This is a genomic window from Streptomyces sp. NPDC090798, assembly GCF_044768965.1.
Lineage (GTDB): Bacteria > Actinomycetota > Actinomycetes > Streptomycetales > Streptomycetaceae > Streptomyces.
In genome coordinates, this window is sequence record NZ_JBIVXA010000002.1 from 337,782 (window position 1) to 562,763 (window position 224,982).

Below are 224,982 nucleotides of genomic sequence, written 5' to 3' on the forward strand. Positions count from 1 at the left end.
CAGGGGAACACCTTGCGATACCAGGCCGCCAGACGCCCCTGCGGGGAGAAGGCCAGGGCGGTGTTGAACAGCTCCCCGGCCGGGCCGCGCTCGCACACCGACCCCGGCAGCAGCCAGATGCCCAGGTCTCCGGCCAGCGCGGCCAGCTCCTTGACCCGAGGGCCGTCCAGGGGCTCGGCGATCTCCCGCAGCTGCTCGTGCGCCTCGGCGCCGAGAGCGTCGACGCCGCACAGGTGCAGCTCGGGGAAGACCGCCATCCGGGTGTGCGGGAAGCGGGCGAGGATGCTCTCCGCCTCGGCCGCGAAACCAGCGAGCGGGGTATGCGCGGGCCGCGGGGGGAGCTGGGCGAGAGCCAGGGGCAGGGGGCGGGACATGAACGGGAAACTAGTTCAATATGAGCAGTTAAACAAGAGTGCTCAATATGAGCTTTTTTCGGCGATGGCCGACGGGGCTGGTTAGGGTGACGCCATGCCCGGCAGCGACAACTCCCCGACCACCGGCCTCACGGCCCCCGAACTGAGCGGTGTGCGCAGGCTGTCCGCGCTGGAAGCGGTCCGGGCCCGGATCGCTCTCGCCGTCGACCTGGGCCTACTGGCCCCCGGCGAGCGCCTGCCAGGCACCCCACAGGTCGCCCAGGCCCTCGACGTCAGCGAGATCACCGCCCGTCGCGCCCTGGTCTCCCTGTGTGCCGACGGCGTACTGGAGCGCCGCCGCGGACGCGGCGGGGGCACGCTGGTCGCCGCGCACCCCACCCCCGGGACCGTCCTCACCACGGACGCGTTCCGCACGGCCGGCGACGCCGTGCACCGGCTGATCGACCACCGGCTCGCCCTGGAATGCGGCATCGCCCACCTGGCGGCGGTCCGGGCCTGCGACGAGGACATGGCGGAACTGCGGGAACTCGTCGAGGAGATGGACCGCGCGCCCAGCTGGGCCGAGTTCCACGGCTACGACGAGCGCTTCCATCTCCGGCTCGCCGAGGCGACCGGCAGCCCCTCGATCACCGGTCCCTACGGCGCGGTCCTGCGCGAGCTCTACCGCTACTACCTGCCCTACCCCATGGACGCGCTGCGCGCTTCCAACCGCGAGCACCGCGACCTCCTCGACGCCCTGCGCCGGCAGGACACCGCCGCGGCGGGCGAGGCCGCCCGGCACCATGTGGAAGCCCTGCACCAGACCATGTTCGTCGGCCTGCTCAGCGCGTCCGCCGACACCGGAACCGCCGGCACGAGCAACTGAACCCGTCCTGCGTCGACTTGTCGCCCAGGGAGGGTTCGCTCGACAGCACCTCGGCCGACCGGGCCCAGCCGTTCCAGCTCGTTCACAACGGCGACGGCACGGTCGGCCCGCCGGTCTCCGCCACGGGTACGTACGTGACCGCCGAGGACGCCGGCGCCTCGGCCCCGATCACCCACCGCACGGCCATCGGCCCGTGGGAGAAGCGCACCCTGATCACCGGCCGGTACGGACCGGAGCGGCCGGCACGTCTCGCTGGGCCACCGGGCCGGGCGCGATCAGGAACATCCGCGACGTCCCTTGATCTCGACGCGGGGAGGCAAGAGGATCTCCTCAATTCACCTTCACAGCTGAGGAGTTGGAGTGCACAGCACGCTCTCGTCGCCCGTCCCGCACAAGGAATCCGCTTCCCACCAAACGAAGCGACCCCGCAAGAGGATCCGCCGGTCCGCGCTCACCGGCGCCCTAGCCGCCGCAGCCCTCGTCATCGCGCTCCCGACCGACGCGAACGCCAACGTCCTCACCCTCCTGCCGCAGAACGCCGACGGCTTGGAACAGACGTTCTCCCCCGCCTACGACTACGACGGCGACGGCTGCTACGCCACCGCCGCGATCGGCGCGGACGGCACCATCAATCCCGGCCTGTCGCTGGGCGGAGACGTGAACGGCCACTGCCACGATCCCGCCCAGCTGGCGAACGCCAACACGTACTCGCGCGAGAAGTGCAACAACGGCTGGTGCGCCGTCATGTACGCCAGCTACTTCGAGAAGGATCAGGCCACGCTGGGGCCGGCAGCCATCGGCCACACCCACGACTGGGAACACGTCATCGTGTGGATCTCCAACAACCAGGTCCAGTACGTCTCTGTGTCGCAGCACTCCTCGTACCTGGTGAGCCCGAGTTCATCGGTTCGCTTCGACGGGACCCACCCGAAGATCGTGTACCACAAGGACGGCGTGTCGACCCACGACTTCCGCTTCGCGAACACCAACGACGAGCCGCCGGAGAATGCCACCGGCGGCTGGTTCTACCCGCGCCTCGTCGGCTGGGAGGGCTATCCGGCCGGCTACCGCGACAAGCTCATGAACGCCGATTTCGGCGAGGCCACGATCAAGATCAAGGACGGCTCCTTCAACGACAACCTCGCCTACTCCAAGCCCTCCGGAATCCCATTCGACCCCTACGCCTGAGACATCGATGTCACGCTGAGGCAGCCGACAGCTGGGCGCATAGTCCCAAAAGTCCAGGACACCGTCAGGCTCCCTCGCTGCGCGGACCTGCCCGATCACAGCGACCCCATGACGTGCTTGATGCAGGTGCAGGAGTGAGACGCGGCTCGGCGGGGATCAGCCTCCGCGGGGATCGCCTCCGGGCCCGGTGACTCCGAGGTGGACGGGGTCGAGCCGTCGGCGTCGTCCATCACGAGGCGGGCCCCTCCGCATCCGTCAGCGTCGCGAAGGCCGCGTGGGCGAAGTCGAGGACGCCGATCTCGTCGCGCGCCGCCTCCGGCAGGCGGGCGTAGGTGAGCCGCAGGGCGCGCAGCACGCCCACTCCCGCGCGGGCCAGGACGGACGCCCGCAGCACGCTCTCCGGCGCGGCCGGGTCGGCACCGTCCACCGTCATGCGGTCCAGGAACGCCGATGCGACGGCTTCCTCCAGGTCGAACAAGAGAAAACGTTCGCCGCGCCCGGACGGAGCGGTCGACAGGGGCTGCGGTCCGGCGAGGAGGATCCCGGCGGCCCAGTCATCGCGAACGGCGAGCTCCAGAACGGCGTTACGCAGGGCCGCGAGGGGTGATTCGCCCTGCGGGCGGGCCCGGATCGCCTCCTCCAGCAGCGGGATGAAGTCCCGGACGTGCTGCAGGATCAGGCTCTCCTTGGAGGGGAAGTAGCGGAAGAAGGTCCGCTCCCCCACGCCCGCGGCGGCGGCGATGTCCCGCACGGTCGTCGCCTCGTAGCCGTTTTCCTGGAACAGCCGCGCCGCCGCGTGGATCAGCGCCTCATGCGTGCGCCGCTTGTTCTGTTCCCTGCGTCCCGGTTCTGTCGCGCTCTCCACACCCCGAGTATCCCAGCCCCGCGAAAACTTGGCAGCCCTGCCACTTTGTTATTGTGGCAGGACTGCCACTTTTTGGGACCGCTTTCTCACCATGGAGCGCCATGCCCGCCTTCCTTCACCGCCTCGGGCGCCTCGCCTTCCGCCACCGACGACGCATGCTGGCCCTGTGGTTGGCGCTGGTCGCGGCCGCCGTGGTCTGCATGACGGCCTTCGGCGGCACCGGCAAGCTCGACAACACCTTCTCGATCCCAGGCTCCGAGTCCCAGCGGGCCCTGGACCGGATGAAGACCGACTTCCCCACCTTCTCCGGCACGAGCGCGCAGATCGTGTTCACCGCGACGGACGGCCAGAAGGTGACCGACCCGGCCGACAGCGCCCGTATCCGGGCCGCTCTTGACTCGGCCGGGTCCGCGCCCCAAGTCGCCAAAGTGGTGAGCCCGTTCGACGCTCACACCCTCTCCGCCGACGGCACCACCGCCGTCGCACAGGTGCGCTACGAGGTCCCGCAGAGCGCGCTGGAGCCGAACGCGCTGGACGAGCTCAAGTCCGCCGTGGCCGGGGCGAACCAGCAGGGCATGCGGGTCGACGTCGGCGGCTCCGCGTTCGGCAACGCCCCGTCGCAGTCCCACAGCAGCGACATCATCGGCATCGGCGTCGCCCTGGTCATCCTCACGCTGACCTTCGGCTCCCCGCTGACCGCCAAAATCCCCGTCGTCACGGCGCTCTTCGGTGTGGCCACGGCCATCTTCGGTGCGCTGTCTCTCACCGGAACCGTCTCGATCTCCTCGACCGCGCAGAGCCTGGCCCTGATGATCGGGCTCGCGGTCGGCATCGACTACGCCCTGTTCATCGTCAGCCGTCACCGGTTCCATCTCGCCCACGGCATGGAGCCGGAGGAGTCGGCCGCGCTGGCGGTGGGCACGGCGGGCAGCGCCGTGGTGTTCGCCGGGCTGACCGTGGTCATCGCGATGACCGGCCTCACCGTCGTCGGCATCCCCTATCTGACGGCCATGGGACTGGCGGCCGCCGGTGCGGTGCTGATCGCCGTACTGGTCGCGACCACGCTGCTGCCGGCGATCCTCGGCTTCGCCGGCGCGCGCCTGACGCCCAGGCCGGGCTCCCGCGCGATGCGCCGCGAGCGCGCCGTCGGCGGTGCGGGCGAGGACGCCGTCGGCGCCATCGGCGAGAACGCCGTGAGGGGTACTGACGGCAACGCCGTGAGCGATACCGGGAAGAACGCCATGAGCGGTACCGACGACAACGCCGTGAGCGATACCGGGAAGAACGCCATGAGCGGTACCGACGACAACGCCGTGAGCGATACCGGGAAGAAAGCCATGAGCGGTACCGACGACAACGCCGTGAGCGATACCGGGAAGAAAGCCATGAGCGGTACCGACGGCAACGCCGTGAGCGATACCGGCGAGAACGTCTCGGGCACGGCCGCCAACGCCGCCGAGCGCTGGTTCCGGCTGGTCACCCGCCGCCCGCTGCTGACCCTGGTCGCGGTGGTCGCCTCCCTCGGCGCGCTGGCCTGGCCCGCCCACGACATGCGCCTCGCCCTGCCCGACAACGGCACCGCGCCCAGCTTCTCCTCACAGCGCATCGCCTTCGACAGGGTCGGCGAGAAACTCGGCCCCGGTTTCAACGGCCCGCTCCTCGTGCTGGCCGACACCAGCCACAGCTCCGACCCCACCACGGCCGCCCAGCGGGTCGCCGCCGCCATCGGCGCGCTGCCCGGCGTGGCCACCGTCGGCAAGCCCGTGGCCAACCCGGCCACCCACACCGCGCTCATCCAGGTGATACCGGACAGCGCGCCCAGCGATCCGGCGACCAAGACGCTGGTCAACACCATCCGCGACGACCGGCCCGCGATCCTGCGGGACACCGGCGCCACCGTCCAGGTCACCGGCAGCACGGCCGTGAGCGTCGACGTCGCCGCGAAGCTGAACTCGGCGCTGGTCCCCTTCGCCGCCGTCGTGATCGGGCTGTCGCTGCTCCTGCTGCTCCTGGTCTTCCGCTCACTGGTGGTGCCCCTCAAGGCCGCAGCGGGCTTCCTCCTCTCGATCGCGGCGACCCTCGGCGCGGCGGTCGGCGTCTTCCAGCTGGGCCACCTCGGCAACCTGATCGGTGTGGACACCACCGGACCGGTCAGCAGCTTCCTGCCGATCATCCTGCTGGCCGTGCTGTTCGGCCTCGCGATGGACTACGAGGTCTTCCTCGTCTCGAGGATGCGGGAGTCCTACCTCCGCACCGGGAATCCGCTGGGCGCGGTGCACAGCGGCGCGCGGCACAGCGGGCGGGTCGTGACGGCCGCGGCCCTGATCATGACCTCGGTCTTCGCCGCCTTCCTCACCTCCGTCAGCACGATGCTCAAACAGATCGCCTTCGCACTCGCCGCCGGTGTCCTGCTCGACGCGTTCGTCATTCGGATGACCTTCGTCCCGGCCGTCCTGGCACTGACCCGGCACGCGGCCTGGTGGCTGCCGAAGTGGCTGGAGCGCCGCCTGCCCGACCTCGACATCGAGGGCGACCGGCTCGGCCCCGCCCACACCGCGGCCGTACCGGAATCCGTACCCTCACCGCGTCGAGGGCCGGCTGACGACACCTCACTTCCGTCCCACCGGATCCGGTGATCCGGTGATCCGGTGGGACGCAACGGCGGCCGACGGTCCTACGGGATCGCCTCCCCCGCGACGACGATCTCCGCCACGCCGTCCCGGTCCGTGCTGACTTCGCGGTCCTTGCTGATCTCCCGGTCCTTCGTGACCTCCCGGTCCCTCTTGAACTGAGTCCGGTACAGCTCCGCGTAACGGCCCTCCGTCGTGAGCAGTTCCTCGTGGGTGCCCCGCTCCACGATCCGCCCGGCCTCCACGACGAGGATCACGTCGGCGGTCCGCACGGTGGACAGCCGGTGCGCGATCACCACGGCCGTACGCCCTTCCAGCGCCTCGGTGAGCGCCTCCTGGACGGCCGCCTCCGAGGTGTTGTCCAGATGGGCGGTGGCCTCGTCGAGGATGACGACACGCTGGCGGGCCAGCAGCAGCCGGGCGATGGTCATTCGCTGGCGCTCGCCGCCGGAGAGACGGTAGCCGCGCTCGCCGACCACGGTGTCGAGGCCGTCGGGCAGGGAGCGTACGAGGTCTTCGAGGCGGGACCTGCGCAGTACGTCCCACAGGTCGTCCTCCGTCGCGGCGGGGCGGGCCAGGAGCAGGTTGGCGCGTACCGAGTCGTGGAAGAGGTGACCGTCCTGGGTGACCATGCCGAGGGTCTCGCGCATCGACTCGGCGCTCAGGTCGCGGACGTCGACGCCGCCGATGCGGACGGTGCCCTCGTCGGTGTCGTACAGGCGCGGCAGCAGTTGGGCGATGGTCGACTTGCCGGCGCCTGAGGAGCCGACGAGGGCGACGGTCTGGCCGGGCTCGGCGCGGAAGGACACACCGTGCAGGACCTCGGCGCCGCCCCGGGTGTCGAGGGCGGCGACCTCCTCCAGGGAGGCGAGGGAGACCTTGTCGGCGGAGGGGTAGGCGAAGCGGACGTTCTCGAACTCCACGGCCGCCGGGCCATCCGGGACCGTACGGGCGTCCGCCTTCTCCTCGATGAGCGGCTTGAGGTCGAGCACCTCGAAGACGCGCTCGAAACTCACCAGGGCGCTCATGACCTCGACACGCGCCCCGGCGAGCGAGGTGAGCGGCGCGTACAGGCGGGTCAGCAGCAGCGCCAGTGAGACGACGGCACCCGGCTCCAGGCTGCCGCGCAGCGCGAACCAGCCGCCGAGCCCGTACACGAGCGCGAGGGCCAGGGCGGAGACCAGCGTGAGGGCCGTGATGAAAGCCGACTGCGCCATCGCCGTACGCACGCCGATGTCCCGCACCCGCCGGGCCCGCTCCGCGAACTCCGCGGACTCGTCCTCGGGCCGCCCGAAGAGCTTGATGAGCGTGGCGCCGGGCGCGGAGAACCGCTCGGTCATCCGGGTGCCCATCGACGCGTTCAGGTTCGCCGCCTCCCGTTGCAGACGTGCCATCCGGCTGCCCGTCCGCCGCGCGGGCACCACGAACACCGGCAGCAGCACGAGCGCGAGCAGGGTGATCTGCCAGGACAGGGTGAGCATGACGGCGAGGGTGAGCAGCAGGGTGACGAGATTGCTGACGACTCCCGACAGCGTGTTGCTGAAGGCGCGTTGGGCGCCGATCACGTCGTTGTTGAGTCGACTGACCAGCGCGCCCGTACGGGTACGTGTGAAGAACGCGACCGGCATGCGCTGCACATGATCGAACACAGCCGTCCGCAGATCGAGGATGAGCCCCTCGCCGAGCGTCGCCGACAGCCAGCGGCCGAGGAGCCCGAGCGCCGCCTCGGCGAGCGCGATGAGTGCGATGAGCACGGCAAGGCGGATGACGGTGGCTTCGTCGCCGCCGGACACGATGGCGTCCACGACGCGCCCCGCGAGCACCGGCGTCGCGACGGCCAGCAGCGCGGTCAGCACGCTGAGGACCACGAACTGGCCGATACGTCGGCGGTGCGGACGGGCGAAGGCGGCGATGCGACGCAGGGTCGCGCGGGCGAGGGGACGGCGCTCCTGCTGCGCGTTCATGACGCTGTACAGCTGGGTCCAGGCTGTGCTCTCCATGCTCATGGGAGTGACCGTAGGACCTCAAGCATCGTTGAGGTCAATGTTTCCTGGACGAAGTCCACGCACACGAGGGAAAGCGCGCGGGAACACACCGGGGAACGCGTCGGAGAACACAGTAAGGAATCCATGACGGCACCCACGACGGCGACGACCCCTCCCGCACCTTGCCCGGCACGTCAGCCGCCGGACGCGCGCCCGCAACCCCCCGTTGGCGCGGCGTGGAGAACCTCTCCCGATGTGACAGCGGTTCGACTTCCCCAGAAGCTTCCCCAGGGGTTCCCCCAAGGATCCCGACGCTTCCCGCTCAGGTCGGTCCTGTGCCTGATCCCGCTCGCCCTCGTCCTGGTCGTCGCGGCACGGCATCGGTCCGTCCTCATGGAGGGCTTCGGCCAGCTGCGCTCGGCCGAGTGGCCGTGGCTGCTGGCGGCCGCCGTGGCGACCTGCCTGACCTGGGTCGCCGCGGCCTCCGCCCGGCAGGGCGCGGTCATGCAGCGACTGCCCGCGCGCCGGCTGCTCGCCACCCAGTTCGCCGCGGGCGCGGCCAACCACCTGCTGCCGACCGGGCTCGGCGCCGGCGCGGTCAATCTGCGCTTCATGACCGTGTGCGGCGTCCCGCTCGCCCGCTCCTCCGCCGCGCTCGCGCTCTACATGCTCGCGGAGTCGATCGCCCGGCTCACCCTCCTGGTGGGCCTGCTCATCGCGTTCCCGGGAGCCCTGCACGTCGGATCCCTCCTCCCCTCCGGCGCGATCGGCCCCTTGCTGCTCGCCGCGGGAGTGGTCCTCCTGGCCGCGGTGGCCACGCTTCTTCTCGTACGACGGCTGCGCGGGGCCGTGTTCTCCTTCCTGCGCACCGCGCTCGACGAGGCCCGCTCCGTGCACTCCCGTCCGGCCCGCGCGCTCGCCCTGTGGGGCGGATCGCTCGCCTTTCCGCTGCTGCAGGCCGCCGGGCTGACCGCGGTCGGTCAGGCGATGAACCTGGCGGTGCCGCCCCTGCACATGGCGCTCGCGTATCTGGCGGCGACGGCGGCCGTCGCGATGGTGCCCACGCCGGGCGGCATCGGTTCGGTGGAGGCGGCGCTGATCGTCGCGCTGGTGGCGGCGGGCGGCCCGGTGGCCGTGGCGACGGCGGTCGTGCTGGCGTACCGGATCATCACGGTGTGGGTGCCGCTGCTGCCCGGGGCGCTGACGCTGGGGGCGCTGGTCCGTCTGAAGGTGATCTGAGCGGCACGGATCCGCGCCGCCGGCAGCCGCGGAGTAACCTCCCCGTGCGCCGCTCGGCAGAAGGCGTACATGGCCGGGAGAAGGGGACAGCACGATGTCGGTCCGGATCGAACGCCAGGGGTACGTCACCACGGTCGTCCTCTCCCGCCCCGCCGCCCGCAACGCCGTGGACGGGCCGACCGCCGCCGCACTCGCCGACGCCTTCCGGGCGTTCGAGGCGGACGAGACGGCCCGGGTGGCGGTGCTGTGGGGCGAGGGCGGCACGTTCTGCGCCGGCGCGGACCTCAAGGCGATCGGCACCGAGTACGGCAACAGGGTCGCGCAGGACGGTGACGGGCCGATGGGGCCCACCCGGCTGCGGCTGTCCAAGCCGGTCATCGCGGCGGTCGCGGGGCATGCCGTGGCCGGCGGCCTGGAACTGGCGCTCTGGTGCGATCTGCGGGTCGCCGAGCAGGACGCCGTCTTCGGCGTCTTCTGCCGCCGCTGGGGCGTCCCGCTCATCGACGGCGGCACCGTACGGCTCCCCCGTCTCATCGGCGCCAGCCGTGCGATGGACCTGATCCTCACGGGCCGCGCGGTCCCGGCCGCCGAGGCGTACGAGATGGGCCTCGCCAACCGGCTCGTGCCGACCGGCCGCGCCCGGGCCGAGGCCGAGGAACTCGCCGCGGCCATCGCCGAGTTCCCCCAGTCCTGCCTGCGCAGCGACCGCGCGTCGGTCCTCGACCAGGAGGGCCTGGTCGAAGAGGCGGCCATGCGTGTCGAACTCCGTTATGGCATGGACGTGTTGGCCGAGGGCATGGAGGGCGCCGCCCGCTTCGCGTCGGGAGCCGGGCGGCACGGCTCGTTCACGACGAAGCGGTGACGGGTCGACAGATGTGGTCCAGAGGCGTCATGTACGGGTGTGCCGGAAACGTGTGGGCCCGGTAACGGACGTACCCGTGAGTACGGCAGGATGAGAGACCGCCTCGGACGACGAACACACGTCCGGGCGTGATCGTGCATTCCCGGATTCGAGCAGGTGGCAAGTGACGACACAGCACATCCGGCCCGCGGGCCTTCCCCTCCGTCGCTCGGGAGGCGGCCGGTGAAACACTCCCTCACCCTGGACGACCTGATGATGGCCGGGATTCCCGTGGTGGCGGGTCTGCTGGCGGCGTTCCTGCTGCGCATGCTGCTGCGCTGGCTCGGCAAGCACGCCTCGCGCACCCGGTGGAGCGGTGACGACTTCATCGTCGACGCGCTGCGCACGCTCGTCCCCTGGGGAGCGATCGCCGCGGGTGTCTCGGCGGCGGGCGCGGTGCTTCCGCTGACGGCTCCGGTCGGACGCAACGTCAACAAGGTCCTGACCGTCGTCCTCATCTTCGTCGCGACCCTGACCGCGGCCCGGGTCATCACCGGCCTCGTCCGGTCGCTGGCCCAGTCCCGCTCGGGTGTCGCGGGCTCGGCCACCATCTTCGTCAACATCACCCGGGTCGTGGTGCTGGCGATGGGCTTCCTCGTCATGCTGCAGACGCTGGGCATCTCCATAGCCCCGCTGCTCACGGCCCTGGGTGTGGGCGGTCTCGCGGTGGCGCTCGCCCTTCAGGACACGCTCGCCAACCTCTTCGCGGGCGTCCACATCCTCGCCTCGAAGACGGTCCAGCCCGGCGACTACATCCGCCTCAGCAGCGGCGAGGAGGGCTACGTCGTCGACATCAACTGGCGCAACACGACGGTCCGCCAGCTCTCCAACAACCTGGTCATCATCCCCAACGGCCAGCTCGCGGGCACCAACATGACCAACTTCAACCGCCCCGAGCAGCAGATGACCCTCATCGTCCAGGTCGGGGTCGGCTACGACAGCGATCTGGAGCACGTCGAGCGCGTGACCACCGAGGTCGTCACCGAGACGATGACCGAGATCACCGGTGCCGTCCCGGACCACGAGCCCGCCGTCCGCTTCCACACCTTCGGCGACTCCCGCATCAGTTTCAGTGTCATCCTCGGCGTCGGGGAGTTCAGCGACCAGTACCGGATCAAGCACGAGTTCATCAAGCGCCTGCACAAGCGGTACCGGGACGAGGGCATCCGGATTCCGGCGCCCACGCGGACGGTGGCGCTGCAGCCGGGCGGGGCGGAGCTGCTGGAGGCGGGCATCCCGCACCAGCGGGCGGCCACGTCGGGAAGGTAGCGCCGGGCGAGGGCGAGCCCCACCCGGCTCCCCGGCCCGTGTGCCGTCGTAGCCCGGTCCGTGTGCCGTCAGAGGGTGGCGGTCGAGTCGGGGTAGTGGCCGGGCTCACGGTTGCGCGGCGCGAGCGGGCCCGGGGGGGCCGGGGCGACCGGCCAGTCGGGGTGGTTCGGCATGGGGCGTCTTCGTGCCGTACGGCCAGTCCCGCAGGAAGCCGGAGCGGTCCTGCCCCGAGACCTCGGAGGCGATGGCGATGCAGTCCCCGGTGAGCGAGCCGGGCCACCGCGCTCGGAGACGGTGCGGGCCGAGTTCGGCTGGGCGCAGACCGCGAATCCGCTCACCACGGGGCTCGCTCGACGGGTGCGGGCTGGACATCCGTTCCGTGCGGGTCGGCGGCCGCACGGCGATATTCGAACAGATAGGCGAAATACTGCGGGTCACCCCGGCGCGGCCGCCGGGGCCGTCACTCGCGATGGCGGGCGGACCCCTGTCGAGTCGGGGTCGCTCACGAGATATCTTGATGTCGAGCAATGTTGCAGACGTGGAGCGGAGCACCCGGTGACTGACTCGACCATCATTTACACGCACACTGACGAGGCCCCGGCCCTGGCGACGTATTCGTTCCTGCCGGTGGTCCAGGCGTACGCCTCGCAGGCGGGTGTCACTGTGGAGACCCGTGACATCTCGCTGGCCGGGCGCATCCTCGCGCTCTTCCCCGAGTTCCTCGAGGAGGGCCAGCGCGTTCCCGACGCCCTCGCCGAGCTCGGTGACCTGGCCAAGACGCCCGAGGCCAACATCATCAAGCTGCCGAACGTCTCGGCCTCGATCCCGCAGCTGAAGGCCGCGATCGCCGAGCTCCAGGAGCAGGGCTACGCGCTCCCGGCCTACCCGGACGACCCGAAGTCGGACGAGGAGCGCGACATCCGCGCCCGTTACGACAAGGTCAAGGGCTCCGCCGTGAACCCGGTCCTGCGCGAGGGCAACTCCGACCGCCGCGCCCCCGCGTCGGTCAAGAACTACGCCAAGACCCACCCGCACCGCATGGGCGCCTGGACCCCCGAGTCCAGGACCAACGTGGCCACCATGGGCGCCGACGACTTCCGCTCCACCGAGAAGTCCGCGGTGATCTCCGAGGCGGGCTCGCTCCGCATCGAGCTGGCGGGCGACGACGGGTCCACCACCGTGCTGCGCGAGTCCGTACCCGTCCTCGCGGGCGAGGTCGTCGACGCGTCCGTCATGCACGTCGCGCCGCTGCGCGAGTTCCTCACGGCGCAGATCGCCCGTGCCAAGGCCGACGACGTGCTGTTCTCCGTGCACCTCAAGGCCACGATGATGAAGGTCTCCGACCCGATCGTCTTCGGCCACGTCGTGCGCGCCTTCTTCCCCAAGACGTTCGCGAAGTACGGCGAGACGTTCGCCGCCGCCGGTCTGACCCCGAACGACGGTCTGGGCGGCATCTTCAAGGGCCTCGAGGCGCTGCCCGAGGGCGCCGAGATCAAGGCGTCCTTCGACGCCGAGCTCGCCGAGGGCCCGGCCCTCGCGATGGTCGACTCGGACAAGGGCATCACCAACCTGCACGTCCCCTCCGACGTGATCGTCGACGCCTCCATGCCGGCGATGATCCGCACCTCCGGCCACATGTGGGGCCCGGACGGCCAGGAGGCCGACACCCTCGCCGTCCTCCCGGACAGCAGCTACTCCGGCGTCTACCAGGTCGTCATCGACGACTGCCGCGCCCACGGCGCCTTCGACCCGTCCACCATGGGCTCGGTGCCGAACGTCGGTCTGATGGCGCAGAAGGCCGAGGAGTACGGCAGCCACGACAAGACCTTCGAGATCCCCACCACCGGCACGGTCCGCCTCGTCGACCAGGCCGGCAACGTGGTCCTCGAGCAGGCCGTCGGCGCGGGCGACATCTTCCGCGCCTGCCAGACCAAGGACGACCCGATCAAGGACTGGGTGAAGCTGGCCGTCACCCGCGCCCGCGCCACCGGCGACCCGGCGGTGTTCTGGCTGGACGAGACCCGCGCCCACGACGCGCAGCTGATCGAGAAGGTCAACGCGTACCTGCCGGAGCACGACACCGAGGGTCTGGAGATCAAGATCCTGTCCCCGGTCGAGGCGACGAAGTTCTCCCTGGAGCGCATCCGCAAGGGCCTGAACACCATCTCGGTCACCGGCAACGTCCTGCGTGACTACCTGACCGACCTGTTCCCGATCCTTGAGCTGGGCACCAGCGCCAAGATGCTCTCCGTCGTTCCGCTGATGGCGGGCGGCGGCCTCTTCGAGACGGGTGCCGGCGGCTCCGCCCCGAAGCACGTCCAGCAGCTGGTCAAGGAGAACTACCTGCGCTGGGACAGCCTCGGCGAGTTCTTCGCCCTCGCGGCCAGCTTCGAGCACCTCGCGCAGACCACCGGCAACGCGCGCGCCCAGGTGCTCGCCGACACCCTCGACCGCGCGACGGCGACCTTCCTCAACGAGGACAAGTCGCCGACCCGTCGCGTCGGCGGCATCGACAACCGCGGCAGCCACTTCTACCTGGGCCTGTACTGGGCGCAGGAGTTGGCCAAGCAGACCGACGACGCGGACCTCGCCAAGGCGTTCGCCCCGCTCGCCGAGACGCTGACCGCGCAGGAGCGGACGATCGTCGACGAGCTGCTCGCGGTCCAGGGCAAGCCCGCCGACATCGGCGGCTACTACCAGCCCGACCCGGCCAAGGCCGCGACCGTCATGCGCCCCTCGGCCACCTGGAACGCGACGCTCGCGACCCTCGCCTGACACACCGTCGGCGCCCACGCGTCACCACCGCACCGCCCCGGCCGGGCTCTCCGGCCGGGGCGGTCGTGTGTCCGCCGACGTCTCTGCCTCCGACGGCTCACCCTTATGCGCGCAGGCAGGTGACACCGGCGGGCCACCTGGGTGATCAGCGGTGGCGGGCCGGAACACCCGCTCTTAGCTTCGGCCTATGACGAAACGACAAATGGCCTACCTCGCCTGCACCGCGGCCGTCACGGCGTCGGTGCTGGGTGCCGCCCCGTCGGCCGACCACCGTTCGGTGCACTGGGTCCACCCCGGCGAGTCGATCCAAAAGGCCGTGAATTCCGCACACCCGGGGGACACCGTCTTGCTCTCCCCCGGCACCTACCACGAGAGCGTCCGCGTCACGGTGGCGAACCTGACGCTGCGCGGCTCCGGTGCCCGTTCCACCGTCATCGTGCCGGGCAAGGCCTCCGCCAACAGCTGCGCCAAGGCCGGCAACGGCATCTGTGTCACCGGAACGGACAGCAAGCGCGTCAAGGGCGTCACCGTCGGCTCACTGACCCTCAGAGGCTTCGCCAAGCAGGGGCTGTGGGCGTCGGGCACCGACCGGCTGACGGTCCAGGGAGTGGTCGCCGAGAAGAACGGCCAGTGGGGCATCGCCCAGGAGCGCTCCGTCCGCGGGGTGTTCCGCAACAACGTCGCCCAGAAGAACGGCGACGCCGGACTGTTCCTGTCCAACACGGTCAGCACCGAGGAGGGCGCCAGGGACACCCTGGGGACGGTCGTCAGTCACAACCGTCTGGCCGGCAACCGGATCGGCGTCACGGTCCGACGGCTGCGGAACCTGACCGTCGATCACAACGAGGCGACCGGCAACTGCGCCGCGGTGTTCGTCGTGGGCGACGAGAACAAGCCGCGCGTCGGGGCGCTGAGCGTGGTCCGCAACTACGTCCACGCCAACAACAAGTACTGCCCCAAGACCCCCCGTCTGCCCTTCCTCCAGGGCTCCGGGATCGTCCTCACCGGCGCCGAGAAGACACTGGTGGCGGAGAACAGGGTCGAGGACAACGTGGGCACCTCCCCGCTGTCCGGCGGCATCGTGCTCTACAAGAGCTTCGTGGGCGCCGTCAACAAGGACAACGAGATCCGCGACAACGTGGTGCAGCGCAACGGCAAGGCCGACCTCGCCAACCGCGACCGCGCCAAGGGCAAGGGCAACACCTTCCACGACAACACCTGCGCACACTCCGAGCCCGCCGGACTGTGCTAACCCCTCCCCCCACCAGCACGACCCCAGAAGCGAGGCACCACCATGACCACTGTTGATCCGGCTCCCCCGACCACGGTCGATCCGGCTCCCCCGCCGCCATCCATGCGGCTGCGGGAGCTCGCCTTCGGAGCCGCGTGCGCCGCCGCCGTACGCGCGGCCGCCCGCCTCGGCGTGGCGGACGCCCTGGGCGACACGCCCCTGCGCGTGGAGGACCTGGCGGCGACGGTGAAGGCCCAGCCGAAGACCCTGCGGCGGCTGCTGCGCGCGCTGTCCTGCCAGGGGGTCTTCACCGAGCTCCCGGACGGCACCTTCGCGCACACGGAGATGTCCCGGCTGCTGCGCGAGGACGACCCGCACAGCCTCCGCTACATCGCCCTGTGGTGCACCGAGCCGTGGACGTGGAACGTCTGGCCGAAGCTCGACGAGGCGGTGCGCTCCGGCCGGAACGTCTTCGAGGACGTGTACGAGCGGGAGTTCTTCGACTACCTCAACGAAGAGGCCCCGGAGTCGGCGTACGTGTTCAACCGGGCCATGACGACGTCCAGCGAGCAGTCGGCGCGGGACGTGGCGAACCTTCTCGATCTGCGAGGCGTGTCCTCGGTCGCGGACATCGGCGGCGGTCAGGGCCAGGTCCTGGTCAGCCTGCTGGAGAAGCACCCCGGGATGCACGGCACGCTGCTCGACCTGCCGGGAGTGGTGGAGAACGCCGATCCACGGCTGCGCGGCGGCGGTTCGCTGGCCGAGCGGGTGCGCGTCGTGGCCGGGGACTGCCGTGAGGACATCCCGGTCCAGGCGGACCTGTACATCATCAAGAACATCCTGGAGTGGGACGACGACAGCACCCGCAGGGCGCTGGCCAACGTCCGCAAGGCGGCGCGGCCCGGCGCCCGCGTCGTCGTCATCGAGAACCTCGTGGACGACACCCCGTCGATGCGGTTCACCACGGCCATGGACCTGCTGCTGCTCCTCAATGTCGGCGGTGCGAAGCACACCCGGCAGAGCATGGTCGACCGGCTGACGGACGCGGGGCTCGTCATCGACGAGTTCCGTCCGGTCAACGCGTATCTGCACGCCTTCGAGTGCACGATCCCCGGCTGATCCGGCCCATCCCGGGGCACCGGGAAAAACCCGAGGCCGCCGGCTCCGCGTTCATCGCGGGGTCGGCGGCCTCGGGTTGTGTCCGGGCGTTGTCTCAGGAGACGGCGTCCCGCTCCCAGCGGTAGAAGCACTGGGCCATGGCGTCCTTGGGGCTGCGCCACGTCTGCGGGTCGTACGCGCTGACGTACGCCGACAGCTGCTCGCTGACGCTCCGGAACTCGGGGTGCCCGACCACCTTCGCGATGGCGGGCGCCGGGTCCTTGTCGGCTTCGATGAGGTGCATGTACACATCACCGAACTGGAAGAGGCTGCGCCGCTTGACGCCGATCAGGTGCGGCAGTTCACCGCGGTCGGAGGCGGCGAACACATCGGCGATCGCCGGGGCCGAGTCGGGCGCCATGCGCGCGACGATGAGGGCGTGGTGCATCAAGTGTCCTTCCTGAGCTCCGGCTGTCAGCCGGGCAGCGGCGCGTTCTGACGGTCGCGGGCGGCCTTCTCGATCCGGTCCCGGATGAGCTCCATCTGGACGCGGGAGTTGCGGTTGATGTTGTCCGTCATCCAGGCGTCGTCGACCGGGGCCTCGGGCTTCATCGCGAAGTCCTGCACCCAGTGCATGTGGGTGCCCTCGGGGGTCTCCTCGTACTCCCACCGGATGTTCATGTGGTCGAAGGGGCCCGTCTCGACGCGGCGGGCGCGGACCGTCCGCCTGGCACGGTCCACGGTCCGCTCCGAGACCCAGCTCCAGACCTTGCCGTTCTCGTCCGGGTGCATGGTCAGGCGGAACTTCGTCGTGTCGCCGTCGCGGGAGAGCACCTCCAGCGACGCGTACTCGCTGAAGAGCTGAGGCCAGTTCTCGATGTCGTTGGTCATGTCCCAGACGAGGTCGAGAGGGGCGTCGATGGTGATGCTGTTCTCGGTGTGTCCTGCCACTTTCAGGCTCCAGCCTTGAGGGTGTTGTTGACGAGGTCGAGGAACTCACGGGGGGTCTTGCAGCGCTCGGCGTCGGGGGGCAGCGGGTGGCTGTACCGGTTCTCCAGCTCACCGACGATGCCGAGCAGGCCGAGGGAGTCGAGGCCGAGGGTGCCGAACGGGGAGTCCGACGACTTCTCGAGGTCCTTGGGGTCGACGGAGACTCCGGCCGCCTTCTTCATCAGCGAGGCCAGTTCGATGAGGGTCACTTCGGTGGTGATCATGGATCTGTTCTCCTTCCCGCCCGGTCCTATCGGGCGGAGTCGCCGCCGCGGCGCACTACCAGCGCCGCGTTGGAGCCCATCAGTCCCCTGCTGAGGACCAGGGCCGTCTGCAGCTCGGCGGGGCGAGCGCTCGACATCACCAGGTCGAGGTCGTGGCAGATGTCGAACACGTTGGGGGTGGGGGGTACCTGACCGTTCTCCATGGCCAGCACCGCGGCCGCGGTGTCCAGCACGGGTGCCCCGCAGTAGGCCCGCCCGATGCCCGTCTTGGGCGCCGTGACGGGGACCCGGGTGCCGTGCTTCCCGAGGGCGTCGGCGATGGCCAGGGCTTCGGCGCGGTCCGCCTCCGGAACGCCCAGGGCGTCGGCGAACACGACGTCGATCTCCTCCGGAGCGCAGCCGGCCTCGTCGAGGGCGCCACGGATCGCGTGGGCGAGACCCTCTCTGGACCGCTCCCAGCGGGAGGCTCCGGTGAACGTGGCCCCATGGCCGGCCACGGTGGCCCGGACGGCCGCCCCGCGCTCACGGGCGCGGGTCTCGTCCTCCACGACGAGCATGGCTCCCCCCTCCGCGGGAGCGAAGCCGCACGCTCCCGCGGTGAAGGGCCGGTAGGCCTGACCGGGTTCCTCGGCGGTGCTGATCTCGGGATATCCGAGCTGGCACACCATCGAGTACGGGGCGAGGGGGGCCTCCGCGGATCCGACGACCACCGCGCCGGTGCCGCGCCGTACACCCCGGGCGGCGAGCGCGATGGAGTCCAGACCACCCGCCTCGTCGCTCGCGACCACTCCACAGGGTCCCTTGAAGCCGCCCCGGATGGAGATCTGGCCGGTGCTGGCGGCGTAGAACCAGGCGATGGACTGGTACGGGCCCACGTACCGGGATCCCTGGCCCCACAGCTTCTGGAGCTCGCGCTGTCCGAACTCGCCGCCGCCTGATCCGGCGGCGGTGATCACGCCGATGTCGTACGGGTCCGCGGGTTCTCCGTGGCCGAGGCCGGCGTCGTCGAGGGCGAGCACGGTCGCTGCCATCGCGAAGTGGCTGAAGCGGTCGGTCTGGACGAGGAACCGCTCCTCGATGAGGTCCGCCGCGTCGAAGGCCCGGACCTCGCCCGCGATACGGAGCGGCAGGTGCTCGCATCCCTCGCGGGTGATCCGGTCCAGGACGACGAGGCCCTCTCTGACGGACTTCCAGTACGCGTCGGCGCTCTGTCCGTTGGGCGCGATCACACCGATACCGGTGATGGCCGCACGCCGGGGGCGCTGGGTGCGCTGAGTGGTCATCGGTTCCTCCCACCCGGCCCGGTCAGGAGCACCGCGGACTGGAATCCGCCGAATCCGCTGCCCACGGAGAGCACGTTGTTCAGCTTCCGCGGGCGTGCGGTGCGCGGCACGTAGTCCAGGTCGCACTCGGGGTCGGGAGTTTCGTAGTTCGCCGTGGGCGGCACCACTTGGTGCTTCAGGGCGAGGACGCAGGCGACGACCTCGATTGCGCCGATCGCGCCCAGCGAGTGCCCCACCATGGATTTGATGGAGCTCATGGGCGTCTTGTAGGCGTGCTCGCCCAGGGACCGCTTGACCGCGGCGGTCTCGTGCCGGTCGTTCTGCCGGGTGCCCGAGCCGTGCGCGTTGACGTAGTCGATCAGGGTGGGGTCGACGCGGGCCTGGTCGAGCGTGGTGTCGATCGCCCGGGCCATCTCCAGCCCCTCACTGGTCAGACCGGTCATGTGGTAGGCGTTGCCGTAGGTGGCGTAGCCGCTGATCTCGCAGTAGATGTGCGCGCCGCGGGCTCGGGCGTGCTCGTACTCCTCCAGGACCAGTACCGCGCCGCCCTCGCCCATGACGAAGCCGTTGCGGTGGGCGTCGAAGGGCCGGGAGGCGTGCTCGGGGTCGTCGTTGTTGGGTGAGGTGGCCTTGATGGCGTCGAAGCAGGCCATGGTGATCGGGGATATCGGAGAGTCCGACGCCCCGGCTATGCAGACGTCCGCCCGGCCCTCCTCGATGGTGTGGAAGGCGTAGCCGACCGCGTCGAGTCCGGAGGTGCAGCCGGTGGAGACGGTCTGCACCGGTCCCTGGGCACCGAACTCCTCGGCGACGACCGAGGCCAGCGTGCTGGGCGAGAACGCCAGGTGCAGCTGCGGGTCGGCCGCGCGGTGGTCCACGTCCCACCGCCGGCCCCGTTCGCTGACCTGGACGTAGTCGTGTTCCAGGCGGGTGGTGCCGCCGACGGCGCTGCCCAGGGAGACCGCGACCCGCCAGGGGTCCTCCTTGCCGGTGTCGAGTCCGGAGTCGCGGACGGCTTCCCCGGCCGCGACCACGGCGAACTGGATGTACCGGTCGGCGTGTTCGCTCAGCTCCGGGTCGAGGCCGTGCGCGAGCGGGTCGAAGTCGCATTCGGCGGCTATGCGGGAACGCAGGCCCGCCGGGTCGAACAGCGAGATGCCGCGGGTCGCGGTGCGGCCGTTGGACAGCAGGTCCCAGAACGCCGTCGCCCCGGTGCCGCCCGGAGCGACCACACCGATACCGGTGACGGCCACCCGCCGGGTCACTTTATGGCCCCACTTCGCTCGGACGGCTGTCCGTGGTCCGGCGCGGACAGGTCCGCCCCGGCGGTGGCGAACTCGGGGCCGGGCGCGGTGTCGTCGGTCACCTCCGTGTCGACGTGGCCGAGGCTCGGACGCGGCGCGAGCGGGCCCAGGTGGAAGACCATGCGGGCTTCCGTGTCACCGACGTTGCGGAACCGGTGCCGCATGTTGATCGGGATCAGCAGACCCTGATCGGGCCGCAGGGCGAAGGAGTCGCCGTCCAGGTCCACTTCGAGGGCGCCGTTGACGACGTACACGAACTCCTCGGAGTACGGGTGGTAGTGCTCACCGATGCGCTCGCCGGGCTGGATGAGGGCCAGTCCCATGAAGCCGCTGGTGGACCCCGCGGTGGCGGGCGTGAGCATGGCCCGGATGTCGCCTCCGCGCCTGCGGTTGGGTTCCGTCTCGCTCAGGTCCACGATGCGTGGATGCTTCTTGAACATGCTTGATACCTCCGGGTGGGGCAGTGACGTCCGGGGAGGGAGGGCCGCGGACGGAGCCGCGGCCCTCTGTCAGGAATCCGCCGAGCGGTCGGTGACGGGCATCATGTCGACGTGCGACAGGAGGCGGTTGATGTTGCGTTCCGTCTCCAGGGAGCCCTCGACGCCGATCGCGGCGCCGTCGAGGAGACGCTCCAGCTCCGCGGCCTTCTTCGCGCCCTTGACTCCGAGCGCGGCGACGGGGTCCGCGTCCAGCTCGCCCGTCACGTCGATGAGACGCACCACGATGTCGTCACGCTGGAAGACCGTGCTCCGGTACACCGGGCTCTTCGGGTCCTCCGCCGCGGCCTCGTCCTGGTGGGCGAGCAATCTGGCCAGCTCCATCCCGCGGCCTGGCTTGGCCGGGTAGTAGAGCGCGTGGCGGCGCACGTCCTCGGGTGCCTTGCGGCCGGACGTCACGTGGTGCACGGACGGCAGCGCGGCCCTGGTGAAGAAGACCCGCGCCGAGTCGGGGTCCCTCAGGTCCCGGTCCTGCTCCAGGTACGGGTTGATGGCCTCCTCGACCGCCCGTACCTCGGGCTGGCGGGCGACGTGACGCAGTGCCGCCATGAGGTCGCCCTCCACCTCCACCGCACGCACGACACGGTTGCCGTGCATGAAGAGGGAGGTGCGCCGCAGCCGCGTGGTGTCGTCGACCTGGGCCTGGGGGGACTCGTACCCGGCGAGGATCTCCGCGACCTTCGACTCGGTACCCGGCTTGACGGTGAAGGTGAGGGCATGGCGTGCCACACCTTCGCCCACCCGGGCCTCGACCTGCATCCCCGCCTTGGCCGAATCGTGGCCGTGCGGCTGGGCGGGGCTGGTCTCCCGAAGGATGCTGTAGCGCATCGAGCGCGTGTCCCGGACGCAGTTGTGCATCGGCCGGACCGTCTCGACGTGCTCCTCGCTGTTCACCCAGGCGAGGAAGGGCGGGGCGCTCTCCCATTCGCTGGTGATGAGCCACTGCGAGGGGTTCTCGATCGACTGGCACAGCTGGTCGCTGAGGTGTCCGGGCACGGACGCGACCTGATTGCGCATGTGCTCGTAGGCGTCGAGGAACTGCTCCTGGGCTCCTTCGTACAGGTCGAGCAGCAGGATCACGCGAAGCCTGGAGCCGTCGAACGCCGATTGCGATATACGTCCCGAAGTAGTCATCCGGCACACCTCTTCTCTTCTTCACGGAAGGTCAGGAACGACCGCCGTGTCCCAAAGGCCGGGGTCGCCATGAGCCGATCGTTGACGCGACCCCCGAGGCGCGCGAGCCCGCCGGTGCGGACGAGTGAACTGTGTGCCATCCGGGTGCCCGGAGCGCGCGATCCTCTCCGCACAGGGCATGGAAACTGATGGGCCGTTCAAGGCGGCCGGCATCCCATCCCTGACTCACCTCGCGGGTGACGCTGGAGGCAATCAATGAACCGATTGGAAGAGGCCGGCGAGGTCGGTCAGCACACACCGGTCCTCATCGTCGGCGGCTCCCTGGTGGGCCTGTCCACCTCGCTGTTCCTGGGCCGGCTCGGTGTGCCGCACCTGCTCGTCGAACGCCATTCGGGCACCTCGATCCATCCGCGGGGGCGCGGCAACAACGTGCGCACGATGGAGCTGTTCCGGGTGGCCGGGGTGAAGCGCCGCATCGAGGAGGCCGCGTCGGTCCTGGCGGAGAACCACGGCATCATGCAGACCCCGACACTGGTGGGCGACGCCGGTGAATGGCTGTTCAAGGAGATCGACCCGGGCGGCGGGCTCGCCCGCTTCAGCCCCGGTGCGTGGTGCCTGTGCAGCCAGAACGACCTGGAGCCGGTGCTGCTGAAAAGCGCCCGGGAGCTGGGCGGAGACCTTCGGTTCTCCACCGAGATGCTGTCGTTCGAGCAGGACGCCCAGGGGATCACGGCGCAGCTCAAGAGCCGGGAGACGGGCGAGCACAGCACCGTCCGCGCTGACTACCTGGTCGCGGCGGACGGCCCGCGCAGCCCGATCCGCGAGCGGCTCGCCATCGGGCAGAGCGGACCGGGCGACCTGTTCCACAACGTGAGCGTCACGTTCACCTCCCGGGACCTCGCGGACGTCGTCGGTGACCGACGGTTCATCGTCTGCTACCTGACCGATCCGGAGGCCGACGGGGCGCTCCTGCCGGTCGACAACAAGGAGCACTGGGTCTTCCACGCGCCCTGGCACCCCGAACACGGTGAGACCCTCGAGGAGTTCACCGACGAGCGGTGCGCGGACCACATCCGACGCGCCGTGGGCGTACCCGATCTCGATGTGCGGATCACCGGCAGGGCCGCCTGGCACGCCGCCGAGCGGGTCGCCGAGCGCTACTCGGACGGCAGGGTGTTCCTGGCCGGCGACTCGGCCCACGAGATGTCCCCCACCGGTGCGTTCGGCTCCAACACCGGTATCCAGGACGCGCACAACCTCGCCTGGAAACTGGCCGCCGTGCTGGGCGGCTGGGCCGGCCCCGGACTCCTGAAGTCCTACGACGCCGAGCGCCGCCCGGTCGCGGAGGCGACCAGCGCCCGCGCCTCGTCGCGCTCGGTCGAGCACAGCCACCCCGGGTACATCCCCGCCCCGGGAGCCGCCGGCCCCGGCGGCAAGAAGGGCGGCATCCTCAACGTGGCGCTGGCCTACCGCTATCCGCGCGGCGCGGTCCTGGGCGCCGACCAGTCGGCGCCGATCGTTCCCGACGGCCTGCGCCTGACCGGCGAGCCCGGCAGCCGGGCACCGCACATGTGGCTGAACCGCTCCGGCACCCGGGTCTCCACCCTCGACCTGTACGAGCGGTCCATGGTGCTCCTGACCTCGTCGGACAAGTGGCACAGCGCGGCGAAGGACGTCGCTCAGCGGCTGTCCGTCCCGCTCGACGCGTACCGGATCGGCAGCGGCCCCGACGCGGAGCTCTCCCCCGCGAGCGACACGGACTGGGCCCAGGTGCACGGCGTCACCGAGGACGGAGCGGTGCTGGTCCGCCCCGACGGATTCGTCGCCTGGCGCTCCGAGGGCCTGTCGGCGAGCCCCGAAACGGCACTGCGGGAGGCTCTCACGGCGATCCTGGACCGGGGCTGACGGCTCGGTTCACACCGTGATCTCTACGTCCGCGTCGGCGGAAGCACGCCGGTACCCGTTCCGGGTGAGCCGAGGGTCTCACTCGGAACGGGTACCCGACCCCCCATCCTCCCGGCGTGCGTGCCGGGCCTCCTGACCGCCGTCCAGCCATGCCTTCAGACCGCGGTGTCCCCGGTACGTCAGGAGATGGTGGTTGGCGCGGAACAGCGGGTGAAACGGCACCTCCAGTCGGCGGATGAGTGCCTTGCGCGCCACCATGTCCTGCTCGAGGACCGCCCGGCTGCCGGTCCCGTGCGGACGCACGCTCCACCCCGACACACCCTCCAGGTCCCCGCCGACCACTCCGCGCAACACCCTCGACTCCGTGTCCTCGAACGCCCCGGTGATGGTGAGGTGGAGGTCGAACGGCAGCAGCGAGCGCAACAGGAACGCCCCCGACTGCTCATCGATACGGCGCGCCCGCCGCACTCCGGGCCACCACAGGGGCCAGTCGTTGACCACGCGCAGCACCGCGAACACCTCGTCCGGCGGTCGGGCGAAGTCCCACACGCTTCTGAACCGATAACGATGCAGTTCCATGAACAGCAGTGTGCGGGCGCCCCCAGTGGTGGCGTGAGAGCGCGGAGACCCACGTCACACGGCGCGCGGAAGCTCACGCCCTCACCCGGCGCCGCTCCCCGGAAACGAGGAAGAGGCCGTATCGATATGTCCGATACAGCCTCTGACCCGCGACTTCAAAAGTCGGGACGACAGGATTTGAACCTGCGACCCCTTGACCCCCAGTCAAGTGCGCTACCAAGCTGCGCCACGTCCCGGTGCGTTCACCCGCGGTGTTCCGCGTGATCCTGCAGGTAAACCCTACCGCACGTGAGGAGGAGTCCTACATCTTGCCGTCGGCGAGCTTCCACTCCCGGTGCAGTGCGCCCAGGGGGATGGCGTGCTGGATGACGGGAGTACCGAAGACGGCCAGCTGGAGCTGGAGGGTGCCGCTCAGGTCGAGGCCGCCGTAGAGGGCCCAGGAACCACTCGCCGCGACGTCGGACTTGGCGTCGGAGCCGACCGGGGTGGTCGCGGTGACCGTGCCCGCGGCCTCACCGCGCAGGTACGGGGCCAGGTCGGCGGTGACGCCCACGGCGCCGTACAGACCGACGGTGGCCTGTGCGCCGAGGGCCGCCTTCACGCTTCCGGCGGTCGTGACGGACGTACGGACCGGAGAGCTGTCCATGTGGGACTCGTTGACCGGTGTCCAGCCGGCCGCCGAACCGAAGGTGCCGCCGGCCTTGAAGTCGCCCTTGAGTTCCTGTTCGACATCGACGGTGACCCTGCCGTCGCCGCTGATCTCGAAGTAGCAGGTCAGGTCGAGGTTCACGACGACGGGGATGGGGCCGACCTGGAGGACCGGGTCGGCGTGCAGCTTCGCGAACGGCAGCCGGACCGGCTTGGCGGAGGCGGCGGCGCGCCCCTTGAGCGCCCACTGCGAGGTCCAGTCGCCGGAGACGCCGAGGTAGGCCGCCCCCGGTCCGGAAGCGGTGGAACCGTTGGAGGTGGTGGAGGCGGTGGAGGCGGTGGACGCCGTGCCTCCGTAGGAGAAGTCCACCTCGGGCTTGACCTGGACGAAGCCGGACACGGATGCGGCCGCCGAGGCCGGTGCCCCCTCGGCCGTGGCGACCTTCGTCGCGACATCGACCCGCAGGCTGCCGAGCGGGACCTTCGTTCCCTCGGGGCCGGAGTGGATGTCTCCCGTCTTCGCCCAGGAGACCTGCACGTCGGGCAGCAGCCGCTGGACGTCGAAGGAGGCCGGGTCGACCGGGACGGTGCCCTTCGCGTCGTCGTCGCCCAGCAGCGTGTCCAGGGTCGTCGGCGCGGTCTGGACCTCGGTGCCGTCGGCCGTCTCACCGATCACCTTGGTGACCTTGGCGAGGAGTCCGTCCGGGGCGCCGGGCGCGGGAGCACTGGCGATGACGTCGCCGACGGCGGTGCGGCCCGGCGTCGCGGTGCCTGCGGGAGTCGGGGTCCCGGTCGGAGACGGCGATGAAGTCCCCTGGCTGGCCCTGGATATGACGGCCCGTCGGGTGTGGCTGTCGTACGACTTCACCTTGAGCGAGGACTTTCGGGCCTTCCCGCCTGCCGTACCGGGCCGCGCGACGGCGGTCGAGGTGGCCGCCGCGGCGGGGGCGGCGGCCACGGCGAGCGGTTGGTCGCTGTTCGCGGTCGCGGTCGCGGATGTTCCGGCGTCCGGGGTCCGTTCGGCGGCGGATCTCTGACCCGGGTCCGCGGAGCAGCCGGCGGCGAGGAAGAGGGCGGAGGCGGCGAGCGCGGGCACGAGGGCGCGCAGGGGCCGCTTGCGGATGCGCAAGATCAGTCCTGAGGGGGGTGGTGACGGCATGGGATTACCAGCGAGTAACTAGATGTGAGCATGCCATGAAGACGTGAAGCCCTGCTTCACGTTTCCACCCCCTCCAGGGTGATGTGCGCCACGATCACGCACCGAGAGTCACCAATGAGCTCATCAACTCACCGGAGCATCGGGCGAATTGACGGAACATCATGCATTGGGGTCGAACGGGATGCCGGCCGGCTTCGCCTTCTCCAGGTGGTAGTTGAAGTTGCCGTCCTTGAGGCCGAAGACGGCGCTGCCGAAGTCGTAGGCACTGAGCTTGTCGCGCAGACCGGCGGGGTAGCCGTTCCAGCCGACCAGGTCGGGGAACTGCCAGGCGTGGTAGTGGTTCTCCGGCGGTTCGTCGTTCGAGTTCGCGGGGCGGAAGCAGTGGGTGCTCAGACCGTCCTTGTGATACACGACCTTGGGATGGGTCCCGTCCCAACGGATCTGGTCACGGCCGTAGATGTTGAAGTTGCCGTGGGCGGAGGTGGAGACGTACTGGGCCTCGTTGTTCTGCACCCACACCACGACGTGTTCCCAGTCGTTGCGGTGCCCGCCGAGGCCGCTGCCGAGCACGGCCTGGTCCTTCTCGAAGTAGAGGCCGTACATGATGGCGCACCAGCCGTTGTTGCACTTCTCGCGCGAGTAGCCGTTGGTGTTGTCGAGGTCCGAGGCGTCGTGGCACTGGCCATTGAGGGCACCGGACGGGTTGAGGCCGGGGTTGATCGTCCCGTCGGGACCGATGGCGGGGGTGGGGTAGCAGCCGTCCGTGTCGTAGTCGAAGGCCGGCTGGAACGTCTGCTCCAGTCCGTCCGCGTTGGCGGGCAGGGCCTGGGGCGGGGCGGCGAGGGCGCTGCCGGGGAAGGTGACGACCAGGGCGACCGCACTGCCGAGGATGAGCGAGACCCTGCGGATGCGCGAACTTCTCTTCACTACGTCCTCCTGATCGACCGCGATGTGGGGGTGGGTCGGGCACACCCGGTCGGATTGGCATGCCCAGATCACCATTCCCCCTCTCGTCGACAACGCAAGCGTCAGGGGGTGTCTGAGTGATGAAGGGCCAACCAACTGATACGGAGGTGGAGTTGAGCGACGGCTCCCCGGCCCGCCGCCGGGGCGCGGGGCGCGGGGCGCGGGGCGCGCGAGGAAGCGGCGTTGCGGGTACGGCGAGCACTGCGGGTACCACGAGCATGGCCAGCATGGCCAGCACGGCCAGCACGGCGAGCACGGCGAGGCCACCCGACGGCAGCGCGGCGGCCACCCGACGGCAGTGCGGCGGCTGCACAGCGGCCACCCGACGGCAGTGCGGCGGCTGCGCAGCGGCCACCCGACCTCAGCTCGGCGGCTGCCGCACGGGACCTGGGCCCGATAAGCGCCCCCGGTCGAGTCGGCCCCACCCGGCGGGTCTCCCCCGATGGCGCCCCGAGGATACGGCTATGCCCCGGACGTCACTTCGGCGGAGCCGGCCTGCACGACCACCACGGCACGACCACCACGGCATCAAGCGGAGCCGTCGGACGGATGTACGACGGCTGCACGAGCGGCCGTCCGCGCGGGGCGGCCACACGGGACGGCCACAGGGGCGCCCTTATCTGCGGGTCTCGGGCCCCCAGTACTCCGGACCGACACCGCGCCAGTCGATGAGGGGGGACACCGCCGCGGTCACGGGGTCCACGTCGAGACCCGCGCGTCGCAGGAATTCGGACAGGTCCTCCAGGTTGTAGGCCAACCCGAGGTTCTCGCCGTGCACTCGGACTCGGCGGCCACCGGTGTCACTCGGTGGAGCCACGATGACAGGCAACGGTTCGGACATGGATCCAGCCTCGCCTCTCCGGTCCCGGCCTGCATCCCGGCCCTGGAAGTGTGGGTACGTCATACCCCGAATTCAATCACGTGTTCGATTTCCGGCGCACGACCACCCGACACTCGCGTGACGTCCAGCGATGAGTGATGACTTCTGCCAGAGAGCGGCCAGGCATCGCCGAGCAGCCGGCGGCCCCTACCCGGCGTCGGGAGCCTTGATGATCTTGCCGTTCTCGTCGATGGTGTGGGTGCTCCAGTAGGTGTCCCACTTGTCGCCGACGTGCTGGGGGACTTTCCCTTCGGGATAGCGGACGTACCCCTTCGGCGGCTCGTCACCGTTGGACACGCAGGCGCTGCCGGTGCCGCCCACCGCCATGACCGGATACTCGCCACCGCCGCAGCTCGCGTCCTCGGCGGAGCAGCCGGTCAGCATCGCGAGGGTCACGCAGGCCAGCGTGAGGCCCAGGGCGGACCGCGCCGGGCTCCTGCTGATCACGGACGACGGGCGGTGAACTCGGCTTGTCATACGCACGGTGGCTCCCTTTGGACGGCTTGTGGGACCAGCCTGTGCGAGGCAAGGAAATCGACCATGAGTACGCGTACTCGGATGCGGTGGGCCGTCCTACCCGATTCCGCGTAGGCACGAGGGCGGCCGGCCCCGCCCAACCGAGCCACCCTCGGGCCGAACCGCGCTCAGCCCGAGCCGGTCTCAGCCCGAGTCGGCGATTCGGTTGAGCCACTCCTCCATGAGGCCGCGTTCCGGCGCCGTCAGGGCGGCGGTCCGCGGGAGTACGGCCCGGAGGGTGACGGCGGCCGCGACGGGCCCGGGTGCGGGCGCGGCGGGGGCGTCCGTGGCGATCGCCGCGACGACGGCCTCACGGGCGGTGCGGGACAGCTCCGGGTCGCGGCGGTCTTCGGGGGTGGCGATGAGCGTGAGCGTCGTACCGCAGCCGGCCGCGTGGACGAGGTCCGCGGCGCGGTCCTCGGGGACGCGCAGCCGGCCCGCCTCGGCGATGCGCCGGATGTGCTCGGCGAGGATCTCGAAGGCGGCGAGCGCCGCGGGCGAGGGTGTTCCTGGGCGGTACCGGCCGTACATCAGGGTGTACAGCGCCGGGTTGGCCAGGCCGAGGCCGACGTGCAGATCCCAGCCGGCGCGAAGGTCCTCGACCGGGTCATCGGTGGGTTTCCGGGCGGTCTTGCTGGTCAGGTACGCGGTGAAGCCGTGGGCGACGACCGCGTCGAGCAGGCCCTCCTTGTCGCCGAAGACCCGGTAGATGACCGGCGGCTGCACGCCCGCCGCGGCGCTCACCGCCCGGGTCGAGACCGCGTCCGGCCCGCCTTCGGCCAGCAGCCGGGCGGCGGCCGCGACGATGCGTTCACGATGCCCGTCCGCCGCGGTGACGTCCTCGCTCTCCATGATTCCGACGATAACAGAATCCTGTTACCGATGAGAATTTCCAGTGATACCTTCTGTGCGTTATCGACGGAAACAGGAAGAGGTTGTCATGATCATCGTCACCGGAGCGAACGGCGGACTCGGCCGGCTGGTCACCGAGCGGCTGCTGGAGCGCCTCCCCTCCGAGCGGATCGGCGTCAGTGTGCGCGACCCGGAGAAGGCACGAGAGCTCGAAGACCGGGGCGTGCGCGTCCGCCACGGCGACTTCGGCGACCCCGCGAGCCTCGCGGACGCCTTCGAGGGCGCCCAGCAGGTCCTCGTCGTGTCCACGGACAGCACCGGCGCGGATGCCGTCCACCACCACCGCACCGCCATCGAGGCCGCGGCGGCGGCCGGAGCCAAGCGCATCCTCTACACCAGCCACATGGGCTCCAACCCGTCCTCTCCCTTCGCTCCGATGCGCGACCACGCCGCCACCGAGGCGGCGCTCCGGCAGTCCGGGGTCCCCTTCACCTCGCTGCGCAATGGCTTCTACGCCTCCTCAGCCGTGATGCTGCTGGGCCACGCGCTCGAGACGGGCGAGCTGGCCGCGCCGGAGGACGGACCGGTCGCCTGGACGGCCCACGCCGACCTCGCCGAGGCGACGGCGCTCGCGCTCACCGGCGAGGGCCTCGACGGGACGACACCCGCGCTCACCGGCCCCGAAGCGCTCGACCTGGCGGACATCGCGGCGATCGCCACACGGCTCACGGGTCGCGAAGTCCGACGGGTGGTCGTGTCCGACGCCGACTACCGCTCGGGCCTGCTCGCCCGCGGTCTGCCGGAGGCCGGCGCCGACCTGCTCCTCGGCCTGTTCACCGCGAGCCGACAGGGACAGTTCGCCCCGGCCGACCCCGCGCTGGGCCGCCTGCTCGGCCGACCCACCACGGCCTTGGCGGATGTCCTGAAGGCAACGATCACACCGACCGGCTGACGTCCGACGGCCTTACCTGTCTCACCGTTCTTGCGGACGAACCCGCGGCGTTCAGGCGCGCGTCCGCCAGCCGTGGTCGACCGGTCCGAGGCCCGAGCCCAGGGCGAATCCCGCCGCGATCGCGCCGGTGACGTACTCCTTCGCCAGCCGCACCGCCTCCGGCACCGGCCGGCCCTGCGCCAGCCCCACCGCGATGGCCGAGGCCAGGGTGCAACCGGTGCCGTGCGTATGGCGGTTGTCGTGGCGCGGGGCCCGGAACCAGTGCTGTTCGGTGCCGTCGGTCAGCAGGTCGACGGCCTCGCCGGGCAGATGGCCGCCCTTCACCAGGACCCAGCGGGGCCCGTACGACAGCAGTTGTTCCGCGGCCCGGTACATGTCCCGCTCACCGGTGGCCTTGATTCCGGTCAGCTCGGCGGTCTCGTCGAGATTCGGGGTGGCCACCGTCGCGAGGGGCAGCAGGGCGGTCCGTACGGCGTCCAGCGCGTCGTCCGCCAGCAGTCGGTCGCCGTGCTTGGAGACGCTCACCGGGTCCACCACCACGGGCGCGCCGACGTCCGAGAGCAGTTCGGCGACGGTCTCGACGAGCAGGGGCGAGGCGAGCATGCCGGTCTTCACGGCCTGCACACCGATGTCGTCCACGACGCTGCGGTACTGCGCGCGCACCGCCTCGGCGGGAAGCTCCCAGGCTCCCTGTACGCCGAGGGAGTTCTGCGCGGTGACGGCGGTGAGCACGCTCATCCCGTGCGCGCCCAGCGCGAGCATGGTCTTCAGGTCGGCCTGGATGCCGGCGCCGCCCCCGGAGTCCGATCCGGCGATGGTCAGGACGCGGGGCGGGGCGGTCGGCGTGTTCGCGGGCATGGTGGGTGTCACTCCGTACGAAGGGGGTGAGAGGGGGGCGGGGTCAGCGGCGCAGGCGCAGCGGGGCGTAGACCAGCAGGGCCGCCACGAACGCCACGCCGTAGGCGGTGTCGGCGCCGTGCAGGGCATGCGCGACCGGGCCGACGTACAGGCTGGTGCTCATGAACGGCACCGCGGCGGCGAAGGCGGCGGCGAACGCCACGAGCGCGGGCCACCACGGACGCGGGCGGGCGCTCTCGGCGGCCAGGTCGACGGGTGCGCCGCCGCGGGCCCTGGCCCGGGCGAGCCAGTCGACGGCGACGATCGCGACGAACCCGGGAATCCAGTAGCCGACGAACAGCAGGACGTTCTGGAAGCGGGCCGTGGTGTCGGCGGCGTGCATCCACAGCACGAGCGGGAAGCCGAGGACGGCGGCCAGCGCGGCGGCGGCCGGGCGTGGCAGCCGTACGCCCATGGTCTGCAGGGCGAGCGAGCCGCTGTAGTCGTTCATGGCGTTGCTGCTCAGCGCGGCGAGCGCCACCGCGAGCAGGCCGAACGCGCCGAGGGCGCCGCCGCCGAGCAGGGTGTCGACGCCGCGGGCGGTCTGGTCGGTGAAGACGGCCGCACCCCACAGTCCGAGCGCCTGGACGGCCACGAAGGACACGCTGATGCCCGCCAGGGTGTACCAGAACATGCGGGGGCGGGACGCCGTACGCGGCAGATAGCGGCTGAAGTCGCTCGCGTACGGGGCCCACGACAGCGCAAGGCTGAGCGCGATCGTGCAGGTCAGGACGAAGGCGGCGGCCCCTTCGGCGCCGTGCGCGGTGGCGGCGGGAGTGGTGTGGGCGCCGCCCAGTAGCTTCACGGTCAGGGCCACGAACGCGGCGGCGAGGGCGAAGGTCATCACGGTCTGGAGCCGGTGGATCGCCTCGTAGCCGAGGACGCCGAGCGCCCCCTGCGCCGCCATCATGACGAGCACACCCAGCCAGAACGGCCAGCCGCACAGCTGGGCCAGCGCGTCCCCGCCGAAGAGGCCGATCAGGGCGTCCCAGGCGATGGACGACAGCCACTGCAGGGCCCCGGGGACGACCACGGCCCGGCCGAACGCGAGGCGGGCGAGCGGCAGCTGTCCGGCGCCGGTCTGGCTCCCCCAGGTGCCGAGGTACGCGGTCGGTACCGCCCCCAGGAGGGTGCCCAGCACGACGGCGGCGAGCGCGGTGGAGAAGTCCAGGCCGAGCGCGATGCCGACGGTGCCGGTGAACACGCCGGTCATGGTCAGGTTGGGGGCGAACCACACGGTGAACAGACGGCCGGGGCCGCCGTAGCGGTGGTCATCCGGGACCGGGGCGATTCCGCGCGCCTCGACGTGCAGATCCCCCGGGGCGGTGGGCATCCGCCCGTCGAAAACGCCCTGCGGGCCTCCGACGGCCACCTCACCGCGAGCGTTACGGGCATACGGCAACGACATGAGACATCCCTCCGCCAGTCCTAACTGGTTCAGGTTCGACGGGTGTGATCTCAGCCCTCGTGCGGGGCACCCCGTGTCCGGTTCGGCGGCCAGGATAGCCCGCCCGGCGCGGTATGCCCCAGGGGGAGGGGCCCGCACGGCGCCGCGTCTTACGCGCCGACGCCCGGCTCCCCGCCCTGGTACGCCGCCGTCAGCAGCGCCAGCACACCGTCCACGGTGACCTCGCGCGGGTTCGGACACGTCTGTGCGGCGGCCTGCTCGGCGGCCACCGCCAGGTCGGTCTCCTTGAGGCCGAGTTCGGCGAGGCCACGGGGGGCGCCGAGGCTTCCGGCCAGCGTCCGCAGGGCATGGGGGACGTCGTCGGTGCCGCCCAGGGCGCGCGAGAGCGCGGCGATCGCCCGGGGCGCGGCGGGCGCGTTGTAGGCGAGGGCGTACGGAAGGACCACCGTGTGCGTCTCGGCGTGCGGCAGGCCGAAGGTGCCGCCGAGTACGTGGCACAGCTTGTGGTGCAGGCCCATGGTGGTGGCGCCGAGACAGGCACCGCAGAGCCAGGCGCCGTACAGGGCCCGGCCGCGCGCGTCGAGGTCGCCGGGGGCGGCGGCCACCATCGGCAGGGCCTGCGTCATCGCCCGTACGCCCTCCTCGGCCATGAGCGAGACGAGGGGCGAGACGTCGGGCGCGTAGAGGGCCTCGACGGCGTGGGCGAGCGCGTTGACGCCGCTGGTGACGGTGAGGGGGACGGGGAGCGAGAGGGTGAGCTCGGGGTCGTAGACGACGCTGCGGGGCTGGACGGCGGGGTCGCGTCCGGTGCGCTTGGCGCCGTGCTCGGTGAGTCCCCAGACCGGGGTCATCTCGGAGCCGGAGTAGGTGGAGGGCACGGCGATCAGGGGCAGGCCGGTGCGCAGCGCGATCGCCTTGCCCAGGCCGATCGCCGAGCCGCCGCCGACCGCGACACACCCGTCGGCGCCGGCCGCGCGCGCCGCCCCGACGGCCCGGTCGGCGACCTCGGCGGGTACGTGCATCCGGGCCTCGGCGTGCAGCCCCGCGCAGGCCTCGCCCAGGGCGTCCGCGACCGCGCGCGCCGTGTCCTCGCCCCTGCTGCCGCAGACCACCAGCACCCTGCGCAGCCCGAGCCGGGCGGCCTCGTCGGGGGTCGCGGTGACGGCGGCGCCGGGCCGGAAGACGATCCGCGCGGGCTGGGTCTCGTACGAGAAGTCGAGCGGGGTGTTCATGTCGGTCATGGTGCTCAATCCGGTTCCAGTACGAGGTCGAAGCGGGCGTGGCGGAAGGGGTTCGGGACGCCGAACTCCCCGGCCAGGGAAGGGTCGTCGGTCTCCGTGAAGTCCTGTACCAGGCTCTTCTTGACCGCGAACACCGCGTCGGAGTCGAGGTAGTCGCTGCCCGCGACGAAGATGTGCGTGGTGACCGGGGCGTGGCCCTCGGCCGAGGCGATGAAGTGGATGTGGGCGGGGCGGTAGGGGTGCCGGGCCGTGGCGCGCAGCAGCTCGCCGACCGGTCCGTCGGTGGGGATCGGGTACGGGCTCGGCAGGCAGGTGCGGAACCAGAAGCGGCCCTCGGCGTCGGCCGTGAACAGTCCCCGCCCGTTGCCGGCCGGCTGGACGTCCGGCTGCTGTACGTCGTAGTAGCCCTCGGAGTCGGCCTGCCACACGTCGAGGACCGCGCCCGGCAGCGGGGTGCCGCCCTTGCCCAGTACCCGGCCGCTGACCACGCACGGCTCGCCCCTGCCCACCAGGTCGATGTTCGCGCCGAGTGCGCGGATCGGCGATCTGGTCAGGTGGAAGGGGCCGAGGACCGTCGACTCGGTGGCAGCCGGGTCGCGGTGGCCGCCCAGCGTCTCCACGAGCATCGAGACGCCGAGCACGTCCGACAGCAGGATGAACTCCTGGCGGGTGTCGGTGCACCGCTGCCCGGTCGCGGTCAGGAATCCGATCGCGCGTTCCCACTCCGCCATCGTCGGCTCCGTTTCGCGCACGAAGTCGTGCAGATGACGGGTGAGCGCGCCGAGCAGTTCACGCAGACGCGGATCGACCGTGCCCCGCAGGCTGTCGACGACGGCCTCGGTGATGCCGTGCGTGAAGTCGGTCGAGACATCGGTCATGGCATCGGCCGTCGTCGAACGGTTCGATTCGTCTGTCACGCCGCTCCTCGTGGTGCTATGGGGACTGATCGCCGTCGGTGTCCGGGTCCACGAAGTGGAAGCCGGGCTCGGGAAACCTGGCGAACGCCCGGTGGGGCACGGACGAGGTGTAGGCACCCGCGAGGGAGAACACCACACGGTCGCCGGCCCGCAGCCCCGGCGCCCGGACGTCCCGGACCAGGACGTCCCTGGAGGTGCTCAACTGGCCGGTGAGCGTGACCCGTTCGCGGCGTACCACGGGCCGCGGCCAGGAGTAGGGCCACACGTCCACTTCGAGTACGGACCAGGGCTGGTCGGGCCACGGCTGGTCGGGCCTCCTGGATGCCGAGGTGCGCAGGTTCACCGCGCCACCGCGGACGACGGCGACGTCCTCGTGTGCGCCGTGCTCGACGTCCAGCACCTCGCTCGCGTACCAGCCGCAGTACGCGGTCAGCGCGCGACCGGGCTCGATACTCAGGGTCAGTTCCGGGTGCGCGGCGACGAGTCGGGCGAGTCCTTCGCCGTACGACTGCCAGTCGAAACGGCGTTCGGGGTGCTCGTAGTCCACCGCCATGCCGCCACCGACGTTCACCTCGGTGAGGCGCAGGCCGTGCCGCGTGGCGAGTTCTGCCGTCCAGGCGACGATGCTCTCGGCCACCGCGAGGTGTTCGGGGGCGTGCAGGCCGTTGGCCAAGTGTGCGTAGACGCCCCGCAGTTCGAGGTTCGGGTAGCTGCCGTCGGTGAGCAGGCCGACGATCGTGTCCGCCTGCGCCGGGTCGAGGCCGGAGGTCCTGCGGCCACGGCCGCCGCCGGCGAACAGGTGGTCGGCCACCGGGAGGTTGAAGCGCGGCAGGACCGCCACCCGGCCGTCCGGAGCGTGCCGTTGGGCCAGCCCGGCCAGCATGTACAGCTCGTACTCGCTCTCCACGAGGAAGCGTGTCACGCCCTGCTCCAGCGCGTCCAGAAGCTCCGTCGGGGTCTTGTCCTGGCCGCCGAAGGCCAGTGGGTGGTCCGGAGCCACCCGGGTGACGTGGGCCAGTTCACTGTCGGTGGAGACCTTGTAGCCGTCGACGTACGGGGCGAGCGCGGTCAGGATCTCCGGTTCCCGGTTGGCCTGGGTCGCGTAGTACAGCTCGACGCTCTCGGGCAGCGCGGCCCGCACCGACGCGGCGTGTGCGCGCAGTGCCGCCAAGTCGTACACGTAGGCGGGAAGTTCCGTGGGCGGCAGGGTCAGGATGCGGTCGCGCACCGCGAGTGAGGGTGTGTTCATGGGGCACTCCGGGTCGTATGGCGCAGGATACCGTCGGCACGCGACAAGGGCGGCGGACGGGGACCGGAGCAGCGGCCCGGCGGACTCGGGCGGTCGGGGACATGACACGTGCCACGGCAGCCACCGAAATCGACGGGGCCGAGCCTCCGGTTCGGCGCGGTGGCGGGGAACCAGGAGACCGGCGGCGCCGTGCTCCCGCACGCCGACGCCTGCGCTCGCAGGGCCCGCGCCCTGTGGCATCCCACCATCATGCTGATCCGCGACTCCATACCCGAGGCCCCACACGATCTCTACCCGGTGGGAGATCCTTCGGCACCTCGAGCGGTCCGCGGTGTGCCTGAACGCGGCGCGGTGCCCGACCCCGGGTCGGGGTCGGGCACCGCGTGTGGGTCGGTCAGCAGGTGGCGGAGGCCGGGAGGCCGCCGTACTGGTCGCCCTTGAGGTAGACGGCGCTCACATAGCCCTCGGCCAGTCGCACCCAGACGTCGTTGACGTAGCCGTTGTCGCGGATGGTCTCGCCGTGGGTCCAGCAGGAGGCGCCGCGCGGCTGCCCGGCGGCGACGTGCCCGGTGATGTCGGTGGTGGTCGAGGGTCCGGAGCGGACGTTGACGTTCACATACGGCGTGACGGCGTACGGCAGCCCCGCCGCCGCGGCCTGCGCCCCGGCCGCGCCGGTCAGCAGCAGTCCGGTGGCCAGCGCGCCGACGCCCGCCGTGGCGAACGCCCTGGTCCTCATCCTCATGGTCATGCGGTCCTTCCCCGTGGTGGAGTCCGGGCGTGTTCCCGGACCGGGCCGTGCGGCCCGCCCGGTCACGCCCGTACCCACCCTGCCGGGTCGACGCCCGGGGGTGGAACCTCTTTCGACGACGCTCGAAACGTCCGGGAGTTGGTCAAGGACGACGAGCTGACCGGCCATGCCGTGGTGGCCAACAGCACCATGAACCGCGAACGCGTCCTGGCAGGCGTCAACAGCTAGGCCCGCGAACCCGGGTTCTCCCCCGCCGAGTTCCTGAACGACCACGGAGCCGCCCCGTCCTGGCTCGACCTGTGCGACGGAGAGGAACTCGCCCTCCGCGAGGCGGCGCGGCGACTCCCCCAGGCCGTCATCACGGGCGTCGACCCGGTCGGCCCGCTGCTGCGGACGGCGCTGCCCGACGGCCTCGAACTCGTCACCGCGGACCGCTTCCCCGGTCGGCCGGCCGTCGCCTCGTAGTACCGCTGAACCTCCGGCCGCTCCCCGGAAACGAGGAAGAGGCCGTATCGATATGTCCGATACAGCCTCTGACCCGCGACTTCAAAAGTCGGGACGACAGGATTTGAACCTGCGACCCCTTGACCCCCAGTCAAGTGCGCTACCAAGCTGCGCCACGTCCCGGTGCGTTCACCCGCGGTGTTCCGCGTGATCGTGCGAACAGAACTTTACCCCACGTCGGGGGCTGCTCCGAAGAGGGCGCGGGGCGCGCGACAATCGGGGCATGAACGCAACATCCGGAGGTCGGCGGGGCGACGGGCGGGATCGGGACACGACGGGGCGGGCGCGGAACGCCCGGCCGCGGGACGGACTGGGACGGCCGCTGCCGTACGGCGCCGACGGCGTGGAGCGGCAGCCGGAGGGAGTCGTCCGCAGCCCCGAGGAAACGGTCACCGAGGCACAGGCGCTGCTGGACGCGGGGAAGCCGTTCCACGCGCACGAGGTCTTCGAGGACGCCTGGAAGTCGGGCCCCGAGGGCGAGCGCACGCTGTGGCGGGGGCTGGCGCAGCTCGCGGTGGGGCTCACGCACGCGGCCCGTGGGAACACGACGGGCGGTGCCCGGCTGCTGCGGCGCGGGGCCGGGGCGGTCGAGGAGTGGGCGGCGGCGGGTGGCCGGGCCCGTCCGCATGAGCTGGACCTCGCCGAACTCGCCTCCTGGGCACGGGAGCTGGCGACGGTCGTGGAGCGTGAGGGTGCCGCGATCAGCGCGGTGGCGTGGGCGCCCCGGCTGCGGGGGCGCCGGGACTGAGGGATGCGGTGCCGCCGATCTACGCACGGTGCGGGCGCCGTCACCCAGGTCCGGTGCGGGCGCCGTCACCCAGGTCCGGTGCGGGCGGCGTCACCCGGGTGCGGTGCGGGCGCTGTCAGTGGCGTGCGGCAGACTCGGGGTGTGCGAAAGATTCATGTCATCGGTATCGGCGCGGGCGACCCCGACCAGCTCACCTTGCAGGCGGTCAAGGCGCTCAGGAGCACGGACGTGTTCTTCATCCTGGACAAGGGCGAGGTGAAGTCGGACCTCGTCCAGCTGCGCCGTGACATCCTCGACGCGCACATACCGGAGGCGTCCTACCGCCTGGTCGAGGCGCGCGACCCGGACCGCGACCGGGCCGCCGGGGGCTCCGCCTACTCCCCCGCCGTCGGGGACTGGCGCAGTGCCCGCGCCGACATCTACCAGCGGCTGATCGCGGAGGAGCTGGGCGAGGACGAGAGCGGCGCGTTCCTGGTGTGGGGGGATCCCGCGCTGTACGACAGCACGCTCGGGATCCTGGAGGAGATCCTGGAGCGGGGCGCGGTGGCGTTCACGTACGTGGTCGTGCCCGGCATCAGCAGCGTCTCCGCGCTGGTCGCCCGCCATCGGACCGGGCTGAACCGGGTGGCCCGTCCCGTCCAGATCACCACGGGGCGGCGGCTCGCGGAGGGCTTCCCGGAGGGTGTCGACGACGTGGTCGTGATGCTCGACGCCCATCGGACCTTCCGGCAGTACGCCGACGAGGACATCGACATCTACTGGGGCGCCTACATCGGTACGCCCGACGAGATCCTGGCCTCCGGTCCGATAGCCGAGACGGCCCCGCGCATCGAGCGGCTGCGGGCCGAGGCACGGGAGCGCAAGGGCTGGATCATGGACACGTATCTGCTGCGCAGACACCCGCGCGGGTAGCGGGACCGGCCGGCGCCCGCGAGGCGAGCTGACCGGTACCTCCGTCATCGAGGGCCGAGATCCAGCTGAGCCAGGGCCGACGGCACGTCCGGCGCGGTGGTCACGTCCGCCGGGAGCGGGGGGCGGCGTACGACGACCACGGGGAGGGCGAGGTCGCGCGCGGCGGTCAGTTTGGCGGCTGTCGCCTCTCCTCCGCTGTCCTTGGTCACCAGCACGTCGACGCGGTGTGCGCGCAGCAGGGTCTTCTCGTCGTCCGGTGTGAAGGGTCCCCGGGTGAGCAGCACTTCCATGTCCTGGGGCATCGGCGGCTCGGGGGGCTCCACCGTCCGGACGAGGAAGTGGAGCCCGGAGAGGTGGGCGAAGGCCGCCAGGCCCAGGCGGCCCGTGGTGAGGAAGACACGGCGGCCCAGCGACGGGAGGAGCGTGGCGGCCTCGGGGAGGGACTCCACCCAGTGCCAGCGGTCGTCGGGGCTGGGGGTCCAGCCGGGGCGGCGCAGCACCACGGCCGGGATTCCCGTGGCCGCGGCGGCGCGCGCCGCGTTCGCGGTGATGGCGGCGGCGAAGGGGTGGGTGGCGTCGACCACGGCGTCCACGCGGTGCTCGCACAGCCACCGCGCCAGCCCGTCCGCCCCGCCGAAGCCCCCGACGCGGACGTCCCCGTCGAGCGCCACCGGCCGGGAGACGCGCCCCGCCAGGGACGTCGTCACGCGGACACCGGGGCGCGCCGCCAGTTCGGCGGCGAGTCGGCGTGCCTCGGTGGTGCCGCCGAGGACCAGGACGTGGGGGGACATGGCGTCGAGCCTACGAGGTGGTCAGCGCAGCAGGAGCTGCACCCCGCCCACCACCGTCGCCGCGATGACCAGCCGCTCGAACAGGATCTGGTTGGTGCGGTGCACGGCCCATTTGCCGAGGAACGCCCCCGGCACGACGAAGATCGCGAGTGCCGCGTCCAGGAGCAGCGAATGCCAGTCGATCAGGCCGAGGCCCACGCTGAAGGGCACCTTGGAGACGTTCACGATCAGGAAGAAGAAGGCCGAGGTGCCCAGGAAGCCGAGTTTGCGGAAGCCGGCCGACAGAAGGTACATCGACATCACCGGGCCGCCCGCGTTGGCGACCATCGTGGTGAAGCCGCCGAGGACGCCGTACGAGCGGGCCTTGACCCGACCGGCCCGGGTCGAGACCGAGTCGGGCTCCTCGTCCTGGGCGGCGGCCCGGCGGCGCCACATCGTCACCGCCGCCATCAGCAGCAGGATCGCGCCGATCGAGGTCCGTACCATCCCGTCGTCGGCCCACACCAGGAACAGCGTGCCGAACACGACGCCCGCGGCGACCGCCGGGAACAGCCGCCACAGCGTGGGCCAGTGGGCGTGCCGCCGGTAGGTGAGCACGGCGAGCACGTCCCCGACGATGAGGATCGGCAGGAGTACGCCGGTCGAGGCGCGGGCGGGCAGCACGGCGGCGAAGATGGCCAGGCTGACCGTGTTGGCGCCGCTCACGGCGGTCTTCGAGAAGCCGACGAGCAGGGCCGCGGCGGCGAGCGCGGCGAACTCCCAGATGGATATGTGCCAGAGCGTCATCGTGTTCATGCGGGAACCGATGCTAGGCGCACGCATGTCCTGACGTAAGGACCGTCTCGCCAGGTGGCCCCTGGGGCGGCGGGTGGGCCTGTGGGCCCGGGCCCGGAGAACGCCCCCGCCGGGTCCAACTCCCGTGGCAGACTGCTCGAACATCAACACGAGCGTGAGCAGAGGAGTGCCGCATGACCGCGACCGGGCCTTCCGCCCAGCGGATCGACACCAGCAGGCCGCACCCGGCACGGATGTACGACTGGTTCCTCGGCGGCAAGGACAACTATCCGGTCGACGAGGAGCTCGGGCGGCGGATCATATCCACGGACCCGAGCGCCCCCCGCTCGGCCCGCAGCAACCGCTGGTTCATGCAGCGCGCCACCCGCTGGCTCGTCCGGGAGACCGGCATCCGCCAGTTCCTCGACATCGGCACCGGCATCCCCACGGAGCCGAACCTCCACCAGATCGCCCAGGCCGCCGTCCCGGACGCACGGGTCGTCTACGTCGACAACGACCCGATCGTCCTCGCCCACGCCGAGGCCCTGCTGCGCGGCACCCCCGAGGGCGTGACGGAGTACATCCAGGCCGACGCGCGGGAACCGGGGAAGATACTCGAACAGGCCGCCCAGGTTCTCGACTTCGACCGGCCCGTCGCGCTGTCGCTGATCGCCCTGATGCACTTCATCGCCGAGGAGGACGGCGCGTACGACCTGGTGGACACCCTGGTCGACGCGCTGGCGCCGGGCAGCTGTCTGGTCCTGTCCGCGTTGACCGGCGACTACGACCCCGTGACGGTCGCGACCGGGATCGCGTCGTACGCGGCGGGCGGCGTGACCCTCGTGGCCCGCTCGCACACCGAGGTCAGCCGCTTCTTCCGGGGACTCGACCTCGTCGACCCCGGGGTGGTGTCGGTGTCGAAGTGGCACCCCGAGCTCGCCCGGGACGAGGACGCGACCGGCGACGGGCCCGTCCCGCTGTACGGCGCGGTCGGTTTCAAGTCCCCCCGTTCCTGAGGCACTCGGCCATCGCGCCCAGGTCCCGGCCCGCCGCACGGGCGGGCCGACCCGCTCGGCGGGGACCAGGATCAACTCCTGTTCCTCGCCGCCGGGTTGAGGCCTGAAGGAACCCACGGCGTAGACGGCGTCCACGACCACCCCAACACTCCGCGAGTGCTCCTTCGCGACCGCACCGGGAAGACCGCATCAACCCTGCCCCCTGGTGAACGGACAGTTCGAGGAGGAGTACGCATCCCGGTAGACCGCCGATGACCTTGAGCTTGTACCGTGCGGGCGGTGGCGACCGGGGAAGCGGGAGGCGGGCTGTGGGAGCGGATCACCGTGTGGGGGATGTCCTGTTGGTCTCGTGCCCGTACACCGACGCGCGGGTCACCCGTCTCACCCGGCGGGAAGTGGTCGTCGAGTGGCCGTGGTGGGAGGTGGACCCGGAGTGCGACTGGATCGAGTGGAACGGCCAGGTGGCCCTCGCCGGCGATCCGGCCTCGTACGACTGGGACTTGGAGCTGTTCCGCACCGAGCCGCCGCCCCGGCACCTCGAGGTCGGCGCGGTGTGCAAGGTCGGCATCCCTCCCACGGTGGTGCATGTGATGAGCGTCGAGCGGATGGATCCACCGCTGGAGACAGGACGCCTCCCTCGCCTGGGGACGCAGGTGTTGGTGTTGCGCGCGGGGCAGTCGCACGATCCCGACCTGGAGTGGCAGGGCTACGGGATCGCCCCCGACGACGGCATCCCGATCGCCCTCGACCTGCTGCTGCGCCCGTACGCCTGCCTCGTGGCGGGTGACGAGGTCGCGGACGCCGCGGGCCGCGCCTGGCGGTTCGACGCGCCGTGGGACTGGCACCCGTTCGACGGTCAGGAGCCCTCCGAACCCGCCTGGCCGCTCAGTCTCCTGACCCGCGACGGCCACCCCGACGACGCGGCGGCGACCGTCGTGGCGCGGGCGACGCGCAGCGGTTCGCACGAGCAGGAGCTCGCCCGCTGGGTGGAACTGACCCAGGCCAGACCCACCCGCCTCGTCGTCGTACGGGACTCGGCCCGGCAGCCGAACCGCTGACCGCCGAACGCTCCAACATCCTTATTGCCCCGAGGGGTTCCGCCGGTTCGCGCGTAAACAGAAACGACGCTGCCGGCGAGACCTGAGGATCAAGGAGCAGGGGACGACATGAGATTCCTGGAGCGTGAGCGCGCGGCCCTCGCCAAACTGCTGCCCGGCCTCGACGAGAGTCTGAGGGCCGTACCGCTGATGACACTGGAGGGGCCGAAAAGCCCCGGCATCGGGTTGTTCCGGGAGGCGGGCGGGCCGGGTCTGCTGGCCCCGACCGCCTTCCAGGGCCGGGGCGCCACCGCGTTGGAGACCCTGCGGGTGCAGCGCGCGCTGGGCAGCCGTTCGCCCTCGCTCGCGGTGGCGACGACGATGCACCACTTCTCGATGGCCACGCTGGTCGGGCTGAGCGACTCCGGCGAGGGGCTGGAGTGGATGCTCGTGCAGGGCGTCGCGTCCGAGAACCGGCTGATGGCGTCCGGCTTCGCCGAAGGACGCAGCGGCACCGGGATCCTGTCGCCCTCCATGTCCGCCACGGTGACGCCCGAAGGGGTGCGGATCACCGGCGTGAAACGGCCGTGCAGCCTCGCCCGTTCGATGGATCTGCTCACCGCGAGCGTGATGGTGCCGTGCGAGGAGGGCGAAGGAGAGGAGCTGGCCGTGGCGCTCGTTCCCGCCGAGAGCGAGGGGCTGAGCGTCAGCGGCTTCTGGTCGAGCACCTTCCTGGCGGGCGCCGAGAGCGACCAGGTGACGCTGGACAACGTACTGGTCCCGAAGGAGCTCCTGGTGCGCACGGCCTCGCCGGCCGGGGCCCGTCTCGACGAGGTGCAGACCGCAGGCCTGGTCTGGTTCGAGCTGCTGATGACCGGCAGCTACCTCGGCGCGGCGAGCGCCCTCGTCGAGCGGGTGCTGCTCAACGACCGGGTGCCCGACGCCGAACGGGTCCGGCTCCTGGTGGAGATCGAGGGCGCGACGGCGGCGGTCGAGGGCCTCGCCCGCCGGGTGGACGAGGACGCTCCCGACGAGTCCGCGCTCGCCGACTCGCTCTACGCGCGCTACACCGTGCAGGACGCCCTCGCCCGGATCGTGCCCCGCTCCGTCGAACTGCTCGGCGGCCTCAACTTCATGACCTCGGACGAGGTCGGATACCTCGCCGCCTGCGCCAACGGCCTGGCCCTGCACCCGCCGTCGCGCTCGCGGATGACCGGCCCGCTGTCCGCGTACCTCGCCGACGAGCCGCTGACCATCGCGTAACCCCAGCCGGCGCGAGCGCCCCGAAGGGGGCGCGAGGAACGGCGCGACCAGCCACAGACAACCCGCGGTCGCCGCCGCACAACAAGAACCGAGCTCATGGGCGCCCCGCACGCGCACAACCCCAGCACCCCAACACCCACCCGCCCGGACACCGCCCGCCCGTCCGGCAGGACCTACGCTCACTCGACCGAGGGGATCACCGCCATGCCTCTGTCCCGGCCCCGGCCCAGCGCTCCGACCAGCCCGCAACCGCCCGCGAAACGCCCCACGATTCTGCTCACCGGCGGCGCCGGGGTAGTCGGCAGAGCTCTGATCGAGGAGCTGTCGCCGGATTTCGGAATCGTCTGCCTGCGCCATCGCACGCCGGTGAACGACCACCGGGTCCGCGAGGTCCGCGCCGATCTGCTGGAACCCGGACTCGGCCTGGCCCAGGCGGACTTCACCCAGCTGGTCGCCGAGGTGGACCTGGTGGTGCACTCCGCCGCCGCCACCAACTGGAAGGCGGAGCCGGACCGGATCCGGCGGGCCAACCTCGACGGCACCATCGCGATGCTCGACCTCGCCACCCGTGCCGAGGCTCCGTTCTTCCACATGAGCACCGCCTTCGTCGCCAACCCACTGGCGCCGGAGGAGCAGGAGCGCTTCCCGGGGGCCGCCGCGTACCTCGCCTCCAAGACGGCGGCCGAGCAGGTCGTGCGCGACGCCCCGGTGCCGGGCGTGATCATGCGCCCGTCGGTGGTGATGGGTGACTCCGTCACCGGTCGGATCGCCGGGATGCAGGGGCTGACCCGGGCACTGGGCGCCATCGTGAAGGGGCAGGTGCCGGTGCTGCCGGGAGCACCGGACGCACGGATCGACATGGTGCCCCAGGACATCGTCGCGCGCGCCGTGGGTGACCTGGTGAGGGCCGGTGTCACGGCCGGCGAGTACTGGCTGACGGCCGGCACCGAGGCGCTGCTCCAGCGTGAAGTGGTGGACACCTGCCTGGAGTTCGCCGACCAGTGGGGACCGCGTCCGCATCCGCCCCGGCTCATCCCGCTGGAGTCGGTGCACCGGCTGCTGCTGCCGCTGATCGAGGGCCCCACGTTCCCGGAGTCGCTGCGCCGCCGCTTCCAGACGTACGCGGAACTGCTGCTGGTCTTCCAACGGGCCCTCCCCTTCGAATCGTCCCTCGGGTCGCCGCACTGCGGCACGGCCCTCTCGAAGGACGACCTGCGGCGGGCGCTGGTCCGCAACCTGGCCGCCTGGTCCACCGGGCGCGGCGGCATGCGCAGCCGCCTGCGTCCGGGGCCCGCGCAGGACTCGGCGGCGAGGTCCCAGCCCTCGCAGGCCACCCACACCCAGGAACTGGCGTCATGACCGCGGCCCCCGCCCCCGTCGTGGCGCCGACCGCCGAATCCGGGACACCGGTCGCCTTCCCCGCCACGGACCGTGCGCACATCGCACGGCTCTACCGTGAGCACCTCTCCTCCGGCCGCTCGGTCCTCGGCACGGTGCTCGGCGGCATGCTGGAGACGGCGTCCGACGGCGCGTGGGTGTTCACCGAGGACGGCCGCCGCTACCTCGACTTCGGCGGTTACGGGGTCTTCATCCTCGGCCACCGGCACCCCCACGTGACCGCGGCGGTGCACCGTCAGGTGGACACCCATCCGCTGGCCGGGCGGGTCTTTCTGGAGCCCGTCGCGGCCCTCGCCGCCGAGGCACTGGCCGCACGGACCCCACCGGGCCTCGACCACGTCCACTTCGTGAACTCCGGCGCGGAGGCCACCGAGGCCGGTCTGAAACTGGCGCGGGCGCACGGCCACACCGCCCTCGTCTCCACCGTCGGCGGCTACCACGGCAAGACCCTGGGCGCGCTGTCCGCCACCGCCAACCCGAAGTACCAGCGGCCCTTCCAGCCGCTGCTGCCGGACAGCACGGCGATCCCGTACGGGGACACGGCCGCGCTGGAGGCGACGCTCGCCGAACTCGGCCGCCGGGCCTGCGTGATCGTCGAGCCGGTACAGGGCGAGGGCGGCGTACGTATTCCCCCGCCGGGCCATCTGGCGGAGGTGAGCCGGCTGTGCCGGACGTACGGGGCCTTCCTGATCGTCGACGAGATCCAGACGGGCCTGGGCCGGCTGGGCTCGTGGTGGGGCATGGACGCCGAGGGCGGCCTGCCCCCACAGCCCGACGTACTGCTCGTCGGCAAGGGACTCAGCGGCGGTGTCGTGCCCGTCGCGGCGATGGTCGCGACCGCGGTGGCCTACGGGCCGTTCTCCCGCGACCCCTATCTGCACACCTCCACCTTCGCGGCCTCCCCGATCGCCTGCGCCGCCGCGCTCGCCGCGGTCGAGGCCCTGGACCGGGAGGACGTCGTCCCGCGCGCCAAGGCCCTGGGCGAGCGGCTGCTCGCGGACGTCCGGGCCGCCTGCGCCCCGTACACCGGCGGCCTGGTGCACGAGGTCCGCGGGCGGGGGCTGCTGATCGGCCTGGAGTTCACCGAGGAACAGGCCGTGGGTGAACTGATCCTCGAACTGGTCGGGCGCGGCGTCCTCGTGAACCACTCCCTCAACGCCACCCGGGTGCTGCGGCTGACACCACCCGCGATCGTCGGCGAGGGGGAGGTACGGCTGTTCCTCACCGCCCTGACCGAGGCACTGCGCGTCGTCGCGACCCACATCGGCTGACCCGTCCGCTGCCGCCGACCCGTCCCTACCGTGGAAAGGCAACACCTCCCATGCGTCACGTGACCGTACGGCTGACCGCCCACGACGTCGACCCCGAGACCGCCTACCAGCGGATCCGCGATTTCCGCCGGTATCCCGAAGTCACCGAGACCGTCCGCGAGGTCGTGGTCCATCCACCCCATGACGACGGCACGGTGGTGTCGGACTGGACCGTGCGCTTCAGGAACGGTCTGATGCGCTGGTCGGAACGGGACGCGTTCTTCCCGAAGACGCGGACCATCGGTTTCACCCAGCTCACGGGCGACTTCGAGCTGTTCGAGGGCACCTGGCGGTGCGCGTCCGGCGAGGACGGTACGGCGGTGACCTTCGACGCCGTCTTCGACCTGGGGATCCCCACGCTGGCGGAACTCCTCGACCCGGTCGCCGACTCGACGCTGCGCAGCAACATCGAGCGCATTCTGCGCGGGCTGCTCGGCAGGGTCACGCCCACCCCGGCCCAACTCGCCGACAGCGTCGCCCCCGCGCATGGCTGACCTCGCCCTCGTGCCCCGCCAGCCCCGTCCCGACGGCCCGTGCGCCGCGGGCTGGGACACCCTGCGGGACGAGCCCGGCCCCGACACGGTCCGCTGTCTCGGTCTCTACGCCAAGTTGACGGCCGGCGTCACGGTCGTCACGGCACTGGACGGAACGGGCCTGCCGACCGGGATGACGGTCTCCGCGCTGACGTCCCTGTCGGCGCGGCCGCCACTGATCCTCGCGTGTCTGCGCGGCAGCTCCCGCACGCTGACCGCCCTGCGGCGGCAAGGCGCCTTCGCCGTCAGTCTGTTGACGGACCATCAGAGATCGATCGCCGAACTCTTCGCCGACTCCTCCGTACCGCCCGCCAGGCGGTTCGACGGCAGCCCGGTGCGCCGGGTGCTCGGCCTGCCGGTGCTCGCCGACGCGCTCGCGTGGTCGGTGTGCCTGGTCGAGGACGTACGACCGTACGGGGATCACCACGCCGTCGTCGGACGGGTGATGGCGGTGGAGGTGAACGGCGGACGGCCGCTGCTCTGGCACGACCGGGCGTTCCACGCGCTGCCCGCGGCGACCGCCGACTGAGCCCACCAGAAGTCAGGACGGAGGCCCGGCCGGGGTTCGCCCCGGCCGGGCCTCCCTCATATCCGCGACCACTCCGTACACACAACCGAGGCCAAGGAGGCCCCATGTCCCTGCCCCGCATTACCGGCGTGAACTCCGAGAGCGCCGCGGCCGAACTGCTCAGAACGCGCGAGCGGCTGGCCGGCAACACCCAGTCCACCGCGCACCGGCTGGTCGCCGGACTCGACGGCGACCCCGAGACGGACGACTGGGGCCTGCCCCCGACGCCGGAGCGTCCGCACCCGGTCGTCCTCGTGCACGGCACGCTCGGCGACCGGGAGTCCGTCTGGCGGAAGCTGGCGCCCGCGCTCAGAACGGCCGGGCACCGCATCTTCCGCCTCAACTACGGGGAACTGCCCTCGCTCCCCCGCCTGTACGGTCTCGGCGACATGCGGAAGTCCTCCCAGGAGCTCGCCGCCTTCGTGGACCGGGTGCTGATGGACACCAAGGCGTCCAAGGTGGACCTCGTGGGCCACTCGCAGGGCGGGATGCTCCCGCACTACTACCTCAAGTACCTCGGCGGGACCGGGAAGGTGCGCCGTGTCGTCGGGATCGCGCCGAGCAACCACGGGGTCGAGGTGGCGGGCCTGACGAAGCTGGTCCGCCAAACCCCGGGCGTGCAGGGGGTCGTGGAGGAGCAGGTGCTCTTCCGGATCAGCCCGGCCTTCACCCAGCTGCTGCACGACTCGGAGTTCGTGGGTGAGCTGGTGGCTCCCGGCGACACGGTGGACGGGGTCGACTACACCGTCATCTGGTCGACCCGGGACGAGCTGGTCCAGCCTCCCGAGGCCCAGCAGCTGAAGCCCGCCCGGCCGGAACACCCGGTCACCAACACCTGCCTTCAGCTCCTCGCCCCGCAGAACCGGACCACCCACCTGGCCATGCCGTACGACCCGATCGTGGTGCGGGAGACGCTCAAGGCGCTGGCCGACTGAGTCCCGTACGGCGACGAAGCTCCCGTACGACGACGGAACGGACGAAAGGGAGAGGGTGGTGCGGGCCCCGGTCGGCCCGCACCACCCCCTCCTTCGCCTGGTCGGCTCAGAACGCCGTGCAGCGGCCCTTCTCGCCGGGCCAGAAGCAGACCTGGCCGATGACGTCGAAGCCCGCGACCCCGTCCGGGGTGATCTTGTCGAACCGGGGTGTGGGGATCTGCAGCCCGTTGATCCCGTCGCCGGCGAGCGGGCCGCTCGTCACGGTGCGGTCCGGCACGGGGCTGCCCTGCTTGAGGTCTCCCTTGAAGTAGAGGCTGCCGACCTCACCCGTGTTCCAGGTCCCCACGCCGTTGCCCTCCACGGAGAAGGTCGGCGGGAGCACACCGAATCTTCCGGTGCCGTCGACACCGAAGACGATGTCGGTCAGCTCCGGCGCCGCTCCGCTGGGCGAGCGGCAGTCCAGGTATCCGATGTGCCCGGTCACCTCGGCCTCCTTGACCCGCACACTGAGCGGCGGGCTGAAGTTGACCTCGGCGTCGAGGCGGCACACGAGGTCGGGGACCGGTGCGGCCCGTACCGCGGCCTGGGCGGCGGGGGTGGCCAGGGCCGAGCCCGCGAGGAGGGCGGCGACCAGCACCGACCTCCTGCCGAGGCGGGACAGCGGGGAGACCTTCGCTTTCGCCTGCACTGAGAACGTCACTGTGTCGGGTTTCCTATCCTTCAGGCCGTGGCCGTGGTGCCACGGAGAACTTCGCTCGCTGAGCCGAGATGCTCGGCGAGGTCGCGGTACGACTCCAGGACGCCCGTCTCGACGTAAGGGATCTCCCGCTCGACGCAGAACTGCTTGACGAGCGGATAGGCGCGGCGCAGCGCCGCCCTGGGCATGCCGGGGAAGAGGTGGTGCTCGATCTGGTAGTTGAGGCCGCCGTAGAAGAAGTCGCCGATGTAGCCGGTGGGCAGGGTGCGCGAGGTGAGGACCTGGCGCTCCAGCCAGCTCCACTCCTTGCCCACGCGGGTCGGCAGGCCCTTGTGGTTGACGGCGAAACCGAGACCGAGCAGATAGCCGAGGAGGACCTGGTGGACGGCGAGGAAGAGCAGAACGGACGGCCAGGGCAGGAGCACGAAGAGCCCGCCGAAGAACAGCACCGCGTGCAGCACCATCAGGCCGCCCTCCAGGAGCGGCTTGCGCAGCGCCCGGCGGCGCAGGGCGATGACGCCGGCGATCCGCAGCACCAGGGCTTCGAGGCCCAGCAGCGGGAAGAACAGATAGCGCTGGTTGGCGGCGAGGAAGCGGGCGAATCCCTTGCGGTCCTGGGCCTGTTCGGGCGCGAAGACGGCCACGCGCCGCAGGATGTCGGGGTCGAGCTCCAGGTGGTTGGGGTGGTTGTGGTGCCGGTTGTGGTGCTGCACCCACCAGCCGAAGCAGACCCCGAGCATCAGATTGCCGTGGACCAGGCCGAGGGCCTGGATGACCTTGCGGGACCGGGTGATCTGACGGTGTCCCGCGTCGTGCACGATGAAGGCGAGCTGCTCGTGCCAGACGGCGAGCCAGACCGCGGCCAGGACCACCTTCCACCAGGTGCCGCCGGAGAAGGCGAGCGCGGCCCAGCCGAGGGCGTTCATCAGCCAGACCACCGCGATCCTGGTCACGTACTGGCCCGTGCGGGGCCGCATGAGCCCGGCGGCCTGGACGCGCCGGGTCAGTTCGCGGAAGTCCTCGTCCTGCGCGGCCGGTTCATACGGTGAGGAGTTGACTGCCGGGCTGTCGGTCATCGGTGTGCCACCGACCCTTTCGTTGTTGGACGTCCGCGACGCGGGCGGGTGTGCGGGGCCTGTTCACGGGGTCAGGCCCATGTCCGTGAGGCGCGCTTCCTGGGTGACGCGCGACCATTCCGCGGCGGCGAGCATCCGTTCCTCGGGGGTGGTGTCGACCAGGCGGCGGCCCGGCCACAGCTCGTAGTCGCCGACGAGGTCGCGGTGCTGGTCCAGCCCCTGCTGATAGAGCTGTTCGCGGCGGAAGGTCATCTGCTGCACGGGGAGTTCGGACCACAACCGCATACCGCGTGCGACGAGTTCTCCGATCCGCTCCAGGTCCTCGGGGTGTTGCCGGACATGGCGGCGGACGATCGTGGTGCCCACGGACAGATGCCGGATCTCGTCGATGCCCGCGGCGCGCTCGATCTCGGCGGCGGGCGCGTCGAAGGGCCGCCATTTGCGCTCGCTCAGCTCGGCGGTGGGCGCGAGGACCCCCTCCACCAGGACGGTAAGGGTGATCACGCCGCCGATGTAGTCGCGTTCCTTCTCCATGACGGCGAGCCCGAACTCCTCCAGGGGATTCAGGACGGCGTCCCGGTCGATCCCGGCGAGCGACTCCATGGTGGCTTCCAACTCGCCCCGTGGTACGCCCAGTTCCAGTAGGTGGCCGCGGAAGGCGTAGGCGTGGCGGGCCTCGTCCATCAGCTGGGAGGCGTAGAAGTCCATCCCGGCGAGGTCGGGGGCGTACGCGACGAGGAAGGAGATGGCGCGGGTCGCCTTCTCCTCCGCCATCGAGCGGAAGGCGAGTTCCTGCATGACGGCCTGGCGCAGTGGCCCGTCCACCATCATGTGGTCCGGCACCGGCACGTCCGGGGAGCGGCCCAGGGCATCGCCGCCGAGAGTGCCTTCCGGCACGGCCCGGAACCAGTAGCCGAGGTCGCAGCCCTCCGGTGTCAGCTCGGTGCGCAACGCGCCTTCCAGGAGACCCGGGGCGCGGTGGCGGTCGGCCTCCACAGGGAACTTCTCGATGGATGTGGTCATTTCAGCCTTTCTGAGTCACGGGGACAGCCGGTGCCCGGGAGCGGGTCAGACCGACTTGGTGAGGCGCATCAGCTGCCAGACGGCGCCGGGGCTCACCCGGCCCTGGAAGGCCAGGTACTCCGGTTCGATGAGCTGTGGGCGCCATTTCAGCTTGAAGGACTCCTGGGCGGCCGCCGGATAGACGGCGCGCCCCTTGGCCGCCAGCACCTCCACGCAGCGGTGCAGGAAGGTGCTGGTCGGGCCGGGCGCCGCCGTGTCCGGGCCGAGCTGGACGAACGGGGTGAAGCCGAGGTGCAGCCAGCCTGAGCCCTCGTCCTGGAACTGGCGCAGGGCGGTGGCGAACAGCAGCTCCACCGTGCCGGGCGGCGCGTCCGGGAGCCGCCGTGTGAGGTCGTACAGCCAGCCGGCGTGTTCGCCGAAGACCGGTGAGTACGACACGTAACCGACCGTCCGTCCCTCGTGGACGGCGGTGAACAGGCGGCGGTGCGGTGCGCCGGGGCCACCGCGCTCGCCGATCAGGAACTCGAGTTCCTTGACGTGCCGCCCCTTGGCGCGCAGCCAGGCGGCGTCCACCGCGTCGAGGGCGGCGGTGACGTCCTCGCCGTCCCGCTCCTCGGCGGGCACCTCGGTGACTGAAACTCCTTCCCTGCGGGCCCGGTTGACCATGTTGCGCACCTTGACCATGCGCTGGCCGCCGAGGCTGTACCCGTCGAGCGCGATGCTGAAGGAGGCGCCGAACTGGTTGACGACGAAGCCGTGTCCGGCGTGCAGTTCGGCCTGTGGACGGGAGAGTTGAACGGCGGCGACCCGGCGCCGCTCGCTGCCGGCCCGGGCGAGCAGCGCGGTCAGCAGGCTCGGCTGGTCCTCCACCGCGCATACGGGCCCGCCCAGTTGGAACAGATGTCGTCGGCCGGCCTCCCGGTACGGGACGAAGCCGTCGACACCGTCCGTGCGGAAGCGGCGGTTCCCGCTGTTCATCGCGAGGAAGGCGCTGCTGTGGCTGCCGTACCGGCGCAGCATCTCGTACGCCTCCGTGTCGGCCGGCGCCTGCGCGGCGCTCACCGCACCGCCGCCTCGTGCCAGGGGACGGTGGCGAAGTCCCGCAGCGGGCCCTGCACGGCGGGGTGCGGAACCGGTTCGAAGGACACGGTGAACGACTTGGCGAAGTTGCCGAACAGCGCCCGGTCCCCGAAGAGATGGATGGGCAGCACCAGCAGCGCCCACTCCCAGCCTAACGCCAGGACCCAGGCGCCTAGGACCGCGCCCTGCACGCTCAGGCTGTGCATGGTGTTGTAGAGCACGTAGTAGACGCGGGAGACCTGCTGGTCGGGGCTGCGGTGATAGGCGAGCGCGCCCGGCAGATAGCCGATGACGTCGACGTAGGCGAACAGGACGACGGCGACCCACCAGCGCACCTCGGCCAGGTGCGCGAGGAAGAATCCCGCGGCCACCAGGAGCCCCAGCAGGTATTCGAGGCGCAGCAGACGGTAGGTGGTGGGGGTCTGGCAGAGATTGTGGCCGTCCACGGTCACCGCCCGCCGACCGGGCTCGTCCCGTCGTCCGAGGCCGCCCCGCCGTCCGGAATCGTCGCGGTGACCAGGATCATGCTGTCCTTCTCGACCCCCGAGAACGCGGCCAGATGCGGGGCGAACCGCTCGACGGCGTACGGCAGGGCCAGCAGGTCCGCGACCCGTGCCTGCCAGCCGTAGCCGCCCCACCAGCGCTCCGCGTCCGCGAGGTGCCACACCCACGGTGTCCCCGTGCCGGACAGGGCCTCCAGCCAGGGCTTCACGAAGGGCGAGTCGGCGGTGTCGGCGTTGAGGCACTCGGCGCCGAGGCTGCTGCCCGGTGCGGAGAGCGCGCTCACCGTGCCGATCAGACGCTCCACCGCCTCCGGTGCCAGGTAGAAGAGCAGCCCCTCGCACAGCCAGGCGGTGGGCAGGCCGGGGTCGAACCCGGCGGCGAGCAGCGCGCCGCGCCAGTCGCCCAGCAGGTCGGCGGCGACCGTGGTGCGCCGGGCGGTGTCCGGCGTACGTCCGTCGACGACCCGTGCCTTGAAGGTCTGTACGGCCGGCAGGTCGACCTCGAAGACATGGGTTCCGGCGGGCCAGTCGAGCCGGAAGGCACGGGTGTCGAGCCCCGCTCCCAGCAGCACGACCTGCGCGCGTCCCTCCCGGGTCGTGGCGAGCAGGTGGTCGTCGAAGAAGCGGGTGCGGACGGCCAGCCAGTCGGGCAGCACCTTCTGCAGGACGCCGGCTCCCGGCGGGGCGCCGGCCGCCCCGGCGGCGTTCAGGAACTCGCCCGCGAGCCGGTCGTCGAAGAGGGCGTCCGCCCGCGCGGATTCATGGGCCCGCATGCGGACGGTCCACAGGGCCGTCTCCGAGACCCCGTCCAGGGCGCCGGGAGCCGCTTCGCGCTGAGCGTCGTGTTGCTGCATGGGCATGGGTGATTCCTTTGTGCGTGCGGTTGACATGGGCTGTGGAGGGGAGCGGCGACGGTGGGTCGGATGGTGGGGTGGGTCAGCGGGGCGTGCGGCGGCGGTCGAGGAACAGGGCCGCGGCGCCCAGCGCCATCAGCCCGCGTGAGGGTGACCAGGGCCGCTGTCCGCCCATGGAGGAGGGCGTGTGCGGCTCGTGGAGCTGGAGCGCGAACTGGCGGTTGGCCGCGTCGGAGAGCAGCCCGCGCCACTGTTCGGGGGCGGACGCGGCGGCCGAGAGCAGGTCCATCGTGTTGCGGGCGACCTGGTCCACGGAGAAGTACTCGCGGATCAGGGCCAGGATGATCCCGCGCGCCTCCGCCTTGAAGACCTCCGCGAGGGCGATGTCCGGCGCGAGACAGCGCACCGAACCCTCCAGGTTCGCGAAGGACTTGCCGAGCAGGGAGATGGCGGGCGCCGAGCCGATGCCCCGCCGGGTCGCCTTCTCCAGGACGGTGGTCAGGGACACCCCGAAGTTGATGTCCTCCAGGGAGGCGGTGGCGACCTTGGGGACCAGCGCGGCCATGTCGGCGGCGAACGCGGGCAGGTTCGACCAGGCGGTGACCCGGCCCATGTCGGCCCACGCGTGGGCGAGACCGTGGCCGTCGTTCTGCGCGATGGCCATGAGCAGGGGCAGCAGCTGGAGGCTGGTGCGCCGGTCGAGTCGGCCGACCATGCCCCAGTCGATGAGGGTGGCCGGGCCGCCGGGCAGCGCGAAGACGTTGCCCGCGTGCGGGTCGGCGTGGAACATCCGGTCGACGAAGTACCCGCGGTACATGAAGCGCAGCAGGTCCTTGCCGATGTCCGTGCGCTCCCGGTCGCTGAACGAGCGGCGGTCGAGATGGCGTACGGAGGTGCCGGGTGCGAGCGACTGGATCAGCACCTTGGGGGTGGCGTGGACGACCCGGGGCACGGACAGCGACGGATAGCGGCGGATGTTCTCGCGGGCCTCGTCCATGTTGCGGGCCTCGCCGGTGAAGTCCAGCTCGGGTTCCATCGCGTCGAAGATGGAGCCGAGCATCGCCTCGACGTCGATGACCTCGTTGAAGCGGGGTGCGGTACGGGCGACGATCCGGGACGCCTTGCGCATCAGTGCCATGTCCGCGCGGACGGTGTCCCGGATCCCCGGCCGCTGGATCTTCACCACGGCGGGCCGGCCGCCGGGCAGGGTCACCCGGTAGACCTGGGCCAGCGAGGCCGCCCCGAGCGGGCGGACCGTCTCGACGTCGTCGAAGCGGCGCTTCCAGTCCATTCCCAGCTCCTCCTGGAGCACGGGCTCGAAGAGGGCGAAGGGCTGGACGTCGACCTGGTCGTGGAGGTTCTGCAGTTCGCCGATCATGGAGGCGGGCACCATGTCGGGCCGGGTGGAGAGGATCTGGCCGAGCTTCACATAGAACGGGCCGAGGCTCTCCAGGGCGTGCCGCACCGCCTTCGCACGGCGTGCCCCGTCCACGGAGGTGGCCCCGTCCCCGGCGGAGGCCTCGCCCTCCGCCGGGGAGTTCGGGTCCTGCCGAGACCGCCGGCGCTCCCGCGTCACCTGGCCGACCTCGTCGGCGACGAGGCTTCCCAGCACCTTCACAACCAGCCGGAGCCGACTGCCGAGCATGGCACCCATGTGTCACAACCTCCTGTGCCTGACGAGTTCCGTCGGTCATCCGTGCGATCGCCCACGCACGTGGGTCATGCGGCGCGATCACTCACCCGAGGTGAGGCGGTACGCGCCCGGTGGAGCCCCGGATCAGCGGCGGCTCAGCCGCTCTTCCTCGCCGCCGGTGCCCGCCCGGCGCCCGCCATGGCGCCTGCCACCCCCTGGACGCCCTCCAGCACGTTCACCAGGGAGGCGACGAGCTCGGAGAGCTGGGCGATCTGCCGGGGCAGTGCGGCCAGGCCGTCCGCCATGTCGGCCGCGCCCGAGACGGCCGAGGCCGCCCCGCCGGCGACCTGTCCGAGGGCGCCCAGCGGATTGGCACCACCGAGGGCGCCGAGCGGATTGGCACCGCCGAGGGCGCCGAGCGGGTTCGCGCCGCCGCCCGTGAGGGCCGCGAGCGGATTGGGCGCCCCACCGCCCAGTGCGGCCAGCGGGTTGGGGGCCGCGCCGGCGAGCGCGGCCAGCGGGTTGGCGGCGCCGAGGCCGGCCGCGGCGTTGGCCGCGTTGGCGAGGGCGGCCACGGGGTTGGCCACGCCGCCGAGGGCGGACAGCGCGCTCACCGTCCGCAGCACATCGCCGGGAAGTCCGTTCAGCGCCTGATAGGGATTTCCCGCGGTGATCCAGTCCACGGAATGCGTGTCACCGCCTTTCCGGTCGAGAATTTCGTCGAATGCCTTCTTGGTGCTGTCGGCGATATCGCCGATGAAATCCTTGATGGTGTCCTGGGTGTTATTCTTGCTCACGGTCACTACCCTTTCCATCTCATCCGCACTCCCGGAATTCGGGAGCCGTTTTCGTCCCCCGCTCCCGGCCTGCGCCGGACGCGGAAGGAAGGCGGAAATCCGTTATGCCGCGGCGCCGTCGAGGGCCCTGGCGCAGACCAGCCGCAGCCGAGCCCGCCCCCGGGTGAACGCGCCTTCGGCCGCCTTGACCGAGATCTGGTGCATGCGGGCGAATTCCAGCGTGGAGATCCCGTGGGCGCGGGCGAGGACCACCTGTCGCTCCCGGCCCCGCAGCAGGTGCACCTGGCCGAGCAGCCAGCGCCCGAAGTCCTGGTCGCACACGCCTTCGTCCGGCAGCTCGGGTCCGCCCACGTCCGCCGCGCGGCGCAACAGCCGCCGCCTCCGCTCCAGTTCGCGGTAGTGGTCCACACAAAGACGCAGGGCGACCGAGGTCAGAAAGGGACCGATCCGGTCCTGGTCGAGATTGCCGTGGGCGGCCGCTCTGAGCATCGCTTCCTGAACGCAGTCCTCCGCGTCCTGAGCATTCGGCAGCCGGCGGCGGACCAGCCTCATCAGTCGCTCCCGGTGACTGGCGATCACATCCCAGGAGAAATCCCGCCGCACCTCTTCCTGGCATTCGTGGCTTGCTCGATCAATTGCTCGATCAACAATTCCGCACTCATCTAAGTGGTCTAGCAATTCCCTGTGATTCATGGCCCCGAGCTTGATTCCCTGGTGCGAATCAGAAAATTCGCACGGCCTATCCCCACCCGTCGCGAAGGTTCTTTTCCGAGTCAACACACCAACAAACCAGCGGGAATACGGACCACTCATCCGCATGGAAAACGGAGGACTACGTTCCGGCGTACCTCATACCGTGCTACACATTTCATGCATGCACTTGCGGCACCTCACGTCTGCGGAAACGTCACGCCATGAGGGAGACCGCACCAAAAGGGGGCCGAAATCACATCCGCCTCAACGGCGCGGGGGTCGATCGCGCCAAAATCCTCGACCGCGGACGGGCACCCGGGGGCCGACCTCGGACCACGGCGAGGGCCCGGGAACGGGCCGGGCCACCCCGAGGGGCCACCGCCACCCCGAAAGTCGTCGCCGCCGTCTGGCTCGTTCTCGCCGCCGGGCTCGGCACTCTCGCCCCCTCGGCGGACTCCTCCAAGGGTCGCCCGGGCGCACCGGCCGGTTGACGATCTCGCGATAAAGAAGGTCATCGGACCGGGCGGGCCGACTGGTGGCCTCCCGGACGGCCGCCCCCCTTGATACCCCAGGGGGTAAACTGAACGGCACCACCCCGAGGAGGAGCCACCCCATGGCCATGTCCGTCGACGAGGAAGCCAGTACCGCGATCCTCAACCGCCTGCGCCGCGCCCAGGGGCAGCTCGCCGGCGTCATCGCCATGATCGAGGCCGGCCGCGACTGCAAGGACGTGGTCACCCAACTCGCCGCCGTCTCCCGCGCCCTCGACCGGGCCGGATTCAAGATCATCGCCAGCGGGATGCGCCAGTGCCTGGCCACGGCCGACGACGAGACGCCCCCGATGTCCGAGGCCGAACTCGAGAAGCTCTTCCTCGCCCTCGCCTGAACCTGCGCGGGAACGACGACATCACGGGAACGACGACACACCGACGCGGCGTGGGCCACCCTGGCGGGTGACCCACGCCGCGGCTGTTGCCGGGGAGGCGTCAGACGGTGTCGATCGGATCGATCAGCTGGTCGTGACGGCGGTGTCGTCGACGACGAAGCTGGTCTGGAGCGAGGAGTCCTCGACGCCGCTGAACTTCAGGGCGACGGTGGTACCGGCGAACGAGGACAGGTCGAAGGTCTTCTGCGTGTACCCCGTTGCCTTGTTGAGGTTGGAGTACGTCGCCAGCGTGGTGGTGCCGGCGGTGACCGTCAGCTTGTCGTACGCGGTGCTGGTGGTGGTCTCCGCGGTGTCGATGTGCAGGTAGAAGGTGAAGCTGGCCTTGCAGCCGGACGGGATCGTCACCGACTGGGAGAGCGTGTCGGTGTGCGTCGAGCCGTAGCCGTCCAGCCACGCCTTGTACGAACCGGCGTGCGCCGCCTGGCTGCTGGAGTTGGTGATCACGCCGCTGGTCGCGGTCCAGGTGGTGTTGCCGGACTCGAAGCCCGGGTTGCCGAGCAACTGGGTCGAGGTGCAGGTGCCGCCGCCCCCGGAGGAGCTGACGGTCCAGGTGAAGGACGCGGTTCCGGTGGCTCCGGTGCTGTCGGTCACGGTGACCGTGGTGCTGTACGTCCCGGCGGTGGTCGGCGTACCGGTGATCGCTCCGGTGGAGCTGTTGATCGACAGGCCGGTGGGCAGCCCGGTCGCGGCGTAGCTCAGCGAGCCGGTGTTGGTGCTGCTGGCCGAGACCTGAAGACTCACCGCGGTGCCGACGGTGGAGGACTGACTGCCCGGGTTGGTGACGGTCACCCCGCTCGACGGCGGCGTGACATGGCTGCCGACGTTGATGCCCGCGAAGGCGTTCGCCACCCCCGCGTACTGGGTGGAGCTCGCGCCGTACAGGGCGGTGGCCGCGTTCAGGGCGGCGGTGCGGGCGCCCGCGTAGTTGGTGCTGGACGTCATGTACGACGTCAGCGCCTTGTACCAGATCTGCAGGGCCGCGGCCCGGCCGATGCCCGCGACGGCGACTCCGTCGGAGGTCGTGCTGTTGTACGTGACGCCGTTGATGACCTTGGTGCCGCTGCCCTCGGAGAGCAGGTAGAACATGTGGTTCGCCGGGCCCGAGGAGTAGTGGACGTCCAGGTTGCCGACGCCGGAGTACCAACTGTCCGCGGAGCCGCCGTCCTTGCTCGGCTTGTCCATGTAACGCAGCGGCGTGCCGTCGCCGTTGATGTCGATCTTCTCGCCGATGAGGTAGTCGCCGACGTCGGAGGCGTTGTTGGCGTAGAACTCGACGCCGGTGCCGAAGATGTCGGAGGTCGCCTCGTTGAGGCCGCCGGACTCACCGGTGTAGTCCAGGCCCGCCGTATTGGAGGTGACGCCGTGGCTCATCTCGTGGCCGGCCACGTCGAGCGAGGTGAGCGCGTGGGTGCCGCCCGAACCGTCGCCGTAGGTCATGCAGAAGCAGCTGTCGTCCCAGAAGGCGTTGACGTACGCCGAGCTGTAGTGGACGCGCGAGTAGGCCGCGACCCCGTCGTTCTTGATGCCGCTGCGGCCGAACGTGTTCTTGTAGAAGTCCCAGGTCTCCTGTGCGCCATAGGCGGCGTCCGCGCCGGCGGTCTGGGTGTTCGAGCCGGCTCCGGTGCCCCACGTGTCGTCGGAGTCGGTCATCAACGTGCCCGTGCCCGACGTGCCGTTGTTGAGGCTGTACGTCTTGTGGCCGCCCCGCGTGGTGTCGTACAGCTGGTACGTCGAACCGGACAGCGTGGTGTTCAGCGTGACCGTGCCGCTGTACTGGGTGTTGCCCGTACCGGTCTTGATGCCCTGGTAGCGGTAGAGCTCCTGGCCGGTGGTGGCGTCGGTGACGACGTGCAGCTGGCTCGGGGTGCCGTCGTCCTGGAGACCGCCGATCACGGTCTCCCAGGCAAGCTTCGGGGTGCCGCTGCCGGCCCAGATCACCTTGCGGGCACTGTCGGTGGTGGGCTTCTCGGCGGCCAGGGACTTGGCGGCCTTCAGCGCCTTGCTCGCGGCGGCGGACTTGGTGAAGGTCGCGGTGGTGGAAGCGACCTTGATGGTCCGCTTGTTGTTGAAGGTGCTGCTCACCGTGCCGACGGCGAGGGAGGCCGGCGGGGTGTGCACGATCACGTCGCCGCCCAGCACCGGCAGACCGGCGTAGGTGCGCTCGTAGCGGGTGTGGAGCGTACCGTCCTGGTCCTTGACGACGTCCTTGACGACCAGCTTCTCCTTGGCCCCGAGGCCCAGGGTGCCGGCGGTCGCCGTGGTCTTCTGTGCCGCGCTCTTCAGCAGGGCCGAGTGCTGGGCGGGGGTGAGCTTGGCCTCCAGTCCTCCGGAGCGCAGCGGACTGGGGTGGGGGGCGGCAGGCTTGGCGGCCGCGGGGACCGTCTGTATGCCGACGGCCAGGAACGCGGCGGTGGCCGCCAGCGCTCCGGCTGCGGCCGCCTGACGGGGGATTCGTCTCACTCGTACTCCTACTGCTGCGGCCGCGCGTCGACGGCCGGTGACAGACCCGGGCAGACGGGATGTGCTGGCCGGGACGAGCTGAGCAGTGCGGGGCCCCTGCGCAGACCGTGTGAGGCCTGTCCGGCAGGTGAGGAAGAAGAATGGCAGCTTGACCCAGACATGTCATTCAGGTCGGGGGCAATCGAGGGTTAACCCTCGCCCACGTTCACGTGGGGCGCACGGACGAGGTTCACCCGGGGCGCACAGGAGGCCGCCTTCACTCGGATGGCGGCGCCCGGCGGCCCTCGCGGCCACCTCGAGGACGTCCACCTCACCGGCCGCGACTTCGCCGATGGCATGGCGACGGAATACGCGAAGGCGGAACGGGGATAAGCCCGGAGAGCACGGCATCGCGCCGGACCGTGCCCCAGGGTCGGCATCCCTCCTTGGTAGTACGACCGGGTCGCGCATCTGCTCCTCAGGGAGAGGTGCGGGTGGCCCGTGAGCACGACGCGCGTGAGCGCGGCGGCGTGGAAGCTGGTTGTACGAGTCCGAGGAGGCCGCCATGAACCGCCAGATCCGCATTCGCCCCAGCCGTCGCCCCGCCACCGGGCGCGAGGTGACGATCGACCGCAGGACGCCGTCGGGCCGCCTGCTGCCCTACTGACGCGACGGCTGCCCTGCCGATCCGACGTCTGCCCTGCTCGTCCGACGGCTTTCCCTACCGATCCGGCCGGTCGGCGTATCCGTTCCGCCGCGCGCACGTTGTGGGTGGTGAAGACGACCACCCGCACGTTGTGGGTGGTGACAATGGCCACCAGACACCACGACGAGCGCTGTGCGCGGATCCGGAAGGGTTGAAAGTATGATCACCCAATGTCTGACATGACCGAGACCACGCCGGGCTGGCTGACGCCCGACGAACTCGAAAGCGCGCGCGCACGCATGCCGATCCTGTACGTCGAGGCCGTACCGGTCCGCGTCGACGACAACGGCGAAGTCACCAGCATCGGACTGCTGCTGCGCATTGGGCCGGACGGGACGGTCAGCCGCACCGTCGTCTCGGGCCGGGTGCTGCACCACGAGCGGGTCAGGGACGCCCTCCTGCGCCACCTGGAGAAGGACCTCGGCCCGGTGGCGCTCCCCCGCATCCCGACCTCGCTACAGCCCTTCACCGTCGCCGAGTACTTCCCCACGGTGGGTGTCACCCCGTTCCACGACCCCCGCCAGCACGCGGTCTCCCTCGCCTACATCGTCCCGGTGACGGGCGACTGCCGCCCCCGGCAGGACGCCCTCGACCTGGTCTGGTTCAGCCCCGAGGAGGCCTCGTCACCCGCGGTCCTGGGCGAGATGCCGGGCGGCCACGGCGCCCTCCTCAAGCAGGCCCTGGCCCACGTGGGCCGGCTGTCCTGACTTCGGGCCTCCGCTGAAGTCGGCGCGGTCCCCGGTCAGACATGCTGCCGCGGGGGTGTTCCTGCGCTGGGGGATGACGGGCACGATGCGGTTCGAACGGATGCGACTGGCCGGGTACGAGATCCAGGAGGTCCTGGGCCAGGGCGGGTTCGCCACGGTGTACCGGGCGCGGCAGCTGGCCGTGGGCCGCGAGGTGGCGCTCAAGGTGGACAGCAGGGTGCTCGACTCGCCCCGCGACCGGCAGCGGTTCATGCGGGAGGTCACCGCCGCCGGGCAGCTGTCCGGGATCCGCACGTGGTCCCGGTGTACGACGCCGGAGTATTCGGCGACAACCGCCCGTACATGGTGCTCGAACTGTGCCCCGGCGGCTCCCTGGGGGATCGTCTGCACCTCCAGGGGAGGTCATGCTGAAGTCCAGAACGGCCGCCGGACGGGCCGTCACCGGCCGGTGGGGCACGGACATCCTGCCGCCGACCGCCCAGCAGTGGGCCGACGCACTGCGCGCCTTCCGCTGTGTCGCCCACGCGGCCACGGAGGACGGGGAGAGCACCGACAGCCACTTCGGGTAGGAGCGGCCGAGCAGCGACGAGCCGATGCCCGGTCACGTCGAGATCGACGTGACCGGGCATCGGCCTCAGAGCGCAGTCACCCCGCCCGCTAGGCGGTCACCGGCTGGAGCTTGGCACGGAAGTGCCGCAGGATCGGGGACTGTTCCACGATCCGGTAGCCGTGCACGGAGTCCGCGTTCTTGGCGATGGTCTCCAGGGTTCTGCCGACGTGGTCGTAGTGGCTGCGCGTGTAGACGCGGCGCGGCAGCGCCAGCCTCACCAGCTCGTACGGCGGGCTCTTCACCGGGTTCCCGTCCTCGTCCTCCTCTCCGAGGTACAGCGAACCCAGTTCGGCCGACCGGATGCCGCCCTCCAGGTAGAGCCGGCAGGCGAGGGCGTGGCCGGGGTACTGGTGGGGCGGTATGTGGGGCAGCAGCCGGCCCGCGTTGAGGTAGATGGCGTGCAGACCGGGCGGCTCGAGGATGTCCACGCCGGCGGCGCGGACCCGCCCGGCCAGGTGGTCGGCGCTCTCCGCCCGCTCCGCGAGGTAGGAAGGTTCGGTCACCTCCTGGAGGCCCTGGGCGATCATGTCGAGGTCGCGTCCGGCCAGCCCCCCGTAGGTGGGGAACCCCTCGGTGGCGATGAGGAGGAGTTCGCACTTCTGGGCGAGTTCCGGATCGTTCAGTCCGATGAAGCCGCCGATGTGGACGATGCCGTCCTTCTTGGCGCTCATCACACAGCCGTCGGCCAGCCGGAACGCTTCTTCGGCGACCTGGCGCGGGGTGCGGTCCTTGTAGGCCGCCTCGTGCCGGGTGACCAGCCAGGCGTTCTCGGCGAACCGTGCGGCGTCCAGGATCAGGGGGACGCCGTGCCGGCGGCAGAGTTCGGAGGTCCGCTTCAGGTTCTCCATGGAGACGGGCTGACCGCCACCGCCGTTGTTGGTGATGGTCATGACGACCGCGGCGACACGCGAGCCGGTCGTCTCGGTCAGTCCCCGCTCCAGGGCCTCGAGGTCGATGTTCCCCTTGAAGGGCGCCGCGCTGTCCAGGTTCCGCGCCTCGGCGCAGGGCAGGTCGCGGGCCACACAGCCCGCCAGCTCCACATTGGCGCGGGTGGTGTCGAAGTGCGTGTTGGACAGGACGGTGTCGCCGGGCTTGAGGAGGTTGGAGAACAGGAGTCGTTCCGCCGCGCGCCCTTGGTGGGCCGGCAGGATGTGGCTGAAGCCGGTCAGTTCCGCCACCGTGTCCCGGAAACGGTAGAAGGATCGCGAGCCCGCGTAGGACTCGTCACCGGCCATGCCCACGGCGAGCTGCGCCGAGGACAGCGCACCGGTCCCCGAGTCGCTCAGCAGATCGATGGTCACCTCCTCCGCGCGCAGATCGAACAGGTTGTAGTGCACTCGTTCGAGTGCCGCCTTGCGCTGCTGGGGGGTCGTGAGCGGGATAGGTTCGACGACCTTGATCCGGTACGGCTCCATCCTGATTTCTGCTCCTGCCTTTCCGTTTCCTACTGAGTGGAGGGTCTCGCGCGGCTCGGTACCCGCCGCGCGATGGGGGGAGAACGTCTGAGGGGGCGGCTGAGCCGGCAACGGCGGCCGTACCGCGTACGCCTCCGAGGAGATGTACGCGGTCACACGGGGCGGTCGGCCACGCTCGTACACCAGCGCCAGATAGGCGATGAGCCCCACGCCGTCGTGCAGCAGCCGCGAGGTGACGGTCGCCAGCGACCGGTCGAGCGCCGCGGTGTCCATGCCGTGTCGGCGCAGCACGGCCACCGCCCGCGCGTAGGCCTCCCCGTCGTGCCGGACGTAGTCCCTGACCGGCACGTGGAGGGTGAAGCCGCTCGGCAGGCCGGTCCCGGACTCGGTGAAGGAGTGGCAGGAGAGCACGGGGCGCCCCTCCAGCCGTATGTCTTTCCCGGCGCCGGGGTGCTGCGGCGAGCTGTCGAGACCCGCAGCGACCCGCAGGAACTCCCGTACGGTCGCGGGCCGCGGGCCGGGGTCCGTGCGGGGCAGCTCACCCGCGTCGGCGGCGGCCAGGTTCCGATGGGTGACGTAGACCTTCACCCGGGGTGTCTCCCAGTCCCCGAGGTCGAGGGCGAAGAACGGATAGCCGTCGGCCCGGGGCAGCGCGGCGAACGCCTGCCGGTGGCCGAGCCTGTCCAGTGCCTCACGCACCGTCTCGGCGGCCCGATCCGCTCCGGACGCCGCCGGGTTCAGATAGACCTTGACCTTGGGGACTCCGCCGGGCCGCAACTCCAGGGCCAGCCACAGCGCCAGCGGGCCCTCGGGGGCCGGCGGGAAGAACAGGTCCTCCAGCCGGTCGAGCTGGTCGGTGCCGAAGCCCCAGCGCTCCGCCATGGCCCGGACCACGCGCAGTCCGACGCGCCCGTTCTCCGCCAGGCCTTCGGCACCGTAACCCGGTTCCAGCAGCACGCGCAGGGTGGGGGGCGCGTCCGGCACGAAGGCGAGGGAGTACTCCACCGGCGTGTGGTCGTCGGACAGGAAACTCGGGTAGGTCGGCGGCTCGTCCAACGGACGTTCCGCGACGGGACCGAGACAGTCGGTCAGGACACGCGCGTAGATCTCGCCGTCGGACGGATCCAGACCCATGGCTTGGCACAGTCGGAGTAACTGGTCGGCCACGTAACCGCCGAGCGGTTGCGTTGCCGTGACCGGGCCGCCCCCAGTGCGGGGGGAGGTGATCATCGGCCCTCCCGGCGGGTGAGCCCGGGAAGGAGGGCAAAAAGATACCCGCCTGTGCGGGCGGGTATCTCGCCATCCGGCATGTGTGGTGCGACGGGTATGGCGCGGGGGTCGAAGCTCCCTTGGGAAGTCTGTCGTCGGGGACGGCGCGTGGCTGCGGAGTGCTGTGCTGAAGTGGCGTCTGTGGTCGAGGGCTCCACGACACCTCCTTTAACTTGTGATCAACACGATTGCCGCGCTCTTCCCTACCCCTCCGGTTGAACGTTGATGCAGTGCGGGGATGTTGGCAGCTGTTGCGTATCTCACGCCTTCCACCAGGACAGGAACGAACTCCACAGCCCGCCACGCTCCTGCCGGCCCTGCGCACCTCCTTGGTCGCTGTGCGCCGCGGTCTCCGGACGGTGCTGGGGGTCGGGCTGCCGGGTGGCACGTACGGGGGTGAAACGGGCCGGAAGCGCGGCCAGCGCCCGGTTGAAGGGACCCGGACGCCACGTCAGACTGTCCTCGGGCACGGCCAGTTCGACGTCGGGCAACCGGTTGAAGAGGTTCTCGATGGCCGTCACGGTGATGAGCCGGGCGGGGTCCTTGGCCGGGCAGGCGTGCGGTCCCGCGCTCCACGCCAGGTGGGAGCGGTTGCTGGAGGCGTGACGGGACGCCGCGAGCGCCGGGTCGGTGTTGGCGGCCGCGAAGCTGACCAGCACGAGGTCGCCCGCCGCCAGTTTCTGTCCCCCGAACTCCATGTCGGCCGCCGGGTAGTGCGGCGCGTAGTTCGCCATGGGCGGGTTCTTCCACAGCGTGGTGTCGATGGCCTCTTCGATCAACCCGCCTGCCGCGTAACGGTCGTTGGTCAGCAGCAGGTGCAGGGTGTTGGAGATGAGGTTGCGCAGCGGCTCCGCGCCGGCGCCCAGGAGCAGGACGAGCTGGTGGGCCATCTCCTCGTTGGTCAGGCGTGCCTGATGCTGCATCAGCCAGGAGGTGACGTCGTCGCCGGGCCGGGAGCGCTTGAGGGCCACCAGCTCGCCCACCGCCTGGCCCAGTACCTCGTTCGCCTTCTCGGCGTTCACACCGTCGAAAATGCCGGATATACCGAAGAGGACCCGGTCGCCGATCTCCGCGGGGCAGCCGAAGAGTTCGTTGAACACGAAAAGCGGCAGCAGCTTGGCGTAGTCGTTGAGCAGATCGGCCGAACCGCGGGTGTGGAACTGGGCGATGAGGTAATTGGAGACCCGCTCGGCGCTCTGGCTCAGCCAATGCGAATCGACACGCGCGAAGCTGTCCGTGATCGCCTGCCGCAGCCGCATGTGGTCGGCCCCGTCACTGAACATGGCGTTGGGCCGGTACACCAGAAGCGGAAGCACCGGACTGTCCGGACTGATCGCACCTTCGTTGAAATCCCGCCAGCGGCGCGAGTCCTTCCCGAAGGCACCCGCGTTCTGGAGCAGCTGGAGCGCCGCCGAGTAATCCGTGACCAGGGTCGCCTCGACACCGGGGGCGAGTTCGACCGGAGCGGTCGGCCCGTAGTGACGCATGTACTCGTAATAGGCTTGCGGATCGGCCGCGAACTCCGACCCGTGCAACGGCACCGGCTCACCCGTGGCATGAGCCGGGCAGCCGGGTGGTGGCACGGGGGCGGTGGATTCAGTGTTCATGCTTGCTCCTAGCGGGCACGGTCCTGCAAATAGTGAACGAGGGTGATCAGGGCGCTTGCTGATGAATTCTCGTCGCGAGCGTCGCAGGTGACGACCGGGGTGTCGGGGAGCAGGTCCAGCGCCTCACGCAGCGCCTCTTCACCACGCATCGGCGTACCGTCGAAGTGGTTCACGGCGATGGCGTAGGCGAGTCCGTACTGCTCGATCAGGTCGATGACGGCGAAGGAATCCGCCAGCCGCTCGGGGTCGACCAGCACGAGCGCCCCGAGAGCGCCGCGCGCCATGTCCTCCCACATCTGCACGAACCGCTGCTGGCCCGGCGTACCGAACAGGTACAGCACGACGTGATCACTGATCGTGAGGCGTCCGAAGTCCATGGCCACCGTGGTGGTGGTCTTGCCGCGGACGCCCTTGAGGTCGTCGATCTCCTCGCCGGCCTGTGTCATCGTCTCCTCCGTGGACAGCGGAGGAATCTCTGACATCGTCCCGACGAAGGTGGTCTTGCCCACCGCGAAGTGCCCGACGATCAGGATCTTCACGGCGGTCTGCGCCGCTCCACCACGGACGTACGCCTTCTCATCCAAAACGGGCCCGGAGACCATCCAGCACCTCCTGAAGAATCTGCTCGTCGACCAGGCGGGCGCGCGCCACCGGCGCGCGCGTGATGAGGTAACCGCCTTCGGCGAGGGCGTTGAGAAGGATCTTCACCACGCCCATGGGCAGGCGCAGGTGTCCCGCGATCTCGGCGACCGAGAGGTAGCCGCCGGAGCACATCTCCAGCAGGCTCTGTTCCTCCGGAGAGAGCCGGGCCGGCCGCTGCTGATGGTCGGCGGCCGCCGTGACCAGCGTGATCAGGGAGAACTGGTCGCCGTCGGGAAGGTCCCGGCCATTGGTGATGACGTACGGCCGCACTAACTCCGCGGCCTCGGGCTCCTGCCGCTCGGAATCGGTCACTGGCGTGCGCCGATGTTCTCGCGCGGCGGAGTCGTCAGCGCCTTGCCCAGCTGGCCGACGAGCTGCTGCATGCGGAAGGTGATCTCCCCCATCTCGACGTTGGGAGAGGCCGAGACCGCGAGGTAGGCGCCGTCACCGGCGGAGATGAGGAAGACCCAGCCACCGTCGAACTCGACGAGCGTCTGGCGCCACTTCAGATCGGATCCGTCGCAGAAGAACCCGATGGAGCGGCTCAGTGACTGCACACCGCTCATCGCGGCGGCGACGGTGTCCGCATGGTCCCTGCCGACCCCCTTGGAGGACGCCATCAAGAGCCCGTCGGCGGAGACCAGGACCGCGTGCAGAGCCCCGGGAATCTCCAGGACGCCGTCAAGCATCCATGACAGATCGTTGTTCACGAAACCTCATGCCCTTCGCTGCTTGCGTCATGTGCGTTGCCCGTGCGGCCCGCAGGCTCCGGGAGCGCGGCTCGACCGGACTGCGTGCCGCGCTGGAAGGCACCCATGATCGAGGCGGTCTCCTCTTCGGAGCGGATCGGGGTGCCCGTGGTCATGGGGGCGCCCGTGGTGTCGGAACTCGGCGGCACGATGGCCATGGCCCGCCTGCGGCGGCGCTTGGGAAGACCGTCGGCGGTCGTGGACACGGCCGCGGCGGGTTCCGGGCCGCTCGGGTTCAGCGAGGGAACAGTGCTCACAGTCTGTGCTCGCTCCTTTGGTTGCGGCATGCTGGTGAGCAGCTCGTCCGGCAGCAGGACCACCGCTCGCACACCCCCGTAGGGAGAGGTCGAGTCGACGGACACCGTGAAGCCGTAGCGTTCACAGAGCACACCGATCACCGCGAAGCCGAACTGCGGAGGATTGCCGAGCCCGGAAACACCCGAGGCCCGCTCACTCGAAAGGAGTTTCGCCGCTCGGGCCTTCTCCTCCTCGTTCATGCCGACACCGGCGTCGTCGACGACGATGCAGATACCCTTGGGCACGGCACGGACATTGATCTCGACACTGGTTTCCGGTGCCGAGTAGCTGGTGGCGTTGTCGAGCAGTTCGGCAAGGGCCAGCGCCACCGGTTCGACGGCCCGGTTGGTGACCGCGAAATCGACCTGCGAAAGAATTTCGATCCGCTGGAAGTGCCGGATTCTGCCCTGCGCGCTGCGGACCACGTCGTAAACCGACGCGACGTCACGCTGCCGTCCCAGCCAGCCTTCGCAGAGCACCGCGATGGACTGGGCGCGCCGTCCGAACTGCGAGTTCATGTGGTCGATTTCCAGGAGGTCCTGGAGAATCACCGACTCGCCATACTTGCTCTGCAGTTTGGAAATGGCCAGCTGCTGTTCGGCGGCGAGACCCTGAAGCGTCCGCATCGCCGATTTGAGCGCGGTTCTCGTTGCTTCTTCGGCCTGCTCCTGAGCCTTCTTCACCGAGGCCGAATATTGATTCTCAAGCTCAGCGTAGTGATCCCTGAGTTCTTGATTTCCCTGCCTTAAACTCCGCGCAGAACGCTTTCCGCGAATAATGGCGGCAGCTGCAAGCGGAGTACCAGCGATAAGAGCCCAGAGAGCCGGGTCCTGCATGTATTGCGTCATAAGACTCTCTTCAAGCGACTGACAGCCAGTTACTGAATTCCGTCAGCGCGGTGGGCCAAACAGCCCACTGCGCAGGGTTTACCGTCCGGGCCACACGGTTGGCCAGAGGAGTCGTTTGGCCAGAAGAGTCGTTTTGTGCACATAGCCCGCTCGGCAAGTGCGGCGATCGTATCATCGCCCCAAGTCGTGACGGACCGTCAATATGAGGAGTACTTGCGAACATTGATGAGTAGTCAGGTACTCAACGACATCCGAAAAGGGGGCTCTGCGGCTTTCGTCAATCAGTGCCCGGAGTGGACATCGGGGAGCGGGTACCGCCGAGCGGGCGCGGGGGGGGAACCCCACGCCCGCCGGGCTCGCGTTCAGTACAGGTCGGCCGGCTCCTGGCTGTCGTCGAGGAAACCGCCCGACTGGTGCTGCCACAGCTTCGCGTAGGCGCCTTCCGACGCGAGCAGTTCCTGATGCGTGCCCTGCTCGATGATTCGTCCGCGGTCGAGGACGACAAGCCGGTCCATGGTGGCGACCGTGCTCAGCCGGTGCGCCACGACGAGCGCGGTCCGGCCCTCCATGAGCCGCCACAGCGCCTCTTGTACGAGGATCTCGCTCTCGGAGTCCAGCGCGCTGGTCGCCTCGTCGAGCAGCAGGATCGGTGCGTCGCGCAGGATCGCCCTGGCGAGTGCGACTCGCTGGCGCTGTCCGCCGGACAGCTTGACCCCGCGCTCGCCCACCATGGTGTCGAAGCCGTCCGGCAGCGCGTCGGCGAACTCCGTGACATGCGCCGCCTCGGCCGCGCGACGGATCTCGGCCTCGGTGGCGTCCGGCCGGGCGAAGGCGATGTTGTCCCGCAGTGTGCGGTGGAACATCGCCGGGTCCTGCGGCACGTAGGCCATCAGTCCGCGCAGGTCGGCCTGGCGCAGTCTGCTGATGTCCTGGCCTCCGATCAGGATGCGGCCGGAGTCGATGTCCGTCATCCGCAGCAGCAGCCGGGCCAGCGTGGTCTTGCCCCCGCCGGACCGGCCGACGAGACCGATCTTCGCCCCGCTGGGCACCGCCAGGTCGAGTCCCTCGAAGAGCGGCTCCGCGCCCGCGTGGGCGAAGGTCACCTGCTCGAAGCGGACGTCGGCGGCCCGGGACAGCAGCGCTTCCGGCGTCTTCGGGTCGAGCACGGTCGGCGGCTTCAGCAGCAGTTCGGTGAACTGCGCGGCCTCCGTCATCGAGCTTTCCAGGCGACGGTAGATCTGATTGAACTCGAACATGATCCGCGTCGCGTTGCTGTAGTACGTGAAGGCGACCACGACCGCTTCGACGCCGTGACTCCCTCCGCCGAGCGCGACCGCGAGCAGCAGGCCCAGCGCGTTGGTCAGCACGGACATCGGCGCGACCAGTGTGTCGATGCGCAGGTTGCCGTAGTCCCACGACCTCAGCATGAGCCGCCGCGAGGCCGCGACACGGGACCGGTGCTCGGCGGCCTCGCGTTCCTCGGCGGCGAACGCCCGGACCGTGTCCATGTTCATCAGGCTGTCGGCGACATGGCCCGACACCCGGGCGATCGCCTCCTCGCGCTGATCGACGAGCGCCTGACGGCGGCGGATGAGGGGCAGCACGCACAGCGCCGTCAGCGCGATCATCGCCAGGAGTCCGACGACGAGCAGCGGTTCGTAGCGCCACAGCACCACCGCCCCGAAAACGAGCGGCACGAAGCTGCCCACGACCTGGAACGTCATCGTGTCGACGAACTCCTCGAAGCGGGAGGCGAAGCTCAGCACCCGCTTGGTCAGCGACCCGGCGAAGTTGTCGTGGAAGAACGCGGCGTCCTTGGCGAACAGCTCGTCCATGCCGATGACGTACAACTGCTCGATGCCGAGAGCGTCGAGGCGGTTCAGGCAGTGCAGGCCGATGCGCCACAGCATCTCCGCGAGCAGCAGGACGCCGGCGAAGCCGAGGACGTACGGCAGCGTCGAGCCGATGGAGATACCGGCGTCGCCGGCGATCCGGCCGACGAGCTTCGCGACGATCAGAGGGGCGATGTAGTTGATGCCGATGTTGCCGAGCGCCGGCATCAGCATCGCGGGGGCCGTCAGCCGTCGGAGCCGGGCCAACTCCCGTCCGTAATAACGAAGGGCGAGGAGCACCGAGCCTTTGCCCGGTGAGCCCTCGCGCGATTCAGGCGATCCCATCCCAACCCTGTGTGGTCGTGCGGCAGCCTGCCGCGTGCTTTTCCGGGGAGATTCCGTTGCCTCAGTGGCCGTGTGGAGCTTCGGTTTCGAGTGAGCGCGTTCGCTCGGGTCGTCCTCCGACAGGCGGGGTACGACGACGGGCCCCGCGCGGACCCGCGGCGACACCCACGTGCGGGTACGGCGGGCCCGGAATCGCAGTGTCCCGCGAGGGCTCCCGCGCAGTCCAAGCGTTTTTATCGGCCAACGGCGCACGTCGCACGCCTGCGCGACCCCGGCCGAACAGGCGTGCGCCTTGCGGGCCGTGGACGAGATGGCTGTCAGAGAGCTGGGCGGCTTGGCCGTCGTCGAGGCGGGCACCGTGGCCACCGAATCTCGCCCACCTCAACGCGGCCCTTTCCCTGCCCCTGCCGTCGCTGATGAGCTGTGAGCTGCTCGCGGTGCCCTACGAGGAGCACGAGTTCTTCCAAGGGCGCGCCGGCGTCACCACCGCGCGGCGCCGACATGATCGCTCCGGGAACCGCGCTGCTGCTCCGGAATCCCGACCAGCTCGCGGGCCTGCCGGCCGCCACCCGGGATCCGCCGGCGTTCCCCGAGCCCGAGACGCTCGATCTCGCCCACCCGGGCGGACACGACAAAGGCCGTCTCCTCATCGCCGAGAAGACGGCCTCCGACCTGCTGTGAAGCTGGTCGGGACGACAGGATTTGAACCTGCGACCCCTTGACCCCCAGTCAAGTGCGCTACCAAGCTGCGCCACGTCCCGTTGCCCGCCTGACCTGGGGTTTCCCCTGGCCGAACGCGCACGGAAACAATACCGCACTCGGGGCGATGGTCGCGCATCCGTTTATTCGGGGCCGACCGGGGCGCGGGGCCAGGGGGCCGCGCGGGGAGGACGCGGAGGCGACGCTTGACCTGAAGTTCGATTGAGGTTGCACGATCGTCGGCATGACGATCATCGAGGCGGACCGCCGCCACCAGTACCAGGACCTGCCCCGCCTCATGGGGCTGATGACCGGCGACGAGAAGCACGGACCCGCGGCGACGTCCACGCTGGACGCGCTGTGGGTGCTCTACGACCGGGTGCTGCGGGTCGCGCCCGAGCGGATGGACGATCCGGAGCGGGACCGGTTCCTGCTCTCCAAGGGGCACGGGCCGATGGCGTACTACGCGGTGCTCGCGGCCAAGGGCTTCGTACCCGTGGAGTGGCTGCCGGACTTCGGCGCGTACGACTCACCGCTCGGACACCACCCGGACCGGGTGCTGGTACCCGGTGCCGAGATCGGCAGCGGGTCGCTGGGGCACGGGCTGCCGATCGCGGTCGGCACCGCGCTGGGCCTGCGCGCGCAGGGGCTGGGCGAGCCCCGTGTGTGGGTGCTGATCGGCGACGCGGAGCTGGACGAGGGCAGCAACCACGAGGCGATCGCGTACGCCGGGCCGGCCGGTCTCGACCGGCTGCACACCGTGGTGATCGACAACTCCTCCGCCAGCCATGCCCGGCCCGGCGGTATCGCCGCCCGGTTCGAGGCCGCGGGCTGGTCCGCCCTGACCGTCGACGGCCGTGACCACGAGGCGCTGTACGCCGCCTTCGCCGCGCCCCACCCGGGTCGCCCGCACGTGGTCGTCGCCCGGGTCGAGCCCAAGTCCGCCTGAGACACCTGAGGCATGTGCGGCACCTGAGGCACGTAAGACGTCAGCGGCTCCGGACGCTCCCCTCTCCTCATCCCATACGCCACTGAAAGGAACCCCTTCCATGGACACCATGCGTGATCGTTTCGCCCCCGTCATGACGCGGCTGCTCGACGAGGACCCTCGGGTCGCGGTCGTCCTCGCCGAGATCGGCAAGGACGGCTTCGCGGAAGCCCGGCGCAGGCATCCCGATCGGGTGATCAACGTCGGGATCCGCGAGCAGCTCCTGATCGGGGCGGGCGCGGGCCTGGCGCTGACCGGCCTGCGGCCCGTCGTGCACACCTTCGCCAGCTTTCTCGTGGAGCGGCCGTTCGAGCAGGTCAAGCTGGACCTCGGACACCAGGACCTGGGCGCGGTGCTGGTGAGTGCGGCGGCGTCCTTCGACTGGCCCGCCGGAGGCTTCACCCACATGGCGCCCGGCGACGTGGCCCTGCTCGACACGCTGGACGGCTGGACCGTGCACGTTCCCGGCCATCCGGACGAGGCCGAGGAGTTGCTGCGGCAGGCGGTCGCCGCCGGGGACGACAAGGTGTACGTGCGGTTGTCCGTGCAGTCCAACGCGCAGGGCCTGCCGGTCGACGGGACCCGGTTCCACACCGTCCGGGAAGGGCGCGCAGGGGTCGTCGTCGCCGTCGGGCCGATGCTCGACGCCGTACTCGCCGCCACGGAGGGACTCGACGTCACCGTCCTGTACGCGGCCACCGTGAGGCCCTTCGACGGGGCGGCGCTGCGCCGCGCCACGGAGGCGGCGGGCACCGACGTCGTCCTCGTCGAGCCGTATCTGGCCGGTACGTCCACGGCCGCCGCGGGCGACGCGCTCGCCGACGCACCCCACCGTGTCCTCGGCCTCGGCGTCCGCCGGCGTGAGCTGCGCCGGTACGGAACCATCGACGAGCACCTGACCGCGCACGGTCTCGACGCGGGGTCCCTGCGGGAGCGGATCGGCGGCTTCCTGAGCGCCTCGGGCCGACCGCGCCCCTGAGAGTGCGCCCCTGAGGCCGCCCCCGCGCGGAACCGTGTGGACATGCGTGTCAGTCGGCCCTCGGAAGTCCCAGCTCCGGGTAGGCGTCGAGCAGCCGGGGCGGAGCCGCCTGGCGCCAGGAGTCGGCCAGGATGTCACGGAGTTCGTCGCCGTTCTCCAGGGCGGCGAGCCGGACCCTGACCCAGGCGAAACCCGCCTCGTGGTCGGCGATCCAGAACTTGCCGGGCTCCGCCAGGACGAGTTCGTCGCGCTCCTCCTTCGGGCACCGCACCGCGATGGAGGTCTCCTCCTCGGGCAGCGTGGCGAACATCTTTCCCGCGACCCGGAAGGTGGGCATGCTCCAGGCGATCTTCTCCGTGGTGTCCGGCAGGGAGAGGGCGGTACGGCGTACGTCTTCGGCATCCGGCATGGGACGCACCGTAGCCAATGGCACTGACATCGACTGGGGCCGGCAGGTTCGGTCGCTCCCGGCTCCCCGCCCGAGATGGTCGATGATTGAACGAGCTGCAATCGGACCGATACCGACCGTAATATTCTTCGAGCACCGGCTGCACGTTCGGGTCACCCCGGACGCTTCATGGGTGGAGGCGGATGGTGCCTCTGGTGCCGGGGTGGGGACACGGCACCTTCGATCAGCACAGGTACAGGGGAGGACCCCGTGCAGCAGAGCGCTGCCGCGTGGTTGTTCGAGATCGCGCTTGGCTTGAGGGTGTTCGGCCCGGACGTCGTCCGCGGCTGCCGTCGGCTCCTGACGGCCGGCGTACGGATCGGCATCACCGGACTGACCGGCACCCGCGCCCCGTCCCGCTCCGCCGAGTCGACCCGGGACGTCCCGTGAGCGGCGACGGCGGGCCGGAGGAGACCAGCGGGGCCGTCGGCTCACCGCGGGTGGTACCCATCGACCAGTGGGACCCCACCGCGCAGATGGCGTACTGGGGTTTCCACCATCAGCGCCGTCAGGACTACATGCGCTACGCCTATCTCCAGCTCGGCTCCGACGCCGACGCGGAGGAGGCCGTGGACCTGACCTTCGACCAGGTCATGGACCGCTGGCCGCGGATGCTGCGGATGGAGAACCTGGAGGGCTACGCCTGGACGATCCTCAAGCGCCGCATCATCGACATGCACCGCAAGCGCCGGCGCCGCCCGGAGCTGATGGAGATCGCCGCCTTCGAGGCGGCGCTCGCCGATCCGGCCGAGGATCCGTACGACACGCTCACCGACGCCATCGCCCTGTACGTCGCGGTCGGCTCCCTCAGCGAGCGGCAGCGGGACGCGATCCTCCTCTACTACGGCATAGGTTTCACGGCCGCCGAAGCCGCCGTACTCATGGGCAACGAGGAGGCCACCGTCCGCTCCCAGCTCCGTACCGGACGCCGGCGCCTCGCCACCCTGCTCAAACTCCGCTGCCCGGAGCACTCCGACGGGAAGAACCCCTGATGAGCACCCTGCCGTCCGACCGCCGCACCATCGACGAACTGTTGGCCAAAGCGCATACGCAGGATCGTTACGCCGACTACGACCTCGCGGCCGCCGAAGCCCGTCTGCGCAGCCGTCAGGCGGCCCGGCACCGCCCGCGCACCCCCGATGCCGCGCTCGTCCGGGCCGTGTGGACCACCCCCGAGGACGACCGCACCCCGGACGCGGACCGCGCCTGGTGGGACCTGAACGCCGTGAGTCTGCTGGTGCTGTTCGGGCCGGACGCCGACCGTCATCTGAGCGAGTTCATCGACAGCCAGTACGCGGACAAGACCGGTGCCCTGGTCTTCGCGTGTCTTCTGCACGTGGCGGGCGACAGCAGCGGGGCACGCTTCTGGTGGCGTTTCGCGGCCGGGGTCGGTCACCAGGTCGCCGAGTACTGCCTGTTCCTCGAACACGCCCACAGCGGTGAGTACCACGACGCCGACCACTGGCGCACCCAACTGGTGCGCGAGCACTTCGAACCCACCTACATGTGCGGCGACCGCGTCACCGCGCCCCTGGTCAACCCGGCGTTCATCGACCACGTCCACCCGCACATCGCCCGCCCGCACCACCCGGAGATCGGCACCGTCCCGCTCCCCCGGCCTCCTCTCGTGAAGGAGCTGCGCCACCTCACCTCGCTGCTGTAGCCGCGGCCGGGAGCGGCGGCCCTCACGCGCCGGGGACCGTCGCTCCCACCCGCTTGTAGAAGATCGTCGTCGGGCGCAGCTCACCCGACGGCGTCGCCGCGTAGTCGGGTATCGCCCCGAGCCGGGTCCAGCCCGCGGAGCGATAGAGGGACTCGGCGGGGCTGCCGGTCTCGGTGTCCAGGTGCAGGAGGGTGATTCCGGCGGTGGCGGCCGCACGCTCGGCGGTGGTCAAAAGGCCCCGGCCGAGGCCCTGTCCGCGGCCGTCGCGGTGCACCATCAGCTTCACCAGCTCGGCGCGGTGGCGGCTGTTGGGTTTGTCGGGGAAGACGAGGCTGACGGTCCCCAGGACGCGGTCCGCGGTGTGCGCCACCCACACGGCGAGGCGCCCCGCCGACACCGCGTCCACGCGCTCCTCCCACCAGGCGACGGCAGCCGCCCGCTCCAACGGGGCGAGAAAACCGATCGAGGCCCCGCCCGCCACGGTGTCGATCAACAGCTCGGCCAACTCGCCCGCCGAGGCGCGCAGGCGCTCGGCGTCCAGCCGGGAGACGGTGGTCACGGCAGCACCACCACCAGCGCGTACCGTACGCCCTCGGGGCCGGGGCACCGGAAGCGTGTGGGCCCCCACACCCGCAGCCGCAGACAATCACCGGTGCCGAGCCGGTGTTCGACGTCCTGCGCGGTCACCTCCAGCGTTCCGCCGAGGACCCAGATGTGCTGCTCCAGGCCGGGCACGGGAGGCCGGTCGTAGGCGATGTCGGCACCGGCCGTGAGCCGCCCCTCGACCAGTTCGCCGCGCAGCCCCGCGTGCGGCGGGGACACCGATCGTCGTACGAATCCGGAGGCTTCGTCGGCCCAGACCGTCTGGTCGGCGGCCCGCACCACCGGGACGGGCTCCGCCTCGACCTCGCTGAGCAGCTGCGACATGGTGCGTCCGTACACGGCGCACAGACGGTTCAGGAGTGAGGCCGTGGGGCTGATCTCGGCCCGCTCGGCACGGGACAGCGTGGAGCGGCTGACCCCACTGCGCTCCGCCAACTCCCCCAGGGACCAGCCGCGTTCGGAGCGCAGCTCGGCCAGCCGGGCCCCGAGCCGGACATCGACGACATCGAGTTCCCCATCGTTTCCCATATTCGGGATGCTATCTCAAATGTGGGATGACCCCTTTGGGGGCCTCCGCGACCGCTCCTCTCAGTCCACCGTCGCGGCCTCCGCCAGCGCGTCCAGCACCGGGCGGATCAGCGGATGCCCCTCCGCGCCCCGGCGTACGGCCGCGAAGACCCGGCGCGTGGGCGCGACGCCGTCGACCGGTCGGACCAGCACGCCCGTGAGGTCCATGCCGCGCAGGGCGGAGCGCGGCACCAGGGCGACACCCGCGTCGGCCGAGGCGAGGGCGACGACGGCCCGGAAGTCGTCGGAGGAGTGTTCGAGACGGGGTTGGAATCCGGCGTTCTCGCAGGCCAGGACGACCACGTCATGGCAGGGGTTGCCGGGGTACGGGCCGATCCACGGGTCCTTGGCCAGCTCGGCGAGCGGGACCTCGGCGGCGTCGGCCAGCCGGTGGCCGAGCGGGACGACCGCGTCGAAGGGCTCGGCGTACAGGGCTACGGGGGTCAGGCGCGGGTCGTCCGCGTCCGGGGCGCCCCGGTACTCGACGGCGACCGCGATGTCGACCAGCCGGTCGAGCACCATCGGCAGACTGGCGTCGCCCTCGGCGTCCTGGACGCGGACGTGGATGCCGGGTGCCGTGCGGGCCAGGCGGGCCAGCGCGGGGGCCACCACCAGGCCGATGCCGGTCGCGAAGGAGGCGACGGTGACCGTGCCCGCCGAGCCCGCACTGTACGCGGCCAACTCCGCCTCGGCGCGCTCCAGTTGGGCCAGCACCTCGTTGGTGTGGCTGAGCAGGATCTCGCCGGCCGGAGTCAGCCGTACGCCCTTGGCACCGCGCTCGACGAGCCGGTGGCCGGTCTCCTGCTCCAGCGCGGTCAGCTGCTGGGAGACGGCAGAGGGGGTGAGATAGAGCGCGGCGGCCGCCGCCGTGACCGTGCGGTGGTCGGCCACCGCACGGAGGATGTGGAGCCGCCGCGCTTCGATCATGCGACCGATTCTCTCAGGTCACAGACGTCTTTCAGCCCTCGAGCTCCGCGCGGGCGGACACGAACGCGTCGACCGCCCGGTTCACGTCCTGCGTCGAGTGCGCGGCCGAGAGCTGGACCCGGATCCGGGCCTGGCCCTGCGGGACGACCGGGTAGGAGAAGCCGATCACGTACACGCCGCGCTCGAGCAGGAGCTCCGCCATGCGTCCGGCGACGGTCGCGTCGCCGATCATGACGGGGGCGATCGCGTGGTCGCCGGGGAGGATGTCGAAGCCCTCCGCGGTCATCCGGGAACGGAACAGCGCGGTGTTCTCGGCGAGGCGGGTGCGCAGGTCGTCGGCCGACTCCAGCAGGTCGAGCACCTTCAGCGAAGCCGCCGCGATCACCGGGGCGAGCGTGTTCGAGAAGAGGTACGGGCGGGAGCGCTGGCGCAGCAGGGCGACGATCTCGGCGCGGGCGGCGACATAGCCGCCGGAGGCGCCGCCGAGCGCCTTGCCGAGAGTGCCGGTGATGATGTCGACGCGGTCCATGACACCGTGCAGCTCGGGGGTGCCGCGACCGCCGGGGCCGACGAAGCCGACGGCGTGCGAGTCGTCGACCATGACCATGGCGTCGTAGCGGTCGGCGAGGTCGCAGATCTCCTTCAGGGGCGCGACATAGCCGTCCATCGAGAAGACGCCGTCGGTGACGATCAGACGGCGGCGCGCGTCGGAGGCCTCCTTGAGCTGGGCCTCCAGGTCGGCCATGTCCCGGTTGGCGTACCGGAAGCGGCGCGCCTTGGAGAGGCGGATGCCGTCGATGATCGAGGCGTGGTTCAGGGCGTCGGAGATGACCGCGTCCTCGGCACCGAGCAGGGTCTCGAAGACGCCGCCGTTGGCGTCGAAGCAGGAGGAGTAGAGGATCGTGTCCTCCTGGCCGAGGAACGCGGACAGCCGCGCCTCCAGCTCCTTGTGCACCTCCTGCGTACCGCAGATGAAGCGCACGGACGCCATGCCGTAGCCCCAGCGGTCGAGGGCCGCGTGGGCGGCGGCGACGACCTCGGGGTGGTCGGCGAGGCCGAGGTAGTTGTTCGCGCAGAAGTTGAGGACCTCGCCGGGGCGGCCGCCCGCGGTGACGCTCACGGTCGCGGACTGCGGGGTGCCGATGACGCGCTCGGGCTTGTGCAGACCGGCGGCGCGGATCTCGTCGAGGGTGGTGCGGAGGTCGTCGCGCACGGAGTCGAACATGGAAGGGCTCCTAGAGGGTTACGCGGTTCGGAGTGGCTCTTGCGGACGCTCACGCGCTCCAGTCGAGGATGACCTTGCCACCACGGCCGCTCGCGGCGTCCGCGAAGGCCGCCTCGTAGTCGCGGTAGCCGTAGCGGCCGGTGATGACCGGCGCGAGGTCGAGGCCGCCTTCGAGGAGGACGGACATCGCGTACCAGGTCTCGAACATCTCACGGCCGTAGATGCCCTTGATCGTGATCATGGAGGTGACGATCCGGGACCAGTCGACCGGGAACTCCTCGGCGGGCAGGCCGAGCATCGCGATCCGGCCGCCGTGCGTCATGTTGGCGATCATGTCGCGCATGGCCTCGGGGCGGCCGGACATCTCCAGGCCGATGTCGAAGCCCTCGCGCAGACCGAGGGCGCGCTGCCCGTCGGCGATGGTCGACTCCGCGACGTTCAGGGCGAGGCTGACGCCGATCTTGCGGGCGAGGTCGAGGCGCTCCTCGCTGACGTCGGTGATGACGACGTTGCGGGCACCCGCGTGCCGGGCCACGGCCGCGGCCATCAGACCGATCGGGCCCGCGCCCGTGATGAGGACGTCCTCGCCGACCAGGGGGAAGGACAGCGCCGTGTGCACGGCGTTGCCGAACGGGTCGAAGATCGCGGCGACGTCGAGGTCGACCGGGACCCGGTGCACCCACACGTTGGCGGCGGGCAGAGCCACGTACTCGGCGAACGCGCCGTCGCGGCCGACGCCCAGGCCGACCGTGGCGCGGCACAGGTGGCGGCGCCCGGCCAGGCAGTTGCGGCACTTGCCGCAGACGAGGTGGCCCTCGCCGCTGACCCGGTCGCCCGTCTTGATTTCGGCGACGTCGCGGCCGGTCGCGACGACCTCTCCGACGAACTCGTGGCCGAGGACGAGCGGCGTGCGGACGGCCTGCCGCGCCCAGCCGTCCCAGTTGCGGATGTGCAGGTCGGTGCCGCAGATCCCGGTCCTGAGGACCTTGATCAGTACGTCGCCGGGGCCGATCTCCGGTTCCGGGACGTCCGTCAGCCAGAGCCCGGGCTCCGCCTTCTCCTTGACCAGCGCCTTCAAGCTGCGGCTCCCGTGGTGAGGTCCCGGAGCAGGGCACGCGGAAGGGGCCCGTACCGGGGAGAGGGGTGATTTCCCGGAGAAATCTGCCGCACAGGGGCTCTGTTGGTCCATCGAGGATTTCTTAAGCGCTGCCGCAGCTTTCCTTCACGCCTCCGGCCAGGGCTTTCTTTCACGCCTCCGGCCGCGGGCGTCAGATCCCCCCGGTGTCCTCCCTGCGCCCGATCTGCTCGACCAGTTCCGCCGCCATCGACTTGATGGTCTCCAGGCCCGCCTTCCCCCACGGGCGCGGTTCGAGGTCGACGACGCAGATCGTCCCGAGGGCGATGCCGGTGTGGTCGATGAGCGGGGCGCCCAGGTAGGAGCGGACACCGATCTCGTCGACGACCGGGTTGCCGGCGAAGCGCGGGTAGTCGCAGACGTCTTCCAGGACCAGCGCCCTGCGGCGGACGACCACATGGGGGCAGAACCCGTAGTCGCGTGTCATGTAGCGCCCGACGACCTTCACGGTGCCGTCCGGGGCGACCGGGAGCGGCCGGGTGACCGAGACGTTGCCGTCCGGGGTGTGCAGGCCCGCGAAGAACTGCCGGTTCTCGTCGATGAAGTTGACCATCGAGTACGGCACCGCGGCGACCTCGGCGAGCCGGTCCGCGAAGGCGTCGAAGGCGGGTTCCGTGTGCTCCCCCAGGCCCAGTCGGCGCAGCCGCCTGACCCGGGCGGGGGCGTCCTTGTCCTCCGGGGTCAGGAGCAGACGACCGGCCGGGCGCGGCGGGTCGTAACTCATCTACGGGCTCCCTGGCGTGGGGCGGGCGTCATGGTGTGTGGGCTCCGTGGCGGGGGACGTGGGTCGGGTGCGGGCTCGGCGGCTGGGCGTGAGCCGGGTGCGGGCTCAGCGGCTGGGGGCGTGCGTCGGTGCGTGGGCGAGGAGGTGGCGGACCAGGGTGAGCAGGGTCTGCACGCCCGAACTGGAGATCCGGGCGTCACAGCGCACGATGGGGATCTCGGGGTCGAGGTCGATGGCCGCGCGCACCTCCTCGGGGTCGTAGCGGTAGGCACCGTCGAACTCGTTGACGGCGACGATGAAGCCGAGACCGCGCTGCTCGAAGAAGTCGACGGCCGCGAAACAGTCCTCCAGGCGACGGGTGTCGGCGAGGATCACCGCACCGAGCGCGCCCTCGGACAGCTCGTCCCACATGAACCAGAACCGCTGCTGCCCGGGAGTGCCGAACAGGTACAGGACATGTTCCGGATCGAGGGTGATGCGGCCGAAGTCCATCGCCACGGTGGTCTCGACCTTGTTCTCGATGCCGTCGAGATTGTCGGTCGCGGCGCTGACCGTGGTGAGCAGCTCCTCCGTGCTGAGCGGCGCGATCTCGCTCACCGCGCCCACGAAGGTCGTCTTGCCGACCCCGAAACCTCCCGCCACCAGGATCTTCAGCGCGGTGGGGAAGGGATCAGAGCTGTCGTCGTAGTCCATCGAGCACTGCCTCCAGAAGAGACCGGTCAGTGGGGTTGTGGTGGAACTCGGGCGGCTTGGTGGTCAGTGCCCCGCAGTCGACGAGGTCGGAGAGCAGCACCTTGGTGACCGCCGCGGGCAGCTTCAGGTGTGCGGCGATCTCCGCGACCGAGACGGGTGCCCGGCACAGTTCGAGTGCCTGGGTGTGCTCGGGGCCGAGGTAGCCCAGAGGTGTGGCCCCGGTGGCCATCACCTGCGACAGCAGGTCGAGGGCGGTGGTCGGCCGGGTCCGGCCGTTGCTGACCGTGTAGGGGCGCACCAGCCGTCCGGCCGCGTCGTCGAGCCAGGGCCCGTCGCCGGCCGCGGCCATGCTCAAGGCCTCATCGCCGGCGGTTCCACGGCGGCCTGCCGGGGCGCGGTCATCAGATACGGACGGACGCTCTTGACCAGCATCGCCATCTCGTAGCCGAGCACCGCCGCGTCGGCCTCGCGGCCGGCGAGCACGGCGAGACAGGTGCCGGAGCCCGCGGTGGAGACGAACAACAGGGTCGAGTCGAGTTCGACGACGACCTGGCGTACGTCTCCGCCGTCGCCGAAGCGCACGCCGGCGCTGCGGCCGAGCGAGTAGAGGCCGGAGGCGAGCGCCGCCATGTGGTCGGCGCTGTCCGGGTCGAGGCCGTGGACCGACTTCACGAGTCCGTCGCAGGAGAGGAGTACCGCGCTGTTCGTGTGCGGTACGCGCTGTACGAGGCCGCTCATCAGCCAGTCGAGATCGGATACATGGGCGGTCGGCGCGTCGCTCGCCATGGTGGATCGACTCCTTGAAGTACGAAGGTCTGCCGGAGCGGAGGGTGTGGGGGTGTGGGAGGGCGTGCGGGTGGGGGTCGTCAGGGGGGTGGTCATCCGGCCGTTGTGCTCCCGTCGTGCCGGGCCGCGTGGTCGTGTCCGGGCGCGGGTGCGCTGTCGCGGGTCCCGTGCGCCTCGTGCGGGGCGGGCGCGTGCGCCGTGTGGGTGTCGGCTATGCGGGGCGCGCCCGTGGATGTCTGGTCGACGCGGATCACGTCGAGCGGCGGCAACGGGTCCAGGTGCCGCAGCTCCGGGTGCGGCGGGTCCCGGTGCAGCAGGTCCGGATGCAGCGGCTCGGAGTGCGCCGGATCGGGGTGCGGCCGCTCCATGTGCGGTGCTCCCGTGTGCGGCGCCTCCGTGCGCTGTTCCTCCGCGTGCTGAGCCTCCGCGAGCCCGATCCCCCGCTGGAACGCCGCCATCAGGCCCGGGTCGTGGCCGACGACCTGCTCCGGATCCTGGCGGGGCACGGGCCCGTCGCGCAGTTGGGGCGCGATGTGCTCCTGGGCGCGCCGCTTGGGCAGCTGCGGCTTGCCCATGGTGCCGCGCACCGCGCCGTTGCGGGGGGTGGGCGGCATGGCCGCGTTCTCCGCGACCACGGGCCGGTCGTCGGGGCGGATGCCGGGCAGCGCCTCGGCCGGGTTGGGCCGCTCCGTGCGGGCGCCGCGCACGGGGAGCGGCGCCGGGCCGCTGCCGCCCGTGCCCGACACGGCGGGCGGCGTCTGGTCCCGCTGCGCCTGCCGCGGCACGGAGGCCGCCATGGCGCCGGCGGTCGGCACCGGGGCGGTCGGCCCGGCCTGTGGTCCGGCGGGCGGACGCGGGCCGCCTGGCGTGGGCTGCTGGGCCGGCTGGGACTGCGCCTGCGATACGTCCCCGGGGGCGCCCGGCGACGCGCCCAACAGCGCCTGCGGTACGACGAGTACGGCCTGGACACCGCCGTAGATGTTGGTCTGGAGCCGTACGTGGATGCCGTGCCGCCGGGCGAGCTGGGAGACCACGAACAGGCCGATCCGGCCGTCCTGGAGGAGGCTGGCGACATTCACCTGATCGGGGTCGGTGAGCAGCGCGTTCATCTTGTTCTGTTCGCCCAGGGGCATGCCCAGGCCGCGGTCCTCGACCTCGACGGCGAGGCCGGAGGTGACGAGGTTGGCGCGCAGCAGGACTTGGGTGTGCGGGGCGGAGAACACCGTGGCGTTCTCGACGAGTTCGGCCAGCAGGTGGATGACGTCGGCGACGGCGTGCCCGCGCAGGGTGCCGTCGATCGGGGGTACCAGCTTGACCCGCGAGTACTGCTCGACCTCGGCGATCGCGGACCGCAGCACCTCGGTCATGGAGACGGGGTTGCTCCACTGGCGGCGTGAGACGGCGCCGCCGAGCACGGCGAGGTTCTCGGCGTGCCGGCGGATGCGGGTGGCGAGGTGGTCGACGTGGAAGAGGCCCTTGAGCAGGTCCGGGTCCTCGATCTCGTTCTCCAGCTCGTCGAGGATCGAGATCTCGCGGTGCACGAGGGACTGAAGCCGCCGCGCGAGATTGACGAAGACCTCGACCTTCTGCTCGCTGCCCGCCTGGCTGGAGAGTTGGGCTGCCTGCACGACGGCGGTGACGGCGCCGTCGTGCGCGCGGGAGAGGTCGGCGGCGAGCAGCTCGAACTCGTCGGCGTCCGGCTTGGGCCGGTGGCGCGGCTTGGGCGCGGGAGGGCTCTCGCCCCGGCGCAGGCCCTCGACGACGACGCGCAGGTCGGCCTCGGTCCGGGCGCTGCTGCGGCGCAGGGCGCCGATGCGTTCCCGTACGGACGTGGCGGCCCGGTCGGCGCCCACGGCGGCGATCACGATGCCCGCGAGGGCCACGCTCCCGGCGCCTGCGAGCACCGCCCACAGGACGGCGCCGGGGCGTGCGCCGGTGGAGCGGACGGTGAACAGCACCGCCGCACACCCGCTGAGCGCCACCGCGATCGGCGGCAGGACCGCCAGGCGCAGCAACTGGGGCCGTAGGCGGGCCTCGGGCTGCGGGGGGACCGTGCGGGTGACCGGCCGCCCGTGCCGCCCGCCCTCACGGCGGTCTGCGCGTGCGGCCGGTGCGCGGAGGTGAGACATCTGCGTCCTCGTACTGGTGCGTCGGGGGCCACGGGGGCTCCCGCGGGTCTGCGCGACTCGGGCGTGCGCCATCGCGATGCCGGTCGAGAGAGCCGAAAAAAACGGCCCCGCGTCGCCCGACGGCAACTGACAGTAGTCGCCAAGCCATCATGTGCGGTGGGCAGTTGACAAACTCCCCCGGAAGGCGTCCCGCTCTGGTATGAGGCCTCGCACGGCAGACCGATATCCCCTTCGGACGCACGTTCCCTTGCACCATTGATCCGATCAGAGCTGGTCAGAACCGGTCGCGAACAAACGGCGAGGGTCGGGGAGCAGTGCGCTCCCCGACCCTCGCCGTCGATCGGACATTCAGGAAATTCAGCTCGCGGACACCGTCTCCGGCTCCCCGGTGCCCTCGGAAGCTTCGCCCACGACATCACCCGGAGTGTTGGAAGCGGATACGCCCGCTCCGGATTTCTCGACGGCGGGCCAGCCGCCCTTGGGCGGCACGGCCACGCCGCGCCACCAGGGCTCGGAGGGGACGGTCCCGGCGGTGGGCTCGAAGGGCTGGCCGGGGCGGGGCAGCGCGATGCGGGCGCCCACCGCGCGCGCGGCGGCCATCGTCCCCTCGCCGGGCTCCACCCACGGGTGGGTCGCCAGGTTGAACGTGGCCCAGTGGATGGGCAGCATCACGCCGGTGGGGCGCCCGCCCTGGAGGTCCAGGTGGGTGCGCATGCCCTCCTCGGGCGTCATGTGGATGTCGGGCCAGAACTCGCTGTACGCCCCGATCTGGATCATCGTGATGTCGAACGGGCCGTGCTCGGCGCCGATGTCCTTGAAGCCCTCGAAGTAGCCGGTGTCCCCGCTGTGGTAGATCCGGTGCTCGTCGCCGGTCACCGCCCAGGAGGCCCAGAGCGTGTGCTGGGTGTTGCGCAGGCCCCGGCCGCAGAAGTGCCGGGCGGGTGTCGCGGTCAGGGAGATGCCGCCGACCTTGGTGCTCTCGTTCCAGTCCAGCTCGCGCAGGCGGTCGGGCGAGACGCCCCAGTGCTCCAGGTGGGCGCCGACGCCGAGCGGCACCGCGAAGACCGTGTCCGTGTCGGCCAGCGCCTTGATGGTGGGCAGGTCGAGGTGGTCGTAGTGGTCGTGCGAGATGACGACGACGTCGACCGGGCCGAGCGCGGCCAGCGGCAGGGGCACCGGGTGCAGCCGCTTGGGCCCGACGAAGTTGAAGGGGGAACAGCGCTCGCCCCACACGGGGTCGAACAGCACCCGGTGTCCGTCTATCTCGGCCAGCACGCTGGAGTGCCCCATCCAGGTGATCCGCAACCCGCTCGCCGCGGGCTTCGCGAGGTCGGCGAGCGTGGTGGGATACACCGGCACCGTGCCCGCAGGGGCGCGGTGGGCGCGCTCCTCCTTGCGGAAGAAGACCTTCGCGAACTCGATCATGGAGCCGTCGGGGCGGGTCCGGGCACTCACCGGGTTCTGGAAGACACCGTCCGCGAAATTCGGTGATCTGCGGATACGCTCCATGCGCTCACCGCCGGGGTCCGCGCCGAAGGCGGCGGGCTGCAACGTGCGGAGCCCGGAGCTCAACGTACGGAAACCGGTCACGGTACCTCCAAGTGGAGTCGGTCAGGCCTTCCATTATGGTCGGCCCCTCTGACAGCGCCGGGTCGACGGTGTCACAGCGCGATGTCCCCGGTACACACCGCGAGGTCCGGGCCCCGGTGTGACCCGCCTGCGGGTGACACGCCCGGGACCCGATGTCGCATCCACGGGTGCCGGTCCGTCGTCTCGGTGAGGGCGCCGAAACGCGGCACCCGGCCCGGACACGGAGGCGGCCCCCATGGCCCGCCTTTCCCTAACCCCGGGGCGCACGATCTTCTTCCGCGTCATGGAGTGGTACTCGAAGCGAACCTATGGAAAGGTCCTCAAGGCGCTCGCGGAGACGGCGGTGTCCACGTCGGTCGGGTGCGCCTGGCGCATGGACTTCGGCTACCGGATCAGCCGCGAGAGCGGGATGGCCCGCGAGAAGCCGCCGGCCGCCGAGCGACCCCACATACCGGACCCGGATCACCGGCGTCTGCGCGGCGCCGAACCCCGAAGCCCGAACCCCTAAGGCCGGACGGGCGGCGCGCCGCAGGGCCCACTACTGATGATCCGTTCAGTAAATTGACAGACCTCCGGGCCACTTCCGATACTGACTGACGATTCAGTAAAAGGTCCGGTGGGTCTTCCGTCGCGCCGCTCGCTCCGCACGTGGAGGCACCATGGAGGCCGACCCGCTCACCGACCCGCGCACCGGCGTGCTCAACGGCGTGCTCACCGGTGGCGAGGCGCTCGTCCGGGCCCTCGCCGCGCATGACGTGACGCGGGCGTTCGGTATCCCCGGCACGCACAACCTGGAGATCTACCGGCACTTGGCGGCGTACGGCGTCCGGCACGTGACCCCGCGCCACGAACAGGGCGCCGGGTACGCCGCCGACGGGTACGCGCGCGTGGCGGACCGCCCGGGTGTCGTGATCACGACCACCGGTCCCGCGCTCCTCAACGTCACGGCAGCCGTCGGGCAGGCCTACTCGGACAGCGTGCCCCTGCTGGTCGTCTCCCCGGGGATGCCGCTGCGCCACCCCCGGCTGGCGACCGGGCTGCTGCACGAGATGCGCAGCCAGACCGAGGCGCTGCGGGGCGTCGCCGCGTTCAGCCACCGGGTCTCCTCGGTGGCTGAGATCGGCGCCGCCGTGGCGCGCGCGTTCACCCTCTTCCGTACACGGCGGCCGCGGCCCGTGCACCTCGAGGTGCCGCTGGACCTGCTGACGGCGGCCGAGACCGCGGGGCCGGTGCGCCTCGCCCCGGCCGCCGCGCCGACGCTGCCGGACGCCGGGGCCCTGCGACGGGCCGCACGCGCCCTGCGGGAGGCGCGGCGGCCCGCACTGGTGCTCGGCGGTGGCGCGCGCGGCGCCGCAACCGCCTGTCTCGCCCTCGCGGAGGCGTGCGGCGCGCCCGTCGTGACGACCGCCAACGGCAAGGGCGTCGTTCCCGAGCGGCATCCGCTCTCCCTCGGCGTCTCGCTGCACACTGAGTCGGTGCAGAACTGGCTGGCGGGTCGCGATGTCGTCCTCGCCGTGGGCACGGAACTGGCCGAGTCCGATTTCTGGTCGCCGCCGACCGCCCTCGGGGGCACGCTCGTCCGGGCCGACCTCGACCCGGACCAGATGCACTCCGGGCTGCCCACGGACATCGCGCTCGTCGGCGACGCGCGGGCCTCCCTGGAGGGGCTGTTGTCGGAAATGGGCCTCCACGCGCACGCGCGTCACGACATCCCCGGCCCACGAGGCGGAATCGACGTCGACGAGGTCGCCGCGGTGCGGGAGGCGCGATACGCCGGGAGTGCCGCGCGCGACGCGCGCTGGATCCCGTACCTGCGGGCGATCCGCGCCGTCCTCGCCGACGACGCGGTCATCACCTCGGACAGTGCCCAGTGCTGCTACTACGGCGCGCTCCCGCACCTCCCGCTGAGCCCGGCGGGACGTTATCTTCACCCGACCGGCTTCGGCACGCTGGGCTACGCGCTGCCCGCGGCGCTCGGTGCCAAGGTGGCGTGCCCGGAGCGCGAGGTGGTGGCGCTGAGCGGGGACGGCGGCCTCCAGTTCACGGTGCAGGAGCTGGCGACCGCCGCGCAGCTGCGACTCCCGCTGCCCGTCGTGGTGTTCGACAACGGCGGCTACGGAGAGATCCGCGACGAGATGGCCGCCCGCGGCGACCGCCCGACCGCGGTGGACCTCGCTCCGGTCGACCTGCCCGCCCTGGCCCGCGCCTACGGAGGACAGGGCACACGCGTGTGCCACCCCGACGAGCTCGCCCTCGCCCTCACCGAGGCGCTGCGCACGCCTGGTCCCACCCTGATCGCCGTCCCCGAGGAGACCCCATGACCGCCCCCACGACCACGCCCCCGACCGCACCGTCGGCCGCATCGGCCGCGTCGCTCACCCCGCCTTCGACCGCGCCCCTGATCACGCTCACCTGGACCGACCACGTCACGGGCAGACCGGGCTATCTCGTGGTCGACCGGCTCGTCCGGGGCGTCTCCAGCGGCGGCCTGCGGATGCGCGCGGGCTGCACCCTGGACGAGGTCGCCGGGCTCGCCCGCGGGATGACGATGAAGGAGGCCCTGCACTACAACCCCGAGGGCCGCTACATCCCGCTGGGCGGCGCCAAGGGCGGCATCGACTGCGATCCCCAGGACCCGGTCGCGTACGGCCTGCTGGTGCGTTACCTGCGCGCCATGCGCCCCTACCTCGAGAGCTTCTGGACCACGGGTGAGGACCTCGGGCTCACCCAGGACCTGGTCGACCGGGCCGCCGAGGAGGCGGGGCTCGTCTCGTCCATCCAGGCCGTGTACCCGCTGCTCGACGACGAGACGACGGCCCGTCGACGGCTCGCGGACGCCTTCGCGGTCGACGTGGAGGGGATCGGGCTCGACGAACTGGTCGGCGGCTGTGGTGTCGCCGAGTCGGTGCTCGCGGCCCTGGACCGGGCCGGGGTGGCGCACGCGGGGACGGGCGTGGCCGTGCAGGGCCTGGGGACCATGGGCGGAGCCACGGCCCGCTTCCTCTCCCGTGCGGGCCTGCGCGTCGTCGCCGTCGCGGACGTCAAGGGCACGATCGCGAATCCGGACGGGCTCGACGTCGACGCACTGCTCGCGGCACGGGACGCCTACGGGACGGTCGACCGCGGGGCGCTGCGCCCGGCCGACCAGGAACTCCCGGGCGACGCCTGGCTGTCCGTGGACGCGGAGGTGCTGGTTCCCGCGGCGGTCTCGTACGCCATCGACACCGAGAACCAGCGGCAGATCGGCGCCCGCTGGATCGTCGAGGCGGCCAACATGCCCGTACTGCCCGAGGCGGAACAGCTGCTCGCCGCGCGCGGGGTCGTCGTGCTGCCGGACGTCGTGGTCAACTCCGGGACGAACGCCTGGTGGTGGTGGACGCTCTTCGGCGACATCGGCGCGGACGCGGACGAGGCGTTCGCGTACACCCGGCGCTCCATGCGTGACCTGATCGACCGGATGCTGGCCCGCGCGGAGACCGACGGGACGACACCGCGGGCCGCGGCGCACGCCATCGTCGCCGACCGGCTGCCGGTGATCGCGGAGCGGTTCGGGTGGTACCGCTGACGGGCACCCGCCTCCCGGGCCTCCCGTCATTCCTCCTGGGGAATTGAGGCGCGGGACGGGTCACAGCAGAGTCGGTGGAGCGAGGACGCGCGAGCACGAGTGACCGCCCCTCCCCACACCAAGTCCGACTCGTACCGGGAGTATCCATGCCCACCATCGACCCGCAGGACCTGATCGAGCGCTACATCGGCGTCTGGAACGAGCCCGATCCCGAGATCCGCCGCAAGACCGTGGCCGAACTCTGGACGGAGGACGCTCTGCACGCCCTCCGGCCGCCCCAGCAGCTGCGGGACACCGCGGTGGACCTCGGCTTCACCACCGCCGTCCTGGAGGCCCGGGGCCACGACGAGCTGCACACGCGCGTGACCCGCGCCCACGGCCGCTTCGTCGCCCCGGGGACCTACGTCTTCCGGATCCAGGAACCCGCCCAACAGCTGCGGGACGTCATCACGTTCCGCTGGGAGTCCTTCCACACCGGGGAGGGACGGGCCACGGGCGGCGGCCGGGAGTTCCTGGTCCTCGACGAGGACGGCCGCATCCGGTTTGACTACCAGTTCGTCGACTGACCCCGCCGAGCATTAGGGTTACCGCGTGGCAAGGGTGCGGTTGAGCGTGGCGGAACGGCGCGAGGAGTTGCTGCGCGCCGCCATCGAGCAGATCGAGGCGCGGGGCGTGGCGGCGGTGCGGATCGCCGACGTGGCCTCGGTGCTCGGGGTGAGCAACGCGTTGGTGCTGTACCACTTCTCGACCAAGGAGAAGCTGGTCGCCGCCGCGTTCACCTACGCGGCCGAGGACGACCTCGCCCATCTGCGCAAGCTGCTCGGCCGTCGGACGTCGGCGCTGCGCAGGCTGCGCGCCGCCGTGCGCTGGTACGCGCCGACCGGCCAGGCCAAGGGCTGGCGGCTGTGGATCGAGGGCTGGGCGGCCGCCCTGCGCGAGCCCGCGCTTCAGGAGGTCACACGTGATCTCGACAAGCAGTGGAAGGCCGCGATCACCGAGGTGATCGCGGAGGGAGTGGCGGGCGGCGAGTTCACGTGCCCGGATCCCACGGGCGCCGCCCTGCGGCTGACGGCGCTGCTGGACGGGCTGGCCGTGCAGATGACCGCCTACACGGGAGCGGTGTCGCGGGCGCGGGCCCAGGAGTGGGTGGACGAGGCGCTCGCCCGGGAACTGGGGCTCGCGCGGGAGGCGTTGGCGGCGGCGGTCCGCTGAGGCGCACGCCCCGGCGCGCGACCGGACGGTTCGGGTCGGCAGTCGCCGCCCCACCGCCCACCGCGCGGGTCGGTCCGGCGACAGCCGACGCACCAAGCCACGGCAGCACACCGCCGCCCCGCGGTAGCCGCGGGCACGGTGGCCGGTTCGGCCCGCGGCTCCCGGGCACGCCGTCGAGGCGGGCCCGGTGCCGGGCGGCGCGTTCCCCGTCCGGGCCGTCGGCTCCGGGCGCGCCGATGGCACGACGGACACCGACTTCCCGCGCACGGCGAAGCCGACACCGGCCGCGCGCCCCGGGCACCAGGTCTCCGGCACGTCGGAGACCCGTCGTTCAGGCCACCGACTCGATCCGCATCTTGATGTCGTCCGGCGAGAGGCTGCCCTTGGCGGCCACGTGGTCGCCGGAGGACTCCCCGCGCAGTCGGCGCCCGATCCACGGGACGAGGTACTCGCGTGCCCAGTGGATGTCGTCACGCCGGACCTCGAGCGTGCCGCGGGGCGGCAGCGGAGGCCAGGGCTGGTCGGGGTCCGCGGGCACTTCGAGGCCGAGGACCTGGCCGGCGCGCAGCGCGACCCGGGTGTGGCCCTCGGGCGAGAGGTGCAGGCGGTCGCCGTCCCAGGCGCGGCGGTCCTGGATCGTCTTCAGGGACCACAGGTCGAGGACCGGACACCCGTACCGGTCCGCGATGGCCCGTACGTGCCCGTTGTACGTGGCGATCTTGCCGCGCAGATGCTTCAGCACGGGGACGGTACGGGTGTCGAAGCCGGTCGTCACCAAGACGGTGCCGACGGCGGAGGTGAGGTCGGCGACCGCGCGCTCGAAACGCTCGGCAACCTCGTCGGGGTCGGTGCCCGGCCGGATGATGTCGTTGCCGCCCGCGCTGAAGGAGACCAGGTCGGGGCCGAGTTCCTTGGCGCTCCGGAGCTGGTCCTCGACGATCTGGTCGAGCAGCTTTCCGCGTACGGCGAGGTTCGTGTAGGTGAAGTCGCCTTCGGGCCGCCGGTCGGCGAGGAGTACCGCGAACCGGTCGGCCCACCCGACGAAGGCCCCGTCGGGGCCGGGGTCGCCGACGCCTTCGGTGAAGCTGTCCCCCACCGCCACGTACGACCCGATCACTGATCTGTTGTCACTCTTCGAATCGTCTGCCACGTCGGCCCATGATTCACCTTTCGATGTGAGCTACGCGACCGTAGGAAGGGGTTGACGGGTGGTGAGATAAGCCACTCGTAAAGTGTGGCTGAACCCGGAATAAGGCCCTGTCAGGAGTGGTTGAACAGCCGCCACACCTGGAAGTCCTCGATCCGGAAACCAGCCGTCCGTTGTTCCACCAGCGGACCGCGGAGCCGTCCGAGACGATCCGGACACGGTTCGGCTCGTTGGCCTGCGTCTTCAGGTAGTCGTATTCGTCCAGGGCCCCCGGGGCGGGGCGAAGCGGTCGTCCGGGGAACGGACGTCGACGGCGTTTTGCCGTCGCCGTCGAGGTCGTACACGGTGAGTCGTCGTCATTGCGGTAGCCGCCGATCGGCGTCGAGCCGCTTCTGCGGGTACTGCTCACCGGGCCAACCCGCGTCCGTGAAGCAGCGGTTGAAGTCCCACTTCACATAGCCGACCGGGGCGCTCGAGAGCAGACTGTCGAGCTGCTCCCACAGATACTCGTGGACGTCCGGGCGGGCGAGGTGGAGTACGAGCCGGTTGCGGAACTTCGTCCTGGTCCGCCCCGGCTGGAACTGCACCCAGTCGGGGTGCTCCCGGTACAGCTCGCTGTCCGGATCGACCATCTCCGGCTCGACCCGGATCCCGAACTGCATGCCGAGCGCGTGCACGTCGTCGGCGAGCGGCTTCAGTCCCTGCGGGAAGCGGTCCGGGTTGGGGATCCAGCGGCCGAGCCCGGCGCGGTCGCTCATCCGTGCCCCGAACCAGCCACTCGTCGACGACGAACGGTTCGACGCCCATCACCGCGGCCCGCCGGGCCGGCTCCCGCTGCCGCTCCTCGGAGATGTCGAGGCGCACGGCCTCCCAGGAGTTGAAGAGCACCGGCTGGTCCCTTTTCCGCATCCGGGATCACGTACACGCGCTGGTACGCGTGCCATGTCCGGCTCGCCGCGCCGAAGCCGCCGTCGCTCCACAGCCCCACGAAGACGGGGGATGGTGAACGACTCCCCCGGCTCCAGCCGCAACGGTCCGGAGTCTTCGTACCCCGCGCCGCCGGAGATCTGCACGCACCCGTCCGGGAGTTGTGCCACGCAGACCCGCCACGAGCCCGACCAGCCGAGCGCTCACCCGTAGACCTCGCCGCTCTCCTCACTGGCCCCGCTGTTCACTCGCCCCGCTGTCCAGCGCGACCCACGGCAGGTGCTGGTGCCCGGTGTGCCCGGGGCGGCTGCCGATGACCTTGTCACCGTAGGTGAGGGGGGAGCGTGCGAGCCGGGACTCGGCCGCCCACCGCCCGTGCAGCTGAACGGCGTCTCACCCGCGAGGCAACGGCTGTGGACAACTTCATTGCCTGAGGAACCCATGTCGTATCGTCGAAGGCGCGATTCCCGTCGGCGAGCGTCGCCGAGCAGCGCCGGCGGTCCAATGGGAGGAGCCCCCGTGACGCAGCAGGTCCCGTCCACCGAGCCGGAGCTGGCCGGAGTGCGCAACTTCCGAGACGTGGGCGGCCTGCCCACCGTGGACGGCCGGCGGGTGCGCTACGGACGGTTGTTCCGCAGTGGTCATCTCGCGCACGCCACGGAGGAGGACGCCACCTTCCTCTCCTCCCTCGGGCTGCACACGATCTTCGACTTCCGCAATGCCGCGGACCAGAAGCTGGAGGGACCGGACGTCGAGCTGCCGGGCGTACGGAACGTCAACCTTCCGCTCACCGACCCTGCCGACGGCAGCGAGTTCTGGAAGATGGTCCGCGACGGTGACGTCGAACAGCTGCGCGGGCACCTCGGCGACGGCAAGGCCGCGAACCGGATGATCCGTTCCTACCGCACGATCGTGAAGGAGCGCACGGCCGAGCACTCGCACGTGCTGCACGCCCTGGCCGAGGACAGCGTGCCCGCGTTGATGCACTGCGCGGCGGGCAAGGACCGTGCGGGCCTGTCCATAGCCGTGACGCTCCTCGCCCTCGACGTCGAGCGCGACGCGATCGTGGCCGACTACCTGGAGTCGAACGCGACGCACCGTCGCTACAAGGTGCGCCGCGACGGCTCCTCGGAAACGGCCCGCTCCCCCGAGGTCATGGAGCTGCTCAGCCCTCTGTTCGACGCCCGCGCCGAGTACCTGACCGCGGCCTTCGAGACGATCGAGGAGACCTGGGGCGGCATCGACGCCTACCTGGAGCGGGGGCTGGGGGTCACGCCCGAGCAGCGGGAGCGGCTGCGCGAGAGCCTGCTGGACTAGAACGCTGAGGGGCTGAACCCTGGGCTACTGGTTCTGGCCGCCCAGCTCGAACAGCAGATAGATGAAGGCCGCGAAGATGTGGCCGACGGCGATGTAGACGATGAGACGTACCCACAGGGCGCGGGGGAACTTCTCGACCATGCGCCGCCGGGTTTCGGGGGCGGCGGACTCGCTGGGCTCCGTGGGTTGCGTGGATTCCGTGGTGCCCGTGGTGTCCGTGGTGTCCGTGGATTCCGTCATGACAGCTCTCCCATGGTCGGGTGCCCTGCCGCTGGGCCGAGGCACAGCGCGGCGGTGGGGCTCTGCAGCAGGGTGTGTACGAAGAGGAGTTCGGCCCCCGACCGATCGGCGGCCGCGATGCGGTGCGGGGTCAGCGAGTCGAAGTGCGCGCTGTCCCCGGGCGCGAGCACCTGGGCGGTGTCCCCGAGGCGCAGCCGCAGCCGCCCCTGGAGGACGTAGAGCCACTCCTCGCCGGGGTGGACGCGCACGATGTCGCCCTGCGAGCCGTAGGGGACGTGCACCCGCAGGGCCTGCATTCCGCGGCCCGGGGCACCGGCCTGCCAGTAGGTCCAGCCGCCCGCCATCGTCGGCTCCATGTCGGCGGCCCGGACGATCGCGTCGCGTTCGGCGACCGTCTCGCCCAGCAGCTCCGAGACCGTCGTACCGTAGATACGAGCGAGTGCGAGCAGCATCGGCAGCGAGGGCTGGCGCTGCCCCGTCTCCAGTCGGGAGAGATGGGCAGCCGAAAGGCCGGCGGCGCGGGCCGCGGCCTCCAGGGTCAGCGAGGCTTGGCGACGCAGCGCACGCAGCTGCGGTGCGACGGCGGGCAGCGCCTCGGCTGCCGCGGACTCGGGCGGCGTGGCGGCCGCCCCCGACTCGACAGGGCTCATGCCCTCCATTGAGCCGCACCCTTGCCTTTCGGGCAAATTTCTTGCCTCAGAGGCAAACCAGCCGGTCGCCCACCGCAGGCCGGAGCGGGCCCCATACTTCGGGCCCGCCCCGCCCCTTCGTGCCGCGTGCCGCGGGGCTAGCGGTTGGCGACCGCCTGCTTGACCAGGGTTTTCCCGAAGTCCCACATCAGGCCGCCGCCGCTGTGCGCGTCGTCCATCACGGCGGTGAAGGCCTCCACGAACCGGTCCACGTCCCGTTCGCCGATGATCAGCGGCGGGATCAGCTTGATCACCTCCAGGTGGTCGCCGGAGACCTGGGTGAGGATGCGGTGCCTCTGGAGCAGCGGGACGACGACCATCTGCGCGAACAGGCCCTTGCGCGCGGCCTGCAGCATGGTCCAACGGCTGCGCAGCTTCAGCGACCTGGGCCGACCGAACTCGATGCCGATCATCAGGCCCCGACCGCGTACGTCGCTCAGCAGTTCGTATTTGTCGACGAGCGCCGCGAGCCGGGACTTGAGTTGTTCTCCCGTGGCCCGGGCGTTCGCGACGATCTGTTCGTTCTCCATCACGCAGAGCACGGCGAGGCCCGCCGCCATGGCCTGCGCGTTCGAGCCGAAGCTCGCCGAGTGGACGAGGACCCGGTCCATGGACGAGTAGACCTTCTTGAAGATCCAGTCCTTGCCGAGCGTCGCGCCGACCGGCACATAGCCGCCGGACAGCGCCTTCGCCACGCACACCAGGTCCGGCTCGACGCCCTCCTCGTGCTGGTAGGCGTAGAAGTCCCCGGTCCGCCCGAGGCCCGTCTGCACCTCGTCCGCGATGAGCAGCGCCTTGTGCCGGTGCAGCAGCTCCTGCGCGGCGCGCAGATATCCGGGTGGGGCCTCGTGCACGCCCTTGCCCTGGATGGGCTCGACGATCAGCCCGGCGACATCCCCCTTCTTCAGCTCCCGGGCCAGCGCGTCCAGGTCACCGAGCGGAACGGCGGTGTCGGGCAGCAGCGGGGCGAAGCCGTCACGGAAGCCGTCCTCGCCGTTGACGGACAGCGAGCCGGTGGTCAGCCCGTGGAAGGCGTGGGAGCAGTAGAGGATCCTCGGCCTCCCGGTGGCGTACCGGGCGAACTTGAGCGCGGTCTCCACCGCCTCCGTACCGCTGTTGCCGAAGAACACCCGGTCCAGGTGGGGACTGTGGGCGAGCAGCCTCTCGGCGAGGAGCCCGGGCAGCGGCTGGCAGTCGAAGCGGGTGAGGTCGGCGAGCGAGGCGTCCAGGACGTCGTGCAGCGCCTTGCGGACGACGGGGTGGTGGCGGCCCAGGCCCATCACCCCGAACCCGGCGAGCATGTCCAGGTAGTCGTTCCCGTCCGCGTCCCAGAAATGCGCGCCCTCGGCCCGCTCGTACACCTTGTCGAAGCCGATGGTGTGCAGCATGCGCGGGAGCTGGTGGTTCAGGTACTTGGTGTGCAGCTCGTAGCGCTCGGCTCCGCGCTCGGCGAGGAGCGCGCCGAGGTCGAACTCCCCCTTCTCCGCAGGGTCGGTCATTCCTGTTTCTCCTTGGACAACTCATCCTCGAACGGCACGTCCTTCGACAGCGCGTCCTTGACGGCCAGGCCGGCGCTGATCCGCCCGGCGATCTCGACAGGGGTGAGACCTATGTCGGCCAGCACCTCCCCGCGCTTGGCGTGCGCGAGGAACTGCTCCGGGATGCCGAAGCGCCGTACGGGCACGTCGACCTCGGCGTCCCCGAGCGCCAGCGCGACCGCGGCGCCGACGCCGGCCGCCCGGCTGTTGTCCTCGACGACCGCGACGAGCCGGTGCTCGGCGGCGAGGCCGGGCAGCGCCGGGTCGACGGGTTTGACCCAGCGCGGGTCGACGACCGTGCAGCCGACCCCACGGGCCTCCAGCAGGTCGGCCGCCTGGAGGCAGACCGGCGCCATCACGCCGACGGCGACCAGGAGGACCTGCGGGGTGTCGTCGGAGCGGTGCAGGACGTCGAGTCCGCCCAGGTGGTCGACCGCCGGGATCGCGGGGCCCACCGACTCCTTCGGGAAGCGGATCAGCGTCGGCGCGTCGTCGACGGCGACCGCCTCCCGCAGCTGGGCCCGCAACTGGTCGGCGTCGCGCGGCGCGGCGATCCTCAGGCCCGGCACGACCTGCAGGATCGACATGTCCCACATGCCGTTGTGCGAGGCCCCGTCGACGCCGGTGACCCCCGCCCGGTCCAGCACGAAGGTCACTCCGCAGCGGTGCAGCGCGACGTCCATGAGGAGCTGGTCGAAGGCCCGGTTGAGGAAGGTCGCGTAGACGGCGACGACCGGGTGGAGACCGCCGGTGGCGAGCCCGGCCGCCGACACCGTGGCGTGCTGTTCGGCGATTCCGACGTCCCACACGCGGTCGGGGAACCGCTCGGCGAACTTCCCGAGCCCCACCGGGTGCAGCATGGCCGCCGTGATCGCCACGACGTCGTCCCGCTCCTCGCCGATCCGCAGGATCTCGTCCCCGAACACCGAGGTCCAGGACGGCCCGTTGGACGGCGCGAGCGGCTCGCACGTCAGCGGGTCCATCACACCGACCGTGTGGAAGTGGTCCTCCTCGTGGGCGAGCGCGGGCTCGTAACCGCGCCCCTTCTCGGTCAGGCAGTGCACCAGCACCGGCCCGTGGAAACGTTTCGCGCGGCGCAGCGCGGACTCCACGGCCCCGAGGTCGTGCCCGTCGATCGGCCCGACGTACTTGAGCCCCAGGTCCTCGAACATGCCCTGCGGCGCGAAGGCGTCCTTGAACCCCTTCTTCGCGCCGTGCAGTGACTCGTAGAGGGTGTGTCCGACGACGGGGGTGCGCAGCAGTACGTCCTTGCCCCAGGCGAGGACCTTCTCGTAACTGTCGGTCGTCCGCAGGGTCGCGAGGTGGTTGGCGAGGCCACCGATGGTCGGCGCGTACGAGCGTTCGTTGTCGTTGACGACGATGATCAGCGGGCGGTCCTTGGCGGCGGCGATGTTGTTCAGCGCCTCCCACGCCATGCCGCCGGTCAGCGCGCCGTCCCCGATGACCGCGACGACATGGCCCTTCTCGCCCTGCACCTGACGGGCTTTGGCGAGCCCGTCCGCCCAGCCGAGCGCCGTGGAGGCGTGGCTGTTCTCGATGATGTCGTGCTCGGACTCCTCGCGCGAGGGATAGCCGGACAGGCCGCCCTTCCCGCGCAGCTTGGAGAAGTCCTGGCGTCCCGTCAGCAGCTTGTGTACGTAGCTCTGGTGGCCGGTGTCCCACAGGATGCGGTCGACGGGTGACTCGAAGACCCGGTGGAGCGCGATGGAGAGTTCCACCACCCCCAGATTGGGTCCGAGGTGACCGCCGGTCCTGGCGACCGCATGCACCAGGAACTCCCTGATCTCATCCGCCAGTTCACCGACGTCCGCCTCGGACAGCGCCTTCAGGTCGCGTGGTCCCCGGATGCTCTCCAGAATCGTCACGCTCGGGCCCCCTCTCGGTCCGTGCTGATCAGCTCACGGTGACGGCGGGTTCGCCGGAGGCGACGCCGTCCTTCTCCATCTGCTCGGCGATCTTCATCGCCTCCTCGATGAGGGTCTCGACGATCTTCGACTCGGGCACGGTCTTGATGACCTCGCCCTTGACGAAGATCTGCCCCTTGCCGTTGCCGGAGGCGACCCCCAGGTCCGCCTCCCGCGCCTCGCCGGGGCCGTTGACGACGCAGCCCATGACCGCGACGCGCAACGGGACCTCCATCCCCTCCAGACCGGCCGTGACCTCGTCGGCCAGCTTGTAGACGTCGACCTGGGCGCGTCCGCAGGACGGACACGAGACGATCTCCAGGCGGCGCTGCTTCAGGTTCAGCGACTCCAGGATCTGGAGGCCGACCTTGACCTCCTCCGCGGGCGGGGCGCTCAGGGAGACCCGGATGGTGTCCCCGATGCCCTCGCTGAGCAGCGCCCCGAAGGCGACGGCGGACTTGATCGTGCCCTGGAACGCCGGACCGGCCTCCGTCACACCGAGGTGCAGCGGGTAGTCGCACTGGGCGGCGAGCTGCCGGTACGCGTTGACCATCACCACCGGGTCGTTGTGCTTCACCGAGATCTTGATGTCCCGGAACCCGTGCTCCTCGAAGAGGGACGCCTCCCACAACGCCGACTCGACCAGCGCCTCGGGGGTCGCCTTGCCGTACTTCCGCAGCAGCCGCCGGTCGAGCGACCCGGCGTTGACCCCGATCCGGATCGGCGTCCCGGCGTCCGAGGCGGCCCGCGCGATCTCGCGGACCTTGTCGTCGAACTGCTTGATGTTGCCCGGGTTCACCCGCACCGCGGCGCAGCCCGCGTCGATGGCCGCGAACACGTACTTGGGCTGGAAGTGGATGTCCGCGATCACCGGGATCTGCGACTTGCGGGCGATGGTCGCGAGGGCGTCCGCGTCGTCCTGCGTGGGGCAGGCGACACGCACGATCTGGCAGCCGGACGCGGTGAGTTCCGCGATCTGCTGCAGGGTGGCTCCGATGTCCGACGTACGCGTCGTCGTCATCGACTGCACCGAAACGGGTGCTCCGCCCCCGACCGCCACCGCTCCGACCTGAATGCGCCGCGACACGCGGCGTTCGGCGATCGGTCGGACCGGCACCTCGGGGAGGCCCAAGGAAACGGCGGTCATGTCGTCACCCGCGGCTTTCCGTGAAGGTCTCGCGGGCGGCGCGCAGGGACTCCTTGAGGGAGCCCATCGTGGCGAGGACGGCGGTCGGCTCGTAGCCGCAGTGCGCCATGCAGTTCGCGCACCGCTCGTCCTTGCCGCGCCCGTAGGAGTCCCAGTCGGTCTCCTCCAGGAGCTGCCGGTACGTCTGCACGTACCCGTCGCTCATCAGGTAGCAGGGCCGCTGCCAGCCGAAGAGCGAGTAGCTGGGGATCGCCCACGCGGTGCACGGGAAGTCGACCTTGCCTTCCAGGAAGTCCAGGAAGAGCGGGCTCTGGTTGAGCCGCCAGCGGCGCCGGTTGCCGCCCGAGAAGGCCTTCTTGAACAGCTCCCGGGTCTGCTGGACGCCGAGGAAGTGCTCCTGGTCGGGCGCCTTCTCGTAGGCGTAGGCGGGCGAGAGCATCATCTCGTCCACCTTCAGGTCGTCATTGAGGAAGTTGAGGACCTCGATGACGGTCTGCGGGGTGTCGGTGTTGAAGAAGGTCGAGTTGGTGGTGACCCGGAAGCCGCGCCGCTTGGCCTCCTTGATGGCCGCGACCGCCTCGTCGAAGGTGCCCTCCTTGGCCACCGACTCGTCGTGCCGCTCGCGCAGCCCGTCGATGTGCACGGCCCAGGCGAAATACGGCGAGGGCTTGAACTTGTCCATCTTCTTGCGCATCAACAGCGCGTTCGTGCACAGGAAGACGAATTTCTTCTTGGCCACCAGCTGCCGCACGATCTCGTCGATCTGCGGGTGCATCAGCGGTTCGCCGCCGGCGATGGACACCATCGGCGCGCCGGATTCGAGGACGGCTCCCACGGCCTGGGCAACGGGCATGCGCTGCTTGAGCACCCCCGCCGGGTGCTGGATCTTGCCGCAGCCCTCGCATTTGAGGTTGCACGCGAAGAGGGGTTCCAACTCGACCAGCAGCGCGAACTTGTCCCGCTTCCTGAGCTTCTGTTCAAACAGGTACGCAGCGACCTTCATGGACTGCCGAAGCGGCATGGCCATCTGGCTCACCTCCGGGGGAGCAACAAAGAACGGTGCCATTCAAAGAAAGCGGGAAGGACGGCACGAAGAACACGGAAAGCTGATATTCCACCGCGCACTGTGCCGATTCGGACGAGTTCATGTTCTGGAGCGTCCACGACCACCCGTACGGCCGCAACCGGGCGCGCGCCCGCACGTACGGCGCTGTGGAGCGTGGCCGCGGATTCCATGTCGACCGCGATCGCACCGGTCGCGAACAGCTCCGACCGCTCGTGACCTCGGACGACGTGATCGGAACCGGTGAGCGGCCCGGTATGGACGGTGCGCCCGGGCACGGTACGCACGAGTTCCTTGACGAGTAGTTCGGTGCCCACGCACGGGGTGCCGCCGCGCGGGTCCCGGGTCTCCTCGGCGACCACCAGGTCACCGGGGTGCATGCCCGGGGCGAGCCCCGCGCAGAAGCCCGTGGCCAGGACGGCGGCCTCGCGCAGCGCCGGGTCGGCCAGGACCCGGGTGAGCGAGCGTTCGGCGGCCTTGGGACCCATGCCGGTGCGCAGCACGGTGACGGGCCCGTCGGCCCCGGTGCGGTCGCCGCTGCGCAGGGCGAGGTGCTCGATGCCGAGCGCGCAGGCGATCAGCAGCGGGGCCGGATCGGGCTTCGTGCTCATCAACCCCCCTTGACCCCGGCGAACGACTCGCCGTGAACGAAGCTCGGTTCGCCGTGGACATAGCGGCCGAGCGCGGTGAGTGGGAAGACCTGCCGGTAGAGGTGGTAGTTGATCGAGAAGTCCCACGGAAACCCGGTGCCGGTGAAGTACGGCTCGTCCCAGGAGCCGTCCGCCAGCTGGGTCTCCGCGAGCCAGGCGATGCCGCGTTCCACCGTCTTGGAGTCCCGCTCCCCCGCGGCCAGCAGGGCGAGCAGCGCCCAGCCGGTCTGGGAGGCGGTCGAGGCGCCGCGTCCGCTCCACTCGGCGACCTCGTGGTAGGAGCGCAGGTCCTCGCCCCAGCCGCCGTCGTCGTTCTGGACGGTTTCCAGCCAGGCGACGGCCCGGCGGATCGCCGGATGCGAGGCGGGCAGCCCGGCGGCCACGAGCGCCGGGAGCACCGACCCCGTTCCGTAGACGTAGTTGACGCCCCAGCGCCCGAACCACGAGCCGTCCGGCTCCTGGTGGGCGAGCAGCCACTCGATGCCCCGGCGGGTGCGCGGGTCGTGCGAGAGCCCCTCGACCGCGAGCATCTCCACCACATGGGCGGTGACGTCGGCGGACGGCGGGTCGATGACCTCCCCGAAGTCGCAGAACGGGAGCCGGTTGGGGAAGGCGCTGGTGTTGTCGACGTCGAAGGCGCCCCAGCCGCCGTCCTTGGACTGCATACCGAGGTTCCAGCGCACCCCGCGCCCGATGGCGTGCTCGACGCGCTCCGGGTCGTGGTGGCGGACGCGGCGCAGCGCGAGGGCGACCTCGGCGGTGTCGTCGATGTCGGGGTAGTTGTCGTTGTGGAACTCGAAGGCCCAACCCCCGGGCGGAAGGTGGGGCCGCTTCACCGCCCAGTCCCCGGGCCGCACGATCTCCTCGCCGAGCATCCAGTCCGCGGCCTTCACCAGCTGCGGATGGTCGGCGGGCAGGCCCGCGTCGGCGAGCGCGATGGTGGCGAGGCAGGTGTCCCAGACCGGCGACTGGCAGGCCTCGATCATCCTGGCGCCGTCCTCGCGCCAGATGGCGAACCGGTCCAGTGACGCCAACCCCTCGCGCATCACGGGGTGCTGGAGGTCGTAGCCGAGCAGGTGCAGTGCGATGACCGAGTACACCGCGGGTGGCTGGATGCCGCCCCAGCAGCCGTCGTTCTCCTGCCGTTCGATGATCCAGCGCGCCGCCGTGTTCATCGCGGCCCGGCGCACTCTGCGCGGGACGACCTTGCGGTACTGGTGCAGGACCTTGTCGAGACGCTGGAAGACCCCGTCCCAACTCGCCACGGGGGCGAGGGGTTTGACCGGGTTGGGGTCGCGGGCGTCGGTGTGCAGCTCGTCGAGCGGGAACGGCGCGGGCCGCACCGGGCGCTTCGCCGAGACGATGGTCAGCGGCACGATCGTCTGCCGGGCCCAGCAGCCGAAGTCGTAGATGTTGAGGGGCATCCACTTCGGGAAGTAGATGAGTTCCGGCGGGAGTTCGGGCAGGTCGTCCCACTTCCACCAGCCGAACAGGGCGAGCCAGATCCGGGTGAAGACGCGGGCCGAGGCGATGCCGCCCCGCTCGCGGATCCAGGCGGCCGCCCTCGCCATGTGCGGCTCGTCCGGGCCGTCCCCGGCCAGCCGCAGGGCGACGTACGCCTCGATGGTGGCGGAGAGTTCGCCCGGGCCGCCGTAGAAGGTGGCCCAGGTGCCGTCCTCGCGCTGCTCGCCGCGGATGAACAGTCCGGCGGCGCGTGTGGTCGTCTCGTCGCGGATTCCCAGGAACTGACGGAGGAGCAGGTCCTCGGCGTCCATCGTGACGTTCGTCTCGAGGTCGCCCTTCCACCAGCCCTCCGCGTCCTGCCGCGAGAGCAGGAAGTCGGTGGCGCGCTGTATGGCGTGCGTGGCGACGTCTCGGGTCTCGACTGTCCCGGTCGCCACGGGAATCGTCTCTGGGTGGATTTCGCTGGCCGCGGCAGCGCGGGGCGGCAGTGCCCCGGTGCTTCCGTCGGTCGTCGCTGTCATGGCTTCCCCTTCGTGCAGTGGTACGTCTCTGCTGGGTCCGCCGTCGGCCGGTGCGCCTGTCTCCCGCGGCACCGGCCGGCGACTACGCGAGGTTTATTCGACCGATAGTGATCATCTCTTCCGTACGACGACGAAGTCGGCGAGCGCCACGAGCTGGGCCCGCACCTGGTCGGGCATCTCCACGGCGTCCAGGGCTTCGATGGCGATGGTGTGCTGGCGGCGTGCCTCCTGGGCGGTCCACTCGCGGCCGCCCGCCTCCTCGATCAGCGCGGCGCGCGCGGCGAACTCCTCCTCGGAGAAGTTCTCGAAGTCGCTGGCCTTGGCGTCCTCGGCGAGCAGTTCGCCGAGCCGCTCGGAGGCGGGCCCGCCCGCGGCGAGCGCGGCCACGACCGGCAGGGACTTCTTGCGCTGGCGCAGATCGCTCCAGGTCTGCTTGCCGGTGGCCTCCGGGTCGCCCCAGATGCCGAGGAGGTCGTCGACGGCCTGGAAGGCCAGGCCGAGGTGGTAGCCGTACTTCTCCAGCGTGTCCGCGGTGCGGTCGTCCGCGCCGCCGAGGACCGCGCCGATGGAGCAGGCACAGGCGAGCAGGGCGCCCGTCTTGTTGCCCTCCATCTCCAGGCACTCCTCGACGCTGACGCGGTCGCGGTGCTCGTAGGAGATGTCCTGGGCCTGACCGTCGATGAGGGCGCGGGTGGCGCTGGTCAGCCGGCGGGTGGCGCGGCCGGCCTCGACGGTGCCGAGTTCGAGGAGGATCTCGTTGGCCAGCGCGAACAGGGCGTCGCCGACGAGGATCGCCTGGGCGGGGCCGTGCACCTTCCAGACGGTGTCGCGGTGGCGGCGCTGTTCGTCGCCGTCCATCAGGTCGTCGTGCAGCAGGGAGAAGTTGTGCACCAGCTCGACCGCGACCGCGCCGGGCACGCCGACCTCGGGGGCGGCACCGGCGGCCTGTGCGGAGAGCACGGCCAGCGCGGGGCGCACGGCCTTGCCGCCGTCGCCGTCCGCGGGGTTGCCCTGGGCGTCGATCCAGCCGAAGTGGTAGGCGGCGACGGTGTCCATGGGAGACGCCAGGCGGTCGACGGCCGCCTTCAGCACCGGTGTGGCCAGGGTCCGGCCGCGCTCCAGGAGCGCGGTCACGTCCACCGCGTCGGCAGCCTTGTCGGCCGGGGGCACAGTGGGCACAGTCTCTCCTCTTGTTGCGGTACCGGGGGTGCGGGGGTCTGCCGCGCGCTCGTCGAGCATCAGGCCGCCTCCTCGAACGTGAGGAGGTGGTCGCGGGGCCGGCCCAGGGCGCCCAGGGCGGCTCGCGCCGCACCGACACCGCTGCGGACCGCACTCTCCATGGTCGCGGGCCACCCGGTGGCGGTCCACGCGCCGGCCAGATACAGGCCGGGGGCTCTGGTGCGGACGCCGGGCCGCAGCCGCCCGACGCCTGGGGTGGGGGCGAACGTCGCGGTGCGCTCCCTGGTCACGAAGAAGTCCTTCACCTCCGCGCCACGCGCGGCGGGCAGCAGCCGCTCGAGCTCCGGCAGATAGCGCTCGCGCAGGACGGCGACGGGTTCGTCGATCTCGTCCTGGGCGGCCGACTGCGACAGGGCGAGGTACTGCCCTTCCCGCAGTCCGGACGCGTCCGTGCGGTCGAAGACCCACTGCACCGGGGAGCCGAGGGCGGCGAAGAACGGTCGCGCGAGCACCTTCCGGTCGTAGACGACATGGACGTTGAGGATCGGCGCGGTGCCGATCTCCAGCAGCCGTTCGGGGGCGTCGAGCGCTCCCTGGGGCAGCAGATCGTGGGCCTCGCGCTGGGGTACGGCGAGGACGACGGTGTCGGCATCCAGCGTCTCGCCGGGAACCTGAACGCTCCAACGCCCGTTCTCGTTGAGGGAGATGGAGGTGACGCGTGTACGGACTTCGGTACGCACGCCCGCGGAGTCGAGCGCCTTGCGGGCCAGCGTGTCGTGCAGTTCGCCCAGCGGGACGCGTGCCCAGCCGATGTCGGCCGCGCCCGGGTCGGACAGCAGACCGGTCTTGAACACCATCGCGGCGAGCCCGAGCGAGGAATCGCCGGCCACCGCGTTGAGGGTGGCGACCCCCACCAGGTCCCACAGTGCCTCGACGGCACGCTCCGACTGACCGTGTTCGGCGAGCCATCGCCCGAAGTTCTGGTCGTCGAGGGCCGGATCGTCGAGATCGAGCGCTTTGAGCGCCAGTGCGGCACGGCCGACCTTGGCGCGCTCGGCGAGCGACAGATGCTGATACGTCGCCAGGCTGCGCGCGAGATGCAGGGGTACGGGCAGCGCGTTGCGGCCGATCCTGCCGAGCCGCCGGCCGGGTTTCGCCTCGGCGTCGAGAACGGGCACGTCGAGACGATCCTGCAGGGGCGCGAGCGAGGCCCCGTCGATGCGGTCGAGGAACCAGCGGTAGGCAGTGCAGCAGCGCAGATACACATGCTGTCCGTTGTCCACGGTGAGTTCGCCGCGCTGGAAGGAGAAGGCGAGGCCGCCGAGCCGCGGCCGGCCTTCGAGCAGGGTGACACGCACCCCGGCGTCGGCCAGTGCGAGCGCGGCGGTGATTCCGGCCAGCCCGCCGCCGACCACCACGGCGGCAGCCCCTTCCGGGCGGCCCGAAGTCCCCGTGGGCTGCGTGTCCTCGCTCATCGTGCACCCTCCCCAGCGGCCGTGCCGCGGTGATTGAACGGTGCACGGCAGGCCATCGCAGTCAGGGACGCCACCCGGTGCCGGAGGGTTGCGTGCCGCTTTTCGCCGGTGGAATCACCTTGGCCCATATTGTCCATCAGGTACGCCTCCTGACGGTACGCCGGGAGACATGCCGGGCGTCCAGACCGGAGAGGCCGCGCACGGCGACGTACGCCTTCTCGCGTCCCGGCAGCGAGACGCGGCCGCGCAGCACTGCCTCCGGCTCGCGCTCGATGCGGTCGAGGAGCCGCCGGTAGATGCCGGCCATGGCCGCGACACAGGCGCCGCTGCGCCGGTCGAGCATGGGCAGCAGCCGGTAGCCCTCGGCGAATAGGGTGCGGGCCCGTCGCACTTCGAAGTGGACGAGGCCCGCGAAGTCGGAGCCCTCGGGCGGGGTCGGGCCGTTGAACCCGGCCGAGCAGCCGAACTTCGCGAGGTCGTCGGCGGGCAGATAGGTGCGCCCGCCCGCGGCGTCCTCCCGCACGTCCCGCAGGATGTTGGTGAGCTGGAGCGCGAGCCCGAGCGTGTCCGCGTACTCCGGCGCTCGCTCGGCGCCGCGCGCCCCCGGTTCCGTACCGAACACGCCGAGCGAGAGCCGCCCGATCGCCCCGGCCACGCACCGGCAGTACACCTTGAGGTCGTCCCAGGTCTCGTACGTCTCACCGCGTACGTCCATCAGGACGCCGTCGATGAGTTCGTCGAGGCCGCCCAGCGGCACCGGGAAGTACGCGGCGGTGTGGCTCAGGGCGACCGCGACCGGGTCGGTGTCGTCCTCGTCGACCCGGCCCTCGCGGACCCGGGCGAGCAGTGCCCGGGTGTCCTCGAGCCGCGCCGTCTTCACATCCGGTGCCAGCGCGCCGTCGCCGATGTCGTCGACACGCCGTGAGAACGCGTAGAGCGCCGACATCGCACGACGCTTGGGCGTCGGCAGAAGTCTGATGCCATAGGCGAAATTACGAGCCTGCTGACCGGTCACTGCCTCGCAGTAGCTGTAAGCGGCGAGTACCGGTGCGGACACGTGTTGTTCCGACTCCACGGTCCGGATCACCCCTCTCCTCGCAGAGTCACTCCCACCTCGCGCAGCAACTGGAGCTTGCCGGGCTTGGGCGGGCCGGGAAGTACGTCGTATTCAGCGGCGGCGATCGCACGGATCGCCGCCCTTCCCCCTGCCACGAACCCCGCGAGCAGCAGCTTCAACCTGCCGTGGACGCTACCCACGAGGGGGGTGCCTTCATTCAGGAGGTGGAGCGCGCGTTCTGCTTCGTATGCAACCAGCGCGCGCACCGATGCGCCTGCTGTGGCCGTGGCGAGGTCCGCTTCCTGGACATGGAAGCGCTTCATGTCCTCGGCCGGCAGGTAGATGCGGTCGCGGCCGAGGTCCTCGGCGACGTCCTGGAGGTGCTCGACGATCTGCAGCGCCGTGCACACCGCGTCCGAGCGGCGGATCCGCTCGGGCGTGGAGGTGCCGGTGACGGACAGCACCAGGCGGCCGACGGGGTTGGCGGACAGCTCGCAGTAGGCCACGAGGTCGTCATAGGTCTCGTACCGCTTGATCAGCTGGTCCTGGCGGTTGGCCGCGATCAGCCCGAGGAAGGGTTCGGGGGTGAGGTCCGCGCGGCGGACCGTGGGCTGCAGGCGGCGCAGCAGCGGGTGGCGCGGCGTCGAGTCGAACACGCGGTGCAGGTCGGCCTCGAAGGCGTCCAGGAGTACGAGACGGTCCTCGGCCTCTTCGGGCGACACGCCGAGCAGCCTGGCGTCCGCGCCGCCCGGGGCGAGGTCGCCGTCACCGATGTCGTCGACGAGGCGGGCGAAGCCGTAGACGGCCATCAGGTCGTCGCGCCAGGCCTGGGGCAGGAAGAAGGGTGCCACGGGGAAGTTCTCGCCCGCGGCCTTGTCGAGCGTTCCGCGCTCCGTCTCACCAGTGCGCGCCGTACCGGCTTGGGTCACCGCTCGCCGCCCGGCGCGGGGACGGCACACGCGTCGCGGAGCTGGAGAGTTTCCGTAGCCATTGCCGTCACATCTCCCGTTCTACACTGCCGACCCAATAGTGCCCTTTTCGGACACGCCGCCCGGGACTCCGCGCGGCGCGCCGGTGCCGGGTGTCGCGCAGTATCGCCCCACTTGCCGCGATTCAGCACCGGTACAGCTTACGTTGTACAACGCAGCGAGGTTCGTCGGGGTGTCCTGCACATCACAACAACACACCGATTGGTGTCAAGATTCCGACGGCCAGCAGGAGTTGGCGTTTCCTTTGCAGACGCAGGGCCCCGCCGAATCGTTGCGGCGGGGCCCTGGGCGTCGCGGGCTACTTGCCCGTGAACTTCTCGTACTCCTTGAGGACCTCTTCGGTCCCGCCGTCCATCCGCAGCTCACCGCGCTCCAGCCAGAGCACGCGGTCGCAGGTGTCGCGGATCGACTTGTTGTTGTGGCTGACCAGAAACACCGTGCCCGCGCTCTTGCGCAGCTCGCGGATGCGGGCCTCGGACCGCTTCTGGAAGGAGCGGTCTCCGGTGGCGAGGGCCTCGTCGATCATGAGGACGTCGTGGTCCTTGGCGGCCGCGATGGAGAAGCGCAGCCGCGCCGCCATGCCGGAGGAGTAGGTGCGCATCGGCAGGGTGATGAAGTCGCCCTTCTCGTTGATGCCCGAGAAGTCGACGATCTCCTGGTAGCGCTCCCTGATCTGCTCGCGGGACATGCCCATCGCGAGCCCGCCCAATATGACGTTGCGTTCGCCCGTGAGGTCGTTCATCAGGGCCGCGTTCACGCCGAGCAGCGAGGGCTGGCCGTCGGTGTAGACCTTGCCCTTCTCTGCGGGCAGCAGACCGGCGATGGCACGCAGGAGCGTGGACTTGCCGGAGCCGTTGGAGCCGATCAGGCCGATGGCCTCGCCGCGGTAGGCCGTGAAGGAGACGCCCTTGACGGCGTGCACCTTGCGTACGCCCCGCTCCTCGCCGCGCTTGATGATGCGGCTGAGGGCGGCGGTGGCGCTGCCCTTGCCGGTCTTGGCGCCGTTCACGCGGTAGACGATGTGCAGCTCGTCCGCGATGACGGTCGGGATGTGGGATGTCTGCTCAGCCACGGCCGTACCTCTCTTCCGCCTTCCAGAAGTACACGAACCCGCCGGCGGCGACGACCACGGCCCAGAAGGCGGCGATGGCCCACACGTGGGGCGGCAGGTGGGAGGCGCCGTAGCCGTCGATGAGGGCGAAGCGCATCAGGTCCATGTAGATCGCGGCCGGGTTCACCTGGAGCGCGCGGATGAACCACTCGGGCCGTCCGACGAGCATGTTGCTGATGGAGAACATGACGCCCGAGGTGTACATCCAGGTGCGCAGGATGAACGGCATCAGCTGGGCGAGGTCCGGCGTCTTGGCGCCCATGCGCGCCACGATCAGCGCGAGGCCGGTGTTGAAGAGGAACTGCAGCACCAGGACCGGGACGATCAGCAGCCAGGACAGACCCGGCGCGCTGCCGAAACCGATCACCACGACGAACAGCACGATCATCGAGAACAGCAGCTGCTGGAGCTGCTGGAGCGCGAAGGAGATGGGCAGCGAGGCGCGTGGGAAGTGCAGCGCGCGCACCAGCCCCAGGTTGCCCGAGATCGCGCGGACGCCCGCCATGATCGAGCTCTGTGTGAAGGTGAAGACGAAGACACCGGTCACCAGGAACGGGATGTAGGTGTCGTGCGACATTCCCCGGCTGGCCTTGAGGATCACGCCGAAGATGAAGTAGTACACGGCCGCGTTCAGCAGCGGCGTCGCCACCTGCCACAGCTGGCCGAGCTTGGCCTGGCTGTACTGCGCGGTGAGTTTCGCCTGCGAGAAGGCGAGGATGAAGTGCCGCCGCCCCCACAGCTGACGCACGTACTCGACGAGTCCGGGCCGGGCGCCGCTGACCGCGAGCCCGTACTTGGCGGCCAGGTCGGCCGCGGAGAGCCCGTCATCGGGGGACGGACGGTCGCTCACCGCGACAGTTCCGTCATGCGTTGTCTCACTCACAAATGGAAACTTTCGTCTTCATGATGCGCACGGCCTGGTGGGGCAGGGGCTGGGGGCACGGGACCGGAGTACGGCGAACGTGCTCCCGGTGTCGAGCTTGTCAGATGGCGTAGCCGCTTGTCAGATGACAGGAGGACGACCGAGGCGGGTCAGCCGCCACACCGTACGCCACTTCATGGGACGCCGGGGTCCGCAGGAACTGGTCCAGCCCTCCTTGAAACCGCCGAACCAGGCCTTCAGGGCAGGTCCCGAGGGACGGCGGGCCAGGGTCAGGAGCATCCAGACGCCGAGGTAGACGGGGACGAGCGGCGCGGGAAGGTTTCGGCGCGCGAGCCAGACGCGGTTGCGGGCCACCATGCGGTGGTAGACCGCGTGCCGCGAAGGGGCGGTCGTGGGGTGGTACAGCACCATGTCGGACCGGTAGTCGATCATCCAGCCCGAGTCGAGGGCCCGCCATGCCAGGTCGGTTTCCTCATGGGCGTAGAAGAACTCGTCCGGAAGCCCGCCGACCTCGGCGAAGACCTTCGTACGGACCGCGTTGGCGCCACCGAGGAAGGTGGTCACGCGCGAGGAGCGCATCGGGTCGGAGGCGCGCAGCCGCGGTACGTGGCGGCGCTGGGTCTCCTTGGTGTCGGGGTCCGCGATCCGGAAGCTGATGATGCCGAGCTCCGGGTCGGCGGCGAAGGCACGGCGGCACAGCTCGGCGGTGTCGTGGGTGGCGAGGAGGCCGTCGTCGTCGAGGAAGAGCAGGATGTCGACGTCCGTGCCACCGGGGCCGAAGGCCTCGATGCCCACGTTGCGGCCGCCGGGAATGCCGAGGTTCTCGGGCAGCTCGACGGTGCGTACGCCCTCGGGTACGTCCGGGACGGGCGAGCCGTTGCCGACCACGACCACCTCGACCCGGTCGCCGTCCTGCTTGGCGACGGAGTCCAGCAGGGCTCGGAGTTCGTCGGGGCGGTTGCCCATGGTGATGATGACCGCGCCGACCTTCATCGCGGTACTCACTTCAGCCTGCTGGAGGCGAGGATGGACACGAGGTGCAGCACGGTCTGGAGGATGGCGATGCCGGCCAGGACCGCGACACCGAGGCGGGTGAAGAACAGGTCCCCGCGCACCGAGTCCACGACGGCCAGCACCAGGATCAGCAGGGACGCCTCGATCCCGAGGACCAGCCGGTGGAACTTCAGCGCGGCGGCGGCCTTGCGAGCCAGCGCCATGCCGGACGAGCGCGGCTCGGACGCCGACTCCTTGACCGGCGGCAGCCCGCCCTGGTGGCGGGCGACGCCGACGAGGTCGGTCTCGGCCTTGATCAGGATCGCGCCGAGGGCCGCGAGGGTGCCGAGGAAGGCCCAGAGCCAGTCGATCCGCCCGGAACCCCAGGGATCGGCGGCGCGCAGGCCGAAGCCGACGAGTACCGCGGCGTCGGTCAGATAGGCACCGACCCGGTCCAGGTAGACCCCGCCGAGCGAGAACTGCTTCTTCCAGCGCGCTATCTCACCGTCGACACAGTCGAGCAGCAGGTAGAGCTGGACCATGATCACACCGAGCACGGCGCCCGGGATCCCCGGCACCAGCAGGGCCGGGGCGGCGAGCACGCCGAAGACAGTCATCAGGTACGTGAGCTGGTTGGGCGTGATCCTGGTGTTCACCAGGTAGCGGTCGCAGCGCAGCGAGATCTCTCGCATGTACAGGCGTCCCGCCCAATGCTCACCGCTGCGCCGGTCCTTCACCCCAGCGGGATGAACGACGGGGCGGAGTTCAGCTACTGATGGCCTTGGCATAGTCGGAGTAGATGTCCTTGATCTGGTTGGTTTTCAGGTCGAGGTGTTCCAGGATCGTGTAACGGCCCGGCCGGGTCTGCGGAGCGAACTCCACGACCTGCACGAACTCGTCCACGGTGAACCCGATCTCCTCGGGCAGTACCGGCAGCCCGTGCCGGCGCAGCACCTCGGCCATGTACGCCGACTCCTCGTGCGCCCCCCGCAGGTACATCGCGAAGGCCGCGCCCAGACCGCACTGCTCGCCGTGGCTCGCCGCGCGCTTGGGGAAGAGGAGGTCGAAGGCGTGGTTGATCTCGTGGCAGGCGCCCGACGAGGGCCGTGAGTCGCCCGACACCGACATGGCGATCCCGCTGAGGACCAGTGCCTCGGCGAGCACCTGGAGGAAGTCGTTGTCGCCGATGCCGCCGGGGTGGCGCAGTACGGCCTCTCCGGCCTGGCGTGCCATCGCGGCCGCGAGACCGTCGATCTTCTCGCCGTTGACGCGGTTGGCCAGCTCCCAGTCCGCGATCGCGGAGATGTTGGAGATGGCGTCGCCGATGCCTGAGCGCACGAACCGTGCGGGGGCGTCGCGGATCACATCGAGATCGATGACGACCGCGATCGGGTTCGGCACACCGTAGGAGCCGCGGCCCGCGTCGTTGTCGAGGGTCGCGACGGGCGAGCACAGGCCGTCGTGCGCGAGGTTGGTGGGCACGGCGACCAGCGGGAGGCCGACGCGCGCCGCGGCGAACTTCGCGCAGTCGATGATCTTGCCGCCGCCCAGGCCCACGACCGCGTCGTAGTGGCCGGCCTTGATGGCACCGGCCAGCCGGATCGCGTCGTCGAGGGTGCCGCCGCCGACCTCGTACCAGGTGGCGCCGGGCAGGACAGGGGCGATCCGCTCGCGCAGCTTCGCGCCGGAGCCGTTGCTCACGGCGACGGCCAGCTTCCCGGAGTGCGAGATCCGCTGGTCGGAGAGCACGCTCGCCAGGTCGTCCAGGGCACCCGGCCGGATGTCGACGACGACCGGCGAGGGGATGAGCCTTGTCAGTACTGGCACGCGATCTCCCGTCCCTTGGCGAGGTCGTCGTGGTTGTCGATCTCGACCCACTTGACGTCACCGATCGGCGCCACGTCGATCTTGAAGCCGCGGTTGACGAGCTCCTGGTAGCCGTGCTCGTAGAACTGCTGCGGGTCCGTCTCCCACACCGTCTTCAGGGCGTCGGTCAGGTCGGCGGCGGCGTCGCCCTCGATGAGGGTGACACCGATGTACTCGCCGGTGGCCTCCGCGGGCTCCATCAGCTTGGTGATCTTCCGGACGCCCTTGTCGGGGTCCACGACGACCTTCATCTCCTCGTCGGCGAGCTTCTTCACCGTGTCGAGGGCGAGGATGATCCTCTTGCCGTCGCCGCGGGCGGCCAGCAGCGTCTTCTCGACGGAGACCGGGTGCACGGTGTCGCCGTTGGCGAGGATCACACCGTCCTTGAGGGCGTCACGGCCGCACCACAGGGAGTAGGCGTTGTTCCACTCCTCGGCCTTGTCGTTGTCGATGAGGGTGATCTTGAGGCCGTACTTGGCCTCCAGGGCGTCCTTGCGGTCGTACACGGCTTCCTTGCGGTAGCCGACGATGATCCCCACCTCGGTCAGACCGATCTCGGCGAAGTTGCCGAGGGTCAGGTCAAGGACCGTGATGCTGTCCTCTATGCCCGCGGGGCCCACCGGCACGAGAGCCTTTGGGAGGCTGTCGGTGTAGGGACGCAGACGCCGTCCGGCGCCGGCCGCCAGCACGAGGCCGATCATGCGGGTTCTCCTTCATCGTGTACGGCGGGGGCCCCGGAGGACACCCAGAAGCGGATGCTCTCGACGAGCACCAGCAGTGCCACGGCCACGGCGAGCGCCGTGAGCGCGACCTTGAACTGTGCGGCGGTGAGCAGCGCGGCCAGGACGGTGACCAGCAGCGTCCTGCCTTCGTGCCCGCCGATCGCCCGCACCAGCCAGTGCGGGGGGGCTCCGGCGTTGCCGCGGATGCGGTACACCGTGTCGTAGTGATGGTAGGCGACGGCGGCCACCAGGCCGAAAGCCGCGGGAAGCGCTCCGTTCACATCGGCTTTGGCCGCCAGTACCAGAACGGTGAGGTATTCGGCGGCGCGGAAGAAGGGGGGCACCAGCCAGTCGAGGGCGCCCTTGAGGGGGCGGACGACGGCGAGGGCGGACAGGAGCACGTAGCCGACGGCGCACAGGACGGTCTGCCAGCCCGCTCCCCAGAGCAGGGCCGAGGTCACCACGAGGACGCCGCCGACGGCGGCACTGACGGGCGCCGCGATACGGACCGTGCCGCGCGCGAGGCGCGCCGGCAGTTCGACGAGCGGTCCGCTGTCCGCGAGATCCGCCAGCGCCTGCGCCGCCCGGTCCGTGCGCCGGGCCTTTCGCGTGAGCGAGCGCAGTACGCGGCCCGCCGTGGTGTACGTCGCGGCGAACGCGCAGCCGACGAGCAGCGCGTAGAAGGTGATGCGGGGGGTCGTCAGCGCCGTGAGGACGGCGATCATCGCCCATCGTTCACCGATGGGCAGGACTATCATCCGGCGCACCCAGACCGTCCAGCCGACGCTGTCGAGCTTGTCCGAGAGGGCGGCGGTGGGGCTGGTGTTGGCGGTGGCGTCGTGGTTCGCCTCGTTGAAGGAGAAGTCCACGACGTGCCGGCAGGTCTGGAGGATCATCGCGCCGAGGGCGAGGGCCCATACGTCGTCGCCGCCGCGGGCAGCTCCGAGGGCGAGGCCCGCGTAGTAGGCGTACTCCTTGGCGCGGTCGAAGGTCGCGTCCAGCCAGGCGCCGAGCGTCGAGTACTGGAGCGAGTAGCGGGCGAGCTGCCCGTCCGTGCAGTCCAGGACGAAGGAGAACAGGAGCAGCAGCCCGGCCGCGACGAATCCGGCGCGGGTGCCGGTGGCGGCGCAGCCCGCGGCGATCAGCGCGGTGAGCAGGGACGCGGTGGTGACCTGGTTCGGGGTCAGGCCGCGGCGGGCACACCAGCGGGCGATGTAGCGCGAGTACGGGCTGATGCAGTACGTGGTGAAGAAGCCGTCGCGGGCCTTCACCGCGCTGCGCAGGCGTACGGCCTCGTCGTCCACGGCGGAGACGGCCTGCCGGGACTCGTTGCGCTCCTGCGGGTCGGCGGGGACCGCGGCGACGAGCGTGCCGAGCTCGGGGCGGAACACGGCGACGCCGTCCGCGTCGAGGGCCGCGGTGAGCCGCTCGGCGAGGTTGTCGGTGGCGACGGCGAGGCCGCCGGAGGCGGAGCTCTCACGGGCCACGGCACGGGTCAGTGCCCGGCGGGCCTCGGGCTGCACCGATACGGCGCCGGGTAGCGCGGAGGCCGCGAACCGTGGGTCCGTGAGGCCGAGGCGCAGTGCGTGCAGGTGCCCCACGAAGCGGGCGTCGACGACGGCGACCCGCTGGTCCGCCGGTACGGCGGCCAGGAGTGTCTCGGCGTCACCGGCTTCGCCGGCGAGCCGCACGTCGAAGCCGAGCGACCGCAGATCGCCCTCGAGCGACGATCCGGGGACCGGCTGGCCGGTGAGGATGGCGGTCGACAGCGAACTCACTCCCTGAGTGCCGACGCGGCCTCGCGCCGGGCGTGTACGTGGTGGGAAGGCCCCGGCCCCGGGCCCGCGGGGGCTCAGGCCGCCGGGCGGCATGTCGGCAGAGGTTATCGGATGATGAGAAGTGGGCGTTCACCGCCCGTTCACTGCGTGATCAACCACATCTGCGTACCGCCTCCGCCGCGATCATCATCGGTGATCCGGGGGCCGCGTCACAAACCCGCACTCACAGAACGCATTATTTGCGTCATTGAGCACGACACCCCCCGGACCCTCCCGTAGTGGTGCAGGACGGTCGGATCGGTGGCCGGCACCGGCGCCACCGGCGGCGGACCCACATAGGGTGGTCGTCCATGACATGGCTGATCACAGGCGGGGCCGGATACATCGGGGCACACGTCGCGCGGGCGATGGCGGACGCAGGGGAGCGCGTCGTCGCCCTCGACGACCTCTCGGCCGGGGTTGCGAACCGGCTTCCGGAGAGCATTCCGCTGGTGCAGGGCTCGTCGCTGGACGGGGACCTGCTCAAGCGGGTCCTCGCGGAGCACGCGGTGACGGGTGTGGTGCATCTCGCCGCGCGCAAGCAGGTCGGCGAGTCCGTGGCCCAGCCGACGCGCTACTACCAGGAGAACGTGGGCGGGCTCGCGACGCTTCTGGAGGCGGTCGCCGGGGCCGGCGTCAAGCGCTTCGTCTTCTCCTCGTCCGCCGCCGTCTACGGCAACCCGGATGTGGACCTCATCACGGAGGACACCCCCTGTGCGCCGATGAGCCCGTACGGCGAGACGAAGCTCGCCGGGGAGTGGCTGGTCCGCGCGGCGGGCCGGGCCCACGGCATCGCCACCGTGTGCCTGCGCTACTTCAACGTGGCGGGTGCGGCCACGCCCGAGCTGGCCGACACCGGCGTGTTCAACGTGATCCCGATGGTCTTCGACCGCCTCACCCGCGACGAGGCCCCGCGGATCTTCGGCGACGACTATCCGACGCCGGACGGCACCTGCGTCCGTGACTACATCCACGTCGCCGACCTCGCCGAGGCACACCTCGCGGCGGCCCGGCGGCTGGCCGGCGGCGCGACGGGCGACCTCACGGCGAACATCGGCCGTGGGGAAGGGGTTTCGGTACGTGAACTGCTCACGTTGATCGGCGAGGTCAGCGGGGACACCCGGCGGCCGGTCGTCGAGCCGCGCCGCCCCGGGGACGCGCCGCGCGCCGTCGCCTCGGCCGGGCCGGCCGCGCGGGAACTCGACTGGAGCGCGCGGCGCGGAGTCCGGGAGATGGTGGAGTCGGCGTGGCGGGGATGGGTGCTGCATCACCCCCGAGTGCAGGATTAACGATCTTGACCATGCTCTGACCTGCGCATCGTTTCCGCAGGTCAGAGCATATGACAACGGTGTTCAGTGCCGCGTTGCCGGATACCCCCCACCCGTAGTTCACTGTGATCTCGGGCAGAGCACAGGAGGCGGCTTCCATGGGGGCTGGGCACGATCACGGGCACGCGCACGGCGCGCCCACCAGCGGCACGGCGGCAGCCGCGTACCGCGGGAGGCTGCGGGTCGCGCTGTCGATCACGCTCACCGTGATGGTGGTCGAGATCCTCGGCGGCCTCATGGCCGATTCCCTCGCTCTCGTCGCCGACGCGGCGCACATGGCGACGGACGCGGTGGGGCTGGGCATGGCACTGCTCGCGATCCACTTCGCCAACCGCCCGCCCAGCGGCAACCGCACGTTCGGCTACGCGCGGGCCGAGATCCTCGCCGCGCTCGCCAACTGTCTGCTGCTGCTCGGTGTCGGCGGCTTCGTTCTGTACGAGGCGATCCACCGTTTCGTGACACCCGCGGACACCGAGGGCGGTCTGACCATCGTCTTCGGTCTGATCGGTCTGGTCGCGAACACGATCTCGCTCACGCTGCTGCTGCGCGGCCAGAAGGACAGCCTGAACGTGCGCGGCGCCTTTCTGGAGGTGGTGGCGGACGCGCTGGGTTCGGTGGCGGTGATCATCTCCGCCGTGGTGATCATGACCACCGGCTGGCAGGCGGCCGACCCGATCGCCTCGATCCTCATCAGCATCATGATCGTCCCGCGCACATGGAAGCTGCTCCACGAGACGCTCGACGTACTCCTGGAGGCGGCGCCCAAGAACGTCTGCATGGCGGAGGTGCGCGCCCACATCGTGGCCCTGCCCGGCGTGGAGGACGTGCACGACCTGCACGCCTGGACCATCACGTCGGGCATGCCGGTCCTCTCCGCCCACGTGGTCGTCAGCTCCGACGTCCTGAACGCCATCGGCCACGAGAAGATGCTCCACGAGCTCCAGGGCTGTCTGGGCCATCACTTCGACGTGGAGCACTGCACCTTCCAGCTGGAACCGAGCGGGCACGCGGAGCACGAGGCGAAGCTCTGCCACTGAGAGGCCCCATCGGGAGGCTCCTGATCCAGCGGGCTCTTAATTCGCGGGTGCGGTCGGTACCTCCGGTGCTAACGTGGCCGGAGATCCGAGGAGGAGGTGGGTTGATGACTGTCGCGTTCGGTGCCGCTGTGCGCGGCGACAGGTGCATCCCCATCCTCCGGGTCCACGGCTGACCCACGCCGAGCGGCGTGCGCGGCGGCCCGGGCCCCCGCATCCAAAGGTTTCCCACGTTGTCCGAGCATCATGACTCGTCCGACCGCAACGCCCTCCACGAGGCGTTCTTCGCCCTGCGCCACCGACTGCCCCGGCAGGGCCCCGGCTCCGACGCCACCACCCGCCACCTGCTCTCACTCGCGGGCCCGCTGCCCGCCCGTCCCCGCGTCCTCGACCTGGGCTGCGGCCCCGGCCGCTCGGCGCTGCTCCTGGCCGCCGAGGCCGCGGCCGAGGTGACGGCCGTCGACCTGCACGAACCGTTCCTCGACGAACTGCGGACGGCCGCCGAGGCCCGGGGTCTGACCCCCTCGATCGAGACCGTCCACGGGAACATGGGAGATCTCACCCACCCCGACGGCTCGTTCGACCTGGTCTGGGCCGAGGGCTCGGCCTATCTGATCGGTTTCGACACCGCCCTGCGCCTCTGGCGGCGGCTGCTCGCCCCCGGCGGCACGCTGGTTCTCACCCATTGCGTGTGGACCACCGACACGCCGTCCGACCAGGCCCGCGTGTTCTGGGAGGACGACTCGTTGCGCACCACCGACCAGGACACCCGGGTCGCGCGCGACGCCGGGTACTCCGTTCTGGGGGTGTACCTCCAGCCGGAGTCCGACTGGGACGAGTACTACGACGCGCTCGGCGTCCACGCCGACGTGGCCGATGTCACCCGGCCCGGCATGGCCGAGGCCGTGGCGGGCGCCCGGGCGGAGATCGCCATGCGCCGCGAACACGGGAGGGAGTACGGCTACGTGGGCTATGTCCTGCGTCCGGTCACCGTCGGCGACTGACGCGTCCCGTCCGCCCGGTGCCCGCGTCGGCGCCTGCGTCCGTCGCCGTACGGCGGGTGCGCCGCGCACCGCGGTGAACCGGCCGCGGACTACGGCGTCCGGCCCGGGTTCGACGGGCCGCACGAGCCCCGGCTCCCGGGGTCCGGGCGAACATCTGATGGCCCCTGTCCTGGACGGTTCCCCGTCCGTGGCACCGGGCACGATCAAGTGTCCGGCCGCTTTCGGTGACTGACAGACGTCGGCCACGTGTCCCGCTCCGGGCTCCCGGAGCGGGACATGCGGGGAGCCGCGAAGTGCCGGGAGTGCCGGTTTCGTACGGCAGACTTGGGGCTCGAAGACCGATGCGAAGGATGGGTATGCCGATCACACCTGCCACCGCGACGCACAGTTCGTCGAACGGCACCGTTGAAGCGATCTTGCTCGAGTTGGTCGACGAGGACGGCAACACGATCGGCACGGCGGAGAAGCTCGCCGCCCATCAGCCACCGGGACAGCTGCACCGGGCCTTCTCCGTGTTCCTCTTCGACGAGCACGGCCGGCTGCTGCTCCAGCAGCGTGCCCTGGGCAAGTACCACTCCCCCGGTGTCTGGTCCAACACCTGCTGCGGCCATCCCTACCCCGCCGAGGCGCCCTTCGCGGCGGCGGCCCGGCGGACGTACGAGGAACTCGGCGTGTCGCCCTCGCTGCTCGCGGAGGCGGGCACGGTCCGCTACAACCACCCGGACCCGGATTCGGGCCTGGTGGAGCAGGAGTACAACCACCTCTTCGTCGGCATGGTGCAGTCGTCGCTGCGCCCCGATCCGGAGGAGGTCGGGGACACCGCGTTCGTGACGGCCGCCGAGCTCATGGAGCGGCACGCGAAGGACCCCTTTTCCGCGTGGTTCATGACGGTCCTGGACGCGGCCCGTCCGGCGATCAGGGAGCTGACGGGCCCGTCCGCCGGCTGGTGACGGACCCGTCCCCGCGAAAACTCCCCCGGATCGCTAGACGATGCTCACAGTGAGCGGCAGGGCGGCCCAGATCACCTTGCCGCCACTCGCCGTGTGCTCGACGTCGCACACCCCGCCCGACTCCCTGGCGACCTCCCGCACCAGCAGCAGCCCACGGCCGCCGGTCTGGCCGTGGTCGGCCTCCAGGGCGGTGGGGCGGTAGGGGTGGTTGTCCTCCACCGAGACCCGCACCCACTCGGCTCCTACGGCCACCTCCACGGCGAGCATCGGGGACAGCAGTGCCGCGTGCCGTACGGCGTTCGTGACCAGTTCGGAGACGATCAGCAAAAGCCCGTGGACGAGGTCGTCCGAGACGGGCACTTGTTGACGGAAGAGCAGGTCACGAACGGCGTGTCGTGCCTGCGGAACCGAGGCGTCGATGGCGGGAGCGGTGAACCGCCACACCCCCTCGTACGGCAGCGGACCCGGCGGTCTCCGATCGGGAGGCCCATCCCCGGCGCCTTCAGGGCGGGAGTCGAACCCCCGCCCGTGGTTCTCCATCGTCCGGTCGCCACCCTTACGCTCGATTGTCACCACACGTCGAGTGTTGGTAACGCGCTGGTCCGGACCGCATCCCTGAACAGAAGTCAGCGACTATCGACGGCTTCTGACCGTTGGCGTATGGCACGGTCAGCCGCGCGACCGCTCCTGTCCGTGTGGTGTCTGCTTCGAGAACTATTCGGGTTGTACGGGTTGGGCGCCGGGCTCGCCCGATTCGTCCGTCAGCGGTCGCGCCCCGAGACCAGATGTACGATGCGCCGCCCGCCGAAGCCGGTGGCGATCAGGCCCAGCCCGTCGAAGAGCAGCGCGAGCGAGAAGAAGCAGCCGATGACGTACTTGCTGCTGCTCGGCCAGTTGTCCAGCACCAGGATGCCGAGGAGCAGGTCGAAGGCGCCCTGCAGGAGGGTCCAGCCGAACTGCGTACCGCGCACCACGAGGCTGCCGACCAGCCGGAACACCCCGCCGGTCAGGAACAGCAGGGCCGCGAACATGGTGAGCGCCTCGGCCGCGGCGTCCGGGCGGCGGAGCACCACCACTCCGGCCGCGATGTTCAGGGCCGCGACCACCACCCCGAGCCAGAAGAAGTTGGTGCCGCGGGCCTGAACGGCGTGCAGCAGTCCGACCGCGCCGCCGATCAGCAGCAGCCAGCCGAACAGGATCATCGAGGTCAGGGTCGCGACGCCGGTGTAAACGAGCCCGACGAGTCCCGCGATCACCAGGATCACGCCGAACGCGGCGGTCCAGCTGAGGCCGCGGTTCAGTTTCGTGGTCGCGTCGCTCGGCGCCCGGTCCTTGGTCCTGGCCATCAGCGCCTCCTCGCGCGCGGCCCCTTCTTGATCGTACGTTCGAGGGTTGCGGATAGCATCCGGCCTATGGAGCCGCAGCTGCTGCACAGCGTCGGCGACGGGGTCGCCACCGTCGTCATTCACCACCCGGCCAAGCGCAACGCCATGACGGCCGGCATGTGGAGGGCGCTGCCGCGCCTGCTCGACGCGCTCGCCGCCGACCCGGAGGTCCGTGTACTGGTGCTCACCGGCGAGGGTGACACCTTCTGCGCGGGGGCCGACATCTCGACACTGCGGGGCTCCTCGGACGAGGCACAGGGGCTCGCCATGAAGGCGGAGGACGCGCTCGCCGCGTTCCCCAAGCCGACGCTCGCGGCGATCCGCGGGTACTGCGTCGGCGGCGGGTCCCAGCTCGCGGCGGCCTGCGACCTGCGGTTCGCGCAGGAGGGCGCGCAGTTCGGAGTGACGCCGGCGAAGCTGGGGATCGTCTACGCGGCCTCGGCCACCCGTCGGCTGGTGTCGCTGGTGGGTCCTGCGACCGCCAAGTACCTGCTGTTCTCGGGCGAGCTGATCGACTCCGAACGGGCGCTGCGCACAGGTCTGGTGGACGAGGTGCTGCCCGAGGGCGAACTCGGCAAGCGGATGGGGGAGTTCACCCGCGTCCTGGCCACGCGGTCGCTGCTGACGCAGGCGTCCGCCAAGGAGTTCGCCAACGGGCGGACCGACCGGGACGCGTACTGGGCCGAGCAGGCGCGCGGGAGCGACGACACCGCGGAGGGCGTCACCGCGTTCCTGGAGCGCCGGCCGCCGCGCTTCACCTGGACCACGCCGGTGTCCACCGCCACCACCACTCGGTCGTCGTCCACCGCGACCACTCCGCCGTCCGCCGCGACTACTCCATGATGAAGCGGCTCTTCGCCCGGAACTCCGCCACGAGATGTGCGGGAGCCTTCTGCGGTGACCCGGCGTCGTAGGGCGGCTGCGGGTCGTACTCCGTCATCAGCTGTACGGCCTGCGCGTGTTCGTCGCCCGCGATCCGTCCGAGCAGGGCGAGCCCCATGTCGATGCCGGACGACACGCCGGCCGCGGTGACGTACTTCCCGTCGAACACCACCCGCTCCCCGGTCGGCTCGGCGCCGAACCGCTTGAGGTGGTCGAGGGCCAGCCAGTGCGAGGTGGCCCGGCGGCCCTCGAGAAGCCCGGCGGCGGCCAGCAGCAGGGAGCCGGTGCACACGGAGGTCGTCCAGGTGCTCGTGGCGTCGGCGGCGCGCAGCCAGTCCAGCAGGACCCGGTTCTCCATCTGCGGGGTCTGGCCCGGTCCGCCGGGGACCAGGACGATGTCCGGGTGCGGCACCTCGGCCAGGGTCCTGTCGGCGGTCAGGGCCAGGTTGCCGCTCTCGTTGCGGACGGGGCCGGTGTGCTCGGCGACGAAGACGGTCTCCGCGTCGGGCAGGCGGCCGAGGGTCTCGTAGGGTCCCACGGCGTCCAGGGCGGTGAAGCGGTCGAAGAGGACGATGGCGATCTGCATCGGGTTCCTTTCCACGGGCGGGTGGGGCAGGGCCGTCAGGTGAGGGCTGGTCAGCGGGTGGGCGCGGGGCGGAAGCGGCGCCGGTACTCCGCCGGTGCCGTGCCGAGCGTCTTCAGGAAGGCACGGCGCATCGCCTCGGGGGTGCCGTAGCCGCAGGCGCGGGAGATCCCCTCGACTCCGTCGGCGGTGTCCTCCAGGAGGCGCCGGGCGTGTTCGAGGCGGACGCGGTCGACGTACCGGCCGGGGGTCATGCCCGTCTCGGTCTGGAAGGCGCGGGCGAAGTGCCGGGGCGAGAGCCGGGCGCGGGCGGCGAGCGACTCGACGGACAGGTCGTCGCCGGGGTGCTCGGTGATCCACTGCTGGACCTCGCGGAGCGGTTCGCGCCGCGCCGTCTGCGCGGCCAGCTGGGCGCTGAACTGGGCCTGGTTGCCCGGGCGCCGCAGGAAGACGACGAGGTGGCGGGCGACCGTCAGGGCGGCCTCGCGGCCGAGGTCCTCCTCCACGAGTGCGAGGGCGAGGTCGATGCCGGAGGTGACGCCGGCCGAGGTGGAGACCTGTCCGTCCCGCACGTAGATGGGGTCGGGGTCGACCTCGACGGCCGGGTGGTCACGGGCGAGCTTGTCGCAGTACGCCCAGTGGGTCGTCGCGCGGCGGCCGTCCAGGAGTCCCGCCTCGGCGAGCGGGATGGCGCCGGTGCAGACGGACACCAGGCGCTCGGCGCGCGGCCCGTGCGCGCGCAGCCAGTCGGTCAGCCGGGGGTCGGGGCGCCGGGTGCCCCGGCCGCCCGGGACCAGCAGGGTGTGCGGGGCGGGCGCGTCGGCGAGGGGGTGGTCCGGGACGAGGGTGAGGCCGCTGGTGGTGCGCACGGGTGCGCCGTCCAGGGAGGCGGTGTGGATGCGGTACGAGCCGCCGCGGAGAGCCTCGGCGCCCGCGAAGACCTCCACGGGGCCCGTGACGTCGAGGCTCTGCACGTCGTCGAAGAGGACGACCAGGACGGTTCGCATGGTCTCGATTCTTGGCGGGTGGAGTGATGGCCGCAATGACGAGTACCCCACCTTTCCTGCCATCGCCCCTCCCGCCTTCCCGGCGTACCGACCAGTCGGTAACCTTCGGGCATGACCACACCTCTGCCGGAGCGCGCCGGGCGGCGCTGCCACAACGTTCTCAACCCGCTGCACTCGACGCACTACTTCTCGCCGGACCTGGGCCGGGAGCTGGCCGCCGTCGGGATCGAGGACAGCAGCGGCGCGTACTTCGCCGTGCGGGCCGCCGCCATGGGGCCGGTGGGTCCCGGCACGGTGACGGCGACGTTCTACAACTTCCGCCACGAACTGGTGGCCCGGCATGTGCCCGAGGTGTGGGAGAAGGCGTCCCCGCAGACCGTCCTCGCCGCACGCGCGCGTGCCGTCGACGCGACCTGGCGGCGGCTCCTCGGCGAGGACGTCCTCGCCTCCAAGGAGGTCGCCGAGGCGGCGGAGCTCGCCCTTCGGGCCGCGGAGGCCTGCACCAGGACCGCGCGTCCGCTGTACGCGGCGCACGCCGACCTGCCCGTGCCCGACGCGCCGCACCTCGCCCTCTGGCACGGCGCCACGCTGCTGCGCGAGCACCGGGGCGACGGTCACCTCGCGGCGCTGCTCGACGCGGAACTCGACCCGGTGGAGGCCCTGGTGAGCCACACCGCGACCGGCAAGGGCATGGCCCCGAAGTGGGCACTGGGCACGCGCGGCTGGTCGCGGGCGCACTGGGACGCGGCGGTCGAACGGCTGCGCGAGCGTGGACTGCTCGACGCGGAGGGCGGGTTGACCGAGGCGGGGGCGGCCCTGCGCCAGGAGATCGAGAACCGCACGGACCGGCTGGACCGTGCCCCGTACGAGCATCTGGGCGCCGCGGGCGTGGAGCGCCTCACCGAGCTGGCGCGGGGCATCCTGACGCGGGCCCTGGCGGCCGGCGCGTTCCCCGAGGGCATGACCGGCAAGGGCTGATGTGACTGGTGGAGATAGCTGTCACTCGGAGCGACAGCCGACCTGGAGTTCGGGGCTCACGAGCTGCGGTACTTGTCCACCATGGCCAGGAACACCTGCAGATTCGGGACACTCTTGGCCATGGCGCGGGCCCAGAAGGCCGATTCGCCGGTCTTCATCACGGCGACAGCGCCGCCGCCGAGCTTGACCTGCGCCACCTGGGTCCAGGGCAGCAGCTGCTTGCGGTGCGCGATGCCGGCGGTGGAGAGGTCGAACTCGCCGAAGTCCAGGACTTCGCCGGCCAGGAACGCCTCCTGCACCGTGGTGCCTTGGGCCCGCAGTACCGCTCTCTGCATGGCCGGGGCCCAGGTGCCGGCGTCTTGGTAGAAGTTGGTGACTGTCACGCTCGCCCCCGGGGTCATCGCCACGCAGGTGTGCAGGATCGGGCCCGGTATGCCGTTGATGACCTTTTGTACCTGCTCCTCGTAGAGCCGGACCCGGTCCCACCGCACGGCCACCGTGCCCGCACCGGTCTCCTGGTCGGCGATCATGCCGTGCTCGAACAGGTGCAGCCGCTTTGCCCCCTGCCGGTGGTTGAAGTCCGGATAGCGGCGTAGCGATACGTAGTAGAAGACCACGGCCGGCACCACAAAAAGGAAGAACAGTACCGTGAGCGTCAGGTAGAACGACGACTTCACGATCACCCCGAACCGCTGGGGCCTGAAGGTGGCGGTCAGCGCACCCAGTTCGTGCTGTGCTGCCAGTTCAGCAACGGCGGGGGGCAGGGGTGCCAGGGGGACAGTCGCGGGCATCAGTCTCAACTTCACTAGGAGAGGGGTCTGTTGCCTGCTCATACCAGGCGATACGCGCAGCCTCTCCTACTCTGCTCCCTCCGTCCAGAAGATCACTGAAATTCTGGCCTCGTGCCAGTCATTGCCCATTGAGAAGATCGTCCCCGTGACCACCCCGCTCCACAACGATCGAATCCTCGGTGACCGTCCCTTCACCGAGGTCGGCCTGGCCGTCGGTATCGCGATCATGTGACAACCATCTGGCCCGACCAGTCACAGCTGACAGCGCCGATCGGCGCCCTGATCCCCCGTTGTCGGTGCCACCTGCCACAATTGCCGCGCAACCTCAGTGGAGAAGGCGGTACGGGATCGTGACGACACCCCTCGTAGGGTCCATCGAAGGCAGGATCGCCGAGGAGCTCGGCGTACGGGAGCGGCAGGTCAAGGCCGCCGTCGACTTGCTCGACGGCGGGTCGACGGTGCCCTTCATCGCCCGCTACCGCAAGGAAGCGACCGAGATGCTCGACGATGCGCAGCTGCGCACCCTCGAGGAGCGGCTGCGCTATCTGCGGGAGCTGGAGGAGCGGCGCACGGCGATCCTCGAATCGGTGCGCGAGCAGGGCAAGCTCACCGAGGAGGTGGAGGCGCAGATCCGGGGCGCCGAGACGAAGGCGCGGCTCGAGGACATCTATCTGCCGTTCAAGCCGAAGCGGCGCACGAAGGCGCAGATCGCGCGCGAGGCGGGCCTGGAGCCGCTGGCCGAGGGCCTGCTCGGCGACCCGTCGGTCGACCCGCTCGCCGCCGCGACGGCGTTCGTCGACGCGGACAAGGGCGTCGCCGACCCGCAGGCCGCGCTGGACGGCGCCCGGTCGATCCTCACGGAGCGGTTCTCGGAGGACGCCGACCTGATCGGCGAGCTGCGCGAGCGCATGTGGGTGCGCGGGCGCCTGGCCGCCAAGGTGCGGGACGGCAAGGAGGAGGCGGGCGCCAAGTTCGCCGACTACTTCGACTTCGCCGAGCCCTTCAAGGAGCTGCCCTCGCACCGCGTCCTCGCCATGCTGCGCGGCGAGAAGGAGGAGGTCCTCGACCTCGTCCTGGAGCCCGAGGAGCCCTCCGAGCAGCCCGGCCCCTCCTCGTACGAGGGGATCGTCGCCCATCGCTTCCAGATCGCCGACCGCGGTCGTCCCGGCGACAAGTGGCTCACGGACACGGTCCGCTGGGCCTGGCGGACCCGCATCCTCGTGCACCTCGGCATCGACCTGCGGCTTCGGCTGCGCACGGCCGCCGAGGACGAGGCGGTGAACGTCTTCGCGGCGAACCTGCGGGACCTGCTGCTCGCCGCCCCGGCGGGCACGCGTGCGACGCTGGGCCTCGACCCCGGTTTCCGTACGGGCGTCAAGGTCGCCGTGGTCGACGCGACCGGCAAGGTCGTGGCGACGGACGTCATCTACCCGCACGTCCCGGCCAACAAGTGGGACGAGGCCATCGCCAAGCTCGCCCGCCTCGCCAAGGAGCACGCGGTCGAGCTGATCGCCATCGGCAACGGCACGGCCTCCCGCGAGACCGACAAGCTCGCCGGTGAACTCATCACCAAGCACCCGGAGTTGAACCTCACCAAGGTGATGGTGTCCGAGGCGGGGGCGTCGGTGTACTCGGCGTCCGCGTTCGCCTCGCAGGAGCTGCCCGACATGGACGTGTCGCTGCGCGGCGCCGTCTCCATCGCGCGCCGCCTCCAGGACCCGCTGGCCGAGCTGGTGAAGATCGACCCGAAGTCCATCGGCGTCGGGCAGTACCAGCACGACCTGTCCGAGGTGAAGCTCTCCCGGTCCCTGGACGCGGTGGTCGAGGACTGTGTGAACGGCGTGGGCGTGGACGTGAACACGGCCTCCGCCCCGCTGCTCGCCCGCGTCTCCGGCATCACCTCCGGGCTCGCGGAGAACATCGTGGCGCACCGCGACGCCAACGGCCCCTTCAAGTCCCGTACCACTCTCAAGAACGTGGCCCGGCTCGGCCCGAAGGCGTACGAGCAGTGCGCGGGCTTCCTGCGCATCCGGGGCGGGGACGACCCGCTGGACGCGTCCAGCGTGCACCCTGAGGCGTACCCCGTGGTGCGGCGGATGGTGAAGACGGCGGCCAGCGAGGTCGCCTCCCTGATCGGCAACACCGGTGTGCTGCGCTCGCTCAGGCCGACCGACTTCGTGGACGAGACGTTCGGTCTGCCGACCGTCACGGACATCCTCAAGGAGCTGGAGAAGCCCGGGCGCGACCCGCGGCCCGCCTTCAAGACGGCCACCTTCAAGGAGGGCGTCGAGAAGATCTCCGACCTGGCCTCCGGGATGGTGCTCGAGGGGGTCGTCACGAATGTGGCCGCGTTCGGGGCCTTCGTGGACATCGGCGTCCACCAGGACGGTCTGGTGCATGTCTCGGCGATGTCGAAGACGTTCGTGAAGGACCCGCGCGATGTGGTGAAGCCGGGTGACATCGTCAAGGTGAAGGTGCTCGAGATCGACATCCCGCGCAAGCGGATCTCTCTCACGCTGCGGCTCGACGACGAGGCGACTTTGTCGGACCAGCAGGGTGGGGGCGGGCGTCCGCAGCGGGGTGGCCGGCCTCCGCAGCAGCGCCAGCAGCAGCGTCAGCCGCGGGGCGGGGCGAGCGGAGGTGGCGGCGGCGGTTCGCGGCAGGCCGCTCCGCCGCCGGCCAACAGTGCGATGGCCGACGCGTTGCGGCGGGCGGGGCTTGTCGATCCCAAGAAGGGCAGGCGCTGAGCGGCTGAGGGTGCGTGGGGAACTGCGGGTCGTTCGTGGTGAGCGCGCAGTTCCCCGCGCCCCTTTCGGGGCGCCGCACCGACCCCGGATCCTGAAGCGCCCAAGACCGTTCGGGGCGTGCGGCTGAGCAGACTCACACCTGCTCAGTCCAGAGGGAACGGTATGTCGTGGACTACCCCGCGATGGCGCGCCGGCCGGCCACGGCCTGGTGCCGCGACAGGCACTGGTTCAGCGTTCGGTCACCTTGCCCGCCGCCACTTCCAGCCGGCGTGTGGTGTGGACCGCGTCGAGCATGCGGCGGTCGTGGGTCACGAGCAGCAGGGTGCCCTCGTACGAGTCGAGCGCCGACTCCAGCTGTTCGATCGCGGGCAGGTCGAGGTGGTTGGTCGGCTCGTCGAGGACGAGGAGGTTGACGCCACGGCCCTGGAGGAGGGCGAGGGCCGAACGGGTTCGCTCGCCGGGAGAGAGGGTGGCCGCGGGGCGCAGGACGTGTTCCGACTTGAGGCCGAACTTGGCCAGCAGGGTGCGGACCTCGGCCGGCTCGGTGTCGGGGACGGCGGCGCTGAACGCGTCGAGCAGGGACTCGGAGCCGTGGAAGAGCTTGCGGGCCTGGTCGACCTCACCGACGACGACGCCGGAGCCGAGAGTCGCGTGACCGGCGTCCAGCGGGACCCGGCCGAGCAGGGCGCCGAGCAGGGTCGACTTGCCCGCGCCGTTGGCGCCCGTGACGGCGACCCGGTCCGCCCAGTCGATCTGGAGGGTCGCGGGGCCGAAGGTGAAGTCGCCGCGCCGCACCTCGGCGTCACGCAGGGTGGCGACGACGGCGCCGGAACGCGGAGCGGCCGCGATCTCCATCCGCAGCTCCCACTCCTTGCGCGGCTCGTCGACGACGTCCAGGCGCTCGATCATGCGCTGGGTCTGCCGGGCCTTGGACGCCTGCTTCTCGCTGGCCTCGCTGCGGAACTTGCGGCCGATCTTGTCGTTGTCGTTGTTCGCCTTGCGCCGGGCGTTCTTCACACCCTTGTCCATCCAGGAGCGCTGCATCTGGGCGCGGCCTTCGAGGGCGGAACGCTTGTCGGCGTACTCCTCGTAGTCCTCGCGGGCATGCCGGCGGGCGGTGTCACGCTCCTCCAGGTAGGCCTCGTAGCCGCCGCCGAAGAGGGTGATCTGCTGCTGGGCGAGGTCGAGTTCGAGCACCTTGGTGACCGTGCGGGTCAGAAACTCGCGGTCGTGGCTGACGACGACGGTGCCCGCGCGCAGCCCGGCGACGAAGCGTTCGAGCCGCTCCAGGCCCTCCAGGTCCAGGTCGTTGGTGGGCTCGTCGAGCAGGAAGACGTCGTAGCGGGACAGGAGGAGCGAGGCGAGTCCGGCGCGGGCCGCCTGGCCGCCGGACAGCGAGGTCATCGGCTGGTCGAGGTCGACGCCGAGCCCGAGGGTGTCGGCGACCTCCTCGGCGCGCTCGTCGAGGTCGGCGCCGCCGAGGTCGAGCCAGCGTTCCAGGCTCTCCGCGTACGCGTCGTCCGCGCCCGGCGCGCCGTCGACGAGTGCCTGCGTCGCCTCGTCCATCACGCGCTGGGCCTCGGCCACACCGGTGCGCCGGGCCAGGAACTCCCGGACGCTCTCGCCCTCCCGCCGCTCCGGCTCCTGCGGCAGATGCCCGACGGTCGCCGACGGCGGGGAGAGCCGCAGCTCCCCCTCCTCGGGTGTGAGCAGTCCGGCGAGCATCCGCAGCAGGGTGGACTTGCCCGCGCCGTTGGCACCGACGAGTCCGATCACGTCTCCGGGCGCGACCACGAGGTCGAGCCCGGAGAAGAGCGAGCGGTCGCCGTGTCCGGCGGCGAGGTTCTTGGCGACGAGAGTGGCAGTCATCAGGAGGCCGATCCTAACGGCCCGGCCGCCGAGGCCGCGCCCCCGTTCGTGTGCGGGGCCGCACCCGCGTTCGCGTACGGCCCGCTCAATGGGCCATCGCCTCCACCAGCACACTCCCCGAGGTCCGCGCCACGAGGAAGGACTCCCCCTTCACGGCCTTGGCGTCCAGGGCGATCCGGTGTCTGCCCGCTTCCAGGATCCCGTCGAAGACCTCCTCGGCGTGCGTGCGGTACAGCCGGTCGATGCGGTACGCGGTGATCTGGACCCGGCAGGTGGAGGTGACCTCGATGCCCGCCTCGCCGTCGGCGGCGACCAGGCGGGTGAGGCGGCGCAGTTCGTGGGGACTGCGGTCCAGGGCGTGCTCGATCTGGGCGACGAGGAGCGGGATGACGGGGGCCAGGCCGTCGACGTAGGCGACCTCGACCCCGGCCCGCTCGAAGGACCGCCGTACGGCCGCGCGCTCCTGCTCGCCGACGGCGCGCCCGAAGGCCACCGCGCCGTACCCGCGGAGTTCCTCGGCCGGGACGTCGGTGGCGTCACGGGTGATGTCGGCGCCGATGCCGATGGTGCGCAGGGCGGCGGCGAGCTTGGCGAGCACGGCGACCCTGGCGCCGATGAGCAGGACCCGGCGGCGCGCCCCGGGGTCGCCGAGGAGCAGCGAGTTCAGGGCGCTGCGGTACTCGGCGCCCTGGAAGCGGAACGGCCCTATCCCGTGGTAGCCGTTGAGCTCGAGATCGGCGTGTTCGCCGGTCTGCCAGGCGAAGTCGCGCCACACGTAGTCGTCGCTGGAGTCGTCCTTCTCGATGACGGCGGTCACGGCACCGCATTCGATGCCCTCGCACTCGGGACAGCCGTAGATCACGTAGCGGCCGTCGTCGAGCGGAGCCTCGGCCTCCAGGAGGAGGCTTCGGACCTGGGCGGTGAAGATGGCGGGTGGTACGTCGGAGGCGAGCGGGGAGACCGCGTCGAGGTCGGAGAGCTGGTACAGCAGCGGGCGGCCGTCGACGATGAAGTCGACGAAGTCCCGGTGCACTTGGTAGTCACCGTTGGCGAGGACTCCACCGGCACGCATCGCCGGTGCCAGGCCGAAGGTCGCGTACTCGGCAGACATGCTGTGAGTATCCCCAGACTGGGAGTGATGTGAGCACGGCATGACATATTCCGCTAACGTCCCGGCATGGACAACGCGCGCAGCGGTGACGTGGTCGTGGTCGGTAGCGGTGTCATCGGGTTGACGACGGCGGTCGTCCTGGCCGAGCGCGGCCGGCGGGTACGGGTGTGGGCGCGGGAGCCCGGCGAGCTGACCACCTCGGCCGTTGCCGGCGCGCTGTGGTGGCCGTACCGCATCCGGCCGAAGGCCCTCGCGGGCGAATGGGCCCTGCGATCACTCTCCGTGTACGAGGAGTTGGCGAGCCGCCCGGCGGAGACGGGCGTACGCCTGGTCGAGGGCGTACAGGGCGAGACGCGACTGGACGAGCTGGAGCCGTGGACCGCCCGGGTGCCGGGGCTGCGGGCGGCGACGGCCGAGGAGTACGCGGGTACGGGGCTGTGGGCGCGGCTGCCGCTGATCGACATGCCGGCGCATCTGCGCTGGCTGCGCGAGCGGTTCCTGAAGGCGGGCGGGACGATCGAGACACGGACAGTGACGGATCTCGCGGAGGTCGAGGCGCCGGTCGTCGTCAACTGCACGGGTCTGGGTGCCCACACGCTGGTACCGGATCCGGCGGTACGGCCCGTGCGCGGGCAGCTCGTGATCGTGGAGAACCCCGGGATCCGCACCTGGCTCGTGTCGACGGACTCGGACGCCGGGACGACCACCTATGTCTTCCCGCACCCGGACCGGCTCGTGCTGGGTGGCACGACCGACGACGATGACTGGTCGCTCACGCCGGATCCGGGGGCGGCCAGGTCGATCGTCGAACGGTGCGTGGCGCTGCGGCCGGAGATCGCCGGGGCGCGCGTGCTCGGCCATCGGGTGGGGCTGCGGCCGGTGCGCGACGCGGTCCGGCTGGAGCGTGAAGTACTGCCGGACGGGCGGGTGTTGGTGCACCACTACGGTCATGGCGGCGCGGGCGTCACGGTGGCCTGGGGCTGTGCGCGGGAGGCGGCCGGGCTCGCGCTGGGCGAGGAACCGGCCGCCGTGCGCCCTTGAGGGTGTCAGTGGATCAGTGAGTCTCCCCCGGCACCCGGAGGGCACTGCCCGGATCGCGTACGCCGTCGAGGCCGGCCGTGCTCGCGGCGGCGGTGGATCCCGCCGTCGCCCTGGCGAAGGCCTCGGCGCCGCCGACGAACGGCACGCGGGCCGACGTACGGGACAGGTCCAAGGTGAGAGTCGGCGTGCTGGACGGCGGGTCGATGAGGTCCTTGTCGGTGCCCGCGACGATCAGGGCGAGACGGTGGCCCGCCGGGACGACGTGGTCCGTGGCTGCCAGGTCGAGCGTGATCGTGTACGCCTTGCCCGGGGTGAGCGGGACGCCCTTGAGGTCGGAGGCGTAGTTGCCGAGGTCGGCCCAGCCCCGGCTGAAGACCGTGGCGGCGACGTCGGTCTTCTTCGCCTGGGTGGTCTTGTAGCAGGAGCTGTCGCCGGTCGTGCTCGGACCCCAGCAGGTGCGGTCGGTGAGGGTGGTGATGCCCTCGCCGCCGTCGGCGTAGTCGCGGATGGTGTCCGGGCCCAGGTCGACCAGGACCGCGGAGAGGTGGGCGCTCGAGGTGGTCGGCGTGGCGGTGACGGTCACCTTGGAGGAGCCGGACAGACGCAGGTCACTGGTCAGCGGCTTGGTGACGAACCCGGCCTTCTCGGGGGTGGACCGGTCGAGGTGCGCGGCCCAGTCGGTCTCGCTCAGCTTCGGGTCGTCGGTGAAGGTCTCGGTTCCGGAGCCGGTCCGCAGTCCGAGGGTGCCGACGCCTGCCTGGGTGCCGGTGCCGGTGCGGAGGGTCGTCGTCCGGGTGGCGCGGGGCGGCCAGACGCTGGAGGTCACCCACTGGTCGGGGTGACGCTCGATGTCGGCCATCGGCTCGTCGTCGATGCCGTTGTCGTAGCCGAGAAGTTCGTGGTCGAACCAGCGGTGCAGGGTGTCGACCCAGGCGGCGCGGCGGAAGTCGAAGGGGTCGACATGGCCGGTCTGGGAGAGCCAGATCTTGCGCTCGACGCCGTTCTTGGCGAGGGCGCTCCACCACTGGCCGAAGTTCTTGGTGCGGACGTTGAGGTCCTGCATCCCGTGCACCAGGAAGACGCTCGCCCTGACCTTGCTCGCGTCCTTCACGTAGTCGCGCTCGGCCCAGAACCTGGTCCAGTCACCGGTGCGCGGCGCCCCGTCGACGAGCTTCTGCTGTACGGCGGCGCACTTGGCGGTGGCCTCGGGGCTGTCGACGTAGCCGGAGAGCCAGTCCGGGCCCGAGTCGTACAGCGGGGCGCCCTTGGCGAAGTAGTAGTCGTACCAGGAGGAGATGGCGCTGATCGGCACGATGGTCTTCAGGCCCTTGACGCCGGTCGCGGCGACACCGTTGGCGATGGTGCCGTCCCAGCTCTTGCCGATCATGCCGGTTCTGCCGTTGGTCCAGCTCGCCTGGGCCCGGTCCGCGCCGGTGCGTGTGGTGTAGGCCCTGGCCCGGCCGTTCAGCCAGTCGATCACGGCTTTGGCGGACTGGACGTCGGAGCGGCCGCCGACGTCCACACAGCCGTCGGAGCGATTGGTTCCGGCCAGGTCGACGCCGACGAAGGCGTAGCCGCGCGGCACGAAGTAGTTGTCGTAGAACAGCGGCATCTGGACGACGTCGCCGTTCGCGTCGTACGTCTTGAGCTGGCTCTCGTTGCCGCGCCCGCAGCAGGAGTAGTACGGGCTGGCGTCCATGATCACGGGAACCTTGCGGCCCTGCTGGGCGAGTTCGCGGGGCCGGACGATGTCGACGGCGACACGGTCGGTCTTCCCGTCTCCGTCGCCGTCGAGGCCGGTGTCCACCCAGACGGATTCGCGGATCGCGTTCTCGTACGAGTAGCTCGGGGTGCTCTCCCGGGGCGCGCCGTGTGCGGCGGCGGGGGCGAGGAAGACGGCCAGCAGGGCGGCGGTGGCCGCCGTCGCGAGCGATCTCCAGGTCGTGAAGCGCATACGGCGCGCTGGTTTCGGCATGCGCGGAAGGTACCCCGGCCAACTCCCGTACAAAAGAGGGTCTGTGGAGGCAGCCGGGCCTGAATCGGTCATGTCGGCCGAATGGCGATCGTGTGACAGGAGGGGCGATGGACAGGGTGACGGCACAGGGAGTCAATAGGCTCCGAACCGTCCTTGTTTCCCCACGACTTGGAGCTCTCCGTGCACCGCAGACTCATCGCCCCGGGCGCGCTCGCCGCCTCCCTGCTGCTGGCGATCCCGGCATCGGCGGCGGACTACACCCCCGGGGCGCCCGGTATCGGCGACCCCTACTACCCGGCCTATGGCAACGGCGGATACGACGTCTCGCACTACGACCTGCGGCTCCAGTACCAGCCGGCGACCGACGAGTTGCAGGGAACGGCGACCGTCCTGGCCACCACCACGCAGGACCTCTCACGCTTCGACCTGGACTTCCTGCTCGACGTGAGCGAGGTGCGGGTCAACGGGGCCAAGGCCTCGTTCACCACCTCGGGCCAGCACGAGCTGGAGATCACCCCGGCGACTGGGCTGCCGAAGGGCACGCCCGTCACGGTCGTCGTCCGTTACAGCGGGGTGCCCTCGACGAAGAGCGCGTACGGCTTCTCGACCTGGCACCGCACTCCGGACGGGGCCGTCGCGGCGGACGAGCCCGAGTCGGCCTGGTGGTGGTTCCCCAGCAACGACCATCCGAGCGACAAGGCCACGTACGACGTCTCGGTGGCCGTGCCGGACGGTACGCAGGCGATCTCCAACGGCACGCTTCAGTCGACGAGTTCACGGCTCGGCTGGACCCGCTACAACTGGCGGTCCAACAAGCCGCAGGCGACCTATCTCGCCACGCTCGCCATCGGGAAGTTCGACATCACGACGGGCACGACGTCCGACGGCGTCCCGGTCGTCAACGCGTACAGCAAGGACCTCGGCGACAACGACGGGCCCGCGCGGGCGAGCGTCGAGCGGACCGGGGAGATCGTCGACTGGCTGACCGGCTACTTCGGCCCGTACCCCTTCAGCTCGGTGGGCGGATACGTGCCGAACACCACCACCGGGTACGCGCTGGAGACCCAGACCCGCGTCTACTACAGCCCCAAGCAGTTCGCGAACGGCTCCAACACGTCCGTGGTCGTCCATGAGCTGGCGCACCAGTGGTACGGCGACGACGTGTCCCTGAAGGGCTGGAAGGACATCTGGATCAACGAGGGCTTCGCGCGGTACGCGCAGTGGCTGTGGTCCGAGCACGAGGGTGAGGGGACGGCGCAGGAGCTCGCGGACTACGTGTACGCCTCGCATCCGGCGGACGACGCCTTCTGGAAGGTCGCGCCGGGTGACCCCGGTCCGGACAACCAGTTCGACACCGCGGTCTACGACCGGGGGGCGGTGGCGGTGCAGGCGCTGCGCAACGAGGTCGGGGACGACACGTTCTTCGCCATCCTGAAGGGGTGGCCGCGGGAGCACGCGTACGGGAACGCGTCGGTGGGGGACTTCCAGAAGTACGCGGAGAAGGTCTCCGGCAAGTCGCTCGCCACGCTCTTCGACACCTGGCTGTTCAAGCCGTCGAAGCCGGCGGCGCCCGCGGCGCGGGGTGCGTCGATCGCGGAGGCCCCGGCCAGGGCGGGTGTCCCGGCGCAACCCAGGTCGTGGAAGAAGATCGCGGCGACCGATTCCGTCCACTCCGGCTGAACCGGTACCCCGGGCCCCTGGGTGGGGCCTTCGCCCGCTCGCCCGCCCTTCTCCCTTTCGGGGCGGGCGAGCGGGGGCCGTTCGCGTACGGGCGTCAGTGGCCCTGCTCCACCGGGGCCGCGATCCGCTCGCCCACGATGCGGCTCGCCAGCTCCGAGGCCAACTCCGACACGGACATGCGGAGTTCGGTGTCGGCCGCCGCGCAATCGGACTCGATGCGGGCGCGGCCATCGGCCACCACGGCGTCGCGTTCGCGCTGCCCGTCCGCGCGGGCCTCGGTGATCAGGGCGGAGCCCTGTTCGTGGGCCCGCTGGCGGATGCGGGCGGCGTCGTGGCGTGCCTCGGCCAACAGGGCCTCGGTCCCGACACGCTCACTCTCGGCGCGGGCACGCACGGCTTCGGCGCGCTCCTTGACGCCGTTGATCGCGTCGTCCCGCAGTTCGAGCGCCCGGTTCATCCGCGGGAGTACGCGGGCGACGAGCACGTAGATGAGGGCGAACAGCGCCAGGGCCCAGCCGACGTCCTGAACCTTCGGGTTGAGTGGACCTATCGGGTAGGGGATGAGTTCCATGACCGTGATTTACCCGCTCATGCGTGCGAACCAACGCACATCTGCGCCAGAGTTGACCGAAAGCAGCCCCTCCGGCCGACGCCGCGCACTCAACTACGCCGCCGCGCGAGCCCGCGGCCGGGTTGCGGGCCCCGCTCACTTCCCATGGTCGTACACCGTCACCGCCACCCCCCGCTCCACCAGCCGCCGCATGATGAGCGGCTCCACCCGGGACCAGTCGCCGCCGGCCAGACCGCAGCCGATGCGGGGCATGTGGACGGACGCGTCGAGTTCGGCGGCCTTGGCCGCCAGGTGGGCGAGGCCCGTGTCGATCGCCTCGTAGCGGATGGGGACCCCCTTGCTGCCCGTCCGAATGCCCCGCTGGCCTATCAGGTTCGCCACCCACACGTACTTCTCGACCTGGACGAACTGGGCCGCGCCCAGTGCGAAGTCGTTGTGCGCCCGGTCCCGGTGCCACGCCCTGTACGCCGCCTCCGGCTCGGGCCAGCGGCGGGAGAGGGCCAGGACGAAGCCCTTCCCCCAGCCCCCGATGTCATTGCAGACGTGGGCGATCAGCTTGACGCCCTTGACCGACGGAGCGGTGGCGTCACCCCGGACATACGTGATCTCCGACATGACGCCACCGTAGGCGCCGCCACTGACAACGGCGTCCGGCCCGCTACTTCGTCAGCTCGCTCAGTTCCTGGTCCGTGGCCTTCGCGACCCGATGGCGGATCGCGAACCAGCCGCCGACCAGCAGGGCCGCGATCACCGGGATGAGGAGCAGCGTCTTGCGGCCGACCTCGGGGTCGTTGCCCATCAGGCCGAGCACGGCCACCAGGAAGGCGATGGTGACGATCTCGGTCACGGGGCTGCCGGGGAGCCGGAAGGACGGGCGGGTGACCAGGCCGTCCTTGGCACGGCGGACGAACACCAGGTGACAGACCATGATGATCACCCAGGTGCTGATGATGCCCAGGGACGCCACGTTCAGGACGATCTCGAAGGCCTGGCTGGGCATGAGGTAGTTCAGGCCGACACCGAGCACGCACACCGCGCAGGTGAGCAGGATGCCGCCGTACGGGACCTGGTTGCGGTTCATCTTCGCGGTGAACCGGGGCGCGGAGCCCGCCGTCGCCATGGAGCGCAGGATGCGGCCGGTGGAGTACAGGCCGGAGTTCAAGGACGACATGGCCGCGGTGAGCACGACGAGGTTCATGACGTCACCGGCTCCCTGGACGCCGATCTTGGACAGGACGGTGACGAAGGGGCTCTCGTCGGCCGAGTAGAGCGAACCGGGCAGCAGCAGCGCCAGCAGCACGACCGAGCCGACGTAGAACAGGCCCACGCGCCACATGATCGAGTTCACCGCGCGCGGGACGACCTTCTCCGGCTCGGCGGTCTCGCCCGCGGCGACGCCGACCAGCTCCAGGGCCGCGTACGCGAAGATCACGCCCTGCATCACCAGGACGACCGGCATGATCCCGTGCGGGAGGAGACCGCCGTGGTCCGTGATGACGCTCAGACCGGGCTTCTGGCCGCCCACATCGTGCTGCGTGGCCAGCAGGAAGATGCCGACCAGCATGAAGGAGACGAGGGTGGCGACCTTGACGATCGCGAACCAGAACTCCATCTCGCCGAAGATCTTCACCGAGATCAGGTTGACGGCCAGGACCACCGCGAGGGCGATCAGCGCCAGCACCCACTGCGGGATGTCGGTGAAGAAACTCCAGTAGTGCGTGTAGAGCGCGATCGCGGTGATGTCGGCGATGCCGGTCGTCGACCAGTTGAGGAAGTACATCCACCCGGCGACGTACGCACCCTTCTCGCCGAGGAACTCGCGCGCGTACGACACGAAGGACCCGGAGGAGGGCCGGTAGAGGACCAGCTCGCCGAGCGCGCGCACGACGAAGAAGGCGAAGACTCCGCAGACGAGGTAGGCGATCGCCAGCGCGGGGCCCGCGTTGTGAAGGCGGCCGCCGGCGCCGAGGAAGAGTCCGGTGCCGATCGCGCCGCCGATGGCGATCATGTTGACGTGGCGGGGCTTGAGGTCCTTGCTGTAACCGGCGTCGCCCGCGTCCGCGGGCGTGCGGGCCGCGTCGATGCGGGATGCGGCCTTGGCCGTGTCTACGGCGTCCTTGCTCACGCGTGGATCTACTCTCTGGTGCGCCCACGCACCGAGTACGCGGGTTTCCGGATGTTCCTCGGCCCGCACCACCCCTGACGCGGCGCAGACCAAGGAACCACCTTCCCCCAGGGATCCCCCGGATGCGATGGCACACCTCACACCGCGGAACATCTCACATGGTGATCAAAGGGTGCAGAGCTCGTCGACAGCGCTTTCACAGGACCGGTGAGACAGCAATACTGTTGCACCTGATCGCTGCACCATCGAAGAGGCGAGGACCTGCCATGACGACGGACACCGAGGAGCCGACACTCACGGTCGACGAGCTGGCCGCACGCGCGGGCGTCACGGTCCGTACGGTCCGCTTCTACAGTTCCAAGGGGCTGCTCCCGCCGCCCGTGATCGGACCCCGCCGGGTGGGGCACTACAGCCAGGAGCATCTGGCCCGGCTCGCGCTCATCGAGGAGCTGCAGCGCCAGGGCATGACGCTCGCCGCGATCGAGCGCCATCTTCAGCGGCTGCCGGCCGACCTGAGCGCCCAGGATCTCGCCCTTCACCGCGCCGTGGTCGCCTCCTGGGCGCCGGACGCGGCGGAGGACGTGACACGCGAGGAACTGGAACGGCGGGCCGGCCGCCCCCTGGGCGAGGAGGACCTGGAGCGGCTCGTCGCGATGAACATCATCGAGCGGGCCGAGGGCACCTCCGGCACCTCGGACCCCTTGGGCTCCCCGGACTCCTTGACCTCCCCGGACTCCTTGGCCTCCTCGGGATCCTTCCGCGTGGATCCGGCGCTGCTGGCGCTCGGCGTCCAGCTCCTCGACGTACCGCTCGCGCACGAGTCGATCCTCGCCGCGCGCGGCGTCCTGCTGGAGCACTCCCGCGCGGCGGCACGCGAGCTGTCCGCGTTGCTGCGCGAGGCGGTGGGCGAGCACGAGTCGGTGGCGGCGGTGAAGTCCCTGTCGGCCCACATGCAGCCGCTGGTGGTGCAGGCGCTGCTGACCACGTTCCAGCGCTCCCTGAAGGCGGAGCTGCGGGAGTGGCTCAAGGAGTCCTGAGCCACTGGGGACTCCTGAGCCACACCCGCGCGCCTCCTGCTCGGCGATACGTCAGTTGTCGCTGAACTTCTCGCCGTTCTCCGCCTTCTCGACGAGCAGCGCGGGCGGCGTGAACCGCTCCCCGTAGCGCTCGGCGAGTTCACGCGCGCGTGCCACGAATCCGGACGGACCTCCGTCATAACCGTTGATGTACTGGAGCACGCCGCCGGTCCAGCCCGGGAAGCCGATCCCGAAGATGGACCCGATGTTGGCGTCGGCGACGGACGTCAGCACGCCCTCCTCCAGAAGCCGGACGGTGTCCAGCGCCTCGGAGAAGAGCATGCGCTCCTGCATGTCCTTGAACGGGATCTCGTGGCCGGGCTTGGTGTAGTGCTCGCGCAGGCCGGGCCAGAGCTTGCCGCGCTTGCCGTCCGCGCCGTACTCGTAGAAGCCCGCGCCACCGCTGCGCCCGGTGCGGCCGAACTCGTCGACCATGCGGTCGATGACCGCCTCCGCCGGGTGCGTCTGCCAGGTGCCGCCCGCCTCCTCGACGGCCTGCTTGGACTCCTTGCGGATCTTGCGCGGCAGGGTGAGCGTCAGCTCGTCCATCAGGGAGAGGACCTTGGCCGGGTAGCCCGCCTGGGCCGCCGCCTGCTCGACGGAGGCGGGCTCGATGCCCTCGCCGACCATCGCGACGCCCTCGTTGATGAAGTGGCCGATGACGCGGGAGGTGAAGAAGCCGCGCGAGTCGTTGACGACGATCGGGGTCTTCTTGATCTGCCGTACGAGGTCGAAGGCGCGCGCCAGTGCCTCGTCGCCACTCCGATCGCCCTTGATGATCTCGACGAGCGGCATCTTGTCGACGGGCGAGAAGAAGTGCAGTCCGATGAAGTCCTCCTGCCGCTCCACGCCCTCGGCGAGCACGGTGATCGGCAGCGTCGAGGTGTTGGAGCACAGCAGCGCGTCGGGCTCGACGACGTTCTGGATCTCCTGGAACACCTTGTGCTTGAGGGCCGTGTCCTCGAAGACGGCCTCGATCACGGCGTCGCAGCCGGCCAGGTCGTTCGGGTCGGCGGTGGGCGTGATGCGGGCGAGCAGCTCGTCGGCCTTCTCCTGGGTCGTACGGCCCCGGGAGACGGCCTTCGCGCAGAGCTTCTCGGAGTAGGCCTTGCCCTTGGCCGCCGCCTCCGCCGACACGTCCTTCAGGACGACGTCGATGCCCGCGCGGGCGCAGGAGTAGGCGATGCCGGCGCCCATCATCCCGGCACCGAGGACGGCGACCTTGCGGACCTGGCGCGGCTCGATGCCCTGGGGGCGGTTGGCGCCGGAGTTGACCGCCTGGAGGTCGAAGAAGAACGCCTGGATCATGTTCTTCGAGGTCTGCCCGGTGACCAGCTCGGTGAAGTAGCGCGCCTCGATGACCAGCGCGGTCTCGAAGTCCACCTGGGAGCCCTCGACGGCGGCCGCCATGATGTTGCGCGGGGCCGGATAGGGGGCGCCGTTCAGCTGCTTCCTCAGGTTGGCCGGGAAGGCGGGCAGGTTGGCGGCGAACTTCGGGTTCGACGGCGTGCCGCCCGGGATCCTGTAGCCGGGCTTGTCCCAGGGCTGCTGCGACTCGGGGTTGGCGTCGATGAAGGCGCGCGCCTTGTCGAGCATCTCCTCGGAGGTGGCCGCCACTTCGTGGACAAGCCCGTTCTCCAGGGCCCGCTGCGGGGAGTACTGGGTGCCCTGGAGGAGCACCTTCAGCAGGGCGTCGGTGATGCCCATGAGGCGGACGGTGCGGGTGACGCCGCCGCCCGCGGGCAGCAGACCGAGGGTGACCTCGGGCAGGCCGATCTTGGAGCCGGGGGCGTCGAGGGCGACGCGGTGGTGGGAGGCGAGGGCGATCTCGTAGCCGCCGCCGAGGGCCGCGCCGTTGATGGCGGCGACGACCGGCTTGCCCAGGGTCTCGATGCGGCGCAGGGAGGACTTGATGGCCGTGCCCGTGTCGAAGGCCTCCTGGGCGTTCTCCGGGCCTGCCTTGATCATGTCCTTCAGGTCGCCGCCCGCGAAGAAGGTCTTCTTGGCGGAGGTGTAGATGATGCCCCGGATGGAGTCCTTCTCGGCCTCGGCGCGTTCGGCGATCGCCGCGATCGAGTCCTTGAAGGCCTGGTTCATGGTGTTGGCGGACTGGTTGGGGTCGTCGAGGACGAGGGTGACGACACCGGTCTCGTCCTGTTCCCAGCGGATGGTGGTGCTCTCGGTCATGAGGAGGGTCTCCGTAGAAGCCGTTTAAGCCGTGGAAGTCTGGGGGTCCGCCGGGGGTTACAGACGCTCGACGATGGTCGCGATGCCCATGCCGCCGCCCACGCACAGCGTGGCGAGGCCGTAGCGCTTGTCCTGGCGTTCCAGTTCGTCGACGAGGCTGCCGAGGATCATCGCGCCGGTGGCGCCGAGCGGGTGGCCGAGCGCGATCGCGCCGCCGTTGACGTTGACCTTGTCGAGGGACAGGCCCATGTCCTTCACGAAGCGCAGGACGACCGCGGCGAAGGCCTCGTTGATCTCGACGAGGTCGATGTCGTCGATGGTCAGCCCGGCCTTGGCGAGCGCCTTGCGGGTCGCGGGCGCGGGGCCGGTGAGCATGATGGTGGGCTCGGAGCCGGAGACGGCCGCGGCGACGATCCGCGCGCGGGGGGTCAGGCCGTGGCGCTCGCCGACTTCCTTGGAGCCGATGGCGACCAGGGAGGCGCCGTCGACGATGCCGGAGGAGTTGCCCGCGTGGTGGACGTGGTCGATCTCCTCGACCCAGTGGTACTTCTGCAGCGCCACGGCGTCGAAACCGCCCAGTTCGCCGATGTCCGCGAACGAGGGCTTCAGCTTGCCGAGCGAGTCGGCGGTGGTGCCGGGGCGCATGTGCTCGTCGTGGTCGAGGACGACGAGCCCGCTGCGGTCCTTCACGGGGACGACGGACCGGTCGAAGCGGCCGTCCTTCCAGGCGGCGGCCGCGCGCTCCTGGGAGAGGGCCGCGTACTCGTCGACGTCCCGCCGTGAGAAGCCCTCGATGGTGGCGATGAGGTCGGCGCCGATGCCCTGCGGCACGAAGTTGGTGGCGAGGTTGGTCATCGGGTCGGCGAACCAGGCGCCGCCGTCCGAGGCCATGGGCACGCGGGACATCGACTCGACGCCGCCCGCGAGCACCAGGTCCTCCCAGCCGGAGCGGACCTTCATCGCGGCCAGGTTGACGGCTTCCAGGCCCGAGGCGCAGAAGCGGTTCTCCTGGACGCCGGCGACCGTGTCCGGCAGTCCGGCGGCGATCGCGGCGATCCGCGCGATGTCGGAGCCCTGGTCGCCGACCGGGCCCACGACACCGAGCACGATGTCGTCGATCGCGGCCGGGTCCAGGCCCGGCAGGCGGCGCTGGATCTCGTGGATGAGGCCGACGACCAGGTCGATGGGCTTGGTGCCGTGCAGGGCGCCGTTCGCCTTGCCGCGCCCGCGCGGGGTGCGGATCGCGTCGTACACGTACGCTTCGGTGCTCACTGATAAGCCTTTCGGGGAGGGTTCGGAGGGTCAGCCGAGCAGGGAGCGGCCGATGATCTCCTTCATGATCTCTGTGGTCCCGCCGTAGATGGTCTGGATGCGGCCGTCGGTGAAGGCCCTGGCGACGCGGTACTCCGTCATGTAGCCGTAGCCGCCGTGCAGCTGGAGGCAGCGGTCCGCGACGCGTTTCTGCAGTTCGGTGGCCCACCACTTGGCCATCGAGGCGTGCACGGCGTCGAGTTCCCCGTTCGTGTGGTCGACGACGCAGCGGTCGAGGAACGCACGGGTGACGGCGCACTCGGTCGCCATCTCGGCTATCTCGAAGCGGATGTGCTGGAGCTTGGACAGCTGCCGTCCGAAGGCCTCGCGCTCCTTGACGTACTGGGTGGTGATCTCCAGCAGGTACTCGGCCGCCGCGATCCCGGCGACGGCGATGCCCATGCGTTCCTGCGCGAGGTTCGTCATGAGATGCACGAAGGCGCCGTTGAGTTCCCCGAGCAGGTTCTCCTTGGGGACGCGTACGTCGTGGAAGAACAGCTCGGCCGTGTCCTGCGCCTTCTGCCCGATCTTGTCGAGATTGCGGCCACGCTCGAAGCCTGCCATGCCACGCTCGACGACGAGCAGAGACAGACCGTGAGCACCGCCTTCCGGGGTCGTCTTCGCGACGACGATCACCAGGTCGGCGAGGATCCCGTTCGAGATGAAGGTCTTGGAGCCGTTGAGCAGCCAGTGGTCGCCCTGGTCCTCGGCGTGCGTCCTGATGCCCTGGAGGTCGGATCCGGCGCCGGGCTCGGTCATCGCGATCGCCGTGATGAGCGAACCGTCGCAGAACCCGGGCAGCCAGCGCCGCTTCTGCTCCTCGGTGGCCAGGTCCGTCAGATACGGCCCGATGATGTCGTTGTGCAGCCCGAGGGCGAGACCCGAGGCACCCGCGCGCGTGAACTCCTCGGCGAGTACGGCGCTGTAACGGAAGTCGGCATTGCCGCCGCCCCCGTACTCCTCCGGTACGGCGAGGCCGAGCAGCCCCTGTTTCCCGGCGGCGCGCCAGGCCTCGCGCGAGACGATGCCGTCCTTCTCCCACTGTTCGTAGTACGGCGTCACCTCCTTGGCGAGGAAGGAGCGCACGGTCTCCCGGAACGCGTCGTGCTCGGCGCCGAAAATCTGCCGCTTCATGCGCGGTCGCCCTCCTGGAGCCAGCTCTTGACGGTCTCGACCAGCCGGGCCGGCTCCGGCCCCACGGGAGTGATGTTGAGCATGTCGACCCCGGCCTCCCGGAAGACCTCGACACGCTCACGTACATAGCTCTCCGGCCCGCAGAGCGAGATCAGCTCGCAGAACTCGGCCGGTACGGCGGCCTCGGCCTCCTTCTTCCGACCGGAGAGGTACAGCTCCTGGATGAGCCGGGCCTCCTTCTCGTAGCCGTAGGCCACCGCGAGGTCGTTGTAGAAGTTCTTGCCGGGGGCGCCCATGCCGCCTACGTAGAGGGCGATTTTGGGTCGCGCGAGCTCGCGTACGGCGGCCGCGTCCTCGCCGATGGCGAGCAGGCCGCCCGCGACGGTCCGCAGGGGGCCGAGCGACGGGTCCCGCAGTGCGGCGCCCTCCGCGAGGGGGGCGCCCCACACCTGGTGGGCCTTCTCCGGGATGAAGAGGGTGGGCAGCCAGCCGTCGGCGAGTTCGGCGGTCATCCGGACGTTGGCGGGGCCCAGGGAGGCCACGTACAGCGGGACGTCGGGGCGCACCGGCTTGGTGAGGAGCTTCAGGGGCTTGCCCAGGCCGCCGGGGCGGGGCATGTCGGTGATGCCGTGGTGGTCGATGACCTCGCGGCGCAGGATGCGGCGGGTCAGCTCGATGGCCTCGCGGGTGCGGCCCAGCGGTTTGTCGTACGCCTTCCCGTGCCAGCCCTCGACGACCTGCGGGCCCGAGGCGCCGAACCCCAGGATGGCGCGACCGCCCGAGATCGCGTCGAGTCCGGCGGCGGTCTGCGCGAGGAGCGCCGGGGTGCGCGAGTACACGTTGAGGATCCCGGCGCCGATCTTCACGCGCTCGGTGCGGGCGGCCAGATAGCCCATGATCGTGGGCGCGTCGAAGCCGTAGGCCTCCGCGACCCAGACGGCGTCCAGGCCCGCGGACTCCAGGGCGGCGACCTCGTCGGCGGCCTGCCGGGGGTCGCCCGCGTAGTCGAGCGGGAGGGAGAGCTCCATCAGTCGCCGTCCTTCGTCGAGACGTCCTTCACGAGGTCGTGCCGCGTCAGCCGTGGTACGTCCCAGTCGCGGGCCACGTCCGCGGTGTCGGCGCCCGGCAGGGCGGGGCCGGTGCGGACGGAGGTGCGGGTCAGGGAGAAGCGGGGTGCGGGGGCGGGCTGGGTGATGCCGCCGTGGTCGGTGAAGGTGCCGCGGGCGGCGAGGTGGGGGTGGGCCGGGGCCTCCCGCAGGGACAGGACGGGGGCCACACAGGCGTCGGAGCCCTCGAAGACCGCGGTCCACTCGTCCCTGGTGCGGGTCCTGAAGCGGGCGGCGACCGCCTCGCGCAGCTCGCCCCAGCGGGCCAGGTCCTTGCGGGAGTCGGCGTGCTCCTCGATGCCGAGCAGTTCCACGAACTCGGCGTAGAACTGCTGCTCCAGGGCGCCCACCGCCATGTACTTCCCGTCGGCCGTCTCGTACGTGCCGTAGTACGGGCAGCCGCCGTCCAGGAGGTTGGCGCCGCGCCGGTCCTGCCAGCCGCCCGCGGCGAGCATGCCGTGGATCATCGAGGCGAGGTGCGCGGCGCCGTCGACGATCGCCGTGTCCACGACCTGCCCGGCGCCGGTGGCGCGTGCGTGGTGGAGCGCGGCGAGGACGCCGACGACGAGATAGAGCGAGCCGCCCGCGTAGTCGCCGACGAGGTTCGCGGGGACCGTGGGCGGCTCGTCCGGCCCGCCGATCATGCCGAGGGTGCCGGTGAGGGCGATGTACGCGATGTCGTGCCCGGCACGCGGGGCGAGCGGACCCTGCTGGCCCCAGCCGGTCATCCGGCCGTAGACGAGCCGGGGGTTGCGGGCGTGACACGTCTCGGGGCCGATACCGAGGCGCTCGGCGACGCCGGGGCGGTAGCCCTCGACCAGGATGTCCGCGCGCTCGACCAGGTCGAGGACGCGGGCGGGGCCGTCCTCGGCCTTCAGGTCGATCACGACCGACCGCTTGTTGCGGTTGGTGATGTCGTACTCGGGGTTGACGGCGAGCCCCGTGCCGCCGGGCCGGTCCACGCGGACGACGTCCGCGCCGAGGTCGGCGAGGAGCATGGCGGCGAAAGGGCCGGGGCCGATGCCCGCCAACTCCACCACGCGCACTCCGGCCAGCGGGCCGTACGCCGGCGTCCCTGCCACTGCCATCGAGCCCCCAGCACTGTGACACCACTGATGTGACATCAGAGATGTTAAGAACGTGTTCCATCTCGGGCAAGCCCCCAACGAGCAAGCGCTTAGTTAAATCCCGGGTAGCGGATCATGTCGAAAGGTCATGAAACAGGGCACGTCAGCGGCGTATGCCACCGCACGGCCGACGCGCGTTCCCCTGCACGGCCACGGCCACCTCCGACCTCTATGTCGACCTCGTCGTTCGGCTGCTCGTACCTCACGCTAGCCTCGGCCACCGACAACGGCGCTTCGCGCACGACAGATGGGGTGTCATGAGCAGGCTGAACGGGACGGCTCGCACGTACGACATAGTGCTCTTCGGAGCCACCGGGTTCGTCGGGGCCCTCACCGCGGAGTACCTCGCCGCGCACGCGCCCCAGGGGCTGCGCTGGGCGATCGCGGGCCGCGACGAGGAGAAGCTGGCGCGGCTGCGGGAGCGGCTGTCCGACGCCCCCGACGTGCTCTTGGCGGATGTCGCCGATCCGGCGTCACTGCGCGAACTCGCCCGCGGCGCACGCGTGGTGGCGACGACCGTCGGGCCGTACATCCTGCACGGCGAGGAGCTGGTCGCCGCCTGCGCCGACGAGGGCACCGACTATCTGGACCTCACCGGCGAGCCCGAGTTCGTGGACCTGATGTACGTCCGGCACGACGCCCGCGCGCGGGAGACCGGGGCACGCCTGGTGCACGCCTGCGGTTTCGACTCCGTTCCGCATGACCTGGGCGCCTACTTCACGGTGCGGCAGTTGCCCGCGGACGTGCCGCTGCGGGTGGACGGTTTCGTCCGCGCACAGGCGATGTTCTCGGGCGGCACGTTCGCCTCCGCGCTCATCCAGTTCGCGCGCGGGCGGCACATCCTGGCCGCGGCACGGGATCGCGGGCGGCACGAACCGCGGCTGGTCGGGCGGCGGGCACACGCGCCGCTGAGCGCGCCGCGGTTCGCCAAGGAGGTCGGGGCATGGGCACTGCCGCTGCCCACCATCGACGCCCAGATCGTGCAGCGTTCGGCGCGGGTGCTGGAGCGCTACGGGCCCGACTTCCGCTACCGGCACTACGCGGCCGTCGAACGGCTGCCGATCGCGCTGGGCGGGGTCACGGCCGTCGGCGCGGTGTTCGCGGCGGCCCAGGTGCCGCCGGCGCGACGCTGGCTGTCCGACCGGATCAAGCCGGGCGAGGGGCCCAGTGCCTCGCGGCGGGCGAAGAGCTGGTTCTCGGTGCGGTTCGTGGGCGAGGGCGGCGGGCGCCGCGTGTTCACGGAGGTCGCGGGCGGCGACCCCGGCTACGGCGAGACCGCCAAGATGTTCGCGGAGTCCGCGCTGTCGCTCGCCTTCGACGACCTGCCGGAAACGGCCGGACAGGTCACGACGGCGGTGGCGATGGGCGACGCGCTCATCGAGCGGCTGCGCGGGGCGGGGATCACCTTCCGGGTGGCCGCGTCCCGGTAGGACCCTCCGGAAGGTCTCCTAGAGCGGCCAGCCCAGCACCGTGTAGATCATCCCGCCGATCCAGCCGACCCCGGCGAGCACGGAGAGGACCAGCGCGGCCATCACGGTGCGCTCGACGGGCTGGGTGGCGCCGGTGGCGGGCTTCGGGGAACGGTGCGTCGTCATGCGCAACAGCCTGCCGGTCATGACGGCGCCCCCACATCCGTACAGGTACTCAGAACGCGTACTCAGGGCACGTACTCAGTCAACGGGTGGGGCTCCCGAGGGAGTCGTCTCCTTCAGGGTCCGTCGGCACAGGGAGTCCGCGCTTCGGGTGGTCTCCGGGAGGCGGTACTCAGGGGCGAGCGCGAGGGTGTGCGCGCAGGCGTTGTCGAGGCTCACCCGGTGGCCGACCGAGACGAAGACCGGCTTGACGCCGTCCTGGGTGCGCAGTGCGCGACCGACCTCCTCCGGGCCCGTCGGTTCGCCCGCGAGCAGCGGGGAGGCGCTGCCGCGCCGGGCGCCGGGCTCCTCGTAGGAGAAGGTGAACGGGTTCTTGGCCACCCCGATCGTGGGGAGCCCGGTGAGTACGCCGAGGTGGCTGGCGAGGCCGAACCGGCGGGGGTGGGCGAGCCCGTAGCCGTCACAGACCACGAGACCCGGCGCGCACGGCAGCGCGTCGAGCACGGCCAGCACGGTCGGGATCTCGCGGAAGGCGAGCAGCCCAGGGACGTAGGGGAAGGAGACCTGCCCGACGGCGGTGGCCTCGGCGACGACGGCGAGGGTCGCCGCGTCGAGCACGACGGCCGCGGCCACGACGACGTCCCGCTCGTCGTCGTACGCCACGTCGACGCCCGTCACCCTGCCGGTGCCGGGCGGCGGCCCGGGCTCGTCGAGCACCACGCGCCCCCGCAGTTCGTCCTGCACGGCGCGCGCCTGCTCCTCGGTCGCGGGCCAACCCGCGGGAATCGGTACGGTGTTCAACGAGGTCTTCATGGTGCCGACGAGCCTAGGGCCTCTTCGGCGGATCAGGTCGCCGGACAGGCTCTGAGCCCACAGCGCCGGAGGAGGCCCCGAGGGCGGTCACTTGCCGTCCAGCGCGCGCCTCAGCTGCTCCTTGTTCATGTCCGAACGGCCGTGGATGTCACGGCGCTTGGCCTCCGCGTACAGCTGGTCGTACGTGGGTCCCTGAGCGCCCTGGTGGGAGCGCAGGCCGCCGCGCCTGCCGGAGGAGATGTCCTGGGTGGACGTGCGGCTCGCGGTCTTCGACTCGCCGGACCTGGCCCGCTCCTTGTTCACGGTGCGCGCGGCGATCTCCTCGGCGCGCTCCTTGTTCTCTCCCCGGTCGAGAGCGCTCTCCTTGATGTGCTCGTACTGGCGTTCGCGCTTGGGGCTGGAGCCACGGGGCATGGCGGCTCACTTCCTTCCGTGTCGCCGATCGCTTGCTTGCGCGTCGGCGACACGGGTACCCCACTCGCCGCGGGGCACGCGGCGAGTCAGCGCTCCAGACGTGCCACCCGGCCCTTCTCCCCGGACGCCCAGCAGCCCAGGTCGGGGGTGCAGTCCACGGTGTCGTACGAGCCGGTGTCCAGGGTGCGCCAGGTACGGCCGCCGTCGGTCGTGAGGTCGGTGCCGGTCGGTCCGACCGCGAGCGCGGAGGTGCGACTGTGCGGGAGCCAGGCGACACCGGAGCGGTAGGCGGACGGCGGCTGGGCGGCGGGGGTCCAGGTGCGCCCGGCGTCGGGGGTGACGGCGGCCGCCTGCGGAGATGCCTGGTCGGCGCGGTAGTCGCCGCCGACCGCGAGGCCGTGGGCGCGGTCCCGGAAGGCGAGGGCGAAGACGCCACGCGCCGGGTCGCCCGCCGGGATCGGCGTCTCGGCCGCCTTCCAGGTCAGTCCGCGGTCGGTGGAATGCAGCACACGCGCGTGTGCGCCCCCGCCGGTGGCCAGCCAGGCATCGTGCGATCCCGCGCTCACGAGGCACTGTCCACTGGCGGCGAAGCCCGCCTCGCCGTCCTGCGCGGCGGGCATGCCGTCGCCGGGCAGCACCTTCCAGGACCGTCCGCCGTCGCTGGTGGACAGGATGCGGAACCTGCCGTCCACGGGGTCGCTCATCACGAGGCCGTGGCGCCGGTCGAAGAAGGTCAGGCAGTCGTAGAAGGCCTTCGCGTCGGTGTTGCGGAAGGACTCGGTCCAGGTCGCGCCGCCGTCGTCGGTCCTGAAGACCCGGGAGGCCTCGCCCTCACCGATGGCGAGGACCACCGCGCGCCGCGCGTCGAACGCCTCGATGTCGCGGAACTCCAGGTCGGCGGCGCCGGGCGGCGAGACGTTCCGCCAGCTCGCGCCGCCGTCGGTGGTCCGCAGGACGGTGCCCTTGGCGCCGGCCACCCAGGCGGTGTCCCGGCTGACGGCCGACAGCCCGCGGAAGCGAACGTCGCTGCCGCTGTCCTTGAGCGCCCAGTGGGCCGCCTTCCCCGCCTCGTGTGCCTGCGCGGGCGCCGCCGTCAGCGCGGCGGCGAACGCCGCCGCGCACAGTCCCACGGTGGTGACCGCCCGACTCGTACGTCTCGACTTCCCCAAGCCCCTCATGGCGGGCGAAGCTAGTCCACTCCCCCGGCGCCGTCCAGATGCCCTCGGCGGGAACCCGGGGGCCGCGGTTGGTGTCCTCTCCGATATCGGGGGCATGTCGGAACGAGAAATGGATCACTACGCGTCACCGAGGTGAATGAACTCGGTGACAGAGGTCACTTGGGCTTCAGGTGCACTGAATGGCTCATTCCGTCGTCTCATACATTGCCCGGCCTCATCCGCCCACAGTTCGTCCAGCCGTCACAAGGGAGCAAGGCGTTGTCCACCGTCATCGAGCAGCCCGTAGAGGCCCGCCTCGTCGCCGCGGCCCCGCGGATGCCGAGCATTCCCGCAACGCTCCACTACGACCGGAGTGACCCCTTCGCCGTCCGTATGACCTTCCCCGCCCCGGCCACGCTGGAAGGCGTGGAGGTCTGCTGGACGTTCGCGCGCGAGCTGCTCACGTCCGGCATGGAGGACTCCGTGGGGTACGGCGACGTACGGGTGCGGCCGTACGGCTACGACCGCACCGTTCTGGAGTTCCACGCCCCCGAGGGCACCGCCGTGGTGCATGTGCGCTCGGGTGAGGTGCGGAAGTTCCTCCAGCGCACGACCGAGCTCGTACCCGTCGGACTCGAGCATCTCCAGGTCGACCTGGACCACGACCTGGAGGAGCTGATGCGGGGCACCTGCTGAGCGGCGCCCCCGCCTTCAGCGACCGTCGCCCAGCACGGTGTTGAGCTCGGCGTAGTCGAGTCCACCGGTCAGCGAGTCGTAGGTCCCCGCGCTCAGCAGCTCCCGCGCGGCACGGCGGACCACGGCGTGCGCGGCCTGCGCGATGCTCGAGCCCGCGCTGATCCGGGCGACCCCGAGCGCGGCCAGCTCGGCGACGGGCGGTGCGCCGGGACCGACCAGCACATTGAGCGGGCCCTCGACACCCGCCACGAGCGACTTCACCGTTCCCGGGTCGACGGCCCCGGGAACGAAGATCCCGTCGGCTCCGGCGGCGAGGAAGGCCGCGGCTCGCTCCAGGGTCTCCTCGACCCCTCCCGCGCCCCTCAGAACCGTGTCGATGCGGGCGTTGATGAACAGCGGGACTCCCGCCGCGTCGGCTGCGGCACGGGCCGCGGCGATACGTTCCGCCTGCTCGGCGACCGGGCGCAGCGGGCCACGGCCGCCGCCGTCGTCACCCGCGCCGTCGAACAGCGCGTCCTCGATGTTGACGCCCACGGCGCCGGCCGCGAGCACCGCGCGGATCGTGTCCCCGACGCCCGCCGCGTCCTTCGCGTAGCCGCTCTCGATGTCCGCGCTCACCGGGACCCGGACCGCGGCGGCGACGCGTGCGACCGCGCCGAGGGCCCGGTCCCTGTCCAGCCGGTCCCCGTCGGCCGTTCCCAGGTCCCAGGCGAGCCCCGCGCTGGTCGTCGCCACGGCGGCGGCGCCCGCCTCCTCGACCAGGCGCGCACTCGCCGTGTTCCAGGCGTTCGGGAGGACGAGTGGGCGGCCTGGGGTGTGCAGGGCGCGGAAGGCGAGGGCGGTTTCGCGGGTGGGGTTCTGGTTCGTCATGGGGACGATCCCATCACCGGGGGCCGGGTGGGGGCTGGCAGGAATGCGCCAGGTGTGTGGGGGGGGGCGGAAAGCATGGCCGGGAGCGGGTTGCCGGGGGGTGCTCGTGCTGTTCCCCGCGCCCCTTCCGTGGCTCCTCAGCCCCCCGTTGCCGCGCCCGAGGTCGATGCCGCCGTGGCCGCCACGACGATCGCGGTGCGCACCTCCTGGATGACCTTCTTCAGTGCCGGGGCCGCCGCTCCGCTGCGGTCGGTCAGCTCCTCGATGCGCTGCTTGTACAGCTTGCGGTCCTTGCCGGACGCCAGCGTGCGCAGTTCGGCCGCGGCGGCGAGGGCGACGAGGGCCGCGTCACGGTCGGAGACGTCCTCGACGGGCACGGGCCCCTGCAACACGGTCCGTGCCTCCTCGCGCAGCGCCTCCACCGCGGACACCCGCTCCAGCTCGTACTCCACGGACGGGAAGAGCCCGAGCACCCGTTTCTTCTCGGCCCGCAGGTATCCCTCGGCGGCGAGCTGCGCGCGGACCGCGTCCAGGGTGACGCGCGCCCGCAGGGTCACCCACGCCTTCCACTTCCGGGGCCGGGACTCCTCCACCAGTTCCAGGAGCCCGTCGAGGACGAGGTCCCCCGTATGGGCGTCGGCGTCGACCGGTGTGGCGATGCCGTCCACGTCGGCGAGCAGTCCGCGCTGGGCGAGCTCCGTGAGGGCGCCGGCACGCACCAGGTGGTGGAGGTGGCTCGCCCCCGTGACCTTGAGTCTCGTGGTGTCCCAGGCCAGCAGATAGAGCCGGGCGGGCAGCGACAGCGAGCCGTTGGGCACGGCGTCTCCTTCGGGGTCGAGGTCGGGGCAACGTTAATGCGTTGACAGCGTTCAGGGCGGTTCCTACCGTGTACAGCGGTCCTGTTGCCGTCGATTGGAGAAGGACGTTGCTCGTCTGAGGTCTGAGACACCGCGTCACACCGTGGGCTTTCGTCGCCCCGTGTGCGCAGCGTGCGACCTCGGCGTATGAGCCGTCCTCCGGTTTTACGGGCCTTCCTTCCGCCCTCCTGACTGGATCGTCGTCACCTCGCGGTGTCCCGAACGCGTGCCCCTGACCGCACCCAGTAATCGCGAGGCCCTCATGTCTACCTTCCCCACCTCCCTCACCTGTACCTCCCTCTCCTTCGCCTGGCCGGACGGGACCACCGTCTTCGACGACCTCCAGATCGCCTTCGGCCCCGGCAGGACCGGGCTCGTCGGCGTCAACGGATCAGGGAAGTCAACCCTGTTGAAGCTGATCGCGGGCGAACTGACCCCGGCCGACGGCACGATCCGTGTCACCGGCGAGGTCGGTTACCTGCCGCAGAACGTCACGCTCGACACCGCCCTGCGGGTCGACGAGGCGCTCGGCGTCGCCGCCACGCGTGCCGCGCTGCACGCCATCGAGGCGGGCGACGTGGCCGAGGAGCACTTCGACGTCGTCGGCGACGACTGGGACGTGGAGGAGCGGGCGCTCGCCATGCTCGGCGAACTCGGACTCGGGCACGTCGAGCTGGACCGCACCATCGGCGAGGTCTCGGGCGGCGAGTCGGTACTGCTGCGCCTGGCGGCGCTGCTGCTGCGCCGGCCGGACATCCTGCTGCTGGACGAGCCCACCAACAACCTCGACCTGTACGCGCGCCGACGGCTGTACGCGGCCGTCGAGGCCTGGTCCGGGGTCATGGTCGTGGTCAGCCACGACCGCGAACTGCTGGACCTGGTCGACCAGATCGCCGATCTGCGCTCGGGCGAGGTCACCTGGTACGGGGGCAACTTCTCCGCGTACGAGGAGGTCCTCGCCGGCGAGCAGGAGGTGGCGGAGCGCATGGTGCGCGTTGCCGAGGCCGATCTGAAGAAGCAGAAGCGCGAACTGGTCGACGCGCAGGTCAAGCTGGCCCGTCGCAAGCGCTACGGCCAGAAGATGTTCGAGCAGAAGCGCGAGCCGAAGATCGTCATGGGTGCGCGCAAGCGGGCCGCCCAGGAGTCGGCCGGCAAGCACCGCATCATTCACGAGCAGAAGCTCGCCGAGGCGAAGGATCGGCTCGACGACGCGGTGGAGGCCGTACGGGACGACGACGAGATCCGTGTCGACCTGCCGTACACGGCCGTACCGCCGGGCCGCACCGTCCTCACGCTGGAGAACCTGGAGCTGAGGTACGGCGCGCGGGTGGGCGGTGTGTTCGATCTGCGCGGGCCCGAGCGGGTCGCGCTGACCGGGCGCAACGGCGCGGGCAAGACGACGCTGCTGCGCACGATCGCGGGGGAGCTGGAGGCCGTGTCCGGCCAGGCGCGGGCCCATGTGCCGCTGCGGTTTCTGCCCCAGCGGCTCGATGTGCTCGACGGGGAGCTGACCGTGGCCGAGAACGTGGCCCGTTTCGCGCCCGCCGCCACCAACAACCGGATCCGGGCGCGGCTCGCCCGCTTCCTGTTCAAAGGGGCGAAGGCCGACCAGCGGGCGGCGACGCTCTCCGGCGGCGAACGCTTCCGGGCGGCGCTCGCGGCCCTGATGCTCGCCGAGCCCGCGCCGCAGCTCCTGATGCTCGACGAGCCGACCAACAACCTCGACCTGGCGAGCGTCCGCCAGCTCACCACGGCGCTGGAGTCCTACGAGGGCGCGCTGATCGTCGCCAGCCATGACCTGCCGTTCCTGGAGTCGATCGGAATCACACGCCGGCTGCTGCTGGAAGGAGGAGAACTGAAAGAAACCACGGCGGAAGCTGTCGGGTATCCGACATAGCGCCGGGCGCGGAGGCTGACTAACGTCGTTTTCGGGCACCGCCCCGCGTCGCGTTCGGACGCGGGTGCGCCCGCCGTCCGGCCCGGGGGTGCCGAGTCGGGGGCTGTCGCGCGCGCGAACGGCGCTGCATGATGTGCGCCGATGCACCCTGCCGATTCGGAGACCGCACGTGCCCAGCCAGAAAGCACTCATCCGCAGGCCCAGTCCCCTTCTCGCCGAGGGACTGGTGACGCACATCGAGCGCGAGAAGGTGGACGTCGACCTGGCCGTCGAGCAGTGGGAGGCGTACGCCGAGGCGCTGCGCACGCACGGCTGGGAGACCGTCGAGGTCGACCCGGCCGACGACTGCCCCGACTCGGTGTTCGTCGAGGACGCCGTGGTCGTCTTCCGCAATGTCGCGCTGATCTCCCGCCCCGGCGCCGAGTCCCGGCGCGCCGAGACCGCCGGGGTCGAGGAGGCCGTGGCCCGGCTGGGCTGCTCGGTGAACTGGATCTGGGAGCCGGGGACCCTGGACGGCGGTGACGTCCTGAAGGTCGGCGACACGGTGTACGTGGGCCGCGGCGGGCGCACCAACGCGGCCGGGGTCCAGCAGCTGCGGGCGGCCCTCGAACCGCTCGGGGCCCGGGTCGTTGCCGTACCTGTGAGCAAGGTGCTGCATCTGAAGTCGGCGGTCACCGCGCTGCCCGACGGGACGGTGATCGGCCATGAGCCCCTGGTGGACACGCCCTCGCTGTTCCCGCGCTTCCTGCCGGTGCCGGAGGAGTCCGGGGCGCATGTCGTACTGCTCGGCGGCGGGAAGCTGCTGATGGCGGCGAGCGCCCCGAAGACGGCGGAGCTGTTCGCGGGCCTCGGTCACGAACCGGTTCTCGTGGACATCAGCGAGTTCGAGAAGCTCGAGGGCTGTGTGACCTGCCTCTCGGTACGACTGCGGGAGCTGTACGTCTGAATGTGCCCGCTCCGCCCGCTGGGACCCCCACTGATCAGGCACACTTTACAGCGAACTTAACCTACGGTTTCGTAACCTACGGATACGTAGCCTACGATGCCGTAGGTTTCGTCTCCGCTCGGTAACCCGCCGGGCGACTCGCTCGGCTGCATGCCCGGCAACACGCTCAGTAACTCGCTCAGTAACTCGCTCAGTATTTTCACGTCCCCCTGGAGCACCCGTGACGATCACTTCTCCCCACCTTGGCAGCCCGTCCGCCGCCTGGACCGACGCTCGGCTGCTCTACGCGCTGGAAGAAGTGGTCGAAACCGAGCTCAACCGCCATCTCAAGGTGGCCAAGGACTGGATGCCGCACGAGTACGTGCCGTTCAGCGACGCCCGGAACTTTCCCGGCTTCTTCGAGGACGGCGAGGCCTGGGGCAAGGAGCAGTCCAAGGTCACGGAGATCGGCCGGATCGCCCTGGTCGTCAACCTGCTCACCGAGGACAACCTGCCGAGCTACCACCACGAGATCGCCGCGCTCTTCGGCCGTGACGGCGCCTGGGGAACCTGGGTGCACCGCTGGACCGCGGAGGAGGGCCGACACGGCATCGTGATGCGCGACTACCTGCTCGCCTCGCGCGCCGTCGACCCCGACAAGCTCGAGATGTTCCGTATGGCGCACATGAACGAGGGCTTCGAGTCGGACAACCGCCACTCGATGCTGCACACGGTCGCGTACGTCGCCTTCCAGGAGCTCGCGACCCGCGTCTCGCACCGCAACACCGGTCACCAGTCGGGCGACCCGGTCTGCGACCGCATGCTGGCGCGCATCGCGACCGACGAGAACCTGCACATGGTCTTCTACCGGAACCTGCTCAAGGCCGCGTTCGAGCTGGCCCCCGACCTGACCATGCAGTCCGTGCGCGACGTCATCGTCAACTTCCGGATGCCCGGACACGGCATGCCCGGCTTCGAGCGCGCCGCCGCGCAGATGGCCATCGGCGAGGTCTACAACATGCGCATCCACCACGACGACGTGCTGCAGCCGGTGCTGCGCCACCTCAAGGTCCTGGAGATGGACGGCTTCGGCCCCGAGGGCCTTCAGGCCCAGGAGGAGCTCGGCTTCTTCATGGGCGGCCTGGACGCTGAGGCCTCGAAGTTCGACGAGAAGCTCGCGGCCCGCAAGGCGCGGATGGCCGCGCGCGCCGCCGGCTGACCCTCTCCGGTCGAAGCCGCCTCACTCGTACGCCGTCACCTGGTCCAGCGCCGCGTCCCGCACGTCGGCCACCGGGTGGCGGCGCAGTGCTCTCAGCCGCTCCCGCCAGGGAGCGGCCCAGCCCGTACGGACGCCGATCGCCCCGGTGACGGCCGCCGCGAGCAGCCCCTCACCGTGCCCACCGTGGGCGCCCAGCCGCCGCACCACTTCCAGCAGGACGTCGGGATCCCCCTCGTGTGCCTGCCGCCGCAGTCGCTCCCCGAGCTCCTGGGCCGTCCGTGCGGCCAGCGCCGGGCGTCCCTCGGTGAGAGCGGCCAGGCGCCGCAGGTCCCCCGGTTCCGCGTTCAGGTCCAGGTGGAACGCCGTGATCGCGGCCGCCTGCGGTACGAAGGCGTCGTACCCGGCGAGCAGCTCGCCGGCGGCGAGGGCCGCGGGCCGGATGGGGCCCGGGGCCGTTCTGGCCTGCTGGGCGAGGCGCACGACGAGGTGGTCGACGCGCCGCCTGGCAGGTCGGTCGCGCCGCTCGTCGGCATCGGCGCGGCCGGCCTCCTCCGTCGCTGCGCCCGTCTCCGCCTCCGCCAACGCCCGCAGCGCCTGCTGAAGGCCCCGGCCGCCACGTGGTGAGCCCGCCGCCGCGGTCACCAGACCGTTGGCCGCCGCGCGCCAGCTGACGCGTCCCGCCAGATCGGTGACGGCGTCGGCGAGGACCGTCGGCGACTCGGGGGACCAGGGCGCCCAGCGGGCCAGGGCGTCGAAGGCGAGGGTGGCGGTCTCGGGGTCGTCGGTGGACGACACGTCGCGGACCAGCCCGGCGTACCGCTCACGGTGGGGCTCGGGCAGGTCCAGCGGGGTGACGCGCAGGATCGCGGTACGGAGCACCGGTGCGGCGCCCGCGGCGTCGCACAGCAGGCCCCAGACCGGTTCCTCGGCGAGCAGACCGCCCGCGAAGGCCACGACGGCGGCACGGACGTCGACATGGGCGCCCGGCGCCGCGTACGCCTCGGTCAGCAGCGCCGCAGCCCGCGGCATCGGGAGCCGTACGGCGGCGAGCCGGGCGGCCTCCTTGCGGCTGGTCACCTTGGCACGCGGCGCGAAGAGCACCGCGCGCAGCTGCGCGGCCAGCAGCGAGGGTGCCGCGTAACGGGATGCCTGCGTGGCCGCGTAGACCGCGACCCGCGCCCGCTCGCCACCCGCGTGCGCCAGCAGCTCGGGCAGCGCGTCGGCCGGCCGGTCCGTGCGGGCGAGTGCGGCGAGCGCCGCCTCGGCGAGCAGCACGTCCGGGGACCCGGTCCAGTGGCGTACGAGATCGGCGCCGCGGCCCGGGACGAGGGCGCCCTGCGCGACGGCGGCGGCCCGCTCGAAGAGCGGCAGCGCGACGTCCTCCGCCTGGTGCGCCAACTGCCGTGCCACCGCGCACTGTTGGCGTGGCACCCAGCGCCGTATGTCGCGGTCCACCGGCACGGTCCAGGGGGTGCCCTTGGTCAGAAGGCGGCCGTACGGAGGAGTCTCGGCGAGCAGCGGGTCGAGCAGATCGGTGCGGCGCCGGGTGACGATCCGCAGGACGGGCCACAGCGCGCCCGCGGACGGTTCGAACGCGAGGACGCGTGCCACCCGCTCGTCGCGGGTCTCGGCCGGCTCGAGCCACAGTTCGACCGCGTGGCGCAGGGTCGCGTCATTGCCGTACCGGACGGCCTGCCAGAGGAGTTCCTGAAGTTCGGGCATGCCGGCGGCGCGCCGCCCGACCGCGCGGGCGAGCGTGAACGCGAGGCTGTAGTCGGCCTTTTCGGCGCCCGCCTCGATCCAGGGGCGCAGGGCCTCGTACACCTGGTGCTCCTGGCCGCGCCGCAGGGTCGTGTCGAGACGGCCGAGGTCGGCGGCACCGGTGTTGCCGGAAATCCGGACCAGGGTGCGCAGGGCCCAGTTCACCAACGCTCGCTGTCCGCCCGCCGCGTGCTCGCGCAGTACGGACAGGGCGAGGTGGCTGAGGTTCTGGCGGGTGGCGGGCGAGGAGTCGCGGGCCTCGACGGCGTCCGCGGAGATGCGGTCGAGGTGCGGTTCGGCGTCCTCGGTGAACAGCGCGGGCCGCACCCCGGACAGTGCGCCGAGCGCGGCCGAGCGCACCGGGTCGTGTTCGTTGCGCAGCCGGCCCATCTCCTCCAGTACGGAGGTGACGGCCGCGCTGTCGCCGGAGCGGGCGGCGTTGTGGATGAGCAACGGCCAGGCCTCGGCGCGGTCTTCGGCGGCCGGGCGGCGGGTGGCCTCGACGAGCCGGGCGCGCGCCTCCGCGACGGGCAGGAAGGACTCGGCGAGCAGCAGGGAGCTCCAGAGGGCGCCGCGCTCGCGTGCGACGGCGGCCATGCGTCGAGCCTCCTCGGCGACACAACTGCGCGGCAGCACCGCGAGGATGATCGCGTCGATGGTGACGTTTCCGGCTCCGCGGCCTTCCTGCGCGGCCTGGTAAAAGGCGTGGCGTCGCGCCGGCGGCAGCGCCTTCACGAGAGGCGCGAGATCACCCCAGTCGGCCAGGACCCTGCTGAACGCCGGGAGTTCGGGCGCGTCGGAACGGGCAAGCCTGCGCAGCACGGCGGGGCTCAGGGACCGGTAGCGGCGCGCGGCGAATCCGGTGGGGGTGAGCAGCAGTCGCAGCAGCCGGCTCGGGTCGGCCGCCGCGAACCGCGGGAAATGGTCGTGCAGTTGGAGGGGCAGGGTGGCGGGCCCGAAGCACTCGAGAAGGTCGAGCACGCGCAGCGGCTCCGCCGCGACCGTGGCGGCCACGCCCGGGGTGTACCGGCCCCACCAGGTGTCCCGCAGTGCCTCGGGGAGCGCGGCCAACTCGCCTTCGGCGACGTCGAGAAGGGTGCCGGGATGCCGCTTGGCGAGGGTCTTCCAGCCGGTGACGGCGTGGAAGAGTTCGGGCAGCAGCCGGGCGACCGTCTCCGGCGCGCAGCCCGGCAGCAGGCGGGCCGCCTCCGCGTCGCCCCAGTCCCGCCGCAGCCCCGGCAGCAGCCGGTCCGCCAGTGCGGTGCGCCGTCCCACGACGATCGCGCGCAACAGCTCCCTGCGGACCGCCTCCGGGGCGTCGTCGAGCGCCGACTCGTAGGCGGAGTCGGGCACTTGGAGGCTGTCCGCGACCCGGAGGGCCTGTCCGCGCACGAAGGCGTCCGGGTCGGCGATGCGGTCCGCGATCCACTCGGCGTCACGGCCGACGGCGGCCGCGACGACGGCGATCCCCCGTTCGTACGGTCCGCGCGCTTCGAGTTCTTCCAGCATGGGCCGCAGCGGGGCCGGCTCCCTTACCCGCAGGGCGAGTTCGCGCATGCGCTGGGGGAAGGGCAGCGGGTCGAGGGCGTTGAGCAGACTTTCGGCGTGCCGCTGCGGGGTGCGATCCATGAGGGGATTGTGCCTGCTGAAGTGCGCGCGGCGTACCGATTTCCCGGTGCGCTCCGGCGGGCCGGGGCCATCACCTGAAACCCTGAGGGGAAGGGGGGCGGGGCGGCTGGATTCGAACCAGCGTGTTCCGGTTTTGGAGACCAGGTGCGCCTGCCTCTGCGCTACGGCCCCGCCCTTGAGGCCTAGCCTAGCGGCGCCGTGCGGTGGACGCTGCGTACGGCGGCGACGTCGGCGGGGACCGACGGCATCGGGAGGTGCGCGCTGAGCGCGTCCAGGCGCCGCTTCACACTGGCCGCGATGGACTGTCCCAGCACGAACCGGGTCGCGGTCGCGGCGTGCGGGGCGCTGTCGAGCAGACGATGGGCCTCGCGGCTGCGCATACCGGTGTGGGCGAGGACGAGGTGGGTGAGGCGGTGTTCGGCGCTCGCGAGGGTGTGCGCGATGTCGGTGGCCGCCGTGAGGTCGACGCGGTTGTCGGCGGCGCCGAGCACCGCGGCCGCCCGCACCCGCCCGAGGTCGAGCAGGGCGGCCCCCGCCGTGGTCGCCGCCGCCACCAGCCGGGCGGCGGCGCTCGGCCCGATGCCGTTGCTGGCGACGGAGAGCCGGGCGAGCCTTCCGTGCGGTGCCCGCGTCAGCGCCTCGGCGAGACGCAGCGCGCCCGCGTCCCCCAACCCCGCGGCGGATACGTAGAGTTCGTCGACCGCGCCCCCGGCGATCAGCGCGGACAGCGGCACCGCACCCGCCTCGCGCAGCGGATTGCCGCCCACGAACAGCCGCTCGATGCGGCGGCCGTTCTCCGTCGCGGCGAGCAGGGCATCGGCGAGGACGACGGCGCCCGTCGCGTCGAGCCCGGTCTGCACGAGGTCCAGCGTGCGCAACGACCGTGCGGCCTCGACGAGTTCGGCCGCGGCCTGCCCTCCCCCGCTGCCGAGCGGGTTGCGTTTGAGCCAGACGCCCGTGACGACCCGCGGCGAGGCGCGCAGGTTGTCGGCGATGCGGCAGGCGCCGCCCGCCGTGATCCCGTTGCAGCCGAGGTACAGCGTCTCGACCTCGGCACGCGCGGCGACCACGGCGGCACCCTCGTCGCCGAGCCCGTCGGTGCCGAGCAGCAAATGCCGTACGGGAGAGGGTCTGTCCGAGACGGCGGACATCTCGGAGAGGGCCTCGGCGACCAGGGCCGCGCCCCGCGCTCCGAGTCCCTGCTTGCACAGGTCGAGCCGCCCGTCGGGCAGCGCCGTACCGGCCGTGAAGTCCAGCCGCTCGCCGGCCGGACGGCCGTCGCGCAACCAGTCGAGCAGCGGGGCGAGTTCGGCCAAGGGGCGCGGTACGACCGGCGGTACGCCGGTGAGCCGCGGGTCCGGCCGCCGCTCCGGATCGGTCACCATTCCGCCTCCCGGTAGTCCTTGAGGAACACCCCGGACACGGGTGTGCCCGCCTCGCCCCGCACGATCGGGTCGTACACCCGGGCCGCCCCGTCCACGATGTCGAGGGGGGTGCGGAACCCCGCGCCCGCCATCCGCTCCTTCTTGGGGGCGGGGTTCTCGTCGGTGATCCAGCCGGTGTCGACGGCGCACATGTGTACGCCGAGTTCGGCGAGTTCGGCGGCGCTGGTGCGGGTGAGCATGTTGAGGGCGGCCTTGGCCATGTTGGTGTGCGGATGGCCGGCCATCTTGTTGCGTACGGCGAAGCGGCCCTCGACGGCGGTCACGTTGACGACATATCGCCGCGGGTGGGGCGAGGCGAGCAGCAGGGGCAGCAGCCGGTCGCAGAGCAGCGCCGGGGCGAGCGCGTTGACCAACTGGGTCTCCAGGACCTCGGCGGGGTCGAGTGCGCCCAGCCGGGCCGACCAGGAGTTCTCCGGGGAGGGGTCGGGCAGCAGCCCGGCCTCGTCGGCCTCCCGCAACGCCGCGGGGAGCGCCGAGGGGCCACTCGCCAGCGCCCGTATCGGCGTGAATCCCGGCGCCTCCCGAGCCCCTTCGGGCAGCCCGGCGCGCTCCCCGGCGGCCAGCAGCGCGTACGACTCGGCGGGCCGCCGCACGGTCTGCGCGGCGTTGTTCACCAGGATGTCGAGGGGCTCACCCTCTTGCCTCAACTGCGCGCAGATCCCCAGTACCTGGCGCGGATCACGGAGGTCCACCGCCAGCACCGTCAGCCGGTCCAGCCACTTCGCGCTGCCCGGTTCGGCGCGGAAGCGACGCATGGTGTCGTGCGGAAAGCGGCTGGTGACCAGGAGTTCGGCGCCGTCGCGCAGCATCATCAGGGCCAGCTGGAAGCCGATCTTGACCCGGCCTCCGGTAAGCAGCGCGCGGCGGCCGCTCAGGTCGGTGGTGAGCGCACGCCGGGCGGTGTTGTCCGAGGCGCAGTCCGGGCACAGCCGGTGATAGAAGGCGTCGACCTGTCGATAGGACGTCTTGCAGACATAGCAGGAACGGGGCTTCACGAAGACGCCGCCGCCCCCGGGACGGTCGAGCGGCGCGTCCTCCCGCCGGTCGAGCGCTCCCGTCGCGGTCGCGGCCATCACGGCCGCGTCGGCGGCGGAGAGTTCGGCGCCGCGCACCTTGCGCCTGCGCACCCGCCCGTCCCGCGCGAAGGACGCGGCGACCTGTTCGGCGCGCAGCCTCACCGGGTCGTCGACGGGCAGCGCCCGCAGCTTGCCGACCGTACGGTGGAATGCCGCCAGTTCGTCCCGCGTGATCGCGCCGCCGTCACCCATGTGTCCCCGCCCCGCGTGTGCGCCGCCGTGGTCCTGACCGGATTCGAACCGGCGTATCCGCCTTGAGAGGGCGGCGAGTCTGCCTCTGCTCTACAGGACCCTGCTGTCCCGGTCCATCCGGCGGACGCAGCCCGGACGACCGGATTCGAACCGGCGTGTCCGCCTTGCCAAGGCGGCGAGTCTGCCTCTGCTCTACGCCCGGGTGCGCCACGGGGATCCTAACCACCGCGCACCGGGTCGCCCCACCGAATTACGGCGGGGTCCCGGGGTCGAATTCGGCGTCGTAGGGGGCAGTTCGGCGTCGCAGGAGTCAATTCTGGTCCGCGCGCCGGAGGCCGAGCCGTTCCTTCTCGGACAGGCCGCCCCAGACGCCGAAGCGTTCGTCGTTGTCCAGCGCGTACTCGAGGCAGGCGGAGCGCATCTCGCACATCCCGCAGATGCGCTTTGCCTCACGCACCGAGCTGCCCGGCTCGGGAAAGAAGAACTCGGCCCCGGTCTGCGCGCACAACGCCTGCTCCTGCCAGGCGGAGTCGGCCGGGGTCATGGTGTCGGTGTGCATGACGAGGATCGTGCCGCGCGGCGAAAAACGTTCGATCAACGCGGGATCAACGCCACGTTCCGAGGTGCCGGGCGACTCGCCGCAAAGTATGAAAACAAAACAAACATAACTGATCACCCAGGGTAATCGCAATGGTCTCTCCTGCCCGCGGTGGGAGTCCTGGCAGCGATTGTCAGTGGGCGGTGCCAGACTCGGCAGTACAGGCAACGGGACCCCTCAAAGGAGGGCACAACATGCTCACCACCCGCTTTGTCACCGGCGCTCCGAACTGGCTCGATGTCGGCACTCCCGACATCGAAGGCGCCTCATCCTTCTATGGCGCCCTCTTCGGCTGGCGGTTCCAGTCGGCAGGGCCCGACGCCGGCGGCTACGGTTTCTTCCAGCTCGCCGGAAAGACCGCCGCGGGCGGTATGCAGACCACCGCGGAGCAGGGGCCGCCCTCCTGGACGGTGTACTTCCAGAGCCCCGACGCGCAGGCCACGGCCAAGGCGGCCGAGCAGGCCGGCGGCAGTGTGATCGTCCAGCCCATGGATGTCATGGGCCAGGGTCACATGGCGATTCTCGGGGACGAGGCGGGTGTGCCCTTCGGTATCTGGCAGCCGGCCCTGACCAAGGGCATCGACGTGGCGGGTGACCCGGGTTCGCTGTGCTGGGTCGAGCTCTACACCGCGGACGAGCCGGCGGCCGCCGCGTTCTACAACTCCGTGTTCGGCTGGGAGACCTCGGCCGCTTCGTTCCCCGGCGGCACGTACACCTGTATCAACCCCGCCGGGGCGGAGGAGTCGGACATGTTCGGCGGCGTCGTCCCGCTGGCCGACGACCCGACCGAGGCTCAGTCGGGCGCGTACTGGCTGCCGTACTTCGAGGTCACCGACACGGACGCCGCCGTCAGCAAGGCCCTGGAGCTCGGCGGCACGGTCCGCATGCCCGCCACGGACCTGGAGGGCGTCGGCCGCATGGCGAAGCTCGCCGACCCGTACGGGGCGCGCTTCGCGGTCATCAAGAGCGCGACGCGGGAGAGCTGAACACACGGGGCGAGTCGGTGGGGCCCATGCGCGCGGGCCCCACCGTCCCCGTCATGACCGGAGCCGCCGGACCCCCGTCCGGGAAAGCACCCTCAGCCCCCGTACCGAGGGCCTCCGCACCCCCGGCGACTCCGGCGATCCATGAACTCGCCCCGCGAAACGTCCCGTTGCCGCCCGGCATCCGAACGGCGAGCGTCACGCCCCGCCTCCTCCCCCAGAAAACGGGGAACACTCCCCGGTTCCCGATTCGACGATACCATCAGTTCCGGGGAGTGCTCCCCGGTACTTCCGAGAGGCGACATGATGAAGGTCGACGTGAACGGGCCCGATCCGGTGCGGCGGCGCGACGCGCGGCGCAACCGCGAGCTGCTGGTCGAGGCGGCTCGCGAGGTGTTCGCCGCACAGGGCCTGGACGCACCGCTCGATGTGATCGCCCGCCGGGCCGGTGTCGGAAACGCCACTCTCTACCGGCACTTCCCCAGCCGCGCCGCACTGGTCGACGCGGTCTTCCGCGACTCGCTCACGCAGACCATGGACGCGGGAGACCGGGCCCGGACCGCCGAAGACGCCTGGACGGGCCTGCTGGGGTACGTCGAAGAGGTCTTCGAGGGCCTCGCCGCCGACCGCGGTGCCAACGACCTGATGACCACCCACCTGGAGGGCGTCCACTCCCTCGACTCCGTGCACGCCCACAACCGGGAGACGGTGGAGGTGCTCCTGCGCCGCGGCCGCGAACAGGGCACGGTCCGCGACGATCTCACCACCGAGGACTTCCTCGTCGCGCTGGCCGTACTCGGCCGCGCCGTCCCGGCCCTCACGAGCACGGCTCCGGACGCCTGGCGCCGCCCGCTCGCCCTCCTCCTCGACGGGCTGCGTGCGTCCCCCACCGCCGTCCCGCTGCCCGAGCCGTCGCTCACCGCACCCCAACTCGGCATGTTCCTGGGGAACTTGGGACCGCACCGAGACTGAAGGAAGCGAACGGAGGCGAACCAGAGCGGGCGGGCGCGCCACGGGGACGGTCCTACGCGGAAACCCGCCGTACCAACGTCGTCGGCAGCACCACGCCGGGCGGGCCGCCGTCCGCCTCCTGCCTGCCCGCCCGGCGATCGAGGTCCCGCAGCAGCAGTCGGGCCATCAACCGGCCCATCTCCTCTATGTCCTGACGGACCGTCGTGAGCGGTGGGTCCGTCTGTTCGGCGACCGGCAGCATGTCGTCGAAGCCGATCACGGCGACGTCGTCCGGCACCCGCCGCCCCCGCTCGCGCAGCACCCGCAGGGCTCCCGAGGCCGTCAGATCGTTCGCCGCGAACACCGCGTCTACGTCCGGGCGGCGCTCCAGCAGCTCCCGCATCGCACGCTCGCCGCCCGCGGGCGTGAAGTCGCCCTCGACGACGAGCCCCGGATCGGCGTCGCCCATGACGTCCCGGAAGCCGTCGAGCCGGTCGACCGCGGACGTCTGGTCGAGGGCGCCGGTGATGTGCGCGATACGCGTGCGGCCGAGTCCGACGAGATGGCGTACGGCCTCGCGGGCGCCGCCCCGGTTGTCGCTGTCGACAAAGACGGCCCGCCGTGCGCCGTCGCCCCAGTCGGGGCGCCCGCCGAACACGGTCGGCACGCCCGCGCCGTGGATCAGCGCCGGCAACGGGTCGTCGAGGTGCAGCGAGAAGACGAGCGCGCCGTCGACATGGCCGCCGGCGAGATAGCGGCCGACGCGCGCGTGGTCGTCGCGGCCCTCGGTGAGCAGCAGGACGAGCTGCGAGTCGTGCGCGGTCAGCTCCTTGCTGATGCCGCGGAGCTGGAGGGCGAAGAAGGGGTCGGCGAAGACCCTGGTCTCCGGTTCGGCGATGACGACGGCGACGGCGTCGTGGCGCCGGGTGACCAGGCTTCGGGCGGCCTGGTTGGGGACGTAGCCGAGCTCCTCGACGGCCCGTCTGACCCGCTCGACGAGCGGTTCACGCACTCCGTCACCGCCGTTGACGACGCGCGAGGCGGTGGCCCGTGAGACCCCGGCCCGCGCGGCCACGGCCTCCAGCGTGGGTCGCGACGCTGTCTCGGTCACCTCAGGGCTCCTCCTCGGCGGTTGCCAAGAAGGATAGCCCCAGGCAACACGCGATGAGAGCGCTCCCCGACCGGCGTCCACCCCGCCGAAAGTCCGTTGCGCGGGCAGCTCCCCCGGACGAGGATCACGCCATGACCATGAGAAAGGCCCATGTCGCCTGACCGCCCGGCCACCCGCCTGGCTCCGTACGCCCGTCTCCCGCGTGTCCACAGGGACCGGCATGTCCTGCACAGCACGGTCGACGCCCACGGACGCGTCCACTGGCTGCTCACCGAGCGACCGCCCGACCACCTCCGCGAGAATCCGTACGACGCGCTCGTCGTCACGGTCGAGGAGGGTGGGCGACCGTACGAGACACAGCTCAGTGCGGTGCGAGCACGGTTCACCCGGTTCGACGCGCTGCCGGACGGCGGCTTCGTCCTCGCGAACGCCCGCAGCCGTCGCGGTGAGGAGCATGTCCAGGTGTTCGACGTCCTGGGACGCACCTCGCACGTCTTCCGCGTGGGCGACGCCATCGCAGATCTCCTGGTCGACGAGGCCGGTGACATCTGGGTCGGCTACTTCGACGTAGGCGTCTTCGGTGATGACGAGTTGAGCTGGCCGGGCCTGCGACGCTGGAGCGGCACCGGCGACCCGCTCTGGGCGTACAAGCCCGGTCCTGGCCACGGCGAGATCTGCGACTGTTACGCCCTGAACGTCGGCACCCGGGCCGTCTGGGCCTGTCCCTACACCGACTTCCCCCTCCTGGAGATCCGCGACAACCGCGTGGTGCGCGCCCGCGCGAACCCGGTGCGGGGTGCGCACGCGTTCGCCGTCCATGCCGACCGCGTGGTGTTCCTCGGCCCATACGGCGAACCCGACCGGATCGTCGACTGCCGTCTGACCGAGAAGACGGTGGAACAGGTCGCGCTCGGCCGCCTGCTCCGCCCCGACGGCGCTGACCTCGGCCGCCACCACCGGGTCGTCTGCCGAGGCCCGCGTCTCTACGTGCGGAACGAGTCCTCCAGCGACTGGGGGGTGCTGGACATCAGCGCCCTCTGAAGCACCCTCCCGGTGCTGCGGGACCCGTTGTCAGTGGCGTGCGGCATGCTGTGATCAGTGGCAGCCGTACGCCACTGGCCACGGGGGAGGTTCATGTGTTCACGGGGATCGAGGATGTCGACTGGGCGTCGATGGGACACGCCTATACGGACTCGGCGACGGACGTCCCGGAGCTGCTGTGGGGTCTCGCCTCGGACGACCCGGCCCGGCGGGACATCGCGCTGGACGGGATGTACGGGGCGGTGCACCACCAGGGGGAGCCGCCCCGCTGGCGCCGCGCTTGCGGGAGCTGATGACAGCCGGCGGCAGCGCTGCCCGCACGGCCGTCGCGCTGTGGAGGGTGACCGGCGACGCCGACGAAGTGCTCCCGGTGCTGATAGAGGCATGGACGTCGGCCCCTGCCGGGCGCCCGGAGACGGCGGCCTGCCTGGTCGAGATGGGTCCGGCCGCGGCACCCGCGCTGCCCCTCATACGCCGGGAGTTGGCCTCGCCGCGCCGCCACCGCAACGACGACTCCACGGGGAACGTGCGCTACGACGTCGCCTCCGACGAGGCGCTGCTGAGGGACTGCCGTCGCCTCGTGGCGGCGCTCGACGGGTGACACGGTGACACCACGGCCGGCCGCCGACCGCCCCCCGGCGCGGGCCTCGGAGTGCCCCCGGTCCGCCAGAGCCTGTCCGACGGATCAGGCCACGCAGGAGCAACAACGACGGACGGGACAGGGCCTACGCCCTGCCGTCCTCGCGCTTGGCTCGGCTCGGTTGTACCCGTTTGGGCTCACCCGGCATCTTCGGGTACTCGGGGGGATACGGCAGGTCCCCGAGACCGTGGTCGTGTTCGTCGCGGCTGGCCAGCTCCAGGAGCGCTTCGAGGGAGAAGGCGTGGTCGTCCATGTCGGCGTGCACATCACCGAGTTCGGCGAAGCGCTTGGGCATGGTCGCCAGGTCGAAGTCCCGGGGATGCGCTTCGCCCACCTCGTCCCAGCGCAGGGGCGCGGAGACGGGGGCGTGCGGGCGGGGCCGTACCGAATAGGCGGAGGCGATCGTGCGGTCCCGTGCGGTCTGGTTGTAGTCGACGAAGATCTTCTCGCCGCGTTCCTCCTTCCACCAGGCGGTGGTCACCTGGTCGGGCATCCGGCGTTCGAGTTCGCGCCCGGCGGCGATCGCGGCCCGGCGGACCTGGGTGAAGGTCCAGCGCGGCGCGATCGGGACGAAGACGTGCAGCCCGCGGCCACCGGAGGTCTTGGGCCAGCCGCGCAGATCGCCGTACTCGTGCAGGACCTCGCGCAGCTCATGGGCGGCGCGCACCGCGTCGTCGTAGTCCGTGCCGGGCTGTGGGTCGAGGTCGATGCGGAGTTCGTCGGGGTGGTCGACGTCGTCGCGGCGCACCGGCCAAGGGTGGAAGGTGAGGGTGCCGTACTGCGCGGCCCACACCACGGCCGCGACCTCGGTGGGGCACATCTCGTCGGCGGTGCGCCCGCTGGGGAAGGTGATGTGAGCGGTCGGAATCCAGTCGGGCATGTTCTTGGGCGCCCGCTTCTGGAAGAAACTCTCGCCCGTGACGCCCTCCGGGTACCGCTCCAGGGTGGTGGGGCGGTTGCGCAGGGCGCGCAGGATGCCCTCGCCGACGGACAGGTAGTACTGGGCGAGGTCCAGTTTCGTGAAGCCGCGCTCCGGAAAGAAGATCTTGCCCGGGCTGGACAGACGTACGGTCCTCCCGGCTGCGTCGAGTTCCACCGCATCGGCCATGCGAGCCACGGTAGGCCCAGCGCGCTCGCCTCGCACACCGGGCGAAAGGCATCATGTCGCCGCAGAATCGAAGCATGGATCTGCCGGTGATGCCGCCCGTGAAGCCGATGCTCGCCAAGTCCGTGGCGAAGATCCCACCGGACATGCAGTACGAGGCGAAGTGGGACGGGTTTCGCGCGATCGTGTTCCGCGACGGCGACGAGGTCGAGCTCGGCAGTCGTACCGGCAAGACGTTGACCAGGTATTTCCCCGAGTTGGTGGCGGCGTTGCGGGAGCGGCTGCCGGAGCGCTGTGTGATGGACGGCGAGATCGTGATCGCCAGGGAGGGCCGGCTCGACTTCGACGCGCTCACCGAGCGCATCCATCCCGCGGACTCCCGGGTGCGGATGCTGGCGGAGAGGACTCCCGCCTCCTTCGTGGTCTTCGATCTGCTGGCGCTGGCCGACGAGTCGCTGCTCGACGTACCCCTCGGCGACCGGCGGGCCCTGCTGACGAGGGCGCTGTCGGGGGTGACGGCCCCGGTGCATGTGGCACCGGCGACCAGGGACCGCGAGGTGGCGGAGCGGTGGTTCGAGCAGTACGAGGGCGCGGGCCTCGACGGGGTCATCGCCAAGCCGCTCAACCTGCGCTACCGGCAGGACGAGCGGGCCATGTTCAAGATCAAGCACGAGCGCACCGCGGACGTCGTCGTCGCGGGGTACCGCCTCCACAAGAGCGGGCCCGTCGTCGGTTCCCTGCTGCTCGGTCTGTACGACGACGGGGGCACCCTCCAGCACGTGGGGGTGAGCGCCGCCTTCCCGATGAAGCAGCGGGCACAGCTGGTGGAGGAGCTGGAACCGCTGCGTATGGAGGACGTCGAGCGGCATCCCTGGGCGGCCTGGTCGCAGGAGTCGGCGCACGAGTCCGCGCGGCTGCCGGGCGCGCCCAGCCGGTGGTCGACGAAGAAGGACTTCTCCTGGGTGCCGCTGCGGCCCGAACGGGTGGCGGAGGTGGCGTACGACCACATGGAGAACGGCGTGCGGTTCCGGCACACGGCCCGCTTCCGCCGCTGGCGCCCGGACCGGACCGCGGAGAGCTGCACGTACAGCCAGTTGGACGAGCCCGTCGGGTACGACCTCGCGGAGATCCTCGGCCCGCAGAACTGACTTCGTCACCCGCACAACCGACCCGCGGTCCGATCGGTCCAATAAGGGGGCTGATCGGCCCAACTCGGCGCGCGCGAACAGAAGTGGGCGGGTATGGCCACCGATGAACCTATGAGCGCACAATCGATGGCACGGGACAGGGTGGCACGTTGAGCAAGCGACAGATGGCGCGGACGCGGCGCGGCGCGATGACGGCGGCGCTGCTGACCGTCGCCGCGGCGGGCTCTGTGATGACGGGCTGCTCCTCGGGCAGTGGCGCCACCGACGACGGACGCGCCCCGGCGCCGAGCCGCAGCCAAGGGCAGGCGACGGGACCGGCCCAGAGCCCCTCCAGTGCCGCCGGTGCCGGTCCCGTACTCGCCGTGAAGATCGACAATGTGAGCGCGGCGCGCCCTCAAACGGGTCTCGACGCGGCGGACGTCGTCTACGCGGAGCAGGTCGAGGGCGGTCTGAGCCGGCTGATGGCCATCTACGCGAGCAAGCTGCCCAAGGCCGTCGGGCCGGTGCGCAGTGCGCGCGAGTCGGACCTGGAGCTGCTGCGCCAGTTCGACAAGCCGACGCTCGCCTTCTCGGGTGCCCAGCACAAGCTGCTGCCGGTCATCGCCAAGGCGCCCCTGCACGCGGTGTCGGCCGACCAGGGCTCCGGCGCGTACTACCGCAGTGCCTCCAAGGTCGCCCCCCACAACCTCTTTCTGCACCCGCAGCAGCTCATGCACTCCGCGCCGGGGGCCGCCGCCCTCACCACCGGGTTCCACTTCGGTGCCGCCCCGGCGGGCGGCAGCCCGGAAACCTCCCGCACCGTGCGCTTCCCCGCGGCCCGCTTCACCTTCGCCTGGTCGGCGAGCAAGCACCGCTGGCTGGTGTCGATGGACGGGACGCCGACGGTGACGACGGACGGGAAGCGGGTGGCGCCCGCGACCGTGGTCGTGCAGTACGTGAAGGTGCGCAACTCCAAGTACCACGACGTCCTCGGCAACAACACGCCGTACACGGAGACGGTGGGCTCGGGGACGGCGAAGGTGCTGCGCGACGGCAAGGTCTTCGACGTCGACTGGAAGCGTCCGACCGCCGGCGACGGCACGGACTTCACGACCACCGACGGTGGGCCGATGAACTTCGCGAAGGGGCAGGTGTGGGTGGTCCTCGCCAAGGCATGACGACGAAGCCGTGACGGCGGCGGGCGACGGGACTTGTCGGGCTATCGGGCTCGCGGGCCCATCGGTCGGCGAGGGCCTACCCGATGACCACCACTCGTGCCCACGCGGGCGGTGAGTCCGGTACGTAGTCGGGATCGTCCTCGTCCCCCGACCCGGCTGCCGGCTCCCGGGGGAACAGACCCACCACCGTCCGGCACGGCGGCCGGTCCGGCCACGGCGTCTGCCCGTCCGTCAGGACCACGACGACGTCCGGTCGGGGCTGCGCCCGGAGCGCCTTGGCGAAGCCCGTGCGCAGGTCCGTACCCCCGCCGCCCACCAGCGGTATTCCCTCGGCACGGCACAGCGGGTGCGCGATCGGGGCCGCCGCGTCGCAGGGCACCACGGTGACCAGGTCGCGGCGGCCGCCCACGGCGCGGGAGATGGCGGTGACCTCGAGGAGCGCGCTGCCCAGTTCGGCGTCACTGACCGACCCGGAGGTGTCGATGACCACGCAGACCCGTGGCGGCCTGCGCCGCAGGCTCGGCAGCACGGCGCCGGGCACCCCGGCCGAGCGCCGCGACGGCCGGCCGTATGTGTAGTCCTCACCCACGCCGGAGCTGGAGGCCGCCGAGCGGACCGCCGCGCCCAGCAACTCGCGCCACGGCTGCGGCGGGTGGAACGCTTCGTCCGCCCACCGCCGCCACCCGTTCGGGGTGTCTCCCGGACGGGCGGTGATGCCCTGCGCCACCCGGAACCTGACCGCGTCCCGTTCCTGCGGGCTGAGGCCGTGCGCGCCGTCCGGGCCGAGGTCCCACTCCCGTTCGAGACCGTCGGCGCCGCTTCCGCAGTCCAGCCAGGCCAGGCTCTGGGTGAGCGCCCCGAGGTGGAACTGGTGCAGGTAGTCCTCCATGAGCTGTCCCTCGGGCAGCTTCAAGAACTCCGGCGTGACGACGCCTTCGGGCCGGAGCAGTCCGTCGCCGAACGCGTCGTCGTTGATCTCGCAGTCCGCGGCGATGTTCATCCGCAGCCGCTCCCCCGGGCCGGTCAGCCCGCGCTCCCGCGCGACCCTGTCCCCGCGCCCGTGATGGTCGCGCAGGAGATGCGACACCTCGTGCACCCACACCCCGGCCAGTTCCTCCACCGGGGTCCGGTCCACGAACGCCGGCGAGACATAGCAGCGCCAGTGCCGGTCGACGGCCATCGTCGGTACGCGCCGCGACTCCACGGTGTGCAGGGCGAACAGCGCCGTGGCCAGGTAGGGCCGGACCCGGGCGGCGTGCAGCCGGGCGGCGAAGAGCTTGTCGAGGTCCAGCGTCCCCGGTGCGGACGCGGGCGCCGTCATCGGCCGGCCTTCGCGGCAGCCGCGGTCCGGACCGCCGCCTGGTCCGCCCGCCGGGACAGGGACACCGCTCCGGCGAGCCGTTCGATCGCTGCCGGAACGTCCCAGTCCTCCTGACGCAGCGAGGCGAGTGTGGTCGCGGGGACGACCACCAGGTCCGGGGCTCCGGTCTCCAGCGCCCGCACCAAAAGCGCCCATGCCGCGTCCCAGCGGGACTTCTCCGGACGCCCACGGACCGCGGCCACCACACCGTCGAGCACGGCTTGGCGGAGATCCCCCCGCTCGGGCAGCTCGGCACCCGCCGGGTCGGCGAGCAGCGTCTCGGGGTCCGGGAGGTCCATCCGGTCCAGGCTCGCCAGCAGTTCCAGCCCAGGACCGTCCCCCACTGTGCCCCTGACCAGCAGGGAAAGCACTTCCCGGGAGGAGCCGGCCGCGGTGGCGAAGGCGATGAGGCCCAGGGTCATCTCCCAGCTTCGGGGCGACGGCCAGGGGCCGCCCCGGCGCGTCTCATTGCTGGGCAGCCGGTGCACGAGCCCGGGCCGCGCCGAGAGGAGCCCGCACACCGCGCGGCGGGCGAAGTCCACGGCCTCCGGCAACCGCGCCGGGTCGAGCCGGGGCAGTGTCGCCCGCGGCCACGTGCCACCGAGGCCGCGCACCACGACCTCGTGGTCGTGGGTCCACTGAAGATGCACGAACCGGTTGGCCAGAGGAGGACTCAGCTCCCAGCCGTCGGCGGCCGAGGACCGCGGGTTGGCGGCAGCCACGATCCGTACCTCGGGCGGCAGTTGCAGGGCGCCGATCCGCCGCTCCAGGACGAGGCGGAGCAGGGCGGCCTGGACGGCCGGTGGCGCGGTGGACAGCTCGTCCAGGAACAGCAGCCCCCGGCCCGCCCGTACCAGTCGCACGGCCCAGTCCGGCGGGGCCATCGGGACACCCTGCTGCGCGGGATCGTCTCCGACGATGGGCAGTCCCGAGAAGTCGGACGGCTCGTGCACGCTGGCGATCACGGTGGTCAGCGGGAGGTCCAGGGCCGCGGCGAGCTGTGTCAGGGCCGCGGTCTTGCCGATCCCCGGCTCACCCCACAGGAGCACGGGCAGGTCGGCGGCCACGGCCAGCGTCAGTGCCTCCAGCTGGATGTCGGGGCGCGGTTCGGTGCCGGCGTCACGCAGCAGGGCCAGCAACGCGCCGGCGACGTCGATCTGAGAGACGGGGGCCGGGTCGGAAGGGATGTCGGTCGCAGCGAACGGTGTACATGTGGGCATATTTCATTACCTTTGGGTCGTGGCGGAACGAGTGGGTGGGTGCTTGTGGGTGCTCGGTGGGTGCTTCGTGGGTGGCCGGTAGATGCTCGGTGGCCGGGTGGGCGCGGGGGGCGGAGGTCCCCGGGTCAGCGAGAGGTCGTGTGGGCGCGCGGGGGCGGAGGTCCCCGGGTCAGCGAGAGGTCGTGTGGCGCGGGTGCGCTCTGCGCCCACGGGGACGGTCGGGGCCTGGGAGCAGGCGGCCGGATCCTGGGCCGGGACCAGTCATGCCCGCCCTGAACAGGCCGTACGTGATCCGCCGCAGCGCGGCCGCCTCGAGCTCGTCCCGTAGAGGGCCGCAGCGCAGCACCGCGTCCGGTCCCAGCAGGCCCTCGACGACATCCAGCGCACCGGCGGTGTCGCCATGGATCAGGCGTTCGCGGACACCGGTGAGGCAGTCCGGACGACGGTGCGCCTCGTCGATGGCCCGCAGGCAGGGAAGCGGCGTACCGGTCAGTGCGACCAGCAGCTCCTCCCGGCGGATCTCGGCCGGGTCGTGGTCCAGCGGCGCCAGTACCCCGTCGACCAGGCCGATACGGTGCTGGGCTCCCCGGCAGTCCACGAGGCGTGGCTGCCCGGCCCTGCCCGGTGCCCGGGAGGCACCGGTCGGGACATGCTCCGGCGCCGGGGAGGTAGCCGTCGGCGAATGATCCGGTACCAGTGCCGAGGCGACCAGCGGATGCAGCCGCTCGACCTCGAGCGAACCGGTGCGGATCAGTTCCAGGTCGGGCAGCAGCCAGGTGGCCGCGTCGGGCAGGACGGGCAGCGCGCGGACGCTGCCGTCCGTGGGCGCCGCCGCGATCCGTACCCCCGGCGCCCCGACACCGTTCCTGTCCGCGACCACGTCCAGGACCAGCCGGTCCCTGGCCCCGAGCCGCACGGCGACGGCACCGGTCGTCCGCCCCTCGGCATGGAGCAGAATCCCCGCCTCGGCCGCCCACCGATCCACGGCACACCCGCGCCCCCGCGGCACGGTCCCCAGCGGGTCCGGGCTCTCCGGACGGCCGTCGGCGGGCAGCCGGTCGGCCCCGGACCGCACCCGCAGCTCATCGGTCCTGCGCGCGTCCCACAGATGGCGGTGCAGGTCGAGACGGAAGCGGCGGCTGGGACGGGGGTGTGGATGCCGGCGGACACCGCCCTCGAAGGGGGATCGGTCGTTGGATCCGTCGTGCGAACCGCGGAGTTCGTCGCGGGGCCCGTCGTGCGGCGCGGCCCACAGGGCGAGGCTGATCCGCTGGCCGCCGTCCGCCCAGGCCGGCGGAGTCCGCACGACGAGGTGCACCGGACCCGCGCCGTCACGCCCTTGGATGCCGTACCGAGCCAGGGCGATGGTCAGACCCGAGCGCAGCAGCCCGTGCGGAGCGATCCTCGGCATGTGCCAGCGCAGTAGGTCGGGAGCCAGATGGCGGAGATCGGCCCGTACCCGAGCGGCGAGGTCGTGGCCGTGAGTACGCGCCACGGAACGCAGGTTGAGATCGACATCGATGCCTGCGGCGGCGCACGCCCCCGCCCAGTCCCCGGCACGGCGGCGGGCGGTCGCGGTCTCGATCATGGCGGGCGGCACGGCGAACTCTCGCACGGGCAGCCAGAAGGAAAGGCGGGAATCCCCATTCGCGGTCTGAGTGAGCATCAGCACTCACCTTGCGCGGACGGGACCCCCATTCTGCGGACAGAGTGAGTCATCATCGCGGGGAGCCTAGCGCTCCTGACCGTGATCTGTCAGATGTTTTCGCCCGGCGCCGCCCGGTGTCACCGGTGTCACCTGGTGTCACCTGGTGTCACCCGGCGAAGGAACGCCTAGCGTCGCGTGGTGAGAGGTTCCGTCGGATTGCGCAGCCCCTCCGCGGCGTCCGAGACACGCTGGATGAGGTCGAAGAAGACGGTCTGCTCCTCGGCGGAGAGCGGGGCCAGGAAGACCTGGTTCATACGCGCCGTACGCACGGTCAGCTTGCGGTGCGTCCGCATCCCCTCGTCGGTGAGGCGCAACAGGAAGCGGCGGCCGTCCTGCGGATCGCGCACCTTGTCGAGCAGGCCCCGGCGACCGAGCCGGCTGATGACCTCGGCGATGGTCGACCGGTCCAGGCCCACCCGCTCCCCCACCGTGCGCTGATCCAGTCCCGGCTCCTCGACCAGCGCGTTCAGGACCGCGAACTGCGGCGAGGTGATCTCCTCGGAGACCATGGTGTTCCACAGCAGATAGTGGGCCTGCTGGAGTCGCCGGGCGAGGTGCCCGGGGTGGGTGGTGAGGTCCACCGCGGCCATGTGCGCTCCCCCTGGGTGAGTCCGTCATTTCGTCGGTGCACTGAACGATACCGTGCATCACCGGGATGCGTATCAGCGCGTTCATGGACGTCCATCCGCCGATCTCCTGGAGGTCTTGACGGCTCGGGCCGCTGATGGCAGCGTGAGTGAAACCTCGCAGAAATAATCAGTGCCCTGAGTAATTGAGGGTCTGGACGCTTGGAAGAGATGGGGCTTCACGCATGGACAAGGTGGTCGCCACAGCCCTGGAGGCGGTGGCCGATGTGCCGGACGGCGTGACCCTCGCGGTCGGCGGTTTCGGGCTGAGCGGTGTGCCGAACGTGCTGATCGAGGCGCTGTACGAGCGCGGGGTCGGCGGTCTGGGCGTGGTCTCCAACAACTGCGGGGCGATGGAGTCCGGGCTCGCGGTACTGCTGTCCGCCGGGCGGATCGCACGGGTGACCGGCTCCTACATCGGGGCGAACAAGGAGTTCGCGCGGCAGTATCTGGCAGGTGAGCTGGAGGTGGAGATGATCCCGCAGGGCACGCTCGCGGAGCGGTTGCGGGCGGGTGGCGCCGGGATCCCCGCCTTCTACACCCCGGCCGGGGTGGGCACCCAGGTCGCGGACGGCGGCCTGCCCTGGCGCTACGACGGCTCCGGCGGGGTGGCGCTGGCGTCGCCGCCGAAGGAGGTGCGGGAGTTCGACGGCGCCGAGTACGTGCTGGAGCGCGGCATCCGCACCGATTTCGCGCTGGTCCGGGCGGCGAAGGGCGACCGGCACGGCAACCTCGTCTTCAGCAAGTCCGCCCGGAACTTCAACCCCCTCGCGGCGATGGCGGGCAGGGTGACGATCGCCGAGGTGGAGGAGCTGGTCGAGCCCGGCGGGATCGACCCGGACGCGGTGCATCTGCCGGGGATCTTCGTGCAACGGGTCGTCGCGCTGACTCCGGAGCAGGCCGCCGCGAAGATGATCGAGAAGCGGACGGTGAGCGGCTGATGGCGTGGACACGCGAGGAGATGGCGGCCCGTGCGGCACGCGAACTCCAGGACGGCCAGTACGTCAATCTCGGCATCGGACTGCCGACGCTGATCCCCAACTACCTCCCGGCCGGCGTCGAGGTGATCCTGGAGTCGGAGAACGGGATCCTCGGCACCGGCCCCTACCCCACCGAGGACCGGGTCGACCCGGACCTCATCAACGCCGGCAAGGAGACCGTGACGGTCCTGCCGGGCGCCTCCTTCTTCGACTCGGCGCTGTCGTTCTCGATGATCCGGGGCGGGCACATCGACGTGGCCGTGCTCGGCGCGATGCAGGTGTCCGCGGGCGGTGACCTGGCGAACTGGGCCATCCCGGGGAAGATGATCACCGGGATCGGCGGCGCGATGGACCTGGTCCACGGCGCCCGCACCGTCATCGTCGTCATGACCCACACCGCCAAGGACGGCACCGCGAAGATCCTTCAGGAGTGCGCGCTGCCGCTCACCGGCAAGGCGTGCGTCAACCGGATCATCACCGACCTCGGCGTCCTCGACGTCACCGACGAGGGACTGGCGCTCATCGAGGCCGCGCCCGGCGTCACGGTCGGAGAGATCGTGGCGAAGACCGCCGCGAAGGTCCGTGTCGCAGCCGAACTCACCGAGGAGACCCAGCCGTGAAGGACGTCTATGTCGTCGATGCGGTCCGCACCCCCATCGGCAAGTACAACGGAGCCCTCGCCTCCGTCCGCCCGGACGACCTCGCCGCCCACGCCATCCGGGAACTCCTGGCCCGCACCCCGGACCTGGACCCCGCCCGGATCGAGGACGTCTACCTCGGCAACGCCAACGGCGCCGGTGAGGAGAACCGCAACGTCGCCCGCATGGCCGCCCTGCTCGCCGGTCTGCCCACCTCGGTGCCCGGGGTGAGCGTCAACCGGCTGTGCGCCTCCGGACTCGAAGCCGTCATCCAGGCCGCCCGCGCGATCGCCGTGGGCGACGCCCACATCGCCCTGGCCGGCGGCGTGGAGTCGATGACCCGTGCCCCGTACGTCCTGCCCAAGAGCGACCGGCCCTTCCCCGCCGGACACACCCAGCTGTACTCCACCACCCTCGGCTGGCGCATGGTCAACCCGAAGATGGATCCCCAGTGGACCATCCCACTCGGCGAGTCCGCCGAACTCATCGCCGACAAACACAAGATCAGCCGCGAGCAGCAGGACGCATACGCCCTCGGCAGCCACCGCAAGGCGGCTAAGGCCCAGCAGGAGGGACTGTTCGACCGCGAGATCGCCCCCGTGCCGATCCCGCGGCGCAAGGGCGACCCGGTCGTCTTCGCCGCCGACGAATCCGTCCGCCCCGATGCCTCCCCCACCGCCATGGCCGGGCTGAAGCCGTCCTTCCGCAGCACCGACGGCACGGTCACCGCGGGCAACGCCTCCCCCCTCAACGACGGCGCCGCCGCCCTCCTCCTGACCGACGAGGAAGGCCTCGCAGCCACCGGTCGCGAACCCCTCGCCCGCATCCGGGCCACCGGCGTCTCCGCGACCGACCCCCAGTACTTCGGACTCGCCCCCGTCGAAGCCGTCACCCGCGCCCTGGCCAAGGCCGGCAAGAGCTTCGCGGACCTGTCCGTCCTCGAACTCAACGAGGCCTTCGCCGCCCAGGTCCTCGGCTGCCTCGCCGAATGGCCCGAGTTCGACCCCGCGATCCTCAACCCCCAAGGCGGCGCGATCGCCCTCGGCCACCCCCTCGGCGCCTCCGGCGCCCGCCTCGCCGGCACCGTCGCCCACCAACTCGCCCGCCAGGGCGGCGGCACCGGCATCGCCACCCTCTGCATCGGCGTCGGCCAGGGCCTCGCCCTCGTCCTCGAACGATAGGAAGTCGACCATGGCCCTCACCCAGTCGGACATCGACGTCGAGATCAAGGATCTCCAGGACGCCTACGACAAGGCGGTCGCCGGCGGAGCGCCGGTTCACAACCACCCGTCGCGCGACTACCCCCCGTACCGCAGCTCCCTGCTGCGCCACCCCGAACAGCCGCTGGTCGCCGTCGACGGCGGCGACCCGGAGACGGTCGAGCTGTCGGGGCCGGTGTTCGGCGTCACCGACATCACCGAGCACGACAGCGACCTGACCATCCAGCACCGGGGCGAGCCGATCGGCGAGCGCATGACCGTATCGGGCCGGCTGCTCGACCGCGACGGGCGTCCCGTGCGCGGTCAGCTCATCGAGATCTGGCAGGCCAATGCCGCCGGTCGTTACGCCCATCTGCGCGAGCAGCACCCGGCCCCGCTCGATCCCAACTTCACCGGTGTCGGGCGGACCCTGACGGATGATCAGGGCCGGTACAGGTTCACCACGATCAAGCCGGGCCCCTACCCGTGGGGCAACCACACGAACGCGTGGCGGCCCGCGCACATCCACTTCTCGCTCTTCGGCACGGCGTTCACCCAGCGGCTGATCACCCAGATGTACTTCCCGAGCGACCCGCTGTTCCGCTACGACCCGATCCTGCGGTCCGTGACGGACCAGGCGGCCCGCGACCGTCTGATCGCCACCTACCGGCACGATCTCTCCCAGCCCGAGTTCTCCATGGGCTACGAGTGGGACATCGTCCTCGACGGTCCCTCCGCCACCTGGATCGAGGAAGGCCGCCCCGCATGACCGAGCGACTGCTCCCCACCCCGTCCCACACCATCGGCCCCTTCTACGGCCACGCGCTGCCCTTTCCCGACGGCGGCCGGGTCGCGCCGCAGGGCCACCCCGAGGCGATCACCCTGCACGGGTACGTGCTCGACGGCGCGGGCAAGGTGATCCCGGACGCCCTCCTGGACTTCTGGCAGGCGGCACCCGACGGCTCCCTCAAGGGTGCCCCCGGTTCGATGCGCCGCGACCCGTCGACCGGCGCATTCCTCGGCCGGAGCGGCGTCGCCTTCACGGGCTTCGGCCGGGCCGCCACGGACGCCGACGGCCAGTACGCGCTGCACACCCTGCCACCGGGCAATGCCGGGCTTCCGTACATCAGCGTGTGTGTGTTCGCGCGCGGTCTGGTGCATCACCTCTTCACCCGCGCGTACCTCGCCGACGGCGCCGACCCGCTGCTCGACTCGCTCCCGGCCGACCGGCGCGCCACGCTGATCGCGGCCGAGGGCGCGAACCGGACGTACCGTTTCGACATCCGCCTTCAGGGCGAAGGCGAAACGGTCTTCCTGGAGTTCCAGTGACAGCTGCCGGCCCGGTCCGTTCCGAGTCCGAGTCCGATGCCGACGCCGGGCTGCTCGCCCCCGGGTGGGCGGGCTCCCCCGCGGCATCCGTGACCTCGGACGGCGCGATTCTGGGGGCGCTCCTCGACGCGGAGGCGGCGCTGACCCGCGCTCAGGCGGGGCTCGGACTCGCGCCGGACGCGGCTGCGTCGGCGGTGTCCGCCGTGGCCGCGGCGGGCCTCGACGTCAGGTCGATCGCGCTGCGCGCCCGAGGCGGCGGCAATCCGGTGATTCCGCTGGTCGCGGATCTGACAGCGGCGGTCGGCAAGGAGTACGGGCCCTACGTCCACCGGGGCGCGACCAGCCAGGACATCCTGGACACGGCGCTGATGCTGGTCGCCCGTCGCACACTGGACCTGGTCCTGGCGGATCTGGAGCGGACGGCGCGGGCCCTGGGCCGACTCGCCGCCGCGCACCGGGACACGGTGATGCCGGGGCGGACCCTCACGCAGCACGCCGTACCGACGACGTTCGGGCTGAAGGCGGCGGGGTGGCGGTCGCTCGTGCTGGACGCGCGGGACCGGCTCGCGGTTCTCCGCCTCCCCGTCCAACTGGGCGGCGCCGCAGGGACGTTGGCCGCCTTCGCGGCGTTCGGCGCCGAGGATCCGGACGCGCTCGTGGCGGCGTACGCCGGTGAACTCGGGCTCGCGGAACCGGCGTTGCCCTGGCACACCCTGCGGACGCCGATCGCCGACCTGGCCGCCGGCCTGGCCTTCACGGCCGGGGCCCTCGGCAAGATGGCGGCCGATGTGCTCACCCTCTCCCGCACGGAGATCGCCGAGGTCTCGGAGGGGAGCGGTGGCGGGTCGTCCGCGATGCCGCACAAGGCCAACCCGGTGGCGGCCACCGCGATCGCCGCCTCCGCGCGGCGCGCGCCGGGGCTCGCCGCCACGCTCTACGGGTCGATGGTCGCCGAGGACGAGCGGCCGGCCGGTGCCTGGCACGCCGAGTGGGAGCCGTTGCGCGAGCTGCTGAGGCTGGTCGGAGGCACCGCCCGGAACGCCGCCGGGCTGGTCGAAGGGCTCCGGGTGAACCCGGACGCCATGCGCGAACACCTCGGTCTCACCCATGGGTTGATCGTCTCCGAGCGCCTGGCCGTCGAACTCGCTCCGATCCTCGGGCGGGCCCGCGCCAAGGAGCTGCTGACCCGGGCCGCCGAGCGGGCCGTCGCCGAGAACCGGCCCCTCGTGGACGTACTCGGCGAGGAGCCGGAGCTCAAGGAACTCGACCGCGTGGAACTCACCGACCTCACCCGCTACACGGGCTCCGCGGGAGCCCTGACCGACCGTGCTCTGGAGCGAACGTGACCCGCAAACTGCTCAACCACCTCGCCGAGGGCCCCCAGACCGCTCCCCCCTTGCTCCTCGGGCCCTCGCTCGGCACGTCCTACGCCCTGTGGGACGAGGTCGCGCCCGAGCTGGCCGCCACCCACCGGGTGGTTCGCTGGGATCTGCCGGGACACGGGGGGTCGGCGCCGGACCTGATCGGGCCGGGAGCCACCGTCGGTGACCTCGCCGCGCTGGTCCTCGACCTCGCCGACTCGCTCGGCATCGACCACTTCGCCTACGCGGGCGTCTCGCTCGGCGGCGCGGTCGGACTGCACCTCGCCGTCCACCACCCGGAGCGGGTGTCGTCCCTCGCCGTCATCTGCTCCTCGGCGCACTTCAACGGCTCCAAGCCGTGGGAGGAGCGTGCGGAGCTAGTACGACGGGAAGGGCTGGCCGCGCTCGCCGAGAGCGCGAACTCCCGTTGGTTCACGGCCGGTTTCACCGTGCCGCGGTTGATCGACGACCACCGCGACGCGGACCCGGCGGCGTACGCCGCGTGCTGTGACGCGCTCGCCGCCTTCGACCTCCGCGACCGGCTCCCCGAGATCTCCGCGCCCACCCTGCTGATCGCGGGCCGCCAGGACCCGGCGACGCCGCCCGCCCAGCTGCGGGAGATCGCGGACGCGGTGGCGAGCGCCACGCTCGTCGAGCTCCCGGGAGCCTCGCATCTGGCGCCCGCGCAGTGTCCGGCGGCGGTCCTCACGGCACTGCGGGCCCACTTCGACGGGGGCGCCAAGCGGGGCATGGAGGTGCGGCGTGCGGTGCTCGGCGACGCCCATGTGGACCGGGCGCAGGCCCGGCAGACCCCCTTCACCGCCCGCTTCCAGGACTTCATCTCGCGCTACGCCTGGGGCGAGATCTGGACCGACCCGACGCTCTCGCGCCGCGAACGCAGCATGATCACCCTGACCGCGCTGGTCGCGCACGGTCACTACGACGAGCTGGCCATGCACGTCCGGGCGGCGCGGCGCAACGGGCTGACCCCGGAGGAGATCGGCGCCGTACTGCTGCAGACGGCCGTGTACTGCGGTGTCCCGGCGGCGAACTCGGCGTTCGCGACGGCTCAGCGGGTGCTCGCCGAGGAGGAGGGCGACGACGGCGCCGCAGGGTGACCCTGCGGCAGTGGCGTGAACGCTCGGGACACCTCGTCCTCGCTCAGGTCCGCGCGCTGCCTCCCGCATTGCGGCTACTTCCAGACCTCCCGGTCGTACGCCTTCTCGGTCACCGCGACGAGTACCCCCGCGGCCCCGAGCGTCCGGCGACGGTGACGGACCGGCTCCTCCAGAGCTGACCGGCGCGCGCCTCAGGAGGCTGTCGGCCCCGGGCGGCTACCTCAGCCCTCTGCCCGTCGCCAGGACCTCCTCCGCCCTCGCCACCAGCCCGTCCGCCCCGCACGAGCGCGCCAGCGTCAGACCCTTGCCCAGCTCCGAGACCGAGCGCGCCGCGATGCCGTACTCGACGCGCGCCGCCGCGTGTTCGTACTGGCAGGGCGAGGCCTCCAGGTAGGTGACGGCCTGGGCGGCCAGGCGTACCGCGCGCTGGCCCGATTCGAGGGCCGCCGCGCAGCGCAGAGCCTCGCCGATCGCGGTGTCCGTGCCGAAGCGCTCGGCCTGGCGGCGGGCGTCGGTGGCCAGCGCGGCGGCGCGGGCCGGGTCGTCCGAGGCGAGCGCGCGGGCGAGGTCGAGCGCCCAGGGCGCCATCACCGTGTTGTGGTGGCCGCGCGCCGCGGCGGCCTTCTCGGCGGCCTCGAGTTCGTTGATGCCGTCCTTGACACGGCCGACGGCGAGCAGCAGCCGGCCGCGTACGGACCGGGTGTCCGGCAGCACGATGGTGGACGGGTACGGCGGTGCGAAGCCGTACTGCTCGGCGATCGCCCAGGCCTCCTGGACGTCGCCACGGGCGAGCAGTGTGTCGACGAGGCCGCAGGTGGCCGACCAGTACAGGGGCAGCCCGCGGCCGACCCGCTCGGCGATGCGCAGCGACTCGCGCAGGGTGGTCTCGGCGTCCCTGAGGCGGCCCCGCCTGCGGTGGGCGAGACCGAGGAAGGCGTGTGCCAGGGCGAGGTGGCCGCCGCTCCATCCGGCGCTCGTGTAGGAGCGCAGCGCCTCGGAGAAGAGGCTCTCGGCCCGGTCGAGCCGGTCCGTGTAGGCGTACGAACTGCCCAGCATCATGAGGAGTTCGATGCCCCACTCGGTGTCGGTCCAGCCGAGTCCGGGCGCGAGGCGGCCGTTGACGAGGGCGCGGTCGCAGAGTTCCACGACCTCCTCCGCGCTCTCGCCACGGGTCATCGCGTCGAAGCCGCGCAGTATCAGCAGGGCGCGCTCGGAGTTGTCGCGTCCGGTGCAGGTCTTGACGAGTTCGGCGAGGTTTCGGGAGCGTCCCGGAACGTGGTCCTCGCCCGCGTGGATGCCCTCCCACATGTAGTGGACGGCCTGAAGCCGCATCCGGGCGGGGCCCGGGTCGAGCCGGGCGGCCTCCGCGTCGACCGTGCGGACGGCCTCGTCCAGCTGGTCGTTGTGGACCAGGGCCTGGGAGAGGCGGAAGACGGCGTCCACCCGCAGATCCCCGTCGAGGCCGGACTGGTCGAGCGCGGTGCGCAGATGGCTGATCGTGGTGGCGGGAGCGGTCAGCAGGGTGGCGCAGCCCAGTTCGTAGAGCACACGCGCGTGGATCTCCGGAAGCGGGGGTTCCGCCAGGGCGCGCTCCAGGCAGCGCCTGGCCGCGTCGGGCGCGCCGACGGCGAGGTGTTCGCGGGCGGCCTCGCGCATCTGCTCGACGAGTTCGGGGTCGTCGTCCGGGTGCACTTCGAGGAGGTGGCGGGAGGCCGCAGCGGCTCCGCGGCCCGATTCGGTGACCGCCCAGGCGGCCTGGCCGTGCATCGCGGTGCGCAGCGCGTCGGGGATCGAGCGGTAGACGGCGCTGGCGATGAGGGGGTGTACGAACTCCAGGTCACCGCCCGTCAGATCGCGGCTCGTGGGCTCGGTCGCGGTGAGAATGCGGGCCGCGCCCAGCAGTTCGGCGCAGCGCTCGGCCTCGTCGCTCTGCATCCCGGCGAGCTGGGCGGCGAGGTCGAGGGAGATCCCGGTGCCGAGGATCGCGGCCGCCCAGGCGAAGCGGGTGGCGTCGATGCCGAGTCCTTCGAGGCGGGCGACGAGTCCGCGGCCGCGTGCCGAGCGGTTCAGGGCGCGCAGTTCGGCGGCCGAGGCCTCGACCGGTTCCAGCTCGCTGTCCTGCACCTTGGCGAGCAGTTCGACGGTCTCGTACGGGTTGCCGCCGGTGACCGCCCACACCTCGCGGCAGAACGGGGCGTCCGCGTGCTCCCCGAGCGTGGCGCGGGTGAGTCCGGCGGTGGCGTCGGGGGTCAGCGCGCTGAGCGTGAGGATCGGCCGGGCCGCGGCGGCGACGGCCTCCAGCTGGCGGGCCCGCTCACCGCTGACGTCACCCGGCCTGCGGGCGACCACGACGAGGACCGGCAGGTCGTCGAGGCGCTCGGCGAACGCGACCAGCCACTGCAGGGTCTCCTGGTCGGCCCAGTGCGCGTCGTCGACGATCAGGACGAGGGGCCACTCGCGCTTGGCCAGCCGCCGCACCGCCGCGACCAGTCCGTCGCACACGCCCTGCGGGTCGGCCTGGCGGTCCCCCGGTTCGGCGATGCCGAGCGCGGGTCCGGCGATGTCGTACCAGTCGCCCAGGTATTCGCGGGCCTCTTCGGGCATCAGCGAGACGAGGGCGGGCTGGAGGAGTTGCCGTATGACGTTGAAGGGAACGGAGGTGACGGTCTCGCCGCCGCGGGCCGACCACACCGTGCAGCCGTGGGCCTCCGCGATCCGGCGCGCCTCGGCGAGCAGCGCGGTCTTGCCGATGCCCGCCTCGCCGCTGAACACCAGCAGGCTGCCGGAGGACGAGGCGTCCGCGCGCAGGGCCTTGACGGCCTCCACGACGTCGGCGATCTCCGCCTCGCGCTCCCACAGGGAGGACGAGGCGGCCGGTCCCGGCCGTGCCTCCGTCATGCCGCTACCTCCCCAGGTCGCCCGTACGACGTACAGACATTGAGCCTAGCCGTCCGGAAGCCGATGTGGAGACGGGTCGGCGCACCTGTTGCCGAGACGGGTGACGGGAGGTGTCCGCAGGCGACGCGGTGGGGCGCCGACCAGCCGTGGTGACAGTCGTCGACAGTCAAAAGCCCTGAAAATGATGCTGGTTTTCCCATGAACAGCGAGGAGGAGGGACCCATGAGCGGCGCCCGCGTGCACGACTCCGTCCCGCACACCGCCCGTCCCCCGCGCCCGCGGCGCGGGGCCCTGCTGGCGGGCTCGGTCGGCAACCTCGTCGAGTGGTACGAGTTCGGGGTCTACGGCTACTTCGCGACCGTCATCGCGGCGCGGTTCTTCACCCCGGAGGGCGGCAGTGCGACCGAGGGTCTGGTGAGGACGTACGCGTCCTTCGCGCTGGCGTTCTTCTTCCGGCCGGTGGGCGCCGCGCTGTTCGGACGGCTGGGCGACCGGATCGGGCGCCGCCCGGTGCTGATCCTGGTGATCGCGCTGATGACGGCCGCCACGACGCTCATCGGCGCGCTGCCGACCTACGCCACGGTCGGCGCCCTCGCCCCGTGGCTGCTGACCTTCCTCCGGGTGGTCCAAGGGCTGTCCGCGGGCGGGGAGTTCGGGGGCGCGGTCTCGGTCATGACGGAGTTCGCGCCGCCGGGCAGGCGGGGGCTGTACGGGTCGTGGCAGTCGTTCACGGTGGCGCTGGGGCTGCTCGCGGGCGCGGGTGTGGCGGCGCTGTCGGCGACGGTGCTGACCGAGGGGCAGTTGAGGGACTGGGGTTGGCGGCTGCCGTTCCTGCTGACGCTGCCGCTGGGGCTGGTCGCGCTGTGGCTGCGGCTGCGGCTGGAGGAGACGCCCGCCTTCCGGCACGAGGGGAAACGGGAGCACCCGCCCTGGCGCGAGGTCGCGCGGGCCGTCGTCCTCGGCGCGGGACGCGTGATGGGCTGGTCGGCGGCCGGCTACACCTTCCTGGTCGTGCTCCCGTCGTACCTCCAGAACACCCTCCACGCCGGCTTCCGGCAGGCGCTGCTCGCCACGGTCCTCGCCAACCTCGGCTTCGCGGCCACGATCGTCCCGGCGGGCCTGCTCAGCGACCGGATCGGGCGGCGCCCCGTGCTGCTCACCGGCGCCGGCCTCGTCGTGGTCCTGTCCGTTCCGCTGCTCAACCTCCTTCAGGACACTGGGACTTCGAACGCGGTGAAGGGTGTCGCCGTGTTCGGGGCGGGTGCCGTCGTCGGGCTGATGGCGGGACCGGGTCCCGCCATGCTCTCCGAGATGTTCCCCACGAGCGTCCGCCACACCGGCCTGGGACTCGCCTACGCCCTGTCCAATGCCGTGTTCTCGGGCTGCGCCGGCCTCATCATCACCGAGACGATGAAGCGGACCGGAAGCGTGGACATCCCCGCGTACTACGCGGCGGCGACGTGCGCCGTCAGTGCGCTCGCCCTGGCCACGCTCCCCGACAACCGAGGGAGTTGAGCACGTGAGGGTGATCGGCCTGATGTCCGGGACGTCGTACGACGCGATCGACGCGGCGGCGGCGGAACTGACCCTCGAAGGCGAGGACCTCGCCCTGCGGCCGCTCGGGATGGTCGGTGAGGCGTACGACGGCGCACTGCGCGAGGCGCTCGCGGCGGCGCTGCCCCCGGCGGCCACCACGCTGGCCGAGGTGTGCCGCCTGGACACCCTGATCGGGCAGGCGTTCGCCGCGGCGGCGGTCCGGGCCGACCGTGAACTGTGCGACGGGGGCGCCGAGTTGGTCGCCTCGCACGGGCAGACCGTCTACCACTGGGCTGAGGACGGGCGGGTGCACGGCACGCTCCAGCTCGGTCAGCCCGCCTGGATCGCCGAGGCGACCGGGCTGCCGGTGGTCGCCGACTTCCGCCCCAGGGACATCGCCGCCGGTGGTCAGGGCGCGCCCCTGGTGAGCCTGGTCGACCTGCTGTGGCTGCGCGGCAGGGCGGGGACTCCGGTGGCGCTGAACCTCGGCGGCATCGCCAACCTCACCGCGCCGGACGGCACCGCCTTCGACTCCGGGCCCGGGTGCGCCCTCGTCGACGTGGCCGTGCAGGGGTTGACCGGGGGACGTCTGCACTACGACGTGGACGGCGCCCTCGCCGCCCGCGGCGCCGTGCACGAACCGTTGCTGGAACGCCTGCTCGCGGAGCCGTACTACGCGCTGCCCGCGCCCAAGACCACCGGCAAGGAGCTCTTCCACCTCGGCCATCTGCGCGACGCGCTGACCGGGTTCGGCACGCTCACCGCCGAGGACGTCATCGCGACCCTCACCCGGCTCACCGCGCGTACGGTCGCCGACGCGGTGCGCTCGGTGGGTGCCACGGAGGTGATCGCGTCCGGCGGCGGCACGCGCAATCCGGCGCTGATGGCGATGCTGGGCGCGGAGTTGCCGGGAGTGCCGGTGCGCACGTCCGACGCTCTGGGCCTGCCCGCGGCCGCCAAGGAGGCGTACGCCTTCGCCGTGCTGGGTTTTCTGACCCTGCACGGGCTCACGGGCACCGATCCGGTGAGCACCGGGGCCCGGCATCCGAGTGTGCTCGGCTCGATCACGCCGGGGCGCGGCGGGCTGCGGCTGCCGCCGAGGGCGCGAACGGCGCCGGTGCGACTGGTCCTGGCATGACACCCGCTGGTCGTGACAGCACACCCGGTGGCGCAGCCGAGGCGTTCTTGGAACGAATCTTCCGGATCCCTCTCATCCGCCTTTCACCCACAGCTCATACGGTGGGTCCATGACGCAGGTGACTCCTCCCGGTTGGTATCACGACCCGGGGCAGACAAGTGACAGTCCCGCCACCGAACGCTGGTGGGACGGCAGGACATGGACGGACCAGACCCGCCCCGTCGGGCCCGCCGCCGCATGGGGTCCCCCGACGCACCCGCCGGCCGTCGGACCCTATCCGGCGCCGCCTCCGGGCGCCCCGCGGCGCGGACTGCGCACCGGCATAGCCGTCGCCGCCGCGATCGCGGTCCTGGCGGGCATCGGGGGCGGGGTGTACGCCTTGACCAAGAGCGACGGCAACGGTGGGAACAGCGCCACTTCCCAGGCTCCCGGCGGACAGAACGGCGGCCAGGGCGGATTCGGCGGGCAGGGCGGCGGCAACGGGGGTCCGGAGGGCGGCCAGGGCGGCGTTCCCGGCGGCTCGGGCGGTTCCGGGGGCCAGACCCCGGCGCCGGGCCAGTCCGCGCAGCCGCAGCTCGAGGACGGCTATGCCACCGACCTGATCAGTGGCATCAGCCTGCCGGTGCCCGACAACTGGACCGGCGGGAGCACCACGTCGGGTGCCGTGCTGTCGACCAAGGACACCTACAAGTGCCCTGGCGCCACCTCGCAGGAGTGTCAGCGGGGCGGCGCGTACTCGGCAACCGCCGCAGCACAGAAACTGAAGTCCACCACGGCGGAGGCGGCGGCCAAGGAGGACATCTCCAAGAACGCCACCGAGTCGTACGGCAAGGGCTACGGCGCGATCACCTCGCACACGGAGCTCGCCTCCAAGGCGGTCACCGTGGCCGGCGAGAAGGGCTACCTCGTCCGCTGGAAGGTCGTCACCAGCAAGGGTGACGACGGCTATGTCGAGTCGCTCGTCTTCCCGTCCCCCGCCGACTCCAAGTCACTGATCGTCGTCCGCTTCGGCATCGACGTCAGCTCCAAGGCACCCAAGGAGTCCGTGATCGACGACATCACCAAGGGCATCAAGGTGGCGGCCGGACTCGGTGGCAACGGGCAGAACGCCTAGGTCCTGTCGTAGGTCCATCCCGGACATGGATCGGCCGGGTGGGGTGCCCCTCCGCTCAAGAGGAACCCCACCCGGCCGGGGGGTGCGCGCCGCCCCCGTCCCCACGGTGCGGCGCGAGCAGGCCGACGTCCGGTCATCCCGCGGACGGCGACCTGAGTCTCAGGTCAGGCCGAGGGCCGGAATCACGACGGCCTCGACGAATTGTGTGAGATACGCCGCATCGGCGTTCCGCCCTTCCAGTACGGGACGAACCCGCACCACACCGAAGAGCTGCGCCGGGATGAACTCCAGCGCCGGGTGGTCCGCGGCGACCTCGCCCCGGGCGACCCCGCGGGCCAGGATCTCCTTGACCGCGCCGATCTCGGGCTCGACGAGCGCGTCGCGCAGCGCCTCCTGCAGTTCCTTGTCCTGGAACACGGCGTGGCCGAGCGCCTGGTGGAGCTGACTGTCGCGGCCCGACCAGTTCCCCGCGGCCTGCGCCATCGCGCGCAGGTCCCCGGCGAGCGTGCCGGTGTCGATGCCCGAGAAGCGCGGACAGCTGTTGGCGCGCAGGGCGGCGGCCACGAACTGCGGCTTCGTCTTCCACTGGCGGTAGAGCGTGGACTTGCTGCAGCGGGTGCTCGCGGCCACGCCCTCCATGGTGAGCGAGTCATAGCCGCACTCGCGGATCTGCTCGAGCACGGCGTCGTAGAACTCCTGCTCACGCTCGGGCGTGATCTTGGAGCGGCGCGAGGCGACGACCGTCTCCGGTCCGTCCGCGGCCTGCGACGTCATGGCTCATCTCCTCGCTCGCGTGGGTGGCTCGCCTGGTGTTCCGCTTCACACAGTGTATATCGATACGCCACTGTACCGGTACGCGTCCGTATCGGTACAGTGGCGTATCGGTACACCTTCGTATCGGTACACTTCCGTATCGGTACAGTTCCGTATCGATGAGCCTTGGACAGGACCCACTCCGCTGTCGAGTGATCCTCGAGTGATCGAGTGGATTCTGTCCTGGGCTCACCGCGCACCACCCCAAGCAACACCGTCAGCAAAGGGGCCGGGGGATGGAATCCCGAACCGAGCCTGCGGAAGCAGAACCAGATCCGGCCGCGGCGATACGGCGGCCGTCGCCGCGCAGCACCGCGACGCGGCCGCCTCTCGTACGTGAGCTCCTGCTCGTCGTAGGGCTCTTCGTCGTCTACAAGGTCGGCCGGCAGCTGGCCGACGGCCACACCGCCGAGGCCTTCCGCAACGCGAACCGCGTGTGGGACTGGGAGCGGACGCTCCACCTGCCCGGCGAAGGCTCCGTACAGGGCGCGCTGCTGCACAGCGACACCCTGGTGCACCTCGCGAACACCTATTACGCGACCGTGCACTTCCCGGCCACCGTGGCCTTCCTGGTCTGGATGTACCTGCGGCGCCCGGTCCACTACGTGTGGGCCCGCCGGGTCCTGGCCGCGGTCACCGCCGCCGCCCTGGCGCTGCACCTCACCTTCCCGCTCGCCCCGCCCCGGCTGCTGGCCGCCGCGGGCCTGGTGGACACCGGACAGGTGTACGGGCCCACCGTGTACGGGGCGCACCCGGCGACCGACGAGATGGCGAACCAGTTCGCGGCGATGCCCTCCCTGCACTTCGGCTGGGCCCTGATGGTGGCGATCGGTCTGATCGCCGCGACCCGCTCCCGCCTGCGCTGGCTGTGGCTGCTGCATCCGCTGCTCACCCTGCTGGTGATCGTCGGCACGGCGAACCACTACTGGCTCGACGCGATCGTGGCGACCGCGCTGCTGGGCGTCGCGCTGGCCGTGATCCGGCTGCCGCGCGGGGCCGGGGCGACCGAGGCTCACGACCTTGTCACCGCCGACGAGGCAGATGAAAAAGCCGACGGAGAAGCCGGGAATTCCGGCGGGGCCGGCGGTGCTGGCGAAAAGGAATCCGTACCGGAGCTCGTGGGGGCAAGACGATGAACGCCACACTCGCCGCCGTGGTCCTCTCGCTCTTCTCGGCCGTGGCGTACGCCGCCGCGGCCGTGGCCCAGGAGCGGCTGGCCTCCCGGACCACCGACTCGGGCATGCTGCGGCTGCTGGGCAGCGGGGCCTGGTGGTGGACCGTCGTACTGAACGCCTCCGCCGCACTGCTGCACGTCGCCGCGCTGAAGTACGGCACGCTGACGCTCGTACAGCCGCTCGGCGCGCTCACGCTGGTGGCCGCGGTACCGCTCGGCGCACGGGTCGCCGGACGGCGGGTCAGCGCGGTCGAGTGGCGCGGTACCGCGCTCACCCTGATCGGACTGTCCGCCCTGCTGGTCACGGCGTCCGGGCCCGCGCCCGACGATGTGCTGAGCGTGCCGCAGGCGCTGGGCGTGGCCGCCACGACGGCCGCCCTGATCGGCATCCTGTCGCGGCCCGGTACACGGCCGGGGCTGCGGCACGCGACCGCCTCCGGGTTCGCCTCGGGTGTCGCCTCCGCGCTCACCCAGACGGTGACCGTGGCCGTGACGGACCGCTCCGGTCCTCTGCTCAGCGCCCAGGTGATCGTGGTGGCCCTGCTCGTCGCCGCCTTCGCCGCGGGCGGACTGCTCCTTTCGCAGACCGCCTACCGGGGTGGTCTCGGCGCCCCGCTCGCCGTCGTGACGCTCGCCAACCCGGTCGCCGCCGCGGCGATAGGCCTCTTCCTGCTCGGGGAGCAGTTGCAGGGCGGCCCGGCCGGCCTGCTGCTCGCGGCCGTGGGCGCGGGCGTGGCGTCGTGGGGTGTGGTGACGCTGTCCCGCTCGGTGCCGGAACCGGCGCTGCCCGCGCCTCTGGTGAGCACCGCGGACCCGCACCCCGTCGCCGCGGTACTGGCGCTGGAGCCCGGATCGGCGGCGTACGAACCCTCGTTGCTGCCGAAGCAGCCCGACTCGGGTCAGCTGACGCCCCTCTAGGCCTCCCATGGGGCTCCTGGAGGGCTCCCGAGGGTTCCTGGGCACGACGGCAGAGAACGCACGACAAGAAGGGTGGCCGCGGAGAGTTCCGCGGCCACCCTTCTTGTCGTGCGCCGGTTCAGCCCAGCCCGCGGGAGTCCTGCTTGAGCGCCGTGTCGACGGTGAGCGCCGTCGCGACGACGAGGCTCAGCAGGGGCTCGGGAAGCTGGTAGTGGATCTGGAGGACGTAGTTGTCCGCCGTGGTGAACATCGTCTTGGCGAGGCCTTCCCAGGTCTTGGTGATCCGGGCGACCTCGTTGTCCGTGTGGTCGACGATGGCGAAGTTCCAGGCGCGCCAGTTCTCCGCCTTGATCGCGCCGACCTGCTGGCCGTTGACGTTGATCGCGAAGTTGATCTTCCCGATCATGTTCTGCTGCACGATCTCGCCGACGGGCTGTCCGTCCGGACGCTCCACGACCACCCGCGACTTGATGAACTTCGCGGGACGCGTGAGCCGCAGCACCGGCTGCCCGTAGGCGTCACGGATCTCCAGCTTGTGCGTCATGTACTGGTCGAGGCTGGAGACGAAGCGGAGCGCCTTCTTCAGACCGCTCTGACCGACCTCGACGACCGCGCCGAGCTGGTTGCCCTGCTGGTCCATGACCTTGTACTCGTTGGTCAGCTCGATCAGCTTGGCCTTCTGGTTCACCACCAGGACCGGCTCGGTGAACAGGGTGCCACCGCCGGCACCGCCACCCGCGACACCCGCCTGCTGCTGCACCTGCTGCCGCACGCGAGGGTCGGGACCGGCCGCCGACTGCCCGTACGGCTGCTGGGCCTGCTGCGGAACCGTCTGCCCCGCCGGGGCCGCCTGGCCCGCGTTGGTGTGCTCGGTCCACTGCGAGCCGTCCCAGTAACGCAGCATCTGGGGCGCCCCGTGCGGGTCCGGGTACCAACCTGCAGGAGTGTTCGAATGCGTGGTCACCGGGGCACACTACCGCGAGCCGGCCGGAAATTGACCAGAGCCGAGATATCCATCAGACGGTGACGATCGCCGGGTCGCTCACACCCGCGTGACCGTTCTCGACATGTCCGGCGAACCGCCGCAGGAACCCCGCGTCCGCCGTGGACACGACGGTCAGGTCGTACCAGCGCCGGCTCGCCCGCAGGTCCACCGTGTGCCGCACGGTCGCGCCCGCCCGCACCTTGAACGAACTCGGCCGCCCTCCGTAGCCGTTGGTGAGCTTGAGCTCGACCGTGCCGGAGCCCTTGTTGGTGAAGGTCAGCTCCACGTTCCCGCCGACGTGGCGCGCGGTGACCTCGGGTCCCGCGGTCCTGCCAGGGCCCTTGAAGACACGCAGGAAGCCGTTGGGGCCGTGCGCCGTCAGGTCGTACGAGCCGCCGGAGTACGCCGAGTTCCAGGTGTCGGAGACGGTCTTGCCCGCCTCGGTGGTGTACGTCCAGGGGCCGTCGGTGCGGTTGCCCGAGGTGACGAAGAAGGCGGCGCCGGCCTTGGCACCCGAACCGAAGGAGAGCGTGAACTTCCCGGCCGCGGCGTCCGCCGAACCGTCGACGAGGGGCGCGTACTTGAGCGGGCGGGCCGGGCGCGAGCCGCGCTCCTGCCGGGGCAGCACCGGGTTCGCGGGCGGGGTCGGCACATAGTCGGGGTGCCGGTCGTGGTCCGGCGGCTGGTAGCCGTCGGTGTCCGGCAGCGCGACCGGCTTGGTGTCCTGGCGCGAGAAGTCGAAGGCGGCGGTGAGGTCGCCGCTGATCGCGCGCCGCCAGGGCGAGATGTTGGGCTCGTGCACGCCGAAGCGGCGCTCCATGAACCGGATGATCGAGGTGTGGTCGAGGGTCTCGGAACAGACGAAACCGCCCTTGCTCCAGGGCGAGACGACGAGCATCGGCACCCGCTGGCCGAGTCCGTACGGTCCGGCGGCACGGCCGGCGTCGCCCTTGTAGAGGTCCGGGCCGACGTCGACCGTGGACTTGCCCTGCGCGGCCGACTGCGGCGGGAACGGCGGCACGAGGTGGTCGAAGAAGCCGTCGTTCTCGTCGTAGGTGATGAACAGGGCCGTCTTCGCCCACACCTCGGGGTCGGAGGTCAGCGCGTCCAGGACCTGAGCGATGTACCAAGCGCCGTAGTTCGCGGGCCAGTTCGGGTGCTCGGTGAAGGCCTCGGGCGCGACGATCCAGGAGATCTTGGGCAGCTTCTTGCCCTTGACGTCTGCCTTCAGCTGGTCGAAGAAGCCCTCGCCCTTGCGCGCGTCGGTGCCGGTGCGGGCCTTGTCGTAGAGCGGATCGCCGGGCTTGGCATTGCGGTACTGGTTGAAGTACAGCAGCGAGTTGTCGCCGTAGTTGCCGCGGTAGGCGTCCGGAATCCAGCCCCAGGAGCCGTTCGCGTCGAGGCCGTCACCGACGTCCTGGTAGATCTTCCAGGAGACCCCGGCCGCCTCCAGCCGCTCCGGGTACGTCGTCCAGTCGTAGCCCGCCTCGTCGTTGCCGAGGACCGGGCCGCCGCCCTTGCCGTCGTTGCCCGTGTAACCCGTCCACATGTAGTAGCGGTTCGGGTCGGTCGAGCCGATGAACGAACAGTGGTACGCGTCGCAGATGGTGAACGCGTCGGCGAGCGCGTAGTGGAACGGTATGTCCTCGCGCGTCAGGTACGCCATCGTCGTCGACGACTTGGCGGGCACCCACTTGTCGTACTTGCCCGCGTTGAACGCGGTGTGCCCGTCGCTCCAGCCGTGCGGGAGGTCCTGGATGAACTGCAGGCCCAGGTTGTCGGCGGTGGGCCGGAAGGGCAGCACCTCCTTGGTTCCGTCCGACTGGTGCCAGACCGACTTGCCGCTGGGCAGCGTGGACGGGCGGGGGTCACCGAAACCGCGGACGCCTCTGAGCGAGCCGAAGTAGTGGTCGAAGGACCGGTTCTCCTGCATCAGCACGACGATGTGCTCGACGTCGTCGATCGTGCCGGACCGGTGGTGCGCGGGCAGCGCCGCGGCGCGCTCGATGCTGTTCGACAGCGCGGTGAACGCCGCGGTGCCGCCGGCGAGTTGGAGAAAGCGGCGTCGGTTCACTTGAGGCATGACTGGGTGACCTCTTGTCCTGACATGGTGCTGTGGATGGGACCTGCGCGGGGGGAGTGTTCCAAGAGGAACGAATGTCGGGGAAGACCCCGTGGCGCTGGTGTGACGCACAGGGGTATGCGATGCGAACACCAGCCCGCGTGCCTTCCGCTCCTGTGCGCGGTCTCAGGCGCCCTTGCGAAGCAGGGCGGTGATCTCCAGGCCGGTTTCCCGGTCCAGCCTGCCCGGGCAGTCCACGCCCAGCGCGAGGGCCAGGTCGCGGCCGTGGAGGTCCACCGCGGACTCGACCAGCTCGGCGAAGGCGTCCATCGCCGCCCGGCCCCGGCGCGCTCCGAGCATCGCCAGGCCCAGCGCGATCAGGGCTGACGGCCACCACCGGACGGCGACCAGCAGGTACGGCAGGCTCCAGGCCGTGAGGCGGACGGCGGCGTCGTAGGCCTCCCGCGCGGTGCGCAGTTCGGTGCGGGTGTCGGCGGACAGGACGAGCCAGAGCCGGGACCAGGCCGAGTCGAGGTCGAGCCGGTAGGCCTGGTGGACGCGCAGGTCGAGGGCGCGGACGCGGTCGCCGGTCCAGCAGGGGTGGGCGGGCTCCACCAGGGAGATCCGGTTGCGTACCGCGGCGAGTCGCGCGAGCTCGCGGACCGTGCCGGGGTCGAGGGGCGGCCCCTGCTCGACGGCTCGCGCGTCCACCCGCGCATAGGCGTCCTCGGCCGACCGCCACCTCCCTCGCCGACGCTCGGTCAGCCGTCCGCCGAGCGGCCGTACCGGTGGGGGCCAGTCCCCCGTCCAGAGCCGCTCCACCGCCCCGCCGAGCGCCTGGGCGAGGAGGCCGAGCCCGGCCGAGGCGATCACCGTCGCGGAGGCCGCCAGCACCACACCGCCCGTCGACCGGCTCGCCGGATGCCCGGCCAGGTCGTCGAGCGCGCGGGTGACCCGGCCGATGTCGTACCAGTGCGCCTGGCCCAGCAGCCGCGCCGCCCCGGCGACCGCGAGGAACAGCAGCCCCGAGGGGACGAGGTAGGTGAGCCAGCGCGCGGCCAGGTTCCTGCCCAGCTCGGCGAGCACGGCGTTCATGACAGCCTGCGGCGGCGCAAGGGCTCGCCGTACAGGCGGCAGGTCTCCGGCACCGGTCGGTTCCGGGCCGGGGTCCGGCGGTCGCAGCGGTCTCCGGGGCAGACGTACGCCTCCACCACCGGGTGCCCTTCCACGGCCGCCGGGAGCCCACCGATGCCCGCGCCCCGGGTGAACGCGCGCAACCCGGTCGCCACCCCGCAGCGGCGCAGGAGTTGGTGGAGCGCGGCCTGTGGGCCGGCCGGGTCGCCGCTCCCCCGCAGCGCCACGAGGATCTCCTCCAACTCCGGCCGGCGCTCGGCCGGCACAAAGCCTCTGATCTCGTCCAGCCGGGCGCAGACGACCGACCGCACCGCCCTCGACTCACCGCCGCCGTCCCCGTCCCCGCCGCCGTCGCCGTCATCGGTGCGGATTTCCGCCATCCTCGCAACCTCCTTACATGGCAATCGAGTTGAGAGGATACTGGGCGATCACCGACGGTCACGGGGGGTGATGCCGATGTTCTGGCGTCGACGCACGCGGGCACGGAGAGCGGAACAGGACGGATCGGACGGACCGCGGTTCACGTTCAGGGCAATGCCGTCGGAGGCCGAGCTGCGCCGGGCGGCCGAGACGGGCTCCCCGCAGGCCCTGAACCAGTACGGCGTCAAGCTGCGGCTCGACGGGCGCCTCGAGGAGGCCGTCGAAGTACTCACCGAGGCGGCGGAACAGGGCAGCCAGGACGCCACCGCCAATCTCGCCCTGACACTGCTCTCGCTGGGGCGCGACGACGAGGCCGCCGCATGGTTCGACCGGAACGGGCCGATGGGCGCGCTGATGGCCCGACGCATCCGCGAGAAGCGCGACGAGCGTGACGCTCCGGGATCCCCTGGGCAGCACGGTTCCTGATGTCCGCCCCGTACGACCTGTTCGGCACACCCGGGTACGAGCAGCTGCTGGCGGTGCTCGGCGCCGCCGAGGAGTCGCACACCCGGTACGAGCGCACCGGCCGGCTCCCGGACCTCGAACGGGCCCTGGTCCTCTTCGACGCCGTGCTCGACAGAACGGAGAACATCGACCTCCGCAGCGCCGCCATGAACGGGGTCGGCACGGTCCTGTGGTCCCGCTACGAACGGTTCGGCGAACCGGCCGACCTGGACGGGGCCATCACCCTGTTCCGCGAGGCCCTTGCCCCGTACGGGGCGGAGGTCACCGTCACCACGCCCTCCTACTGGACGAACCTCTCCGGCGCGCTGCGGCTGCGGTGGCTGCGTACGCACGACGCCCGGGACCTGACCGCCTCCGTCGACGCGATCCGAACGGCCCTCGACTCGACGCCGTCCCGGGGCGCTCGACGCTCCAACCGTCTGGACAGCCTGGGCGACGCGCTGCTGAGCCTCTACCACCTGCACGGCGACTCCGCCGCGCTCGCGGAGGCCGTCGAAAGCTTCCGGGCGGCGGTGGCCTGCGCCGAGCCCGGCACGGAGGAGCACGCCTGGGCCCGCTCCAACCTCGCCGAGGCGCTGCGTCTGCGTCACCACCACTCCCCCGACGGCGCCCCGGAGGCGCTCGACGAGGCGGCTCTGCTGGCGCGGGCGGTACTCGCCGCAGTGCCGCGGCGCCATCGGCTGTATCCGCGGTTCCTGTCCAACCTCGCCTCGATCCTGGCCGAGCGCCATCAGGCCCGGGCGGACCCCGCCGACCTGCGCGAGGCCGCCCGGGCCGCCCGCCGGGCGGTCGCCGCGACCCCGGCGGGGCATCCCAACCTGGTGCAGCGCAACGCGGTGCTGGCGACCGTACGGCGTCTGGAACTGATCGGCGTGGCAGATCTCGACACGACCGCACCCCGGGTTCTCGACGGCGGCGGACGCCGTTCGACGCGACGCGAACGGCGGGCCGTGCGCGCGTGGGTCCGGGCCACCGCCGAGGCGTACGCCACCACCCCCGAGGGGCACGCGCTGCGCGGGCTCGCCCTGCTGAACCACGGTTCCGCCCTGGGCACGCTGGCGGTGGCCGAGGGCGATCCGCACGCCCTGGCGGCGGCGATCGACCTGTGCCGGAAGGCCGCGTCCGACCCGACGATGGACGTCAGCGTCCGGGTGGGCTGCGCGCATCTGTGGGCGCTGAGCGTCATCGGCGGGGGCGAGAGCCGCTCGCCCGACGACCACGCCGCGGCCATGGAGCCGTTCCGGCTCGCGGTCGAACTGCTCCCGCGCACGGCGTCCTACCGCATCGGACGCATGGACCGCGCACGCCAGTTGGGCAGGTTCGCGGGTCTCGTGGAGGACGCGGCGGCCTGCGCGCTGGAGCTGCCCGACCCCGAACTCGCCCTGCGGCTCCTGGAGCAGGGCCGCGGCGTGCTGCTCGCCCAAGCCCTCGACGCCCGCACGGACACCACGGACGCGCTGAGCCGTCTGCCGGACGAACTCGCCGCCGAACACGCCCGGTTGCTCCCCCAGCTGGACCGCCCCGAGGCCGCCGCCTTCACCTCGTCCGGGCCGGGCGGGACCGGCGCCGCTCATCCGGCCCCTGGCACCCCGCTTGCGGGCGAGGACCGGCACGCCCTCGCCGAACGGTGGGACCGGCTCGTGGCGGCGATCCGGCGCGAGCCGGGCTGCGAGGACTTCCTCCGGCTCCCCCGCACCGCCGAGATGCTCGCCGGACTCGGCGACGAGGGCCCGGTGGTGATGGTCAACATCAGCCCGTTGCGCTGCGACGCGCTCGTCCTGCGCGAGGGACGGGTGCGGTGCGTACCGCTGACGGGGCTCAGCCATGCGGAGGTGGTCCGCCGGGCCGACGCCTTCCTCGTCGCCGTCCGTACGGCGGGCGACGCCGCCCTGCCGATGTCCCGCCAGCGCGACGCCCAGTCCGAGATCCGGGAGACGCTCGCCTGGCTGTGGACGGCGGTGGCCGAACCGGTCCTGGACGCGCTCGCGCTCCGCGCCGACGGCCGGCCCGGCGGGGAGTTCCCGGGACGGATGTGGTGGATCCCCACCGGCCCCCTGACGGCCCTGCCCCTGCACGCGGCCGGGCGCCACGAGAACGACCGGGACAACCTGCTCGACCGTGCCGTCTGCTCGTACGCCCCGACCGTCAACAGCCTCGTCCACGCCCTGCGCCGCCAGACCGCACGTGGGGACCGGCCACTGCCCGCCCCCACGGCCCCGCTGGTGGTCGCGGTGCCCGAGCCGCCGGGCGCGGGGCTCGTGCCGCTGGAAGGCGCGCGGACGGAGGCGGCCCTGCTGGCCGCACGACCGGGCGCCCGTCTGCTCCTGGACGAGCAGGCGGTGCGCCGGACCGTGCTCGACGCGCTCCCCCACCACCCCTGGGTGCACTTCGCCTGCCACGCCGTCGCCGCCGACGACGGGGCCGCGACCGGCCAGGTCCTGCTGCACGACCACGACACGGCGCCGCTCACCCTCACCGACATCGCGCGGCTCCGGCTCCCGGCCGCGGAGCTGGCGTACCTCTCGGCGTGCGAGACCACCCGCGGCCGCGGCGAGTACGCCGACGAGGCGCTGCACATCACCGGCGCATTCCACATGGCCGGCTTCACCCATGTCATCGGCACCCTCTGGGCCGTCGACGACGACACCTCCCAAGAGCTGGCCGACCACTTCTACTCGGCCTTCGCCCCCCGACACCCCTTCCCCGGTCACACGGCATACGCCCTGCACACCGCGGTACGCGCCATCCGCGACGCCGACGAGGGCTACCGCCTCAACCCGAGCCTGTGGGCGCCATACATCCATGTGGGGCCGTAGGCGTATCGGCGTGAAGCACGACGACTTCGGTCGCCTCAGGTGCCGGGTCGTCCGGCGGCCGTCCATGCGGCGTACTCCTGGCGGACGTAGGAACGGCGGCTGGGGGCGAGCGTGATCGCGTCGGGATGGTGCGGACCGGCCACCAGGCCGGGGTGGCGGCGGTCGTACAGCACGAGTTGTCCGGCGGTTTGTGCGGCGGCGCCGACCGGGCCGGGGCCGGGATCGTCCAGGGCCATCCGGTCCATCAGAGCCGCCCTACGCAGCAGCCAGGTCCGTTCGGCGGCCGTCGCATCGACCGGCGGGCCGGGGACGGTCCGGACCTTGCGGCCGTCGCGTTCGGCCCCGAGGGCGAGCACCTGGTGCATCTCGCGGCGCAGGTCGGGGGCGTTGGCATACGCCTCGCCGGGAGGCGGCGCGTCGAGGACCTCGGCGGTATTCGGGGTGGCCCGCACGCTCACACCTCCGCCGGTACGCCGAGACCGCAGCGTTCGCAGAGCACCGTGTCATGGTCGCAGTCGCCGTGGTCGAGGGCCGACAGGTTCGCCGGGGAGGACATGAGCACCTGCGCCGGGCGCCGGCAGCCGTCGACGGGGCACGGCCGGTGGGTCGCGAAGGCCCACTCGGTGGGGTCATCGGGTGATACGGAGCCGGTCATGCCGAGCACCTCAGGCAGGCGCGGACTTCGCGTCCGCCGCGCGTCTGGTGGACCTCGGTCGACTGTGCGAGGTACTGGACAATGCCGGTGCCACGGCCGTGTTCGTCCGGGGCGATGTCGGGGCGAAGGTGTTCCACGGCCGTTCCGGAGTCACTGACCACTATGTCCAGAGTGCCGTGGTCGAGGACGAGCAGCAGGGTCATGCGCTCGCGTCCGTACTGGGCGGCGTTGGCGGCGAGTTCGTCGATGATGAGAACGGCGGAGTCCCGTTCGCTCGGGGGAACACTCCAGGTCTCCAACAGATCGGCCGCGAAGTGACGAACGGCGGAGACGTGTACCTCCTGCGCGGGCAGGGTGAGCAGCGCCTGCCGGCTGCAGTGCCGGGTGAGCGGCGAGCTCGGGCGGGGGGAATCGGTTACAAACATGATCATCAGGCTCTTCTGTGGAGGTACGGAGACCGGAAAGTGGGGGACCGCCAATGGCTTCGAGGGGCGGTCGATATGCCGGATCCTGCATGGGAGCGCTCATTCAGTTCCACGGGCGGCACCTGCCGAACGGTTCGAGTCATTCGCGCCTTTTGCCCAACTTTCTTGTGGGCCAGGTCAATGCCGATGGCCGGGCTGAGCTCCCTCACCGCTGTCCGAGCTCGATGCCGTACCCGGCGAGCAGGGCACCGGCAGCCCAGTCCCCACGTCCGCGGTCTTCGTGCCGTCACCGGCCACCCGGAGGGGGCGTGCCCGCCCCGTCGGCGTTCTCACGCATCAAGTGCCGCTGAGAATCGGCCCGTTCCGTGGGAGGCGACGGTGTGGGCGATCGGCTCCCGGGAGCCGTCGGGAGCGCCGATGGGCCCCGGCGCAGCGTCGCCGGTCCGCCACCGCCGGGGCAGCCGTGCGAGGGGAAACGGTCCAGAGCCCCGCGAGCGAGCCGCCTCCTCCGTGCGGCGCGTCGTACTGAGCAGTGCCTGACCACAGAGGCTCGATGTCCGCCTCCGGGGCCACCGCCCGCATCCGCCGGGCGCCGTTGCCGGACGCTCTCGATCTCGCCGATCCCGGAGCCGTAGGGCGTGGTGGCGTCGGCCGACGACAGCGACCACGGGCTCGTCTTCGCGGCCGACGCCACGCCGGGCGGCCGGGCGTTCCGGCCCTCACGCCTGCATCGTGACCAGCTTCCGACCGTCGCCCGCGACGATCTCAAAGTGCTCGATGGTTCCCGGAGACATGGCAACCGCCCCTGGGATCGTGGTGCCGGGAGGGTACTCACCTGCCCGCCAGGTGGCGCCGTCCGCCCTGACCCCGCCGGGCCCGACCGCCTGCAGCCGGCAGGTGATTCCGGCGGGCGCCCCCCTGGCGGAGACCTGTAGGACACTGCCCCAGGCCGAGGGCAAGACCTTCACCGAGGCGGTTACGCCGGTGGCGGGATCGCTTCCGGAGAAGGTACGCCAGGCAGTCGGGGCGGTCGGCCCAGGCTGTGTCGCCTGAGTGCCCACCGTTCCGACAGCCGCCAGCCATGTGCCGCCGACCGCTGCCGCGATGAACGTCAGGGAGGCGGCGGCGCCGGCCAGTTGCAGACGCCAGGTCCTGCGGCGCCGGGCCGCGGCCTGCTGAAGCAGCCTCTCCAGCACACCCGCCTGCGCCACCGCAGGCACGGTGGGCCGTACAGGCGAGGAGCGCTGAGCGCGCTCGGCTGCCCGCGCCACGAGCCGGTCGGCCAGGTCCTCACCGGCCGCCGGCACCGTACGGCCCTCAGCTTCGGCTGCGGTCACCGTCGCCAGCAGCGCGGGCAGTCCCGCCAGTTGGGCGTGTTCCGCCCGGCACTCGGCGCATTCGGCGAGGTGGGCGCGCGCTTGTTCCATTTCCGCCGGGGGCAGCGTGCCCAGGACGTATCCTCCCAGCACCAGCCGGAAGTCGTCGTGCTCCGCGCTCATGGTCGCCACCTCCTGCATGCCACGGTCATGGCTCGATGCCCCGTTCCAGCAGCGCCAGCCGCAGGGCGTGCAGGGCGTAGTACGTCCGCGACTTCACGGTGCCCAGTGGGATGCCCAGCACCCGGGCGGCCTCCACCATGGTCCGGCCCCGGTAGTAGGTCTCCAGCAGGATCGCGCGATGGTCCGGGGACAGCGTCCGGATGGCGTCGGCCACCGCCCAGCTTTGCAGTGCCTTCTCGATCTCGTCCTCGCCCGGTGCCTGCTCGGCGACCCGCTCCAGCGCCTCGCCGCCGGCCTCGGCCGGCCTGGCCTTCCGGGCCCGGTGGGCGTCGATGACCAGGTGCCGGGCGACCGTGCACAGCCATGCCCGGGCCGGGCCGCGTGCCGGGTCGAACGCGGCGGGATGCTGCCACGCTCGCAGCAGCGTCTCCTGCACGACATCCTCCGCCCATTGCCAGTCTCCTGAGGTCAGTCGCAGCGCGTAGTGGAACAGGGGGCCTGCGTGCTCCGCGTACAGAGTCCGCAACAGTTCCTCGTCTGCGGTCGAAAGGGTCCCTTTACCAGAGACACGGTGCGCGGAGTCATCCGGATCGGTCCTTTGATCACGTTTTCGGGAACTCCAGGGCATAAGACGATCATCGCGCATATGTATTGCTTTGTCGTGTAACGCATGGCGTGGTGCCGGTGACACTCTGCGAGCACTGCGAGTGGCATGCCCCTGCCGAATCCGACGGCACCAGGACCACGCTGGCGGAGCCCCTGGGGCCGACCGGCCCCCAAAGATCACCAAGAAACATCATAAAAAGTGCGTATCCACCGAACCGAGCGCCTCCGTCGCCCGTGGAGCCAGACAAGAGCCGATTCACGCGGCACTCCTCCTCCACTCCCCACACGAAATGGATGGATCAGAGGTGACCGAGATACACGACGCGGCGCACTCGCTCAGGGCGCCGGCCACACTCGCCCCGCGCGCACCGCGACGACGGCCCTGCGGAGCGCTCGACGCGCACGATGCCCCACTCGCGGCCCCGGATGGGGAACTGCCGCACGCCACCCGCGACTTCGCGGCACGCGAGGGCGGATGCGCAGCGCGGGGCATGCCGAGGCGACCGGCCGGCACAAGGACAGCACCAGCGCTCGTTCGCGGCTTCCGTCAGGGACACGCGGCCGTGACACGGCAACCACCACACATCACCGCGGTTGCGTGCGCTCAGCCGGCACATTCCCCCATCTCCGCCTGATCAATGAGGAACGAACACATGCACCTGAACTTTCGTACACCAGGCCGGCGGTCACGCGCCGCGGCCGGGCTGGCCGTCGCCACCGCCGGCGCGCTGGGGCTCCTCAGCGCATGCGGTCAGTCGTCGGACTCCTCGTCCACCGGAGCCGGCGCCATCACTCCCGGTCCAGGTCAGCACCAGATGGCCGGGATGTCCGGTGCCGCCGGACCGGGGAACACGGCCGGCTCCGCTCCCGCCACCTCGCCGATGCCCGGCATGAGCATGCCCATGAGCCCCCCGAGCACGGGCGCGTCGGCCACGCCGGTGAGCGGGGACGCCGTGGCGATCAAGAACTTCGCGTTCTCCCCGGCCACACTCAAGGTCAAAGTGGGCACGACGGTGACCTGGACCAATCAGGACACCGACGCCCACACCGTCACCAGCGCCGGATCGGGCGGCCCCTTGCATTCGACAGCCCTGAACACCCACGCAACGTACAGCTACACGTTCACCAAGCCCGGCGCCTACTCCTACCTCTGCACCATCCATCCGTTCATGACCGCCACCGTGGAGGTGACCTGATGACCGGTTACTACGACAGTCACGACGGAGCGTCGGCCGGCGACGCCGAGCAGCCCACCACGGAGCACGGCATGTCCCGGCGCCAACTCATGCGCCACGCGGGGTGGTTCGGCGGCGCCGTGGTGCTGACCGTGGCCAGTGGAGAGGTGATCAGCCACATCGCCGACTCCCGGGACACCACCTCCATGGCCACCGTCGGCGCCACCGCGGCGGCGAACAGCTCGCTGCGGTTCGTGCAGGTCTCCGACAGCCACATCGGGTTCCAGGGCCCGGCGAACACGGACGTGGTCGGCTCGTTCACCGAGGCGATCAACCAGGTCAACTCGCTCGGATTCAGGCCCGACTTCGTCATGCACAGCGGCGACCTGACCCACCTGTCCACGGCCGGCCAGTTCGACCAGGTCAAGCAGATGCTGACCGGTATGCGGACAGACCGTGTCTTCACCGTACCGGGCGAGCACGACTCCATCGGCGACGCGGGCCGCGCCTACCGGAAGACCTTCGGCATGGGCACGCTCGGCGATGGCTGGTACAGCTTCGACACCCACGGCGTGCACTTCATCGCCCTGGTCAACACCCTGAGCCTGGAGAAGCTCGGCCATCTCGGCAACGACCAGATCGACTTCGTCCGCAAGGACCTCTCCGGACTGTCGTCGGACACCCCCATCGTGGTCTTCAGCCATATCCCGCTGTTCGCCATGTACCCGAAGTGGGGCTGGAGCACCGATGACGCCCTCAAGGTCATCGCCCTCCTGCGCCGCTTCTCCTCCGTCACCTGTCTCAACGGGCACGTCCACCAGCTGTTCACCAAGACAGACGGCAACATCACCTTCCACTCCGCCACCACCACCGCCTACCCCCTGCCCAAACCGGGCCGCGCCCCCGCCCCCACGCCGCAGGTCGTTCCCGCCCGGCAGCTCAAGGACGCACTCGGCATCCGCACCGTCGGCTACCGCCAAGGCGACCGCGAACTGGCCATCAAGGATCGGAGGCTGGCATGAAGCCCGACAGACTCCTTGCCCACACCCTGCGAACGGCGAGCGCCGCCACCCTCGCCGCCGGCGGATACATACACGCCCAGCTCTACGTCGACGAGTACCGCTTCATCCACATCATCGGTCCGCTGTTCCTGCTCCAGGCCAGCGCCTCCTTCGCCCTCGCCACCCTGCTGCTGATGGGGACACCACCCCTGCTTCTGAGGGCCGCCGCAGCCGGTGTCACACTCGGCGCCCTCGCCGGCTTCGCCGCCTCACGCACCGTGGGCGTCTTCGGATTCACCGAGCACGGCCTGCAGCCCGCGCCGCAGGCCGTCCTCAGCCTCCTCGCCGAAACCGGCACGCTGCTGCTGCTCTCGATCTGGCAGATGACCGTGACAAAACAACACCGCGCTGCCGGAACACCCGTCAGGACACCCGTCTGGGGCCGGGTCACCACGCGCACACCGCCCGGCTGAACCACCACCGCCAAGCCGCCCGGGACGGCAGCGTCCCGACTCCGGGCGCCGGGGAAACCGGCAAGGCCACACGCCGCGGGTGCTGCGGGTGGACGGCGGAGTGAACGGCGTACGCGATCAGACGGGCGGGCCGCCGTACCGTCCGCGTCCCGCCGACCGGCACCGCCACCCCCAGATGTGCCGCGGCAGCAGTCGCGGTCGGCCCGCGGACACCGACATCGCCCGGAGGCGGGCCGACCGCGGCGCCTGCGGCATCGGCTTCGCCGCCCTCGAACACACCGTCGACCTGACGGCGCTCTCTGCGCCGCCCGCCCGCCTTCCCAGAACCAAGGAGTACCCCCATGCACCTGGAACCGCGCCCAGGAACCGCCGGGCCGAGTCCGCACCTGCGCGAACTGAAGGATGCCGTGCGCGCCCTGCTCGGACTGGACGACGACACCGCCGTCATCATCCGCCAACTCACCTGTGGCAAACCCGGCTACCCACCGCTGGACACCATCGTCGCCGTGATGCCGATGGACGGCGAGGCCCACCGCTGGACACTCCACCGCCCCGCCGACCAGATCACCGAGAACCACCTGCGGGCCGCCCTGCTCCACCACGGACCGAGCTGACCGGAACAACCGCCTGAACAGCCATTTCACGGAAGCCCTTCCGCCTGGCAGAAGCCGCCTTGCCGAGTGGCCGCAAGCGTCACGACCCTGAGTCCAACCACGCCACGCGGGGCGACGGCGCCCCGCTCTCAGGGACGGGAACGCCATGCCCCACATGACCGCCTTCGCCAGGAACCAGTGGTACGTCGCCGCCTACTCGCACGAGGTCGGGCGGGAGTTGCTCGGGCGGACGATCCTCGGTGAACCGCTCGTCTTCTACCGGACCGAGGACGACGGGACGGCCGTCGCCCTGGCGGACCGCTGTGTGCACCGCCGCTTCCCGCTCTCCGAGAGCCGGCTCGACGGCGACAGGATCGTGTGCGGGTACCACGGGTTCACGTACGACACGACCGGCAGCTGTGTGTACGTGCCGGGGCAGAAACGCATACCGCGCACGGCCCGGGTCGCCTCGTACCCCGTCGTCGAGCAGGACTCGTTCGTCTGGGTCTGGATCGGCGACCCGGCGCTCGCCGACCCGGGGTCCGTCCCCCGGGCCCGGCACATGGACTCGCCGGACTGGACCACCGTCCGCGGCATGGAGCCCATCGACGCCGACTACGGGCTGCTGGTCGACAATCTGCTCGACCTCTCGCACGAGACGTATCTGCACGGCGGTTACATCGGCACCCCCGAGGTCGCCGAGACGCCGGTCACCACCGAGGTCGACGAGGGCGCGGGCGTCGTACGGGTCAGCCGGCACATGGACGACGCCGAGTGTCCGCCGTTCTACGCCCGCTCGACCGGCATCGAGGGCCGGATCACCCGCTGGCAGGACATCGAGTACCACGCGCCGTGCCTGTATCTGCTGCACAGCCGGATCGCCCCGGTCGGGGTGCTGCCCGAGGCGGACGGCGGCGACCCGAACGCCTTCCACACCGAGATCACCTACGCGATCACTCCGTCGAGCGACGGCCATGTCTACGACTTCTGGGCGGTCTCCCGGGACTTCGCGAGGGACGACGAGGAAGTCACCACGTTCCTGAGGGACTTCAACCACACCGTGGTGATGCAGGACGTCGACGCGCTCAACCTGCTGCAGAAGACGCTCGGCACCGAGCGGACGGGCTACCAGGAGCTGAGCATCAACATCGACACCGGCGGTCTCGCGGCCCGCCGCATCCTCGCCCGCCTGGTCGAAGAGGGCGACAAGCCGATGGAGAAGGTCCTGTGACCACGCCTCCCCGCTTCGCGACCCGCGAGATCTACCGCGTCGACTGGATCCCGGGCACCGATGTGCTGCACGGCACCTGTCACTGCGGTGCCGAGCACAGCGCCCAGGACCCGACCGAGATGTGGGAGTGGATGCTCGGCCACCCCGAAGGACATCGGCCGAAGGAGTCACGGGGGCTTGGATCATGAGTTCCTACGAGGTCGAACTCATCGTGGATCGGAGGGAGTTCGTCGCCGACGGCGTGCTCTGCCTCACCCTGCGCCACCCCCTCGGCGAGGAACTCCCCGCCTGGGAGCCCGGCGCCCACATCGACGTCGTGCTCGGGGTCGGCCTTGAGCGGCAGTACTCGCTGTGCGGGGATCCCGCGGACCGTCGGACGTGGCGGATCGCGGTGCTGCGGGAACCGGACGGCCGCGGCGGCTCCTCGTACGCGCACGAGCGGTTGGGCGCGGGCGACAAGGTCCGGGTCCGCGGCCCGCGCAACCACTTCGCGCTCGCACCCGCCGCCCGCTACCGCTTCGTCGCGGGCGGCATCGGCATCACCCCGATCCTCCCGATGCTCACCGCGGCGCAGACGACGGGCGCCGAGTGGACGCTGCTCTACGGCGGGCGGACACGCGAATCCATGGCGTTCACCGGGGAGTTGGAGCGGTACGGGGACCGGGTGACGGTCGCCCCGCAGGACGAGTGCGGACTGCTGGACCTCGACTCCGTCCTGACCGGGCTCCCCGAGGGCACGCTCGTCTACTGTTGCGGTCCCGGCCCGCTGCTGGACGCGGTGGAGGCGCACTGCCCCGCCGGGCTGCTGCGCGTCGAGCGTTTCCGGCCGAAGGCTCAGGAGACGGGCGGGGACGGTGAGTTCGAAGTGGAGCTCGCTCGCAGCGGGCGTACGCTGACCGTCCCCGCGGATGCCTCCGTGCTCGACACCGTGCGAGGCGCGGGCGTCGAGGTGCTCTTCTCCTGCACCGAGGGCACCTGCGGGACCTGCGAGACGGATGTCCTCGAAGGGACCCCGGACCACCGGGACTCGGTGCTCACGGACGAGGAGCGGGAGGCGGGCGAGACCATGCTCATCTGCGTCTCCCGGTGTCTCGGGAAGCGGCTCGTGCTGGACTTGTGAGCCGCGGGGTCCTGGCGGCCCGCCTCGACGCGGGCCCCGATCCGGCCGTCCCGACCGCACCAAGTGTCAACAATATCGTCAGCCAAAGCCATTGACCCCGCCGTACGAGGGCTCTACCTTCCCGCTGAGCACCCCTCGCGGTGCGCGCACAGCCTGTCGGAACAATGTCGTCTGCACAGGAGGAGCCATGCGTCGTCTGCTCGCCGGTCTCGCGGTCGGATCCTTTCTGGTCGCCGCGTCGGCCTGCGGTTCGTCCGGTGGCGGTGGCGCCTCGGACAAGAACGCGTCGTCCGGCGGTACCACCACGGTCGAGGTCGGGGTCATCCCCATCGTCGATGTCGCGCCGCTCTATCTGGGCCGGCAGAAGGGCTTCTTCGGCAAGCGCGGCCTGAAGCTGTCCATGACGACCGCGCAGGGCGGCGCCGCGATCGTGCCCGGAGTGGTCAGCGGCCAGTTCCAGTTCGGGTTCAGCAACATGACCTCGCTGATGATCGCCCAGAGCCAGAACGTGCCCGTGAAGGCCGTCGTCAACGGGGTCGCCTCGACGGGTGTGACGGGCAAGGACTTCGGCGCCATCACCGTGAAGAAGGGCAGCCCGATCAAGTCCGCGAAGGAACTGGAGGGGAAGAAGGTCGCGGTCAACACGCTGAAGAACATCAACGAGACGGCGGTGCGCGAGTCGGTGCGCAAGGCGGGCGGTGACCCGTCCAAGGTGAAGTTCGTCGAACTGGCCTTCGACCAGATGCCCGCCGCCCTCGACAGCGGCCGGATCGACGCCGCGATGGTGGTCGAGCCCGCGCTCGCCACCGTCAAGAGCCAGGGCGCCACGGAGATCGCCTCGTCTCTGGTCGACGTCGCCAAGGACCTCACCGTGGCGATGTACTTCACCTCGACGCAGTACGAGCAGAAGAACCCCGGCGTGGTGAAGAAGTTCAAGGAGGCGACCGCGGAGTCCCTCGCCTACGCCGACGCCCACCCGGACGAGGTCCGCCAGGCCGTCACCACGTACACGAAGATCCCGGCGGCGACACTGGCCCAGGTCACCCTTCCGAAGTGGCCGGCCGAGCCGAACCGCGCGTCGATCGAGGCGCTGGAGAAGCTGGGCGAGCAGGACGGGCTGTTCAGGTCGACGCCCGACCTCGACAAGCTGCTGCCGTGAGGGGTGCGAACGCCGCCCTGGGCGCTGCCGGGCTCGCGGCCTTCCTCGCGCTGGGCGAGGCGGCGCCGCGGCTCGGTCTCGTCAAGGAGGCGTACTTCCCGCCGACCAGCCGCATCGCCGACGCGCTCGGCCAGGAGGCCGCCGACCACGCCTTCTGGGCGGCGCTCGGCGACACCCTGACCGGCTGGGCGCTGGGCCTGGCGATCGCGGTCGGCGCGGGTGTCGTCGTGGGGCTGCTCGTCTCGGTCGTGCCGTATCTGCGGGAGGCCACCGCCTCGACGATCGAGTTCCTGCGCCCGATCCCCTCCGTCGCTCTGATCCCCCTCGCCGTCCTGCTCTACGGCACCGAACTCCGCTCCGTCCTCCTCCTCGTCGTGTACGCCTCGTTCTGGCAGGTTCTCGTCCAGGTCCTGTACGGCGTCCGGGACGTCGACCCGGTCGCGGAGGAGACGGCCCGCTCGTACGGCCTCGGCCCGTGGGCACGCGTCCGGCACGTCCTGTGGCCCACGGCCCTCCCGTACGTCATGACGGGCGTCCGCCTCGCCGCCGCGGTGGCCCTCATCCTCGCCGTGACCGCCGAACTCGTCATCGGAGCACCGGGGTTGGGCGCGCGGATTGCGGTCGCCGAGTCCTCGCAGGCGGTCCCCGACATGTACGCGCTCGTGGTGGTCACCGGTCTGCTCGGGCTGCTCATCAACGTGGGTGCCCGCACGGTGGAGCGCCGGGCGCTTGCCTGGCACCAGTCGGTGCGCGGGGAGGTGATGGTGTGAGGCCCTTCCTGCTGCGGCCGCTCTTCGTCGTCGCGTTGCCCGCGCTGCTCGTCGCGGTCTGGTGGCTGGCGTCCGACGGCAGTACGAACGTGTACTGGCCGCCGCTGCGCACGATCCTCAGGACCTTCCCGGACGTCTGGACGAGCGAGCGGCTGCGCTCCGACCTCGTGCCCAGCGTGCTGCGTCTGCTCGCCGGTTACGCGGCGGCGGCCGTCATGGGCGTGGCGCTGGGCACGGTCATCGGCTCCTACCGGCGGGTGCGGGCCGTGTGCGAGCCGGTCCTCGAGTTCCTGCGCGCGCTGCCACCTCCCGTCCTGGTCCCCGTCATCATGCTGTTCGCCGGCATCGGCGACACGATGAAGATCGCCGTGATCGCGAGCGGCTGTGTCTGGCCGATCCTGCTCAACACGGTCGAGGGCGTCCGGGCGCTCGACTCGGTGATGGCGGAGACGGCGCGTTCGTACGGCATCACGGGCGTCGCCCGGCTGCGCGGCGTGGTGCTGCGCGCGGCGAGCCCGCAGATCTTCGCGGGCCTGCGCCAGGCCCTGTCCATCGGGATCATCCTGATGGTCATCAGCGAGATGTTCGCGGCCAGCGACGGCCTCGGCTTCACCATCGTCCAGTTCCAGCGGAGCTTCGCGATCCCCGACATGTGGACCGGAATCCTCGTCCTGGGCCTGCTCGGTTTCCTTCTCTCGGTCGTCTTCCAACTGGTCGAGCGCCGCGTCCTCGGCTGGTACCACGGTCAGCGCGCGGTGTCCCGGCGGTCCCCGTGAAGCTCGCGAAAGGACGCTCCATGCACGCGTCTCTTGTCGTATCCGGCCTGAACAAGGTCTACGAGGGTGCCGGCCGCCGGGTGGAGGCGGTACGGGACCTCACCTTCACCGTCGACGCGGGCGAACTCGTCTGTCTGGTCGGCCCGTCGGGATGCGGCAAGACCACGCTCCTGAAGTGCGTGGGCGGGCTACTGGCGCCGACGGCGGGCGAAGTACGGCTGAACGACCGCCCGGTGAGTGGTCCGCCGCCGGGGATGGCGTTCGTGGTCCAGGAGTACGGACGCAGCCTCTTCCCCTGGATGCGGGTGCGGGAGAACGTCGAACTTCCCCTGAGGCAAAAGCCGTTGAGCAAGGCGCGGCGCCGGGATCTGGTCACGGACGCCTTGGAGTCGGTCGGGCTCACGGATGCCGCGGGGGCCTACCCGTGGCAGCTGTCCGGCGGGATGCAGCAGCGCGTCGCGATCGCCCGCGCGCTCGCGTACGAGCCCGACGTCCTGCTGATGGACGAGCCGTTCGCGGCGGTCGACGCGCAGACCCGGGCCGATCTGGAGGACCTGGTGCGGGGCCTGTGGCGGGAACGCGGCATCACGATCCTGTTCGTCACCCACGACATCGACGAGGCCGTGTACCTCGGCGAACGGGTCCTGATCCTCTCCGCCTCCCCCACCGTCGTACAGGAGCAGCTGAAGGTCGATCTCCCGGACGAGCGGGACCAGTTGCACACCCGGGTCGCCCCGCGCTTCGCCGAACTGCGGACCCATGTGTACGAGCAGATCCAGGCGGCGAAGCGCGGGGCGACCTTCGGTCTCAGGACAGATACGCCTCCACCTCGCTGAACTGGGCTGCGGACCAGCCGGTGTTGGCGGTGACATTGAGCCGGAGGTAGCGCAGGTTCGTGCCGCTGGGCAGGGTGACCGTCGCCGTGTTCCCGGTGGCCGGGTCGAAGCGGTAGTCCTTGGAGGCGACGACCGTCGAGTACGCGGAGCCGTCGGTGCTGCCCAGGACCGACAGGGTCTGGGTGCGCGCCTGCCAGGCGGAGGCGGGCGGCAGCTTCAGCACGAGGCGGCGGGCGGGCTGGTTCGAGCCGAGGTCCACCGTCCAGGCCTGCGGGAAGGCGTTGTTGGTGGACTCCCAGTAGCTGTTCGCGTCGCCGTCGACCGCCTTGCCGGGGGTGTAGACGTCCTGCGATCCGGTGGCGGAGGCCGGGCGGCCCCCCGCGAGGTTGCGGGACGGGTCGGGGTCCGGGTTCCCGGCGCCGGGCTGGGGCCAGGTGGCACAGTCCGCCCAGGTGGTGTCCCAGCCGGAGTTGCCGCCGCCGTTGGTGAGCGTGAAGGCGCCGGAACCGTTCGGGTAGGGGCAGTTGTAGATGCCCGCCGCGCCGACCCCCGTGGCCTGCACGTTGCTGAACTTGGCCGCGCCCTGCGACTCGGCCTGGACGACGACCGTGCCGGTGTTCCTGACCGTCGCGCCGTCCACCGTGATGTTCTTGGTCGCGTACCCGTGGCCGCCGCCCGACACGAACTCGAAGGCGCTGTAGGGACTGTCGGTGATCGTCGTCCCGGTGATGTTGACGGTCGCCGCGATGGCGCTGTCGTAGGAGTCGACGCGCAGCGCGCCCATCGGGTGGTTCCAGTTGGGGTTGATCGCGCCCGCGCGCACGAGGGTGTTCCCGGAGACCGTGATCGTGCCGGCGAGCGGGGAGAAGGGGTCGAGGAACTTCTGGTTGGAGATGGCGATGCCGCTGCCGAGGGCGTTGGTGTCGGCGACCAGGTTGTTCGTCACCGCGAGGTCGGTGCCGCCGTAGATCGCGATGCCGTTGGCGAGGTTCGGCTGCGAGATGGTGTCGTTCTCGAAGCTGCTGTTGGTGTCGGGCGAGTACAGCGACCACATGGCGAGGGCGTCGTCACCGTTGTTGCGCAGGAAGTTGCCCCGCACCCGGACCCCGCGCGCGTTGCCGTTGAGGTTGAGCCCGTCGGCGGTGGTGTCGAGGATGCGGTTGTTCTCGACGACGAGGTTGTCGTTGTTGCCGGTCAGCCAGAGGCCGACCTTGAGGTGCTGGATCCACATCCCGGAGACCGAACTCCCGGGTCCCAGTGAGCCGTTGACGAAGTTGTCCGGGTTGGAGTCGACCCGCTCGGTGACCTCGCCGATGACGGCGAAGTCCTTGAGGTGGACGCCTCCGGACGAGCTGGTCTGGTCGATGAAGCGTGAGGTGTGGACGACGGAGTACCAGCTGCCCGCGCCCTGGAGGGTGACGTTCTGGACGCCGTTCAGCGAGGAGGTGACACGGTAGTCGCCCGGCGGGATCCACACCACTCCCCCTTGCGCGGCGGAGATCGCGTCCCGGAACGCCTGGGTCGAGTCGCCCTGGCCGCTGGGGTCCGCGCCCTTGTCGGTGATGGACACCGATCCGGCGGGGCGCGTCGCGGCGGCGGCCACCTGCTCGAAGTCGGCCACGTCCACGGTGACCAGGGTGGACGTCGCCTGGAAGGCCACCTTGTCGCCCGGCTGTACGTTCTGGCCGAGGACCAGCCGGGCGTTGTCGAAGAAGTGGTGGGTCTTGGCGCCCGCGATCCAACTTGTGTCGATGTAGGAGTACTTGGAGGTGACAGAGAGTGTCTTGGCGAGCTTCCGGCCGTTGACGTAGACGTCGAGGGTGCCGGACTGGCCGTCGGGGACGTTGTAGGAGACGTTCACCGCGTTGGCCGCGCGTGGCACGGTGAACTCGACGCGCTGGCCCGCGGTCAGCCGTACCGCCTGCCGTCCGGACGCCTCCGAGGCGAGGGTGCCCTGGGTGTAGTCGGGCCCGATCTTCGCGCCGGTGGTCGTGGCGGACTCGGCCTCGACCGAGGTGAAGGGCAGGTTGGCGCCGACGGCCGCGTGTGCGGCGGGTGCTGTCATCACCAGCATGCCGGCCGCCAGGGCGACGGTGGTGGCGGTGACGGTGGCAAAGGTTGGCATGCGCCTGACAGATCTGGTGCTGTTGTGCATGTGCTGATCCCTTCGTGGGGGGCGGGGATAGCGGTATGCGGCCGGCGCTGTCGCCGCGGTCTCAGCCGCGCAGCCAGACCGCCGTGTCCTTCGGCAGTCGCCCCTGTGGGTCCAGGGGACCGCTGCCGAGGAGGAGACGGGAGTGGGCGGGGAGGTCGGCGGGGGCGTCGGCGAGGTTCACGACGCACAGCAGCTGTCCCTCGTGCCCGGGCCGGGCGAAGGCGAGTACCCCCTCGGGCGCGGGCAGCCAGGTGAGCGGGCCGTCGACGAACTCCGGCCTGGTCCTCAGGGCCGCACGGTAGAGGGAGAGCATCGAGCCGGGGTCGGCGGCCTGGAGGTCGGCGGCGTACGCGGACCAGCCGTCCGGCTGCGGCAGCCAGGGCTCGCCGCCGAAGCCCGCGAACGGCGCGTCGGCCGTCCACGGGAGCGGAACCCGGCAGCCGTCCCGGCCCGGGTCGGTGCCGCCGGAGCGGAAGTGCATCGGGTCCTGGATGCGGTCCCGGGGTATCTCGGCCTCGGGCAGGCCCAGTTCCTCGCCCTGGTAGAGGTAGACGGCGCCGGGCAGAGCGAGGGAGAGCAGGGCGGCTGCGCGGGCCCGGCGGGTGCCGAGTGCGAGATCGGTCGGGGTGCCGAAGGCCTTGGTGGCGAAGTCGAAGCCGGTGTCGGCGCGGCCGTAGCGGGTGACCGTGCGGGTCACGTCGTGGTTGCACAGCACCCAGGTCGCGGGCGCCCCGACCGGGGCGTGTTCGGCGAGGGTCTCGTCGATGGACGTCCGCAGGCGTCCCGCGTCCCAGGGGCATGACAGGAAGGAGAAGTTGAAGGCGGTGTGCAGTTCGTCGGGGCGCAGATAGCGGGCGAAGCGCTCGGTGTCGGGAAGCCAGACCTCACCGACGAAGATGCCGTCGTAGGCGTCGGCGACCGTGCGCCAGGAGCGGTAGATGTCGTGGAGCTCGTCGCGGTCGACGTACGGATGCGGGTCGCGGCCCTCGACGAAGTCGGGGAGGTCCGGGTCCTTGGCGAGCAGGGCGGCCGAGTCGATGCGGACGCCCGCCACGCCGCGCTCGAACCAGAACCGCAGGATCTCCTCGTGTTCCTGGCGGACGGCGGGGTGCGCCCAGTTGAGGTCGGGCTGCTCGGGGGTGAACAGGTGGAGGTACCAGGTGCCGTCGGGCAGCCGGGTCCAGACGGGCTCGGCTGAGCCGGCGAACTGGGACGGCCAGTCGTTGGGCGGGAGTTCACCGTGTTCGCCGCGTCCGGGACGGAAGTGGAAGAGCTCGCGCTCGGATCCTCCGGCCAAGGCGGCCCGGAACCAGGGGTGTTGGTCGGAGACGTGGTTGGGCACGATGTCGACGAGCGTGCGGATGCCCAGCTCCTTCGCCTCGGCGATGAGTTTCTCCGCCTCGGCGAGCGTCCCGAAGGCCGGGTCGATGACACGGTAGTCGGCGACGTCGTAGCCGCCGTCCTTCATCGGGGACAGGTACCAGGGGTTGAACCACAGGGCGTTCACGCCGAGTTCGGCGAGATACGGGAGTTTGGCGCGGACGCCCGCGAGGTCGCCGGTGCCGTCGCCGTCGCCGTCCGCGAAGCTGCGCACGTACACCTGGTAGATGACGGCGGAGCGCCACCAGTTCTGGGCATGGGTGGGCTGTCCCACGGTGCCTGCCTTTCTGTTGCGGGGTCGGTGTCAGCCCTTCGTGCTGCCCGCGCTGATCCCGGCGATGATGTGCCGCTGGAACACCAGGAACATCAGGACCATGGGGATGCTGGCGATCACCATCGCGGCGATGAGCACGGTCAGCTGGATGTTCTGCGACAGCTGGACGAGGGCCACGCTGATCGGCTGCTTGTCGGTGTCGGAGAAGACCATCAGCGGCCAGAGGAAGTCCTGCCAGACGGCGACCAGGGCGAAGATCGACACGACGCCCAGGACCGGGCGGGACATGGGCAGCACGATGGACCAGAGGGTGCGCAGCCGTCCGGCGCCGTCGATCTCGGCGGCCTCCAGGACATCGCGCGGGATCTGGTCGAAGAAGCGCTTGAGGAGATAGAGGTTGAAGGCGTTGGCCACGGCGGGCAGCCAGATGCCGAGCGGGTCGTTGAGCAGGCTGGTGTGGATCAGCGGGAGGTCGGCGACGGTCAGGTACTTCGGCACGACCAGCGCCTGCGCCGGGACCATCAGGGTGGCGAGGATGCCGCCGAGGATCACCTTGCCGAAGGCGGGCTTCAGCTTGGAGAGGGCGTACGCGGCGGCCGTGCAGAACACGAGCTGGAGCAGCCAGGCGCCGGCGGCCTGCACCACCGTGTTCCACAGGTGGGTGGGCAGGTCCATCAGTTTCCAGGCGTCGGTGTACCCGCTGAGATGCCATGCCTTGGGCACGAGGGTCGGCGGGGTCCGCGTCACCTCGTCCGGGGACTTCATCGCGCCGGTGACCATCCAGTAGACCGGGAAGAGGAAGGCGAGCGCGAAGAGCAGGACGACGGCCGTGAAGACGGTCCAGTAGAGGGCCTTGCCGCGGGGGCGGGCGAGGGTGAGCGGGGAGACCAGGGTGCGGGTGCCACTGCTCATGAGTACTCCTCCCCCGACGAGCGGGTCAGCCGCAGATAGACCGCGGAGAAGACACCGAGCAGCACGAGGAGCATGACGCTCAGCGCGCACGCGCCGCCGAAGTCGTTGTACAGGAACGCGTACTTGTAGATGAGGTAGAGGACGGTGACCGTGGCGTTCTCGGGGCCGCCGCCGGTGATGACGAACGGCTCGGTGAAGACCTGCATCGTGGCGATGATCTGAAGCAGCATCAACATGAGGACGATGAACCGGGTCTGCGGGATCGTCACGTGCCGGATGCGCTGGAGGATGTTCGCGCCATCCAGTTCCGCCGCCTCGTACAGCTCCCCCGGGATGCCCTGGAGCGCGGCCAGGTAGATCAGGACCGTGCCGCCCATGTTGGCCCAGGTCGCCACGACGACCAGGGAGATGAGCGCGGTGTCGGCGCCGTTGGACCAGTTCGAGGTGGGCAGGTGCAGAAAGCGCAGCGCCTCGTTGGCGAGGCCCGCTCCGGGATCGTAGAACCACTTCCACAGCAGGGCGCTGACCACCGGCGGGATCATCACCGGCAGGTACACCACGACCCTGAAGAAGGCCTTCGCGTGCCGGAGTTCGTTGAGGACCAGGGCCATCACGAACGGGACGGCGAAGCCGACGAGCAGGGCGAGGAGCGTGAAGGTGAACGTGTTGCGCCACGCCGCGGTGAACTCCGGGTCGTGGAAGACACGGGTGAAGTTGGCGGTGCCGACCCACTGGGGCGACGAGCCCGGCGTGTACTTCTGGAAGGCGATCACGACCGCGCGGATCGCGGGGTACCAGGAGAACAGCGCGAAGCAGAGCAGGCCGCCGACGAGGAAGGCGTACGCGCGCGACTGGTCGGCCAGGCGCCGGCGCCACGGGCCCCCGGCCAGGCGCCCGGCCGACCGCGGTACCTCCGGCGCGCCGACGGCGGCCGGAGGAAGCACCACGGGCTTCGATGCGGTCTTCATACGCGTGGTCAGCCCCGGGCCAGGATGGAGTCGATCTTCCCGGAGGCGTCCTTGAGAAGCTGGTCGATGTTCGCGTCCTTCTTGGTGAGGACCGCGGAGACGGCGCCGTCGAGGACCGAGTAGATCTGCTGGGCCTGCGGCGGCTCGATCTTCATCTGCAGGCTCTGGTTGCCGTCCAGGAAGGCCTGGTAGTTCTGCACGGGCACATTGGCGTTGGCCTTCTTGACCTGCTGGTCCTTCGCGTCGGCGGCGCCGGTGAAGAGCCGGGGCTCGGGGAGGCCGACGGGGGCGTTGTTCTGCTTGGCGCGAGCGTAGTCGCCGAGGAAGCCCTTTCCGGGGGTGAGGAACATGTGGTCGAGCCACTTCAGGCCGGCCTTGATCTGCTCGGGGCTGTCCTTCTTGTTGAACATGTAGCCGTCGCCGCCGATGAGCGTGCCCTTGCCGCCGGGCATGGGCGCGAGGGCGAGGTCGTCGTAGTTGCCGCCCTTCTCCTTGACGAGGATCGGGATGTTGTCGGGCGCGGAGAGGTACATGCCGAGCTTGCCGGAGCCCATCAGCTGCTGGACGTCGTTGATGACGAGGAGCTGCTTGCTGCCCATGGAGTTGTCGGTCCAGCGCATGTCGTGCAAGTTCTGCAGGACGGCCTTGCCCTCCGGGGTGTCCACGCTGGCCTTCTTGCCGTCCGGCGTGACGACGTCGCCGCCCTGCGAGTACATCTCGGCGGTGAAGTGCCAGCCGCCCTGGTTCTGGGCGCTGTAGTCGGCGTAGCCGACGGTGCCGCCGCCGAGCGCGGCTATCTTCTTGGCGTCCGCGCGCACTTCTTCCCAGGTCGCCGGGGCCTTGTCGGGGTCGAGACCGGCCTTCTGGAAGAGCTTGCGGTTGTAGATGAGTCCCATCGAGTAGCCGGTGCGCGGCACCCCGTAGATCTTGCCGTCGACGGTGTAGATGTCGCGCAGCTGCTGCTGGATGGTGCCGTAGCTCTTGAGGTCCTTGACGTACGACGTGATGTCGGCGGCCTGGTTGATGTCGACGACGTGCTTGGCGTCGGTGAAGTACGTGTAGAAGACGTCCTCCATCTGGCCGCCGGCGAGCTTGGCGTCGAACGTCTTGGGGTCCTGACAGGGGAACGCGTCGTGCGCGACGACGTCAAGGGTCGGGTTCTGCTTCTCGAACGCCTTGATGTCCGACTCGAAGAACGAGCGGTCGACCTTGGCGCTCTTCGGAGGCATGCAGTTGACCGTGATGCGGGTCTTGCCACCCGCGGAGCCGTCGTCGCTGCCACCGCAGGCGGTGGCGGTGAGCGCGAGGGCGGACGCCGTGAGCACAACGAAGGTACGGCGGAACCCGGTACTTCTCATCGGTGGACCCCTTTGGGCAGGAGCGAGGAAGGCCCACGGTGGCGCGCCATCTTGATCTGACGCACCGCCGTGTGCTGGCGCCGCACACTCAAGCACCGCCGACAAGTGTCCGCAAGATGTCGCGCAGAATCTGGAATTATTTGACAGCAGAGTGGATCTCAGTGGCGGGGCGCTTGCGCGGTGGAGCCCCGGACCACCAACTCCGGTTCGAACAGCAGCTCTTCGGCGGTGACGCTGCTCCCGCCGATCTGGGCGTTCAGCAGCTCGACGGCCGCCCGGCCCATCGACTCGATGGGCTGGCGGACGGTGGTCAGGGGCGGCTCGGTGCAGTTCATCAGCGCGGAGTCGTCGTAGCCGACGACGGACACCTGTGAGGGCACGTCGAGTCCCTTGCGGCGGGCGGCCCGTACGACACCGAGGGCGAGCGGGTCGCTGGCGCAGATGAAGCCGGTGACCCCACGGTCGATGAGCCGGGCGGCCGCCGCGTGGCCGCCCTCGATCGAGAACATGGCCCGCGCGATGTGCGCGTCGGGCAGCTCGGGGGCGAGCGCGCGGGCCGCCGCCAGCTTCCGCGCCGAGGGCATGTGGTCGGCGGGCCCGAGGACCAGCCCGATGCGCTCGTGACCGAGCGAGACGAGGTGGCGCCAGGCCTGCTCGACCGCCACGGCGTCGTCGCAGGAGACGCACGGGAAGCCGAGGTGCTCGATGGCCGCGTTGACCAGCACCACCGGAATGTTGCGGTCCGCGAGCTGCCGGTAGTGCTCGTGCGGGGCGTCGGCCTGCGCGTACAGTCCGCCCGCGAACACCACACCGGAGACCTGCTGTTGGAGCAGCAGGTCCACATAGTCCGCCTCGGAGACGCCGCCCTTGGTCTGGGTGCAGAGCACCGGCGTCAGCCCGAGCTGCGCGAGCGCGCCGCCGATCACTTCGGCGAACGCCGGGAAGATCGGGTTCTGCAGCTCGGGCAGGACGAGCCCCACGAGCCGCGCGCGTTCACCGCGCAGCTGGGTGGGCCGCTCGTAGCCGAGCACGTCCAGCGCCGAGAGCACCGCCTGCCGGGTGGAGTCGGAGACGCCGGGCTTCCCGTTGAGCACCCGGCTGACCGTGGCCTCGCTGACCCCGACCTTCTTCGCCACCTGAGCAAGTCGTCGCGTCATGTGCGCAAGAATAGCGCAAGAAATGCAAGTTGCTTGCGTAACTCGGTGGGGCGCGGTGGACCCCGTGGAACCGAGTGGAAACGAGTGGAGCCAGTGGAACCGAAAGGTTCCAGTGGAAGCGAGTGGTTCCAGTGGATCTAGTGGGCCGCCCACAGGCCGCGGACGTGGCCCAGGTGCCGGGTCATGACCCTGCGTACGGCCTCGGGGTCGCGGTCCACAAGGGCGTCGAGCAGTTCGAGGTGCTCCTCGGCGGAGTCCTGGAGGCGGCCCGCCTCGACCAGGGCGTTGAGACCGTACAGGCGCGAGCGCTTGCGGAGGTCGCCGACGACCTCGACCAGGTGGGCGTTGCCCGCGAGGGCGAGCAGACCGAGGTGGAAGCGGATGTCCGCCTCGACGTAGGCGACGAGGTCACCGGCCGCCGCCGCGGTCACGATCTCCCGGGCGGCCGGACGCAGCGCCTCCAGGGAGACCGGGTCCGCGGTGGTGGCCAGCCGCACGGTGGTGGGAATCTCGATCAGCGAGCGGATGTGGGTGTACTCGTCGAGCTGCTTCTCGGAGACCGCGGTGACCCGGAAGCCCTTGTTGGGCACCGTGTCGACGAGACCCTCCTTGGCGAGGTCGAGCATGGCCTCACGCACCGGTGTCGCCGAGACGCCGAAGCGGGCGGCGAGCGTCGGCGCGGAGTACACCTCGCCGGCCCGCAGTTCGCCCGCGATCAGCGCGGCGCGAAGTGCGTCGGCGACGCGCTCACGGTAGCTGCTCTTCTTGCCACCGAGGAGGGGCAGGGCGGTGGGAGCGGCGGAGGGTGCGCTGCTGCGTGTGGCGGGCATGGTCGACTCCTCGTACGGCATGGCGGGTTTGCGCAGTGTCACGTGACCCTTGTGCAATGTCACGTGACATCAGTATCGCTAGAGCACGAAGCCCGCCGGGAAGGGGTCGGTCGGGTCCAGGAGGTACTGGGCGGTGCCGGTGATCCAGGCACGGCCGGTGAAGCTGGGCAGCACGGCCGGGATTCCGGCGACCTCGGTCGTGCCGAGCAGTCGTCCCGTGAACCGCGTCCCGATGAAGGACTCGTTCACGAAGTCCGTGCGCAGGGGGAGTTCACCCCGGGCGTGCAGTTGCGCCATGCGGGCGCTGGTGCCGGTACCGCAGGGCGAGCGGTCGAACCAGCCGGGGTGGATCACCATGGCGTGGCGCGAGTGGCGGGCGGTGGCGCCGGGCGCGTACAGGTGGACGTGGTGGCAGCCGCGGATGGACGGGTCCTCGGGGTGGACCGGCTCGTCCTCGGCGTTGACGGCCGCCATCAGCGACAGTCCGGCGGCGAGGATCTCCTCCTTGCGCGACCGGTCGAAGGGCAGGCCGAACCGCTCCAGCGGCAGGATGGCGTAGAAGTTGCCGCCGTACGCGAGGTCGTACGTCACCGTCCGGCCGTCGGGCAGGGTGGCCTTGCGGTCGAGGCCCGCCGAGAAGGACGGCACGTTCCTGAGCGTGACCGCGCGGGCGGCGCCGTCCTCGACCGTGACCTCGGCGACGACGAGGCCCGCCGGGGTGTCGAGCCGGATCGTGGTGACCGGCTCGACGACCTCGACCATGCCCGTCTCCACCAGGACGGTCGCCACGCCGATGGTGCCGTGCCCGCACATCGGGAGGTAGCCCGACACCTCGATGTAGAGGACGCCGTAGTCGCAGTCCGGGTGGGTGGGCGGCTGGAGGATGGCGCCGCTCATCGCGGAGTGGCCGCGCGGCTCGTTCATCAGGAGCCGCCTGATGTCGTCGCGGTGCTCACGCAAGTACAACCGCCGCTCGTTCATGGTCGCGCCGGGGATGGTCCCGATGCCGCCGGTGATCACCCGGGTGGGCATGCCCTCGGTGTGTGAGTCGACGGCGTGCAGGACGAGTTTGCTGCGCATGGGACCTCCGTAACTCCTGCTGTTCGCGAAGAACTTGGCTCACCCGGTGAGCGGCGCTCAGGCGAGCCCGGCGGCGACCGCCTTCTCGGTGGCGGCGCGGACCGTGGCCGCCTGCCCGGGCAGCAGCGGGACACGCGGTGGACGCACCCGCCCGCCGTGCCGGCCCACGATGTCCATGGACAGCTTGATGGCCTGGACGAACTCGACCCGGGAGTCCCAGCGCAGCAGCGGGTGCAACTGGCGGTAGAGCCGCCGTGCCGTGTCGAGGTCGCCCTCGACGGCGGCGTGGTACAGCTCGACGCTCGCGGCGGGCAGCGCGTTCGGGTAGCCGGCCACCCAGCCCTTGGCGCCCGCGACGGCGAGCTCCAGCAGGACGTCGTCGGCGCCGATCAACAGGTCCAGTTCGGGGGCGAGTTCGGCGATCCGGTAGGCGCGGCGGACGTCGCCCGAGAACTCCTTGACGCCGTGGATGTACCCCTCCGCGTGCAGCTTCGCGAGCAGTTCGGGCACCAGGTCGACCTTGGTGTCGATGGGGTTGTTGTACGCGACGACCGGGACGCCCGCTTCGGCGACCGCCTCGTAGTGGGCGAGCACGGAACGCTCGTCGGCACGGTAGGCGTTCGGCGGCAGCAGCATCACGGAGCGGCAGCCGGCGTCGCGGGCCCGCTCGGCCCAGCGGCGGGCCTCGGCGGAGCCGTAGGCGGCGACGCCGGGCATCACGCGGGAGCCGCCGATCGCCGACACCGCCGTCTCCACGACCTTCGCGCGCTCCTCGGGCGTGAGCACCTGGTACTCGCCGAGCGAGCCGTTCGGTACGACCCCGTCGCAGCCGTTCTCGACGAGCCAGGCGCAGTGCTGCGCGTAGCGGCCGTAGTCGACGGAGAGGTCGTCGTTCAGCGGGAGCGCGGTGGCGACGAGGACGCCGCGCCAGGGACGGTTCTCAGTGTCGGTCATGAGCGGTTCGCTCTCCATAGTGTGTGACATTTTACTGACGTTCGGTAACGTGGGCGGGCGGTACGAAGGTGGTCAGTCAGCCTCGGGATCTCCAGACTCCGCCAGCACCCCGAGCGGTACCGGGCGTGCCAACAACCGCCGCGCGGGCGTCTGTTCACATCCGGCGAGACCGGCGACGGCGGCCTCGCACATCCGGCCCTGGCACCAGCCCATCCCCGCGCGGGTGAGCAGCTTCACGGTCCGTACGTCGCCCGCGCCGAGCTCGTCGACGGCGTTCCTGACCGCACCGGCGGTGACCTCCTCGCAGCGGCAGACGACGGTGTCG

Annotated in this window: 209 protein-coding genes, 6 tRNA genes, 3 pseudogenes and 1 riboswitch (2 of these 219 running past the window's edge); of the genes and pseudogenes, 83 read left to right on the plus strand and 135 right to left on the minus strand. The window is 71.1% G+C overall.

Going from position 1 to position 224,982, the window contains the following annotated elements:
- Positions 1-374: the beginning of a carbon-nitrogen hydrolase family protein gene (locus ACIQTP_RS05715; protein ID WP_403396633.1), read on the minus strand. 496 nt of this gene lie to the left of the window's left edge; 374 of the gene's 870 nt are visible here — the first part of the coding sequence; its start codon is at positions 372-374; its stop codon lies beyond the left edge, outside the window.
- 94 nt (positions 375-468) lie between these two features.
- Between ACIQTP_RS05715 and ACIQTP_RS05720 the strand changes: the two genes are divergently transcribed.
- Together ACIQTP_RS05720 and ACIQTP_RS05725 are read left to right on the plus strand one after the other, a co-directional pair.
- Entirely contained in the window at positions 469-1,239 is a 771-nt protein-coding gene (locus ACIQTP_RS05720; RefSeq protein ID WP_403396635.1) for a FadR/GntR family transcriptional regulator, read from the plus strand.
- Between the two features lie 435 nt (positions 1,240-1,674).
- Positions 1,675-2,427 (plus strand): NPP1 family protein, encoded by a 753-nt coding sequence (locus ACIQTP_RS05725; RefSeq protein WP_403397267.1) that lies wholly within the window; start codon positions 1,675-1,677, stop codon positions 2,425-2,427.
- 229 nt (positions 2,428-2,656) lie between these two features.
- On the opposite strand, the gene ACIQTP_RS05730 is transcribed toward ACIQTP_RS05725, so the two are convergent.
- On the minus strand, positions 2,657-3,292 hold the full coding sequence (locus tag ACIQTP_RS05730) for a TetR/AcrR family transcriptional regulator (protein WP_403396637.1): 636 nt from the start codon (positions 3,290-3,292) through the stop codon (positions 2,657-2,659).
- A gap of 101 nt (positions 3,293-3,393) precedes the next feature.
- On the opposite strand from ACIQTP_RS05730, the gene ACIQTP_RS05735 reads away from it, so the two are divergent.
- A complete protein-coding gene (locus tag ACIQTP_RS05735) occupies positions 3,394-5,928 on the plus strand; it encodes an MMPL family transporter (RefSeq protein ID WP_403396640.1) in 2,535 nt (844 codons plus the stop codon).
- Positions 5,929-5,966: 38 nt separating this feature from the next.
- On the opposite strand, the gene ACIQTP_RS05740 is transcribed toward ACIQTP_RS05735, so the two are convergent.
- A complete protein-coding gene (locus tag ACIQTP_RS05740) occupies positions 5,967-7,922 on the minus strand; it encodes an ABC transporter ATP-binding protein (protein ID WP_403397270.1) in 1,956 nt (651 codons plus the stop codon).
- A 240-nt stretch (positions 7,923-8,162) separates the two neighbouring features.
- Between ACIQTP_RS05740 and ACIQTP_RS05745 the strand changes: the two genes are divergently transcribed.
- The 6 genes from ACIQTP_RS05745 to ACIQTP_RS05770 all read left to right on the plus strand — a co-directional run bounded on the left by ACIQTP_RS05745 (position 8,163) and on the right by ACIQTP_RS05770 (position 16,441).
- Positions 8,163-9,146 carry a YbhN family protein gene (locus tag ACIQTP_RS05745; RefSeq protein WP_403396642.1) on the plus strand — a complete coding sequence of 328 codons (984 nt, stop codon included), beginning with the start codon at positions 8,163-8,165 and terminating at the stop codon, positions 9,144-9,146.
- A gap of 94 nt (positions 9,147-9,240) precedes the next feature.
- On the plus strand, positions 9,241-10,008 hold the full coding sequence (locus ACIQTP_RS05750; RefSeq protein ID WP_403396644.1) for a crotonase/enoyl-CoA hydratase family protein: 768 nt from the start codon (positions 9,241-9,243) through the stop codon (positions 10,006-10,008).
- A gap of 222 nt (positions 10,009-10,230) precedes the next feature.
- Positions 10,231-11,316, plus strand: a complete 1,086-nt coding sequence (locus ACIQTP_RS05755) for a mechanosensitive ion channel family protein (RefSeq protein ID WP_403396646.1) — start codon at positions 10,231-10,233, stop codon at positions 11,314-11,316.
- Between the two features lie 555 nt (positions 11,317-11,871).
- Positions 11,872-14,091, plus strand: coding sequence for an NADP-dependent isocitrate dehydrogenase (locus ACIQTP_RS05760; RefSeq protein ID WP_403396649.1), 2,220 nt, complete (start codon positions 11,872-11,874; stop codon positions 14,089-14,091).
- Between the two features lie 187 nt (positions 14,092-14,278).
- Positions 14,279-15,343 carry a nitrous oxide reductase family maturation protein NosD gene (locus tag ACIQTP_RS05765; protein WP_403396651.1) on the plus strand — a complete coding sequence of 355 codons (1,065 nt, stop codon included), beginning with the start codon at positions 14,279-14,281 and terminating at the stop codon, positions 15,341-15,343.
- 42 nt (positions 15,344-15,385) lie between these two features.
- A complete protein-coding gene (locus tag ACIQTP_RS05770; protein WP_402034032.1) occupies positions 15,386-16,441 on the plus strand; it encodes a methyltransferase in 1,056 nt (351 codons plus the stop codon).
- A 94-nt stretch (positions 16,442-16,535) separates the two neighbouring features.
- On the opposite strand, the gene ACIQTP_RS05775 is transcribed toward ACIQTP_RS05770, so the two are convergent.
- The 7 genes from ACIQTP_RS05775 to ACIQTP_RS05805 all read right to left on the minus strand — a co-directional run bounded on the left by ACIQTP_RS05775 (position 16,536) and on the right by ACIQTP_RS05805 (position 21,852).
- Positions 16,536-16,868 (minus strand): TcmI family type II polyketide cyclase, encoded by a 333-nt coding sequence (locus ACIQTP_RS05775; protein ID WP_054232638.1) that lies wholly within the window; start codon positions 16,866-16,868, stop codon positions 16,536-16,538.
- Positions 16,869-16,894: 26 nt separating this feature from the next.
- On the minus strand, positions 16,895-17,371 hold the full coding sequence (locus ACIQTP_RS05780; RefSeq protein ID WP_403396654.1) for an SRPBCC family protein: 477 nt from the start codon (positions 17,369-17,371) through the stop codon (positions 16,895-16,897).
- A gap of 2 nt (positions 17,372-17,373) precedes the next feature.
- Entirely contained in the window at positions 17,374-17,634 is a 261-nt protein-coding gene (locus ACIQTP_RS05785) for a phosphopantetheine-binding protein (RefSeq protein ID WP_402034038.1), read from the minus strand.
- 26 nt (positions 17,635-17,660) lie between these two features.
- Entirely contained in the window at positions 17,661-18,917 is a 1,257-nt protein-coding gene (locus ACIQTP_RS05790; RefSeq protein ID WP_403396656.1) for a ketosynthase chain-length factor, read from the minus strand.
- On the minus strand, positions 18,914-20,182 hold the full coding sequence (locus tag ACIQTP_RS05795) for a beta-ketoacyl-[acyl-carrier-protein] synthase family protein (protein WP_403396658.1): 1,269 nt from the start codon (positions 20,180-20,182) through the stop codon (positions 18,914-18,916). Before ACIQTP_RS05795 ends, ACIQTP_RS05790 begins: the two co-directional genes overlap by 4 nt.
- Entirely contained in the window at positions 20,179-20,661 is a 483-nt protein-coding gene (locus tag ACIQTP_RS05800) for a cupin domain-containing protein (protein WP_054232643.1), read from the minus strand. Before ACIQTP_RS05800 ends, ACIQTP_RS05795 begins: the two co-directional genes overlap by 4 nt.
- 69 nt (positions 20,662-20,730) lie before the next feature.
- The gene (locus ACIQTP_RS05805; protein ID WP_403396660.1) at positions 20,731-21,852 is read right to left on the minus strand and encodes a SchA/CurD-like domain-containing protein; all 1,122 of its coding nucleotides are present in this window, start codon (positions 21,850-21,852) and stop codon (positions 20,731-20,733) included.
- 255 nt (positions 21,853-22,107) lie between these two features.
- Here ACIQTP_RS05805 and ACIQTP_RS05810 point away from each other — a divergent pair, with 255 nt between their 5' ends.
- Positions 22,108-23,757: an FAD-dependent oxidoreductase gene (locus ACIQTP_RS05810; protein ID WP_403396662.1), complete on the plus strand. Its 1,650-nt coding sequence runs from the start codon at positions 22,108-22,110 to the stop codon at positions 23,755-23,757.
- A 78-nt stretch (positions 23,758-23,835) separates the two neighbouring features.
- Here ACIQTP_RS05810 and ACIQTP_RS05815 read toward each other — a convergent pair whose 3' ends face one another.
- The 7 genes from ACIQTP_RS05815 to ACIQTP_RS05845 all read right to left on the minus strand — a co-directional run bounded on the left by ACIQTP_RS05815 (position 23,836) and on the right by ACIQTP_RS05845 (position 29,357).
- Positions 23,836-24,336: an SRPBCC family protein gene (locus tag ACIQTP_RS05815; protein WP_403396664.1), complete on the minus strand. Its 501-nt coding sequence runs from the start codon at positions 24,334-24,336 to the stop codon at positions 23,836-23,838.
- Between the two features lie 162 nt (positions 24,337-24,498).
- Positions 24,499-24,572 (minus strand) — tRNA-Pro (locus ACIQTP_RS05820).
- A gap of 65 nt (positions 24,573-24,637) precedes the next feature.
- Entirely contained in the window at positions 24,638-26,107 is a 1,470-nt protein-coding gene (locus ACIQTP_RS05825) for a hypothetical protein (RefSeq protein WP_403397272.1), read from the minus strand.
- Positions 26,108-26,302: 195 nt separating this feature from the next.
- Entirely contained in the window at positions 26,303-27,070 is a 768-nt protein-coding gene (locus ACIQTP_RS05830; protein ID WP_403396666.1) for an NPP1 family protein, read from the minus strand.
- A 655-nt stretch (positions 27,071-27,725) separates the two neighbouring features.
- On the minus strand, positions 27,726-27,950 hold the full coding sequence (locus ACIQTP_RS05835) for a hypothetical protein (protein ID WP_180362196.1): 225 nt from the start codon (positions 27,948-27,950) through the stop codon (positions 27,726-27,728).
- Between the two features lie 186 nt (positions 27,951-28,136).
- Entirely contained in the window at positions 28,137-28,466 is a 330-nt protein-coding gene (locus ACIQTP_RS05840) for an SCO0607 family lipoprotein (protein WP_403396668.1), read from the minus strand.
- A 183-nt stretch (positions 28,467-28,649) separates the two neighbouring features.
- Positions 28,650-29,357, minus strand: coding sequence for a TetR/AcrR family transcriptional regulator (locus ACIQTP_RS05845; protein WP_403396670.1), 708 nt, complete (start codon positions 29,355-29,357; stop codon positions 28,650-28,652).
- A gap of 88 nt (positions 29,358-29,445) precedes the next feature.
- On the opposite strand from ACIQTP_RS05845, the gene ACIQTP_RS05850 reads away from it, so the two are divergent.
- Positions 29,446-30,309, plus strand: coding sequence for an SDR family oxidoreductase (locus ACIQTP_RS05850; protein WP_403396672.1), 864 nt, complete (start codon positions 29,446-29,448; stop codon positions 30,307-30,309).
- A gap of 51 nt (positions 30,310-30,360) precedes the next feature.
- Here the strand turns inward: ACIQTP_RS05850 and thiD are convergent, their stop codons facing one another.
- The 7 genes from thiD to ACIQTP_RS05885 all read right to left on the minus strand — a co-directional run bounded on the left by thiD (position 30,361) and on the right by ACIQTP_RS05885 (position 37,396).
- Positions 30,361-31,167, minus strand: coding sequence for a bifunctional hydroxymethylpyrimidine kinase/phosphomethylpyrimidine kinase (thiD, locus tag ACIQTP_RS05855; RefSeq protein ID WP_403396675.1), 807 nt, complete (start codon positions 31,165-31,167; stop codon positions 30,361-30,363).
- Positions 31,168-31,210: 43 nt separating this feature from the next.
- Entirely contained in the window at positions 31,211-32,614 is a 1,404-nt protein-coding gene (locus ACIQTP_RS05860) for a purine-cytosine permease family protein (RefSeq protein ID WP_403396677.1), read from the minus strand.
- A riboswitch (TPP riboswitch) is annotated at positions 32,604-32,698 on the minus strand. It overlaps the preceding gene by 11 nt.
- A gap of 65 nt (positions 32,699-32,763) precedes the next feature.
- Positions 32,764-33,846: a maleylacetate reductase gene (locus ACIQTP_RS05865; RefSeq protein ID WP_403396679.1), complete on the minus strand. Its 1,083-nt coding sequence runs from the start codon at positions 33,844-33,846 to the stop codon at positions 32,764-32,766.
- Between the two features lie 14 nt (positions 33,847-33,860).
- The gene (locus ACIQTP_RS05870; RefSeq protein ID WP_403397274.1) at positions 33,861-34,733 is read right to left on the minus strand and encodes an intradiol ring-cleavage dioxygenase; all 873 of its coding nucleotides are present in this window, start codon (positions 34,731-34,733) and stop codon (positions 33,861-33,863) included.
- A 55-nt stretch (positions 34,734-34,788) separates the two neighbouring features.
- Positions 34,789-36,021, minus strand: a complete 1,233-nt coding sequence (locus ACIQTP_RS05875; RefSeq protein ID WP_403396681.1) for a type III PLP-dependent enzyme — start codon at positions 36,019-36,021, stop codon at positions 34,789-34,791.
- 394 nt (positions 36,022-36,415) lie between these two features.
- Positions 36,416-36,769, minus strand: a complete 354-nt coding sequence (locus ACIQTP_RS05880) for an SH3 domain-containing protein (RefSeq protein ID WP_403396683.1) — start codon at positions 36,767-36,769, stop codon at positions 36,416-36,418.
- A gap of 553 nt (positions 36,770-37,322) precedes the next feature.
- Positions 37,323-37,396, minus strand: a tRNA-Pro gene (locus ACIQTP_RS05885).
- 100 nt (positions 37,397-37,496) lie between these two features.
- On the opposite strand from ACIQTP_RS05885, the gene ACIQTP_RS05890 reads away from it, so the two are divergent.
- Together ACIQTP_RS05890 and cobF are read left to right on the plus strand one after the other, a co-directional pair.
- Positions 37,497-38,021 carry a DUF309 domain-containing protein gene (locus ACIQTP_RS05890; protein WP_402048682.1) on the plus strand — a complete coding sequence of 175 codons (525 nt, stop codon included), beginning with the start codon at positions 37,497-37,499 and terminating at the stop codon, positions 38,019-38,021.
- A 141-nt stretch (positions 38,022-38,162) separates the two neighbouring features.
- Positions 38,163-38,933 carry a precorrin-6A synthase (deacetylating) gene (cobF, locus tag ACIQTP_RS05895; protein WP_403396685.1) on the plus strand — a complete coding sequence of 257 codons (771 nt, stop codon included), beginning with the start codon at positions 38,163-38,165 and terminating at the stop codon, positions 38,931-38,933.
- Positions 38,934-38,977: 44 nt separating this feature from the next.
- On the opposite strand, the gene ACIQTP_RS05900 is transcribed toward cobF, so the two are convergent.
- Both ACIQTP_RS05900 and ACIQTP_RS05905 read right to left on the minus strand, forming a co-directional pair.
- On the minus strand, positions 38,978-39,724 hold the full coding sequence (locus ACIQTP_RS05900; RefSeq protein WP_403396687.1) for a cobalt-precorrin-6A reductase: 747 nt from the start codon (positions 39,722-39,724) through the stop codon (positions 38,978-38,980).
- Positions 39,725-39,745: 21 nt separating this feature from the next.
- Positions 39,746-40,519 (minus strand): sulfite exporter TauE/SafE family protein, encoded by a 774-nt coding sequence (locus ACIQTP_RS05905; RefSeq protein WP_403396689.1) that lies wholly within the window; start codon positions 40,517-40,519, stop codon positions 39,746-39,748.
- Between the two features lie 173 nt (positions 40,520-40,692).
- Here ACIQTP_RS05905 and ACIQTP_RS05910 point away from each other — a divergent pair, with 173 nt between their 5' ends.
- The 8 genes from ACIQTP_RS05910 to ACIQTP_RS05945 all read left to right on the plus strand — a co-directional run bounded on the left by ACIQTP_RS05910 (position 40,693) and on the right by ACIQTP_RS05945 (position 48,558).
- Positions 40,693-41,514, plus strand: coding sequence for an SAM-dependent methyltransferase (locus ACIQTP_RS05910; RefSeq protein WP_403396691.1), 822 nt, complete (start codon positions 40,693-40,695; stop codon positions 41,512-41,514).
- 326 nt (positions 41,515-41,840) lie between these two features.
- Entirely contained in the window at positions 41,841-42,572 is a 732-nt protein-coding gene (locus tag ACIQTP_RS05915) for a hypothetical protein (protein WP_403396693.1), read from the plus strand.
- Between the two features lie 108 nt (positions 42,573-42,680).
- Complete coding sequence (locus ACIQTP_RS05920) at positions 42,681-43,814, plus strand: acyl-CoA dehydrogenase family protein (RefSeq protein WP_266632129.1); 1,134 nt, start codon at positions 42,681-42,683, stop codon at positions 43,812-43,814.
- Between the two features lie 204 nt (positions 43,815-44,018).
- Complete coding sequence (locus ACIQTP_RS05925) at positions 44,019-45,173, plus strand: SDR family oxidoreductase (RefSeq protein WP_403397277.1); 1,155 nt, start codon at positions 44,019-44,021, stop codon at positions 45,171-45,173.
- Entirely contained in the window at positions 45,170-46,483 is a 1,314-nt protein-coding gene (locus tag ACIQTP_RS05930; protein WP_403396697.1) for an aspartate aminotransferase family protein, read from the plus strand. Before ACIQTP_RS05925 ends, ACIQTP_RS05930 begins: the two co-directional genes overlap by 4 nt.
- Positions 46,484-46,533: 50 nt before the next feature.
- Positions 46,534-47,016 carry a type II toxin-antitoxin system RatA family toxin gene (locus ACIQTP_RS05935; protein ID WP_099919462.1) on the plus strand — a complete coding sequence of 161 codons (483 nt, stop codon included), beginning with the start codon at positions 46,534-46,536 and terminating at the stop codon, positions 47,014-47,016.
- Entirely contained in the window at positions 47,009-47,584 is a 576-nt protein-coding gene (locus ACIQTP_RS05940) for a flavin reductase family protein (RefSeq protein WP_403396699.1), read from the plus strand. Before ACIQTP_RS05935 ends, ACIQTP_RS05940 begins: the two co-directional genes overlap by 8 nt.
- Positions 47,585-47,688: 104 nt before the next feature.
- Positions 47,689-48,558 (plus strand): esterase/lipase family protein, encoded by an 870-nt coding sequence (locus tag ACIQTP_RS05945; protein ID WP_403396702.1) that lies wholly within the window; start codon positions 47,689-47,691, stop codon positions 48,556-48,558.
- A 106-nt stretch (positions 48,559-48,664) separates the two neighbouring features.
- Here ACIQTP_RS05945 and ACIQTP_RS05950 read toward each other — a convergent pair whose 3' ends face one another.
- From ACIQTP_RS05950 to ACIQTP_RS05990, 9 genes are all read right to left on the minus strand, one after another.
- Positions 48,665-49,258, minus strand: a complete 594-nt coding sequence (locus ACIQTP_RS05950) for a hypothetical protein (protein WP_403396704.1) — start codon at positions 49,256-49,258, stop codon at positions 48,665-48,667.
- A gap of 20 nt (positions 49,259-49,278) precedes the next feature.
- Positions 49,279-50,331 (minus strand): fatty acid desaturase family protein, encoded by a 1,053-nt coding sequence (locus tag ACIQTP_RS05955; RefSeq protein WP_403396706.1) that lies wholly within the window; start codon positions 50,329-50,331, stop codon positions 49,279-49,281.
- Positions 50,332-50,394: 63 nt separating this feature from the next.
- A complete protein-coding gene (locus tag ACIQTP_RS05960) occupies positions 50,395-51,354 on the minus strand; it encodes a VlmB-like protein (protein WP_403396708.1) in 960 nt (319 codons plus the stop codon).
- A gap of 45 nt (positions 51,355-51,399) precedes the next feature.
- Positions 51,400-52,416, minus strand: a complete 1,017-nt coding sequence (locus ACIQTP_RS05965; protein ID WP_403396710.1) for a bifunctional lysylphosphatidylglycerol flippase/synthetase MprF — start codon at positions 52,414-52,416, stop codon at positions 51,400-51,402.
- Positions 52,413-52,880 (minus strand): hypothetical protein, encoded by a 468-nt coding sequence (locus ACIQTP_RS05970; RefSeq protein WP_403396712.1) that lies wholly within the window; start codon positions 52,878-52,880, stop codon positions 52,413-52,415. The genes ACIQTP_RS05965 and ACIQTP_RS05970 overlap by 4 nt, the downstream gene beginning before the upstream one ends.
- Before the next feature lie 2 nt (positions 52,881-52,882).
- Complete coding sequence (locus tag ACIQTP_RS05975) at positions 52,883-53,797, minus strand: SAM-dependent methyltransferase (protein WP_402048636.1); 915 nt, start codon at positions 53,795-53,797, stop codon at positions 52,883-52,885.
- 76 nt (positions 53,798-53,873) lie between these two features.
- Positions 53,874-55,445, minus strand: coding sequence for an ABC1 kinase family protein (locus ACIQTP_RS05980; RefSeq protein ID WP_403396714.1), 1,572 nt, complete (start codon positions 55,443-55,445; stop codon positions 53,874-53,876).
- A gap of 134 nt (positions 55,446-55,579) precedes the next feature.
- The gene (locus ACIQTP_RS05985) at positions 55,580-56,221 is read right to left on the minus strand and encodes a hypothetical protein (RefSeq protein ID WP_403396715.1); all 642 of its coding nucleotides are present in this window, start codon (positions 56,219-56,221) and stop codon (positions 55,580-55,582) included.
- A gap of 102 nt (positions 56,222-56,323) precedes the next feature.
- Complete coding sequence (locus tag ACIQTP_RS05990) at positions 56,324-56,824, minus strand: RNA polymerase sigma factor (protein WP_403396717.1); 501 nt, start codon at positions 56,822-56,824, stop codon at positions 56,324-56,326.
- A gap of 709 nt (positions 56,825-57,533) precedes the next feature.
- On the opposite strand from ACIQTP_RS05990, the gene ACIQTP_RS05995 reads away from it, so the two are divergent.
- Positions 57,534-57,800 carry a metal-sensitive transcriptional regulator gene (locus tag ACIQTP_RS05995; RefSeq protein WP_402048741.1) on the plus strand — a complete coding sequence of 89 codons (267 nt, stop codon included), beginning with the start codon at positions 57,534-57,536 and terminating at the stop codon, positions 57,798-57,800.
- 123 nt (positions 57,801-57,923) lie between these two features.
- On the opposite strand, the gene ACIQTP_RS06000 is transcribed toward ACIQTP_RS05995, so the two are convergent.
- A complete protein-coding gene (locus ACIQTP_RS06000) occupies positions 57,924-60,320 on the minus strand; it encodes a M4 family metallopeptidase (RefSeq protein ID WP_403396719.1) in 2,397 nt (798 codons plus the stop codon).
- A gap of 864 nt (positions 60,321-61,184) precedes the next feature.
- On the opposite strand from ACIQTP_RS06000, the gene ACIQTP_RS06005 reads away from it, so the two are divergent.
- Complete coding sequence (locus ACIQTP_RS06005) at positions 61,185-61,712, plus strand: NUDIX hydrolase family protein (RefSeq protein WP_060899080.1); 528 nt, start codon at positions 61,185-61,187, stop codon at positions 61,710-61,712.
- A 404-nt stretch (positions 61,713-62,116) separates the two neighbouring features.
- Positions 62,117-62,281, plus strand: coding sequence for a hypothetical protein (locus tag ACIQTP_RS06010; RefSeq protein WP_403396721.1), 165 nt, complete (start codon positions 62,117-62,119; stop codon positions 62,279-62,281).
- Between the two features lie 88 nt (positions 62,282-62,369).
- Here ACIQTP_RS06010 and ACIQTP_RS06015 read toward each other — a convergent pair whose 3' ends face one another.
- The 7 genes from ACIQTP_RS06015 to ACIQTP_RS06045 form a co-directional block, all read right to left on the minus strand.
- On the minus strand, positions 62,370-64,871 hold the full coding sequence (locus ACIQTP_RS06015; protein ID WP_403396722.1) for a tryptophanase: 2,502 nt from the start codon (positions 64,869-64,871) through the stop codon (positions 62,370-62,372).
- A 395-nt stretch (positions 64,872-65,266) separates the two neighbouring features.
- The gene (locus tag ACIQTP_RS06020) at positions 65,267-66,613 is read right to left on the minus strand and encodes a cytochrome P450 (protein ID WP_403396724.1); all 1,347 of its coding nucleotides are present in this window, start codon (positions 66,611-66,613) and stop codon (positions 65,267-65,269) included.
- Positions 66,614-66,621: 8 nt separating this feature from the next.
- Entirely contained in the window at positions 66,622-67,215 is a 594-nt protein-coding gene (locus ACIQTP_RS06025) for an ATP/GTP-binding protein (protein ID WP_355586767.1), read from the minus strand.
- Complete coding sequence (locus ACIQTP_RS06030) at positions 67,190-67,567, minus strand: DUF742 domain-containing protein (protein WP_054232691.1); 378 nt, start codon at positions 67,565-67,567, stop codon at positions 67,190-67,192. Before ACIQTP_RS06030 ends, ACIQTP_RS06025 begins: the two co-directional genes overlap by 26 nt.
- Entirely contained in the window at positions 67,564-67,965 is a 402-nt protein-coding gene (locus ACIQTP_RS06035) for a roadblock/LC7 domain-containing protein (protein WP_101402195.1), read from the minus strand. Before ACIQTP_RS06035 ends, ACIQTP_RS06030 begins: the two co-directional genes overlap by 4 nt.
- A complete protein-coding gene (locus tag ACIQTP_RS06040) occupies positions 67,962-69,149 on the minus strand; it encodes a sensor histidine kinase (RefSeq protein WP_402048611.1) in 1,188 nt (395 codons plus the stop codon). Before ACIQTP_RS06040 ends, ACIQTP_RS06035 begins: the two co-directional genes overlap by 4 nt.
- A 362-nt stretch (positions 69,150-69,511) precedes the next feature.
- Positions 69,512-71,326, minus strand: coding sequence for an ABC transporter ATP-binding protein (locus ACIQTP_RS06045; RefSeq protein WP_403396727.1), 1,815 nt, complete (start codon positions 71,324-71,326; stop codon positions 69,512-69,514).
- Between the two features lie 501 nt (positions 71,327-71,827).
- On the opposite strand from ACIQTP_RS06045, the gene ACIQTP_RS06050 reads away from it, so the two are divergent.
- Positions 71,828-72,007 (plus strand): hypothetical protein, encoded by a 180-nt coding sequence (locus ACIQTP_RS06050; protein ID WP_403396729.1) that lies wholly within the window; start codon positions 71,828-71,830, stop codon positions 72,005-72,007.
- Positions 72,008-72,010: 3 nt separating this feature from the next.
- Here ACIQTP_RS06050 and ACIQTP_RS06055 read toward each other — a convergent pair.
- Positions 72,011-72,087, minus strand: a tRNA-Pro gene (locus ACIQTP_RS06055).
- 182 nt (positions 72,088-72,269) lie between these two features.
- Here ACIQTP_RS06055 and ACIQTP_RS06060 point away from each other — a divergent pair.
- Entirely contained in the window at positions 72,270-72,974 is a 705-nt protein-coding gene (locus ACIQTP_RS06060; protein WP_403396731.1) for a transketolase, read from the plus strand.
- A gap of 100 nt (positions 72,975-73,074) precedes the next feature.
- Positions 73,075-73,992, plus strand: coding sequence for a transketolase family protein (locus tag ACIQTP_RS06065; protein WP_403396733.1), 918 nt, complete (start codon positions 73,075-73,077; stop codon positions 73,990-73,992).
- 49 nt (positions 73,993-74,041) lie between these two features.
- On the opposite strand, the gene ACIQTP_RS06070 is transcribed toward ACIQTP_RS06065, so the two are convergent.
- On the minus strand, positions 74,042-74,401 hold the full coding sequence (locus ACIQTP_RS06070) for an MmcQ/YjbR family DNA-binding protein (protein WP_168513756.1): 360 nt from the start codon (positions 74,399-74,401) through the stop codon (positions 74,042-74,044).
- A gap of 249 nt (positions 74,402-74,650) precedes the next feature.
- Between ACIQTP_RS06070 and ACIQTP_RS06075 the strand changes: the two genes are divergently transcribed.
- From ACIQTP_RS06075 to ACIQTP_RS06085, 3 genes are read left to right on the plus strand one after another with little or no spacing between them, the layout of a single operon-like run.
- Positions 74,651-74,830, plus strand: coding sequence for a hypothetical protein (locus ACIQTP_RS06075; protein ID WP_075030329.1), 180 nt, complete (start codon positions 74,651-74,653; stop codon positions 74,828-74,830).
- Positions 74,827-75,432 (plus strand): RNA polymerase sigma factor, encoded by a 606-nt coding sequence (locus ACIQTP_RS06080; protein ID WP_403396735.1) that lies wholly within the window; start codon positions 74,827-74,829, stop codon positions 75,430-75,432. Before ACIQTP_RS06075 ends, ACIQTP_RS06080 begins: the two co-directional genes overlap by 4 nt.
- On the plus strand, positions 75,432-76,103 hold the full coding sequence (locus tag ACIQTP_RS06085; protein WP_402048560.1) for a hypothetical protein: 672 nt from the start codon (positions 75,432-75,434) through the stop codon (positions 76,101-76,103). The genes ACIQTP_RS06080 and ACIQTP_RS06085 overlap by 1 nt, the downstream gene beginning before the upstream one ends.
- A 22-nt stretch (positions 76,104-76,125) precedes the next feature.
- On the opposite strand, the gene ACIQTP_RS06090 is transcribed toward ACIQTP_RS06085, so the two are convergent.
- The 11 genes from ACIQTP_RS06090 to ACIQTP_RS06140 all read right to left on the minus strand — a co-directional run bounded on the left by ACIQTP_RS06090 (position 76,126) and on the right by ACIQTP_RS06140 (position 86,482).
- Positions 76,126-76,662, minus strand: coding sequence for a GNAT family N-acetyltransferase (locus tag ACIQTP_RS06090; protein ID WP_403396738.1), 537 nt, complete (start codon positions 76,660-76,662; stop codon positions 76,126-76,128).
- Positions 76,659-77,234, minus strand: coding sequence for a helix-turn-helix domain-containing protein (locus ACIQTP_RS06095; protein WP_403396740.1), 576 nt, complete (start codon positions 77,232-77,234; stop codon positions 76,659-76,661). The genes ACIQTP_RS06090 and ACIQTP_RS06095 overlap by 4 nt, the downstream gene beginning before the upstream one ends.
- Before the next feature lie 60 nt (positions 77,235-77,294).
- On the minus strand, positions 77,295-78,200 hold the full coding sequence (locus ACIQTP_RS06100; RefSeq protein ID WP_403396743.1) for a LysR family transcriptional regulator: 906 nt from the start codon (positions 78,198-78,200) through the stop codon (positions 77,295-77,297).
- A 31-nt stretch (positions 78,201-78,231) separates the two neighbouring features.
- Positions 78,232-79,425 carry a glycine C-acetyltransferase gene (locus ACIQTP_RS06105; RefSeq protein ID WP_403396745.1) on the minus strand — a complete coding sequence of 398 codons (1,194 nt, stop codon included), beginning with the start codon at positions 79,423-79,425 and terminating at the stop codon, positions 78,232-78,234.
- Positions 79,426-79,474: 49 nt separating this feature from the next.
- On the minus strand, positions 79,475-80,503 hold the full coding sequence (gene tdh, locus ACIQTP_RS06110) for an L-threonine 3-dehydrogenase (protein WP_403396747.1): 1,029 nt from the start codon (positions 80,501-80,503) through the stop codon (positions 79,475-79,477).
- 190 nt (positions 80,504-80,693) lie between these two features.
- Entirely contained in the window at positions 80,694-81,284 is a 591-nt protein-coding gene (locus ACIQTP_RS06115; RefSeq protein ID WP_403396749.1) for a GAF domain-containing protein, read from the minus strand.
- Between the two features lie 105 nt (positions 81,285-81,389).
- On the minus strand, positions 81,390-81,977 hold the full coding sequence (locus tag ACIQTP_RS06120; RefSeq protein ID WP_168513742.1) for an ATP/GTP-binding protein: 588 nt from the start codon (positions 81,975-81,977) through the stop codon (positions 81,390-81,392).
- Positions 81,955-82,326, minus strand: a complete 372-nt coding sequence (locus tag ACIQTP_RS06125; RefSeq protein ID WP_054232708.1) for a DUF742 domain-containing protein — start codon at positions 82,324-82,326, stop codon at positions 81,955-81,957. Before ACIQTP_RS06125 ends, ACIQTP_RS06120 begins: the two co-directional genes overlap by 23 nt.
- 2 nt (positions 82,327-82,328) lie before the next feature.
- Complete coding sequence (locus ACIQTP_RS06130) at positions 82,329-82,763, minus strand: roadblock/LC7 domain-containing protein (RefSeq protein WP_402048537.1); 435 nt, start codon at positions 82,761-82,763, stop codon at positions 82,329-82,331.
- 92 nt (positions 82,764-82,855) lie between these two features.
- Positions 82,856-84,892 carry an ATP-binding protein gene (locus ACIQTP_RS06135; RefSeq protein ID WP_403396751.1) on the minus strand — a complete coding sequence of 679 codons (2,037 nt, stop codon included), beginning with the start codon at positions 84,890-84,892 and terminating at the stop codon, positions 82,856-82,858.
- A gap of 357 nt (positions 84,893-85,249) precedes the next feature.
- Positions 85,250-86,482, minus strand: a complete 1,233-nt coding sequence (locus tag ACIQTP_RS06140) for an MBL fold metallo-hydrolase (protein WP_403396753.1) — start codon at positions 86,480-86,482, stop codon at positions 85,250-85,252.
- 235 nt (positions 86,483-86,717) lie between these two features.
- On the opposite strand from ACIQTP_RS06140, the gene ACIQTP_RS06145 reads away from it, so the two are divergent.
- From ACIQTP_RS06145 to ACIQTP_RS06165, 5 genes are all read left to right on the plus strand, one after another.
- Positions 86,718-86,990 carry a hypothetical protein gene (locus tag ACIQTP_RS06145; protein WP_403396755.1) on the plus strand — a complete coding sequence of 91 codons (273 nt, stop codon included), beginning with the start codon at positions 86,718-86,720 and terminating at the stop codon, positions 86,988-86,990.
- A gap of 151 nt (positions 86,991-87,141) precedes the next feature.
- The gene (locus ACIQTP_RS06150) at positions 87,142-88,803 is read left to right on the plus strand and encodes a 5-guanidino-2-oxopentanoate decarboxylase (RefSeq protein ID WP_403396757.1); all 1,662 of its coding nucleotides are present in this window, start codon (positions 87,142-87,144) and stop codon (positions 88,801-88,803) included.
- The gene (locus tag ACIQTP_RS06155; protein ID WP_403396758.1) at positions 88,800-90,047 is read left to right on the plus strand and encodes a Glu/Leu/Phe/Val dehydrogenase dimerization domain-containing protein; all 1,248 of its coding nucleotides are present in this window, start codon (positions 88,800-88,802) and stop codon (positions 90,045-90,047) included. Before ACIQTP_RS06150 ends, ACIQTP_RS06155 begins: the two co-directional genes overlap by 4 nt.
- A 146-nt stretch (positions 90,048-90,193) precedes the next feature.
- A complete protein-coding gene (locus ACIQTP_RS06160; protein WP_403396760.1) occupies positions 90,194-90,613 on the plus strand; it encodes a hypothetical protein in 420 nt (139 codons plus the stop codon).
- Positions 90,614-90,638: 25 nt separating this feature from the next.
- Positions 90,639-91,259: a TetR/AcrR family transcriptional regulator gene (locus tag ACIQTP_RS06165; protein WP_402048523.1), complete on the plus strand. Its 621-nt coding sequence runs from the start codon at positions 90,639-90,641 to the stop codon at positions 91,257-91,259.
- Positions 91,260-91,590: 331 nt separating this feature from the next.
- Here ACIQTP_RS06165 and ACIQTP_RS06170 read toward each other — a convergent pair whose 3' ends face one another.
- The 3 genes and pseudogenes from ACIQTP_RS06170 to ACIQTP_RS06180 all read right to left on the minus strand — a co-directional run.
- Positions 91,591-92,376, minus strand: coding sequence for an SGNH/GDSL hydrolase family protein (locus tag ACIQTP_RS06170; protein WP_403397279.1), 786 nt, complete (start codon positions 92,374-92,376; stop codon positions 91,591-91,593).
- Positions 92,377-92,566: 190 nt separating this feature from the next.
- A pseudogene (locus ACIQTP_RS06175) lies at positions 92,567-92,724 on the minus strand (Tat pathway signal sequence domain protein); the annotation flags it as partial.
- Positions 92,725-92,795: 71 nt separating this feature from the next.
- Positions 92,796-93,717, minus strand: a pseudogene (locus ACIQTP_RS06180) (alpha-galactosidase); the annotation flags it as partial.
- Positions 93,718-93,852: 135 nt separating this feature from the next.
- On the opposite strand from ACIQTP_RS06180, the gene ACIQTP_RS06185 reads away from it, so the two are divergent.
- Positions 93,853-94,650, plus strand: coding sequence for a tyrosine-protein phosphatase (locus ACIQTP_RS06185; RefSeq protein ID WP_403396763.1), 798 nt, complete (start codon positions 93,853-93,855; stop codon positions 94,648-94,650).
- A gap of 24 nt (positions 94,651-94,674) precedes the next feature.
- Here the strand turns inward: ACIQTP_RS06185 and ACIQTP_RS06190 are convergent, their stop codons facing one another.
- From ACIQTP_RS06190 to ACIQTP_RS06285, 20 genes are all read right to left on the minus strand, one after another.
- Entirely contained in the window at positions 94,675-94,791 is a 117-nt protein-coding gene (locus ACIQTP_RS06190; protein ID WP_402048732.1) for a DUF6126 family protein, read from the minus strand.
- A 95-nt stretch (positions 94,792-94,886) separates the two neighbouring features.
- A complete protein-coding gene (locus ACIQTP_RS06195) occupies positions 94,887-95,540 on the minus strand; it encodes a helix-turn-helix domain-containing protein (protein WP_403396765.1) in 654 nt (217 codons plus the stop codon).
- A gap of 137 nt (positions 95,541-95,677) precedes the next feature.
- Positions 95,678-97,078 carry an aspartate aminotransferase family protein gene (locus ACIQTP_RS06200; RefSeq protein WP_403396767.1) on the minus strand — a complete coding sequence of 467 codons (1,401 nt, stop codon included), beginning with the start codon at positions 97,076-97,078 and terminating at the stop codon, positions 95,678-95,680.
- Entirely contained in the window at positions 97,075-99,003 is a 1,929-nt protein-coding gene (gene dxs, locus ACIQTP_RS06205; RefSeq protein WP_403396769.1) for a 1-deoxy-D-xylulose-5-phosphate synthase, read from the minus strand. Before dxs ends, ACIQTP_RS06200 begins: the two co-directional genes overlap by 4 nt.
- Before the next feature lie 28 nt (positions 99,004-99,031).
- The gene (ispG, locus tag ACIQTP_RS06210; RefSeq protein WP_403396770.1) at positions 99,032-100,189 is read right to left on the minus strand and encodes a flavodoxin-dependent (E)-4-hydroxy-3-methylbut-2-enyl-diphosphate synthase; all 1,158 of its coding nucleotides are present in this window, start codon (positions 100,187-100,189) and stop codon (positions 99,032-99,034) included.
- Between the two features lie 4 nt (positions 100,190-100,193).
- A complete protein-coding gene (hpnH, locus tag ACIQTP_RS06215; protein ID WP_266427467.1) occupies positions 100,194-101,216 on the minus strand; it encodes an adenosyl-hopene transferase HpnH in 1,023 nt (340 codons plus the stop codon).
- 5 nt (positions 101,217-101,221) lie between these two features.
- Positions 101,222-101,863 carry a 1-hydroxy-2-methyl-2-butenyl 4-diphosphate reductase gene (locus ACIQTP_RS06220; protein ID WP_403396771.1) on the minus strand — a complete coding sequence of 214 codons (642 nt, stop codon included), beginning with the start codon at positions 101,861-101,863 and terminating at the stop codon, positions 101,222-101,224.
- Complete coding sequence (gene shc / locus ACIQTP_RS06225) at positions 101,863-103,887, minus strand: squalene--hopene cyclase (protein ID WP_403396773.1); 2,025 nt, start codon at positions 103,885-103,887, stop codon at positions 101,863-101,865. Before shc ends, ACIQTP_RS06220 begins: the two co-directional genes overlap by 1 nt.
- 111 nt (positions 103,888-103,998) lie before the next feature.
- The gene (locus tag ACIQTP_RS06230; RefSeq protein WP_319752066.1) at positions 103,999-105,126 is read right to left on the minus strand and encodes a polyprenyl synthetase family protein; all 1,128 of its coding nucleotides are present in this window, start codon (positions 105,124-105,126) and stop codon (positions 103,999-104,001) included.
- On the minus strand, positions 105,126-106,541 hold the full coding sequence (hpnE, locus tag ACIQTP_RS06235; protein ID WP_403396775.1) for a hydroxysqualene dehydroxylase HpnE: 1,416 nt from the start codon (positions 106,539-106,541) through the stop codon (positions 105,126-105,128). The genes ACIQTP_RS06230 and hpnE overlap by 1 nt, the downstream gene beginning before the upstream one ends.
- The gene (locus ACIQTP_RS06240) at positions 106,538-106,678 is read right to left on the minus strand and encodes a DUF6380 family protein (RefSeq protein WP_219934041.1); all 141 of its coding nucleotides are present in this window, start codon (positions 106,676-106,678) and stop codon (positions 106,538-106,540) included. The genes hpnE and ACIQTP_RS06240 overlap by 4 nt, the downstream gene beginning before the upstream one ends.
- The gene (gene hpnD / locus ACIQTP_RS06245) at positions 106,678-107,628 is read right to left on the minus strand and encodes a presqualene diphosphate synthase HpnD (protein ID WP_402048496.1); all 951 of its coding nucleotides are present in this window, start codon (positions 107,626-107,628) and stop codon (positions 106,678-106,680) included. The genes ACIQTP_RS06240 and hpnD overlap by 1 nt, the downstream gene beginning before the upstream one ends.
- Positions 107,625-108,527 (minus strand): squalene synthase HpnC, encoded by a 903-nt coding sequence (hpnC, locus tag ACIQTP_RS06250; RefSeq protein WP_403396777.1) that lies wholly within the window; start codon positions 108,525-108,527, stop codon positions 107,625-107,627. Before hpnC ends, hpnD begins: the two co-directional genes overlap by 4 nt.
- Positions 108,528-108,885: 358 nt before the next feature.
- On the minus strand, positions 108,886-109,659 hold the full coding sequence (locus ACIQTP_RS06255) for an ABC transporter ATP-binding protein (RefSeq protein WP_402048491.1): 774 nt from the start codon (positions 109,657-109,659) through the stop codon (positions 108,886-108,888).
- A complete protein-coding gene (locus ACIQTP_RS06260) occupies positions 109,652-110,581 on the minus strand; it encodes an ABC transporter permease (protein WP_403396779.1) in 930 nt (309 codons plus the stop codon). Before ACIQTP_RS06260 ends, ACIQTP_RS06255 begins: the two co-directional genes overlap by 8 nt.
- A 120-nt stretch (positions 110,582-110,701) precedes the next feature.
- Positions 110,702-111,574 (minus strand): glycosyltransferase family 2 protein, encoded by an 873-nt coding sequence (locus ACIQTP_RS06265; protein ID WP_402048729.1) that lies wholly within the window; start codon positions 111,572-111,574, stop codon positions 110,702-110,704.
- An 8-nt stretch (positions 111,575-111,582) separates the two neighbouring features.
- Positions 111,583-112,362 carry a CDP-alcohol phosphatidyltransferase family protein gene (locus ACIQTP_RS06270; RefSeq protein WP_402048485.1) on the minus strand — a complete coding sequence of 260 codons (780 nt, stop codon included), beginning with the start codon at positions 112,360-112,362 and terminating at the stop codon, positions 111,583-111,585.
- Positions 112,340-113,401 carry an iron-containing alcohol dehydrogenase family protein gene (locus ACIQTP_RS06275; protein ID WP_403396781.1) on the minus strand — a complete coding sequence of 354 codons (1,062 nt, stop codon included), beginning with the start codon at positions 113,399-113,401 and terminating at the stop codon, positions 112,340-112,342. Before ACIQTP_RS06275 ends, ACIQTP_RS06270 begins: the two co-directional genes overlap by 23 nt.
- Positions 113,389-114,141: a sugar phosphate nucleotidyltransferase gene (locus ACIQTP_RS06280; RefSeq protein WP_190168309.1), complete on the minus strand. Its 753-nt coding sequence runs from the start codon at positions 114,139-114,141 to the stop codon at positions 113,389-113,391. Before ACIQTP_RS06280 ends, ACIQTP_RS06275 begins: the two co-directional genes overlap by 13 nt.
- A complete protein-coding gene (locus ACIQTP_RS06285; RefSeq protein ID WP_403397282.1) occupies positions 114,138-115,931 on the minus strand; it encodes a DUF5941 domain-containing protein in 1,794 nt (597 codons plus the stop codon). Before ACIQTP_RS06285 ends, ACIQTP_RS06280 begins: the two co-directional genes overlap by 4 nt.
- 359 nt (positions 115,932-116,290) lie before the next feature.
- Here ACIQTP_RS06285 and galE point away from each other — a divergent pair, with 359 nt between their 5' ends.
- The 4 genes and pseudogenes from galE to idi all read left to right on the plus strand — a co-directional run bounded on the left by galE (position 116,291) and on the right by idi (position 120,295).
- Positions 116,291-117,268: a UDP-glucose 4-epimerase GalE gene (galE, locus tag ACIQTP_RS06290; protein ID WP_403396783.1), complete on the plus strand. Its 978-nt coding sequence runs from the start codon at positions 116,291-116,293 to the stop codon at positions 117,266-117,268.
- Positions 117,269-117,405: 137 nt separating this feature from the next.
- On the plus strand, positions 117,406-118,344 hold the full coding sequence (locus tag ACIQTP_RS06295) for a cation diffusion facilitator family transporter (protein WP_403396785.1): 939 nt from the start codon (positions 117,406-117,408) through the stop codon (positions 118,342-118,344).
- Between the two features lie 230 nt (positions 118,345-118,574).
- Positions 118,575-119,327, plus strand: a pseudogene (locus ACIQTP_RS06300) (class I SAM-dependent methyltransferase); the annotation flags it as partial.
- 374 nt (positions 119,328-119,701) lie between these two features.
- Positions 119,702-120,295: an isopentenyl-diphosphate Delta-isomerase gene (idi, locus tag ACIQTP_RS06305; RefSeq protein WP_403396787.1), complete on the plus strand. Its 594-nt coding sequence runs from the start codon at positions 119,702-119,704 to the stop codon at positions 120,293-120,295.
- Positions 120,296-120,328: 33 nt separating this feature from the next.
- Here idi and ACIQTP_RS06310 read toward each other — a convergent pair whose 3' ends face one another.
- The gene (locus tag ACIQTP_RS06310) at positions 120,329-120,835 is read right to left on the minus strand and encodes an ATP-binding protein (RefSeq protein ID WP_403397284.1); all 507 of its coding nucleotides are present in this window, start codon (positions 120,833-120,835) and stop codon (positions 120,329-120,331) included.
- Between the two features lie 221 nt (positions 120,836-121,056).
- Complete coding sequence (locus ACIQTP_RS06315) at positions 121,057-121,641, minus strand: HdeD family acid-resistance protein (RefSeq protein WP_403396789.1); 585 nt, start codon at positions 121,639-121,641, stop codon at positions 121,057-121,059.
- Positions 121,642-121,707: 66 nt separating this feature from the next.
- On the opposite strand from ACIQTP_RS06315, the gene ACIQTP_RS06320 reads away from it, so the two are divergent.
- Positions 121,708-122,523, plus strand: coding sequence for an enoyl-CoA hydratase/isomerase family protein (locus ACIQTP_RS06320; protein ID WP_403396791.1), 816 nt, complete (start codon positions 121,708-121,710; stop codon positions 122,521-122,523).
- On the opposite strand, the gene ACIQTP_RS06325 is transcribed toward ACIQTP_RS06320, so the two are convergent.
- Positions 122,513-123,148 carry a DJ-1/PfpI family protein gene (locus ACIQTP_RS06325; protein WP_403396794.1) on the minus strand — a complete coding sequence of 212 codons (636 nt, stop codon included), beginning with the start codon at positions 123,146-123,148 and terminating at the stop codon, positions 122,513-122,515. The two genes, ACIQTP_RS06320 and ACIQTP_RS06325, sit on opposite strands and share 11 nt — an antisense overlap.
- A 50-nt stretch (positions 123,149-123,198) precedes the next feature.
- Positions 123,199-124,152 (minus strand): GlxA family transcriptional regulator, encoded by a 954-nt coding sequence (locus ACIQTP_RS06330; protein ID WP_403396796.1) that lies wholly within the window; start codon positions 124,150-124,152, stop codon positions 123,199-123,201.
- A 111-nt stretch (positions 124,153-124,263) separates the two neighbouring features.
- On the opposite strand from ACIQTP_RS06330, the gene ACIQTP_RS06335 reads away from it, so the two are divergent.
- Entirely contained in the window at positions 124,264-125,130 is an 867-nt protein-coding gene (locus ACIQTP_RS06335) for a hypothetical protein (protein WP_403396799.1), read from the plus strand.
- 56 nt (positions 125,131-125,186) lie between these two features.
- Here ACIQTP_RS06335 and ACIQTP_RS06340 read toward each other — a convergent pair whose 3' ends face one another.
- Entirely contained in the window at positions 125,187-125,921 is a 735-nt protein-coding gene (locus tag ACIQTP_RS06340) for a DUF6585 family protein (protein WP_403396801.1), read from the minus strand.
- A 350-nt stretch (positions 125,922-126,271) separates the two neighbouring features.
- Between ACIQTP_RS06340 and ACIQTP_RS06345 the strand changes: the two genes are divergently transcribed.
- Positions 126,272-128,668 carry a Tex family protein gene (locus ACIQTP_RS06345; RefSeq protein WP_403396804.1) on the plus strand — a complete coding sequence of 799 codons (2,397 nt, stop codon included), beginning with the start codon at positions 126,272-126,274 and terminating at the stop codon, positions 128,666-128,668.
- A gap of 228 nt (positions 128,669-128,896) precedes the next feature.
- Here ACIQTP_RS06345 and ACIQTP_RS06350 read toward each other — a convergent pair whose 3' ends face one another.
- Together ACIQTP_RS06350 and ACIQTP_RS06355 are read right to left on the minus strand one after the other, a co-directional pair.
- Positions 128,897-130,537 (minus strand): ABC-F family ATP-binding cassette domain-containing protein, encoded by a 1,641-nt coding sequence (locus ACIQTP_RS06350; RefSeq protein WP_402048451.1) that lies wholly within the window; start codon positions 130,535-130,537, stop codon positions 128,897-128,899.
- Positions 130,538-130,622: 85 nt separating this feature from the next.
- Positions 130,623-131,648: an oxidoreductase gene (locus ACIQTP_RS06355; RefSeq protein ID WP_403396807.1), complete on the minus strand. Its 1,026-nt coding sequence runs from the start codon at positions 131,646-131,648 to the stop codon at positions 130,623-130,625.
- A 66-nt stretch (positions 131,649-131,714) separates the two neighbouring features.
- Between ACIQTP_RS06355 and ACIQTP_RS06360 the strand changes: the two genes are divergently transcribed.
- Positions 131,715-132,689, plus strand: coding sequence for an FAD-dependent oxidoreductase (locus ACIQTP_RS06360; RefSeq protein WP_403396809.1), 975 nt, complete (start codon positions 131,715-131,717; stop codon positions 132,687-132,689).
- 13 nt (positions 132,690-132,702) lie between these two features.
- On the opposite strand, the gene ACIQTP_RS06365 is transcribed toward ACIQTP_RS06360, so the two are convergent.
- The gene (locus tag ACIQTP_RS06365; protein ID WP_403396812.1) at positions 132,703-134,664 is read right to left on the minus strand and encodes a Xaa-Pro dipeptidyl-peptidase; all 1,962 of its coding nucleotides are present in this window, start codon (positions 134,662-134,664) and stop codon (positions 132,703-132,705) included.
- A 180-nt stretch (positions 134,665-134,844) separates the two neighbouring features.
- Here ACIQTP_RS06365 and ACIQTP_RS06370 point away from each other — a divergent pair, with 180 nt between their 5' ends.
- Entirely contained in the window at positions 134,845-136,344 is a 1,500-nt protein-coding gene (locus ACIQTP_RS06370) for a M1 family metallopeptidase (RefSeq protein ID WP_403396814.1), read from the plus strand.
- A gap of 94 nt (positions 136,345-136,438) precedes the next feature.
- On the opposite strand, the gene ACIQTP_RS06375 is transcribed toward ACIQTP_RS06370, so the two are convergent.
- From ACIQTP_RS06375 to ACIQTP_RS06385, 3 genes are all read right to left on the minus strand, one after another.
- Positions 136,439-136,915, minus strand: coding sequence for a hypothetical protein (locus ACIQTP_RS06375; protein ID WP_403396816.1), 477 nt, complete (start codon positions 136,913-136,915; stop codon positions 136,439-136,441).
- 135 nt (positions 136,916-137,050) lie between these two features.
- Positions 137,051-137,530, minus strand: a complete 480-nt coding sequence (locus ACIQTP_RS06380; protein ID WP_403396818.1) for a macro domain-containing protein — start codon at positions 137,528-137,530, stop codon at positions 137,051-137,053.
- A 43-nt stretch (positions 137,531-137,573) separates the two neighbouring features.
- Positions 137,574-139,040, minus strand: a complete 1,467-nt coding sequence (locus ACIQTP_RS06385; protein ID WP_403396820.1) for an amino acid permease — start codon at positions 139,038-139,040, stop codon at positions 137,574-137,576.
- Positions 139,041-139,306: 266 nt separating this feature from the next.
- On the opposite strand from ACIQTP_RS06385, the gene ACIQTP_RS06390 reads away from it, so the two are divergent.
- Complete coding sequence (locus tag ACIQTP_RS06390) at positions 139,307-140,077, plus strand: MerR family transcriptional regulator (RefSeq protein WP_403396822.1); 771 nt, start codon at positions 139,307-139,309, stop codon at positions 140,075-140,077.
- A gap of 51 nt (positions 140,078-140,128) precedes the next feature.
- On the opposite strand, the gene ACIQTP_RS06395 is transcribed toward ACIQTP_RS06390, so the two are convergent.
- From ACIQTP_RS06395 to ACIQTP_RS06415, 5 genes are read right to left on the minus strand one after another with little or no spacing between them, the layout of a single operon-like run.
- On the minus strand, positions 140,129-142,303 hold the full coding sequence (locus tag ACIQTP_RS06395; protein WP_403396824.1) for a 3-hydroxyacyl-CoA dehydrogenase NAD-binding domain-containing protein: 2,175 nt from the start codon (positions 142,301-142,303) through the stop codon (positions 140,129-140,131).
- Positions 142,304-142,360: 57 nt separating this feature from the next.
- Positions 142,361-143,575, minus strand: coding sequence for an acetyl-CoA C-acetyltransferase (locus tag ACIQTP_RS06400; protein ID WP_403396826.1), 1,215 nt, complete (start codon positions 143,573-143,575; stop codon positions 142,361-142,363).
- Positions 143,576-143,605: 30 nt separating this feature from the next.
- Positions 143,606-144,748, minus strand: coding sequence for an acyl-CoA dehydrogenase family protein (locus tag ACIQTP_RS06405; RefSeq protein WP_403396828.1), 1,143 nt, complete (start codon positions 144,746-144,748; stop codon positions 143,606-143,608).
- The gene (locus ACIQTP_RS06410; RefSeq protein ID WP_403396830.1) at positions 144,745-145,776 is read right to left on the minus strand and encodes an LLM class F420-dependent oxidoreductase; all 1,032 of its coding nucleotides are present in this window, start codon (positions 145,774-145,776) and stop codon (positions 144,745-144,747) included. The genes ACIQTP_RS06405 and ACIQTP_RS06410 overlap by 4 nt, the downstream gene beginning before the upstream one ends.
- Positions 145,776-146,942 (minus strand): CaiB/BaiF CoA transferase family protein, encoded by a 1,167-nt coding sequence (locus ACIQTP_RS06415; RefSeq protein WP_403396832.1) that lies wholly within the window; start codon positions 146,940-146,942, stop codon positions 145,776-145,778. The genes ACIQTP_RS06410 and ACIQTP_RS06415 overlap by 1 nt, the downstream gene beginning before the upstream one ends.
- Positions 146,943-147,238: 296 nt before the next feature.
- Between ACIQTP_RS06415 and ACIQTP_RS06420 the strand changes: the two genes are divergently transcribed.
- Positions 147,239-148,411 carry a saccharopine dehydrogenase family protein gene (locus ACIQTP_RS06420; protein WP_403396834.1) on the plus strand — a complete coding sequence of 391 codons (1,173 nt, stop codon included), beginning with the start codon at positions 147,239-147,241 and terminating at the stop codon, positions 148,409-148,411.
- An 18-nt stretch (positions 148,412-148,429) separates the two neighbouring features.
- Here the strand turns inward: ACIQTP_RS06420 and mmpA are convergent, their stop codons facing one another.
- The 4 genes from mmpA to ACIQTP_RS06440 all read right to left on the minus strand — a co-directional run bounded on the left by mmpA (position 148,430) and on the right by ACIQTP_RS06440 (position 150,978).
- Entirely contained in the window at positions 148,430-148,576 is a 147-nt protein-coding gene (gene mmpA, locus ACIQTP_RS06425) for a morphogenic membrane protein MmpA (protein WP_162489330.1), read from the minus strand.
- Positions 148,577-148,651: 75 nt separating this feature from the next.
- Entirely contained in the window at positions 148,652-149,374 is a 723-nt protein-coding gene (locus tag ACIQTP_RS06430) for an endonuclease V (protein ID WP_403397285.1), read from the minus strand.
- A gap of 99 nt (positions 149,375-149,473) precedes the next feature.
- Positions 149,474-149,800 (minus strand): plasmid stabilization protein, encoded by a 327-nt coding sequence (locus ACIQTP_RS06435; protein WP_403396836.1) that lies wholly within the window; start codon positions 149,798-149,800, stop codon positions 149,474-149,476.
- An 86-nt stretch (positions 149,801-149,886) separates the two neighbouring features.
- Positions 149,887-150,978, minus strand: coding sequence for a WD40/YVTN/BNR-like repeat-containing protein (locus ACIQTP_RS06440; protein ID WP_403396838.1), 1,092 nt, complete (start codon positions 150,976-150,978; stop codon positions 149,887-149,889).
- A gap of 258 nt (positions 150,979-151,236) precedes the next feature.
- Between ACIQTP_RS06440 and ACIQTP_RS06445 the strand changes: the two genes are divergently transcribed.
- On the plus strand, positions 151,237-151,653 hold the full coding sequence (locus tag ACIQTP_RS06445; protein WP_384914978.1) for an SsgA family sporulation/cell division regulator: 417 nt from the start codon (positions 151,237-151,239) through the stop codon (positions 151,651-151,653).
- A gap of 15 nt (positions 151,654-151,668) precedes the next feature.
- On the opposite strand, the gene ACIQTP_RS06450 is transcribed toward ACIQTP_RS06445, so the two are convergent.
- Together ACIQTP_RS06450 and ACIQTP_RS06455 are read right to left on the minus strand one after the other, a co-directional pair.
- A complete protein-coding gene (locus ACIQTP_RS06450; protein ID WP_403396840.1) occupies positions 151,669-152,523 on the minus strand; it encodes an isocitrate lyase/phosphoenolpyruvate mutase family protein in 855 nt (284 codons plus the stop codon).
- A gap of 137 nt (positions 152,524-152,660) precedes the next feature.
- On the minus strand, positions 152,661-153,341 hold the full coding sequence (locus tag ACIQTP_RS06455) for a GPP34 family phosphoprotein (RefSeq protein WP_403396842.1): 681 nt from the start codon (positions 153,339-153,341) through the stop codon (positions 152,661-152,663).
- 301 nt (positions 153,342-153,642) lie between these two features.
- On the opposite strand from ACIQTP_RS06455, the gene ACIQTP_RS06460 reads away from it, so the two are divergent.
- From ACIQTP_RS06460 to ACIQTP_RS06470, 3 genes are all read left to right on the plus strand, one after another.
- On the plus strand, positions 153,643-155,277 hold the full coding sequence (locus ACIQTP_RS06460) for an ABC-F family ATP-binding cassette domain-containing protein (RefSeq protein ID WP_403396844.1): 1,635 nt from the start codon (positions 153,643-153,645) through the stop codon (positions 155,275-155,277).
- A 169-nt stretch (positions 155,278-155,446) separates the two neighbouring features.
- The gene (gene ddaH, locus ACIQTP_RS06465) at positions 155,447-156,223 is read left to right on the plus strand and encodes a dimethylargininase (protein ID WP_403396846.1); all 777 of its coding nucleotides are present in this window, start codon (positions 155,447-155,449) and stop codon (positions 156,221-156,223) included.
- A 220-nt stretch (positions 156,224-156,443) separates the two neighbouring features.
- On the plus strand, positions 156,444-157,421 hold the full coding sequence (locus ACIQTP_RS06470) for an acyl-ACP desaturase (RefSeq protein WP_403396848.1): 978 nt from the start codon (positions 156,444-156,446) through the stop codon (positions 157,419-157,421).
- Between the two features lie 21 nt (positions 157,422-157,442).
- Here ACIQTP_RS06470 and ACIQTP_RS06475 read toward each other — a convergent pair whose 3' ends face one another.
- The 7 genes from ACIQTP_RS06475 to ACIQTP_RS06505 form a co-directional block, all read right to left on the minus strand.
- Entirely contained in the window at positions 157,443-160,811 is a 3,369-nt protein-coding gene (locus ACIQTP_RS06475; protein WP_403396850.1) for a hypothetical protein, read from the minus strand.
- Between the two features lie 96 nt (positions 160,812-160,907).
- Positions 160,908-160,984, minus strand: a tRNA-Trp gene (locus tag ACIQTP_RS06480).
- A 9-nt stretch (positions 160,985-160,993) separates the two neighbouring features.
- Entirely contained in the window at positions 160,994-162,196 is a 1,203-nt protein-coding gene (locus ACIQTP_RS06485) for a ribonuclease inhibitor (RefSeq protein ID WP_403396852.1), read from the minus strand.
- Positions 162,190-163,524: an SDR family NAD(P)-dependent oxidoreductase gene (locus ACIQTP_RS06490; protein WP_403396854.1), complete on the minus strand. Its 1,335-nt coding sequence runs from the start codon at positions 163,522-163,524 to the stop codon at positions 162,190-162,192. Before ACIQTP_RS06490 ends, ACIQTP_RS06485 begins: the two co-directional genes overlap by 7 nt.
- Before the next feature lie 28 nt (positions 163,525-163,552).
- Positions 163,553-163,624 (minus strand) — tRNA-Glu (locus ACIQTP_RS06495).
- A 30-nt stretch (positions 163,625-163,654) separates the two neighbouring features.
- Positions 163,655-163,726, minus strand: a tRNA-Ala gene (locus tag ACIQTP_RS06500).
- 108 nt (positions 163,727-163,834) lie between these two features.
- On the minus strand, positions 163,835-164,083 hold the full coding sequence (locus ACIQTP_RS06505) for a WhiB family transcriptional regulator (protein WP_403397286.1): 249 nt from the start codon (positions 164,081-164,083) through the stop codon (positions 163,835-163,837).
- 233 nt (positions 164,084-164,316) lie between these two features.
- On the opposite strand from ACIQTP_RS06505, the gene ACIQTP_RS06510 reads away from it, so the two are divergent.
- Both ACIQTP_RS06510 and ACIQTP_RS06515 read left to right on the plus strand, forming a co-directional pair.
- Positions 164,317-165,108, plus strand: coding sequence for a VOC family protein (locus tag ACIQTP_RS06510; protein WP_403396857.1), 792 nt, complete (start codon positions 164,317-164,319; stop codon positions 165,106-165,108).
- A gap of 303 nt (positions 165,109-165,411) precedes the next feature.
- Positions 165,412-166,077 carry a TetR/AcrR family transcriptional regulator gene (locus ACIQTP_RS06515; protein ID WP_403397288.1) on the plus strand — a complete coding sequence of 222 codons (666 nt, stop codon included), beginning with the start codon at positions 165,412-165,414 and terminating at the stop codon, positions 166,075-166,077.
- A 52-nt stretch (positions 166,078-166,129) separates the two neighbouring features.
- On the opposite strand, the gene ACIQTP_RS06520 is transcribed toward ACIQTP_RS06515, so the two are convergent.
- Positions 166,130-167,167, minus strand: a complete 1,038-nt coding sequence (locus ACIQTP_RS06520; protein WP_403396859.1) for a LacI family DNA-binding transcriptional regulator — start codon at positions 167,165-167,167, stop codon at positions 166,130-166,132.
- Positions 167,168-167,317: 150 nt separating this feature from the next.
- Between ACIQTP_RS06520 and ACIQTP_RS06525 the strand changes: the two genes are divergently transcribed.
- The 3 genes from ACIQTP_RS06525 (at position 167,318) to ACIQTP_RS06535 (ending at position 168,809) form a co-directional block, all read left to right on the plus strand.
- On the plus strand, positions 167,318-168,208 hold the full coding sequence (locus ACIQTP_RS06525; RefSeq protein WP_403396861.1) for a hypothetical protein: 891 nt from the start codon (positions 167,318-167,320) through the stop codon (positions 168,206-168,208).
- Positions 168,209-168,303: 95 nt separating this feature from the next.
- Complete coding sequence (locus tag ACIQTP_RS06530; RefSeq protein ID WP_403397314.1) at positions 168,304-168,501, plus strand: hypothetical protein; 198 nt, start codon at positions 168,304-168,306, stop codon at positions 168,499-168,501.
- Positions 168,501-168,809, plus strand: a complete 309-nt coding sequence (locus ACIQTP_RS06535; RefSeq protein WP_403396863.1) for a hypothetical protein — start codon at positions 168,501-168,503, stop codon at positions 168,807-168,809. The genes ACIQTP_RS06530 and ACIQTP_RS06535 overlap by 1 nt, the downstream gene beginning before the upstream one ends.
- Before the next feature lie 124 nt (positions 168,810-168,933).
- On the opposite strand, the gene ligD is transcribed toward ACIQTP_RS06535, so the two are convergent.
- Positions 168,934-169,956 (minus strand): non-homologous end-joining DNA ligase, encoded by a 1,023-nt coding sequence (gene ligD / locus ACIQTP_RS06540; RefSeq protein ID WP_403396865.1) that lies wholly within the window; start codon positions 169,954-169,956, stop codon positions 168,934-168,936.
- Positions 169,957-170,030: 74 nt separating this feature from the next.
- Between ligD and ACIQTP_RS06545 the strand changes: the two genes are divergently transcribed.
- On the plus strand, positions 170,031-171,101 hold the full coding sequence (locus ACIQTP_RS06545; RefSeq protein WP_403396866.1) for an ATP-dependent DNA ligase: 1,071 nt from the start codon (positions 170,031-170,033) through the stop codon (positions 171,099-171,101).
- A 164-nt stretch (positions 171,102-171,265) separates the two neighbouring features.
- Complete coding sequence (locus ACIQTP_RS06550; RefSeq protein ID WP_403397290.1) at positions 171,266-172,258, plus strand: DUF3048 domain-containing protein; 993 nt, start codon at positions 171,266-171,268, stop codon at positions 172,256-172,258.
- 76 nt (positions 172,259-172,334) lie between these two features.
- Here the strand turns inward: ACIQTP_RS06550 and ACIQTP_RS06555 are convergent, their stop codons facing one another.
- From ACIQTP_RS06555 to ACIQTP_RS06570, 4 genes are all read right to left on the minus strand, one after another.
- Complete coding sequence (locus tag ACIQTP_RS06555; protein WP_403396869.1) at positions 172,335-173,579, minus strand: VWA-like domain-containing protein; 1,245 nt, start codon at positions 173,577-173,579, stop codon at positions 172,335-172,337.
- On the minus strand, positions 173,576-174,838 hold the full coding sequence (locus ACIQTP_RS06560) for an AAA family ATPase (RefSeq protein ID WP_403396871.1): 1,263 nt from the start codon (positions 174,836-174,838) through the stop codon (positions 173,576-173,578). Before ACIQTP_RS06560 ends, ACIQTP_RS06555 begins: the two co-directional genes overlap by 4 nt.
- Positions 174,839-175,007: 169 nt before the next feature.
- Positions 175,008-176,504 (minus strand): hypothetical protein, encoded by a 1,497-nt coding sequence (locus ACIQTP_RS06565; protein WP_403396873.1) that lies wholly within the window; start codon positions 176,502-176,504, stop codon positions 175,008-175,010.
- A 167-nt stretch (positions 176,505-176,671) separates the two neighbouring features.
- Positions 176,672-177,136, minus strand: coding sequence for a MarR family winged helix-turn-helix transcriptional regulator (locus ACIQTP_RS06570; RefSeq protein ID WP_403396875.1), 465 nt, complete (start codon positions 177,134-177,136; stop codon positions 176,672-176,674).
- A gap of 221 nt (positions 177,137-177,357) precedes the next feature.
- Between ACIQTP_RS06570 and ACIQTP_RS06575 the strand changes: the two genes are divergently transcribed.
- The 7 genes from ACIQTP_RS06575 to pcaD are packed head-to-tail and all read left to right on the plus strand — an operon-like array spanning position 177,358 to position 183,797.
- Positions 177,358-178,113 (plus strand): CoA transferase subunit A, encoded by a 756-nt coding sequence (locus tag ACIQTP_RS06575; protein WP_403396877.1) that lies wholly within the window; start codon positions 177,358-177,360, stop codon positions 178,111-178,113.
- Positions 178,113-178,772: a CoA transferase subunit B gene (locus tag ACIQTP_RS06580; protein ID WP_403396880.1), complete on the plus strand. Its 660-nt coding sequence runs from the start codon at positions 178,113-178,115 to the stop codon at positions 178,770-178,772. The genes ACIQTP_RS06575 and ACIQTP_RS06580 overlap by 1 nt, the downstream gene beginning before the upstream one ends.
- A complete protein-coding gene (locus tag ACIQTP_RS06585) occupies positions 178,769-179,971 on the plus strand; it encodes a thiolase family protein (RefSeq protein ID WP_403396882.1) in 1,203 nt (400 codons plus the stop codon). Before ACIQTP_RS06580 ends, ACIQTP_RS06585 begins: the two co-directional genes overlap by 4 nt.
- Before the next feature lie 10 nt (positions 179,972-179,981).
- Positions 179,982-180,758, plus strand: coding sequence for a protocatechuate 3,4-dioxygenase subunit beta (gene pcaH, locus ACIQTP_RS06590; RefSeq protein WP_403396884.1), 777 nt, complete (start codon positions 179,982-179,984; stop codon positions 180,756-180,758).
- A complete protein-coding gene (pcaG, locus tag ACIQTP_RS06595) occupies positions 180,755-181,318 on the plus strand; it encodes a protocatechuate 3,4-dioxygenase subunit alpha (RefSeq protein ID WP_403396886.1) in 564 nt (187 codons plus the stop codon). The genes pcaH and pcaG overlap by 4 nt, the downstream gene beginning before the upstream one ends.
- Positions 181,315-182,664: a 3-carboxy-cis,cis-muconate cycloisomerase gene (pcaB, locus tag ACIQTP_RS06600; RefSeq protein ID WP_403396888.1), complete on the plus strand. Its 1,350-nt coding sequence runs from the start codon at positions 181,315-181,317 to the stop codon at positions 182,662-182,664. Before pcaG ends, pcaB begins: the two co-directional genes overlap by 4 nt.
- Positions 182,661-183,797 carry a 3-oxoadipate enol-lactonase gene (pcaD, locus tag ACIQTP_RS06605; protein ID WP_403396890.1) on the plus strand — a complete coding sequence of 379 codons (1,137 nt, stop codon included), beginning with the start codon at positions 182,661-182,663 and terminating at the stop codon, positions 183,795-183,797. The genes pcaB and pcaD overlap by 4 nt, the downstream gene beginning before the upstream one ends.
- Positions 183,798-184,013: 216 nt before the next feature.
- On the opposite strand, the gene ACIQTP_RS06610 is transcribed toward pcaD, so the two are convergent.
- Positions 184,014-186,695 (minus strand): ATP-binding protein, encoded by a 2,682-nt coding sequence (locus tag ACIQTP_RS06610; protein WP_403396891.1) that lies wholly within the window; start codon positions 186,693-186,695, stop codon positions 184,014-184,016.
- Positions 186,696-186,917: 222 nt separating this feature from the next.
- On the opposite strand from ACIQTP_RS06610, the gene ACIQTP_RS06615 reads away from it, so the two are divergent.
- The 3 genes from ACIQTP_RS06615 (at position 186,918) to ACIQTP_RS06625 (ending at position 190,483) form a co-directional block, all read left to right on the plus strand.
- On the plus strand, positions 186,918-188,210 hold the full coding sequence (locus ACIQTP_RS06615; RefSeq protein WP_403396893.1) for an MFS transporter: 1,293 nt from the start codon (positions 186,918-186,920) through the stop codon (positions 188,208-188,210).
- Between the two features lie 4 nt (positions 188,211-188,214).
- Positions 188,215-189,369 (plus strand): anhydro-N-acetylmuramic acid kinase, encoded by a 1,155-nt coding sequence (locus ACIQTP_RS06620; RefSeq protein WP_403396895.1) that lies wholly within the window; start codon positions 188,215-188,217, stop codon positions 189,367-189,369.
- A 109-nt stretch (positions 189,370-189,478) separates the two neighbouring features.
- Positions 189,479-190,483: a DUF2510 domain-containing protein gene (locus ACIQTP_RS06625; RefSeq protein WP_403396898.1), complete on the plus strand. Its 1,005-nt coding sequence runs from the start codon at positions 189,479-189,481 to the stop codon at positions 190,481-190,483.
- A 159-nt stretch (positions 190,484-190,642) separates the two neighbouring features.
- On the opposite strand, the gene ACIQTP_RS06630 is transcribed toward ACIQTP_RS06625, so the two are convergent.
- A complete protein-coding gene (locus ACIQTP_RS06630) occupies positions 190,643-191,257 on the minus strand; it encodes a TetR/AcrR family transcriptional regulator (protein ID WP_054236092.1) in 615 nt (204 codons plus the stop codon).
- Positions 191,258-191,532: 275 nt separating this feature from the next.
- Between ACIQTP_RS06630 and ACIQTP_RS06635 the strand changes: the two genes are divergently transcribed.
- Complete coding sequence (locus tag ACIQTP_RS06635; RefSeq protein WP_403396900.1) at positions 191,533-192,432, plus strand: phosphatase PAP2 family protein; 900 nt, start codon at positions 191,533-191,535, stop codon at positions 192,430-192,432.
- The gene (locus ACIQTP_RS06640; protein WP_402048311.1) at positions 192,429-193,388 is read left to right on the plus strand and encodes a DMT family transporter; all 960 of its coding nucleotides are present in this window, start codon (positions 192,429-192,431) and stop codon (positions 193,386-193,388) included. Before ACIQTP_RS06635 ends, ACIQTP_RS06640 begins: the two co-directional genes overlap by 4 nt.
- Before the next feature lie 118 nt (positions 193,389-193,506).
- Here ACIQTP_RS06640 and ACIQTP_RS06645 read toward each other — a convergent pair whose 3' ends face one another.
- The 4 genes from ACIQTP_RS06645 to ACIQTP_RS06660 all read right to left on the minus strand — a co-directional run bounded on the left by ACIQTP_RS06645 (position 193,507) and on the right by ACIQTP_RS06660 (position 197,949).
- Positions 193,507-194,352, minus strand: coding sequence for a phospholipid scramblase-related protein (locus tag ACIQTP_RS06645; RefSeq protein WP_403396903.1), 846 nt, complete (start codon positions 194,350-194,352; stop codon positions 193,507-193,509).
- A 52-nt stretch (positions 194,353-194,404) separates the two neighbouring features.
- Positions 194,405-196,456 carry a phosphocholine-specific phospholipase C gene (locus ACIQTP_RS06650; protein ID WP_403396906.1) on the minus strand — a complete coding sequence of 684 codons (2,052 nt, stop codon included), beginning with the start codon at positions 196,454-196,456 and terminating at the stop codon, positions 194,405-194,407.
- Positions 196,457-196,621: 165 nt separating this feature from the next.
- Positions 196,622-197,530, minus strand: a complete 909-nt coding sequence (locus tag ACIQTP_RS06655) for a hypothetical protein (protein WP_403396908.1) — start codon at positions 197,528-197,530, stop codon at positions 196,622-196,624.
- Entirely contained in the window at positions 197,527-197,949 is a 423-nt protein-coding gene (locus tag ACIQTP_RS06660; RefSeq protein WP_403396910.1) for a hypothetical protein, read from the minus strand. The genes ACIQTP_RS06655 and ACIQTP_RS06660 overlap by 4 nt, the downstream gene beginning before the upstream one ends.
- A 154-nt stretch (positions 197,950-198,103) precedes the next feature.
- On the opposite strand from ACIQTP_RS06660, the gene ACIQTP_RS06665 reads away from it, so the two are divergent.
- Positions 198,104-198,415: a hypothetical protein gene (locus tag ACIQTP_RS06665; RefSeq protein WP_099944492.1), complete on the plus strand. Its 312-nt coding sequence runs from the start codon at positions 198,104-198,106 to the stop codon at positions 198,413-198,415.
- Complete coding sequence (locus ACIQTP_RS06670) at positions 198,415-201,270, plus strand: CHAT domain-containing protein (protein ID WP_403396913.1); 2,856 nt, start codon at positions 198,415-198,417, stop codon at positions 201,268-201,270. Before ACIQTP_RS06665 ends, ACIQTP_RS06670 begins: the two co-directional genes overlap by 1 nt.
- A gap of 35 nt (positions 201,271-201,305) precedes the next feature.
- On the opposite strand, the gene ACIQTP_RS06675 is transcribed toward ACIQTP_RS06670, so the two are convergent.
- From ACIQTP_RS06675 to ACIQTP_RS06695, 5 genes are all read right to left on the minus strand, one after another.
- Positions 201,306-201,722: a hypothetical protein gene (locus tag ACIQTP_RS06675; protein WP_403396915.1), complete on the minus strand. Its 417-nt coding sequence runs from the start codon at positions 201,720-201,722 to the stop codon at positions 201,306-201,308.
- A gap of 2 nt (positions 201,723-201,724) precedes the next feature.
- Positions 201,725-201,925 (minus strand): hypothetical protein, encoded by a 201-nt coding sequence (locus tag ACIQTP_RS06680; protein WP_403396917.1) that lies wholly within the window; start codon positions 201,923-201,925, stop codon positions 201,725-201,727.
- Positions 201,922-202,350, minus strand: coding sequence for an ATP-binding protein (locus ACIQTP_RS06685; protein WP_403396919.1), 429 nt, complete (start codon positions 202,348-202,350; stop codon positions 201,922-201,924). Before ACIQTP_RS06685 ends, ACIQTP_RS06680 begins: the two co-directional genes overlap by 4 nt.
- Before the next feature lie 719 nt (positions 202,351-203,069).
- Positions 203,070-203,849, minus strand: a complete 780-nt coding sequence (locus ACIQTP_RS06690; protein WP_403396921.1) for an anti-sigma factor family protein — start codon at positions 203,847-203,849, stop codon at positions 203,070-203,072.
- A gap of 25 nt (positions 203,850-203,874) precedes the next feature.
- Positions 203,875-204,477, minus strand: a complete 603-nt coding sequence (locus ACIQTP_RS06695) for a sigma-70 family RNA polymerase sigma factor (protein WP_403396924.1) — start codon at positions 204,475-204,477, stop codon at positions 203,875-203,877.
- A 631-nt stretch (positions 204,478-205,108) separates the two neighbouring features.
- On the opposite strand from ACIQTP_RS06695, the gene ACIQTP_RS06700 reads away from it, so the two are divergent.
- From ACIQTP_RS06700 to ACIQTP_RS06750, 11 genes are all read left to right on the plus strand, one after another.
- A complete protein-coding gene (locus tag ACIQTP_RS06700; protein WP_403396926.1) occupies positions 205,109-205,651 on the plus strand; it encodes a plastocyanin/azurin family copper-binding protein in 543 nt (180 codons plus the stop codon).
- Positions 205,651-206,652 carry a metallophosphoesterase family protein gene (locus ACIQTP_RS06705; RefSeq protein ID WP_403396928.1) on the plus strand — a complete coding sequence of 334 codons (1,002 nt, stop codon included), beginning with the start codon at positions 205,651-205,653 and terminating at the stop codon, positions 206,650-206,652. Before ACIQTP_RS06700 ends, ACIQTP_RS06705 begins: the two co-directional genes overlap by 1 nt.
- Positions 206,649-207,104, plus strand: coding sequence for a hypothetical protein (locus ACIQTP_RS06710; RefSeq protein WP_403396931.1), 456 nt, complete (start codon positions 206,649-206,651; stop codon positions 207,102-207,104). Before ACIQTP_RS06705 ends, ACIQTP_RS06710 begins: the two co-directional genes overlap by 4 nt.
- 341 nt (positions 207,105-207,445) lie before the next feature.
- Positions 207,446-207,718 (plus strand): hypothetical protein, encoded by a 273-nt coding sequence (locus ACIQTP_RS06715; RefSeq protein WP_403396933.1) that lies wholly within the window; start codon positions 207,446-207,448, stop codon positions 207,716-207,718.
- A gap of 145 nt (positions 207,719-207,863) precedes the next feature.
- On the plus strand, positions 207,864-208,928 hold the full coding sequence (locus ACIQTP_RS06720) for a Rieske 2Fe-2S domain-containing protein (protein WP_403396935.1): 1,065 nt from the start codon (positions 207,864-207,866) through the stop codon (positions 208,926-208,928).
- Positions 208,925-209,116 (plus strand): hypothetical protein, encoded by a 192-nt coding sequence (locus ACIQTP_RS06725; protein ID WP_403396937.1) that lies wholly within the window; start codon positions 208,925-208,927, stop codon positions 209,114-209,116. The genes ACIQTP_RS06720 and ACIQTP_RS06725 overlap by 4 nt, the downstream gene beginning before the upstream one ends.
- Complete coding sequence (locus ACIQTP_RS06730) at positions 209,113-210,048, plus strand: PDR/VanB family oxidoreductase (RefSeq protein WP_403396940.1); 936 nt, start codon at positions 209,113-209,115, stop codon at positions 210,046-210,048. Before ACIQTP_RS06725 ends, ACIQTP_RS06730 begins: the two co-directional genes overlap by 4 nt.
- Positions 210,049-210,235: 187 nt before the next feature.
- Positions 210,236-211,207 (plus strand): ABC transporter substrate-binding protein, encoded by a 972-nt coding sequence (locus tag ACIQTP_RS06735; protein ID WP_403396942.1) that lies wholly within the window; start codon positions 210,236-210,238, stop codon positions 211,205-211,207.
- A complete protein-coding gene (locus ACIQTP_RS06740) occupies positions 211,204-211,977 on the plus strand; it encodes an ABC transporter permease (protein ID WP_403396944.1) in 774 nt (257 codons plus the stop codon). The genes ACIQTP_RS06735 and ACIQTP_RS06740 overlap by 4 nt, the downstream gene beginning before the upstream one ends.
- On the plus strand, positions 211,974-212,753 hold the full coding sequence (locus ACIQTP_RS06745) for an ABC transporter permease (RefSeq protein ID WP_403396947.1): 780 nt from the start codon (positions 211,974-211,976) through the stop codon (positions 212,751-212,753). The genes ACIQTP_RS06740 and ACIQTP_RS06745 overlap by 4 nt, the downstream gene beginning before the upstream one ends.
- Positions 212,754-212,773: 20 nt before the next feature.
- On the plus strand, positions 212,774-213,589 hold the full coding sequence (locus ACIQTP_RS06750; protein WP_403396949.1) for an ABC transporter ATP-binding protein: 816 nt from the start codon (positions 212,774-212,776) through the stop codon (positions 213,587-213,589).
- Here the strand turns inward: ACIQTP_RS06750 and ACIQTP_RS06755 are convergent.
- The 10 genes from ACIQTP_RS06755 to ACIQTP_RS06800 form a co-directional block, all read right to left on the minus strand.
- A complete protein-coding gene (locus ACIQTP_RS06755; protein WP_403396951.1) occupies positions 213,561-215,714 on the minus strand; it encodes a discoidin domain-containing protein in 2,154 nt (717 codons plus the stop codon). The genes ACIQTP_RS06750 and ACIQTP_RS06755 overlap by 29 nt on opposite strands.
- A gap of 91 nt (positions 215,715-215,805) precedes the next feature.
- A complete protein-coding gene (locus tag ACIQTP_RS06760; protein WP_403396954.1) occupies positions 215,806-217,398 on the minus strand; it encodes a glycoside hydrolase family 13 protein in 1,593 nt (530 codons plus the stop codon).
- A gap of 30 nt (positions 217,399-217,428) precedes the next feature.
- The gene (locus ACIQTP_RS06765) at positions 217,429-218,310 is read right to left on the minus strand and encodes a carbohydrate ABC transporter permease (protein ID WP_403396957.1); all 882 of its coding nucleotides are present in this window, start codon (positions 218,308-218,310) and stop codon (positions 217,429-217,431) included.
- Positions 218,307-219,278, minus strand: coding sequence for a carbohydrate ABC transporter permease (locus ACIQTP_RS06770; protein WP_403396959.1), 972 nt, complete (start codon positions 219,276-219,278; stop codon positions 218,307-218,309). The genes ACIQTP_RS06765 and ACIQTP_RS06770 overlap by 4 nt, the downstream gene beginning before the upstream one ends.
- A gap of 8 nt (positions 219,279-219,286) precedes the next feature.
- Positions 219,287-220,636, minus strand: a complete 1,350-nt coding sequence (locus ACIQTP_RS06775) for an ABC transporter substrate-binding protein (protein WP_403396961.1) — start codon at positions 220,634-220,636, stop codon at positions 219,287-219,289.
- Positions 220,637-220,794: 158 nt separating this feature from the next.
- A complete protein-coding gene (locus tag ACIQTP_RS06780) occupies positions 220,795-221,793 on the minus strand; it encodes a LacI family DNA-binding transcriptional regulator (RefSeq protein WP_402047657.1) in 999 nt (332 codons plus the stop codon).
- A gap of 137 nt (positions 221,794-221,930) precedes the next feature.
- The gene (locus ACIQTP_RS06785) at positions 221,931-222,623 is read right to left on the minus strand and encodes a GntR family transcriptional regulator (protein WP_403397292.1); all 693 of its coding nucleotides are present in this window, start codon (positions 222,621-222,623) and stop codon (positions 221,931-221,933) included.
- A 78-nt stretch (positions 222,624-222,701) separates the two neighbouring features.
- Positions 222,702-223,703 (minus strand): proline racemase family protein, encoded by a 1,002-nt coding sequence (locus ACIQTP_RS06790; protein WP_403396963.1) that lies wholly within the window; start codon positions 223,701-223,703, stop codon positions 222,702-222,704.
- A 57-nt stretch (positions 223,704-223,760) separates the two neighbouring features.
- Positions 223,761-224,657 carry a dihydrodipicolinate synthase family protein gene (locus tag ACIQTP_RS06795; RefSeq protein WP_403396965.1) on the minus strand — a complete coding sequence of 299 codons (897 nt, stop codon included), beginning with the start codon at positions 224,655-224,657 and terminating at the stop codon, positions 223,761-223,763.
- Between the two features lie 72 nt (positions 224,658-224,729).
- Positions 224,730-224,982 carry the final stretch of an NAD(P)/FAD-dependent oxidoreductase gene (locus ACIQTP_RS06800; protein ID WP_403396967.1) on the minus strand. It continues 1,151 nt past the right edge of the window, so the window shows 253 of its 1,404 coding nt (coding positions 1,152-1,404); its start codon lies off the right edge, out of view — the gene reads right to left on this strand; the stop codon is at positions 224,730-224,732.

What these genes read in the sequence shown, in the direction of transcription:
- ACIQTP_RS06475 (WP_403396850.1), bottom strand. Translation starts at nt 160,811, where the DNA reads ATGGATCGCACCCCGCAGCGGCACGCCGAAAGTCTGCTCAACGCCCTC.
- ACIQTP_RS06405 (WP_403396828.1), bottom strand. Translation starts at nt 144,748, where the DNA reads ATGAAGCGGCAGATTTTCGGCGCCGAGCACGACGCGTTCCGGGAGACC.
- ACIQTP_RS06705 (WP_403396928.1), top strand. Translation starts at nt 205,651, where the DNA reads ATGACCGGTTACTACGACAGTCACGACGGAGCGTCGGCCGGCGACGCC.
- ACIQTP_RS06765 (WP_403396957.1), bottom strand. Translation starts at nt 218,310, where the DNA reads ATGAGCAGTGGCACCCGCACCCTGGTCTCCCCGCTCACCCTCGCCCGC.
- ACIQTP_RS06265 (WP_402048729.1), bottom strand. Translation starts at nt 111,574, where the DNA reads ATGAAGGTCGGCGCGGTCATCATCACCATGGGCAACCGCCCCGACGAA.
- ACIQTP_RS06020 (WP_403396724.1), bottom strand. Translation starts at nt 66,613, where the DNA reads ATGAACACTGAATCCACCGCCCCCGTGCCACCACCCGGCTGCCCGGCT.
- ACIQTP_RS06150 (WP_403396757.1), top strand. Translation starts at nt 87,142, where the DNA reads ATGGAGGCCGACCCGCTCACCGACCCGCGCACCGGCGTGCTCAACGGC.
- ACIQTP_RS06325 (WP_403396794.1), bottom strand. Translation starts at nt 123,148, where the DNA reads ATGCAGATCGCCATCGTCCTCTTCGACCGCTTCACCGCCCTGGACGCC.
- ACIQTP_RS06730 (WP_403396940.1), top strand. Translation starts at nt 209,113, where the DNA reads ATGAGTTCCTACGAGGTCGAACTCATCGTGGATCGGAGGGAGTTCGTC.
- ACIQTP_RS06710 (WP_403396931.1), top strand. Translation starts at nt 206,649, where the DNA reads ATGAAGCCCGACAGACTCCTTGCCCACACCCTGCGAACGGCGAGCGCC.
- ACIQTP_RS06420 (WP_403396834.1), top strand. Translation starts at nt 147,239, where the DNA reads ATGAGCAGGCTGAACGGGACGGCTCGCACGTACGACATAGTGCTCTTC.
- hpnH (WP_266427467.1), bottom strand. Translation starts at nt 101,216, where the DNA reads ATGGCCATGCCGCTTCGGCAGTCCATGAAGGTCGCTGCGTACCTGTTT.
- shc (WP_403396773.1), bottom strand. Translation starts at nt 103,887, where the DNA reads ATGACAGCGACGACCGACGGAAGCACCGGGGCACTGCCGCCCCGCGCT.
- ACIQTP_RS06440 (WP_403396838.1), bottom strand. Translation starts at nt 150,978, where the DNA reads ATGAGGGGCTTGGGGAAGTCGAGACGTACGAGTCGGGCGGTCACCACC.
- ACIQTP_RS05840 (WP_403396668.1), bottom strand. Translation starts at nt 28,466, where the DNA reads ATGACAAGCCGAGTTCACCGCCCGTCGTCCGTGATCAGCAGGAGCCCG.
- ACIQTP_RS06575 (WP_403396877.1), top strand. Translation starts at nt 177,358, where the DNA reads ATGGACAAGGTGGTCGCCACAGCCCTGGAGGCGGTGGCCGATGTGCCG.
- ACIQTP_RS05945 (WP_403396702.1), top strand. Translation starts at nt 47,689, where the DNA reads ATGTCCCTGCCCCGCATTACCGGCGTGAACTCCGAGAGCGCCGCGGCC.
- mmpA (WP_162489330.1), bottom strand. Translation starts at nt 148,576, where the DNA reads ATGACGACGCACCGTTCCCCGAAGCCCGCCACCGGCGCCACCCAGCCC.
- ACIQTP_RS06795 (WP_403396965.1), bottom strand. Translation starts at nt 224,657, where the DNA reads ATGACCGACACTGAGAACCGTCCCTGGCGCGGCGTCCTCGTCGCCACC.
- ACIQTP_RS06660 (WP_403396910.1), bottom strand. Translation starts at nt 197,949, where the DNA reads ATGGCGGAAATCCGCACCGATGACGGCGACGGCGGCGGGGACGGGGAC.
- ACIQTP_RS05900 (WP_403396687.1), bottom strand. Translation starts at nt 39,724, where the DNA reads ATGTCCCCCCACGTCCTGGTCCTCGGCGGCACCACCGAGGCACGCCGA.
- ACIQTP_RS05870 (WP_403397274.1), bottom strand. Translation starts at nt 34,733, where the DNA reads ATGACCGATGTCTCGACCGACTTCACGCACGGCATCACCGAGGCCGTC.
- ACIQTP_RS06460 (WP_403396844.1), top strand. Translation starts at nt 153,643, where the DNA reads ATGTCTACCTTCCCCACCTCCCTCACCTGTACCTCCCTCTCCTTCGCC.
- ACIQTP_RS06785 (WP_403397292.1), bottom strand. Translation starts at nt 222,623, where the DNA reads ATGCCCGCCACACGCAGCAGCGCACCCTCCGCCGCTCCCACCGCCCTG.
- ACIQTP_RS06790 (WP_403396963.1), bottom strand. Translation starts at nt 223,703, where the DNA reads ATGCGCAGCAAACTCGTCCTGCACGCCGTCGACTCACACACCGAGGGC.
- ACIQTP_RS06010 (WP_403396721.1), top strand. Translation starts at nt 62,117, where the DNA reads ATGCTGAAGTCCAGAACGGCCGCCGGACGGGCCGTCACCGGCCGGTGG.
- ACIQTP_RS06130 (WP_402048537.1), bottom strand. Translation starts at nt 82,763, where the DNA reads ATGGCGAGCGACGCGCCGACCGCCCATGTATCCGATCTCGACTGGCTG.
- ACIQTP_RS05800 (WP_054232643.1), bottom strand. Translation starts at nt 20,661, where the DNA reads ATGTTCAAGAAGCATCCACGCATCGTGGACCTGAGCGAGACGGAACCC.
- ACIQTP_RS05930 (WP_403396697.1), top strand. Translation starts at nt 45,170, where the DNA reads ATGACCGCGGCCCCCGCCCCCGTCGTGGCGCCGACCGCCGAATCCGGG.
- ACIQTP_RS06610 (WP_403396891.1), bottom strand. Translation starts at nt 186,695, where the DNA reads ATGACGGAGGCACGGCCGGGACCGGCCGCCTCGTCCTCCCTGTGGGAG.
- ACIQTP_RS06450 (WP_403396840.1), bottom strand. Translation starts at nt 152,523, where the DNA reads ATGACGAACCAGAACCCCACCCGCGAAACCGCCCTCGCCTTCCGCGCC.
- ACIQTP_RS06125 (WP_054232708.1), bottom strand. Translation starts at nt 82,326, where the DNA reads ATGGCCGCGGCCGGCGACGGGCCCTGGCTCGACGACGCGGCCGGACGG.
- ACIQTP_RS06365 (WP_403396812.1), bottom strand. Translation starts at nt 134,664, where the DNA reads ATGCCGAAACCAGCGCGCCGTATGCGCTTCACGACCTGGAGATCGCTC.
- ACIQTP_RS06510 (WP_403396857.1), top strand. Translation starts at nt 164,317, where the DNA reads ATGCTCACCACCCGCTTTGTCACCGGCGCTCCGAACTGGCTCGATGTC.
- ACIQTP_RS06685 (WP_403396919.1), bottom strand. Translation starts at nt 202,350, where the DNA reads ATGTTTGTAACCGATTCCCCCCGCCCGAGCTCGCCGCTCACCCGGCAC.
- ligD (WP_403396865.1), bottom strand. Translation starts at nt 169,956, where the DNA reads ATGGCCGATGCGGTGGAACTCGACGCAGCCGGGAGGACCGTACGTCTG.
- ACIQTP_RS06415 (WP_403396832.1), bottom strand. Translation starts at nt 146,942, where the DNA reads ATGGCAGTGGCAGGGACGCCGGCGTACGGCCCGCTGGCCGGAGTGCGC.
- ACIQTP_RS06145 (WP_403396755.1), top strand. Translation starts at nt 86,718, where the DNA reads ATGGCCCGCCTTTCCCTAACCCCGGGGCGCACGATCTTCTTCCGCGTC.
- ACIQTP_RS06190 (WP_402048732.1), bottom strand. Translation starts at nt 94,791, where the DNA reads ATGGTCGAGAAGTTCCCCCGCGCCCTGTGGGTACGTCTCATCGTCTAC.
- ACIQTP_RS06200 (WP_403396767.1), bottom strand. Translation starts at nt 97,078, where the DNA reads ATGACCGACCCTGCGGAGAAGGGGGAGTTCGACCTCGGCGCGCTCCTC.
- ACIQTP_RS05775 (WP_054232638.1), bottom strand. Translation starts at nt 16,868, where the DNA reads ATGCACCACGCCCTCATCGTCGCGCGCATGGCGCCCGACTCGGCCCCG.
- ACIQTP_RS06640 (WP_402048311.1), top strand. Translation starts at nt 192,429, where the DNA reads ATGAACGCCACACTCGCCGCCGTGGTCCTCTCGCTCTTCTCGGCCGTG.
- ACIQTP_RS06270 (WP_402048485.1), bottom strand. Translation starts at nt 112,362, where the DNA reads ATGCCAAGGCCATCAGTAGCTGAACTCCGCCCCGTCGTTCATCCCGCT.
- ACIQTP_RS06560 (WP_403396871.1), bottom strand. Translation starts at nt 174,838, where the DNA reads ATGCCCACATGTACACCGTTCGCTGCGACCGACATCCCTTCCGACCCG.
- ACIQTP_RS05940 (WP_403396699.1), top strand. Translation starts at nt 47,009, where the DNA reads ATGGCTGACCTCGCCCTCGTGCCCCGCCAGCCCCGTCCCGACGGCCCG.
- ACIQTP_RS05880 (WP_403396683.1), bottom strand. Translation starts at nt 36,769, where the DNA reads ATGACCATGAGGATGAGGACCAGGGCGTTCGCCACGGCGGGCGTCGGC.
- ACIQTP_RS06410 (WP_403396830.1), bottom strand. Translation starts at nt 145,776, where the DNA reads ATGGAGCTCTCCCTCCCGCTCGACTACGCGGGCGACCCCCGGCAGGCC.
- ACIQTP_RS06360 (WP_403396809.1), top strand. Translation starts at nt 131,715, where the DNA reads ATGGACAACGCGCGCAGCGGTGACGTGGTCGTGGTCGGTAGCGGTGTC.
- ACIQTP_RS06580 (WP_403396880.1), top strand. Translation starts at nt 178,113, where the DNA reads ATGGCGTGGACACGCGAGGAGATGGCGGCCCGTGCGGCACGCGAACTC.
- ACIQTP_RS06355 (WP_403396807.1), bottom strand. Translation starts at nt 131,648, where the DNA reads ATGTCTGCCGAGTACGCGACCTTCGGCCTGGCACCGGCGATGCGTGCC.
- ACIQTP_RS06750 (WP_403396949.1), top strand. Translation starts at nt 212,774, where the DNA reads ATGCACGCGTCTCTTGTCGTATCCGGCCTGAACAAGGTCTACGAGGGT.
- ACIQTP_RS06155 (WP_403396758.1), top strand. Translation starts at nt 88,800, where the DNA reads ATGACCGCCCCCACGACCACGCCCCCGACCGCACCGTCGGCCGCATCG.
- ACIQTP_RS06635 (WP_403396900.1), top strand. Translation starts at nt 191,533, where the DNA reads ATGGAATCCCGAACCGAGCCTGCGGAAGCAGAACCAGATCCGGCCGCG.
- ACIQTP_RS06085 (WP_402048560.1), top strand. Translation starts at nt 75,432, where the DNA reads ATGAGCACCCTGCCGTCCGACCGCCGCACCATCGACGAACTGTTGGCC.
- ACIQTP_RS05960 (WP_403396708.1), bottom strand. Translation starts at nt 51,354, where the DNA reads ATGACCACATCCATCGAGAAGTTCCCTGTGGAGGCCGACCGCCACCGC.
- ACIQTP_RS05865 (WP_403396679.1), bottom strand. Translation starts at nt 33,846, where the DNA reads ATGAACACCCCGCTCGACTTCTCGTACGAGACCCAGCCCGCGCGGATC.
- ACIQTP_RS06335 (WP_403396799.1), top strand. Translation starts at nt 124,264, where the DNA reads ATGACCACACCTCTGCCGGAGCGCGCCGGGCGGCGCTGCCACAACGTT.
- ACIQTP_RS06350 (WP_402048451.1), bottom strand. Translation starts at nt 130,537, where the DNA reads ATGACTGCCACTCTCGTCGCCAAGAACCTCGCCGCCGGACACGGCGAC.
- ACIQTP_RS05995 (WP_402048741.1), top strand. Translation starts at nt 57,534, where the DNA reads ATGTCCGTCGACGAGGAAGCCAGTACCGCGATCCTCAACCGCCTGCGC.
- ACIQTP_RS06240 (WP_219934041.1), bottom strand. Translation starts at nt 106,678, where the DNA reads ATGGACAATATGGGCCAAGGTGATTCCACCGGCGAAAAGCGGCACGCA.
- ACIQTP_RS05850 (WP_403396672.1), top strand. Translation starts at nt 29,446, where the DNA reads ATGATCATCGTCACCGGAGCGAACGGCGGACTCGGCCGGCTGGTCACC.
- ACIQTP_RS06490 (WP_403396854.1), bottom strand. Translation starts at nt 163,524, where the DNA reads ATGGGTGACGGCGGCGCGATCACGCGGGACGAACTGGCGGCATTCCAC.
- galE (WP_403396783.1), top strand. Translation starts at nt 116,291, where the DNA reads ATGACATGGCTGATCACAGGCGGGGCCGGATACATCGGGGCACACGTC.
- ACIQTP_RS05975 (WP_402048636.1), bottom strand. Translation starts at nt 53,797, where the DNA reads ATGCCCATGCAGCAACACGACGCTCAGCGCGAAGCGGCTCCCGGCGCC.
- ACIQTP_RS05920 (WP_266632129.1), top strand. Translation starts at nt 42,681, where the DNA reads ATGAGATTCCTGGAGCGTGAGCGCGCGGCCCTCGCCAAACTGCTGCCC.
- ACIQTP_RS06330 (WP_403396796.1), bottom strand. Translation starts at nt 124,152, where the DNA reads ATGCGAACCGTCCTGGTCGTCCTCTTCGACGACGTGCAGAGCCTCGAC.
- ACIQTP_RS06060 (WP_403396731.1), top strand. Translation starts at nt 72,270, where the DNA reads ATGACGATCATCGAGGCGGACCGCCGCCACCAGTACCAGGACCTGCCC.
- ACIQTP_RS06780 (WP_402047657.1), bottom strand. Translation starts at nt 221,793, where the DNA reads ATGACGCGACGACTTGCTCAGGTGGCGAAGAAGGTCGGGGTCAGCGAG.
- ACIQTP_RS06615 (WP_403396893.1), top strand. Translation starts at nt 186,918, where the DNA reads ATGAGCGGCGCCCGCGTGCACGACTCCGTCCCGCACACCGCCCGTCCC.
- ACIQTP_RS06515 (WP_403397288.1), top strand. Translation starts at nt 165,412, where the DNA reads ATGAAGGTCGACGTGAACGGGCCCGATCCGGTGCGGCGGCGCGACGCG.
- ACIQTP_RS05935 (WP_099919462.1), top strand. Translation starts at nt 46,534, where the DNA reads ATGCGTCACGTGACCGTACGGCTGACCGCCCACGACGTCGACCCCGAG.
- ACIQTP_RS05740 (WP_403397270.1), bottom strand. Translation starts at nt 7,922, where the DNA reads ATGGAGAGCACAGCCTGGACCCAGCTGTACAGCGTCATGAACGCGCAG.
- ACIQTP_RS06680 (WP_403396917.1), bottom strand. Translation starts at nt 201,925, where the DNA reads ATGACCGGCTCCGTATCACCCGATGACCCCACCGAGTGGGCCTTCGCG.
- ACIQTP_RS06100 (WP_403396743.1), bottom strand. Translation starts at nt 78,200, where the DNA reads ATGATCGAAGCGCGGCGGCTCCACATCCTCCGTGCGGTGGCCGACCAC.
- ACIQTP_RS06655 (WP_403396908.1), bottom strand. Translation starts at nt 197,530, where the DNA reads ATGAACGCCGTGCTCGCCGAGCTGGGCAGGAACCTGGCCGCGCGCTGG.
- ACIQTP_RS06025 (WP_355586767.1), bottom strand. Translation starts at nt 67,215, where the DNA reads ATGGTCTCCGGGCCCGTTTTGGATGAGAAGGCGTACGTCCGTGGTGGA.
- ACIQTP_RS06630 (WP_054236092.1), bottom strand. Translation starts at nt 191,257, where the DNA reads ATGACGTCGCAGGCCGCGGACGGACCGGAGACGGTCGTCGCCTCGCGC.
- ACIQTP_RS05770 (WP_402034032.1), top strand. Translation starts at nt 15,386, where the DNA reads ATGACCACTGTTGATCCGGCTCCCCCGACCACGGTCGATCCGGCTCCC.
- ACIQTP_RS06045 (WP_403396727.1), bottom strand. Translation starts at nt 71,326, where the DNA reads ATGGGATCGCCTGAATCGCGCGAGGGCTCACCGGGCAAAGGCTCGGTG.
- ACIQTP_RS06135 (WP_403396751.1), bottom strand. Translation starts at nt 84,892, where the DNA reads ATGTCTCACCTCCGCGCACCGGCCGCACGCGCAGACCGCCGTGAGGGC.
- ACIQTP_RS06715 (WP_403396933.1), top strand. Translation starts at nt 207,446, where the DNA reads ATGCACCTGGAACCGCGCCCAGGAACCGCCGGGCCGAGTCCGCACCTG.
- ACIQTP_RS06040 (WP_402048611.1), bottom strand. Translation starts at nt 69,149, where the DNA reads ATGACGCAATACATGCAGGACCCGGCTCTCTGGGCTCTTATCGCTGGT.
- ACIQTP_RS06105 (WP_403396745.1), bottom strand. Translation starts at nt 79,425, where the DNA reads ATGTTCGACTCCGTGCGCGACGACCTCCGCACCACCCTCGACGAGATC.
- ACIQTP_RS06720 (WP_403396935.1), top strand. Translation starts at nt 207,864, where the DNA reads ATGCCCCACATGACCGCCTTCGCCAGGAACCAGTGGTACGTCGCCGCC.
- ACIQTP_RS05925 (WP_403397277.1), top strand. Translation starts at nt 44,019, where the DNA reads ATGCCTCTGTCCCGGCCCCGGCCCAGCGCTCCGACCAGCCCGCAACCG.
- ACIQTP_RS06505 (WP_403397286.1), bottom strand. Translation starts at nt 164,083, where the DNA reads ATGCACACCGACACCATGACCCCGGCCGACTCCGCCTGGCAGGAGCAG.
- ACIQTP_RS06005 (WP_060899080.1), top strand. Translation starts at nt 61,185, where the DNA reads ATGACCGAGACCACGCCGGGCTGGCTGACGCCCGACGAACTCGAAAGC.
- idi (WP_403396787.1), top strand. Translation starts at nt 119,702, where the DNA reads ATGCCGATCACACCTGCCACCGCGACGCACAGTTCGTCGAACGGCACC.
- ACIQTP_RS06625 (WP_403396898.1), top strand. Translation starts at nt 189,479, where the DNA reads ATGACGCAGGTGACTCCTCCCGGTTGGTATCACGACCCGGGGCAGACA.
- hpnE (WP_403396775.1), bottom strand. Translation starts at nt 106,541, where the DNA reads ATGAGCGAGGACACGCAGCCCACGGGGACTTCGGGCCGCCCGGAAGGG.
- ACIQTP_RS06665 (WP_099944492.1), top strand. Translation starts at nt 198,104, where the DNA reads ATGCCGTCGGAGGCCGAGCTGCGCCGGGCGGCCGAGACGGGCTCCCCG.
- pcaH (WP_403396884.1), top strand. Translation starts at nt 179,982, where the DNA reads ATGGCCCTCACCCAGTCGGACATCGACGTCGAGATCAAGGATCTCCAG.
- ACIQTP_RS06670 (WP_403396913.1), top strand. Translation starts at nt 198,415, where the DNA reads ATGTCCGCCCCGTACGACCTGTTCGGCACACCCGGGTACGAGCAGCTG.
- ACIQTP_RS06735 (WP_403396942.1), top strand. Translation starts at nt 210,236, where the DNA reads ATGCGTCGTCTGCTCGCCGGTCTCGCGGTCGGATCCTTTCTGGTCGCC.
- ACIQTP_RS06220 (WP_403396771.1), bottom strand. Translation starts at nt 101,863, where the DNA reads ATGAGCACGAAGCCCGATCCGGCCCCGCTGCTGATCGCCTGCGCGCTC.
- ispG (WP_403396770.1), bottom strand. Translation starts at nt 100,189, where the DNA reads ATGACCGCCGTTTCCTTGGGCCTCCCCGAGGTGCCGGTCCGACCGATC.
- ACIQTP_RS06550 (WP_403397290.1), top strand. Translation starts at nt 171,266, where the DNA reads ATGGCGCGGACGCGGCGCGGCGCGATGACGGCGGCGCTGCTGACCGTC.
- thiD (WP_403396675.1), bottom strand. Translation starts at nt 31,167, where the DNA reads ATGCCCGCGAACACGCCGACCGCCCCGCCCCGCGTCCTGACCATCGCC.
- ACIQTP_RS06050 (WP_403396729.1), top strand. Translation starts at nt 71,828, where the DNA reads ATGATCGCTCCGGGAACCGCGCTGCTGCTCCGGAATCCCGACCAGCTC.
- ACIQTP_RS05875 (WP_403396681.1), bottom strand. Translation starts at nt 36,021, where the DNA reads ATGAACACACCCTCACTCGCGGTGCGCGACCGCATCCTGACCCTGCCG.
- ACIQTP_RS06565 (WP_403396873.1), bottom strand. Translation starts at nt 176,504, where the DNA reads ATGCTCACTCAGACCGCGAATGGGGATTCCCGCCTTTCCTTCTGGCTG.
- ACIQTP_RS05790 (WP_403396656.1), bottom strand. Translation starts at nt 18,917, where the DNA reads ATGACCACTCAGCGCACCCAGCGCCCCCGGCGTGCGGCCATCACCGGT.
- ACIQTP_RS06315 (WP_403396789.1), bottom strand. Translation starts at nt 121,641, where the DNA reads ATGGCCAGGACCAAGGACCGGGCGCCGAGCGACGCGACCACGAAACTG.
- pcaG (WP_403396886.1), top strand. Translation starts at nt 180,755, where the DNA reads ATGACCGAGCGACTGCTCCCCACCCCGTCCCACACCATCGGCCCCTTC.
- ACIQTP_RS06320 (WP_403396791.1), top strand. Translation starts at nt 121,708, where the DNA reads ATGGAGCCGCAGCTGCTGCACAGCGTCGGCGACGGGGTCGCCACCGTC.
- ACIQTP_RS06570 (WP_403396875.1), bottom strand. Translation starts at nt 177,136, where the DNA reads ATGGCCGCGGTGGACCTCACCACCCACCCCGGGCACCTCGCCCGGCGA.
- ACIQTP_RS05720 (WP_403396635.1), top strand. Translation starts at nt 469, where the DNA reads ATGCCCGGCAGCGACAACTCCCCGACCACCGGCCTCACGGCCCCCGAA.
- ACIQTP_RS06700 (WP_403396926.1), top strand. Translation starts at nt 205,109, where the DNA reads ATGCACCTGAACTTTCGTACACCAGGCCGGCGGTCACGCGCCGCGGCC.
- ACIQTP_RS05810 (WP_403396662.1), top strand. Translation starts at nt 22,108, where the DNA reads ATGAACCGATTGGAAGAGGCCGGCGAGGTCGGTCAGCACACACCGGTC.
- ACIQTP_RS05835 (WP_180362196.1), bottom strand. Translation starts at nt 27,950, where the DNA reads ATGTCCGAACCGTTGCCTGTCATCGTGGCTCCACCGAGTGACACCGGT.
- ACIQTP_RS06295 (WP_403396785.1), top strand. Translation starts at nt 117,406, where the DNA reads ATGGGGGCTGGGCACGATCACGGGCACGCGCACGGCGCGCCCACCAGC.
- ACIQTP_RS06525 (WP_403396861.1), top strand. Translation starts at nt 167,318, where the DNA reads ATGTCGCCTGACCGCCCGGCCACCCGCCTGGCTCCGTACGCCCGTCTC.
- ACIQTP_RS06395 (WP_403396824.1), bottom strand. Translation starts at nt 142,303, where the DNA reads ATGACCGAGAGCACCACCATCCGCTGGGAACAGGACGAGACCGGTGTC.
- ACIQTP_RS06775 (WP_403396961.1), bottom strand. Translation starts at nt 220,636, where the DNA reads ATGAGAAGTACCGGGTTCCGCCGTACCTTCGTTGTGCTCACGGCGTCC.
- ACIQTP_RS06695 (WP_403396924.1), bottom strand. Translation starts at nt 204,477, where the DNA reads ATGCCCTGGAGTTCCCGAAAACGTGATCAAAGGACCGATCCGGATGAC.
- ACIQTP_RS05905 (WP_403396689.1), bottom strand. Translation starts at nt 40,519, where the DNA reads ATGAACACGATGACGCTCTGGCACATATCCATCTGGGAGTTCGCCGCG.
- ACIQTP_RS06095 (WP_403396740.1), bottom strand. Translation starts at nt 77,234, where the DNA reads ATGGGAAACGATGGGGAACTCGATGTCGTCGATGTCCGGCTCGGGGCC.
- ACIQTP_RS05750 (WP_403396644.1), top strand. Translation starts at nt 9,241, where the DNA reads ATGTCGGTCCGGATCGAACGCCAGGGGTACGTCACCACGGTCGTCCTC.
- ACIQTP_RS05815 (WP_403396664.1), bottom strand. Translation starts at nt 24,336, where the DNA reads ATGGAACTGCATCGTTATCGGTTCAGAAGCGTGTGGGACTTCGCCCGA.
- ACIQTP_RS06340 (WP_403396801.1), bottom strand. Translation starts at nt 125,921, where the DNA reads ATGCCCGCGACTGTCCCCCTGGCACCCCTGCCCCCCGCCGTTGCTGAA.
- ACIQTP_RS06390 (WP_403396822.1), top strand. Translation starts at nt 139,307, where the DNA reads ATGACGACGGACACCGAGGAGCCGACACTCACGGTCGACGAGCTGGCC.
- ACIQTP_RS05980 (WP_403396714.1), bottom strand. Translation starts at nt 55,445, where the DNA reads ATGGGTGCCATGCTCGGCAGTCGGCTCCGGCTGGTTGTGAAGGTGCTG.
- ACIQTP_RS06015 (WP_403396722.1), bottom strand. Translation starts at nt 64,871, where the DNA reads ATGGGTCTGGATCCGTCCGACGGCGAGATCTACGCGCGTGTCCTGACC.
- ACIQTP_RS06435 (WP_403396836.1), bottom strand. Translation starts at nt 149,800, where the DNA reads ATGCCCCGTGGCTCCAGCCCCAAGCGCGAACGCCAGTACGAGCACATC.
- ACIQTP_RS06545 (WP_403396866.1), top strand. Translation starts at nt 170,031, where the DNA reads ATGGATCTGCCGGTGATGCCGCCCGTGAAGCCGATGCTCGCCAAGTCC.
- ACIQTP_RS06755 (WP_403396951.1), bottom strand. Translation starts at nt 215,714, where the DNA reads ATGCCAACCTTTGCCACCGTCACCGCCACCACCGTCGCCCTGGCGGCC.
- ACIQTP_RS05805 (WP_403396660.1), bottom strand. Translation starts at nt 21,852, where the DNA reads ATGACTACTTCGGGACGTATATCGCAATCGGCGTTCGACGGCTCCAGG.
- ACIQTP_RS06310 (WP_403397284.1), bottom strand. Translation starts at nt 120,835, where the DNA reads ATGGAGAACCACGGGCGGGGGTTCGACTCCCGCCCTGAAGGCGCCGGG.
- ACIQTP_RS06375 (WP_403396816.1), bottom strand. Translation starts at nt 136,915, where the DNA reads ATGGAACTCATCCCCTACCCGATAGGTCCACTCAACCCGAAGGTTCAG.
- ACIQTP_RS06120 (WP_168513742.1), bottom strand. Translation starts at nt 81,977, where the DNA reads ATGGACTACGACGACAGCTCTGATCCCTTCCCCACCGCGCTGAAGATC.
- ACIQTP_RS06065 (WP_403396733.1), top strand. Translation starts at nt 73,075, where the DNA reads ATGGACACCATGCGTGATCGTTTCGCCCCCGTCATGACGCGGCTGCTC.
- ACIQTP_RS06555 (WP_403396869.1), bottom strand. Translation starts at nt 173,579, where the DNA reads ATGACGGCGCCCGCGTCCGCACCGGGGACGCTGGACCTCGACAAGCTC.
- ACIQTP_RS05910 (WP_403396691.1), top strand. Translation starts at nt 40,693, where the DNA reads ATGACCGCGACCGGGCCTTCCGCCCAGCGGATCGACACCAGCAGGCCG.
- ACIQTP_RS06280 (WP_190168309.1), bottom strand. Translation starts at nt 114,141, where the DNA reads ATGATCGGCCTCGTGCTGGCGGCCGGCGCCGGACGGCGTCTGCGTCCC.
- ACIQTP_RS06195 (WP_403396765.1), bottom strand. Translation starts at nt 95,540, where the DNA reads ATGAGCCCTGTCGAGTCGGGGGCGGCCGCCACGCCGCCCGAGTCCGCG.
- ACIQTP_RS05735 (WP_403396640.1), top strand. Translation starts at nt 3,394, where the DNA reads ATGCCCGCCTTCCTTCACCGCCTCGGGCGCCTCGCCTTCCGCCACCGA.
- ACIQTP_RS06770 (WP_403396959.1), bottom strand. Translation starts at nt 219,278, where the DNA reads ATGAAGACCGCATCGAAGCCCGTGGTGCTTCCTCCGGCCGCCGTCGGC.
- ACIQTP_RS06485 (WP_403396852.1), bottom strand. Translation starts at nt 162,196, where the DNA reads ATGGTGACCGATCCGGAGCGGCGGCCGGACCCGCGGCTCACCGGCGTA.
- ACIQTP_RS06230 (WP_319752066.1), bottom strand. Translation starts at nt 105,126, where the DNA reads ATGCTCGACGAGCGCGCGGCAGACCCCCGCACCCCCGGTACCGCAACA.
- ACIQTP_RS06115 (WP_403396749.1), bottom strand. Translation starts at nt 81,284, where the DNA reads ATGAGTTACGACCCGCCGCGCCCGGCCGGTCGTCTGCTCCTGACCCCG.
- ACIQTP_RS05890 (WP_402048682.1), top strand. Translation starts at nt 37,497, where the DNA reads ATGAACGCAACATCCGGAGGTCGGCGGGGCGACGGGCGGGATCGGGAC.
- ACIQTP_RS06690 (WP_403396921.1), bottom strand. Translation starts at nt 203,849, where the DNA reads ATGAGCGCGGAGCACGACGACTTCCGGCTGGTGCTGGGAGGATACGTC.
- ACIQTP_RS06070 (WP_168513756.1), bottom strand. Translation starts at nt 74,401, where the DNA reads ATGCCGGATGCCGAAGACGTACGCCGTACCGCCCTCTCCCTGCCGGAC.
- ACIQTP_RS06160 (WP_403396760.1), top strand. Translation starts at nt 90,194, where the DNA reads ATGCCCACCATCGACCCGCAGGACCTGATCGAGCGCTACATCGGCGTC.
- ACIQTP_RS06535 (WP_403396863.1), top strand. Translation starts at nt 168,501, where the DNA reads ATGACAGCCGGCGGCAGCGCTGCCCGCACGGCCGTCGCGCTGTGGAGG.
- ACIQTP_RS06650 (WP_403396906.1), bottom strand. Translation starts at nt 196,456, where the DNA reads ATGCCTCAAGTGAACCGACGCCGCTTTCTCCAACTCGCCGGCGGCACC.
- ACIQTP_RS05785 (WP_402034038.1), bottom strand. Translation starts at nt 17,634, where the DNA reads ATGATCACCACCGAAGTGACCCTCATCGAACTGGCCTCGCTGATGAAG.
- ACIQTP_RS05860 (WP_403396677.1), bottom strand. Translation starts at nt 32,614, where the DNA reads ATGTCGTTGCCGTATGCCCGTAACGCTCGCGGTGAGGTGGCCGTCGGA.
- ACIQTP_RS05765 (WP_403396651.1), top strand. Translation starts at nt 14,279, where the DNA reads ATGACGAAACGACAAATGGCCTACCTCGCCTGCACCGCGGCCGTCACG.
- ACIQTP_RS06380 (WP_403396818.1), bottom strand. Translation starts at nt 137,530, where the DNA reads ATGTCGGAGATCACGTATGTCCGGGGTGACGCCACCGCTCCGTCGGTC.
- ACIQTP_RS05845 (WP_403396670.1), bottom strand. Translation starts at nt 29,357, where the DNA reads ATGGAGAGCGAGGACGTCACCGCGGCGGACGGGCATCGTGAACGCATC.
- ACIQTP_RS05955 (WP_403396706.1), bottom strand. Translation starts at nt 50,331, where the DNA reads ATGACCGACAGCCCGGCAGTCAACTCCTCACCGTATGAACCGGCCGCG.